The organism is Bordetella sp. BOR01, assembly GCF_019218885.1.
In the GTDB taxonomy this organism is placed as follows: domain Bacteria; phylum Pseudomonadota; class Gammaproteobacteria; order Burkholderiales; family Burkholderiaceae_B; genus Bordetella_A.
In genome coordinates this window covers 113,462-340,178 of record NZ_JAHUWT010000003.1, presented here as the reverse complement: position 1 = coordinate 340,178, position 226,717 = coordinate 113,462, and the positions used below count along the sequence as shown (strand labels likewise).

Below are 226,717 nucleotides of genomic sequence, written 5' to 3'. Positions count from 1 at the left end.
TGGCCGAGGACGTCGCCGCCCGGCGCCAGGCCGTGCTGGCCAGCCTGGGAGTGACGCGATGAGCGCGGCCGATGTGCCCGTGCGGCAGACCGATGTGCTGATCCTGGGGTCGGGCGGCGCCGGATTGTTCGCGGCCCTGCACGCGCACGACACGGCGCCCGGCCTGGATATCACCGTGGCGGTGAAGGGCTTGCTGGGCAAATGCGGCTGTACTCGCATGGTGCAGGGCGGCTACAACGTGGCGCTGGCCGAAGGCGATTCGCCCGAGCGGCATTTCATGGACACCATCGAGGGCGGCAAATGGCTGCCCGACCAGGAACTGGCCTGGACGCTGGTGAACAAGGCCGTCGAGCGCATCCATGAACTGGAAAACGAGCTGGGCTGCTTCTTCGACCGCAACGCCGATGGCACGCTGCACCAGAAGGCCTTTGCCGGCCAGACCTTCGACCGCACCGTGCACAAGGGCGACCTGACCGGCATCGAGATCATCAACCGGCTGGCCGAGCAAGTCTGGGCGCGCCGCATCCATCGCATGGAAGAGCATCGTGCCGTTGAACTGGTGCCCTCGCGCGACGGCAGGCGCATCGCGGGCGTGCTGATGATAGACATTCGCACGGGCGAATTCGTGCTGGTGCGGGCCAAGGCGGTGTTGCTGGCCACCGGCGGCGGCCCGACGATGTACCGCTTTCACACCCCCTCGGGCGACAAGAGCTGCGATGGCCTGTCGATGGCGTTGCGCGCGGGCCTGGGCTTGCGCGACATGGAAATGGTGCAGTTCCATCCCACCGGCTTGCTGGCGGGGACCGATACCCGGATGACGGGAACCGTGCTGGAAGAAGGCCTGCGCGGCTCGGGCGGATACCTGCTCAACGGCGCGGGCCAGCGCTTCATGCAGGCGGTGGATGCGCGCGCCGAACGGGCCACGCGCGATATCGTGTCGCGCGGCATCTATGCCGAGATGCGTGCGGGGCGTACATCGCCCAATGGCGGCGTGTATATCGAAATGGCCCATCTGGGGCCCGAGCAGGTGCGCCGGCAGTTCAAGGGCATGGTGGAACGCTGCGCCGATTGTGGCTTCGACTTGGCGGGGGGCCGGGTCGAGGTGGTGCCCACGGCCCATTACATGATGGGCGGCGTGCTGTTCCAACCCGATTGCCGCACGGCGCTGACGGGGCTGTACGCCGCTGGTGAAGATACGGGCGGCGTGCATGGCGCGAACCGGCTGGGGGGCAATGGCGTGGCCAATTCGACGGTATTCGGCGGCATCGCGGGCGACGCCATGGCGCAATGGGTGCCGGCCCAGGACTGGGCCGAACCAGACGCCGCGGTGGTGCAGGCGGCCCTGGTGCGTGTGCAGGCGCCGCTGGGGCGGCGCGGGGGCGACCTGCATGCCTTGCGCGAGCAGTTGTCGACGTTGATGTGGGACGATGCGGGCATCGTGCGCGATGCCGCGGGCCTGAACCGGGCGCTGGCCGCGCTGGCCGTGCTGCGCGGCGAGCTCGACCGTACCGGCGTGGCGCAAGCCGCCCGCCCCTACAACATGACCTGGCACGATTGGCTGAACCTGGAAAGCCTGGTGCACGTCAGCGAAGCCATCGTGCGAGCCGCGCTGGCGCGCGAAGACTCGCGCGGCGCTCACTTCCGGGCCGATTTTCCCGACGTGCGCGACCTGGAGCATTCGTGGTTTTCCGTGGTGGCGCAGCACGATGGCGCCATGCAGGTCAGCCGGCAACCTGTGCAGTTCACTCGCGTGCAGCCCGGACAGACCTTGCTGGAGCAGGCGGCCGCGTGATCGAGCCTGGGGCCGGACACGCAAGGTGCCGGATGCCGGGATAGCGAGGGATCGGCGCTCAAGACGCCCAAGGAGACGACAATGGCTATAAAAGCAACGATATGGCGGCTGCTGGCGGCCGCGGGGTGGCTGGTGGCGAGCCTGGCGCTGGCAGGCAATGGCGCGGCGCAGACGTATCCGCAGCGGGCCGTGACGCTGGTGACCCCATTCAGCGTGGGGGGCGATGCCGACCTGGCGGCCCGCAACCTGGCCGCCGTGGCGCAGCGGTACCTGGGGCAGCCCCTGGTGGTGCTCAACCGCGCCGGCGCCAACGGCGCCATCGGCTCGCAATACGTGAAAGACGCCGATCCGGACGGCTACACGCTGTTGATGGCGCGGGTCGGGTCGCAGGCCATCTTGCCGGCCCTGCAAACCAGCCTGTCGTATCAATGGGACGACTTCACTTTTCTGGGCCTGCTGGAACTGAACCCGTATGTATGCGCGGTTCCGAAAAACTCGCCCTACCGGTCGCTGGCCGATCTGGTGGCGGCGATCAAGGCCAGGCCGGGCGTGCTGAACTATGCCACCACCGGTCCGGCCACCGTGCTGAACCTGGGCCCGCAGCTGCTGTTCAGCGTGCTGGGCTTGCCGCCCGCCGCGGCCATGCCCATTACCTACAAGGGGTCGGGCGAGGCCACGCTGGCCACCATGTCGGGGCAGGTGGATTTCGTCTGTACCAATTACGCGCCGATCTCGGGTCCGTTGAACGATGGCCGGCTGCGCGCACTGGTGACGACCACGCCGGCACGCCTGCAGACGCTGCCCGGCGTGCCTACCGCGCGCGAGGCGGGCTTTCCGCAGCTCGAGGCCATTACCGGGTGGAGCGCTTTGTATGGCCCGCCGGGCATGGACCACGCGGCGGTGCGCAAATGGGCCGACGTGCTGCGTGGCGTATCGTCGGATACGGCCTGGAACGACGGCACCCGCAAGCTGGGCAGCGTGCCGGACGTGCGCGCCGCCGGACCGACGCGCGAGTTCGTGCAGGCGCAGGTGCAGGAATACCAGAAACTGGGTCGCACCACCGGCATTTCACTCAAGTAGCGCGCCCTGGATAATCACACCGTTGCAGGACAAGGAGTCTCTTCGATGGCAGTTTCCGCTCGCGGCGCCGATACCCTGGCCCGCTCGATCAAGGCGGCGGGCATCACCCGCCTGTTCACGCTTTCCGGCAACCACATCATGCCCGTCTTCGATGCGGCCCTGTCGGCCGGTATCGAATTGGTGCACGTGCGCCACGAAGCCGGCGCGGTGCACATGGCCGATGCCTGGGCCCGCCTGACGGGCGAGCCGGGCGTGGCGCTGGTGACGGGCGGCCCCGGCCATGCGAACGCGGTGTCCGCGCTGTACACGGCGCAGATGTCCGAATCGCCCGTCGTGCTGCTGTCGGGCCACGCGCCCAATCGCCAGGCAGGCTGGGGCGCTTTCCAGGAAATGGACCAGGCCGCCATGGCGGCCCCGGTAACCAAGGCCTCGTGGGCGGCCGGCTCGGCGGCCGGACTGGCGGCCGACTTTGCCCGGGCCTGCCGGGTGGCGCGCAGCGGCCGGCCGGGGCCCGTGCACCTGAGCCTGCCCACCGACACGCTGGAACAATCCGCCGACGGCCCCTTGCCCGTGGCGCGCGATTACGCGCCGGTGCCCATGCCGCTGGATGCCGGCCAGGCGGCCACGCTGGTGGCGCGCCTGGGGCGTGCCCAGCGGCCGCTGGTGCTGGTGGGGCCGCAGGGGCTGACCGACGCGGGCCGCGCCCGGGTGGCCGCGCTGCAGCAGGCCTGGGGCGTGCCGGTGGTAGCCACGGAAAGCCCGCGCGGGGCCAACGACCCCGCGCTGGGCGCGTTCGCCCCGATGCTGGCGCGTGCCGACTGCGTGCTGCTGTTGGGCAAGCGCCTGGATTTCACACTGCAGTTCGGCCAGGCGTTCGACGCCGCGTGCGTATTCATGCAGATCGACGCCGACGAGCGCGAATGGGCACGCACTCGCCGCGCCTTGGGCGAGCGCCTGCAAGAAACGCTGTTGGCCGACACCCATGCGGCGCTCGACAGCCTGGCGTCATTGTCGCTGCGCGGCTTACCCGAATGGCTGGCGCAGGTCGAGACGGCCCTGGCGTACCGGCCGCCCGCCTGGAACGAGGCGCGCGGCAATGGCAGCGGCAATGGGAATGGCCTGCATCCGGCCGAACTGTGCCGGGCAGTGCAGCAGGTGCTGGATACGCATCCCGATTCAGTCCTGGTGTGCGATGGCGGCGAGTTCGGCCAATGGGCCCAGGCCTGCCTGCGCGCGCCGCATCGCGTCATCAATGGTGCGGCCGGCGCCATCGGCAGCGCCTTGCCCATGGCCCTGGCGGGCCGGCTGGCGCATCGCGGGGCGCCGGTGGTGGCCATGATGGGGGACGGCACCTTCGGTTTCCATTGCGCCGAGATCGATACCGCCGTGCGTTACGGCCTGCCCTTCATCTGCGTGGTGGGCAACGACGCGCGCTGGAACGCCGAATACCAGATACAGCTCAACAGCTACGGTGCCGAACGCCTGGTCGGCTGCGAGCTGCTTCCCACCCGCTATGACCGGGTGGCCGAAGGCTTCGGCGCGCGGGGCGCCTGGGTGAACCAGGCCGACGAACTGGCCCGCGCCTTGCAGGACGCGGTGCACGCCGATGTACCGACGTGCGTGAATGTCGCGCTGGCGGGCCTGCCCGCCCCTGTGGTCAGGCAAGCCTGAGCCCGGACGGATGGAAACCTGGTTGTTGCTGGCGGCGGGCGCCTGCGTGGCGGCCTTTGTGCAGGGCCTGGCCGGCTTCGGCTTCGGCCTGGTGGCAATGGCGTTCTGGTCCTGGACCTTGCCGCCCGCGATGGCGGCGCCGGCCGTGGTGTTCGGATCGCTGATCGGCCAGTTGCTGGCGGTGCGTTCATTGCGGCATGGCTTCGATTGGCGCCGGCTGATGCCGTTTCTGCTGGGCGGGTTGGCCGGCGTGCCGCTGGGCGTGGCCTTGCTGCGCTATGTGGATCCGGCCGCGTTCAGGCTGGGCGTGGGGGTGGTGCTGCTGGTGTATTGCCCCGCCATGCTGCTGGCGGCTGAACTGCCGCGCATTACGCGCGGCGGCCGCGCAGCCGACGCGGCGGTGGGCTGGCTGGGCGGCGCCATGGGCGGCTTTGGCGGTTTGCCCGGGCCGGCGCCCACACTATGGTGCGTGTTGCGAGGCTGGCCTCGCGACCAGCAGCGCGCGGTATTCCAGAGCTTCAACCTGGCCATGCACGGCGTCACCCTGGCCGGCTATGCCGCCGCCGGCCTGCTTACCGCGCAGACCGTGCCGGTGTTCTCCATCGTGGGCGCCGCCGTGCTGGTGCCTGCCCTGGTCGGCGTGCACCTGTACCGCCGTTTCAGCGATGCGACATTCCGCCGCCTGGTGCTGGGGCTGCTGACCTTGTCCGGCGTCGCGCTGGTGATCGCCGGCGTGCGCGGCTTCTGGTGAACAGGCGCTAGGCCTGGCCCGCCATCGGGTTCGCCAATTGGCGCAGTTGCGCCAGCAGGGCATCTGGAATCTCGACGCCTTGCTGGCTGGCCCGCTGCTGCAGGCCGGCGCGCCGCGCGCCGGGCAGGCGCACGTCGCTGTCGACCAGCATGGCCGCAACCAGGGTCTCCACACGTTCCAGGTAGACATCCTGGCCGGCCAGCGCGCCCGGGTCGATGGCCAGGAAGGCTTGTCCGATGCGTGCCTGGTTGCCAGCTTCGGTGAAGAAGGAATCCGCCTCGAAACCGAAGTGCGCGCCGGTCAGTGCGCAAGCCAGCAGTTCGACGACAAGGGCCAGCATGGCGCCTTTGGCGCCGCCCATGGGCAGCATGCTGCCGGCCAGCCCGGCCTGGGGGTCGGTAGTGGGATTGCCGTCGGCATCCAGGGCCCATCCCAGCGGAATCTCGCGCCCTTCGCGCGCGGCCACCATCAGTTTGCCGCGTGCCACTTCGGATAGCGACAGGTCGATGACCAGCGGGTCGGCATCGCGGCGCGGAAAGGCGGCCGCGATGGGGTTGGTGCCGAACAGTGCGCGCTTGCCGCCCCAGGCCGGCATGGCGGCCGGCGAATTGCCCAGTGCCAGGCCGACCAGGCCTTGACGCGCCAGGGCGTCCAGGTGATAGGCCGCCACGCCGAAATGATGGCTGTTGGTGACGCCCGCGAACGCTACCCCATGCGCCCGCGCGCGGGCGGCCGCTTCTTGCACGGCCAGGGCACAGGCCGGGAAGGCCAGGCCCGCGCCGGCGTCGACTAGCACCGCGCCGCCGCGCTGCTGCGCGATACGCGGCACGGCGCCGCCCACCGCGCGGCCATTCTGTACGTGGGCCGCATAAGAGGGCACGCGGGATACCCCGTGCGAGGGCAGGCCCTGCGCATCGGCATAGACCAGCGCGCGTGCCGTGCTGTCGGCCATGTCGGGGTTGGCGCCGGCGCCGCGCAGCGCGGCAGCGGCTAGTTGATGCAAAGACTTCAGGTCTACGGTTGCCATGGAAGACTCAAGTAAAGAAGACAGGTTCAGCGTGCTTGCAGTGCCTGGGCCACGCGCTGCGCGACCATGCCGGAGACGCGCGTGTTGGCTTCCTGGGTCAGGCCGGCGATGTGCGGCGTCAGCACCAGGTTGGGCGCATCGGCCAGCGGGCTGCCGGCCGGTAGCGGTTCATCCTGGAAGACATCGATGGCGGCGCCGCGCAAATGGCCGCTGCGCAGTGCCTGCGCCAGCGCGGCTTCGTCGACGATGCCGCCGCGCGCCGTGTTGATCAGCACGGCGCCGCGCTTCATGGACGCCAGCCGGCCCGCGTCCAGCAGGTTGCGCGTGGCATCGGTCAAGGGGATATGCAGGGTCAGCACGTCGGCGCGCGCCAGCAGGGCGTCCAGCGGCAGGGCTTGCACGCCTGTTGCGCGCCAGGCGGGATCTTCGTCGCGCAGCAGCGGATCGTGGGCGGCGACCTGCATGCCCAGCCCCTGCGCCAGGCTGGCAGCCAGCCGGCCGATGCCGCCGAAGCCGACGATGCCCAGCGTGCGCTCCTGGGCTTCGAGCCCGTTGGAAAGTTCGGTGCGCGGCCACGCGCCGGCCGCAACCTGTGCACTGCTTTGATAGGCGCCGCGCAACAGCATCAGGGCCGTGGCCATGACGTATTCGGCCACGGCGCGGGCATTGGCGCCGGTGGCAGGCAGCACCGCGATGCCGCCCGCCTGGCAGGCGGGCACGTCGATGTTGTCCAGGCCCACGCCCAGGCGGCCCACGGCCTTGAGCCCGGGGCCGGCCGCCAGCAGCGCGGCGTCGACCCGGGTGCGGTTGCGCACGATCAGTGCGTCGGCATCGGCCAGGGCGGCCAGCAGCGCGTCGCGCCGGTCGACCAGGTCGGGTTCGTAGCGCACGTCGAAATCCGCGCGCAGCGCGGCAACGGCCGCTTCATCCATGAATTCGGAAATGACGATGTGCATCTGGCTTCTTCAGTGGCGTTGGGCGGGCCGGCCTGCGCCAGCCCGCAAGGAAAGTGGCCGGCTAGCCGACCTGGATCTTGGCTTCCTGGATGATTTTGCCCCAACGATCGACTTCGCTGTCCAGGTATTGCTTGAAAGCGACCGGGCCGCGCGGTCGCGGGATGAAGCCCAGGCGATGCAGGGCTTGTTGCATGGCGGGTTGCGACACCTGCTTTTCGATGGCGCCGCCGATGCGCAGCACCAGGTCGTCGGGCATGCCGGCCGGGCCCAGCACGCCGGTGAAGTTCTCGACGATCAGGTCCGGCAGGCCGGCTTCGGCCACCGTGGGCACATCGGGCAGGTCGGGGCTGCGTTCCTGGGTGCTGACCGCCAGCGCGCGCAGCGTGCCGCTCTTGACGTGCGGCAGCGACTCGGGATAGTTGGAAAAAATCACATCCAGCTGCCCGCCGATCAGGTCGGTAAGCGAAGGGGCGCCGCCTTTGTAGGGCACATGCAGCAGCGAGGTGCCGGTCAGTTTCTGGTACAGCGCCAGGGTCAGGTGGGGCGGCGTGCCGTTGCCGCTGGAACCGGCCGACAGCGACTTGGCCTTGGCCGCGGCGGTCAGTTCCGCCAGGCTGCGGATGGGGCTCTTGGCATTGACCACCACCATCATGGCCGACGAGGCCAGGCCGGCCAGCGGCACCAGGTCTTTCTTCAGGTCGTAGCCCGCCTTGCCGGCGAACAGCGTGGCATTGGCCGCGTGCGTCATCGTGATGGCCAGCCAGCTATAGCCGTCGGCATCGGCGCGGGCCACCAGCGAGGCACCGATGTTGGCGCTGCCGCCGGGCTTGTTCTCGACCACCACATTCCATCCTTCGCCCGTGGCCAGCGCCTGGCCGACCTGGCGAGCCGCCACGTCGGTCAGGCCGCCTGGCGGGAACGGCACGATATAGCTGATGGGCCGCTGCGGCCACCCTTGCGGGGCGGCAAGGCCGCGCGACCAGGGGGCCAGGGCGATGGCGCCGGCACCGAGCAGGCCCAGCGCCTTGCGCCGCTGGGTATCGGGACAGGCGTGACGGTCGTTGCGCATTACAAGTTCTCCTTTGGTCTCGTGTCGCCGCCGATCGCGCGGCTGGTCAGTGCTGCATTCCCCATTTGCGTATGGTGTGGATCTCTATCGTGCGGAAGATGACGTTCTCGACCAGCAGGCCGATCAGGATCACCGTGAACAGCCCGGCGAATACATTGGGAATCTCCAGCAGGTTCTTGTTCTCGTAGATGAACCAGCCCAGCCCGCCCGAACCCGAGCTGACCCCGAATACCAGTTCGGCGGCGATCAGGGTGCGCCAGGCGAAGGCCCAGCCGATCTTCAGGCCGGTCAGGATGCTGGGAAACGCCGCGGGAATCAGGATGCGCCGCACATAGCCCAAGCCCGACAGGCCGTAGTTGCGTCCCACCATGCGCAGCGTCATGGATACCGACAGGAAGCCGGAATGCGTGTTCAGTGCCACTGCCCACAGCACCGAGTGGATCAGCACGAATACCACGCTGCCTTCGCCCAGGCCGAACCAGATCAGTGCCAGCGGCAGCAGCGCGATGGCGGGCAAGGGGTTGAACATCGAGGTCAGCGTCTCCAGCAAGTCGGTGCCCAGGCGGGTGGTAATGGCCAGCACGGTCAGCAGCGCGGCCAGCGCGATGCCCGCGGCATAGCCCACCAGCAGCACGCGGATCGAGGTCCAGGCCTTGAGCAGCAGCGCGCCGTGCACGAACCCGTCGTACAGCGCGCCCAGGGTGGCGCCGAAGGTGGGAAACAGCAGGGGGTTGTTGATGCTGCGGGCATAGGTCTCCCAGATCAGTGCCAGCACGGCCAGCAGGAACAGCTTGCGCAGCGCGCCGATGTTGTAGAGCCGCTCCCAGGTCGACAAGGGTTTCTGAACTACGCCGAAGGCTTCGTCGGCAACCGGTTCCAGGTAGCGCTCGGCACGGCCGGCGGCGGGGCGGGCGTCCAGATCAGCCATGGTGCTGTCCCTCTTCTTCGACGCGGTCCGAGAACAGCATCGCGTTGATCTTGTCTTCCAGTTCCTGGTGCCGGCCGGCATCGCTCTCGCCGCGCGGCACGCTGTTGATCTCGGCCTTGACCTGGCCCGGATGGGGCGAAAGCAGCAGGATGCGGTTGCCGATCTTGATCGCCTCGGGAATCGAATGGGTCACGAACAGCACCGTGAAGCGGGTGTCGTCCCAGAGCTGCAGCAGCTCGTCCTGCATCTTGCGGCGGGTCAGCGCGTCGAGCGCCGCGAACGGTTCGTCCATCAGCAGGATGTCGGGTTCCATAGCCATGCCGCGTGCGATGGCCACGCGTTGTTTCATGCCGCCGGACAGCATGTGCGGATAGTTGTCGGCGAACTTGGTCAGGTTCACTTTATGGATGTAGTGCATGGCGCGCTCGTCGGCTTCGCGCGCATTCAGGCGGCCGCTGGCCAACAGGGCAAAGGCCACGTTCTGGCGCACGGTCTTCCAGGGCAGCAACTGGTCGAATTCCTGGAACACCATCATGCGGTCCGGCCCGGGCCGCGTGACCACTTCCGATTTCAGCCGGATCTCGCCTTCCACCGGCGGCAGATAACCGCCCACGGCTTTCAGCAACGTCGACTTGCCGCAGCCCGAGGGGCCCAGCAAGATGAAGCGATCGCCCTGCAGCACCTGGAAGTCCACGCGGTAGGTGGCGGTGATCAGGTATTCAGGGGTCTTGTACTGCAGGGTCACGCCGCGTACGTCCAGCAGCGGCGCGGCAGTTCTTGCATCGGTCATGCCTGCCCTCCTGTTTGCCGCCCCGGCCACGGGCCGGGGCTGGGTTCGATGCGGCGCTCAGCTACCCTCGAGTTGCTGGGCGTTGGGAAAGAACAGGTCTTTCCAGGAGTCGGGCATGGTTTTGATCGACCCCACCTTATGCATGAAATCCACGTACTTCATGATGTTCTTCGGCGTCAGCGTGTACGAGATATCGGGGTTGTTCAGGATCTCGACCACGTCTTCCAGCTTGGTGCGCTTGTCATTGGCCAGGCGCAAATAAGCCTGGGCCGCCCAGGTCTTGTCGTTGTTGATCTTGTCGGTGGCTTCCTGCAGCGCCGCCACGAAAGCCGCATAGACCTTGGGGTTCTCTTTGTGGAATTTCTCGGTGGTCCATACCAGGTTGAAGGTGGCGGGGCCGCCCAGCACCTCATAAGAGCTGAGAATGCGATGGATGCCGGGTTGTTTCAGTTCGAAGTCCTGGAAGGGCGGCGAGGTGAAATGCGCCGTGATCTCGCTCGACCCGGACAGCAGCGCCGTCATGCCGTCGGGGTGCGACAGCGATACCGTCAGCTTGTCCAGCCGGTTCTGCTGGCCTTTGCCGAACGCCTGCTCGGCCGCCATCTGCAGGGTCACGGCCTGGATCGACACCCGCACGGCGGGCAGGGCAATCCGGTCTTTCTCGGTCAGGTCCTTGATGGACTTGACCTGGGGGTTGCGCGAGTTCAGGTAAAGCGGCATGGCATTGATGGCCGATACCGCCTTCACGTTCAAGTTGCCGCGCGTGCGCGCCCACATGGTCACCAGCGGGCCCACTCCGCCCGAGGCGAAATGCAGGCTGCCCGACAGCACGGCTTCGTTCATGACGTTGCCCCCGGCAAAGCGCGACCATTTCACCTCCAGGTCGTCGATGCCGGCCTGCTTGGCGTGCTTTTCAATCAGCTTTTCATCCTGCATGACCATCAGCGACAAATAGCTGATGCCCGGCTGCACGGCGACGGTCAGCTCCGATACCTCGGCGCGGGCCGTCGTGCCCAGCAACATGCCGGCCGACAGGCAGGCGGCCGATGCAATACGCGTAAATCGCTTCATGTCTTCCTCCTTGGGGATTGCGCCTGGATAGGCGTACGGCGGCGTACGGGCCCGGCATTCTGTGCGCCGGTGCGGCGTACGCCGCATATTGTTTTCAAGGCCCGGCGGTCAAGCGGGCCGGATCCATGCGGACTGCGTACATCTTCGGTAAACCTCGTTGGCTTCGGTCAGGCGCTTTCGTACAGGCGCGTCAGCACGAATTCGCGGTGCCCCAGCGCTTCGGCGGCGGTCCAGCGGCCGTTGGCGGTGGCCAGCATGCATTCCAGCAACTTGTCGCCGGCCTGGTCCAGGTCGATTTCACGCTGCAGCAATGCCGAGGTGTCGACATCCACGTGTTCGCCCATGGTGCGCACCGTGCGCGGGTTGGCGCAGATCTTGATGACGGGCAGGATGGGGTTGCCGATGACATTGCCCTGGCCGGTGGGAAAGAAGTGCACAGCGTAGCCCGAAGCCGCGCACAGTGTCACCATCTCGGCAGCGGCCGACGACGAATCCATGAACCACAGGCCCTTGCCGGTGGGAATCTCGGCCTTGTCCAGCACCCCGTCCACGCGGCACTTCTTGCCGATTTTCTGGATGTTGCCCAGTGCCTTTTCTTCAATGGTGGTCAGGCCGCCGGCGATGTTGCCCTTGGTGGGCTGCGATTCGGACAGGTCGCTGGTTTTCCAGCGGTCTATCACTTCCTGGTAGCGGTTGAACATGAACATGAACCGTTCGCGCACCGCGTCATTGGCGCAGCGTTCGGCCACGATGTGCTCGCCGCCCGTCAGTTCGGTGGTCTCGCCGAACACCAGGGTGCTGCCCAGTGCGTACAGCTTGTCGAAGGCGTTGCCCACGGTGGGGTTGGCGCCACAGCCCGAAGTGGTGTCCGACTCGCCGCACTTGGTCGATACCCACAGGTCGGCGATGGGGCATTCGGTGCGTTGCAGGGCGGTGGCGTAGTGCACGAATTCTTTGGCCTGGCGCGAGGCCCGCATGATGGTGTCGAGGTCGCCGTGCAGTTCGATGCTGAAGCCGGCCACGGGCTTGCCGGTCGCGGCGATGCTGTCGACGACGCGCTTGGTCCAGCCTTCTTCGATGCCGATGACGATGACGGCGGCCACGTTGGGATTGCAGCCCGTGCCGATCAGGGTGCGGAAGTGCAGTTCCAGGTCTTCGCCGAACTGCAGGCGCCCGTACGGGTGGGGCAGGGCCAGGGTGCCCTTGATGTTGTTGGCGACGGCTTCGGCGGCGGCATTCGAGATATCGTCCACCGGCAGGACGATGACGTGATTGCGCACGCCGACACGTCCGTTATCGCGGCGGTATCCCTGGAAAGTGGTCGAAGCATTGACGATGGCCATGGCGTTTCCTATATGTGTAGTCGGTAATGAAGACCGCCGCCGCTTACCAGCGCTTGGTCTTGATGTTATGGACGTGGGCGTGCTGGCCCGCCTTGATGGGTTCGACCACCTTGCCGATGTCGGTGCCGTACTTGAACACCGTGTCGCCGACCGCCATGTCTTTCAGGGCCACCTTGTGGCCAATGGGAATGTCCTGCAGCGCCTTCAGATGGATGATCTTGTCTTCATCCATGATCCAGGCATTCAGTTCGGTGCCCGCCTTCAGGCCTTCCACGACGGCGACCGCCACCGTGTCTTTCGCATCGTGCAATACGGCGTGAATCATTGTTGTCCTCTCTGGTGTGATGGCCGCCCAGGTTGCTCGGTCCGGGGCCGGTTCGTCGCATCTTAGGCGCGTGGCACATTGACGTCAACTAAATCATATATATGAGTTGTATGATTTGGATTGCGACGTGATGCGCCGCTACAATTCGGCCTCTTCAATCCGGTTCCGCCATGAAAAACACCTCGACGACGACTGTTCCCCTTGGCAGTCCCCTGTACACCCAGGTCAAGCAGGCGGTGCTTGCGGCGCTGGCGCGGGGGGAATGGAAGCAGGGCGACGCCGTGCCCCCCGAGAAAACCCTGGCCGAGCGTTTCGGCGTATCCATCGGCACCCTGCGCAAGGCCATCGACGAACTGGCCGCCGAGAACATCCTGGTGCGCCACCAGGGGCGCGGCACGTATGTGGCCGTGCACACGCGCAACCACCATTTCTTCAAGTTCTTCCGCATCCTGCGCCAGGACGGCCACAAGTCGTATCCCTCTACGCAACTACTGCGCTTTCGCCGCGTGCGCGCCACCGCCGTCACGCGCGAACACCTGGGGCTGCCGGCGGGCGCCTACGTATACGAGTTCTCGAACGTGCTGTCGCTGAACGGCGACGTGGTGATGGCCGACGACATCTGCCTGCCCGAGTCCCGCTTTCCCGGCATGGCCGAACACCACCTGCGCGAGCGGCCCAGCACCCTGTATGCGCTGTACCAGGACGTCTTCGGCGTGAACGTCATCGCCACCGACGAACGCCTGCGCGTCTGCCTGGCCGACACCGCGCATGCCGACTGGCTGGGCGTGGCCGAACACACCCCCCTGCTGGAAATCCGCCGTGTCGCCTACTCGTACAACCGCCAGCCCGTGGAATGGCGCATTTCCCGAGTGAACACCGCCGCCTACGAATATCTGGGCCAGGAACCCGGTGGCGCCCTGGCCGTGTAAGCGCCGCCGCAACGGTGCCATTCCTGGCTGTTTCCAGGTGTCAGGCTCCGCAGGTGCCTGACACCCTTGTGTGCCACGACTGTCTCCATCGTAGGGTGTCAGGCACCTGCGGAGCCTGACACCTGGCATCACTGCAGGCCGCCAGCCGCCCCACTGCCCGCGGCACCCCCCAGTCACGGGCCTCCACCCCTGCAGGCAATGCTAAACTCTTACCACTTAAACCGGCGCCGATTTGCCTGATCCGCTTGCGGGCGCCTCTATAAATCCAGCTAAAGAGGTCCGTATGACCGCTCCCGCCCTTGATCCGGCCGGGGGGCTTGCCCCCGGCGCCATCACTCCAGCCGAACCTGGTTCGGTTGGCATCGTCACTCCCCAGCTGATCCGCTTCGACGAACCGCTGCCCTTGGCCGGTGGCCAATCGCTGCAATCGTACGAACTGGCGGTCGAGACCTACGGCACGCTCAACGCGCAGCGCACCAACGCCGTGCTGGTTTGCCATGCCCTGAATGCGTCCCACCACGTCGCCGGCCTGGCCGTCGACGATCCCACCGATATCGGCTGGTGGGACAACATGGTGGGCCCGGGCAAGTCCCTGGATACCAATCGCTATTTCGTGATTGGCGTCAACAACCTGGGATCTTGTTTCGGCTCCACCGGGCCGGCCAGCATCAACCCGGCCACCGGCCATCCCTGGGGTGCCGCCTTTCCCGTGCTGACGGTCGAAGATTGGGTACACGCCCAGGCACGCCTGGCCGACTATTTCGGCATCGAGCGTTTCGCGGCCGTCATGGGCGGATCGCTGGGCGGCATGCAGGCCCTCAGCTGGGCCATCACCTGTCCCGAACGGGTCGCCCACTGCATCGTGGTTGCCAGCACGCCGCGCCTGTCGGCGCAGAACATCGGTTTCAATGAAGTGGCGCGGCGCGCCATCATCACCGACCCCGACTTCCACGGCGGCGACTATTACGCGCACAACACCGTGCCGCGCCGCGGCCTGTCGGTGGCGCGCATGCTGGGCCACATCACGTACCTGTCCGACGATGACATGGCCGAGAAATTCGGCCGTACCCAGCGCGAGCCGGCCGAAGGCGGCGCGTATCGCTACGGCTACGACGTCGAGTTCGAGGTCGAATCGTACCTGCGCTACCAGGGCGAGAAATTCACGCGCTATTTCGACGCCAATACTTACCTGCTGATCACCCGTGCGCTGGATTACTTCGATCCGGCACGCGGCACCGGCGGCGACCTGGCGCGCGCGTTGGCGCCGGCGCAGGCCGATTTCCTGCTGGTGTCGTTCTCTACCGACTGGCGCTTTCCGCCCGAGCGTTCGCGCGAGATCGTGCGCGCATTGCTCAAGAACGGCAGCCCGGTGACTTATGCCGAGATCGACGCGCCGCACGGCCATGATGCCTTCTTGCTCGACGACGCGCGCTATCACGCCGTGGTGCGTGGCTACTACGACCGCATTGCTCGCGAACTGGGCCTGGGCGAACCCGCGACGGCGGCCCTGGCCGCAGCCCCGTCAACCGAGCCGGCGGCCGTGCCGGCCTGCGCTGAAGGATATCCCGCATGAGTCCCGTTTCCGCCCGTTCCGGACGCACGGCCGGGATGCGTCCCGACCTGGTCCGCATCGCCAGCTGGATCGAGCCTGGCAGCCGGGTGCTCGACCTGGGTTGCGGCGATGGTGCGTTGCTGGCCTACCTGCGCGACCAGCGCCAGGTGCGCGGCGCGGGTGTCGAGATCGACGACCACCATGTCATTGCCTGCGTGGGCCGCGGCGTCGAGGTGATCCAGCAAAACCTGGAAGACGGCCTGGCCTTGTTCGACGACAAGCAGTTCGATACCGTGGTGCTGTCGCAGACGCTGCAGTCCATGCATCGCACCGAGCATATCCTGCGCGAGATGGCGCGGGTGGCGCGCTACGGCATCGTGTCATTCCCCAACTTCGGCTACTGGCCGCACGGCTGGTCGATCTTGCGTGGGCGCATGCCCGTGACCGGGCAGATGCCTTACCAGTGGTACAACACGCCCAACATCCACCTGTGCACCTTGCGCGATTTCGAACGCCTGGCCGGTGAGCTTGGGCTGCGCATACTCGAACGCGCCACATTCCACGAAGACCGCGAGATCACCGTGCTGCCGGGCTGGCGCAGCACTCTGGCGGTATATCGGTACGCGGCCTGAAGGGGCCCACCCCTGAAGCGCTGCGCGGCGGCGCGCGGCGAGCGGCTGACACTGGGGCAGCGCACCGCCGGCCGGCGGCCATTGGTTAATATGCCGTGTCCGGCGCCCGCCGCGCCGTCGTTGCCAGGAGCCCTCTATTTCCGCCGCATCCCATGTCTATTTCAGCCGCCGGGTGGCGCCTTTGCTGGTGCTGGGCTTTGCCAGCGGGTTGCCGCTGGCCCTTACCGGGGGAACCTTGCAGGCGTGGGCCACGGTCGATGGCGTGTCGCTGGAAGAAATCGGTTTCCTGACGCTGGTGGGATCGGCCTACACGCTGAAGTTCCTGTGGGCGCCGCTGGTCGACCGCTACGTGCCCCCGGTACTGGGGCGCCGGCGCGGCTGGATGCTGGTTACGCAGATACTGCTGGCGGCCACCATCATGGCCATGGGCGCGCTGTCGCCGGCCTCGGCCCTGTTGCCGCTGGCCTTGCTGGCTGTGGCGGTGGCGTTTTTCTCGGCCACCCAGGACATTGCCTTCGACGCCTATTGCACCGACGTGCTGCGCCGCGAAGAACGGGGGGCGGGGGCGGCCATCAAGGTGTTGGGCTATCGGCTGGCCATGGTGGTGTCCGGCGGGCTGGCGCTGATCCTGGCCGACCAGTGGCTGGGCTGGGGCGCGACCTACGTGTTGATGGGCGCGATAATGCTGGCCTGCGCGCTGGCCACCTTGTGGGCGCCCGAACCCGAACAGCCCGCCACCGCGCCGCGCAGCCTGGGCCTGGCGGTGGTCGAGCCATTCCGTGAATTCTTCAGCCGGCGCGGCGCCTATACCGTGCTGGCGCTGATCGTGCTGTACAAGCTGGGCGATGCCTTTGCGGGGGCATTGTCCACGACCTTCCTGATCCGCGGCGCCGGCTTCGACCCGACCGAAGTGGGCACCGTCAACAAGGTGCTGGGGCTGGTCGCCACTATCGTCGGCGCGCTGGCCGGCGGTTCGCTGATGGCACGCTGGGGGCTGTATCGTTCGCTGATGGCCTTCGGCATCTTGCAGGCCGTTTCCAACCTGGGTTACTGGGTGATCGCCGTCAGCCCCAAGAGCATCTGGCTGATGGGCGCCGCGGTGGGTATCGAGAACCTGTGCGGCGGCCTGGGTACCGCATCGTTCGTGGCGCTGCTGATGGCGTTGTGCCAGCAGCGCTTTTCAGCCACGCAATTCGCCTTGCTGTCGGCCCTGTCGGCCGTGGGCCGCATCTACCTGGCCGGCCCCCTGACGCCGCCGCTGGTGCACTGGCTGGGCTGGCCGGGTTTCTTCCTGCTGACGGTGGCCATCGCGCTGCCGGGCTTGTTGTTGCTCTGGAACCAGCGCCGTACCATCGACGCGCTGGAGCCGTCGGCCTGACGCGCGAGCCCGCCCCGGCTGTGCGCGGTGTCTTCGAGGTTGCCCATGCACGTTGAAACGTCCACATTGTTGCTGCATTCTCTGTACTTGGTGGCCATCGTGGCCGAGGCCATGACGGCTGCGCTGGCCGCGGGCCGCCGCGACATGGACTGGATGGGAGTGTGCATCATCGCCTGCGTGACGGCGCTGGGCGGCGGGTCTTTGCGCGATGTGCTGCTGGGCCATTACCCGCTGACCTGGGTGGCGCACCCCGAATATCTGGGCATGACGGCCGGCGCCGCGCTGCTGACCGCGCTGGGGGCGCCGCTGATGCGGCGCCTGCGCAGCCTGTTCTTGCTGCTGGACGCGGTGGGGCTGGTGGCCTTCACCATCATCGGCTGCAAGGTCGCGCAGCAGATGCAGCTGCCGATCAGCATCGTGCTGATCAGCGGCATGATCACGGGCTGCGCGGGAGGCGTGCTGCGGGACGTGCTGTGCAACGACGTGCCCCTGCTGTTTCGCAAAGAGCTCTACGCCAGCGTGTCCCTGGTGACCGGTGGCCTGTATATGGGCTTGCTGGCAACTGGCTTGTCGCCCAATGCCGCGGTGCCGGTGGCGCTGGTGGTGGGCCTGGCTTTCCGCTTGCTGGCGCTGCGCTTCAATTGGCAGATGCCACGCTTCGTGTACCGCGACGACTGGCATTGAACCATTGCGGTGCAGTGCCCGGCCTTGCCCGCGTATCAGTAGTTCAAAGTACGACTCACTCGAGAATGAACAGGTGCACCCAGACCGGGGACGCAGCGGAGCCGGCTCCGCCGGTCCGCCAGCGTCGCCCCCCTGGGGGGGAAGCGCGCAGCGCTTCGGGGGGGGGCCTTAATACAAGCCCTGCTGCCGCATCGCGTCGGCCACTTTCACGAAGCCGGCGATGTTGGCGCCATCCAGGTAGTTGACCGCCGTGCCGCGGCCCTGGCCGTGGCGCACGCAGTTTTCATGAATGTCGCGCATGATGGCGTGCAGGCGCTGGTCGACTTCGTCGCGCGTCCAGGCCAGGCGGATGGCGTTCTGGCTCATTTCCAGGCCCGACACTGCCACGCCGCCCGCATTGCTGGCCTTGCCCGGCGCGTACAGCACGCCCGCCTCGATGAATGCCTTGGCGGCATCCAGGGTAGACGGCATGTTGGCGCCTTCGGCCACGCACTTCACGCCATTGGCGATCAGCGTGCGGGCGTCTTCCAGTTCCAGTTCGTTCTGGGTGGCGCAGGGCAGTGCCACGTCCACCGGCACGTGCCAGGGGCGCTTGCCCGCGACGTAGTTCAGCTTGAACTGCCCGGCGTACTCGGCCAGGCGGCCGCGCAGGTCGTTCTTCAGGTGCATCAGCGCACCCAGCTTCTCGTGGGTGAAGCCGGCCTCGTCGACCACTGTGCCGTCGGAATCAGACACGGTGACCACGCGGGCCCCCAGCGTCATGGCTTTCTCGATCGCGTACTGCGCCACGTTGCCCGAGCCCGAGACCGACACGCGCAAGCCGTCGAACGACAAGCCTTCGCGCTTGAGCATTTCTTCGGCAAAGTACACCGTGCCATAGCCGGTGGCTTCGGGACGGATCAGGCTGCCGCCAAAGGTCAGGCCCTTGCCGGTGAAGGTGCTGGCAGCCGAGTTGGACAGTTTTTTCATCATGCCGGCCATGAAGCCGACTTCGCGGGCACCCACGCCCATGTCGCCGGCCGGCACATCGGTGTCGGGCCCCAGGTGGCGGTGCAGTTCGAGCATCAGCGCCTGGCAGAAGCGCATGACCTCGCTGTCGGACTTGCCCTTGGGGTCGAAGTCCGAGCCGCCCTTGCCGCCGCCCATGGGCAGCGTGGTCAGGGCGTTTTTCAAGGTTTGCTCGAAACCCAGGAACTTCAGCACCGACAGGTTTACCGACGGATGAAAGCGCATGCCGCCCTTGAACGGGCCGATCGCCGAGCTGTGTTGCACGCGGAAGCCGCGGTTGACGTGGGCTTGGCCTCGGTCGTCGGTCCAGCACACGCGGAACTGGATCACGCGCTCGGGTTCGACCAGCCGTTCGAGCAGGGCGTGCTCGGCGTAATGGGGGTGTTGCTCAAGAAAAGGCCACAGGCTGGCCATCACTTCGTGCACGGCTTGCATGAATTCGGGTTGCTGCGGGTCGCGCGCAGCGACCTGGCGCAGAAAGTCGTCAAGACTCTGCAGTTTCACTCGGGTCTCCTGGGGAACGCCGCAAACCGGTGCAAGGTTGCCCGGATATGGTGCGAGTAGGGTCCAAGCCAGTGCGCGATTGCACTGGCTCGGTGCGGAATTGTACGAGCAACGGGAAGGCCGCGCAAAATGGCGCTGCCCGCAAACCCGCATGGATATTGGTGTTGCGGCTGGTTGATATTGGGGACGCATAATTCCGCCGGTGCTTTCAAGGGCCGCAGAACGGGCTGCGGCCAACATGCCGTGGCGCAATTTCCCTGGGTGAATAAAACCGTCCCTATATTTTTGACGCGGAGCGCAGGACGGCCGCCGTGCCATTGCCGCGGCGCCGGCTTGCTGGGCGGGCAGGGCAGGCCGGGCCGGGCGCCCTGCTCATGCCAATAATATGGCCCCAATTTTTTAAACACGGGGCCGGGCAACCAAGCCTATAAGGTGATGTCGTAGTCGATGGTCAGCGGTGCGTGGTCGCTGAAACGCTCGTCTTTGTAGATGGCGGCGCCGCGGGCACGGGCGGCGATGCCCGGCGTGGCGATCTGGTAGTCGATACGCCATCCTACGTTCTTGGCCCAGGCCTGGCCGCGGTTGCTCCACCAGGTGTATTGGTCGGGGCGTTCGTCCAGGGTACGGAACACGTCCACGAAGCCGCGCCGGTCGAACACTTCGGTCAGCCAGGCCCGCTCTTCGGGCAGGAAGCCCGAGTTTTTCAGGTTGCCTTTCCAGTTCTTCAGGTCGATTTCCTTGTGCGCGATGTTCCAGTCGCCGCAGATCACGAATTCGCGGCCGGTTTTCTTGTGTTCATCCATCATCTCGTCCAGCCAGGGGCCGAACACATCCAGGAAACGGTACTTGGCCTGCTGGCGTTCATCGCCGCTGGACCCCGAGGGCAGGTAGGCGCTGATGACCGACAGGTTCTTCCAGTCGGCGCGGATGATGCGGCCTTCGGCATCGAATTCTTCGCAGTTCAGCCCGGTTTGCACGCGCTCGGCGGTATTGCGCAAGTACATGCCCACGCCGCTGTAGCCCTTTTTGATCGCATGGCAGAAATGCCCGGTATAGCCGGGCGGGTGGCGCAGGTCTTCGGTCAGGTCTTCGTGGGAGACCTTGATTTCCTGCAGGCAAAGCACATCGGCGCCGTGGGCCTGCATCCAGGGTTGCAGGCCCTTGCGAAAGGCCGAGCGGATGCCATTGAGGTTGATCGAGGTAATGCGCAGCACGACGGAACTCCTGAAAAGCGGCCGGCCGGCGCCGGTCCAAGCGCCGAATTTAACCGACTGATGCACGGCTGGCGCAAGCCGGCCTCTGGCAAAGCGCGGGACGAAGGCAGCTAAAATGCTGCTCTCTTCTCGTTTTCCGGAAACCCCGTCGCATGGCCGCCGATTCTGCCACTTCTACCGACTTCGTCCGTTTCGCCCTTGACGAGGGTGTGCTGCGCTTTGGCAGCTTCAAGGTCAAGTCGGGCCGCATCAGCCCCTATTTTTTCAATGCGGGGCTGTTCAACAGCGGTGCCTCGGTGGGCCGGCTGGCACAGTTCTACGCCCAGGCGCTGCTGGATTCGGGCGTGGCCTTCGACATGCTGTTCGGGCCCGCGTACAAAGGCATTCCGCTGGCCACTGCCACGGCCGTGGCGCTGGCCGGCCACCCCGCCATGAAAGGGCGCGACGTGCCGTTCGCGTTCAACCGCAAAGAAGCCAAAGACCATGGCGAAGGCGGCACCCTGGTGGGGGCCTCGCTGCAGGGCAAGGTGGTCATCATCGACGACGTGATCACCGCTGGTACCTCGGTGCGGGAATCGGTCGAGATCATCCGCGCCGCCGGTGCCGAGCCGGCCGCCGTGCTCATTGCCCTCGACCGCCAAGAGCGTGCCGGGCCCGACGATGCCCTGTCGCCGCATTCGGCCGTGCAAGATGTGGCCAAGACCTACGGCATGCCAGTGGTCAGCATCGCATCGCTGGCCGATATCCTGGCCCTGCTGCAGCACGACGCGCAATTCGCCGGCAACCGCGACGCCGTACTGGCCTACCGGGCCAAGTACGGCATCCTGTAGCGCCTAGTTGACGTTCATGCCCTCGGCCTTGAGCACGGGGGTCCATTTGTCGATTTCGGACTTCACCCATTTTTGCAGCGACTCGGGCGTCTGGCGGTCTTTGGACACGATTTCCGCGCCCAGGTCGGCCATCTTGCCGGTGAATGCCGGAGACTGCAGCGCCGTCTGCAGCGCCTTGTTGAAAGTGGCAACGGATTCGGCGGGAGTGCCCGCCGGCGCGTAGATGCCATGCCACACCTTGACCTCGAAGCCCTTCAGCCCTTGTTCTTCCAGGGTGGGGGCGTCGGGCAGCTTGGAAATGCGGTCGTGCGTGGTGACGCCGTAGAACTTCACGTTGCCGGCCGCGATGTGCGGAATGGTCTGGGTGGTCTGGTCGCACAGCACGTCGACCTGTTCGCCCAGCAGCGCGGCCATCGCAGGGCCGGTGCCCTGGTACGGGATCGTGGTGAACTTCACGCCCAGGGCCTGCTGCAGCAGTGATCCGCAAAGCTGCGATACCGCGCCGGGGCCGGCATTGGCCAGGTTGATCTTGTCGGCGTTGCTCTTGGCGTACTGGATGAATTCCGCCATGTTGTTGGGCGGCAGGCTCTTGCGGCCCAGCAGCGTCATGGGCACATCGACGACTTCACCCACGTAGGCGAAGCTTTTCAGCGGGTCGAACTTCAAGTTCGGATACAGCGCCGTGGCCGTGGCCATGCCGTTGTGGTGGATCAGGTAGGTGTAGCCGTCGGGCTCGGCGTTGGCCACGAAGGTTGCCGCAAGCGTGCCGCCCGCACCGGTGCGGTTCTCGACCACGATGGGCTGGCCGAGTTCCTTGCTGAGTTCGTTGCCCAGCGTGCGCGCCACGACGTCGGTGGGGCCGCCCGCGGCGAAGGGCACTATCAGCGTGATCGGGCGCGTGGGGTAGTCGGCCGCGTAGGCTGCCGAGGCGATCGAAAGCGTGATTACCGACAGGGCAGCGGTGAGCGGTTGGCGAAAATTCATCCTATCTCCTGGTGTTCGCGTTATGTCTTGGGGTGGGCCCATGGCCCGGGCTGCTGTGCGCAACTGGCCCCGACATTATTCTTCCGCGAATCAGCGAGATCGGCTATTCAGCTTTGTGAAAGTTCGGATTTGAGAAGCGCGAAGCAGGGTAAACCCTGCTGTGGCTGGCGCCCGGGCGGCCGCCCGGGCTTTTTTCAGCTATCGAGCTTCTGCTTGAGCAGTTCGTTGACCTGCTGCGGATTGGCCTTGCCCTTGGCGGCTTTCATGATCTGGCCGACCAGCGAGTTGAACGCCTTCTGCTTGCCGGCGCGGTATTCGTCCACGATGGCCGGGTTGGCCGCCAGCACCTCGTCGATCATGGCACCGATGGCACCGGTGTCGCTGATCTGCTTCAGGCCGCGCGCCTCGATGATGGCGTCGGGCTGGCCGCCGTGCTCGCCGGCCCACATGGCCGCGAACACGTCGCGCGCGATCTTGTTGGAAATGGTGCCGTCGGCGATGCGGGCGATCAGGGCGGCCAGGGCGGAGGCCTGCACCGGCGCGTCGGCGATGTCTTTCTCTTCGCGGTTGAGGCCGGCGGCAAGTTCACCCATGATCCAGTTGGCCGCCTGCTTGGCCTGGCCGGCCGGCAATGCCCGCGCCGCGTCTTCGAAGTAGGCGGACAGGCCGCGGCTGGCCGACAACTGGGCCGCATCGTAGGCCGACAGGCCGTAGTCGCGCTCGAACCGGGCGCGCAAGGCCGCCGGCAGTTCGGGCATCTGGGCGCGCACCTGCTCGACCCATTCGGGCGAGATCACCAGCGGTGGCAGGTCGGGGTCGGGAAAATAGCGGTAGTCGTGCGCATCTTCCTTGCTGCGCATGCTGCGCGTTTCGTCGCGGTCGGCGTCGTACAGGCGGGTTTCCTGCACCACTGTGCCGCCGTCTTCGATCAGTTCGATCTGGCGGCGTGCCTCGAACAGGATGGCCCGTTCCAGGAAGCGGAAGGAATTGACGTTCTTGACCTCGGTACGCGTGCCGAATTCTTTCTGGCCTGCCGGGCGCACCGATACGTTGGCATCGCAGCGAAACGACCCTTCCTGCATGTTGCCGTCGCAGATGCCCAGCCATACCACCAGGCTGTGCAGCGCGCGCGCATAGGCTACCGCCTCGGCGGCCGAGCGCATTTCGGGTTCGGTCACGATTTCCAGCAGCGGCGTGCCGGCGCGGTTCAGGTCGATGCCGCTGGCCGGGGCGCCGCTGGCCAGCGCGAAGTCGTCGTGCAGCGATTTGCCGGCGTCTTCTTCCAGGTGGGCGCGCGTCAGGTTGATGGTTTTTTCTTCTTCACCCACGAAGAACGAGACGGTTCCGCCCAGCACCACCGGCAACTCGTACTGGCTGATCTGGTAGCCCTTGGGCAGGTCGGGGTAGAAGTAGTTCTTGCGGGCGAATACCGAGCGCGGTGCCACCGTGCCGCCGACCGCCAGCCCGAAGCGGATGGCGCGCTCGGCGGCCCCGCGGTTCATCACGGGCAGGCTGCCGGGCAGCGCCAGGTCGACCACGTTGGCCTGTGTGTTGGGCGCGGCGCCGAAGCGGGTGCTGCTGCCCGAAAAGATCTTGGCGTCAGTGGAAAGCTGGGTGTGCGTTTCCAGGCCGATGACGATTTCCCAGTTCATTGCTCGGTGCCTTGCTGGCCGGGCACGCGGCGGTGCCAGTCGGTGACTTGTTGATAGCGGTCGGCGATGGCCAGCAGGCGGCCTTCGTCGAAGTAGTTGCCGATGATCTGCAGGCCGATGGGGCGTGGGGGCGCACTAAAACCGCAAGGGATGGACATCGCCGGCAGGCCCGCCAGGCTGACGCCCAGCGTGTAGACGTCGGCCAGCCAGTCGGCGGTGGGGTCGTCGCGATTGTCGCCCAGGTTCTTGGCCACGGTGGGGGTCACCGGGCCCATGATCACGTCGCACTGGTCGGCATAGGCGCGCTGGAAGTCTTGCGCGATCAGGCGGCGCACCCGCTGGGCCTGCAGGTAGTAGGCGTCGTAGTAGCCGTGGGACAGCACGTAGGTGCCGATCAGCACGCGGCGCTTGACCTCGTCGCCGAAGCCCTCGGCGCGCGAGCGCGAGATCATCTGGTTCAGGTCGGCATATTCGGCCGCGCGGTGCCCGTAGCGCACGCCGTCGTAGCGGGCCAGGTTGCTGGACGCTTCGGCCGGCGCGATCACGTAGTAAGCCGGGATGGCCAGTTCGGTGCGCGGCAGCGACACCGCTACGCGTTGGGCCCCCAGGGCCTCGAACCGGGCCAGCGCGGCTTCGACCGCCGCGGCCACGTCGGGCGCCAGGCCGGCACCGAAATATTCTTGCGGCACGCCGATGCGCAGGCCCTTCAGGGGCTGGCTGCCGGCCGCATCGTAGCCGGCTTGCGCGGCGTCGTAGGCGGCGCGGATGCGGCCCGGCACGTTGGGCGTGCCGTCGCAGGTTTCCAGGCTGGTGGCGTCGTGGGGGTCGAAACCGCTCATGGGGTCGAGCAGTTCGAGCAGGTCGCGGCTGCTGGGGGCCAGCGGGCCGGCCTGGTCCAGGCTGGAGCCGAAGGCCACGATACCGAAGCGCGACACGGTGCCATATGTGGGCTTGATGCCGCTGACGCCGCACAGGGCCGCCGGCTGGCGTACCGAGCCGCCGGTGTCGGTGCCCGTGGCGGCCGCCACCAGGCGGGCCGCCACCGCGGCGGCCGAGCCGCCCGACGAACCGCCGGGCACGGCCGCGTGGTCCCAGGGGTTGCGCACCGGCCCGTAGGCCGAGTTCTCGTTGGCCGAGCCCATGGCGAATTCGTCGCAATTGAGCTTGCCCACCGAGACGGCGCCGGCGGCCTGCAGGCGCTGCACCACGGTGGCGTCGAAGGGGCTGGCGTAGCCCTCGAGCATCTTGCTGCCGGCGGTAGTGCGCCAGCCGCGGGTGACAAAGGCGTCTTTATGGGCGATGGGCACGCCGGCCAGAGGCCCGGCCGTGCCGGCAGCCAGGGCGGCATCGGCCGCATCGGCCTGCGCCAGCGTCAGGGCCTCGTCGATGTGCAGGAAACTGTTCAGGGCGCTGGCAGCGGCGGCCGCGTCCAGGGCGCTTTGCGCCAGTTCGCGGGCGCTGACCTGGCGCTGGGCAAGCGCGGCGCGCAGTTCGGCGATGCCGCCGAATTGGGTATGCAGGGCGGAAGTCGTCATGGCTTATTCGATGACCTTGGGAACCAGGAACAGGCCGTCGCGGGCGTCCGGCGCATTGGCCAGCAGCTCGGCCCGGCGCGCTTCCGAGGCCGTCTCGGTGACCGCATCCGGGCGCAGGCGCAAGGTGATGTCCTGGTGGGCCGACAGGGGGTGGGCCAGCGGCTCTACGCCCTGGGTATCGGCGGCCTGCAGCCGCTCGATCAGGTGAAGGATGCCGTTGAGTTCGTCCTGGGCGCGATTGCGCTGGTCGGGAGTCAATTCAATTCTGGCCAGCCGGGCAATGCGGGCCACGTCTTGTTCGTTGAGCGCCATGTGGGAAGCAGAGAAAAATCGAAGGTGGGCGGGCGGGCGTGCAAGGTCCGGGTTTTACACTGCCCGGCCCTGTGACAAACCATGAATAGCCCGCATTTATGCGCTATTTCCGGTGAAATTATAAGTTATCATTCACGGTTTAATCGCTGCACTCGACCGGCGGGCCTGGCTTGCCGCCCGCCGCCAGCAGTCCGGCCCTAATTTCCTGATTTTCGCTGAGCTCCCATGTTCGGATTCCTGCGCAGTTATTTTTCCAGCGATATGGCGATCGACCTCGGTACCGCCAACACGCTGATCTACGTCCGGGGCAAGGGCATCGTGCTCGACGAACCGTCGGTGGTCGCCATCCGCCATGAAGGCGGCCCGAATGGCAAGAAAATCATTCAGGCCGTCGGCCGCGAGGCCAAGCAGATGCTGGGCCGCGTGCCCGGCAACATCGAAGCCATCCGCCCCATGAAAGACGGCGTCATCGCCGATTTCACGGTAACCGAGCAGATGCTCAAGCAGTTCATCCGCATGGTCCACCCGCGCAACATGCTGGCGCCCAGCCCGCGCATCATCGTGTGCGTACCCTGCGGCTCCACGCAAGTCGAACGCCGGGCCATCCGCGAGTCCGCGCTGGGCGCGGGCGCCTCGCACGTGTACCTGATCGAAGAGCCCATGGCCGCGGCCATCGGTGCCGGCCTGGCGGTGTCCGACGCCAGCGGCTCGATGGTGGTCGATATCGGCGGCGGCACCACCGAAGTCGCGGTGATCTCGCTGGGCGGCATGGTGTACAAGGGCTCGGTAAGGGTCGGTGGCGACAAGTTCGACGAGGCCATCGTCAACTATATCCGCCGCAACTACGGCATGCTCATCGGCGAACCCACCGCCGAACTCATCAAGAAAGAAATCGGCTCGGCGTTCCCCGGTTCCGAAGTACGCGAAATCGAGGTCAAGGGCCGCAACCTGGCCGAGGGCGTGCCGCGCAGCTTCACGGTGTCCTCCAACGAAATCCTGGAATCGCTCACCGATCCGCTCAACCAGATCGTCTCGGCGGTCAAGATCGCGCTGGAACAGACCCCGCCCGAGCTGGGGGCCGACATCACCGACAAGGGCATTGCCCTGACCGGCGGCGGCGCGCTGTTGCGCGATCTCGACCGCCTGCTCCAGGAAGAAACCGGCTTGCCGGTCGTGGTGGCCGAAGACCCCCTGACCTGCGTGGTGCGCGGCTGCGGCGAGGCGCTCGAGCACCTAGAGAAACTGGGCGCTATTTTCATCAACGATTAGTCCGTCCCGCCGGCCGGCGCCGCCTCGCCGGCGCTGCCCGGCGCAGCGGTTTCGGGCTGACGCCTGGGTTCGGTATTCATGCAACGACAAGGGTCTCCACCGCTGTTCAGGCGCGGCCCGCCGGCCGAAGTCCGGTTGGCCGTCATGGTCGCCCTGTCGCTGGCCCTGCTGGTTCTCGATTCACAATTCCACGTCCTCGAACCCCTGCGGCGCGCGGTGGCCGTGGGCCTGTACCCGTTCCAGCGGGCCGTCATGGCGCCGCGCGACCTGGCCCAGCAGTTCAATGAATGGTTCAATGCCGCCAGCCGCATCCGCACTGAAAACGAGGCCCTGCAGCGCCAGCGCATCGAGCTGTCGCAGGTGGCGAGCCACGCCGCGCAACTGGCCGCCGAGAACGCCCAGTTGCGGCGCCTGCTGGGCGTGACCGATACTGTCGACCAGGCGGCCGTGGTGGTCGAAGTGCTGTACGAGCCGGCCAACAGCTTCCAACAGCGGCTGGTGTTCAACAAGGGCAGCCAGGCCGGGCTGGCCCCGGGCATGCCGGTCATCGACGAAGGCGGGGTGGTGGGCCAGATCGTGCGCGTCACGCCCATGGCGGCGGAAGCCGCGCTGGTCACCGACGAACGCGTGTCCGTGCCGGTACAGGTGCTGCGCAATGGCCTGCGCCTGATCGCTTTCGGCTCGAATGCGCCGGGCCGCATCGAAGTGCGCTACCTGGCCGCCAATGCCGACATCAAGGAAGGGGATATCATCGTTACCAGTGGCGTCGGCGGGCTGTTTCCCGCCGGCCTGCCAGTGGCCAAGGTGCTGACGGTCGAGCGCGATACCGCATCGGGATTCGCGCGCGCCATTTGCGAACCCCTGGCCCATCCCGAGCGCTACCGCCATTTCCTGGTGTTGCAGGTCGACGTGGCACGCGCGCAATCAAATCTTCAAGAGGCCGATACCGGTGGATCGCAATAACCAGGCGGCACAGCAGGCCCCGCGCCGCCTGGGTACGCCCAGCAATGTACGTCCCGAGCGCCTTGCGCGCCCGGCGCACGGGGCGTTTGTCTGGGGCACGCTGCTGCTGGCCTGGCTGCTGTCGCTGCTGCCCTGGCGGGTATGGGACGGCGCGCCCGACATCCTGCTATTGGTGCTGGCCTTCTGGTGCGTGCATGAACCTCGCCGGGTTGGCCTGGTGGCGGCATTCTGCTTCGGCTTGCTGCTGGATGTGCACGATGCCAGCGTGCTGGGCGGGCATGCGCTGTCGTATACGCTGGTGGCCTATGGGGCGGTGGCGTTGCATCGCCGCCTGCAGCGCTTCGACCCCTGGAGCCAGGCCATGCACATGCTGCCAGTGTTCTTTGTGGCGCGGCTGGTGCAGCAGATGCTGCTTGCCTGGCTGGCCGGCAAATGGCCGGGCTGGGACTGGACCCTGGGCGTGTTGCTCACTGTAGCGATCTGGCCGCTGGCCGGCTGGGTGCTGCACCTGCCGCAGCGCGGCACCGACGACGTCGAATCGTCATCCGTTTAGGGCCTGTTTTCACGACAGGCCCCGCCCATGTTCGAGTTCAAGAAAACCGGCCAACAGCAGAAGCAGCGATTCAGGTTGCGCGCCTGGGTGGGCGGCGTGTTCGCGCTGGCCTGCTTTGGCGTGCTGGTGGGCCGCTTCTGGTATTTGCAGGTCGACCGCTACGAAGGGCTGTCCGAACGCGCCGACCGCAACCGCATCGCGGTGGTGCCGATCGCGCCGCGGCGCGGCGAGATCCTGGACCGCAACGGCCAGGTCATGGCGCGCAACTACCGCACTTATACGCTCGAAGTGGTGCCGGCCCAGGCCGGCGACGTCGATGCGCTGCTCGACCGCCTGACGCCCATTGTGTACGTCAGCCCGGGCGACCTGCGCCGCTTCAAGCGCCGCGTGGTCGAATCCAGCCGCTATGCCAGCCTGGTGCTGCGCAATAACCTGAACGAAACCGAGGCCTCCTGGTTCGCGGCCCATGCTTTTGAATTCCCCGGCGTCGAGCTGCGGGCCCGCTGGGTGCGCGAATACCCCCAGGGCGCCACGGCCGGCCACGTGGTGGGCTATATCGGCCGCATCGCCGACAACGACATCGAGGCCCTGGAAAACGCCGGCCAGCTGGGCAACTACCGCGGTACCGATGTCATCGGCAAGAAGGGCATCGAGAAAAGCTGGGAACAGCAATTGCACGGCCAGACCGGCGTCGAAGAGGTCGAGGTCACCGCCAGCGGGCGCCCGGTGCGCACGCTGCGCCGCATCGATCCGGTGCCCGGTTCCGACATCATGTTGTCCATCGACCTGGACTTGCAGCGCGTCGCCGAGGAAGCGTTCGGCACCCAGCGCGGCGCCCTGGTGGCCCTGGACCCCGATACCGGCGAAGTGCTGGCCTTCGTGTCGCAGCCGTCGTTCGACCCGAACCTGTTCATCGACGGCATCGATGTCGAGAACTGGCGCCTGCTGAACGAATCGCCCGACCATCCCCTGATCAACCGGCCGCTGTACGGCACGTATCCTATCGGTTCGACCTACAAGCCCTTCGTGGCGCTGGCCGCGCTGGAGCTGGGCGTGCGCAGCGCCACCGAGCGTATCTCCGATCCGGGCTACTACGAGTTCGGCGGCCAGCGGTTCCGCAACGCCGGCGGTGCCGCCTATGGCATGACCGACATGCACCGCGCCATCGTGGTGTCGTCGGACACTTACTTCTATTCGCTGGGCCCGGAAATCGGCGTGAACGCCCTGCACGATTTTTCCAAGCAATTCGGCTTCGGCCAGATCACCGGCATCGACCTGGACGGCGAGCGCGCCGGCGTGCTGCCGTCCACTGAATGGAAGCGCAAGGCGTACAAAGAACGCGAACGGCAGCGCTGGTATGCGGGCGAGACGATCTCGGTGGCGGTGGGGCAGGGCTACAACTCGTTCACGCTGCTGCAATTGGCCCAAGCCACTTCTACGCTGGCCAATAGCGGTGCCTACCGGCGGCCCCACCTGGTGCACGCGGTACGCGACACCCGCACCGGCAAGACCAGCGTGACGCCTTCGGCACCGCAGCACCGCATTCCGCTCAAGCAGCAGAACGTGGACATCATCAAGGCCGCCATGGCCGATGTGGTTCGCGCGGGCACGGCGCGGCTCGCCTTCGCCGGCGCCCCGTACCAGGCTGCCGGCAAGACCGGCACCGCGCAGGTATTCAGCTTGCGCGGTTCGCAGTACCGGGCCAGCGAGCTCGACGAGCGCTTGCGCGACCACGCGCTGTTCATGGGTTTCGCGCCTTTCGACCGGCCGCGCATCGCGCTGGCGCTGCTGGTCGAGAACGCCGGCTGGGGCGCAAGCGTGGCCGCGCCCATTGCCCGCAAGGTCTTCGACTACTGGCTGGCCAAGACGGCGCCGGCTGCGCCCACGCTGCCGGCCGCCGCGCCGTCCACAGAGCCAGGCACGACCGCGGCCCAGCCGGCCCCTCCGGCGCCTGGGCCCAGGCCGCGTCCGGCACCCAAGGCCACCGCCGCTCCCAAGCCGCCTGCCATGCCGGCGCGGCGCACGCCTTCGACCGCGCCGGCGTTGTCCGACCTGACCGACCTGTTCGAGTCGTCTGCCACCGGAGACAAGCCATGAAACGCCTGGGTGCCTTGCTGGCGCGCGTATTCCTTGCGTTCGACTGGCCTTTGCTGGTCATCCTGGCGCTGTTCGCCGCGCTGGGCCTGACGGTCATGCACTCGGCTGTCGGTAGTACCGACTGGCGCTTCGCCGAACAATCGCGCAATTTCCTGATCGCCTTCTGCGCCATGTGGGTCATGGCGCTGGTGCCGCCCAAGATGCTGATGCGGCTGGCCCTGCCGTTCTATGCCGTGGGCGTGGTGCTGCTGCTGGGCGTGGAGTTCTTCGGCGAAACCAGCAAGGGCGCGACGCGCTGGCTGGACTTGGGCATTACGCGCATTCAGCCATCTGAAATGCTGAAGATCGCGGTGCCGTTGATGCTGGCCTGGTATTTCCAGCGCCACGAAGGCGAAGTGCGCGTCCGCGACTTCCTGGTGGCGGCGGCGATGCTGGCGGCTCCGTTCGGCCTGATCGTGCTGCAGCCCGACCTGGGCACGGCGCTGCTGGTGTTCGGCGCCGGTTTCTGCGTCATCTACTTTGCCGGCCTGTCGTTCAAGCTGTTGGCACCGCTGGCGGTGATCGGCATCCTGGGCATCGGGACCCTGATCTACTACGAAGACACGCTATGCCAGTCCGGCATCGATTGGGTGCTGCTGCACGACTACCAGAAGCAGCGCGTCTGCACGCTGCTCAATCCCAGTTCCGACCCGCTGGGCAAGGGCTTTCACACGATCCAGTCGATGATCGCCGTGGGGTCTGGCGGCTTGTACGGCAAGGGCTACATGCGGGGCACGCAGACGCACCTGGATTTCATCCCCGAGCGCACCACTGATTTCATCTTCGCCGTGTATGCCGAGGAATTCGGCTTGTACGGGGGCGTGGCGATGCTGGTGCTGTACGTGTTGCTGATCGCGCGCGGCCTGACCATCGCCATGCGGGCGTCGTCGCAGTTCGGCCGCTTGCTTGCTGGTGCGCTGACGATGATGGTGTTCATCTATGTCTTCGTCAACGTCGGGATGGTGACCGGCATCCTGCCCGTGGTGGGCGTGCCCTTGCCGTTCATGAGCTACGGGGGGACGGCGCTGTTCACCATGGGGATTGCGTGCGGGATATTGATGAGTATTTCGCGGCATCGGGGGGAGCAGTCCTAGCGGGTTGAAGGTTCTTGTGGTTCTGGGACGTCGGTCACTGAGGGCTGGGGTGGCCTCAAGTTTTCGCATCGCTGGGATGGCCGGGGTTCTTGCCGTTGCGAGTAGGCGCGCAAGGCCTCGTCAAAAAAACCTACAGCACCATCCGCAGGTGTTCATCCAGGTGCACGGTCGGGGGCACGCGCCATCCGCTTTGGGCGTAGCGCAGCCAGCGCCCCAGTACCAGGTGGGTCAGCAGGCTGGCGTGTGCGGTGATGTTGGCGTCCGGAGCCAGGTCGCCGTTGCTGACGGCCACGCGCAGCGATTGCTTCAGCGTGGCCTCGATGCGGTCGTTGATGTGGTTGATGCGTTCTTGCAGGCGGTTGTCTTCGGTGACCAGCGCGTCGCCGGTCAGTACCCGCGTCATGCCCTTGTTGCGCTCGGAAAACGCCAGCAGCATCGATACGGTCTTGCGTGCCTGCCCCAGGCCGTGGGGCTCGGCCGCGGCGATCTGGTTGACCAAGGTGAACAGGCTGACTTCGATGAACTCGATCAGGCCCTCGAACATCTGGGCCTTGCTGGCAAAGTGGCGGTACAGTGCCGCTTCGGACACCTGCATGCGTGCGGCCAGGGCGGCCGTGGTGATGCGGGCCGCGTGCGGTTGTTCCAGCATTTCCGCCAGGGTTTGCAGGATCTGGGTCTTGCGCTCGCCGGGTTTGCTTGCCATGGCCTGACAATGATGGGTGGAAGAGAAGGCAGCGCGCTAGCCGCGTAGCGGGCGGCGGCGCAGCAGCAGGTCGCTGACCGAGTTTACCCGTAAGTCGACGTAGCCCGGCCGGTGGTTGGCGCCGCATGCAAACGGCGTGCCCGGGTGATACACATGCACGGTGCGCAGCCCGACCCGGCGCGCTCCGCGCAGGTTCGGCAGGGTGTCTTCGACCAGCACCGCGCGTGATGCGGGCACTCCTTCGCGCGCCAGCACGTAGCGCAGCAGGGCGGGCGAGGGCTTGGGACGGAACTCGCCATGCAGGCGCATGTGCTCGATGGCCCACAGGCTGTCGAAATGGCGCAGGATGCCCAGGCGCCGCAGCACGGCGCGCGCGTAATGGAACGGCGCGTTGGTCAACAGTACCTTGCGGCCGGGCAGTCGGCGCAGCTTGGCCGCCAGGGCGGTCTCGGCGCGCACCAAAGGCTTGACGTCGAAATCGTGGCTGCGGCGCAGGAAGGCATTTGCGTCGATACCGTGGTGGCGCACCATGCCGATCACGGTGGCTCCGTAGCGGCGCCAGTACTGGGCGCGCAACTGGTTGGCGGTATCGATGTCCACGCCCAGCGACTCGGCCACGGCCGCCGTCATGCCCTGGTCGATGAGCGGAAAGATGGCGTGCGAAGTGTCGTGCAGCGTGTTGTCCAGGTCGAACAGCCACAGGCGGTCGGGCACGCCCGTGGCGATGCGGCGCGAACGGCGCTGGCGCGCCGCCGGCCGCAGCAGATGGCGATGCACCTGCATCAGTGCGAGCTGATCATGGTGCCGACGCCTTGGTCGGTCAGGATCTCCAGCAGCAGGCAGTGGGGGACGCGGCCGTCGACGATGTGCACGGAATTCACGCCATTCTTGGCGGCATCCAGCGACGAGGCAATCTTGGGCAGCATGCCGCCCGAGATGGTGCCGTCGGCGAACAGTTCGTCGATGGTCTGGGCCGAGAGGCTGCGCAGCAGCTTGCCGCCCTTGTCCAGCACGCCCGGGGTGTTGGTCATCATCAGCAGCTTTTCCGCGCCCAGCACTTCGGCCATCTTGCCGGCCACCACGTCGGCGTTGATGTTGTAGGCGGTGCCGTCTTCGCCATAGCCTATGGGCGAGATCACAGGGATGAACTGGTCGTCTTGCAGGGCCTTGACCACGGCGGGCTCGACCAGGGTGATGTCGCCCACGAAACCGATGTCGATGGGTTCGTCGGGATTGTCTTTATTGGCCATCAGCTTCTTGCGGGCCTGGATCAACATGCCGTCCTTGCCGGTCAGGCCCACGGCCTTGCCGCCGACCTCGTTGATCATCATGACGATGTCTTGCTGGACTTGTCCGCCCAGCACCCATTCGACCACTTCCATGGTCTCGGCATCGGTGACGCGCATGCCTTGCACGAAAGTGCCTTGCTTGCCGATCCGGCGCAGGGCGTCATCGATCTGCGGGCCGCCACCGTGCACGACCACCGGGTTCAGCCCCACCAGCTTGAGCAGCACCACATCGTGGGCAAAGCTGCGCTGCAGGCGTTCTTCGGTCATGGCATTGCCGCCGTACTTCACCACGATGGTCTTGCCATGGAATCGTCGAATATACGGCAGTGCTTCGGAAAGAACGGCTGCTTTGATAGCGGGCGACGAAACAGCGGCAGGGTCGGGGGTGTCGGTCATGGCAAGAGGAGCTCGGCTAAAGAGTGGAAAAAGGAAAAATGCCTGCGCCGGCGCGGGCTCGGCGCTGCCAGGGCAAGCATACGGCAGATTGTAGTCCGGGCGAATTACTTATACCCAAAACCCATGATGTTATGCCCGACAAATAACCGCCATTCAGGTAAATTGGGGGCGTTTTTGCAACGGCCGCGGCCCGTCCGGCCCGGGCGGCCGCCCCAGTCCCATCCCACGAGGTTACCTATGCGCTTCCTTCTTGCCCGGACGGCCCTGCTGGCGTCCGCCTTCTTGCTGGCCGGTGCCGCCCATGCCGAAAAACTCATCGTGGGGGCCACCCAGGTGCCGCACGCCGAGATCCTGGAAGTGGTCAAGCCCGTGCTGGCCAAAGAAGGCGTGGAACTGGATATCAAGGTGTTCAGCGACTACGTGCAGCCCAACCTGCAACTGGTCGACAAGGAACTGGACGCCAACTTCTTCCAGCACAAGCCGTACCTGGACACCTTCAATAAAGACCGCGGCGCGCACCTGGTGCCGGTGGGCCTGGTGCACGTCGAGCCGTTCGGCGGTTATTCGCGCCAGGTCAAGTCGGTGGCCGAGTTGCCGTCGGGCGCCACGGTGGCCATTCCGAACGATCCGTCCAACAGCGGCCGCGCCCTGTTGCTGCTGCAAAAGCAGGGCCTCATCAAGCTGAAAGATCCGGCCAATATCGTGGCCACGCCGCTCGACATCATCGAGAACCCCAAGAATCTGAAGTTCCGCGAGCTCGAGGCCGCCATGCTGCCGCGCGCGCTTGATGACGTGGCGCTGGCGCTCATCAATACCAACTACGCGCTGGAAGCGGGCCTGGTGCCCACCAAAGATGCGCTCTTCATCGAGGGCGCCGATTCGCCCTACGCGAACCTGGTGGCTGCGCGCCAAGACAACCAGGATTCGCCGGCCATCAAGAAGCTGGTCGATGCCTTGCACACGCCCGAGGTGAAGCAGTTCATCCAGGACAAGTACAAGGGCGCCGTGGTGCCCGCCTTCTGATCTGTTCCGGCCAGGCCGGGCTCGCCCGATCGCCCCGCCCTAGGCGGGGCGATCGCCTTTCAGGGTGATGCGGTGCATGATGCGGCGGTGGCCGTGGTAGTCATTGACCGGATTGTGCTGCGTGCAGCGGTTGTCCCAGAAGGCGATGGTGTCGGGTTCCCAGGCGAAGCGGCAGGTGAATTCCGGCTTGACCTGGTGGCTGAACAAGAACTGCAGCAAGGGCGCGGATTCTTCGCGGCGCATGCCCTTGATGCCCACCGTGTGCGCCACGTTCACGTACAGGGCCTTGCGGCCGGTTTCCGGGTGGGTGCGCACCACCGGGTGCTCGGCCATGTATTCCTTGGGCGCCTCGCGCCCATCGGTACGGATACGGTCTTCGCGGGTCTTCGAGACATCGGCCTGCGCCGAACTGCTGATGCCCACCAGCCCGTCCAGCAATCCGCGCAGGGTGTCGGACAGCGATTCGTACGCCATGTACTGATTGGCGAACAAGGTGTCGCCGCCATAGGGCGGGACTTCGCGCGACAGCAGCATCGAGCCCATGGGAGGCTCTTGCAGGTAAGTGGTGTCCGAATGCCAGATGCCGCCGAAGTTCGAGGTCTCGTGCTCCAGCTTCTTGACCTCGATGATGGTGGGATAGTCCTCCAGGCCGCGCACGAACGGGTATTCGACGGGCTCGCCCATGGCTTGCGCGAACGCCAGGTACTGCGACGGCGTAAGTGGCTGGTTCTTGATGAAGATGACCTGGTGGTCCAGCAAGGCCTGGCGCACGGCGGTGGCCTGGTCGGCGCTCAGGCCACCGGCCAGGTCGATGCCTGACAGTTCGGCGCCCAGCGCGCCGGCGATTTTCCGGATTTTCATGGCAGTCGGTTCCTAGGCGGGCGAAAAGGGTGCCCATGCACGAGGTACATGGTATTGCCGCTCGCGGGCAGGAACAAATCAAATAATATGAGGGATTATTCAGATATTTTTAGCTATCCGGGCGCGGGCGGCACAAGCCCCCGCCCCTGCGTCCACTCATCCCTCTCGTCTCAGCATCTCTACCAGCTTTCCCCCCGCGGGCGACAAGGTGTATCCCCGGATGGTGATGACGGCAATGGTGCGGTGCAGAGAGGGTCGTGCGATGCGCACGGGGGTCAGGACGGTGCTGCGGGGGACGGCAATGCGTGGCAGGATGCCGGCGCCCAGGCCGGCCTCGACCATGGCGATCAGGGTGCTGGCATGGGTGAACTCATAGCTCAGGTCGGCCGCGATGCCGTTGGCGCGCAGCGCGTCTTCCAGGTGATTGCGAAACAGCGAATTGGGCGCCAGCGTCAGCAGCCGCAGGCGCGTCAGCTCGCGCAGCGAAATCGTCTTGCGGCCATTGTGGCGGTAGCCGCGCGGCAGCAGCGCGCAATACTCGTCCAGAAAGAGCGGGCGGAAGTCCAGTTCGGTGCGCTTTTCTTCCACCGGGCCGATGCCGAAGTCCACCTCGCGCCGGCGCACCGCCTCGAGCAGGTCGTGGTGCGACAGCTCGCGCACGCGCACCGAGATGCCCGGGTACAGGCGCGCGTATTCGGTCAGCACAGCGGGCAGGCGGGTGCCGGCCACGGTAGGCACGCAGGCGAAGGCCAGGTTGCCATGCTGGGCGTCGGCGGCCTGCTGGATGCGGGTCAGGCCGCCGTCGAGCTCGGCCATGGCCTTGCGCGTGCTGATCAGCAGCTCTTCGCCTTCGGGCGTCAGTTCGACGTGCCGGGTGGTGCGCTGGAACAGTGCAACGCCCAGCTGCGTCTCCAGCTGCTTGATCTGCATGCTGATGGCCGGCAGCGATACAAAGGCCTGTTCGGCGGCCTTGCGGAAGCTGGCATGCTCGGCCACCGCCATGAATGCGGACAACAGCTTGAAGTTGATTTTCTGGGGCATGGCGGGCAGCCTGGGATGCAAGCAGTGATGATGCGGCTGGCTGGCCCGCCCCGGCCGCTGGGGCTTCTTTCAGGATGGGGCCTAACCGGCAGCCAGCGCCTTTTCGATGGCGGCGTGGAATTCGCCGGTATCGTATTCGCCCAGGTAGCGCTTGATGATATGCCCCTGCTTGTCGATCAGGAAGGCGGTGGGCGTCAGTTTCACGTCGCCGAAGGCGCGGGCGATGTCGCCCTTGACGTCAAGCGCCACCGGAAAGGGCAGCTTGCGCGTTTCGGCGAAGTTCAGCACGTAGTTGGGCGGGTCGTAGCTCATGGCCACGGCGACGGCCTCGTAGCCCTTGGGCGCGTATTCGTTGTAGGTCTCGATCGCGCCAGGCATCTGCTTGACGCAGGTGACGCAGCTGGTGGCCCAGAATTTCACCAGCACCACCTTGCCGCGCAGGTCGTGCATGCTGAAGGTCTTGCCCTCGATGGTGGTGAAGGCCACATCGGGCGCGGGCGGCGCCGGCCGCCAGACGAACCAGGCGCCGATGCCGGCCGCCACCAGCACGGCCAGGGTCAGGATGAGCTTTTTCATTTATTTGATCGGTATGGCCTGTACGCCGTTGACCGCGCCGCCGCCGCCCGATTCGATCGGGGCGGCCTTGGGCTGCGGGGTACTGTTGGACTGCGCACCTTCCGGTTGGGTTCCCGGGCCGGACAACCGCAGCGCTTCTTCGCGGCTGATGACCTGGAACAGCTTGACCACCTTGGCCACGCCGCCCACTTCCGACGCGGCCGTGGCGGCATAGTTGCCCTCGGACTCGGTGACCAGGCCCATCAGGTATACCACGCTGCGCTCGGTGGTGACAGCGATGGTGGCCGACGGCACATACTTGGTGTTGAGCAGCGCGGTCTTGACCTTGGAGGTCAGCCAGGTGTCGTTCGAGCGGGTGCTGAACGAGGCGACCGGGCCCACATTGAGCTGGTTGACCACCGACTTGACGTGCTGGACACCCTGCGTAAGCGTGGTGGCCTGGGCCTTGGCGGCTTCGGACGGCACGTCGCCCGTCAGCAGCACCACGCCGTTGTAGACCATGGCGCTGACGCGCGCGGTGTCGCCCAGTTTTTCGCTGATCTGGCGTTCGGCCTTGAACGAGATGTTCTGGTCTTCGAGCTGGGCGCCCGAAGTACGCCGGTCGGTAATGACCACGGCGGTGGTGGCCGCGGCGCCGCCGACGACCAGCGGCGCGCAGGCCGACAGGGACAGGGCGGCGGTACCGATCAGGGCAGCCAGCAGCAGGGGGCGGGCAACCGTCTTGGCGTCGGGCATCATTCGGTGTCTCCTAGAAGAAGGGCATCTATTCCATCGCACAGGGCATGCAGCAGCAGGGCGTGGACTTCCTGGATGCGCATGGTGCGGTCATGGGGCACGCATAAATGGACGTCGTGCGCGGTCAGGAGTTCACTGACGACCCCGCCGCCCTTGCCGGTCAGCGCAATGACCGATATTTCGCGGTCGTGGGCAGCTTCGATGGCGCGGATCACGTTGGCGGAGTTGCCGCTGGTGGAAATGGCCACCAGGACATCGCCGGACTGGCCCAGGGCATTGACCTGGCGCTCGTAGATTTCTTCGAAACCGTAGTCGTTACCGACCGCGGTCAGGATGGCCGTATCGGTATTGAGGGCGACACCGGCCAGGGGCAGCCGCTCGCGTTCGAAGCGGCCGACCAGTTCGGCAATGAAATGTTGCGCATCGGCAGCCGAGCCGCCATTGCCGCACGCCAGTATCTTGCCATTGTTGGCCAGCGCGGCGAACACCACGTCGACCGCGCTGGCCAGCGGGCCCGCTAGCGCGTGCATGCTTTGTTCGCAGACGGCCATGGCGTCGCGAAAGTGCGACGTCATCCGAGAGGTCATATCCATGGCCGGCATTATCTCACGGCGCCAGGCCGGCAATAGTCAGAAGGCGGCCGGCAGCCAGTGGACGCCGCCGGCTTCGAAGGCCACCACATCGAAGCGCACCGGCGGGATCCGGCCACTCCAGTGGCGGTGGGCCAGGTCGGGCAGCAGCAAGGCGGCGCTGCGCAGCAGGCGGGCCTGCTTGGCCCGCCCGACGCTGGCCGCGGCGCCGCCGTAGCGGCCGCTGGCCCGCGCACGCACCTCGACGAACACCAGCGTGTCGCCGTCGCGCATGACCAGGTCGATCTCGCCCGTGCGGCAGTGCAGGTTGCGCGCCAGCGGTACCAGGCCGGCGCTGGCCAGCAGCCGCAGCGCCTGGCTTTCGTGGGCCGAGCCGGCCTGTTGTGTGGGCGAGGTCCGCGGCTTGGCCGTCTCGGCGGGTTGGCGCGCGCTGCGGCCGGCGGCGGCGCGGCGCCGCTTCAGCAGGCGCTGCTGGGCCCGGCGGGCATGTTCGTAGGCGATTTCCAGGAAGGGGTCGTGCATGAGCGTGCTCTGGGCAAGTCGGACGGCTACACTGGCACAATTTGCCGCCTAGCCGCCAGCTTCCAATGAATCAGAATGTCCCGCCCGCGACCGCCGGCGACGCCTGGACCCGCATGGCCGAGCGCGTGGCCGGCCAGCATTGGCCAGAGGCCGCGCTGTATGTCGTGGCCACCCCCATCGGCAACCTGGGCGACCTGGGCCTGCGCGCCTGGCAGGCGCTGGCTCGCGCCGATGTCATTGCCGCCGAAGACACGCGCTCGAGCCGCAGCCTGCTCGACGCCTGGGGCATTTCCACCCCCTTGATGGCCGCCCATCGCCACAATGAGGCGTCCGCCGCCCAGGACATCTGCCAGCGCCTGGCGCAGGGCCAGCGAGTGGCCTTGGTATCCGACGCCGGTGCCCCGGCGGTCAGCGACCCGGGGGCGCGCGTGGTGCGCGCGGTGCGCGCGGCGGGCTATACGGTGGTACCGGTGCCCGGGCCCAGCTCGGTCATTGCGGCGCTGATGGGCAGCGGGGCCACCTCGGATGAAAACCCCGCCTATGCGTTTGCCGGCTTTGCCCCGTCCAAGGCAATGGCGCGCCAGCGTTGGCTGCGTTCGTGGTGTGCCTTGCCCGCGCCCGTGGTGATGTTCGAATCGCCGCACCGCCTGGCGGCCTGCCTGGCCGACCTGCTCGAGGCCTGCGGGCCCCAGCGCATGCTGACTATCGCGCGCGAACTCACCAAGCGTTTCGAACAGATCGCCACCTTGCCCCTGGCGCAGGCGGCCGAGTGGCTGGCCGCCGACCCGCATCGCGCGCAGGGCGAGTTCGTGCTGATCGTGCACGCCGCCGAGGCCGCCGCCGATGCGGCCGAGCCTGACGATCCGGCCACCGGTACGCTGCTCGATGCCTTGCTCGAAACCCTGTCGGTGCGCGATGCCGCGCGGGTGGCCGCCAAGGTGACCGGGCAGCCGCGCGATGCCTTGTACGCAATGGCCCTGGCACGCAAGGCGTCGTCATGAAGCGCCTGGCCCCTTGCGAAGCCGTCGTCTACCTGGATACTGACACGCCGCTGGGCGGCTTGCGGCTGGCCGCAAGCGATACCGCGCTGCGTGGTGCCTGGTTCCTGGACCAATCGGATTTGCCGCCGCCGTCGCCGGCCTGGCGGTTTGCGCCCACGCATCCTGTACTCAGCCAGGCCCGCGATGAACTGGCCCAATGGTTTGCAGGGCAGCGGCGTGAGTTCGATGTGGCGCTCGATCCGCAAGGCACGGCGTTCCAGCAGGCCGTATGGCAGGCCCTGCTGGGCCTGCCGTTTGGCACGACCTGCAGCTATGGCGATCTGGCCGTGTCCATCGGCAAGCCCAAGTCGGTGCGGGCGGCTGCCCAGGCGATCGGGCGCAATCCCATTTCGATTTTCATCCCTTGCCACCGCGTCGTGGGCCGCGATACGTCGTTGACGGGGTTCGGTGGCGGCCTGGCACGCAAGCAGGCGCTGCTGGCGCACGAAGGACACCGCTATCCCGGCCGCGATGCGCGGGCGCGCCGCGTGGCCGACGGGCAAGCCGAACTGCCCTGGTAGGCCCTAGGGGGCGGCCAGGCTGGGCAGGATGCCGGTGCGGTCGGCCACTTGCCGGGCCGCGCCCAGTGCGGCCGCCCGGTCGCTGTAGGGGCCGATGCGCACCCGATACAGGCTGCCGGTTTGCTGTACCACGGCAGGCGGCATGCCGGCTTCGCTATCGAGCTGGCCATTGACCCGGTGCATCAGGGTCTGGGCGTTGGACGGCTGGCTGAACGCCCCCATCTGCAGGTACACGCCATCGGCGGGCTCGGCAGGCATCGCGGCAGTCATGGCGCGGGCCGGCTCGAGTTCAGTCTCGGTCATGGCCAGGTTGGTGGCAGCCGGCAGCGGCGTGGAGTCGGCCGAGGCCTGCGCCGCCTCGGCCCTGGGCGCATCGCCAGCCGGGCTTTGCGACTGGGTCAGGCGAATTTCCGAGGGCAGGATGCGCTCGACCGTGACTTCGCCGCTGCCCGGGCCGATGATGCCCAGCTTGCGCGCTGCCGCGTACGACAGGTCCATGATCCGGTCGCTGTGGAACGGCCCCCGGTCGTTGACGCGCACGACCACCGTGCGGCCGTTGATGCTGCTGGTGACTCGCGCATAGCTGGGCAGCGGCATGGTGGGGTGGGCCGCCGTCATGGCGTACATGTCGTAGACCTCGCCGTTGGACGTGCGCTTGCCATGGAATTTCCTGCCGTACCACGAGGCGAGGCCGCGCTGTTTGTAGTTCTGCTCGTCGTCAACCACGGGCACGTAGCGCTTGCCGAATACCGTATAGGGGCGATTTGCGCCGCTGGCCAGGGGCTCGAGCCGCGGCACGGCATCGGGAATGTTGTCCAGGTCGGAAGGCGGGTTGGCGCCTGGCCCGTCGTCTTGGTAGTAGCCCCCGGCCTTGCGCGTACCGGGCGACGAGCAACCGGCGATCAAGACGGCCAGTCCGACCAGGATGGGCGCGAGGATCAGGCGCCCGCCGTTCATGTGGGCTCTTCCGGCAACTGGGTGCGATGGCGCACCAGCAGCGGGTCGTGTTCGGCAAAGCGTTGCGCCAGTTGCTCGACGACGTACACCGAGCGATGCTGGCCGCCGGTACAGCCGATGGCCACGGTCAGGTAGTTGCGCGTATCTTGCGTGTACTGCGGCAACCAGCGCTGCAGATAGCCGGCAATGTCGTCGATCATCTGGCCGACGATATCGAAGCTGGCCAGCCACTCGGCCACGGGCGCGTCGCGGCCCGTCAGCGGACGCAGGTTGCGGTCGTAGTAGGGGTTGGGCAGGCATCGCACGTCGAAGACCAGGTCGGCGTCGCTGGGAACGCCGCGCTTGTAGGCGAAGGACTCGAAGGTCAGCACCAGGGGCGGCCGGTCGGCCTGGATCAGGTCGCGGATCCAGGAGCGCAGCTGGCCCGGCGTCAGGTCCGAGGTGTCGATGACATGTTCTTGTTCACGCAGCGGGGCGAGCAAGTCGCGCTCGAGCGAGATGCAATCCAGCAGCGACGGCGTCTGGCCGCCGCGCGACAGGCGGTCGGTCAGCGGGTGGCGGCGGCGCGATTCCGAATACCGCTGCGCCAACGTATGGGTGTTGGCGTCAAGGAAGATCACGCGCAGCGAAGTACCCATGGAACGCATGGCGGTGATCACGCCCGGCAGTTCGGCCAGTTCGCCCGGCGAGCGTACATCGATGGCAATGGCAACCCGTTCCAGGCCATCGTCGCGCGCGCTGGCGACGAACTCGCTGAGAAAACGAACCGGCAGATTGTCGATGCATGTGTAGCCGGCATCTTCCAGCATGCGCAGCGCCACCGACTTGCCTGAGCCGGAGATTCCGGTGATAAGGACAACTCTTAGCATGGCTCTGATTGTTGCATGATTTTGCCGTCATAATGCGGGCGCGATGTCATCTGATATGGCCGTAAACTGCGCCACTGATCCTGTACCGGCCGGCAGCGGTAGCGTAACCTTGTCGCGCCCGGACCGTTCGCCTCCTGGCCTGTCCGCCTATCTTCTTATCGCATACTGCAGCAATGTCAGCACCTTCCCTTTTCCACCATATGTCGCAGGCGCGGCGCCACCTGGCCGCGCTGGCCCTGGCGGGCGCGGCGCTGGCCTGGCCGGCCGCACCGGCAGCCGCCCAAGATGCAGCCACGCTGCAACCGGGCACCATGCGGGCGCGGGTCGCGGCCTGTACAGCCTGCCATGGCGAGCAGGGCAAAGCGGGGTCGGATGGCTATTATCCGCGGCTGGCCGGCAAGCCGCGCGATTACCTGTATCACCAATTGCTGAACTTCCGCGACGGCTTGCGGCAGTATCGGCCCATGGCGCACTTGCTGGCCGGCCTGCCCGACGATTACCTGCTGGAAATCGCCGCCTACTTCGCCGATCAGCACGTTCCGTATCCCACCCCGGCGCGTCCGGCCGTGTCGGCCGATGTGCTCGAGCACGGCCGCGTGCTGGCCATGCAAGGCGATCTGGCCCGTGGGCTGCCGGCCTGCGTTGCCTGCCACGGCGCGGCGCTCAGCGGCCTGGCGCCCGCCATTCCGGGCCTGCTGGGCCTGCCGCGCGACTATATCGGCGCCCAGATCGGCGGCTGGAAGAACGGCCTGCGCCACGCTGCGGCGCCCGACTGTATGGCCGACATTGCCAACAAGCTCACGCCGCAAGACATCGGCGCCCTGTCGGTATGGCTGGCGTCGCGTCCGGTGGTCGAACCCTACGTGCCGGATCCCGCGGGATCACTGAACTTGCCTGCCGAATGCGGCAGCCAGGCGCAACGTTAAAGGGCCGGCATGAAGCGCATCGTCAAATACTGCTTGCTGGCCATCCTGCTGGCGTGCCTTGCGGCCATCGCCACGCTGTACTGGATGGGCACGCGCGAAACTGCCCCGGGCGCCGCCTTGGCGGCACCCGCCGACACCGGCCGCATGGTAGAGCAGGGGCGCTACCTGGCCCGCCTGGGCAATTGCATGGCTTGCCATACGACGCAAGGCGGGCAGGCCTATGCCGGCGGCACGGCGATTCCCACGCCGTTCGGCACGCTGTACGGCCCCAACATCACCCCCGATCCGCAAACCGGTATCGGCGACTGGAATGCCGATGATTTCTGGCGGGCATTGCACAACGGCAAGTCGAAAGACGGCAGCCTGCTGTATCCGGCCTTCCCGTACACCGAATACACCCGCATTTCGCGAGCCGATTCGGATGCGTTGTTCGCTTACCTGCGCACGCTCGAGCCCGTCAGCCAGCCCAGCCGGCCGCACGAACTGGCGTTCCCGTACAACCAGCGCAGCCTGCTGGCTTTCTGGCGCGCCCTGTATTTCCAACCCGGCGTGCTTGAAGCCGATCCCGGCGAATCCGTGCCATGGAACCGTGGCCGCTACCTGGTCGAGGGGCTGGGGCACTGTGCGGCCTGCCACGCGCCGCGCAATCGCCTGGGCGCCACCCGGGCGGCCGACGGCCTGGCCGGCGGGCTGATTGCCGGCCTGGACTGGTATGCGCCGCCCCTGGGCAACGACCCGAACACGGGGCTCGGCAACTGGAGCGCGCAAGACATCGCCATGCTGCTGCAGACCGGCATGGCCCGGCATTCCACGGCCAGCGGGCCGATGGCCGAAGTGGTGCTGGGCAGTTCGCAATACTTGAACGACGATGATGCGCTGGCCATCGGCACTTACTTGAAGTCCTTGCCGTCCACGCCGGCGGCCGGGCCTGCACGAGGGCCCGAGCCTTCGGCGGCCTTGATGGACCATGGCGGCAAGCTGTACCAGCAGCATTGCGCCCAGTGCCACCAAGACCAGGGGCAGGGTAGCGGTACCGCGTGGCCCGCGCTGGCGGGCAACCCCACGGTGACGGCGCCCTCGCCGGTCAACACCATCCGCATGGTGCTCGATGGCGGATTCGCGCCGGCCACGGCGGCCAATCCGTGGCCGCATGGCATGCCGCCGTTCGGGCCGGTGCTGGCCGACAACGACATCGCCGCGCTGGTTTCGTATATTCGCTCGAGCTGGGGCAACCAGGCGGGCGGCGTCAGGCCGTTCGAGGTCAAGCGCGTGCGCGATGCCTCTACGCTGAACTAGCCCCTAGCCCCTAGCGCCGGGGCCGGGCCGCATCGCGGCGGCCGGCCAGGCTACCCAGCTCGCGCATGGCGTCTTCCATGCGGTCGTCCCAGGGATGCCCATAGTTCAGGCGCAGGGCATGGCCGAACTGCTGGCTGGCCGAAAAAATCGGCCCGGGCGCCACGCTGATGCCACGCGCCAGCGCGCGACGATGCAAGGCAAGGGCATCGGTGCCCGGCGGCATTTCCAGCCACACGAAGAAGCCGCCCTGCGGGCGCGTCACGCGCGTACCGGCCGGGAAATAACGCGCCACGGCATCCAGCATGCGTTCCTGCTGGGCCGCCAACGTGCCGCGCAGCCGGCGCAGGTGGCGATCGTAGCCGCCCTGTTCCAGGTACTGGGCCAGCGCACCCTGCGGCGGCCCCGAGGCCGACAGCGTGGTCGCCAGCTTCAGCTGTTGCACCGCCCGCGCATAGCGGCCCGCCACGGCCCAGCCGATCCGATACCCTGGCGCCAGGCATTTCGAGAACGACGAGCAATGCAGCACCAGGCCCTGCGTGTCGTAGGCCTTGGCAGGCAGGGGGCGTATGTCGCCGAAGTACAGCTCGCTGTATACGTCGTCTTCTATCAGCGCAATCTGGTGGCGCGCCAGCAGGGCGACCAGCTCGCGCTTGTTCTCATCGGGCATCAGGCTGCCCAGCGGGTTCTGGAACTGCGTCATCAGCCAGCAGGCCTTGGGGGCGTGACGCGCGATGGCGGTTTCTAGCGCGTCCAGGTCGATGCCCTGGCGCGGATGGGTGGGTACCTCGACCGCCTTCAGCCCGCGCTGCTCCAGCGCCTGCAGCGCGCCGTAGAAGGTGGGGGATTCGACAACGACCGCGTCGCCCGGCTGGGTCGTTACGTGCAGGCACAGGTTCAGCGCGTCGAGTGCGCCGGTGGTGATGACCACGTCTTCCGGGCCTACGGCTACGCCGGCCGCCCGGTAGCGCAGGGCGATCTGGCGGCGCAGGCGCGGGTTGCCCGGCGACAAGCCTTCGACCGTGTCGTGGGGGTCGAGATGGCGCAGGTAGCCGGACATGGCCTGGCCCAGGCGTTCCAGGGGAAACAGCGATGCCGCCGGGAACGCCGAGCCCAGCGGCACGACCTTGCGATCGCGCACGGAATCGAGAATGTCGAAAATGCGGGCGCTGATGGCCAGCGACGTGGACTCGCCGCCTGGCTGCGACGTGCCGGGTTCGGGCGGCAGGGCCCGGGGCAGCGCGCGTACGTAATAGCCCGAACGCGGCTGGGCGCGCACCAGGCCTCGCGCCTCGAGCAGGTAGTAGGCCTGGAACACGGTAGACGGGCTGACGGCGCGGCTGGCGCAGGTTTCGCGCACTGACGGCAGTTTGTCGCCCTCGCGCAGCAGGCCTTCGCGGATGGAACGCGCGATATCATCGGCCAGTGCCTGGTAGCGTGTTACCGCCATGGCGTCGGGGCCGCCATCGCGGCGGCTATTTGCTGCTTTGCAGAATCGCCATGGCCTGGCGTTCCATGAACTCGCCCAGGGTATCGATGCCGCGCAGTTTCAGGATGGTGTTGCGCACCGCCGCCTCGACCAGCACGGCCAGGTTGCGGCCGGCTGCCACTTGCAGCATCACCTTGCGCACCGGCATGCCCAGCATGTCCTGGGTGATGTCTTGCAGCGGCAGGCGCTCGAATTTGTCTTGGGCGGTGGCGCGCACCAGGTGCACGATCAGTTTCAAGCGCATCTTGCGGCGCACCGAGGTCTCGCCGAAGATGGTACGGATATCCAGCAGTCCCAGCCCGCGGACTTCCAGCATGTTCTGCAGCAGCGCCGGACAGTGCCCTTCGATCATGCCGGGGGCGATGCGCGAGAATTCCACCGCGTCGTCGGCCACCAGGCCATGCCCGCGCGAGATCAGTTCAAGCGCCAGTTCGCTCTTGCCCAGCCCCGATTCGCCGGTGATCAGCACCCCCAGGCCCAGCACGTCCATGAAGACGCCATGCACGGTGGTGGTGGGCGCCAGCTTCTTGCTTAGATAGATGCGCAGCAGGTCGATGAGCTGGGCCGCCGCCACCGGGGTGGACAGCAGCGGCACCTGGTGCTGGTCGCATTGGTCGACCAGGTCTTGCGGCGGGGTCAGGCCGTCGGCCAGCAAGATGGCCGGCACGCCGCCGATCAGCAGCTCGTCCATGTGGTGCGTGCGGCGGCGCAGGTCGAAGCGGCTGTAGTAGGCCAGCTCTTCCTGGCCGAACACCTGGATGCGCGAGGGGTGGATGAGGTTCAGGTGGCCGACCAGGTCGGCGGCTGCCATGCCGTCATCGCGGATGGCGCGCTCGGCGGCGCTGTGGCCCGCGATCCAGTTGAAGGGGATTCCGTCGGCGTTGTCGTCGACCAGTTCCTGCACGGTAAGCATGGCAGCGGCTCGGCGAAGGTCAGCGTTGGCCCGTGGTGAGCATCCGGTGGACTTCGGCCGGGTTGGCTTCGGTGCCCAGGGCTTCGCGCAGCGCCTTGTTGGACATGAGCTGGGCCAGCTCGGCCAGGATGTCCAGGTGCTGCTGGGTGGCGGTTTCGGGTACCAGCAGGCACATCAGCATGGTGACCGGCTGGCCGTCGGGGGCGTCGAACGGCACCGGCTGCGCCAGGCGGATGAACGCGGCCAGCGGTTCTTCCAGGCCCTTTACGCGGCCGTGCGGCACGGCTACGCCCTGCCCCAGGGCGGTAGACCCCAGGCGCTCGCGGGCAAACAGGCTGTCGAACACGATGGTTCGCGCCAGGCCGTGATAGTTCTCGAAAAGCAAGCCGGCCTGCTCGAATGCCCGCTTCTTGCTGGTGGCCTGCATGTCGAGCACGACGTTGCCGGCGGGTAGGATGCGCGACAAATGATTCATGCGGATCATTATAGGGTTATATGCCGCAGTGCAAAAACTGGCTGCGGCCGCTCGCCGGTTGCGGGATCCGGCAAGCATAGTCGGTTCCGGGCGGCAATGGGAGAGGGAAGTAAACGGGGGAGAGATTTGCCGATGCCCCGGCGGGAAGGATACTGCATCTCGCGGGACATCGGGATCGGTAAGATCCGCCAGGGGATCTTCGGGCTCAAGCTGGGGTGCGTGGACGACTCGAGCGTGGATGAAGCGCGGGACTACGGATTTTGCTGCGCGATGGCAGCAGCTTGTCGCTTCACCGACTCTGCCGTATGGCTTTGCACCTTGTCTTTGTGCTTGAGGACCTGGCGGTCGATTTTGTCGGCCAGCAGGTCAATGGCTGCGTAAAGGTTTTCATCCACGGCTTCGCAATGGATGTCTTTGCCGCGCAGTCTCATGGTGATTTCGGCTTTATGCCGCAGGGGCTCTACTGAGAGCATGACCTGGGTATCGATCACGTGATCGAAATGCCGCAGCACTCGCGCCAGTTTATTCATGACATATTCCCGGATGGCCGGGGTGACGTCGAGATGACGACCGCAGATGCTCAGGTTCATAGTGCGCTCTCCTTCTGAAAGAGAAATAGTTGCGCGGTATTGCGCGGGGATGTGGGGGTAGGGTCTCCTGTAGAGGGAAATGAGGGGGGTTGAACTACGGTACTGCCGCTGTCGGGCGGCGGCTGTTAGTACTAGTGTATAGACTCTGCCGGGTAAAACAAGTTGCCCTGGGACAAGCGCATGCCACGTCATAGAGATGCCCCGGGGATGGGGTTTTCCCAGGGGCCGGAGCGGTTACATGCGGAAGTGTTCGCCCAGGTAGACGCGCCGCACGGCCGGGTCGCCGACGATCTCGTCAGGCTGGCCATCGGTCAGCACTTTGCCTTCGCTGATGATGTAGGCGCGGTCGCAGATGCCCAACGTTTCGCGCACGTTGTGGTCGGTGATCAGCACGCCGATGCCGCGGCCCTTCAAGAAGCGCACGATGCGCTGGATCTCGATCACCGCGATCGGGTCGACACCTGCGAAGGGCTCGTCAAGCAGGATGAACCGCGGGTGCGTGGCAAGCGCGCGGGCGATTTCCACCCGGCGACGTTCGCCGCCGGACAGCGAGATGGCGGTGTTGCCGCGGATATGGCCGATTTGCAGCTCGTCGAGCAAGGCTTCCAGTTGTTCTTTGATCTGGGCCTCGGACAGGCTTTTGCCCTGGGCATCGACCTGCAGTTCAAGCACCGCCCGGATGTTCTGCTCGACCGTCAGGCGCCGGAATACCGAGGCGTCTTGCGGCAAGTACGACAGGCCCATGCGAGCCCGCTTGTGGATGGGCATCGAGGTGATCGGTATGTCGTCGATTTCGATACGGCCCGCGTCGGCCGGCACCAGGCCGACGATCATGTAGAAGCTGGTGGTCTTGCCGGCGCCATTGGGGCCCAGCAGCCCCACGACTTCGCCGCTGACGACCGACAGCGAGACATCTTGCACCACGGTACGGCCGTTGTAGACCTTGCGCAGGCCGGTGGCACGCAGGCTGCCCTGCTTGACGCCCGAGGCAGAGGGCGCAGGTGGAGGCGTGGAGATCTGAGTCATTGTGTATGCGGATGAAAACAACGGGGAACGGGGCGGTCAGCCACCCTGTTTGGCCTTGGCGCTCGTGCCGCCCTTGGCGGCGCGGCATTCGGCGATGGCGGCGTCGGCCTTGGCGCGCGGCGCGGCAAACGAGCGCACGCGTCCGCCGGGCGCCGACGAATTGGGCCCACCCTGAGCCTGGTAGACACCGGTTTTCTCGTTGTAGCGCACCCGCTCGCCACGGATCGTGTCGAACGGCTTGCCACAGATGTACCGGGTGACGATGGCTTGGCCGATCAGGTCGAACTCGCTCGTGCCGCTGTTGTATTCGGCGCGCAGGCCCTTGCCTTCGATGACTTCGAAGGTCTCGGGGCGTTCCTGGCGGATGGTGACGATGTTGCCCTTATTGGCCGTGGCCGTGCCGAACTGGTTGCCGGACGCGTCTTCATTGGCTTCGAGCCGGTCGGCCGTCAGCTTCATGAGGCCGCGCGTAAGCACCACGTTGCCGGTGAAAATGCTTTGCCGCTTGACGTCGTCGTAGTGCAGGGTGTCGGACAGGATCAGCGTGCTGGGCTCTTCGGCGGGCGCGTTCTGCTGCGCATGCGCGTGGGCCGCCATGCCCAGCAGCAACATGCAGGCAAGCGATCGCAAAGCGAGAGAGATCCGTAAGTGGGTCATGGTTGGGTCTGGGTTGAGTCGCCCGAGGGGCGCTTGCGTGTTTCGGAGCCGGCGATCTCGACGTCGGTGGACGCCGATACCTGGAGCTGGCGGGTCTTGTTGTTGTAGCGCATGCCAGTGCCGCTCATGCGCGAATTGCCCTTGATGACGACTGCTGGCAGGTCGGTGTAGACCACGTCGTCGTCGGGCAGGATGATGAGCTGTTCGCTGCGCACGTCCAGCGAGTCGTTGTTGGCATCTTGCTGGCGGTGCACATGTGCGTTGCCGTTCATGACGATGCGCCGGCCCCCGTGTTCCATGATGGCGGTCTTCGAGGTGCCGACCGTGATGGGGTTGGCTTCCTGCTGGCCGATCGCGCGCGGGCCGGTGATGTGGTACGAATCGTCGTCGGGGAAGTGCTCGGCGTACTCGCCTTCCAGGCGGTTGATGGGCTGGCCGGCCGGATCGGTGCGCAGCATGACGAAATCGCGCGCCCAGGAATCCATTTCGTGGGTCAGGCGCCGCGGCGGGTCGATGGGGATGGCGCGCTGCGCGTAGTCGGCAGCCCACCACGTGCCGGCCACCAGGGCAATCAGCAGGAACAGGGCAATCAGGGAAGGGAAGCGTTCTTTCATGCCGGGCGCAGTTACTGGATGGCGCCAGGGCCTAGCAGGCCGGGCGCCATCATGAAGGTGCCCAGCCGGCCCTGCGAAGCCAGCAGCAGGTCGCAGCATTCGCGTACCGCGCCGCCGCCGCCGGGTTGCGAGGCAACCCAGTGCGCGGCCTGGGCGATGTAGCCGGGCGCGTTGGCGACGCTGGCGGCGAAACCGGCCCGCTGCATGGCGGGCAGGTCGATGATGTCATCGCCCATGTAGCCGGTCTGGTTCAGTTCGACCCCGTTGCGCTGGGCGAGTTCCGTCAGGGCCGCACCCTTGTCGCGTACGCCCTGCATGACTTCGGCAATACCCAGTTCGGCAGCGCGGCGGTCGACGATGGGGCCCGACCGGCCGGTAATCAGCGCCACTTTCAGGCCGCCTTCGAGCAGCAGGCGCAGGCCATGGCCATCCAGCGCATGGAAGCGCTTGAAGAGTTCGCCGTTTTCGCCGTAGTACAGGCTGCCGTCGGTAAGCACGCCGTCGACGTCGAACACCATCAGGCGCACGGCGGCCGCCCGCTCGCGCACTGCCGGGGTGATGCGGGCCAGTACCAGGGCTTCGGCGGGGTGGGTCGAGGAACGGGATGTTGTCATGGTCATACCACTTTCGCGGCCATCAGGTCGTGCATGTGCAGGGCGCCCAGCAGGGTGCCGTCGGTATTCAGGACCAGCATCTGGTTCAGGCGCTGCTCGTCCATCTGGCGGGCCGCTTCCGCGGCCAGCGCATCGGGGCCGATGCTGCGCGGCATGCGGGTCATGCCCTGGACCACGGTCAGGTTGCGGATGTCGCCGTGGCGCTCGATCAGGCGGCGCAGGTCGCCGTCAGTGAAGATGCCGGAGGGCTTGCCGGCCGCGTCCAGCACGATGGTCATGCCCATGCCCTTGGCCGACATTTCTTCCAGGGCGGGAAACAGGGGCGAGTCTTCGGCCACGGTGGGCAGTGCGGCGCCCTGGCGCATGACATCGCGCACGTGGGTCAGCAGGCGGCGCCCGAGCGTACCGCCGGGATGCGAGCGGGCGAAGTCTTCGGGGCCGAAGCCTCGGGCTTCCAGGCAGGCCACGGCCAGCGCATCGCCCAGGGCCAGCGCCGCCGTGGTGCTGGCGGTGGGCGCCAGGTTCAGCGGGCAGGCTTCCTGCGCCACGCTGGTGTCCAGGTGCAGGTCGGCCAGGCGGGCCAGTTCCGAAGACGGGTTGCCCGTGATGGCTACCAGGCCGGCGCCCATGCGGCGGGCCACCGGCAGGATGGTCAGGAGTTCCTGGCCCGAGCCGGAATGCGAGATCGCGATCAGGACGTCGTCGCGGGTGACCATGCCCAGGTCGCCGTGGATGGCTTCGGCGGCATGCACGAAGAAGGCGGGGGTGCCGGTCGAGGCAAACGTGGCGGCGATCTTGCGCGCGATATGGCCGGTCTTGCCGATACCGCTGACCACCACGCGGCCGCGGCAGGCCAGCAGCATGTCGACCACGCGAGTGAAGCTATCGTCCAGGCGTGCCGAAAGGTCGGAGATGGCCTGTGCTTCGATTTGCAGGGTGCGGTGCGCAGAGTCGAGCGCGGTGCCGCACGAGGGAAGGGGATGGTCGGTCATGGACGGATTTTAATCGCAGTATGGCAGGTTGCCGGCGCTTGGGGGCTATGGCATGCTGGCGCCGCAATTTTCCGTTTCAACTCTTGACCAGGCCCGCCATCATGTCCTCTGTCCCTGCGCCCATATTGGGCACGCCCTTGTCCGCTTCGGCTACCCGCGTCATGTTGCTGGGCGCAGGCGAACTGGGCAAGGAAGTCATCATCGCCCTGCAGCGCCTGGGTGTCGAGGTCATTGCGGTCGACCGCTATGCCGACGCGCCGGGCCACCAGGTGGCGCACCGCGCGCACGTCATTCCCATGACCGACCCCGACGCCCTGCGCCAGCTCATCGAGCAAGAGCGCCCCGACGTGGTCGTGCCCGAGATCGAGGCCATCGCCACCGGGGCGTTGGTCGAGCTCGAGGCCGCCGGCACGGTGCGTGTTACACCCACGGCCCGCGCCGCGCAGCTCACCATGAACCGCGAAGGTATCCGCCGGCTGGCCGCCGAAACGCTGGGCCTGCCGGTATCGCCTTACCGTTTCGTCGATTCCGATGCCGAACTGCGCCAGGCCATAGACGGCGGCATTGGCTACCCCTGCGTGGTCAAGCCCGTGATGTCCTCATCGGGCAAGGGCCAGTCGGTCATCCATGGGCCCGACGATATCGCCGGCGCCTGGCGCTATTCGCAGGAAGGGGGCCGGGTAGGGGCGGGCCGCATCATTGTCGAGGGCTTCATCCGCTTCGACTACGAAATCACGCTGTTGACAGTGCGGGCACGCGGCGCCGACGGCAGCATCCAGACGCATTTCTGCGATCCTATCGGCCACTTGCAGGTCGACGGCGACTACGTCGAAAGCTGGCAGCCCCACGCCATGCAGCCCCTGGCGCTCGAGCGTGCCCGCGATATCGCCCGCGCCATCACTGGCGAATTGGGCGGCATGGGGGTATTCGGAGTCGAATTGTTCGTGGCTGGCGACCAGGTGTGGTTTTCAGAGGTCAGTCCGCGGCCGCACGATACCGGCATGGTCACCATGATCAGCCAGGTGCAGAGCGAGTTCGAACTGCATGCGCGCGCCCTGCTGGGCTTGCCGGTGGACACCGCGCTGCGCCAGCCCGGCGCCAGCAGCGTCATCTACGGCGGCGTCGACGCCCGTGGGGTGTCGTTTCACCAGGTGGCGCAAGCCTTGGCCGAGGCCGGCACCGATATCCGACTGTTCGGCAAGCCTGAATCCTTTGTGAAGCGCCGCATGGGGGTGGCGTTGGCCACCTCGGGGGATGTCGATGCGGCACGGGACAAGGCGAAGCGGGTGTCGGGGGCGGTGGTGGTCAAGGGTTGAAGGGGCCATGTTCTGGTTCTTCTGGCGTCGTGACGGGTTCAATGCGCCAGGCTGCTGGGGGCGATTGAGTTCTTGAATTCTTGGCCACGCTGGGTGGCATGCGTGGGATGGGTGCCGGGGCTGTCGACTGCGGGCTGGGGTAAGCCCTGGGTGCTGGTTGGGGCTTCGGTCGTTTAGACTATTATTGAAATGGTATTTCAATAGTTGAAACGACCTGGCGGGCTGGGAAGTCATGCTTATCCTACTGGAGGGGCCTCGAACGGCTGTGGGGCTACAGCGCGTCCGAGATGTCGGCGGCAATGGTGCGGATGACGTCGCCGAACCGTTGTTCGAGTTCGGCGCGCGACATGGCCGAGGTATGCACCACGATGTTCACGCTGGCGATGGGCTCGTGGTCGTGCACGATGGCACAGCCCAGGGCGCGGCCGTTGCTCAGCGTTTCCGTGTCGGCCACGGCGTAGCCGCGTTCGCGTGCCGTGGCCAGGATCGCCGCAAGTTCGGTTTTCTTCCTGGCCGGGTCGAAGTCGGGGCCCGGCAACTCGGCCAGCCTGAGCAGCTGGTCGTGCAATATCGACGGGGCCAGGGCCGCCAAATAGGCGCGGCCCAGCGCCGTGCGCAGTACCGGCACGCGCGAGCCAGGCTTGCGGTTGATCGCCAGCACGCCGGCCTTGCGGCTGGTGTTCAGGATGACCATGGCGTCATTGTCGAAGACGCCCAGTTCGATCGGCCAGCCCACGGTTTGCCGCTGCGCGTCGAGGATGGGCGAGGCCACCGCCAGCAACTGGGCCTGGGCGTCGTAGCCATTGGCCAATGCCAGCACTTTCGCGGTAACGGAGTATTTGCGGTCGTCGTCGCAGCGCTGTACGTAGCCTGTATGGGCCAGCGTTTCGAGAATGCGCACGATGGTGGGCTTGGCGATGCCGGTGTGGGCGTGAAGCTGGCCCACGCTGGCGGGCCCTTGTTCGTTAAGGCACCGCAAGACCTCGAGGCCCCGCATCAACGCGACCACCGGTTCGTACGAGCCCATCTTTTCTTTTCCTATTGCTTCTTGTTCGAATCAACGTCCTTGGTGCGCGCCGTGCCGTGCCCAGGGAACCCTGGAGACTAAGCATGATACCTTACCAAAAAGCCCTGGCCGCGCTGGCTTGCGCCGCCGGCCTGTTGACTGGCAACACCGCTGCGGCGGCGCCTGATGCCTATCCGCAGCAGCCCGTGCGGCTCATCGTGCCGTATGCGCCGGGCGGCGGCACCGACAGCATGGCGCGTGCCCTGGCGCGCAAGCTCAGCGAGATCTGGCGGCAGAAGGTCATCGTCGAAAACCGGCCGGGCGCCAGCGAGTCGATCGCGGCATCGGCCGTGGCGCGTGCACCGGCCGACGGCTATACGCTGTTGTTCGCGTCCGACTCCACCTTCCAGCTCAATCCGCTGCTGTACAACCACTTGTCCTACGATCCCGATAAAGACCTGGTGCCGATCACCCGTTTCGCGGCCAGCCCGTTTGCGCTGTTCGTCAACGCGGATACGCCGGTGAAGACCTTCCAGGATTTCCTTTCCTATGCGCGCCAGCACAAGGGCAAGACGTTCTACGGGTCGTATGGGGTGTCAAACTCGACCAACCTGGGCTTGTCGTGGCTGTCGAAGCAGTTCGACCTGGACATGGTGCATATCCCGTTCGCGGGGCAGGGGCCGGCCATGATCGCCTTGCTGGGCGGCGAGATCCAGATTCTGTTCGGCAACATCATTCCGTCGAGCATCGGGTTCATCGACCAGGGCAAGGTCAGGGTGCTGGTGGTGTCCGGGGAGCAGCGGCTGCCCAATGCTCCCGATGTGCCTACCTTCCGCGAGCTGGGCCACGACAACCTCGATACCGGCTATACGCTGGGCCTGGCAGCGCCGGCCGGCGTGGATCCGGCGATCCAGCGGCAGATTGCCGAAGCAGTGAAGCAGGCGGTGGCCGATCCGGAACTGATCAAATACGCGGCCGAGACTTTGTCGATCAGGCTGTTTGCCGAGCCGTCCGGCCAATACCGCGATTTCATCGCGGACAGCCGGCGCATACTGCAGCAGCGCATCGAAGCCGCCGGCATCGGCAAGCTGGACCAGTAAAAAGGAGCATGGCATGACCAGGCAATCTTCCTTCCGTCTCAACGATCCCGACGACGCCCGGCGCGTGGGCCGCCCGCCGTTCGCCGGCCAAGGCGCGCTGTCACTGGACGCGCGCCCGCAAGCACTGCATTTCGATCCCGCCTCGACCGCACTGGTGGTGGTGGACATGCAGAACGCCTACGTGTCCAAGGGCGGCTACATGGACCAGGCGGGTTTCGACATCTCGCAGGCGGCCGGGGCCGTCGAGGGCACGCTGCGGGCGCTGGATGCGGCCCGGGCCGCGGGTATCCAAGTGGTGTACTTGCAGAACGGCTGGGATGCCCAATATGTCGAGGCCGGCGGCCCCGGCTCGCCCAACTGGCACAAGTCCAATGCGCTGCGCGTCATGCGCCAGCAGGCCGCACTGGACGGCAAGCTGCTGTGCAAGGGCGGCTGGGACTACGCCCTGGTCGACGCGCTGGCCCCGCAAGCGGGCGACATCGTCGTCGCCAAGACCCGCTACAGCGGCTTCTTCAATTCCACGCTCGACAGCCTGTTGCGATCACGCGGTCTGCGCACCCTGCTGTTTGCCGGCATAGCCACCAACGTTTGCGTCGAGTCCACGCTGCGCGACGCCTATCACTACGAATATTTCTGCGCTTTGCTGGCCGATGCCACCACCCAGGCGGGGCCCGCATTCACGTTGCAGGCCACGCTGTACAACGTCGAGACCTTCTTCGGCTGGGTCAGCGACGTGGCCAGCCTGGTGCGGGCCGTGGAACACAAGCCGGCCTGAACCAGGCCACTTCAAAGCAATGGCCACCTGCGGGTGGCTTTTTTGACTTGCTTTTGATTTTGGTTAATTCGATAATTTCAGGAATTACTGAAATCAAAGTAACAAAAGTATGCCACTCAACCCCCAAACCGAGCGTTTCGTATTGCATTTCGGCGAAATGGGCAGCCGCTGGGGGGTGAACCGCACGGTGGGGCAGATCTATGCCTTGCTGTTCCTGGCGCCGCAGCCGCTGCACGCCGACGACATTGCCGAAGCACTGGGGTTCTCGCGTTCCAATGTCAGCATGGGGCTGAAAGAATTGCAGTCCTGGCGCCTGGTCAAGCTGGTGCATCAAGTGGGCGACCGGCGCGACTACTTCGAAGCGCCCCAGGATGTCTGGGAAATCTTCCGCATCCTGATGGAAGAAAAGCGCAAGCGCGAAATCGATCCCACCTTGACGCTGCTGCGCGATACCCTGCTTGCGCCGCCTGCCGGCGCATCCGAAGCCTACGCCCAGCAGCGCATGCGCGAGATGCTCGAACTGATCGAACTGTGCACCGGCTGGTTCGACGAAGTGCACCGCCTGCCGCCCGAGACGCTGCAAAGCCTGATGAAGCTGGGCACCAAGGTACAGAAAGTATTGGATTTTGCCGGCAAGCTGCGAGGCCGGGAATGACGTCGCGGCGTGAACTCGGGAGCATCTCTATGAAGTTGCCACGTACGCCCTTATCATGGGCTACCTGTTGCGTCGGCCGCGGCGTGCGCGTGCCATCGTGGTTTGCTGTCTTTTCGTAGGATGCCCTCCATGATCGATCTCGACGTCGTCAATCTGTCGCGCCTGCAGTTCGCCGCGACAGCGATGTATCACTTCATCTTCGTGCCGCTCACGCTGGGCCTGTCGTTCATCCTGGCCATCATGGAAAGCGTGTACGTCATGACCGGCCGCGATATCTGGCGCCGCATGACCATGTTCTGGGGCACGCTGTTCGGCATCAACTTCGCACTGGGCGTGGCCACGGGCGTGGTCATGGAATTCCAGTTCGGCATGAACTGGTCGTACTACAGCCATTACGTGGGCGATGTCTTCGGCGCACCGCTGGCGCTCGAAGGCCTGATGGCGTTCTTCCTGGAAGCCACCTTCGTGGGGCTGTTCTTCTTCGGCTGGAACCGCCTGTCCAAGGTGGGCCACCTGATGGTGACCTGGCTGGTGGCGTTTGGCACCAATTTCTCGGCCCTGTGGATCCTGATCGCCAACGGCTGGATGCAGAACCCGGTGGGTGCGGTGTTCAACCCCGACACCATGCGCATGGAAATGACGGATTTCGCCGCCGTGCTGCTCAACCCGGTGGCGCAGGCCAAGTTCGTGCATACCGTCAGCGCGGGCTACGTGGCTGGCGCCATGTTCGTGATGTCTATCAGCGCATGGTATTTGCTGCGGCGCCGCCACGTCGACCTGGCCAAGCGATCCATGGTGGTGGCGGCCAGCTTCGGCCTGGCCTCGGCATTGTCGGTGGTGGTGCTGGGCGACGAAAGCGGCTACCTGACCACCGAGCACCAGAAAATGAAGATCGCGGCCATCGAGGCCATGTGGCACACCGAGCCCGCGCCCGCCAGTTTCAATCTGTTCGCCATTCCCAACCAGGCCGAGCGCAGGAACGACTTCGTCGTCGAGGTGCCCTATGTCATGGGTATCATCGGCACGCGGTCGCTGACCACGCCGCTCTTGGGCATCGACGACCTGGTCAGGCGCGCCGAGGTCCGCATCCGCGAAGGCCTGGTGGCCTACGAGGCCATGCAGCGCATACGCGCCAACCCGGCCGACACCGAAGCACGCATGACACTGGACCGCACCTGGCCCCAGTTGGGCTATGCGCTGTTGGTCAAGCGCCATCAGCCCGACTTGAGCAAGGTCACCGACGCCGATATTGCGATGGCGGCCGAGGACACCATTCCCCACGTGGCCCCGCTGTTCTGGGCATTCCGCATCATGGTGGCGGTGGGCATGTACCTGATCCTGTTTTTCGGGGTGGCGTTCTGGCTGGCATCGCGCGGGCGGCTCGATAACCGGCCGGCGTTGCTGAAGATTGCCTTGTGGAGCCTGCCGCTGCCATGGGTGGCCATCGAGGCCGGCTGGTTCGTGGCCGAATACGGGCGCCAGCCCTGGGTCATCGAAGGCGTGCTGCCCACGTATTACGCCGCTTCGGGGCTGACGCTGGCCGACTTGGCCATCAGCCTGTCGATTTTCCTGGTGCTGTACACAGTGTTGCTGGTCATCGGGGTGAAAGTCATGCTGCATGCCATCAAGGCCGGGCCCAAGTCCGATCGCCCCGCCCCGCGTCCGGCACCGGCCGATCCGGTGGCGGCCGCTGTCGATGTCTATTGATCACGGAGCGCGCACATGGAAACTCTGATTCCTTTCGACTACGCTACGCTGCGGGTAATTTGGTGGGCGCTGCTGGGCGTGCTGTTGATCGCATTCGCCGTGATGGACGGGTTTGACCTGGGCATCGCGGCGCTGTTGCCGGTGGTGGCGCGTAGCGATACCGAGCGCCGCGTGGTGATCAACGTGGTGGGGCCTGTCTGGGAAGGCAACCAGGTCTGGCTGATCACGGGCGGCGGCGCCATCTTCGCGGCATGGCCATTGCTGTACGCGGCGTCATTTTCCGGTTTCTACCTGGCCATGATGCTGGTGCTGGTGGCGCTGATCGTGCGCCCGGTGGGTTTCAAGTACCGCAGCAAAATGGAAGGCACCCGCTGGCGCGGCACCTGGGACCACGTGTTGTGCGCATCCGGTATCGTGACATCGCTGGTGTTCGGCGTGGCCATGGGCAACCTGATCGTGGGCGTTCCTTTCGGCTTCGACCCTGCCCAACTGCGGCCACAGTACCACGGGCATTTCTACCAACTCTTCAGTCCCTTTGCGCTGCTGGCCGGCCTGCTCAGCGTGTCCATGTTGATCATGCATGGCGCGGTGCAACTGGTGTGGCGCACCGAGGGAGTGGTGGCCGAGCGGGCGCGCCGCTTCGGGCGCATGGCGGCCCTGCTGACTGCGGCCTTGTTCGCGGCGGGCGGCTTCTGGGTTGCCCAGGGCATAGATGGCCACATCATTACCAGTGCGATCGACACCATGGCGCCATCCGACCCCATGCTCAAGGAAGTCGCGGTGCAGACGGGCGGATGGATGGCCAATTTTGCCAAGTGGCCGCTGGCCTGGATTGCGCCGGCGCTGGGCGTGGGCGGCGCCTTGCTGGTGGTGCTGCTGCTGGGCCAGCGCCACCAATGGCTGACCTTCATTGTCTCGTCGCTGGCCGTCGCCGGCATTATCCTGACCGTCGGCCTGGCGCTGTTCCCGTTCCTGATGCCGTCCTCGACCGACCCGCGTTTCGGCCTGACGGTCTGGGATGCGTCGTCCAGCCTGCTTACGCTCTGGATCATGCTGTTGGCCGTGGTGCTGTTCCTGCCCATCATCACGCTGTATACCGCCTGGGTCTACCGCGTGATGCGCGGCAAGGTCACCAGCGAGTCGGTCGACGGCACGCCGAATTCTTATTAGGAGCTTTCACGCATGTGGTATTTCTCGTGGATTCTCGGCCTGAGCCTGGCTTGTGCGTTCGGCATTCTCAATGCCATGTGGTTCGAGCTGCGTGAAGGATCCGAGCACGATCCCGCCAGGCCGCCCGGCGACGCGTGAGTAGTACGCCGGGCATCACGCCCGATCCGGCCGCTGCGCAGGGCCGGCTGCCGCGCGAGCATTCGCGGTGGCTGGCGGCCCAGGCGCGCATCGTGCGTGTGCCGCTGGCATTGGCGGCCGCGGCGCCGCTGGTTAGCGGAGCCCTGCTGCTGGTGCAGGCCTGGCTGCTGGCGTGGGTGCTCGATGCCGCCATCGCGGCCCGGGCGCCGCGCGCCGATCTGGTACCCGCCATTGGCGCGATCGCTGCGCTGATCCTGGTGCGCGCGGCCCTTGCGTGGCTGGGCGAGCGGGCCGGCGCACGTGCCGCCGAAATCATCAAGCAGCACTTGCGGCTGGCCTTGTTCGACCGTCTGTTGGCCCGCGGACCTGCCTGGTCGCGCGGCCGCGTATCGGGTGAACTGGCCAGCGCCATTGTCGACCAGGTCGAGGCGCTGGACGGCTTTTTCTCGCGCTACTTGCCTGCCGCCGCGGCGGCCGCGGTATTGCCGCTGGCGTTCGCAGCCGTGGTGTTGCCGTTCGATGTGGTGGCGGGGCTGCTGTTGCTGGTTACCGCGCCGCTGATTCCCCTGTTCATGGCCTTGGTGGGGTGGGGGGCCGAGGCGGCCAGCCGGCGCCACTTGCATGCTTTTGCGCGGCTGTCGGGTTTTTTTGCCGACCGGCTGCGCGGCCTGTCGACCCTGAAGCTGTATGGCCGTGCCGAAGCCGAGGCGCAGTCGGTGGCGATGGCCAGCGACGCCGTCCGGCGGCGCACGATGGCGGTGCTGCGTATCGCTTTCCTGTCGTCGGCCGTGCTGGAATTCTTCGCCGCGCTGGGCGTGGCCGGCATGGCGGTGTACTTCGGCCTGACGTACCTGGGCTTCCTGGACGTGCGGACCTCGCCGCTGACCTTGCAGATCGGGTTTTTCTGTTTGCTGATGGCGCCCGAGGTATACGCGCCGTTGCGGCAATTCGCCGCCCATTACCATGACCGCGCCGCCGCGCGCGCAGCCGTCTCGCAGATCGCCGCGGCCTTCGATGGCTTGCCGGAAATCGCGGTGCCGGGCCCGCACAAGGCGGAAACACCTCGGGAACAAGCCGGGCATCCGCCATCCACCCAGGCCGCCGCCCTGCAGGCCCAGGCCCTGACCGTACGCGCCGCCGGCCGCCCGGCAGCCTTGCTGGATGTGGCGCAATTGGCGTTGTCGCCTGGTGCCCACGTGGCGCTGATGGGCCCAAGCGGCAGTGGCAAGACCACGCTGCTGGAAACCCTGTGCCGGCTGCGCGCAGCCGAGGGCACCATCCGCCTGGATGGCGTGCCCCTGGCCGGCTGGGACGAAACCGCCTTGCGCGCCCGCGTGGCGCTGGTCGGCCAGCGCCCGTATTTATTCGCCGGCAGCCTTGCCGCCAACATCCGCCTGGGCTGTCCGGATGCCACCGATGAACAAGTGCACACCGCCGCCCGCCGCGCCTGCGTGCTCGAGTTCGCCCAGGCCCTGCCGGGAGGGCTGGACACTTTGCTGGGCAGCCGCGGGATGGGGCTGTCGGGCGGACAGGCCCAGCGCGTGGCGCTGGCGCGCCTGTTCCTGCGCGATCCGGGCCTGATCCTGCTGGATGAACCCACCGCCCACCTGGACGAGGCCACGCAAGCGCGCGTGCTGGACGAAATCCTGGCGTTCGCGCAGGGGCGCACATTGGTGCTGGCCACGCATGCCCAGGCCGTGGCGCAACGGTTGCCGCGTACCGTGCAATTGGCGCACGGCAAGCTGGTTCCGGCATGAAAGCGCTGCTGCACTTGCTGCCGCTGTACCGTCGCCGTGCCGGTGGTTTGCTGGGGGCCCTGGCGCTGGCGTTGCTGACAGTGGCCGCCGGCGTCGGCCTGCTGGGGGTATCGGGCTGGTTCCTCAGCGCTGCCGCCCTGGCGGGTGCCGGCACAGTATTCAATCTTTTTGTGCCATCGGCATTGGTGCGCCTGCTGTCGTTCGTGCGCATCGCCTCGCGCTATGCCGAACGGCTGGTGGGGCACGCGGCCACGCTGCGCCTGCTGACGGACTTGCGAGCCAGCGTGTTCGGCGCGCTGGTGGGCCTGACGCCGCGTCAGCTGGGGCGCTACCGTGCCGGCGACCTGGTGGCACGGCTGACGGGCGACGTCGATGCGCTGGATACCGTGTTCCTGAATGTGCTGGCGCCCATGGCGACCGCCGGGCTGGCCGCGGTGTTGCTTGCCGCTGTCATCGGCCACTGGGTGCCCGCCGCCGGCTGGATCCTGGCCTGGGCCATGCTGGCCGCCTGCCTGCTGGTGCCCGCCTGGCTGGCACGCGCGGCACGCCAGCCAGGCCATGCCATGCAGGACAGCCATGCCGCCTTGCGGGCAGCCACGCTGGAAGCGGTGGAAGGGCATGCCGACCTGGCCGCCTGGCATGCGACCGGCCAGGTACGCCAGGTCTACGCCACGCATTGCGCCCAGGCGGCACGCGCCCGCGAAGCGCAAGTAAGGGTGGCCGCCGGCGGCTTGTGGATGCTGCAGGCTTTGGCGGGCGCGTGCATGGTGGCGATGTTGTGGTTCGGGCTGGATGCCCTGGGGCGGCAAGAGCTCAGCGGGCCGCTGCTGGCCGGCCTGCTGTTGGCGGTGATCGGCGTGTTCGAGGTGGCTGGCCCTTTGATGCGGGGCGCGGCCCGCCTGGGGGGAGCGATTGGCGCCGCGCATCGCATCCAGGCCATTGTGGCGCTCGAGCCCGACCAGCGCGACCCGGTCGAGCCGCAGCCCCTGCCCGCGCAAGGCGCCATCGAATTCCATGCGGTGCGTTTTGCCTATCCGACTGCGGCCGGTACCGCCGGCCTGCCGCTACTCGATGGCGTGGACTTGCGCATCGAGCCGGGCGAGCGCGTTGCCATCACGGGCCCCAGCGGGGCCGGCAAATCAACCTTGCTCTACTTGCTGCTGCGGCTCGAAGACCCGCAGTCCGGCGGCGTGCGTTTCGGTGGCGTGGATGTGCGGCAGGCGCCACAGGCCGCGCTGCATCGGCGGGTGGCCTGGCTGGCGCAGGACGCTCCGGTCTTCCTGGGCACTTTGCGCACCAATTTGTTGATCGGCGATCCCGGTGCCGACGATGCGGCGCTGTGGGCGGCACTGGACGCAGCCCGCCTGGGGGACTTCGCCCGCGGCCTGCCCAACGGGCTGGACACATGGGTGGGCGAAACGGGCGCAAGCCTGTCGATGGGCCAGGCGCGCCGGCTGTGCCTGGCGCGGGCATTGCTGGCGCCGGCGCCGGTGCTGGCACTGGACGAACCGACTGCCGGCCTGGACGAAGCGGCGCAAGCCGCGTTCTTCAGCGACCTGGCGCAGGCTACGCACGGCCGCACGGTGGTGCTGGTCACGCACGCCGCCTTGCCGCCCGGTACCGTGCACCGCACGCTGGCTTTGCGCAACGGCCGCCTGGCGGCCGACGATCTGGCTTAACTGCGGTGGCACGGTTATAGTTCGCCTTGCTTTATTTTTCCGGGGCGTGCCCATGCAGACCGACACCGCCGAACTCATTCGGCGCACCATCCGCAGCGTCCCCGACTGGCCCCGGCCCGGTGTCGTATTTCGCGACATCACGCCGCTGCTGCAAGATCCGCGCACGTTCCGGGTACTTATCGACCTGTTCGTCTATCGCTACATGCGCCAGCGCCTGGATCTGGTGGCCGGTGTCGACGCGCGCGGCTTCATCATCGGCAGCGTGCTGGCCTACGAACTGAACCTGGGTTTCGTGCCGGTGCGCAAGCAAGGCAAGCTGCCGTACCGCACGGTGGCCGAATCCTATACCCTTGAATACGGCAATTCGTCGGTGGAAATGCACACCGATTCAGTACGCACCGGCCAGCGCGTGCTGCTGGTCGATGACCTGATCGCCACCGGCGGCACCATGCTGGCCGCCATCAAGCTGCTGCAGCGCCTGGGTGCCAACGTGGTCGAGGCCGCCGCCATCATCGACCTGCCCGAACTGGGCGGGTCCGGCAAGGTTGCCACCACCGGCACGCCGCTGTTCACGGTGTGCAGCTACGACGGCGCCGAATAGCGCGCCCGGCTCAGGTCGTTTCGCCCAGCGCCCACGAGGCCGGCTTGGCCAGCCTTGGCTGAATGAAATCCAGGAAGGCCCGCGTCTTGGCGGGAATGGTGCGCGACGGCAGCAGTGCGAACAGCGGAATGGGTGTCAGGCTCCAGTCGGGCAGCACCGGCACCAGCCCCTTGCTGCGGATCGGCTGCCCGGCCGGGTCGAACACCAGCAGGGGCAAGGGGGCAATGCCCAGGCCCTGGCTGGCCAGGCGCGACAGGATGCCGACGTTATTGGCCGCCAAGCGGCCGGAAGCCACCACGCGCTCGACCTTTTCACCGGAATGCAGCACCCAGTACGAAAAGGCCTCGCTCATGGCCATGCGCAGGCATTCGTGATGCCCCAGGTCGGCCGGCGAGCGGGGCACGCCATGCCGTGCCAAGTATTGCGGCGACGCATAAAGACGATGTTCCATCAGAACGATCTGGCGCGCCACCAGGCTGGAATCCGGCTGCCGGCCAAACCGCAGCACCAGGTCGAACGGATTGCTGATGGGATCGATGTGCTGCATGTTCAAGTCGAAATCGCACTCGATATCTGGATGCAGCTCGCGGAATTCACGGATCACCGCCGGCAAGAACAACTGCGCCAGGCTCGAGGGCATCGATACCCGTAGACGGCCCTTGGGCTGGGCGGCCATGTCCAGCAATTGGTCGTGGGCCACGCGGGCTTCGTCCACGATGGGGCGGCATCGCTCGAAGTACACCAGCCCGGCTTCGGTCAGTTCGATGCGGCGGGTGCTGCGGTTCAACAACTTCATGCCGATGTGCTGCTCAAGCTCGCTGACTCGGCGCGACAGCGTCGAGGCGGGCATGTTCAGCGCTTCGGCCGCGTGGCTGAAATTCTTGCGCTTGGCGACTTCGACAAAGAGCGCGATGTCGTTTAGCTGGATGTCCATGAGAGATTCTGGGGCGATTCGTATGTCTGATGGAGAAGATATCTCATCACGAGGAAGATATTGTTCGCCAAAAATGGAAAAGTCTGTTCCGCGACAAGCCTGACTTCAGTTGGGGAAATGCCCGGCCGCCGGGAAAACTCGGTTCCATCAATGGAAAAATGTTCCCCGAACCAAGGGTTTATACGGATCCAGGGTCGCCGGATACTGTCGGCACCGCCGGTTGCATCCAGGAGAAGTATGATGAGCCCTGGTGGCCGCATTGATGGCTACGACACTTACGGTGGCACGAATGTCCGCTTACGCCGCAGGTAAAACCCGCGCCCAGGTGCGCGCCGAACTCGCCGCCGCCAAAGAGGCCGGCCAGGTGTCGTTCGGCGACCTCGACTACCCGCCGACTGCGCCGGTGGCCACGTACAAGACCCGCGCGCAGGTGAATGCCGAACTCGACCAGGCCCGCGCCGCGGGGCAACTCAGTTCGGGCGAGCTGGACTATCCGCCCGAGCAGCGCCCCGCCACCCACAAGACCCGCGCCCAGGTGCGTGCCGAACTGGCTGCCGCCAAAGCCGCGGGCGAAGTCAGCTTCGGCGACCTGGACTACCCGCCCGAAGATCATTGAACCTGTCAGGTTCCCGCAGCTGCCTTCCGTAGGGCCGGCCTGGGGCGCATCTGCTGTGGTTGAAATGCAACGTCCGTCCTTGATGGACGTCAAGCCATTCTGCGCGCTCACGGTGCGCACTGATTGCCCAATATTTGCGCTCTCCCTGGGGGCGCAGCTCGCCACGGCGCCCAATCAAAGCCTTTACCTCTTTTTTTGAAAAACAACTCGCCAAATTCGTGGTTAATCCCTATTGCCCTAGGAAAGATACTTTCACCCGTACATGCGTCGTCCAGTCCCGCCGATGGCATAGGCAGGCCGCGCATGCCCTTTCCTGTCACATCGCTTTAGGAAATCATGATGAAAAAAACGCTACTGGCCGTTGCGCTGGCCGCCGGCTTCGCAGGCGTGGCCCAAGCCGAGACCTCGGTTACGCTGTACGGCCTGATTGACGCAGGTATCGGCTACAACCAAGTCAAGGGCGCTAATGGCGACAAAGCCAGCCGTATCGGCGCCGTGGACGGCGTGAACAGCGGCTCGCGTTTCGGTCTGCGCGGCGCTGAAGACCTGGGCGATGGCCTGAAGGCTGTCTTCACCCTGGAAGGCGGTTTCTCGCCCAACAGCGGTAACTCCTCGCAAGGCGGCCGCCTGTTTGGTCGTCAAGCCACCGTTGGCCTGCAAAGCGACAGCTGGGGCCAACTGGACTTCGGTCGTCAAACCAACCTGGCCTCCAAGTACTTCTCCGGCATCGACCCCTCGGGCATCAGCTACGACCAAGCCACCATGGGCACGTCGTTCAGCTCGGCCAACACCGTTCGCCTGGACAACATGGTGTTGTACCAAACCCCGTCGTTCTCGGGCTTCAAGTTCGGCGTCGGTTACTCCTTCAATGCTGACGACAACGCCGACACCGGTGGTGGTTTCCGCACCAACAACAACAACCGTGTTCTGACGGTTGGTGGTCGCTACCAAAATGGCCCGCTGGATGTGGCCCTGTCGTACGACAACTTCCGTCCGGACAGCAGCCGTACCAAAGGTCAATACGACACCGACAACGTTCAGTCGTACATCATCGGTGCTGCCTACGACTTCGAAGTGGTCAAGGTCTCGGCCGCTTTCGGTCAAACGTTTGACGGCTGGTTCGTCGGCACGAGCATCGATGGCTTGAGCGACGTCGACGGCACGGGTCTGGGCAGCTGGAAATTGGCTGACGGCTCGCGCGTCAACTCGTACCTGCTGGGCATCAGCGCTCCGATCGGCGGTGCCAGCAACATCTGGGCTTCCTGGCAGCGTGCTGACATCAACAACAGCCGTCTGGCAGGCGACGACGCCACGAGCAACACGTTCAGCCTGGGTTACACCTACGACCTGAGCAAGCGTACCAACCTGTACGCGATGGGCTCGTACGGCGACAACTGGGCATTCCAAGAAGACCAGCGCAGCACCGCTGTGGCGGTCGGCTTGCGCCACCGGTTCTAAGCGCGTCGCACGCCCGGCGCGGGTTGCCGAATGCACGGGTTGTCTCCGCTACCCGTCGAGTGACAACTGACCCCGCGAAGGTTTGCGCCGAGCGTGTACGTGGCTGGAAAGGAAGGGCCCCAAAAGGGCCCTTCCGCTTTTCTACAAGAACAATTGGTAGGCCGGGTTGTCGGTTTCGTTCCAGTGCGGATAACCCAGTTCGGCCACGAAGGCCTTGAACTGTTTCTTGTCCGACGGCGGCACCTGGATACCGATCAGGATGCGGCCGTAGTCGGCCCCCTGGTTGCGGTAGTGGAACAGGCTGATGTTCCAGTCGGGATTCATGGCGTTCAGGAAGCGCATCAGCGCGCCCGGACGCTCGGGGAACTCGAAGCGATACAGCAGTTCGTGGCTGGCCAGCGCCGAACGGCCGCCCACCATATGGCGCAAGTGGGTCTTGGCCATTTCGTCGTGGGTGAGATCCAGCGTATCGAAGCCATGGCGGCGGAAGTTGGCAGAGATCTTGTCGGATTCGGCTGGCGAATTGACCTGCACCCCGACGAACACATGGGCGCGCTCTGCATCCGAAATACGGTAATTGAATTCGGTGACGCTGCGGTGCCCGACCAGTTCGCAGAACCGGCGGAAACTGCCACGTTGCTCGGGCATGGTGACGGCGAACACGGCTTCGCGCATTTCGCCGACCTCGGCGCGTTCGGCCACGAAGCGCAGGCGGTCGAAGTTCATGTTGGCGCCACAGGCGATGGCGACCAGGGTCTTGCCCTTGAGCTTGTGCTGGGCCGCATACTGCTTGGCGGCCGCCACGGCCAGGGCGCCGGCGGGCTCGAGCACGCTGCGGGTGTCCTGGAAGACGTCTTTGATGGCGGCACAGATGGCATCGGTGTCGACCACCACGAAATCATCCACGTACTGGCGCGTCAGGCGGAAGGTCTCGACGCCCACCATTTTCACCGCGGTGCCGTCCGAAAACAGGCCCACGTCATTGAGCTGCACGCGGCGCCCGGCGCGCACGCTGCGCAACATGGCGTCGGAGTCTTCGGTTTGCACGCCGATGATCTTGATTTCGGGGCGCAACTGCTTCACGAATGCCGCCACGCCCGACACCAGTCCGCCGCCGCCGACGGCCACGAAGATGGCGTCGATGGGGCCGGGATGCTGGCGCAGGATCTCCATGCCCACCGTGCCCTGGCCGGCGATCACGTCGGGATCGTCGAAGGGATGGACAAAGGTGAGCTTCTCTTTCTTTTCCAGCGTCTGGGCGTGCGCATAGGCATCCGAGAAGCTCTCGCCGGCCAGCACCACCTCACCGCCCAGCCGGCGCACCGCGTCGATCTTGACCTGCGGGCTGGTGGTGGGCATGACGATGACGGCCCGGCAGCCCAGCCGGGCGGCGGCCAGCGCCACGCCCTGGGCGTGGTTGCCCGCCGAGGCGGCAATGACGCCGCGGTTGAGGGCGGCCGGCGCCAGGTTGGCCATCTTGTTGTAGGCGCCGCGCAGCTTGAAGCTGAACACTGCCTGGGTATCTTCACGCTTGAGCAGCACCGTGTTCGAAATTCGCTGGGACAGCAGGGGGGCGGATTCGAGCGGGGATTCGACAGCGACGTCGTAGACCTTCGAGGTCAGGATGCGTTTCAGATAGTCGGCAGACATGGTGGCGCAAAACAGCCGGGGAAGTGGAAAAAAACAGCGTGGGGCAGATTACCATATGGACCTCTGTCGCCATTCCCGGGTATCGAGGTGATGCCTGCTGCCGCACGAATGGAATGGCGCTTCCGGTTGTCCATCCATTCCGGCCACCTTCCGCTGGCCGCGACCGGCTACACTGCCGCCCATCATGGAACAAAGCCTGCTCAACGCCGTCCATTGGCTGCTGGCACTGGTGGCCCTGCCCGAAGTCGGGCTACCGGCCATTTTCATGGTCAGCGTGATCTCGGCGACCCTGCTGCCGCTGGGGTCCGAGCCGGCCGTGTTCGGCTTCGTGAAACTGGCGCCCGACATGTTCTGGCCGGCCGTGCTGGTGGCCACCGTGGGCAATACGCTGGGCGGCATCATCAGCTACGCAATGGGCCTGGGGGCGCACCGGGCGCTGGAACGCTGGCGCGAAAAACACCCGCATCCGATCGAAGGCGAGGCCGCCCATGCCGCGGCGCATCCCGGCGGGGCGGGCGACCGCATGCGGGGCCGCTGGCACATGCGCGCCCACGACTGGCTGCACCGCATGGGGCCGCCGGCGCTGCTGCTGTCCTGGCTGCCCGCGGTGGGCGACCCCCTTTGCGCCGTGGCCGGCTGGCTGCGCCTGGCCTTCTGGCCCTGCGTGCTGTACATGGCCATCGGCAAATTCGCCCGTTACACCATCATGACCGGCGGGCTGCTGTGGGTCTTTCCCCAGCCCGTCTGAGGCCGTGTTGATGGCGTGTCAGGGGGCCAGCTTGCGCAATGTCATAAAATGATTCTTTAAGGGCCCATCTTATCCCTCGGTTGTCCATGAACGCCCCCCTCGCCAGCCAAATCCTGTCCGCGGCGATTCCGCCTGCAGCTACCTCGCGTTTGCGCGAGATCCCGTACAACTACACGTCGTTCTCCGACCGGGAGATCGTCGGCCGCCTGCTGGGCGACGATGCCTGGCAGTGGTTGAGCGATTTGCGCGGCGAACGCCGCACCGGCCGGTCGGCCCGCATGCTGTACGAGGTGCTGGGCGACATCTGGGTGGTGCGCCGCAACCCCTACCTGCAAGACGACCTGCTCGACAACCCCAAGCGACGCAAGCTGCTGGTGGGGGCGCTGCACCATCGCCTGGGCGAAATCGACAAGCGCCGCGACCCGGATTCGCCCACGCCCGAAGGCCACGACCCGCAGCGCGACGCCAAGGTCGTGGAACTGCTGGCGCGGGCGCGTTCCGCCGTGGCGGCTTTCGAAGGCGAGTTCGCCCAGACCGAACATCTGCGCAAGCAGGCCCAGAAAGTGCTGGGCCGCATCACCGCGCGCGACAACATCAAGTTCGACGGCCTGTCGCGCGTGTCGCACGTGACCGACGCTACCGATTGGCGGGTGGAATACCCATTCGTGGTGCTGACACCCGACAACGAAGCCGAAATCGCCAGCCTGGTGCGTGCCTGTATCGAACTGGGCCTGACCATCGTGCCGCGCGGCGGCGGTACCGGCTACACCGGCGGCGCCATCCCGCTGACCTGGAAGTCGGCCGTTATCAACACCGAGAAATTCGATGCCCTGGGGGCGGTCGAGTCCTGTATCTTGCCCGGCCTGACCGAGCCTGCGGCGGTCATCCATGCCGGCGCAGGCGTGGTCACCAAGCGGGTGGCCGAGGCTGCCGAGCAGGCCGGCTTCGTGTTCGCCGTGGACCCGACCTCGGCCGAGGCCTCGTGCGTGGGCGGCAACATCGCCATGAACGCCGGCGGCAAGAAGGCCGTGCTGTGGGGCACGGCGCTGGACAACCTGGCCTGGTGGCGCATGGTCGATCCCGACGGCAACTGGCTGGAAGTCACCCGCCTGGACCACAACCTGGGCAAGATCCACGACGTCGAGCTCGCCCGCTTCGAATTGAAATGGTTCGACGGCACCGCCCAGCCGGGCGAGAAACTGCTGCGTACCGAGCAGCTCGAGATCGCGGGCCGCGTTTTCCGCAAAGAAGGCCTGGGCAAGGACGTTACCGACAAGTTCCTGGCCGGGCTGCCTGGCGTGCAGAAAGAGGGCTGCGATGGCCTGATTACATCGGCCCGCTGGGTGCTGCATCGCATGCCGCGCCATACGCGCACGGTCTGCATGGAATTCTTCGGACAGGCGCGCGACGCCATTCCGTCGATCGTCGAGATCAAGGACTACCTGGATGGCGACGGCCGCGCGCGCGGCGCCATTTTGGCCGGCCTGGAACACCTGGACGAGCGCTATCTGCGCGCGGTGGGCTATGCCACCAAGAGCAAGCGCGGCACTCTGCCCAAGATGGTGCTGATCGGCGATATCGTCGGCGACGACGAAGACGCCGTGGCAACGGCCGCCAGCGAAGTGGTACGGCTGGCCAACACGCGGCACGGCGAGGGCTTCGTGGCCGTCAGCGCCGAGGCACGCAAGAAATTCTGGCTCGACCGGTCGCGCACCGCGGCCATCGCCCGGCATACCAACGCCTTCAAGATCAACGAAGACGTGGTGATCCCGCTGTCGCGCATGGGCGAATACACCGATCACATCGAGCGCATCAACATCGAACTGTCCACCCGCAACAAGCTCAAGCTGCTGGATGCGCTGGACGCGTTCCTGGCGGTGCCGCTGCCGGTGGGCAAGGCCGAAGACGCCGAAGACGAAGTGACTCGCGCCGAAGCGCTGGCCGAGCGCACGCGCCAGGCCATCGACGTGCTGGCAGCCGTGCGCAAGCGCTGGCAGTGGCTGCTGGACAGCCTGGACCTGCCCGTGCGGCAGGCGCTGCCCGACCTGCCCGGCCTGGGCATGACGCCGCTGCAGGGCGCGCTGTCGGACCGCGTCGCCGCGCAACCGCAGGCCACCCTGTTCGACGTGTTGCAGGACCGCACCGTGCGCGTGTCCTGGAAGACCGAGGTGCTGGCACCCATGCAGGGCATTTTCTCGGGCGGCACGGGCAAGCACGTGCTGGACGAACTCAAGGCCATTCATGCGCGCGTACTGAAAAGCCGTGTGTTCGTGGCGCTGCACATGCACGCTGGCGACGGCAACGTGCACACCAATATCCCGGTCAATTCCGACGACTACGAAATGCTGACCGAGGCGCACCAGGCGGTGGCCCGCATCATGCAGATAGCGCGCGACCTGGATGGGGTGATCTCGGGCGAGCACGGTATCGGCCTGACCAAGTACGAATTCCTGACCGACGCCGAATTGGCGCCGTTCCAGGAATACAAGCGCCGTGTCGATCCGGGCGGGCATTTCAACGCCGGCAAACTGATGCCCGGCGCCGATTTGCGCCATGCCTGGACGCCCAGCTTCAACCTGATGGGCCACGAATCGCTGATCATGCAGCAAAGCGATATCGGCGCCATTTCCGAATCCATCAAAGACTGCCTGCGCTGCGGCAAGTGCAAGCCGGTGTGCGCCACGCATGTGCCGCGCGCCAACCTGCTGTATTCGCCGCGCAACAAGATCCTGGCCACCTCGCTGCTGGTCGAGGCGTTCCTGTATGAAGAGCAGACCCGCCGCGGCGTCAGCCTGAAGCACTGGGAAGAATTCGAAGACGTGGCCGACCACTGCACGGTGTGCCACAAGTGCTACAACCCGTGCCCGGTGGATATCGATTTCGGCGACGTATCGATGAACATGCGCGCGCTGCTGCGCCGCATGGGGCGCAAGTCGTTCAATCCGGGTACTTCGGCGGCCATGTTCTTCCTGAACGCCAAGGACCCTGCCACCATCAATGCCACGCGCAAGGCCATGGTGGGCGTGGGCTACAAGGCCCAGCGCCTGGCCAACGACGTGCTGTCCAGGTTCACGCGCAAGCAGACCGCGCACCCGCCGGCCACGGTGGGCAAGCCGCCGCTGCGCGAGCAGGTGGTGCACTTCGTCAACAAGAAGATGCCCGGCGGCCTGCCCAAGCAAAGCGCCCGCAAGCTGCTGGATATCGAAGACGCCAACTATGTGCCCATCATCCGCGACCCGAAGGCCACCACGGCCGATACGGAAGCGGTGTTCTATTTTCCGGGCTGCGGATCGGAAAGATTGTTCTCGCAAGTGGGCCTGGCTACCCAGGCCATGCTGTGGCATGCGGGCGTGCAGACGGTATTGCCCCCGGGCTATCTGTGCTGCGGCTACCCGCAGCGCGGCAATGGCATGAACGACAAAGCCGAACAGATCATTACCGACAACCGTGTGCTGTTCCATCGGATGGCCAACACGCTGAACTACCTGGACATCAAGACGGTGGTGGTGAGCTGCGGCACCTGCTACGACCAGTTGGCCGGCTACGAGTTCGACAAGATTTTCCCCGGTTGCCGCCTGATCGACATCCACGAATACCTGCTGGAAAAAGGTATCAAGCTGGAAGGGGCGAAGGGCGTGCGCTACATGTACCACGACCCCTGCCATACGCCCATGAAGCTGCAGGATCCGATGAAGACCGTGCGTTCGCTGGTGGGCGACGGCGCCATCAAGACCGACCGCTGCTGCGGCGAGTCGGGCACGCTGGCCGTCAGCCGCCCCGACGTATCCACCCAGGTGCGTTTCCGCAAGCAGGAAGAACTGCAGAAAAACCAGGCCGCGCTGCGCCAGGACGGCTATGCCGGCGACGTTAAAGTACTGACCTCGTGTCCGTCCTGCCTGCAAGGCCTGTCCCGCTACGAGGGCGATACCGCCATGGAAGCCGACTACATCGTGGTCGAAATGGCACGCCACATCCTGGGCGAGCAATGGATGCAGGAGTATGTGGGGCGGGCTAATTCCGGTGGGATCGAGCGGGTGCTGGTGTAGTTTTTTGTTGGCGCCGTCGCGGGGTGGCGGCACCGAGGCGCCCAGCCCGGCCTTCCCGGCCCCGTGCCGGCGCCTAGAGAATCAACACCCCGCAACACCCCTACGGTACTGCGCGGACTTCGATCCCGGCCTTCCGTAGGGCATCGGTAAGGGCTTTCGCGAATACCGGAGCGTTGGGCTGGTCGCCGTGGATGCACAAGGTATCGGCCTGCACGGGGATGTCGCGTCCGTTGACCGAACGCACCATGCCTTCTTGCACCATCCGCAGTACCTGGGCCACCGAGGCATCGGCGTCTTCGATCATGGCGCCCGGATGGCTGCGCGGGGTCAGCGAGCCGTCGTCCTGGTAAGAGCGGTCGGCGAACACTTCGTGGGCGGCGCGCAGGCCCAGTTCCTGGGCTGCCTGGACCAGGTGGCTGCCCGCCAGGCCGTACAGCACCAGGCCGGCATCCACGTCGCGCACCGCGCGGCAGATGGCCTGGGCCAGGGCGGAATCTTTGGCCGCCATGTTGTAGAGCGCGCCATGCGCCTTCACATGATGCAGGCGCGTGCCCTGCGTGGCCGCCACCGCCGCCAGCGCGCCCACCTGGTACACCACCATGTCATAGGCTTCCTGCGGGGTGACCTGCATGACGCGGCGGCCGAAGCCGACCAGGTCGGGCAGGCTGGGGTGCGCGCCCACCGCCACCTGCCGCGCCACGGCGGCCGCCACGGTCTTGCGCATGGTGGAGGGGTCGCCGCCATGAAAACCACAGGCAACGTTGGCCGAGCTGACGAACTGCAGTACGGCTTCGTCATTGCCCATATGCCAGGCGCCGTAGCTTTCGCCCATGTCGCAGTTCAGGTCGATGGCAGAGCTCATGGAATGTCCTCAAGCGTGAAGCAGGGCGCGCAGCGGGGCCAGCGCGTCCTGCAATTGGGCGAACGCGTCTTCGCGTTCGCCATCCAGCCGTTGCGCCTCGTCCAGCTCGATACCGGCGAACCGCAAAGCGTATCCGGGCCCGCGCTGCGCCAGGCTGGGCAGGTCGGCCGTGATGACCTGGGCGATCTTGGGGTAGCCGCCGGTGGTCTGGCGGTCGGCCATCAGTACGATGGCCTCGCCGCCCGAAGGCACTTGCACGGTGCCATAGCTGGCCGCCTCGGACAGGATCTGGCGCGGTGCGGTCATGGCCAGCGTCGGGCCATCCAGCCGGTAGCCCATGCGGTCGGACTGCGTGCTGATGCGGAATTCGGCATGCAGCAAGTGGTGGCGCGACTCGGCGTCGAATTCGTCCCAGTGTACGCCCGGCAATACGCGCAGCGCGTGGCGCAGGCTGGGGGCCAGCGTGGCCGGCAGGTAGATGCGTATTTGCCAGAGCGCATCGGCCAGACGGGCCAGCGCGGCCGGCTTGCCGGGCAGTGCCCCTGGCAGGCCGATGGTGTCGCCCTTGGCCAGGGCGCGGCCGGCATGGCCGCCGAAGCGGCCGCGCAGATAGGTGCTGGTGCTGCCCATGACCGGCGTGAGCGCGTATCCGCCACGCACGGCCAGGTAGGCACGCATGCCGCGGCCGGGGGTGGCCGAGCCGAATGCCAGCACGTCGCCGGTGCGCGCCACCAGCGGGCGGTGGCAGGGAACTGCGGCGCCGTTCAGGGTGGCGTGCAGGTCGGCGCCGCCGATGGCGAAGCAGGCGGGCGATTCGAAGCGCAAGGTGGGGCCGACCAGGGTGATTTCCAGCGTCGCGGGGTCGGCCTGGTTGCCGGCCAGCAGATTGGCCAGGCGATGGGCGCGGGCGTCCATGGCGCCGCACACGGGTACGCCCAGGTGCTGGCAGCCAGTCCGGCCGGCATCCTGGAAGCTGGACAGCAGCCCGGGCTTGAGTACCGTGAGGCTCATTGCGCGGCCTCGCGCAGGCGCCTGTATTCGGCGCTGTCGATGGGCACGAAGCGCACGCTGTCGCCGGGCTGCAGCAGCGTAGGGGCATCGCGGGCAGGGTCGAACAGCACTGCCGGCGTGGCGCCGATGATGTTCCAGCCGCCGGGCGACTGGCTGGGGTACAGCACGCTCTGGCGGTTGGCCACGGCCACCGAGCCGGCCGGTACGGCCGTGCGGGGCGAGGCCCGGCGCGGAATGTCCAGGCCTAGGTCATGCACGCCCACGTAGGGCGCGCCTGGCGCGAACCCCAGCATGAACACCAGGCTGTCGGCACCGGTATGCAGGTCGACGACTGCCTCGGGCGATATTCCCGCGTGGCGCGCCACGTCGTCCAGGTCGGGCCCGTATTCGCCGCCATAGCAGACCGGGATCTCGATGCGGCGGCCAGCCTGCGCGTCAGCCTTCACCCCTGCGGCAAGCAACTGTTCGACTTGCGCGGCCAGTTGCGGATAGCGCGGCCCCTGGCTGCCCACGGGCCGGTAATGTACGGCCACCGCGACGAACGAGGGCACCACATCGAGGACGCCGGGCAGTTGCGCTTGGCGCAGCAGGCGCGCCGCGGCCAGGCACAGGCGGCCGGTGCCGATATCGATGCCGTCGCCGAAGTACACCAGCAGGCAGCGGTCGCCTTGCGGCTGGATGCGCCAGGCGGGCACGGCGGAAGCGGACGGGATATCGTTCAACGGCGCGGCCGCCTCCAGGCGGATCTATTTGGCAAACAGCGAATCCAGGTTCTTGAACGACTTGAATTCCAGCGCATTGCCCGACGGGTCCAGGAAAAACATGGTGGCCTGTTCGCCCACTTCGCCCTTGAAGCGGATGTATGGCTCGATGATGAACTTGGTGCCTGCGTCGGTCAGCCTCTTGGCCAGGGTTTCCCAGTCGGCCAGGGGCAGCACGGCGCCGAAATGGCGTACCGGCACATCGTGCGCGTCGACCGAGCTGGTGGACCGGTGGCCGCATTCGTCGGGCGACAGGTGGGCTACGATCTGGTGGCCGTAGAAGTTGAAGTCCACCCATTCGGCCGAACTGCGGCCCTCGGGACAGCCCAGCAGTTCACCGTAGAACGCGCGGGCTTCGGCCAGGTCGCGGACGGGGAAGGCCAGATGGAAGGGGGGCAAGGTGGTTGTTGCGGTCATGCAAGGCTCCGGATGCGGCAAGAGTAAAACAAAATGAAGAGGCCCGGGCTGTCCTGGCGGCTGTAGGCAGCCAGGCGCCACGGGAATGGCATACCTATCAGTTTAGTGATTGTTTTTTTGATCGAAAAACGATATTTTTTTGATCTGAGCATCGAAAAAAATCATTGTGATCCGCGAATTCAAGACCTTCATTGCCGTCGCGCGCGATGGCACCTTTACCGGGGCCGGCCGCCAGCTGGGGCTGACGCAGTCGGCCGTCAGCGCGCAGATGCGCCGCCTGGAAGACTACCTGGGCGTGACCCTGTTCGAGCGCACGGCCAAGTCGGCGGTGCTGAACGCGGCCGGCCGCGAGATGGTGCCGCAGGCCGAGGAACTGGTGGCCATGGCCGAACGCATGGCCAGTTCGGCGGGCGCCGGACATGTCAGCGGGCTGCTGCGCGTAGGGGCCATTGCCTCGGTGCAGCAAAGCGTGCTGGTGGACGCCCTGGCGCAGTTCCGCGACACCTTTCCCGATGTGCGGGTACGCGTGGTGCCCGGAGTGTCCCTGTCCCTGCTGGGCCAGGTGGATGCGGGCGAGATCGATATGGCGGTGTTGATCCGGCCGCCGTTCGCGTTGCCGCCCGAACTGGCCTGGCGGCCGCTGTTGCGCGAGCCGGTGGTGCTGGCTGCGCCGGCTGCCCTGCCCGCGCAGCCCTGGCGCGAATTGCTGGCTGGCCATCCGTTCATCCGCTATGACCGTTCGTCTTTTGGCGGGCGCCTGGTCGATATGTTCTTGAAGAAGCATCGCATCGCCGTGCGCGAAGCGGTGGAATTGGACGAAATGGAAGCCATCGCCAACCTGGTCAGGCGCGGCCTGGGCGTGGCGTTGTTGCCGCATACGCGGCAGTTCGATACCGACGGGCTGCGCTTGTACGGCCTGGGCGACGCGGGCTTTGACCGCGAGATCGGCCTGGTGGCCCGCCTGCCGCATGATCCTGGCTCGCTGGCGGGGCATCTGGCCGACTGCCTGATACAGGCCGCCGAAATACCGCGGGACGACGGCGCCTGACGCCGTCGTCCCGCGGCGCCAGGTCCTTGCCTAGACCAGGTCGCAGCGCACCGTGATCGGGTGGCTGCGCAGTGCCGCCATCACCGTATCGCTGACCTGGCCGTCCACATCGGTGACCACGTAGCCGATCTGGCCACGCGTTTGCAGGCTTTGGCTGACGATGTTCAGCCCCTGTTCGGCCAGCAGGTTGTCCAGGGCGCCCAGGGCGCCCGGCGCATTGCGGTGCACATGCAGGATGCGTGCTTCGCCGGCGGGCTCCAGGTAGGGAAGTTCCGGGAAGTTGACTGCGCTCTTGGTGGTGCCGGCCTGCAGGAAGCGCACCAGTTTCTGGGCGACTTCGCGGCCGATGTTTTCCTGCGATTCCTGTGTGCTGCCGCCGATGTGCGGCGTCAGCAGCACATTGGGCAGGCCGATCAGCGGGCTGGCCAGCGGCTCGTCGACGCTTTTGGGTTCGGTGGGAAACACGTCCAGCGCGGCGCCGGCCAGGTGGCCGGATGTCAGGGCCGCATGCAGCGCTTCGATGTCGACCACCGTGCCGCGCGAGGCATTGATCAGGATGGCGCCGCGTTTCATGCGGGCCAGGGTATCGGCGTTGACGATGTTCTCGGTGCTCTTGCCGCCGGGCACATGCAGCGTGACCACGTCGGCCTGTTCCAGCAGTTCGTTCAGCGAGCCGGCCGCGCGGGCATTGCCCAGCGGCAGCTTGGCTTCCACGTCGAAAAACACCACGCTCATGCCGATGCCTTCGGCCAGCGTGCTGATCTGCGAGCCGATATTGCCGTAGCCCACGATGCCCAGCGTCTTGCCGCGCGTCTCGAACGCGCCGGTAGCGGACTTGTCCCAATGGCCCAGGTGGACGCGGGCGTTTTTCTCGGGGATGCGACGCAGCAGCAGGATGGCTTCGCCCAGCACCAGCTCGGCCACCGAGCGTGTGTTGGAGAAGGGCGCGTTGAACACCGGGATGCCGCGCTGCATGGCATTGTTCAGGTCGACCTGGTTGGTGCCGATGCAGAAGCAGCCCACCACGCGCAGGTCGGGCGAGGCCGCCAGCGCTTCAGTGTCCAGGTGGGTGCGCGACCGGATGCCGGCCACCTGCGCCCCGCGCAAGGCTGCGCGCAGCTCGGCCGGCGGCAGGGCGGCTGCGTGTGTGACGATATCGGTGTAGCCAGCGGTGGCGAACACATCGCGCGCGCTGGGATGGATGTTCTCGAACAGGACGATTTGGGCCATGGCTGCAGCAGTGGGGAAGTGACTGGGAATCTTTCCCTATTGTGGCGCAGTTTGCCGCCCGGGCGGCCAGAGGCCATTTGGCCGGTGTGGCGATCAGGCGGCCACGATCCGTTCGGCAGGGAAGTGCAGGGCGAAGGTGCTGCCCTTGCCGGCTTCGCTGGTAATCAGCAATTCGGCGTCGTGGCGGATGGCGATGTGCTTGGTGATGGCCAGTCCCAGGCCCGTGCCGCCGGCCGCCCGCGACCGGCCCCGGTCGACCCGGTAGAAGCGTTCGGTCAGCCGCGGGATATGCAGGGCCGCGATGCCGATGCCGGTGTCCTGCACGCTGAAGCGCGCCCCGCCGTTGGCCTCGCCATGCCAGCGCACGGTGATCTTGCCGCCGTCGGGCGTGTAGCGCACCGCGTTGGTCAGCAGGTTAGACATGGCCGAGGCCAGTTCGGTCTCGGCACCCAGCACGTCCAGCGATTCATCGATGTGCCAGGCGATGTCGTGGCGGCCTGCCGACAGGGCCTCGATCTGCTGGCGCGTAGTTTGCAGCAAGCCGGGCAGGTTGACCGCGCGCGGGTCCGATCCGGGCGACGACTCCAGCGTGGACAGTGTCAGCAGGTCTTCGACGATGGCCTGCATGCGCTGGGCCTGCTCGTGCATCATGCCCATGTACTGGTCGCGCTGCTCGTCTTCGAGCGCCTCGGCCGGCATGTCGCGCAGCGTTTCCAGGAAGCCGGCCAGCACGGTCAGCGGCGTACGCAGTTCGTGCGAGACATTGGCCACGAAATCGCGCCGTGTGGTTTCCAGCTTTTCGATCTGCGTTACGTCGCGCGAGATCAGCAGCCGGCGATTGCTGGCATAGGCCGCCAGATGCATCATCATGACGCGCTCCTGGCCGCCATGCGCCAGGCGCACCAGAATCGGCTCGGGCCAGTCGTCGCGGTGCGCATAGGCCACGAATTCGGGCGCGCGCAGCAGGTTCAGCAGGTTGTGGCCCCGGTCGGCGGGCAGGCTCAGGCTCAGGTGGTGCCGCGCCATGCGGTTGCACCACTCGATCTGGAAGTCTGCGTTGAGCGTCACCACGCCATCGGGCAGGGCCTGGGCGGCCGCCAGCATGCCCTGCATGGTGCCGCGGGTTTCGGCCAGTTCGCGCGCCCGGGCCCGCGTGTAGCGGTACAGCGGAGCCAGGATGTCATCCCATGGGCCCACCGAGGCCGGCGGCGGTGTCTCGGGGTGGTGCGCCCAGTACGACACCGCGCGCAGGCGCCAGCTGCGCCAGAACAGCATGCCTAGCAATGCCGCGCAGAACACCACCCAGCCGACCGGGTCGCCGGCCAGCCATTGCAGGAACAGCGACACGATCGCCCACAGGGCGACCAGGAACAAAGTGCGCAGCCAGATCATCGTGGCGATGTTTTACCGTGCCGGGACCTGTGCGGTAAACCGATATCCGCTGCCGCGCACGGTTTCCACGTGCGCGTCGTGGCCCGAGGGCTCCAGCGCCTTGCGCAGGCGCCGGATATGCACGTCGACCGTGCGTTCTTCCACGAAGACGTGGTCGCCCCACACCTGGTCCAGCAGTTGCGACCGCGAAAACACCCGTTCGGGGTGGGTCATGAAGAAATGCAGCAGGCGGAATTCGGTGGGGCCGATCGACAGGGATTGCTCGTTGCCTGACAGGCGGTGCGTGACCGGATCGAGCTTCAGCCCGCTGACATCGATGATGTCGTCGGTGAGCTGGGGCGCGCGCCGCCGCAGCACGGCCTTGATTCGCGCCATCAGTTCCTTGGGCGAGAAGGGCTTGGTGATGTAGTCGTCGGCCCCGGCTTCCAGGCCGTCGACCTTGTCTTGCTCGGCGCCCTTGGCGGTCAGCATGATGACCGGCACGGCGCGGGTGCGCTCGTCGTCGCGCAGTTTGCGCGCCAGGGTCAGGCCCGAAGTGCCGGGCAGCATCCAGTCGAGCAGGATCAGGTCGGGTAGTTCGGCGCGGATCAGGGTCTGTGCTTGTTCAGCATCGAAGGCGCGCAAGACTTTATGGCCGGCGAACGACAGGTTCACGGCGATCAGTTCCTGGATGGCAGGTTCGTCTTCGACAACAAGAATGGTGCTGGACATAGGGATCGAGGCGGGCGATGAGCGCATAGCAGCGCGAACATTGCGATAGTATGGCCGGAATATTTCAGGTATGTGACCGTGGGGGGGGATTGGCGGTGTTGTGGGGTGGTTCTTGCGACGTCGGTGGGCTGGGTGGGAAGCTGCCGTGGCTTCACGGTGCCGTCCGGGCACGCTGTTTGCCGCGCGGTATGCCTTTGCAGGGGCGGCCGCAAGAACGCGTTCTGCGCCGACCTGCCCGCCATCGATCGGCTACCATTGCCCCATACACCGGGATTCCACCATGCAACAACACCCTGCCTCTTCCTCCGACTCGGACAGCACCACCCATTTCGGCTTTCAATCCGTTCCTGAAGACGAGAAAGCCCGCAAGGTGGCCGAGGTTTTCCATTCGGTGGCCTCGCGCTACGACGTGATGAACGACCTGATGTCGGGCGGGCTGCACCGTGCCTGGAAGGCCTTCACCATCGGGCGCGCCGCGATCCGCCCCGGCATGAAAGCGCTGGACATCGCCGGGGGCACGGGCGACCTGGCGCGGGCGTTTGCGCGCCGTGCCGGGCCCACGGGCGAAGTGTGGCTGACCGATATCAACGATTCCATGCTGCGCGTCGGGCGCGACCGGCTTACCGATGCCGGGCTGCTGCTGCCCACCGCCGTGTGCGATGCCGAGCGCCTGCCGTTCCCGGCCGGCTATTTCGACCGGGTCAGCGTGGCCTTCGGCCTGCGTAACATGACGCATAAAGACCGGGCGCTGGCCGAGATGACGCGCGTGCTCAAGCCGGGCGGCAAGCTGCTGGTGCTGGAATTCTCGCGGGTGGCCAAGCCGCTGGCGCCGGTGTACGACTGGTATTCGTTCAACATCCTGCCGTGGCTGGGCAAGAAGGTGGCGGGCGACGAAGCCAGCTACCGCTACCTGGCGGAATCCATCCGCATGCATCCCGACCAGGACACCCTGGCCGACATGATGCGTACTGCCGGCCTCGAGCGCGTGCAGTACTTCAACCTGACAGCCGGCGTGGTTGCCCTGCACGAGGGCGTGCGCCTGGGCTGAGCCTCGGCGCGGGGAACTTGTCGCTGGCCGGCTTGTCCGTTATTCTTCAGGTATTCAGTTTTTTGTAAGAAAACCCTGATTAGAAAAAATTGCCGGCCGCGCTGCGGTCTGGCGGCGCCCGCAACCGGGCGCCTTGCGCTCAAGGAGTCACGCAATATGTCACGTTCCGGATTCTCCCGGCTGCTCGCCGCTGCGTTGATCGCCGTCGCCGGTACCGCCATGCTGGCAGTGTCGTTCGATGCCGAAGCCCGTCGCATGGGCGGTGGCAGCAGCATGGGCCGTCAGTCCAGCAACATTACCCAGCAGCGCCAGGCCGTCACGCCGCCTGCTGCCGCCACCACCACCAACCGCGCCGCCGCCCCCGCAGCGGGTGCTGCCGCCGGCACCGCTGCGGCCGGCACCGCCGCCAAGAGCGGCATGTCGCGCTGGCTGGGCCCCATCGCCGGTATTGCCGCCGGCCTGGGCATAGCCGCGCTGCTGTCGAGCCTGGGCCTGTCGGGCGCTTTTGCCGAAGCCCTGTCCAGCATGCTGCTGATCGCCCTGGTCGTGTTCGCGGTGATCTTCATCGTGCGCCGCCTGCGCGGCGCGGGTCCGCGTCATGCCACCCAGGGCGCCTACGGCTCCGGTGCGGCGCGCGAAGGCAACCCGCAGGGCCAGCAGCAACCCCTGTGGCGCCAGTCGGCGGCCCCGGCGGCTGCCCCGGCCGCGGCGCCAGCTGCGTCAGTGGCGCCTGCTGCCGCTGCCCTGCCTGCCGAAGGCAGCAACGATAATTGGTATATCCCAGGTGACTTCGACAGCACCGAGTTCCTGAAAAGGGCCAAAGAGCAGTTCGTGCAAATCCAGGCCATCTGGGACAAGGGCGATACCGACCGCCTGCGCGACTTCCTGACCGACGACCTGATCGCTGAGCTGAAGCAGCAGTTGGCCGAGCGCGGCGCCACCGCCAACCAGACCGAAGTGGTGCTGCTCAACGCCGAATTGCTGGGCATCGAGACCGTGTCCGACGGCCATCTGGCCAGCGTGCGCTTCTCGGGCATGCTGCGCGAGGCTCCCGGCACCGAGGCGTTCCGTTTCGAAGAGGTCTGGAACCTGTACAAGCCGCAGCAAGGCGGCTGGCTGCTGGCCGGCATCCAGCAAATTCCGGTCGAATACGCCAGCTGATCGGCCCCGGGCGCCTACCGCGGCGCCCGGCCTGGCAAGGACCTGCCGCCCGGCATTCAGCGGTGCGACGCCGCGCATGCGGGGCGGGCATGCGCCCGACCCGGTAAACTCCGGGTTTGTCCGTTTATTCGGCCGGGCCTGCAGCAGGCAGGCCCCCTAGCATAGATGCTGCCCTTTTCCGTATTGCCCACCCCCCCGCGTCTGGCGGTTCGCGCGCTTAATACCTTGCTGGCGCGCGAAGCCTGGGCACGTGAACGCCTGGCGCGCCATGCCGGCAAGACAGTGCGTTTTGCGCTGGGTGGATTCGCGGCCGGGCTGGCCATCAACAGCGAAGGGTATGCCGACCTGGCCGATGCCGCCGTGGTGCCCGACGTGACCCTGACCGTCGATCCGGCCAAATTCAATCCGCTGCGCCTGCTGCCCGGGCAAGACAAGCCCGACGTGGCCGAGGCCACGCACATTGCCGGCGATGCCGCGCTTGCGCGCGTAGTGGCCGACCTGGCCGCCAACTTGCGCTGGGATCCCGAAGACGACCTGGCCCGCGTGGTGGGCGATATTCCGGCGGCGCGCCTGGCGGCCGGCGCGCGCGCGGCCAACCAGGGCGTACGCGCCGCGGCGACCAGCCTGGGACGCAACGTGTCGGAATACCTGGCCGAAGAGCGTGGTGTGCTGGCCGGGGCGCCGCTGTTGGCCCAGTGGCACCAAGACCTGGCCGAACTGGGCCGGCACGGCGATGCCGTGGCGCGCAAGGCGGCCGAGCTGGATGCACGCCTGGCCCGCCTGGCGCGACAGCGGGGCGCCTGACTCCATGCCCAGCTTCCTGCGCGTACTACGCATCCTGTATGTGGCGTTCCGGTTCGGCCTGGACGACCTGGTGCTGTCCAGCCTGAATCATCCGCTGGCCAACGGTCTGCGCTGGCTGATCCGGCTGGGCATGCGGCCGCGCGCGCCGCGCGGGTTGCGGCTGCGGCGCGCGCTGGAATCGCTGGGCCCGATCTTCGTCAAGTTCGGCCAGGTGCTGTCCACCCGGCGCGACCTCATCCCGGCCGACATCGCCGACGAACTGGCGCTGCTGCAAGACCGCGTGCCGCCGTTTCCGTCGGTCCAGGCGGCCGCTTGCATCGAGGCCGCGCTGGGTGCCGCGCCGGCGCAGTTATTCGCCCAATTCGACGTGGACCCGGTTGCCTCGGCCTCGATCGCCCAGGTGCATTTCGCCGTGCTGCACGACGGCCGCGAAGTCGCGGTGAAAGTGCTGCGGCCCGGCATGCGCCGCGCCATCGAGCGCGACCTGTCGCTGTTGCGCATCGTGGCGCGCATTGTCGAGCGCACCGGGCCCGATGGCCGTCGCCTGAAGCCACGCGAAGTGGTGGCCGAGTTCGACAATTATCTGCACGATGAACTCGACCTGGTGCGCGAAGCCTCGAATTGCAGCCAGTTGCGGCGCAATTTCGATGCGGCCTCCGGACGCGGCGACCTGCTGATCGTGCCCGAGGTCATCTGGGAATACACGACTTCCACTGTGTTCACCATGCAACGCATGTACGGTATCCCGGTGGGCCAGATCGACCGCCTGCGCGCCGCGGGCATCGACATTGCCACGCTGGCACGCAGCGGGGTCGACATCTTCTTCACCCAGGTGTTTTCCGACGGCTTTTTCCACGCCGACATGCACCCGGGCAACATCTATGTGTCCGACCGGCCCGAGACCCTGGGGCGTTATATCGCGCTCGATTTCGGCATCGTCGGCTCGCTGTCCGAGTTCGACAAGAATTACCTGGCGCAGAATTTCCTGGCGTTCTTCCACCGCGACTACCGGCGGGTGGCGCAGTTGCATATCGAATCGGGCTGGGTACCGCCCGACACGCGCGAAGAGGCACTGGAAGGCGCGGTACGCGCGGTGTGCGAACCCTATTTCGACCGGCCGCTGGCCGAGATCTCGCTGGGGCAGGTACTGTTGCGCTTGTTCCAGACCTCGCGCCGCTTCAACGTCGAGATCCAGCCGCAACTGGTGTTGCTGCAGAAAACGCTGCTCAACGTCGAGGGGCTGGGGCGCCAGCTGGATCCCAACCTCGACCTCTGGAAAACCGCCAAGCCGTACCTGGAAAACTGGATGCGCCAGCGCATGGGCCTGGATGGCCTGCGCAAATCGCTGTCCAAGGAAGCCGCGCAGTGGTCGCAGATACTGCCGACCCTGCCGCGGCTGATGCACGAGCAGCTCAGCCGGCCCGATGTGGCACCGAAATTGCTGCTTGAAATGACCCGCCTGCGGCAGTCGCAGGAACAGGGCAATCGCCTGCTGGCCGCCTTGGCGGCCGTGCTGGCGCTGGCAGTGGGGGTAGCCCTGTGGGCACTTACCCGCTGACCTGTCGGGCCGAAATGTCATGAATTAGTCATCGAATTGTCATGACAGTTTCGTGCGGTCCGGCGATAAATAACCCTGCGCGATAGCGCAGGGTCCGGGCCGTGACGAACGAACGGCATTCTTTTGAAGTTATATAGCCCCACGCGGGACCAACAAGGGCACACCATGCTTTATCCTGAACTCTTCAAGACCATGGAAGCCGTGCGCTGGAACATGGCAAGCGACATACCCTGGGACGACTTCGACCGCAGCAAGCTGTCGGACGAACAGGCGTATACCATCAAGATGAACGCCATCACTGAATGGGCGGCATTGCCGGCCACCGAGATGTTCCTGCGCGACAATCGCGGCGACAGCGATTTCTGCGCGTTCATGTCGGTGTGGTTTTTCGAAGAGCAGAAACATGCGCTGGTGCTGATTGAATACCTGCGCCGTTTCCGCCCCGACCTGGTGCCCACTGAAGAAGAGCTGCACAAGGTGCGCTTTGAATTCGATCCGGCACCCGAGCTCGAGACGCTGATGCTGCACTTCTGCGGCGAGGTGCGCCTGAACCACTGGTATCGTCGCGCCGCCGAATGGCATACCGAGCCGGTCATCAGGGCCATCTACCAGACCATCTCGCGCGACGAGGCACGCCACGCGGGCGCCTACTTGCAGTACATGCGCCGGGCCCTGCACGATCGCGGCCAGCGCGTCAGCGAGCAGGCCCGGCTGTCGTTCTCGAAGATCGGCGTGCTGATGGCATCGGCCAGCCGCACGGCCCAGGCCATGCACCCGACCAACCTGCACGTCAACAAGGGCCTGTTCCCGAACGACACGGTGCAGTCTCGACTGCCCGAGCCCGGTTGGCTGGAACACTGGCTGGATACGCAGATCCGCTTCGACGGCAACTGGGAACAGAAAGTGGCCAGCCGCATCCTGCACATCTTGTCCAGCCTGATGGGGCGCAGCTTCGATACGGTGAAAGACCTGAACCGCTATCGCAAGGAAATCAACCAGCTGGCCGCGGCCGGTGGGCAGTCCGAGCTGATCGTTCCGGCCGGCACCTGACGAGGCGGGGCGGGCGGACAGCGTCGTACAATCGCCGCATGTCCGCCGCCCGTTTCGAATCCAAGATCCTGTCCCGCGACGCCTGCGCGGCCGCCATCGCCCTGGGCAAGCTGCCCCGGCCGCTGGTGTTCACCAATGGCGTGTTCGACATCCTGCATCGGGGGCATGCCACTTACCTGGACCAGGCCGCGCAACTGGGCGCCACGCTGGTGGTGGCCATCAATACCGACGATTCGGTGCGCCGCCTGGGCAAGGGCGACGATCGGCCCCTCAACCGCCAGGAAGACCGCGCCGCGCTGCTGGCGGCGCTGGGTTGCGTCAGCGCGGTGACCTGGTTTCATGAAGACACGCCGGTCGAGATCATTGGCGAACTGCGCCCCGACCTGATCGTCAAGGGCGGCGACTACGACATGGAAACCCTGCCCGAGACCGCCCTGGTCAAGACCTGGGGGGGACGCGCGCTGGCGATTCCGTTCGAGTTCGAGCGGTCGACGACGTCGCTGGTCAAGAGAATACGCGGGTAGGCAGCCCGCTGCCGGTGCCTGGCCCAGGGCGGATGAGTTGTTCGGCCGGCGGCTCAGTTGGGCAGGCGTAGCAGGCGGTTGACGGCTTCCAGGTCGGCTTCCGACAGGATGCCGCCGGTGGCCTTGAGCCGCAGGCCATCCAGCAGGGTGCGGTAGCGGGCCTGGGCCAGGTCGCGCTGGGTGGCGTAGAGCTGTTGCTGGGCGTTGAGCACGTCCAGGTTGATGCGTACGCCGATTTCGTAGCCGGTTTGATTGGCCTGTACCGCCGCGCGGCTGGATTTTTCGCCGGCTTCGAGCGCGGCGATGCGGGCCAGGCCGGCGACGACGCCGGTGTAGTACTGGCGGGCCAGCTGCACTGCCTGGCGGCGGGCGGCTTCGTAGTCGTTGCGCGCCTTTTGTTCGAGTTGGACTTTTTCTGTTACCTGAGAAGAAACACCGCCGCCCGAATAAATAGGCACCGACAACACCAGCCCGACCGAGCTGTCGACGGCACGGCTGCCAGCAACGTCGCGGTTCGCGCCGATGGCGTTGCCGCTGCTGGCACGCAGGCTCAAGGTAGGATAGTGGCCGCTACGCGCCACCTGGATGTCGCGCTGGGCGATCTGGGTTTGCAGTTGGGCGCGCGCCACTGTCAGGCTGGCAGCCTCGGCCTGGGTCGACCAATCGTTCTGGCGGGCAGGCTGCGGGGGCGGCAACGGCACGCTGCCGGGCAGTTCGGCCAACGCGCCCGACGGCTGGCCGATGATCTGTGCCAACTGGTCGCGCAGCACGTCCAGGGCATTTTGCTGCAGCAGTTCTTGCGCCACCACCAGGTCGTAGCGGGCCTGGGCTTCGTAAGTATCCGTGATGGTGGAATTGCCCAGCTCGAAATTGCGCTTGGCTGCTTCTAGTTGGGCACCCACCGCGGCTTTCTCGCCTTCAGTGGCAGTCAGGGTGTCTTGCGCGGCCAATACGTTGAAATAGGCATCCGAGACGCGTAGCAGCAGGTCTTGGTAGGCCTGCTGCAACTGCAGTTCGGCGTCGGCCACCCCCAGCTTGGCTTGCTCGTAGCGCTGCCAGCGCGACCAGTCGTACAGCGGCTGGGTCAGGATCAAGTCCCAGGTGCCGCGGGTGCCGTCGCGGCGACGCGTGGATATGTTGCGCGTGGCCCGGGTTTCTTCGTAGGCGCCACCGACTTCGGCATTGACCGCCGGCAACAGGTCGGCGCGCGCTTGCGGCAATTGCTCGATGGACGCGCGATACGAGGCGCGGGCGGCGGCGTAGAGCGGATCTTTGGCTAATGCCAGGCGCCAGACCTGCAGCAGGTCTTCGGCGGCCTGGGCCGGCGCGCCCAGGCATGCGGCAAGCGCCAGGACCAGCGTGCCTGCAAGCGATCCGGCGCGCATGCGTCGAGAATCAGAACTTGAACTGCGAAACCGTGGCCCCGCGCAGCGGCTTGACGACCGTTTCGAACAGGTTGACGGTTTCGAAGCTGGCGGCCGTGGTACGCGTGATGCGACAGGCCGTCATGATGGGCATTTGGCCGACGATCACCACCAGGCGGCCGCCGACGCGCAACTGGTACTTCACGGCGTCGGGAACCACCGGCACCGAACCGGTGACCAGGATGGCGTCGTATTCGGTGGTGCCCCAGCCATTGCGGCCGTCGCCGGTCTCGACCTTGACGTTGGTGACGTTGTTCATTTGCAGGTTCTGCTGCGCGAACGCCACCAGGCGGTTGTCGATCTCGACCGACGTGACTTGCTGGGCCAGGCGCGCCAGCAGCGCCGCCTGGTAGCCCGAGCCCGTGCCGATTTCCAGCACGCAGTCGGTGGGGGTAAGTTGCAGTTCCTGGGTCAGGCGCGCCTCGACCTTGGGGGCCAGCATGGTCTGGCGGGTATCGACCGCGTTGATCTGCAACGGGATTTCCAGGTCGGAAAACGCCAGGGCGCGCAGCGCCGGGGGCACGAATTGTTCACGGCGCACCGCGAACAGGGTGTCCAGCACCTTGGGGTCGAGCACGTCCCAGGGGCGGATCTGCTGCTCCACCATGTTGAAGCGGGCTTGTTCTACGTCGGGTAGGGTCGAAGCGTTCATGACGGCAAAGGAAAACTCAGGAAAATCCAACAGGACATTGTACTGATTCGTTGCATTTTTGCGCACCCGGCCCGGTGAGGGTCAGACGGGGCCTACCACCAGGCATGAAAGTGGTGCGTGGGGCCGTGGCCCGAGCCCACCTGCAGGCGGTCGGCATGGCGCAGCGCTTCGGCCAGGTAGGCCTTGGCGCGGCGGGCGGCCTCGGGCACGTCGTCGACCTGCGGTAGCAGCGCGGCCAGGGCGGCCGACAGCGTGCAGCCGGTGCCGTGGGTATTGCGCGTCTCGATGCGGTGGCCGGGCAGTTCGATCATGCGGTCGCCGTCATGCAGCAGGTCGATGGTGTCGTTGCCGGGCAGGTGCCCGCCCTTGAGCATCACCCAGCGCTGGCCAGTGTAGGCCATGATGTTGCGCAGGCGTTCGGCCACGCGGCGCATCTCTTTCAGGGTCTCGACGGGGCGCTCGTCGAGCAGCACGCCGGCCTCGGGCAGGTTGGGCGTGAGCAGGGTGGCTTGCGGCAGCAGCGCCTCGCGCAGCGCGCCCACCGCCTCGCGCTCGAGCAGCAGGTCGCCGCTCTTGGCGACCATGACCGGGTCCAGCACGACGTGGGCGGGCAGCCACTTGGCCAGTTTCTCGGCCACGACGACGGTAACGGGCTGCTGGCCCAGCATGCCGATCTTGACCGCGTCGATGCGCACGTCGGCGAACAGGGTGTCGATCTGCTGCCCGACGAAGGCCGGCGGCACCGGCGCGATGGCCGTGACGCCCTGGGTGTTCTGGGCCGTGAGCGCGGCAATGACCGCGCAGCCGTAGGCGCCCAGCGCGCTCATGGTCTTGACGTCGGCCAGCACGCCGGCGCCGCCGGAAGGATCGACCCCGGCAATGCTCAAGGCATTCGGGATGGGCCGGGAGGCAGTCATCGCGCGGCGGCCGGGGCGGCGGTGATCAGGCCTTCGGTGGGCGAACTGGGGGCGCCGCTGTACAGCTTGCGCGGCGTGCGGCCGGCCCGGAAGGCTTCGCGGCCGGCTTCCACCGCCTTTTTCATGGCGCCGGCCATCAGGATGGGGTCTTGCGCCCCGGCGATGGCGGTGTTCATCAGCACGCCGTCGCACCCCAGTTCCATGGCGATGGCGGCATCGGAGGCCGTGCCCACGCCCGCGTCGACCAGCACCGGCACGCGCGCCTGGTCGATGATCAGGCGCAGGTTCCAGGGGTTCAGGATGCCCATGCCCGAGCCGATCAGCGACGCCAGCGGCATGACGGCCACCACGCCCAGGTCTTCGAGCATGCGGCACTGGATGGGGTCGTCGGTGCAATACACCATGACCTTGAAACCGTCGGCGACCAGGGTCTTGGCGGCCTGCAGCGTTTCGGGCATGTTGGGAAACAGCGTGTGCGAGTCGCCCAGTACTTCCAGCTTGACCAGGTCGTGGCCGTCGAGCAGTTCGCGTGCCAGGCGCAGCGTGCGTACGGCATCGTCGGCGCTATAGCAGCCGGCGGTGTTGGGCAGCAGCGTGAATTGCGAGGGCGGCACGTAGTCGAGCAGGCTGGGCTCGCCGGGATTCTGGCCGATATTGGTGCGGCGGATGGCCACCGTGACGATCTGGGTGCCGCTGGCATCGAGCGCGGCGCGGGTCTGTGCGAAGTCTTTGTACTTGCCGGTGCCCACCAGCAGACGCGACTGGTATTCGCGCCCGGCGATGGTCAGGGTATCAGGAGTGGTCATGGCGATGCTTGCAGGGGAAAAAATGCGGTTGCCGGCGCATGCGGCAGGCTGGCGATATGTCCATGATAAAGCACCGGGCGGCAGGTGGTCCGGGCAGGCCCGCCCGGGTCATGACTAAACGGAATGATCCGAGCGGTTTTCATCGTTTGGCGGGGCCGTCGCGCCGACTGCATACTGGCCCAACCCTGTGTTTTTCCACCCTTTCCAAGGAACCCCCCATGGTTGACCATCTCATGGCCAGTCTCGGTGTGGATCGGTCTGCGTATACTGCCGGCCCGCACGCCATCCATACTCCCATCGACGGCAGCCGCATCGCTTCGGTCCAGTTGGATGACCCGCTTGCCATGGCGGCCAAAATCGAGCGTGCGCAACGCGCCTTCGATCTCTGGCGCGCCGTGCCGGCGCCACGGCGCGGCGAACTGGTGCGCTTGTTCGGCGATCTCTTGCGCCGCCATAAGCAGGCCTTGGGGGAACTGGTGTCCTGGGAAGCCGGCAAGATCACCCAGGAGGGCTTGGGCGAAGTCCAGGAAATGATCGACATCTGCGACTTCGCGGTCGGATTGTCGCGCCAGCTATACGGGTTGACGATCGCCTCCGAGCGGCCGGGCCACCACATGCGGGAAACCTGGCATCCGCTGGGTGTTGTCGGCGTCATCAGCGCATTCAACTTTCCGGTGGCGGTATGGGCCTGGAACACTACCCTGGCGCTGGTTGCCGGTAATGCCGTCATCTGGAAACCTTCCGAGAAGACCCCGTTGACTGCCCTGGCCAGCCAGGCCTTGCTGGAGCAGGCCATGCGCGAATTCGGCGACGCTCCGCAGGACTTGAGCCAAGTGTCGGTCGGCGACCGCGCGGCCGGCCAGGCGCTGGTGGACGATCCGCGCGTGGCGCTGGTCAGCGCCACCGGCAGCACCCGGATGGGGCGGGAAGTGGGCCAGCGCCTGGCGGCGCGTTTTGGCCGCGGCATCCTGGAACTGGGCGGTAACAATGCCATGATTCTGGCGCCCAGCGCCGACCTGGACCTGGCGGTGCGGGCCATCCTGTTCGCCGCCGTGGGAACCGCCGGCCAGCGCTGTACGACGCTGCGCCGCCTGATTGCCCACGAGTCCATCAAAGACGAGATCGTGGTTCGCCTGAAGTCGGCCTACGCCAAGGTCCGTATCGGCCATCCGCTGCAAGGTAATCTGGTGGGGCCCCTGATCGACAAGGCCAGCTACGATGCCATGCAGGACGCTCTGGCCCGGGCGCGCGACGGCGGTGGCAGGGTGTATGGCGGCGAGCGCCGGCTGCAGGCGGAATATCCCGATGCCTATTACGTGTCGCCGGCCATTGTCGAAATGCCGGCGCAAACCGAGGTGGTGCGTCACGAAACTTTCGCGCCCATTCTCTACGTGATGAGCTATGCCGATACCGGTGCGGCCATCCGTTTGAACAACGAGGTGCCGCAAGGCCTGTCGTCGTGCATCTTCACGACCGACCTGCGAGAGGCCGAATTGTTTCAAAGCGCGCTGGGCAGCGACTGCGGGATCGCCAACGTCAATATCGGCACCAGCGGCGCCGAGATCGGCGGAGCATTCGGCGGCGAAAAAGAAACGGGCGGAGGCAGGGAGTCCGGCAGCGATGCCTGGAAGGCTTACATGCGCCGCCAGACCAACACGGTCAATTACTCGCGCGAACTGCCCCTGGCGCAGGGCATCAGCTTCGACTGACCTCTGGCGCGGCGGGCCGGCCCGGTACAAGGGCCGGCACCTGCCCGCGCGATGCGACGCGTGCGCGGCTCAGTCGCCCACGCAGCGCAATCCGGTGGTGGATGGCCGGGGCCGGGCATGGCGCGATTGCTGGATCGCCAGGTAGGCCACGGCGACCTTGCGCGCCGCGAACATGCGTTCGAATGCGCGCATGTCGATGGTGCCGCATGCCGTATTGAAGAATGCCGCCCAGGCCTCTTCCGGCACGCGGGGGCCTTGCATGGCGGCCTCGACCTCGCGGGTCTGCTGAATCAGCGCTTCCGACGGGGGAAGCGTCGTGCGGTAGTACCCGCGATCTTCGTAATCGAAATCTGCACACATGGGCGAGTCCTTGGCAAAAAAATGCAACTGGCGATTCAGGTGACCAGGATGGCGCCGCAACTGCCCGATTGCGATCCATAAGCCAGCCGGGTCCCGTCCGGGTGCCAGGCCAGGGCGGCGAGGGCGTCGCGGCCGGCCTGGCCGATGATTTTGCGGCGATCGCCGTCCAGGCTTTCCAGGATGATCGCGCCGTCCGAATATCCGACCGCGATCCAGCGCTGGATGGGATGGCACGCGACGGCCGTCACATGATGCTGCGGCCGGACACCAAGTTCCAGTGGGGCCAGTCCGACCGGCCCTGTCTGGGCGGCAAACGGCCAAAGCGCGGCGCCCGCGCTGCCATTGGTGGCCAGCCAGCATCTGTCGGGCGTCCATGACCAGTCCGTCACGGGCTGGGCGTAGCCCAGCATGCGGAAGTGCCGCGATGTGTCCAGGCACCAGCCATGCAGTGCGGCGTTACGTATCGCCATTATCAGGAACCGGCCATCGGCCGAGAAAGCCATGCGCGTCGAGACGCCTTTCCATGGCAGGCAGCGCGGCGGGCCGGCATGGCCTCGTTCGTGCAACATGACGCCGTCATAGAGTCCCATGGCCAGCAGCCGCCCGGTGCCGTCGAATGCCAGCGACTCGACGGCGCGGGCCTGTGGATGCTCGGACCACGTGCCCTCGCTTTCCTGCAGCCAGACCATTCGTCCGCTGGCATAGGCCACTGTGCCGTCCTTGGCCACGGCCAGCGCCGAAACCCATTTGTTTCCCGTGCGGGCCAGGCAGATCGCGCCCTCGCCAGAGGTGGACATGAGGCATCCGTCCTCGCCCGCCGACAGCAACCCGCCTCCGGGCAGGCGTTGCGCGGCCAGGATGTCGCCCTGGTGCAGGCGTATCGCATGGCGACTCTCGGGGCGTGCGACATGCATGACGCCATCTGCCGCCAGGAAGTACGCGCCATCGGCCAGGTAGCCGGCCATCAGGCAGGCACTGCCGATGTCGATGCGGCACAGCGTCCGCATTCAGGCCTGGCAACGCTCGAAGGCGTGCCGGAGCGCGGCCGCATCCAGCTTGCGGCCGATGAACACCAGGCGGCTGTGGCGGGCCTGGTCGGGGCCCCACGGGCGTTGATGTTCGCCCTCGACGATCATGTGCACGCCCTGGATGACGTATTTCCGCGCTTCGTCCCGCAGGGCAAGAATGCCCTTCAGGCGCAGGATGTCCTGGCCCTGCTCTTCGACCAGCTTGTGGATCCAGGGGAAGAACAGATTGCCGTCCAATGCGCCCGCCTGCAGCGAGACCGACTGGATATCGGCCAGATGCCCGGGGGCCGCGGGTTCGTGGCCACAATGTTCGTCATGCACATGATCCGGGCCGGCGTGGCAGGGCCGGTCGTTGGTAAAGAAGCCGTCGATATCGCTCAGGCGATCGAGGTCGAATGCACCGATAGCCAGGATCCGGGACAGGTCGATATCTGCCTGCCGGGTTCGATACCGGGCCGCATGCGGGTTGATCCCGGCCACGCGGCGCTCGATGTCATGAGTCTGCCGTGCCGACACGAGGTCGGTCTTGTTGATCAAGACTACGTCGGCATACGCAAGCTGGTTCTCGGCCTCGATGCTGTCGGCCAGGCGCAGCGGCAGATGCAGGGCATCGACCATGGCGACCACCCCGTCCAGCGCGGTTTTCTGCCGCACTTCTTCATCCATGAAGAACGTCTGCACCACGGGAGCCGGGTCGGCCAGGCCGGTGGTTTCGAGCACGATGGCGTCGAACCTGCCCGGCCGCCGCAGCAGTTTCTGCAACACCCCGATCAGGTCGCCGCGCACGGTGCAGCAGACACAGCCGTTGTTCATCTCGTAGATTTCTTCTTCGGACTCCACGATCAGATCGTTGTCGATGCCGATTTCGCCGAATTCGTTGACGATGACCGCGTACCGCTTGCCTTGCTGCTGCGTCAGGATGCGGTTCAGCAAGGTGGTCTTGCCGGCCCCCAAGTGGCCGGTCAGGACGGTGACGGGTATCTTCTCCGGTGCGGTGGCCATGGCGTTCAAGTGCGTTCCAGGATGTGCATCCCGCGGTTTCGGTCGATGATGTAGATAAGGCCTTCCCGGGTCAGGAAGACATCGTTCGTCGAGGCGCGGTCGAATCCCGGGATATCAGGCACGAAGTGCGCGACTTCACGCGGCGCGTGCGGATTCTTGATATCCACGATGCGCAGGCCATTGGCGAACCAGGCCACCGGGATTTCGGTTCCGTATACCTGCTCGGCAGGCTGGTGGCAGCCGGTGTACTCGGGCATGTCCTTGCCCTCCAGCCCCTCGATTTGATAGGTAGAAATCGGAACGGGCTGGGTTTCGTCGGTAATGTCGACCAGCCACATGAACGGCGGCGGCGAGGGTCGCAGCTTGCGCACATCTTCGTCCGCCACCACCGCGATCTTGCGGCCATTCAGTTCGAACGGCATGGGCAGCACGGTATGAGTGGGATGCGGGAAGGTCGGGCTATATACCAGCCGGGATACCAGCTTCGGCTTGCTCATGTCCTCGATGTCCAGGATGGCCATGCCACCATGCCAATAGGCGACATACAGCCGGTTGCCCCGGCGCAGTACCTGGTGGCACCACGTCATGCGGTACCCTTCGTCGGGCGTTTCTCCGCCGGCCACCCATTGGCCGGGCATCCACCAGCGACCCACCTCTTCGGGCTTGGCGGGATTCTGCAGATCCAGGATCATGGCGATGTTCAGGTGGTAGCCTTCGACTTCCGGCGTGATGTACGCATAGCGTCCGTCGAAATCGAAGCGGTGCACACCGGTGCCGGCGGTTTTCCAGAAGCAGATCTGCTTGGGATTCGGTGGGTCTGAAACGTCGTAGATGGCCAGCCCGCCCTGGAAGTTCTCGCCCAGTATGTAGGGCGGCGGACATTCCCAGTTGACCAGCATCAGGTCATTCTCGACCCGGACCTTGTGGCTGTGCACTCCTTCCGGAATCGCGATATGGGCAACCTGCCTGGGCCGCGCGGGATCGCTGATGTCCAGGATGGTTGTGCCGGCCGGGGCTTCCATGTGCGCGATATACGCATACTTGCCCTGCACATAAACCTGTCCACCGCCCGCGCAGTCGAAGTGTCCGACACACTTCAATCCTTTGATGTCCGCCATGACGCGATTTCTCCCGATCACTCGATGTGAAGTTATTTCTTGAGCAAGCCCAGGGACTTGAGCAACTCTGTGTGTGCTTTGTATTCGGACCAGAGCATTGCCTTGGTCGCGTCGCCATCCATGTAATTGATGCTGACTTCGCGCGAGACCACGAAATTCTTGAAATCGGGGTCGTCGAGCACCTCCTTGAAGGCGTCGTGCATGTAGCGACGGGCGGCGGGATCCATGTTCTTCGGCCCGAAGAAGAAGAACTGCAGTTGCACGCCGATGTCGTAGCCCAGTTCCTTGAAGGTGGGTACGTCGGGGTAGTAGCCGACGCGCTCCGCCTGAAACACGCCCAGTATGCGCAGGCGGCCGTCGTCCAGCATGGGGCGGCCCTCGCCCGCGTTGATGACCAGCGCATCCACGTGGCCTCCGACCAGGGCCACGCTGCTTTGCGACCAGCCGGGATACGGCACTTCCAGGACGTTGATGTCGGCGGCCTGGAGCAACTGCGCCATGTTCAGGTGCGCCGCGGTGCCCACGCCGGTGTAGCCCAGGCTTAGCTTGCCGGGCGCGGCCTTGGCCGCCGCGATGAACTCCTGCGCACTTTTCCAGGGTGCTTCCGCGCGTACAGCCAGCAGTTGATACGACGATACGATGTTGATGATCGGGGCGATGTCGTCGGGGGTCTTGTAGGCCACGTCGTTGATCTGGGGCACGTCGACAATGGCGCCCGTTGGCGTGAATCCGATAGTGAGTTCCTGCGGCTTGGATTGCACCACCGCGGCGATGCCGATCGACCCGCCCGCGCCGGGCCGATTCATGGCCACCACGCCGTGCGGGAAACGGTGGCGCGCTTTTTCGATCACCATGCGTGCCACCAGATCTGTCAGCCCGCTAACCGTGAACGGATTGATCATCGTGACCGGGCCGCTCGGCGCTTCTGCCACAGCAATCCCTGACATCGTCGTCAGCAGTAATGCAACTATTGCCCTTTTCATTGCTTTTCCCCTTGAAATGAGGTGCCTGCCGGTTCGGCGGCCCCTTCGACTTCATGACATAGGCACTTGGATCGGGTTCGTTCCCCCTTGGTATCGGCGTGTACGCCTGTCGCGGCCCGGCGCGGCGCCAGCTAGCGCGCCGCCACGATTTGAATCTCGACAAGAAAACGCGGGTCGGCCAGCCGCACTTCCATCGGCGTGCGCGCCGGCGTCCGCCCGGGTACTACCCATGCATCCCATACCGTGTTGACCGCTACGAGGTCGCGCATGTCTTTGAGCAGGACCAGTGCGGAAATGACGCGCGACTTGTCGGATCCGCACCTGCCCAGCAGCATGTCGACCTGTTCGAGTACTTGCCGGGTCTGCCCGATGACATCCTCGCCCGGATCAGGGGCGACCTGGCCGGCGAGATGCACCGTGTCGCCGTGGATGACGGCCTTGCTATAGCGGGCATTACTTTCCAGATATTCCATGGCGCAGCCAATGTCGATGAGTGGGTACCGGTTTTCACGAGCAAAATCGCCAGACGGCACTGCTGGACAAGGGCTCCGGGCGTTCGTAATATCCACGACATCCAACATGCCGATCGGCAAGCCGAGCGTTGTGTCGTACGCCTTCGAGCTCAGCCCATGGCCGAGTCCCGCGCCCCGTAATTCATCTGAGGTCATCCTAGCAAGCTCATCCAGGGGGTGAAAGCGATGAAATGACATCGGGTCATCTGAAAACTTCATCACCTCGGCCTTGCCACCTGACAACAATGAAACTGAACCGGCGTCTTGTTCCGAATCTGCTCATCCTGCAAACGTTTGAATGCGCGGCGCGGCACGGCAGCTTCACCCAGGCGGGTAAAGAACTGAACCTGACCCAGAGCGGCGTCAGCCGCCACATCAAGGAACTGGAAACCCGGCTTGATTTGCAGTTGTTCGATCGCGTGCGGCAACGGGTCAGCCTGTCGGCGGCCGGAGCCCGGCTGCTGCCGGAAGCCCGGCGCCTGCTCGACAGCGTCGAGGGCACGATGCTGCACTTCATGGCGGGGGCGCAGGCCAGCAATCATCTTGGCGTGGCGGCGCCTGCCACGTTCAGCAGCCGCTGGTTGATTCCGCGCCTGCCCGAGTTCTTGGCCCGGCATCCCGATACGGTCGTCAGTTTCCAGGGCAGCATGCCGTCGTTCTCAGGCGAATTCGTCCCCTTCGATGTTGCGGTGCACTTCGGCCGCCCCGTCTGGGCTCATGCGTCGTGCGTTTACCTGTGCCGCGAAGTCGTGCTGCCCGTGGCCAGTCCGTCGCTGCTGCGAACGCACCCCGTGGCAAGCGCCCATGACCTGGCCGAAGTTCCGCTGCTGCATGTGAATGCACGTTCCACAGCGTGGGAAATGTGGTTCGATGGGCTGGGCCTGGATACCGGCGCGGCTTATCGGGGCCATCATTTCGACCAGTTCTCGATGCTGATCGCGGCCGCGGCAAGCGGCATGGGCGCCGCGCTGTTGCCCACTTATCTCATCGAAAACGAATTGCAGGCCGGGACGCTGCAAGTGATGCTGGACGAACCGCTGCCCACCGATAAGGCGTACTACCTGGTAGTTCCGGAAAACAAGGCCGACGACCCGATCGTGCAGGCATTCTGTGCGTGGATCGGTAGCCAGGTCTCGGAACGCAGTCTTGCGGCTGGCGCGGTGCCCGGAGCAGAGCATCGGGTGCCCTGATCGGCGCCGGCCGGCCGGCCGTCATGGCACGTCTAGCGCCGCGCTTCGTCCAATGCCGCGCACAGCTGTTCCGCGGCATCCACCAGCCGCGGCCCGGGCCGGTACAGGGAGTCGGCGTCCAGCCCGTAGATGCGCCCGTGCAGGGCGGCCGGCAGGCCGCGCTGCTGCCATGCCTGGCGGCTGGCCTGGGTGTCGCCTGGGGTCAGCGTGCCCACCAGCACGGCATCCGGCCGCGCCGCCAGCACGCTTTCCAGCGACACTTGCGGCGCCAGGATGGCGGCGTCTGCGTATACGTTCACGCCGCCGCACAGGCGCACGGCATCGCTGACGATGCTGGCGCCGTTCAAGGTGTAAATGGGTTGCAGGCCCGCCTGGATGAACACTCGCACTGGCGTGCGGCCGGCGTAGCGGGCCGACAGCGCCGACAGCCGCGCGCGCAGGGCGGCGGCGGCGGGCGCGGCCTGGTCTTCGGTGCCGAACAGCCGGCCCATGGTTTCGACCGCATCCGGAATCGCGGCCAGGGTGCGCGGGTCGCTGTAGTACACCGGCACGCCCAGCCGGCCCATCAGGTCGCCCAGCGGATCCGGCATGGCGGGCTGCCAGGCGATCAGCAGGTCGGGCCGCAGCGCGGCGGCGCTTTCCAGGCTGGGCCGCAAGGCGTCGCCAATAGAGGGCAGGGCGCGGGCCGCCGGTGGATAGTCGCTGCCGCGCGCGGCACCGGCCAGGTAGCGCCCGGCACCGGCCGCGTAGACCAGCTCGGTGGCGTGCGGGGCGACCGTGATGGCACGCCGCGCCGGCGCCGCCAGCGTCACCGCGCGGCCCTGGTCGTCGTGCACCGTAATGGGGCCCGCCTGCGCCGCGGCAGCAGCCAGCCCGACCGCCAGCGCCGCGGCCAGCCGCCGCAGCCGTCCCGCCGCGCCACGCGACCCACCCGCAAATAAAACAGATGCAGCCAGACCGGGGACGCCGCGGAGCCGGCTTTGCCGGTTCGCCAGCGTCGCCCCCTTGAGGGGGGAAGCGCGCAGCGCTTTGGGGGTGGGTTTCATTTCCGGTCCGCCAGCGTCGCCCCCTTGAGGGGATGAGCGCGGACATGGAACAGTCCTTGAGGACTGTTCCATGCCTGGCGAATCCGAGCGGCCTGCCAGCCGCGAGGTGGAAAGCGCGTAGCGCTTCGGGGATGGGTCTCCATCAGTATCGGATGGTCAGCGCCGCCTGCACATTGCGGCCGGCGGCCGGGTACAGGTTATAGGCGCCGGTCGGCCCCATGCTGCCCGACCGGATGCCGTAGGTGGCGTATTCGCGGTCGAACAGGTTGTTCACCGCCAGCGTGCCGGACACGTTCTTGGTGAACGCATAGCCGATCTTGCCGTTGACCAGCACGTAGTCATCGAGCTGCTTGTCGAACTCGTTGGTCTGGTCGTTGTCCATGCGCGCCTTGCCGACATACTGCGCCGCCAGGCTGACGAACAGCTTGCCGTCCGGACGCCAGGTGGCGCCCAGGTTGGCCATCCACTTCGGCACCAGCGGCACCGTGTTGCCCGCCAGGTCCACGCCGTTGTAGGTGCCCGAGCGGAATTCGGCCTGCAGCCACGTCACGTTGGCGTCCAGCGCCAGCGTGCGGGTCAGCGCGTGGTGGCCTTCCAGCTCGACACCCTGGCGGCGGGTGGGTTCCAGGTTGATGTTCGAGAACGTCACCGGGTTGTATTGGATTTCGTTGGTCAGGTCGTAGCGGAACCAGGTCAGCCGCGCGCTGGAGGCTTCCGATTGCCACAGGATACCCAGTTCCTTGTCGACCGAGGTCTGCGGCTTGAGCGGGGTAGCCACGTACAGCAGCTCGTCGGAGTTGGCCAGGCGGAAGCTGCGCCCCACCTTGCCGTAGGCGCTGAAGCCGGCCGCCACTTCCTGGCGCAGCGCCAGTTGCCAGGCACCCAGGTGGCGGGTTTCGTCGGAATTGCCGCTGAAGCCCGACAGGGTTTCCAGTTGGTCGCGGGCGTACTGGCGGCGCCCGCCCAGCGTGATGCGGGTGGTGTCGGTGGCCTGCACCTGGGCTTCGGCGAACACGCCATGCTGGTGCTGCTCGGCGCGCCAGCGGTCGCCAATGGGCGAGAACGAGTATTCGTTGGTGGCGTCCAGATCGCTGTCGAGCATGTCCACGCCCATGACCAGGGCATGCCGGCCGGCCACGGGCAGGTGGTAGCGCACGCTGCCCGTGGTCTCGCTCAGGTCCTGGGTGCGCGTGGTGTCGCCGAAGGCGCTGCCGGTGAAGCCGGTCAACGATTTGTCGCGCTGGCCCAGGTCGGCGTACAGCGTGCCGGCGCCCAGGCGTTGTTCGACTTGCACGCCGAAGGCATCGGTCTGGGTCTTGATGAAGTCGTCGGGGGTCGACGTGCCGCGCGGGTCGTCTTCGTATTCGTTCAGGCCGGTGGCCGGATCGACCCGGCGCGGGCCGGGCAGCCCCAGCTTTTGCCGGGTGGTGCGGGCGTACAGGCGCACCGCGCCGGTGTCGTGGCGAAAGCCCAGGCCCACGCCGCCGCTGTCGCGACTTTCGCGGTTGTTGTCGCGATAATTGTCGGTGCGCAGCGTCTGGCCGTAGACATCCACCGTGACGTGCTCGTTTTGCAGGCCGATGGCCGCGTCGAGCTGGTGCAGGCCGAAGTTCCCCACGGTGCCGGTCACGCTGGCCGATACCGGCTTGCCGTTGGTGTTGCCGCGCTTCGTGATGATGTTGATGACGCCGCCCGTGGTGCCGCCGCCATATTGCACCGAGCCGCTGCCGCGCACGATCTCGATGCGCTCGATGCGGTCCAGCGGCACCGTGCCCAGCGATGGGGCCGACAGGTCGTTGTTGTTCTGCGGCACGCCGTCGATCAGGATCAGCGTGTTGCCGGGGCCTGTCAGGCCGAAGCCGCGCAGGTCGACCATCGCCTGTTCGGCCGCGCCGGTGCTGTTGATGACGTGGATGCCAGCCTGGCTGGACAGCAATTCCTGCACGGTGACCGCGCTGCTGGTGCGTATCTGTTCGGCGGTCAGCACCGATACCTGCACCGGCTGGTCGCGGGCGTCGGTGGGCACGCGCGAGGCGGTAACCGTAACGGTGTCGAGCTGGGGAACGGCGGGGGCGCCGGCCGGATCTTGCTGGGCGGCGGCCAGGGCGGGCACGGCGCAAGTCAACATACCGGCGGTGCGCCGGAAGAAGCGGGATTTCATCGAACGAACCTCGGTGTGACGCGCGACCCCGCACGTCGTTCTCGATAAGGGGCGCGCGCAAGGCGCGTCCCCGGTGGGCGAACCGGCCGGTATCGGGCTGCCATGCGGCGCAGGGCGCGGCATGGGGACCGTTGCGGGGGCAGCACAGGCTGGGCGCGTGGCACCTTCCTGTTTCCCGTTTACCTTCCGGCGCGCAAGCGCCCCGGAAGCACCGGTTCGGGGCCGAACTGTATCACCCGCGGGCGCGGCGCGACCCGTTTTGTTACCATCAAGCGTTGGTTTTCGGGCGTTTTTTGCCTTTTCGCCACATTTCCGAGACTTCCCCCGTGCCGTATCCCCGCTTGCCCTATCCGCCGTCGTCATACACCCGCGGCGGCGACTTCGCCCGCTTGCTCGGCCAGCGCATCCTGATCCTGGACGGCGCCATGGGCACCATGATCCAGCGCTACAAGCTGAGCGAGGCCGATTTTCGCGGCGAGCGCTTTGCCGACCATGGCAAGGACCTGAAGGGCGACAACGAACTGTTGTCGCTGGTGCGGCCCGACATCATCGACGAGATCCACCGCCAGTACCTCGAGGCCGGCGCCGACGTCATCGAGACCAACACCTTCGGCGCCACCTCGGTCGCGCAGGGCGACTACGACCTGCCCGGGCTGGCTTATGAACTGAACCTGGAATCTGCCCGCCTGGCCCGCGCCGCCTGCGATGCCTACAGCACACCCGACAGGCCGCGCTTCGTGGCGGGTGCCCTGGGCCCGCAGCCCAAGACCGCGTCGATTTCCCCCGACGTCAACGACCCCGGCGCGCGCAACATCACGTTCGACGAATTGCGCGAGGCCTATACCGAGCAGCTCAACGGCCTGCTCGACGGCGACATCGACATTGTGCTGATCGAAACCATTTTCGACACGCTCAATGCCAAGGCCGCCATTTTTGCGGTGGAATCGGTCTTCGAGGCGCGCGGCGTGCGCCTGCCCGTGATGATCTCGGGCACGGTCACCGATGCTTCCGGGCGCATCCTGTCGGGCCAGACGGTCGAGGCGTTCTGGAACTCGGTGCGCCATGCGCGGCCGGTTACCATCGGCCTGAACTGTGCGCTGGGGGCGGCGCTGATGCGGCCCTACGTGGCCGAGCTGTCCAAGATCTGCGATACCTACGTCTGTGTGTATCCCAATGCCGGCCTGCCCAACCCGATGGCCGAGACGGGCTTCGACGAAACGCCGGCCGACACCTCGGCCCTGCTTGAGGAATTCGCGCGCGCCGGGCTGGTGAACATGTCGGGCGGCTGCTGTGGCACCACGCCCGACCATATCCGCGCCATTGCCGACAAGGTGGCCGCGCTGACGCCGCGTGCCGTGCCCGAGATCGCGCCCAAGACGCGCCTGTCGGGGCTGGAGCCGCTGAACATCGACGAGGAATCGCTGTTCGTCAACGTGGGCGAGCGTACCAACGTGACCGGCAGCAAGATGTTCGCGCGCCTGATCCGCGAAGAAAAATACGACGAGGCGCTGGCCGTGGCGCGCCAGCAAGTGGAAAACGGCGCCCAGATCATCGACATCAACATGGACGAGGCCATGCTGGATTCGGTGGCCTGCATGAGCCGGTTCCTGAACCTGATCGCCTCCGAGCCCGACATCGCGCGCGTGCCGATCATGATCGACAGCTCGAAATGGGAAGTGATCGAGGCCGGCCTGAAGTGCGTGCAGGGCAAGCCGGTGGTCAATTCGATTTCGATGAAAGAAGGCGTGGACGCGTTCCGCCATCATGCGCGGCTGTGCCGCCGCTACGGCGCGGCCGTGGTGGTGATGGCTTTCGACGAACAGGGCCAGGCCGACACGCTGGCGCGTCGCCAGGAAATCTGCGGGCGTGCCTACCAGATACTGGTCGAGCAAGAGCAGTTTCCGCCCGAAGACATCATCTTCGACCCCAACGTGTTTGCCGTGGCAACCGGCATCGATGAACACAACCACTATGCGGTGGACTTCATCGAAGGCGCGCGCTGGATCCGCCAGAACCTGCCGCATGCGCGCATCTCGGGCGGTATCTCGAACGTCAGCTTCTCGTTCCGCGGCAATGAGCCGATGCGCGAAGCCATCCACACCGTGTTCCTGTACTACGCCATTCGCGAAGGCCTGACGATGGGCATCGTCAACGCCGGCCAGTTGGGCGTGTATGCCGACCTGGCGCCGCAATTGCGCGACCTGGTCGAAGACGTGATCCTGGACCGCGCCGAGCCCGTGGGCAAGGCAGATGCCGCCGACGACCGTACGCCCACTGAGCGCCTGGTGCAGTTCGCCGACACGGTGAAGGGCTCGGGCGCCAAGAAAGAAGAAGACCTGGCCTGGCGTACCGGCGAGGTCGAGGCACGCCTTTCGCACGCACTGGTGCACGGCATTACCACCTTCATCGTCGAAGACACTGAAGAAGTCCGCCAGAAAATCGACGCGCGCGGCGGCCGCCCCATCGAGGTGATCGAAGGCCCCCTGATGGACGGCATGAACATCGTGGGCGACCTGTTCGGCGCCGGCAAGATGTTCCTGCCGCAGGTGGTGAAATCGGCGCGGGTCATGAAGCAGGCCGTGGCCCACCTGATCCCGTTCATCGAGGAAGAAAAGCGCCAGATCGCCGCCGCCGGCGGCGATGTGCGGGCCAAGGGCAAGATGGTGATCGCCACTGTCAAGGGCGATGTGCACGACATCGGCAAGAACATCGTGTCGGTGGTCTTGCAGTGCAATAACTTCGAGGTCGTGAACATGGGCGTCATGGTGCCGTGCGCGCAAATCCTCGACAAGGCGAAGGAAGAAAAGGCCGATATCGTGGGCCTGTCGGGCCTGATCACGCCCAGCCTGGAAGAAATGGCCTACGTGGCCTCGGAAATGCAGCGCGATCCGTACTTCCGGGATCGCAAGATTCCGTTGATGATCGGCGGTGCCACCACCAGCCGGGTACACACGGCCGTGAAGATTGCGCCCAATTATGACGGGCCTGTCATTTATACGCCCGACGCCAGCCGCGCCGTGGGCGTGGCGGCCAACCTGGTGTCGGACCAGGCGCAAACCTATATCGACGAGATAGCGAAAGAATACGAAGACGTGCGCCGTCGCCATGCCAATCGCAAGGCCGCGCCGCTGATCTCGCTGGCCCAGGCGCGCGCGGCGCGCCCGCAGCTCGACTGGTCGGCCTACGTGCCGCCGCGCCCGAAGTTCATCGGCCGGCGTTCGTTCAAAAGCTACGACCTGGCCGAGATCGCCAAGTACCTGGACTGGACGCCGTTCTTCCAGACCTGGAGCCTGTTCGGGCAGTTCCCGGCCATTCTCGAGGACAAGGTAGTGGGCGAGCAGGCGCAGAAGGTCTACGCCGACGGCCAGGCCATGCTCAAGCGCATCATCGACGGCCGCTGGCTGACTGCCAACGGCGCGGTGGCGTTCTACCCGGCCAACACGGTCAATGGCGAAGACATCGAGGTCTACGCCGACGAGTCGCGCAGCAAGGTGCTGTTCACCTACCGCAACCTGCGCCAGCAAGGCGTCAAGCGCGAAGGCATCAGCAACAAGTGCCTGGCCGATTACATCGCGCCCAAGTCCAGCGGCGTGGCCGACTACATCGGCATGTTCGCCGTGACGGCGGGGTTGGGCATCGAGAAAAAAGAGGCCGAGTTCCAGGCAGCGCTGGACGATTATTCCAGCATCATGCTCAAGGCCATGGCCGACCGGCTGGCCGAGGCCTTTGCCGAATGCCTGCACGCACGCGTGCGCCAGGACTTGTGGGGCTACGCGGCCGACGAGGCGCTGTCCAACGACGAAATGATCGCCGAGAAATACGCCGGTATCCGGCCGGCGCCGGGCTACCCGGCGTGCCCGGAACACGTGGTCAAGCGCGACCTGTTCGATGTGCTGGACGGCGATGACATCGGCATGATGCTGACCGACAGCTATGCCATGTATCCGGCTTCCAGCGTGTCGGGGTTCTACTTCAGCCACCCGGAGTCGCAGTACTTCAACGTAGGGACCATCGGGGCGGATCAGTTGGCAGACTACATCGCGCGCAGCGGGCGCAGCGAAGAGGATGTGCGGCGCACGCTTGGCCCCAGCCTGGGGTAGGCCGCCGGGGCAGGTCTTGCAATGGAAGAAAAGCGTGGCATGACGCCATCATCTGCACATCTCGATAGCTCAACGCGCCGCCGCCACGCGCTGGGCGAATTCGTGCGCGCTGCGCGGGCACGCATCACGCCGCAGATGGCGGGCCTGCCCGAAGGAATGCGACGGCGCACGCCCGGGTTGCGGCGCGAAGAAGTGGCGCAACTGTGCGGCATCAGCGTCACCTGGTACACCTGGATCGAGCAGGGCCGCGAGGTATCGGTGTCGCCGGCGGTATGGGCGCGCATCGCGGCCGTGCTGCAACTGGCCCGTGCCGAGCGCGCCTATCTGTTCGAACTGGCCGAATGTGCCGACCCCCAGCATCCGCGCGACGATGCCAGCGAGGCCCCCGGCCTGCTGCGCGAATGCGTGGATGCCATCACGGCGCCTGCCTATGTGCTGGACCGCGCCTGGAACGTGCTGGTGCACAACGCGCCCATGCGCGAACTGTTCGATGATTGGCCGGTGCGCGACCCGCAGCCTAATTTGTTGCGCTACATTTTCCTGGACCCGGCCGCGCGCGAGCTGGTGGTGGACTGGGACCAGCGCGCCCGCCGCGTGGTGGCCGAATTCCGGGCCGACGCGGGGGCGCACCTGGACGAGCCTGATGTGCTGGCCCTGCTCGACGAGCTGAATCGCGACAGCGACGTGTTCGCGCATTGGTGGACGCGGCATGCGGTGGTGGAGCGTGAAGGGGGCTTGCGTGAGTTCCAGCATCCGCATCGCGGCAGGCTGGCCTACCAGCAGACGACATTCAGGCTGGCCACGCATCCGGACCTGAAGTTGGTGATGCTGCTGGAAGGTGCATAGGCTTTGTGGCTCTGTGCAAGTCGAGCCGCGGGCACGCGCTGATGCGTCGTCACCTGTACTATCGGCCGGCCTGGGTGGTTCATCCGGCGCAGCGTAGCCCCGGCCCTGCGGCCAGTCTATGCGCACTTCCCGATGTCAGGCGGATCGCATGATTGCACGCCAATTCAATCCGGCAGCCCTGCTTCCAGCAGGCCATCGAGCAGTTTGCGGATGGGCGCGGGCAGGGCCAGGCCCGCCAGTTCGGCGGGGCCGGCCCAGCGTTGCGGCAGGCCGGCCTCGGCCAGGCTGGCGGCGGGCTTCACCGGCAAGTACCAGGGCTTGATATGCAGGCGATAGTGCGTGAACGTGTGCGCGAAGGCGGCCAGTTCGTAGCGTTGCAGCGGTTCCAGCCCCAGCAGGCGCGATGCCTGGGCCGGGTCGCCGCCGGCTTCGAATTCGGGCAGGCTCCAGAGGCCGCCCCAGATACCCGGCGCCGGCCGCTGCTGCAGCAAGATGGCACCATCGCGCTGCAGTACCAGCATGCTGGTACTGCGTTCGGGAATGGCCTTGCGTACCTTGGGGGTGGGCAGTTCGGCCTGGCGCCCGTCGCGGCGCGCGATACAGGTGCCGGCTACCGGGCAGCGTGCGCAGTCGGGCTTGCCACGGGTGCATAGCGTGGCGCCCAGGTCCATCAGGCCCTGGGTATAGGCGGCCATGTCCAGGCCCGGCGCGCCGGCCACCTGGGCGTCGGCCAGTGCCCACAGCCGTTGTTCGATTTCGCGCCGCGCCGGGTCGCCTTCGATGCCGAAATGCCGGGTGAACACGCGCTTGACGTTGCCGTCCAGGATGGGGGTGCGTTCGCCGTAGGCGAATGCGGCGATGGCGGCGGCCGTCGAGCGGCCGATGCCCGGCAGGGTGGCGATCTGTTCGGCCGTGGGCGGAAACCGCCCACCCCATTCGTGCACCACCGTTTGCGCGCAGCGGTGCAGGTTGCGGGCACGCGCGTAGTAGCCCAGGCCGGCCCAGTAGGGCATGACGTCGTCTTGCGAGGCGGCCGCCAGCGTGGCCACGTCGGGAAAGCGTTCCAGGAAGCGCTGGTAGTACGGAATGACCGTGGCCACCTGCGTCTGCTGCAGCATGATTTCGGACAGCCAGATCCGGTAGGGGTCTTGCGTGCGTTGCCAGGGCAGACCATGGCGGCCCTGGCTGGCTTGCCAGGCGACGATGCGGGGGGCGAAATCCATAACCGTGCATTATCGCATCGCTGATTGCCACGGCTGTCTCGCTGCGGGTTATTGCCCTATGGCTGAGCAAGGTGGAGCGGATGGTTTCATTTTTAGTCCTGGCCCCAGCGCCGCGGGACTGCGTTGTCTGCAAATTCGAACCCTTGGTGGCCATGAGGCCGTTTTGCCAGGTGCCTGGCGCCCGTAGGGTGTCAATCGCCCTATTGCGCCGCTCCGCCGCCCCAGGTACAACCTGGATAGAACAACGGCACTATCGCCCGTGCCGGCCCGTCCCGGCTTCACAAGAGCCGGCGCGCGCAACTGGCCCGGGCATCCAAGACCCTCGGAGTAGACATGAATGCCCCTCTTACGCCCGCCCAGCGCGCGGCGCTTGCTTCCGTCCAGCTGGACGACAAATACACCCTGGAAACCGGCCGTGCCTGGATGAGCGGCATCCATGCCCTGGTGCGCCTGCCCATGATGCAGCGCGTGCGCGACCAGCGCGCCGGGCTGAACACTGCCGGCTTCATCTCGGGCTATCGCGGCTCGCCGCTGGGTGGCGTCGACCTGAACATGTGGAAGGCCGCCAAGTACCTGAAGGCGCACCACATCGAATTCCAGCCGGGCATCAACGAAGACCTGGCCGCCACCGCGGTCTGGGGTTCGCAGCAGGTCAACCTGTTTCCGGGCGCGCGCTACGACGGCGTATTCGGCATGTGGTACGGCAAGGGCCCGGGCGTGGACCGCTGCGGCGACGTGTTCAAGCATGCCAATGCGGCTGGCACGGCGCCCCATGGCGGGGTATTGGTGGTGGCGGGCGACGACCACCCGGCCAAGTCGTCCACGCTGCCGCACCAGAGCGACCACATCCTGAAGGCCTGCATGATCCCGGCCCTGTTCCCGTCCAGCGTGCAGGAAGTGCTGGACTACGGGCTGCATGGCTGGGCCATGAGCCGCTACGCCGGCGTGTGGGTGGGCATGAAATGCATCACCGACATCGTCGAGGTGTCGGCCTCGGTCGATGTCGATCCCGATCGCGTGCCTATCGTGCTGCCGGGCGATTTCCTGCTGCCGCCCGACGGCCTGAACATCCGCCTGCCCGATACGCCCTTGCAACAGGAAGCGCGGCTGCTCGACTACAAGCTGTACGCGGCGCTGGCCTATGCGCGCGCCAACGGCCTGAACCGTGAGCTGTGGCAGGTGCCGCAAGGCGAGGCGCGCTTTGGCATCATGACGTCCGGCAAGGCCTACCTGGACACCCGCCAGGCGCTCGCCGACCTGGGCCTGACCGAACAGGCCTGTCGCCGCATCGGCCTGCGCCTGTTCAAGGTGGGCATGGTGTGGCCGCTGGAAGCCGCCGGCGTACAGCAGTTCGCCGAAGGGCTCGACGAGATCCTGGTGGTCGAGGAAAAGCGCCAGGTGCTGGAATACCAGTTGAAGGAAGAGCTGTTCAGCTGGATCGGCACAGGCAAGAAGATTCCGCGCGTGGTGGGTAAGTTCGATGACAAGGACGGCGGTGAATGGTCGGTGCCGCAGGGCAACTGGCTGCTGCCGGCGCATTACGAATTCTCGCCCGCCATGGTGGCCAAGGCGGTAGGCGCGCGCCTGCTGCGGTTCGCGTTGCCCGACGACGTGCGGGCCGGCATCGAGGCCCGGCTGGCTTTCATTGCGGCCCGCGAGCAGGCGCTGGCCAAGCCGCGCGTGGTGGCCGAGCGCAAGCCCTGGTTCTGTTCAGGCTGTCCGCACAACACCTCCACGCGCGTGCCCGAAGGTTCGCGCGGCATGGCCGGTATCGGTTGCCACTACATGGTGACCTGGATGGGGCGCAACACCCAGGCCTATACGCAGATGGGCGGCGAGGGTGTGCCGTGGATAGGGCAGGCGCCGTTCACCGACGAGAAGCACGTGTTCGCCAACCTGGGCGACGGTACCTACTACCATTCGGGCCTGCTTGCCATCCGCGCGGCGGTGGCGGCCAAGGTGCCCATCACCTACAAGATCCTGTTCAACGACGCGGTCGCCATGACGGGCGGCCAGCCGGTGGATGGGCCCATCGACGTGCCGATGATCACTCGCCAGATGGCGGCCGAGGGCATCGACAAGATCGTCGTCGTCACCGACGAGCCGCACAAGTACCAGGGCGCCACCAACCTGGCGCCGGGCGTACCGGTGCGGCATCGCGATGATCTCGATACCGTCATGCGCGAACTGCGCGAATATCCGGGCGTGTCCGTGCTGGTCTATGACCAGACCTGCGCCACCGAGAAGCGGCGCCGCCGCAAGCGCAACGCGTATCCCGACCCGGCGCGGCGCGTGGTCATCAACGACCGCGTCTGCGAAGGCTGCGGCGACTGTTCCGAGCAATCGCACTGCCTGTCGGTCGAGCCGCTGGAAACCGAATTCGGCCGCAAGCGCACCATCAACCAGTCGAGCTGCAATAAAGACTATTCCTGCCTCAAGGGGTTCTGTCCCAGCCTGGTCACGGTGGAAGGCGGGCGCTTGCGCAAACCCCGGGCCCTGGCCCAGGAAGGCGCCATCGACGCCGGCCTGCCGGAACCGGCGGTGCCCGCCCTGGCCCAGCCGTATGGGGTGTTCGTCGCCGGAGTGGGGGGCACGGGCGTGGTGACCATCGGCCAATTGCTGGGCATGGCCGCGCACCTGGAAGACAAGGGCTGCTCGGTACTGGACATGGCGGGCCTGGCCCAGAAGGGCGGTGCGGTGTATTCGCATGTGATGCTGACCCAGTCGCCCGACGGCCTGCTCAATACCCGCGTGGCCATGGGCGAGGCCGACCTGGTGCTGGCCGGCGACCTGGTCGTGGCGGCCAGCCAGGAATCGGTGGCCCGCATGCGCGCAGGCCGCACCCGCGTGCTGCTCAATAGCGATGTGGCGCCTACCGCCGCGTTCGTCAATGATCCCGACTGGCGCCTGCCGGGGGCCGACCTGCAGGCCGACCTGCGCGCCGCCTGCGGCCAGGGCAGCGTCGATGCGATCGATGCTGCCGAACTGGCAGTCGGCCTGCTGGGCGACGCCATCTACGCGAATCCGCTGATGATGGGCTACGCCTACCAGAAAGGCTGGCTGCCGCTGGGCCAGGCGGCATTGCTGCGCGCCATCGAGCTCAACGGCCAGCAGGTGCCCGCCAACCTGGCGGCGTTTGCCTGGGGACGTCGCGCGGCGCACGACCTGGCCGCCGTGCAGCGCCTGGTGGGCCGCGCCGTGGCGCCGCAGGCCGATGGCTTTGTCGAAGTGCGGCGTGGCCAGTCCGGGGGCGCGGTGGTCGATATCAAGCGGCCCGCCGGCGAGCTCGATGCAGTGATGGCGGTACGCAGCGACTTCCTTGCCGCCTACCAGAATGCGGCTTACGCCGCCCGCTACCGCGACCTGGTCCAGCGCGTGGCGCAGGCCGAACAGGCGGCCACCGGTACCACGCGCCTGGCGGCCGCCGCCGCCCGCTATTACTTCAAGCTGATGGCGTACAAAGACGAATACGAGGTGGCGCGCCTGTACACCGATGGCGAATTCCTGAAGCAGATCGACGCGCAGTTCGAGGGCGACTGGAAGCTGCGCCTGCACCTGGCACCGCCGCTGCTGGCCCGGCGCGATGCGCAAGGCCGCCTGGTCAAGCGCGCATATGGCCCCGGCGTGCTGAAGGTGTTCGGGGTGCTGGCGCGGCTGCGCTGGCTGCGCGGCACGCCGCTGGACCTGTTCGGCCATACCGCCGAGCGCCGTGCCGAACGTGCCCTGATCGAGACCTATCGCAGCGACCTGCTGGCCATCCTGCCCAAGCTGAACCGGGCCAACCTGGATCGGGCCGTGGCGCTGGCCACCCTGCCTGAAACCATACGGGGTTATGGCCACATCAAGGAGGCCGCGATGCACAAGGCGGCTGCCCGGCGCGCCGAGCTGATGCAGGGCTTCAGTGCAACCGTGGTACCCATAGACGGCGTACGCGCCGCCTGAGGAAGCTTCAGCCTGTGGCGGTGGGCCGGGTGAAGCGCTCGAAGCGGGGCGCGGCCGGCGCCCCGAAGCGCTCTACGCGCGGCGGGGTCTGGGCCTTGGCCCGCGCCGTCTGGGCGGCCGCCTGTTCGCGCTGGGCGATAAGGGCTTCGGCCTTGTGGTGATGGGGCGCCATCTTGCGCACCATCACCTGGCCGTTGCGCGGGAAGTACCCGATGCGGCGCGCATGCACGTCGCCCAGGTCTTGCGCCAGCACCGGGATGCCTTCGATTTTCAGGTAATTGAGCACAAAGCGGGCGTTGCGTTCGCCGATATTGAGCTGCTGCATGGCGCTCAGCACCGCGCCGCCGCCGAATACCTTTGCTTCAAGGCGCTCGCGCGCCGCGCCAGCCTTGAGCAACTCGTTGATCAGCACTTCCATGGCAAAAGCCCCGTAGCGCATCGTGGCCGAGGCTGGCGAGTCGGTATCGCCTTCGGGCAGCATGAAGTGGTTCATGCCTCCTATGCCGGTATGCGGGTCGCGGATACAGGCCGCCACGCACGAGCCCAGCACGGTCGAGATCATGAGATCTTCTTCTCCTGCCGCGACATAGTATTCATTGGGCAGCACCTTCACCGCCGGGCAATGAAAAGCGCTATCAAAATAGTGACGAGTCGCGCGGGCGTCGAGGCGAGAGGACATGGAAGGAACGCATCAGGAATACAGCACGATCAAAGAAAAAGAAAAATCTGCCGGCGGAATATGTTAGCAAATTTGTTTTATGTAAAAAAATATAATGATTTTTTCGGCAAAACACCCCTGCGTTGCGGCGATGCGAACGCGGCGGGGCCAGGGCAGCGATAATGCGTCCCTATTTCCCGATGCCGCACCGGCTGTCAGCCAATGTAGCGGCGATCGGGGCGTTTCTTTTCGGCCATCAAAGGGATTAAAAGCGCGTACTGCGGGTGACTGACCAGCGCGCCGCCAGGGCGCCCAGGATGCTGGTGCCCGCCACAGCGGCCGCCAGCACCGACAGCCCCGGCAGATGCAGGGCGAAGTCGGCGCCATAGCTGCGTGCCAGCCCCAGCAGGGCGCCATTGAGCGGCGCCAGCGCAATGGCGGCCGCGCCGATGGCCACCAGCGCGGCCAGGGCGCCGGACAGGGCACCCAGGTACAGGAAGGGCCTGCGCACGAAGGATTCGGTGGCGCCCACCAGGCGCGCCACGGCGATTTCTTCGCGCTGCAGCATGGCCTGCATGCGCACGGTGTTGAATACGGCCGCCAGCACCACGGCGGCCACGCAGGCCGCCAGGAAAAGCAGGCCCACGCGTGCGAAGCGCAGGATGGCTTCCAGCCGCTGCACCCAGGCGCTGTCGAGCTGTACCTGGTCGACGTGTTCCCATTGCTGCCAGGCCTGGGCCAATTGGTCGGCGCGTTGCGCCAGTTGTTCGCCTTCGGTCAGGGTGGCTACCACGGCGTCGGGCAGGGGGTTGCCCGGCAACACGGCCAGCGCCTGGTCCCAGGTGGGGTCGTTGCGCAGCGAGGCCAGGGCATCGTCGCGCGGCACCACGCGCACGGCCCGGACCTGTTCGGTGTTGTCGGCACGGATGCGTTGCGCAATGGCGTCGGCCGCGCCCGCGGGGGCGTCGGTCTGCAGGAACAAGGTCAGTTCGGGCGTGACCGATACCTGGCGTGCCAGGGGCTGCGCCGATACCAGGATGGCCCCGCCCAGCAGCGGCAAGGCCAGCGCCAGGGCCATGACCAGCAGGTTGGCCAGCGTGGAGAAGGGCTGCGCGGCCAGGCGGCGCAGGGTAACCGTCAGGGCGTAGCGGTGCTGCCGCAGCCAGGATCTCATGCGTGGGCTCCCGAGTCGTGGAACTTGCCGGGCTCGAGCCGCAGCGTGCGCGTGGCGTATTGGGTCAGCAGCGCTTCATCGTGCGAGGCGATCAGGGTGGTGACGCCGACCCGGTTGAAATCGCGGAATACGTTCAGGATGCGTCGTGCCGTATCGTGGTCCAGGTTGGCGGTGGGTTCGTCGGCGATCAGGATGGCGGGGCGGTTGACGATGGCGCGCGCAATGGCCAGGCGCTGTTGTTCGCCGCCCGACAACTCGATGGGATTCATTTCTTCTTTGCCGGCCAGCCCGACTTTATCGAGCGCGGCGCGCGCCCGGCCGGTGGCCGAGTCGGGGGCCTGGCCGGTAACCGCCAGCGGCAGCATGACGTTCTGCAGGGCGCTGCGGTCGAACAGCAAGTGCGTGTCCTGCAGGATCACGCCCACCGCGCGGCGCAGGTAGGGCCGAGCCCGCGCCGGCAGTTTGTCCAGCCGCTGGCCGTTGACCTGGATGGAACCCCGGCTGGCGGGTTCGAGCCCTCCTATCAGTTTGAGCAAGGTGGACTTGCCTGCGCCCGATGCGCCTGACACGAAGATGAACTCGCCGGCGCTGACCCGGAAGTTGATGTCGGCCAGGATATTTCGGCCGCGCCCGTACGATTTGAAGACGTGCTGGAATTCGATCATGGCGGCTGATGTAAATGAAGCAGCAATAGTACCGCGCGGCGATCGGGGCAGAGGTTGCAGATTTTTTCCGTCCCTTTTTTTCGATTTACCCGTCAAGGGATTTCCCCCATGTCCCCGAATATCCCGAGCCGCTACCATCCCGGCGATGCTTGATGCGCCTCATTCCATGCACTCAAGGCTTCCTACAGGAGATCCAAGATGAAAGCACTGAAATTAGCCGCCGTTGCCGCCGCACTGTTCGCAGCGTCTTCGGCGGCCAACGCTGGCGCCACCTTCGACAGCGTCAAGAAGAAGGGCTTTGTCCAGTGCGGCGTGTCTACCGGTATTCCCGGGTTCTCCATTGCGGACAGTAAAGGCCAGTGGCAAGGCATTGACGTGGATATGTGCCGCGCCATCGCCGCCACCATGTTCAACGACGCCAGCAAGTTCAAGGTCACGCCGTTGAACACGCAGCAGCGCTTCACGGCACTGCAGTCGGGCGAAGTCGACGTGCTGACCCGCAACACCACCCAGACCCTGACCCGCGACACCACCCTGGGCCTGATCGGCGCCGGCGTCAACTACTACGACAGCCAGGGCGTGATGGTGTCCAAGGAACTGGGCGTCAATAGCGCCAAGGAACTGAACGGCGCCACCATCTGCGTGCAGCCGGGCACCACCACCGAACTGAACCTGGCCGACTGGTTCCGCGGCCAGAAGATCGAATTCAAGCCGGTGGTGATCGACAAGTACGACGAGATCATCCGTGCCTTCTCGGCTGGCCGCTGCGATGCGTTCACCACCGACAAGTCGCAACTGGCCTCGACCCGCACTACGCTCGAGAACCCCGACAACTACGTCATCCTGCCGGAAGACTTCTCGAAAGAACCGTTGGGTCCCATGGTTCGCCAGGGCGACGAGCAATGGTTCAACATCGTGCGCTGGTCGCTCAACGCCATGCTGGAAGCCGAGGAATACGGCATCACGTCGAAGAACGTCGATGAAATGGCCAAGAACTCCAACCCCAATATCCAGCGCATCCTGGGCGTGACCCCGGGCATGGGCAAGAACCTGGGCGTGGACGACAAATGGGCATTCACCATCATCAAGCAGGTGGGCAACTACGGCGAAGTCTTCGAACGTACGCTGGGCAAGGACAGCGCCATGAAGCTCGAACGTGGCCTGAATGCTTCGTATAAGGACGGCGGCTTGATGTACGGCTGGCCAGTGCGCTAAGCACGGCTGCCCGGCAAGGCGGGGTCGGCCCGCCTTGCCAAGCCCGCTAGTGGCGGGCGGCAGGAGTAAGGTGGCGACAGGGTTCCCCGGCCATTCCTGTTCGACTTCTGTAGATTCATTCCATGACGACAAACAACCCATCAGTCCCGGCAGCGGCGCCCAAGCGACGCTTGAGCTGGAACGATCCCGGCGTGCGCGCCGTGGTCTATCAGGTTGTCGCGCTGGCCTTGGTCGCCCTGGCCGTGTGGTTCCTGGTTTCCAATACACTGCACAATCTGGCGGTACGCAATATCTCTACCGGCTTCGGTTTTCTCGGGCGCGAGGCCGGTTTCGCCATCGGCGAGACGCCCATCGAATACACCGCCGCCAACACCTATGGCCGCGCCATCGTGGTCGGTCTGCTCAATACGCTGCGTGCGGCCGTGCTGGGCATTGTGCTGGCCACCATCCTGGGCACCCTGATCGGGGTAGGCCGGTTGTCCAAGAACTGGCTGATGGCCAAGGTCTGCTCGGTATATGTCGAGGTGATGCGCAATGTGCCGCTGCTGCTGCAACTGTTCTTCTGGTATGCGCTGATCACCGAGAACATGCCTGGCCCGCGGCAGGCGGCCAATCCGCTGCCCGGCGTGTTCATATCGAACCGCGGCCTGAAAGTGCCGGCCCTGGAAGGCAATTCGCTGGACTGGATCCTGGGTGGGCTGGCGCTGGCCATCATCGGCACCATCGTGGCGGCGCACTGGGGCAGGAAGCGCCAGGAAGCCACTGGCCGGGTATTCCCGCTGGGGCGCGTGGCGCTGGGCCTTTTCGTCCTGCTGCCCATCGTGGGCTGGCTGGCAAGCGGTGCGTCGCTGACACTGAACATGCCGGAACTGAAAGGCTTCAACTTCAGCGGCGGCCTGACGCTGTCGCCGGAATTCGCGGCCTTGCTGGCCGGCCTGGTGATCTACACCTCGGCCTTCATCGCCGAAGTGGTGCGCTCAGGCATCCAGGCCGTCAATTACGGGCAATGGGAAGCGGCCGGCTCGCTGGGCCTGCGCCGTTCACGGGTGCTGCGCCTGGTGGTGCTGCCGCAGGCCCTGCGCGTGATCATCCCGCCCATGACCAGCCAGTACCTGAACCTGACCAAGAACAGTTCGCTGGCCGTGGCCATCGGGTATCCCGATATCGTGTCGGTCGTCAACACCACCATGAACCAGACCGGGCAGGCCATCGAGGGCATCCTTATCATCATGGCGGCCTACCTGACCGTCAGCCTGTCGATTTCGGTGTTCATGAACTGGTACAACAAGCGCATTGCGCTGGTGGAGCGTTGATATGAGCACGACTACGCCTATCCCCAGCGAAGGCCTGCCGCCGCCCCGCAGCCAAGTGGGCGTGTGGGCCTGGCTGAAAGAGCGCTTGTTCTCGTCGCCCTTGAGCATCCTGGCCACGGTGCTGGTGGCCTGGATACTGCTGATGTCCGTGCCGGCCCTGGTCGAATGGGCTTTCCTGCAGGCGGACTTCACCTCGTCGACCGCGCAGGAATGCCGCAAGGCCGCCGGCGCATGCTGGGCGTTCATCGCCGAGAAGCACCGCCTGATCCTGTTCGGCACGTATCCCTACGACGAGCAGTGGCGTCCGCTGCTGGCCACCCTGATCTTGATCGGGGTCATCATCTGCAGCGGCCTGCGCCGCTTCTGGAACCTGCGCCTGGCCCTGATCTGGATCGTCGGCCTGAGCGCCGTGGCGGTGCTGATGTGGGGCGGCGTGCTGGGCCTGACCTACGTCGAGAACGCGCAGTGGGGCGGCCTGCCGCTGACGCTGATCCTGTCGACCTTCGGCATTGCCTTCGCGTTCCCGTTCGGCGTGCTGCTGGCGCTGGGCCGCAAGTCGAAAATGCCGGCCATCAAGGCGCTGTGCGTCGTGTATATCGAGCTGATCCGCGGCGTGCCCCTGATCAGCCTGCTGTTCATGTCGTCGGTGATGCTGCCGCTGTTCTTGCCGGTGGGTTTTTCCATCGACAAGCTGCTGCGCGCGCAGATCGCCATCATCATGTTCGCGGCGGCGTACATCGCCGAGACCGTGCGCGGCGGCTTGCAGGCTATCCCGAAGGGGCAATACGAGGGTGCCGATTCGCTGGGCCTGAGCTACTGGCAACAGATGAACAAGATCATCCTGCCGCAGGCGCTGCGTATCGTGATCCCGCCCCTGGTCAGCATTTTCATCGCGTTGTTCAAGGATACGTCGCTGGTGGTGATCATCGGCATCTTCGACCTGACGCTGGCCGCCAAGGCGGCGCTGTCGGATGCCGCCTGGCGCGGCTTCGGGGTCGAGGCCTATATCTTCATCTCGCTGATCTACTTCGTGTTCTGCTTTTCGATGTCGAAATACAGCCAACGCCTGGAAAAGCGCCTGGCGGCCGGGCACCAACGATAGTTGCCGGGCCCGCGCTCGCCAGTGGCGAGCCGGGCTGGCGCACCTTATGGGAGTACAGGCATGAGTGATGCCATCATCCGCATGCAGAACGTGAACAAGTGGTACGGCCAGTTCCACGTGCTGCGCAACATCAACCTGGACGTGGCGCCCGGTGAACGTATCGTGGTGTGCGGTCCGTCCGGTTCGGGCAAGTCGACCATGATCCGCTGCATCAATCGGCTGGAAGAGCACCAGCAGGGCCATATCATCGTCGACGGCACCGAGCTCACCAACGACCTGAAGCACATCGAGACCATACGCCGCGACGTGGGCATGGTGTTCCAGCACTTCAACCTGTTTCCGCACCTGACCGTGCTGGAGAACCTGACGCTGGGCCCCACCTGGGTGCTGAAGAAGCCGCGCGCCGAGGCCGAGGCCGCCGCCATGAAGTACCTGGAGCGCGTGCGCATTCCGGAGCAGGCCAATAAGTATCCCGGCCAGTTGTCAGGCGGCCAGCAGCAGCGCGTGGCGATCGCGCGTTCGCTGTGCATGAGCCCCAAGATCATGCTGTTCGATGAGCCCACGTCGGCCCTGGATCCCGAAATGGTGAAGGAAGTGCTGGATGTGATGGTGACGCTGGCACAGGAAAGCGGCATGACCATGCTGTGCGTGACGCATGAAATGGGCTTTGCGCGCAAGGTGGCCAACCGCGTCATTTTCATGGATCGCGGCGAGATCATCGAACAGAACAGCCCGGACGAGTTCTTCGACAACCCGCAGAACGAACGTACCAAGCTGTTCCTGAGCCAGATCCTGCACTGAGGGCGGCTAGGGCTGCAAGGAGTGGCCTGCCGCAGGCTGCCCGGTTACTGCCCGGTACACATGCGCGGTGCTGTCCAGGAAGCGCTGCAGGCCGAACGATTCCAGGCTCTTGCGCCGGGCGGCCCGTCCCATTTCCCGCAGGTCGTAGAGGCCGCGAGCCATGCCGCCCAGCAATTCTGCCAGGGCTTCGGGCTGAGCCGGCGGCACCACCCAGCCATCGCGGCCCGGGTCGATGTTCTCGGGCAGGCCGGCATAGTCGGTGACGATCACAGGCTTGCCCATGGCCATCATCTCGCGGCAGGCGAACGAGATCGTCTCTACGCGGGTCGACAGCACGAAGCCCACATCGATGGCGGCAATGAAAGGCCGGACGTCCTTGAGCGAGCCGGCATGGGTGACGCGGCCGTTCATGCCCGATGCGTCGAGCTCGGCCTGCTGCGATTTACTGAAGGGTTCGCCGGCCAGCGCGATATGGAAGCGGTCGGCGACCTCGGCGGGCAGCAGGGCGACGGCGCGCACGATATCGAGCCAGGATTTGTAAGAGGCGGTGCCCGCGTTGCTGCCCAGCACGATGCGGCCTTCGGCGCGTTCGCCCAGCAAGGCGCGGCGATGGGCGGCTGCCTCTGCGTCATCGGCCGGGCTCAGGTATGCGGTGTCCACGCCATTGAAGACGGTGCTGATGCCGCATGCGCGATAAGGGCTGTCTCGCACCGCGCGCTCGACGTGCTTGCACACCGCGATGACGTGGTCTGTGCCGCAGCGGGCGCGCAGCGTGGCGCTGGCGCGCGAGATGGGAATATTGTTGTGCTTGGTGAAGACGATGCGCGGCTTGTTCTTCATGAAGCGCGTCGCCATGATCACCAGCCGGTGGTCGGCCGATCCGTTGACGTGGACGACGTCGAAGCGCCCCGCTTTCAACAGGGCGCGCATCGTGCGCAAGGCGGCGGGAAGCTTGTATATGCGCGAGGGATAGTCCTGGGGGTGCCGCGTAACGCCAGGAATCTGCCCGGCAAGCGCATACAGCGCACTCGTGGCAGGGACTGCCACGGCGATGCGGCACTTCCCCGACAGGCCCGCCGCCAGTCGCGATACATAAATGGTGTGCCCACCAATATCCGGGCCGGCGTGGAAGTTCGTGTAGAGAATGTTCATGGCGTTGGGGCTTGGGTGGATGTCGAACCATACATGTCAATTTGCTGTCGTTTTGCTTGCATAATGTAAGTTAACGAAAGTAATTGATTCTTAATGATTCGCCACAAGGCACGCCATCATGACCCGACGCAGCCTGGCCAATCGACCGACCAAGCGGGGCCGCTTGCCGTTGTTCCAGGCACTTGGCCGCAGGGGCTGGAGTATGCTAGCTGCCGCACAGAAGCCCCTACTGGAGACCAAAACAAATGCGCAACCCGCAAACTTCCCCTGTTTCGTCCACCCGCCGAGCCCTGGTGCGCGGCGCCGTGGCCTTGGCCGCGGCCCTGTCGTGGATGGCGCCCGCTACCGCGCAGAGCACCGATTTCCCCACCAAGCCGCTGCGCTTCGTGGTGCCGTATCCTCCTGGCGGCCCGCTCGATTCCACCGCCCGCCTGCTGGCCGAGAAAGTGCGTGCCTCGCTGGGCCAGCCGATCATTGTCGAGAACCGCTCCGGCGCGGGCGGCAATATCGGCGCCGACCTGGCCGCCAAGGCCGAACCCGACGGCTATACGCTGGTGATGGGCGCGGTGGCCACGCATGCCATCAATCCATGGCTGTTCGCCAACCTGCCGTACGATCCCATCAAGGACTTCGCGCCGGTCACCATCGTGGCCGCGGTGCCCAATGTGCTGGTGATGAACGTCGAGTTCGCCAAGAAGAACGACATTGCGTCGCTGGCCGACCTGATCGCCTACGCCAAGAAGAACCCGGATCGCCTGAACTACGGTTCGGGCGGCAACGGCAGCGCCGGCCACCTGGCGGGCGAGCTGCTGAAGGCGCGTGCCGGCATCGACGTGGTGCATGTACCGTACCAGGGCGCTGCGCCGGCGCAGTTGGCGCTGCTGGGCGGGCAGTCGGATTTCATGTTCGACAACCTGGCCGCCTCGGCGCCGCTGATCAAGGACGGCAAGGTCAAGGCGCTGGCCGTGACCACGCTGCAGCGTTCGTCGCTGCTGGCCGATGTGCCCACCATGGATGAGGCGGGCGTCAAGGGTTTCGACCTGGGGACGTGGTTCGGGGTGTTCACCACCGGCGGCACGCCTGCCGATGTGGTGGCCAAGCTGAACAAGGCCTACGCTGATGCCCTGCGCCTGCCGGATGTGCGCCAGCGCCTGCTGGCCATGGGGTCGGAGGCCGAGCCCATGAGTGCGGAGGCGTTTGCCGAGTTCGTGAAGAACGAGAAAGACAAGTACCAGGAGATCGTCAAGTTGTCTGGGGCCAGCCTGAACTGATCGGCCAGAAATGAACGGCCAGGTGTCAGGCACCCTGCGGGAGCCTGACACCTGCCGCTGCCCAGCGCGGCTGGCCATTGCTTTCGCGCATGGGCGGGCTACATCACTGCAGGCAGTTCTCTACCCGCCAGCCATACAGCCACTGCAGCGCCCCATAGAACTGCTCCTGCGTCTTGCCTGCCCACAGGCTGTTGCGCACTTGCCGTTCGACACCTTGAGCGTGATAGATGCGGCCCATTTCGCGGGTGGACCATACCACGCGCGCGCTGCGCGGGATGCGTACCGATTCGTATCGCCGGAACGCCGCCTGCAGGTCGCCGTCGCAGGCCTGCACGGCCGCGCCCAGCGTGGCCGCATCTTCCAGGGCCATGCAGGCGCCTTGCGCCATGTACTGGGTCATGGGATGCGCGGCGTCGCCCAGCAGGGTGACGCGGCCCTGGCCCCAGTGCTCGACGGGCTCGCGATCGGCCGTGGCCCAGCGTCGCCACGAGGTGGGGCGGTCCAGCATCTGGTGCGGGCGCGGGTGGATGCCCTGGAAGTAGCTCAGCACTTCTTCCTTGCTGCCGTCGCGCACGCCCCATTCTTCTTGTTCGCGGCTGTGGAAGGTGACCACCAGGTTGTATTGCTGGCCGCCGCGCAAGGGGTAGTGCACCAGGTGGCAGCGCGGCCCGGCCCACAGCACGGGGGCGTTGATGCGCAGCTCTTCGGGCATGTTGTCGCGTTCCACTACCGCGCGGTACACGACGTGGCCGGTCACGCGGGCCGGATCGCCCACCATGCGTTCGCGGATCACCGACTTGACACCATCGCAGCCGATCACCGCATCGGCGCGGTGGCGCTGGCCCTGGGTGTCTATCACTTCGACCTGCGCGCCGTCTTCGCGCACATCGGCGATCTGGGTCGAGGTGCGGAAACTGATCAGCGGGTCGCGCTGCACTGCTTCCAGGATGGATAAATGGATGTCGGCGCGGTGGATGACGGCGTAGGGGCCGCCAAACCGTTCGCGGAACGCGGCGCCCGTGTCGATGCGCACCACTTCATTGGCATCGACCGCATCCATCATGATGATATGGTCGGTAAAGACCGCGCGGCTGCGCGCGGTCTGGCCGACGCCCAGGGCATCCAGCGCGGCGAAGGCATTGGGGCCCAGCTGGATGCCCGCGCCGATCTCGCCGATGTGGCTGGCTTGTTCCAGCAACTGCACGGCGATGCCTTGGCGGGTCAATGCCAGGGCGGCGGCCAGGCCGCCGATGCCGCCGCCGACCACGATGGCCGATTGAGTTGTCGTCGTACTGCTCATGGTGTCGTGCTCCTGCGGGCTTGCTGGCCGTGCCCACGCGGGGGCCGGGAAAGAATGGCGGGCCGCATCATGCCGGCTCGCCCAGGAAGGCGCCCTGATGGCGCAGTTGGTCTTGCAATGCCGCCGCGGGCAGCTGGCCGGGGGCCACGCCGGCGCGCAACGCCAGCGCGGCGGCGGTGCCGGCCGCTTCGCCCATGACAAAGCAACTGCCGCTGACGCGCGCGGCCGACTGGCCTTCGTGCGTCATGCCGGCGCAGCGGCCCGCCACCAGCACGTTGCGCGCCGCGCCAGGGGCCTGGCGCGGCACGATCATGCGCAGCGGCAGCTGGTTGTAGCCGCGCGATTGCGGAATCGGCGGCCATACCCACTGCACGTCGCCCGCCACGTGGATTTCCAGCGGCCAGCCATTGACGCCGATGCTGTCGGCGAAATCGGCGCACCCCAGCACGTCGTCGCGGCTGAGCATGTATTCGGCCACGATGCGGCGCGTTTCGCGTATGCCCAGTTGCGGGGCGATATCCAGCACGTAGGCGCGCTCGAAGCCCGGCACCCGCGCGCGCAGGAACGCCAGGTAGTCGACGATCTGCCGGCGGCCTTCCAGTTCGCCGGCCGACAGCGACAGGGCATCGGTGCCGTCGGCGGCCGAGCCGTCGGGATTGCTGAGCTGGGTCACGTTGACCCGCCATTCGTAATCGTGCTTCTGGGGGCGCACGATGGCACCGCGCCGCGGGAAACGGAATTCGCCGCTGGCCTCGGCCTCATCCATCAGCTGCGGAATGATCTTCCAGGCCTCGCGGGCACGTTCGCCGTCGACGTTGCCCACCTTGAACATCAGGGTGGGATACATCATGTGGCCCTGGCCATCGCCTTTTTCGAAGGGCAGGCCGGCCCACTGGGCAATGTCGGCATCGCCCGAGCAGTCGATGAACACGCGGCCGCGCACCGCACGGGGCCCCGACTTGGTTTCCAGCAGCAAGGCGTCCACCGCGCCATCCGCGCCGCGCACGATGCCCGTGGCCAGTGCATGGAACAGCACCCGGGCGCCGCTGTCGTGCAGCAGGCCGTCGGCCGCGCACTTGAAGGCCGACACATCGTAGGCCTGGGCGTGGATCTTGCCCAGGATCAGGTGCGGGTCGTTCAGGCCGTCCAGTGCGCGCATGCGGTCCAGCAGGTCGTCTGCCATGCCATGCACCACCTGACGGATATCGCCATGCACATTGGCGTGCAGCCCGCAGAAATTCGAGACGCCCGCCGCCGTGCCCATGCCGCCCAGGAAGCCATAGCGCTCGGCCAGCAGCACCATGGCGCCGTTGCGTGCGGCGCTGGCCGCCGCCAGCAGGCCGGCCGGGCCGCCGCCCAGCACGACCACGTCGTATTCGCCATGCACCGGAATCTGGCGCGCGGGTTCGGTGACGTACATCGCTTGCTCCTTGCGTGTGTGCATTACTGGGCCTGGATGCCCAACTGCTTGATCAGCGGCTTCCAGCGCTGCAGCTCGTCGTCCATATAGGCGCGGAATTCGGCCGGGGTGTCGCCCACCGGGTCCATGTACTGCGCCTGCAGCCGCTGCTGCACCGCCGGGTCGTGGATGGCCTGGATCAGCGCATCGGACAGCTTCTTCCGGATATCGGCGGGTACCTGGGACGATACGACAAAGCCGATCCAGGCAGAACCCTCGATGCCCGGCACGCCCACCTCGGCCAGCGTGGGGATATCGGGCAACAGGGCCGACCGCTTCGACGAGGTCACCGCCAGGGCTTTCAGGCGGCCGTCTTTCACCATGGGCATGACGGCAATGGGCGGCAGCGCCGCGAACTGGGTGTCGCCGGCGATCACCGAGCTCAACGCCGCCGGCGACGAGGGGTAGGGCACGTGCACCGCCTTGGCGCCGATGCGCTGCAGCATGAGCTCGACCGACAAATGCGAGACCGTGCCGGCGCCGGGCGACGGAAAATTGTATTGGTCGGGGTGCTGCTTCAACGCATCGAGCAGTTCCCCGATGCTGGAAATGCCCGACTTGGACGGCACGACCAGCACGTTGGGCTGGTGCACGCCCAGTGTCAGCGCGGCCAGGTCCTTGAAGGGATCGTAAGGCAGCTTGTCGAACAGCACCGTGTTGTTCACCAGCGGGCCGGTGATCGACACGCCGAAGGTGTAGCCGTCGGGCTTGGCGTTGGCGATGGCATGGGTGCCGATATTGCCGCTGGCGCCAGGCTTGTTCTCGACCACGACGGGTTGCCCCAGGATCGTGCCGGCCCGCTCGCCGACGATGCGCGCCACCTGGTCCGGGCTGGACCCGGGGCCGAATGGCACCACCAGTTTCAACGGTTGCGCCGGCCAGTCGGCGGCCTGCGCCGCGGCCAGCGGCATCAGGATCAGGACGGCGCAGAGCAGCCGGTGGCGCCAGCGGCTGGCGGTGTAGTCATGCATGGGGTTCTCCTGGGGATGTCATTTTTTTGAAGTAGTGCTGCTCGTTGGCGATAAAGGCCGCCACCATGGCGCGGTAGGTTGCCTCGACCACTTCTTCCAGGTTCTCGAAACCCTGGTCATGCCGGCGCGCCAGTTCGCGCGCCCGCGCATAGACTTCGGCCTGGCGTGCCGGCGCACTGACCTGGAACGCATCGCGCTTGAAGCGCGCGGCGTCCTTCACATACATGGCGCGCTCGGCAATCAACCGCACGATCTCGTCGTCGAGGCGGTCGATGTGCGCGCGCACCTCGCCCAGGTTGGCGCACAGCGGGCGATAGGACGGGTCCTGGTATTGGCGCAAAGGGCCGGCCTGGGTGTCGGGTTCTACGGGCATGGTCTGTCTCTGTCTGGTAATGGCCTGAGGCCGGCGCAAGGGCTCAGTTGGGCTGTATCCCCGCCTCGGTGGCGACTTTCTTCCACAGCGCAATCTCGTCGGTGACTTGTGCGGCCAACGCGTCCGGCGCGCTGCTGGTGGGAGTGATCGACAGCGCGGCGATGCGCTGCTTGACTTCGGGCGCGGTGATGGCTTGCTGCACGGCTTGCTGCAGCGTGGCAATGACCTCGCGCGGTGTATTCGCCGGCGCGAACAGGCCGCTCCAGAGCTGCACGTCCAGGTCCAGGCCCAGTTCGCGCATGGTGGGCACATCGGGCAGGTATGGCATGCGCTCGGCCGATGTGACGGCCAGCGCGCGCACGCGACCACCATTGACGGCCGCCAGGCCCGGCCCCGAGTCCACCAGCGTCATGGCGGTGTCCCCGCGGGCGACGGCCGTGATCGAATCGGCGCTGCCCTTGTAGGGAACATAGACAAAGTTGCTATTGGTCTTGTTCTTGAACAGTTCAGTGATCAGCTGGAATGAGGCTGCGCTGGCGCTGTAATTGGCGGCCTCTGGATGAGCCTTGCTGTATTCGATCAGGCCGGGCACGGTGGCCGTGGCGGGATTCGAGGCCTGGGTCAGCAAGAGCAGCGGAAAGGTGCCCACCAGCGAGATGGGCGTCAGATCCTTGTCCGGCGAGTACGGCAGGCTCTTGTACAGGGAAGGATTGAACGAAATGGGGCCGCTGGCGCCCATCAGCAGCGTATAGCCGTCCGCGGGAGCCTTGGCGACATAGGTGGCGCCGATAATCGAGGCAACCCCCGGCTTGTTCTCGACAATGATCGACTGCTTCAGGATGCTGGACATCTTGTCGGCCACGATGCGTGCCAGGATGTCATTGGCGCCACCGGCCGAGTACCCCACGATGATGGTGATAGGGCGGGATGGGTAGGGTTGGGCGGCCTGCGCAACCGGCGCGGCCGCGATGCCAGCCAGCACCAGTGCCAGTGCAAGGCACAGCCGGCATGCCAGTAAAGAGGTTCTGAACACAATATGTCTCCTTAAGTCGAACGGCTCGCTGGCCGTTTCTGTTGAAGCCGCTTCTGTTGAAGGGCTGCTACTACGCGTGTCTTGCGTCTTGCTCGGACAACTGAGCGGCTCGTGCCAGTTCGACTCCCTTGACCAGGCGGTAGACCGTACGGCAGATGGGCACGTCCAGGCCCAGGCGCTCGCCTTCGCGCACGATGAAGCCGGTCAGTTCGTCGATCTCGGTGGCGGCGCCGCGCTCGATATCCAATGCCATCGAGCCGGCATGCCGCGTGACGGGCCGGGTGCCCGCGCGGGTCTGCTTGACCAGCTCCATCGGATCGAATGCCAGCCGCCCGCCAAGGGCTTGCACCACCTGTATGCACTCCTGCGCCATGTCGTCGATCAGGGCGCGGATCTCGGGCGAGCCGTAGCGCGCCGCGTTCACGCCCAATACCAGTGCGCCTATCGGGTTCATTACGCTGTTGAAAATGAACTTCGACCAGACGGCATCCATCGGGTCTTCCAGCGTGCGCGCGGGCAAGCCGCTGGCCGACAGTGCGTCGGCCAGCCAGGCACAGTCGGCCAGTGTGCCGTGCACGGGGCCCAGCCAGGTGATGTTGCCTCGGATGAGGTGCAGGATGCGTCCCGGCTCGAGATAGCGGCCGGCATCAAGGCAGACGCCGCGCGCCACGCAGGCCTGCTCTCCGCCGATCAACTGTTCGCTGTTGCCCATGCCGTTCTGCAGTGTCACCCGCAATGGCGTGGCCGCCAGCACGTCGCGCAGGTCATGCACCGCATGCGCCGTCTGCCCCGACTTGGTCATGAAGATCACGGCCTCGAACGCCTCCGTGTCCAGCGCGGCCGCGCTGGACACGGCGCGGGGATGCGCAACAAAGGCCGCCTCGCCCTCGATGCGCAGGCCCGTGGCGCGGATCGCCTCGATATGCGTTGCATTGATGTCCAGTACCGTCACCTCGGCCACGCGGCACAAGTGGGCGGCAACGATCCCCCCCATGGCGCCGCAGCCCACGACCAGGATGCGCGGCAGCGGGGTGTTCATCGGCATGTCGCGGCCCTCAGAGCTGGCTGACTTTGACATTGAGCACGGCGGCACGGCCCGCATCGAGCGCTTGCAGGCAGCGCGCGATGGCGGCAGGCAGTTCGTCGGGGTCTTGCACATATTCGCCATGGCCGCCGAATGCTTGCGCAATCTGTTCGAATCCGCGCTTTTCGCCCGCCAGGCGGGCCTGGAATTCGTTGGCGGCGGCAGCATCGCCATCCGGATAGACGCGCAGCACGGCTTCTTTCACCGCTTGCCACCCGCCGTTGTCGAGCACCACAGTCAGGATGGGCAGCCGGTAGTTCTGTGCAACGGCATAGACCGAGGCAGGCGTAGAGAAATGAAAACCCCCGTCGCCGACGAATTGCACGACGCGCACATCGGGGCGCGCCAGTTTCACGCCCAGCGCGATTCCGCCGCTGTAGCCCAGCCCGCCGCCCGAGCAGCCAAGCAATGTCAGAGGCTGTGTACGTGGAATCTGGCCCAGCACGGCCGGCGAATTGCGGATTGCCTCGTTGATCACGATGTCATGCGGGGCGATGGCAGCCCCCACTGCCGCGCAGACGTACTGGGGCGAGATGCCGCCGGGCGCGCCGCGCTCTTGCGCCGCGCGGGCCAGGCGCGCCCGCCGCTCGGCATTGGCGGGTTCCCAGCCAGCGACCCGTGCGGCCGCGCCTTGATCGAAATCCGGCGTGGCCAGGCGTTCGACCGCTTCCAATATTTGTTCCAGCGCCCGGCCGCAATCGGCCTGCAGGCGCGTGTGGGTGGCGAATCCCCACATGGGGAAATCACGCTTGAGGGGATCTACGTCGATGTGCGTCCAGCGCGTGCCGGGGTGTGCCTGCGTGAACTGCGGCAGCCATGGCACATCGACATCGAGCAGCAGGCCCACATCGGCGTCGGCCAGCCCGGGTTTGGGATCGAAGCCGCCGAAGCAGGGCGACTCGCGCGAGATATTCATGTGCGTGGGCATGAATTCGTACACCCGGATGCCGCAGCGTCGAGCCAGCGCCTCGAGCGCAGCCACCGCCTTGGCCTTGCGCCCCAGATAGGCCGTGACGACTACGGGCTGGCGCGCGGCAATCAACTGGCGGGCGATGGATTCGGCGGCCTGCGGGTCGATGCCACCCAGGGCAACCGAGCCGTAGCTGGCTTGCGGGAACTCCTGGATCTGTGCGGCCGGCCAGGTCTCGGCCAGGGTTTCGCGCGGCAGCGTCATGTACACGGGGCCGGGCGGATCGCTTTGCATGACGGTGTGGGCGCGGCGCAGGGCCTCTTTGGCCACGACACCCGATGGCAGCGAATATTCCCATTTCACATAGGGCCGCACCAGGCTGCCGATATCGAACGGATCCTGTACGAAATGGACATAGTTGTCGCGCGACCCCGGCAGTTCGCCACGCAGTGTGTAGGGTGCCTTGCCGGCCATCAGCATGACGGGCAGCCGGCTGCGGAACATATTGTGCAGGCCCATGGCGGCATTGGCCGTGCCCGCGTCCACGTGCACCATCACCGCCTGGCCCTGGCCGGTCATGGCGGCATATCCCGCCGCCATGTGGATGGCCACATTCTCGTGCGGGCACAGCACGACCTGCGCAGTGGCGCGGCCTTCCTGCTTCCAGCGCGCCATTTCCTCGATCAGGGATACATGGTCGGTACCCAAGTTGGAAAAAATGTAGTCGACTTCGATGTCGTTCAGCCCTTCCAGGAAATAGTGCGCGGTGCTGTGTGCCGCAGTGGCGGGATCCTGCTTGTTCATGTTGTCTCCAGAGTCGCGTGCGGCCCCGCGCCGTGAGGCTGGCACAGGCCCGCAGGTGAACGGGGCGGCCTTCAGGCTCGCGTTTCCCAGTAGAAGTGTTTGGTTTCCAGGAAATCATTCAGGCCTTCCTGGCCATGCAGCCGCCCATAGCCGCTGTCGGCATGGCCGCCTGTTTCGGCTTCGGCGAACAGCTTGTTGTGCGTATTGGCCCAGACCGTGCCGAAGCGCATGCGGGCGGCCACGCGGCGGATGCGCAGGGCGTCGCCAGACCACACACTGGAGGCCAGGCTGTAGCGCGTGGCGTTGGCCCGGTGCAGGGCCTGCTCTTCGGTGTCGAAGCGCTCCATCACCAGCAGCGGACCAAACAGCTCGCGTTGTATATAGTCAGACTGCAGGTCTTCGATAGCGACCAGGCTGGGCGAGAGGAACGCGCCGCGGGCCAGGTCGCCGCCCGGGATGCGTCCCTGCACCAGCACCCGGCCGATTGACCCGGCTTGTTCCATCAGGCCGGCGATGCGATCGCGATTCGCGACATCGATCAGGCTGCCCATCTGCGCCTGCGGATCATCCCCGCGGCCTACCCGCACGGCGCGGTAAGCCGCGGCCAGCCGATCGGCGAACGCATCGTAGATGCTGCCTTGCACCAACACGCGGCTGATGGCCGTGCATTGCTGGCCGGCCAGGATCAGGCTGCCCGAAACAATACCGGCTACCGCGCGGTCCAGGTCGATGTCATCGAATACCAGGGCTGGCGCCTTGCCGCCGAGTTCGAGCGACAGCCGCTTCAACGTCCCGGCCGCCGTTGCCGCAATGCGCTTGCCCACCGCGGTCGAGCCGGTGAAGCTGATCACATCGACGTCGGGAGACGCACACAATTGCTGCGAGACCGCCGAACCGGCCTCGATCACCGAATTGACGGCGCCCGCCGGCACGCGCTCGTCGGTCGTCAGGCATTGCAGTGCCAGATTGTGGGCCAGCGCGGTCTGGAAGGCGGGCTTGATGACCGCCGTGCAGCCGGCGGCCAGGGCCGGCGCGAGCGACCGGACCAATAGCGTGATCGGGGCGTTCCAGGGCAGGATGATGACAGCGACGCCGGCCGCTTCGCGTTCCAGCGAGGCATAGCAGCCCGGTTCTACCTCCAGGACGCGTCCGGCCAGGTTGCGCGCCAGCCCGGCGTAGTAGCGCAGTTCCGACACGCCTGCCGCGATCTCGCCCAAGGCTTCGCGGCGCAGCTTGCCATTCAGGATGACCAGCCAGTCGGCAATTTCGTCGGTATGGGCGGCCAACTGGTCGGCAAACCGCAGCAGCACGTCGGATCGCAACCGCGGCGAGCGTCGCCAGTCGGTCTGGTCGAAGGCGCGGCGGGCCGCGGCAATGGCGGCATCGGCGTCGGCGGGGCTGCCTGCCGCGAATCTGGCGGCAGGTTCGCCGGTGGCGGGGTTGATCGATTCGCCGTGCGCGGCGCCCGCGCCCAGGTCCACCCAATGGCCGTCTATGTAATGTTGAGCTGTGCGCATGATGCGGTTTTTCCTAGGGGTTGCTGTCGGGTTGGGCGCCCGGGGCCGCCTGCCGGAAAGCCGGCTGTTCGGCACAATGCGCATACACACGCAAGGCCAGCGGATAGGCCGCCAGGTCGCAGCCCATGCGTTGTGCGTTGGCGATCTGCGGCGCCAGGCAGCAGTCGGCCAGTGTGGGAGCCGCGCCGAAGCAGTACGGGCCCGTGCCATGGCGCGCCAGCAAGGCCTCGACCGTGGCCATGCCTTCGTTGATCCAATGGCGGTACCAGGTGTTCTTCTGCTCGTCCGATGCGCCCAGCACGTCCTGCAGGTAGCGCAGGATGCGCAGGTTGTTCACCGGATGCATGTCGCAGGCGATCGCGTACGACAGTTCCAGCACGCGTGCGCGCGCCACCGTATCGGCGGGAATCAGGCGCGGCTCGGGGTGCATGGCATCCAGGTAATCGATGATGGCCAGCGACTGCCCCAGCGCGATCCGGCCGTCGTCCAGCAGCGGCACATTGGCCGACGGGTTGCGCGCCACGTAGTCCGCGGCGCGGTGTTCCAGTTTCCGGATATTGACCGGCACGTAGTCGTACGGCAGGCCCTTGAGCCCCAGCGCGATGCGCACGCGGTACGAGGTCGAGCTATTGAAGAAGCTGTGCAGTTGCATGAATGTCTACTGGCGGTGGCGGATGGAATCGGGGCGTTCAGTCGGCGCTGATGCCGGTGCGCGTGATGATGTCGTCCCAGCGTTTGGCGTCTTTGGCGACCAGCGCGCCGAACTCGGCGGGGGTGGACGTGGCCGGCACCATGCCCTGGGCGTCGAAGGCGCGGGCGGTGGCCGGGTCTTGCAGGATGACGTTGATGGCCTGGTTCATGCGTTGCACGATCGCCTCCGGGGTGCCGGTGGGGGCGAATACGCCGTACCACATGTCCACGTCGGCGCCTTGCAGGCCGGCTTCGGTCAGCGTGGGCACATCGGGCAATTGCGGCAGCCGCTTGGGGCTGCCGGTGGCGATGACTTTCAGCTTGCCCGCCCGCACCTGGGGCAGCGCCACGTGCACGGGCAGGAACATATAGTCCAGGCGCCCGCCCAGCATGTCGGTCACGGCGCCCGCAGTGCCCTTGTAGGGCACGTGCAGCATGCGGGCCTGGGTACGGTCCAGGAACAGCGCCATAGACAGGTGGTGCGGCGTGCCCACGCCGGGCGTGCCGTAAGTCAGCTTGCCGGGCGCGGCCTGGGCGGCCTTGGTCACGTCGGCCACGGTGTTGGCGGGATTCGACGGGTGGGTGACCAGCAGCAGCGAACCCCACGAGGTCTGGCCGATGGGCGCCAGGTCTTTCAACGGGTCGAAATGCAGCTTGCCCTTGTACAGGCTGCTGTTCATGACCAGCGTGTTCACGGTTACCAGGAAGGTATAGCCGTCGGGCTCGGCGCGCGCGGCTTTTTCGGTGCCGATGTTGCCGCTGGCGCCGGCCAGGTTCTCTACCACCACCGGCTGGCCCAGTGCCTGCGGCAGGTGCGCGGCCAGTTGGCGCGCGATCAGGTCGATGCCGGTGCCGGGCGTGAAAGGCACCACCAGGGTGATGGGGCGTTCGGGCCAGGCGGCGTGGCTGGCCGCCGCGGCCAATGACAGGGCCAGCGCGGCCGCGGCGCGGATCAGGGTCTTCATGCTTGTCTCTCCTTTTTGTATTTATGGGGCGGGCGCCTGCTACAGAAACGACGGCCGTGCTTTGAGGCCGGCCGGGTCGAATCCGGCGATCTGCTTGTAGCGGTTCGAGATGCCTTCCAGCTCTTCGCGGCTGATGACGTTTTCGATACGCTCGTACGGACGGTCGCCCGAGCGTTCGTACACTTCGCGCAAGATGGCATCGGGCGGATTGCTGCGGTTGGTCAGCACCACGCGCGTGGTGGCCTCGACCCGCACGCGGTCGTATTCCTGCAGGGCCGCGTTGCCCAGCCCCCGTTGCTTGAGCTGCCCCGCCAGGAAGCGCGCGTCGATCACCGCCTGGCCGGCGCCGTTCGAGCCGCGCGGCACCATGGGGTGGGCGGCATCGCCCAGCAGCGTCACGCGCCCGCGCGTCCAGGTGGGCAGCGGGTCCTGGTCCACCATGGGATATTCCAGTATCGACTCGGCGTTGCGGATCAGTGCCGCCACGTCCAGCCAGTCGAACTGCCAGTCGGCGAAGGCCGGATAAAAGTCTTCCAGCCGGCCGGCGCGCGTCCAGTCGCGCTGGGCAGGCACCGGCGATTCAATCTCGGCCACCCAGTTGACCAGTTGGTTGCCGTCCGCGTCGATGGTGTCGCGGATGGGGTAGATGACCATCTTGCCGCTGGCCAGCCAACCCGCGCGCACCATGCTGGCGCCGCTGAGGAAGGGCTTGTGGCGGGTGACGCCGCGCCACATGTTCACGCCCGAATAGCGCGGCGCGCCTTCGTCGGGATAGAACTGCTTGCGCAGGGCCGAGTGGATGCCGTCGCAGCCGACCGCGATGGCGCCGCGTACCGGTGCCAGCGTCTCGCCGGCGGCGTTGGCCAGGTGCACCGTGACATGGTCGGCATCCTGGTCCACGCGCACGCAGCGCCGGTCGGTGACCACGCTGTCGGCGCCCAGGCGCTCGCGCACGGCGGCCAGCAAGGCCATCTGCAAGTCGCCGCGATGAATCGAATATTGCGGCCAGTCGTAGCCGGCCGCCTTGCCGGCCGGTTCGCTGTAGATGAACTGGCCATGGCGGGTGAAGAAGATCGATTCGCGGGTGTGCACGCCCAGGGTGTCCAGTGCCGGCAGCAGCCCCAGTTCGTCCAGTTCGCGTGCGGCGTGCGGCAGCAGGTTGATGCCCACGCCCAGCGGCCGGATCTCGGTCACGGCTTCATAGACGCGGCAGCCTATGCCGGCCTGGTGCAGGCTCAGGGCCAATACCAGGCCGCCTACGCCGGCTCCGATGATGATGACTTCGGTATCGGGTTTCATATCGGCAGGCCCTTACACCACGCGCACGCGCAAGGGCTCCAATCCTTCGACGCCGCCTTCCATCAGGTCGCCTGTCTTGACCGGCCCCACGCCTTCGGGCGTGCCGGTGTAGATCAGGTCGCCCGGTTCCAGGCGGAAGTACTTGGACAGATAAGCAATGGTCTCGGCCACCGACCAGATCAGTTTCGACGTGTCGCTGCGCTGGCGGTCCTGGCCGTTGACCTGCAGCCAGATGCCGGCGCGCGACAGGTCGCCCGCCTCAGCCGCGCGATGTAGCGGCGCGATGGGCGCGCTGTGGTCGAAGGCCTTGCCCAGTTCCCAGGGCCGGCCGGCTTCGCGCATTTTCATCTGCAGGTCGCGGCGGGTCATGTCCAGGCCCACGGCATAGCCCCACACATGGTCCAGCGCCTGCTCGACGGCGATATTGGCGCCGCCCTTGCCGATGGCCGCCACCAATTCGATCTCGTAGTGATAGTTGGCGGTTTCGGGCGGATAGGGAATTTCCAGCGTGGCGCCGGCCTCGGCCGGCACGACCGCGTCGGCCGGCTTGCAGAAGAAGAAGGGCGGTTCGCGGTCGGGGTCGAAGCCCATTTCGCGGGCGTGTGCGGCATAGTTGCGGCCCACGCAGTAGACGCGGCGCACGGGGTAGCGGTCCGCGCTGCCTACGACGGGAATGCCGGCCGGCGCGGCGAGGGAAAAGACATAAGACATGAATGGAACCTTCGTGTATGACGGATGAACGTACGGTTCAGCCTTCGCGCGATTCGCGCAGCAGGCCCAGGGCGGCCTGTACCGGCCGGTCGGAATAACTGAACAGGGTGGCGTCTTCCAGCGCGCCCAGCTGCACGGGCTGCCACGACGGCGCCACGAAGACATCGCGCGGGCCGAAATCGAATTGCTGGTCGCCGATGCGCGCCGTGCCACGGCCCTCGACCACGCTGTACACGGTGGAATCGGTGCTGCGGTAGGTCTTGCCGTGAAAGCCCGCGGGCAGGAACTGCATGAATGTGGCCATGGTGGGCATGGGGTAGCCGCCGGTGGCCGGGTTCACATAGCGCAGTTTCACGCCGTCCCAGGCGTCCAGTTCGCCATGGCGGTACAACTGGTCCAGCGCTTCGCGGCTGCGTTCATACGGGTAGTTGAAGATCGGCGACGAGCCGCTGGCCGGCTGGTAGCGTACCGGCACCATGTTGTGGCCGAAGCGCGCGGTGCTGTCGCCTTCGGGGCGGCTGACCGGCTGCGTGGCGGCCGGATAGTTCTCGGCAAAGCCCGCGTCCAGGAAGCGCAGCAGCGGGATGTCCAGGCCGTCCAGCCAGATTACGGGTTCGCCGCCGTCGGCTGCTTCCAGGTTGCCATGGTCGTGCCAGGTCCAGGACGGGGTGATGATGAAGTCGCCTGGGCACATGGTGGTGCGTTCGCCGTTGACCGCGGTATAGGCGCCCCGGCCCTCGACGATGAAGCGCAGCGCCGACTGGCTATGGCGATGGCTGGGCGCGATTTCGCCCGGCAGGATCAGTTGCAGCCCGGCGTACAGGGTCTGGGTAATGCTGGCCTGGCCCGGCAGGCCGGGATTTTCCAGGATCAGCACACGGCGCACGGCTTCTTCGGCGCTGATCAGCGAGCCGGATTCCAGTACGTCGGTGCGTACGTCGTCGTATTTCCAGAGAGCGGGCACGCAGCGCGGCGCGGGCTGGCGAGGCACCAGGTTGTGCAGCGATTCCCACAGGGGGGCCAGGTGCTTCTTGGCGATGCGGGCGTAGTAAGCGGCGCGCGCGTCGGCGGAAATAGGGCCGTCGGGCATGATGGTCTCCGGTTCGGCAGGCCAGGCGGCCGGCCGGTATCGATGTTGTTTTGACCATTATGGATCCGCAGACATGCACAAAAAAATGAAATAATCTTATTATTCATACATAAAACAATATGGCGGGAGACTCATGGACTGGACCCACCGGCTGCGCCTGCGCAACCTGAAAATGCTGCTCAGCCTGGCGCAGACCCGCAACATCAGCCATTCGGCCGGCATGCTGAACACCACTCAGCCCGGCCTGTCGAAGTGGCTGAAAGACCTGGAAGAAGACATCGGCCTGCCGCTGTTCGAGCGCCACGCGCGCGGGCTGCGGCCCACGCCGTACGGCGAGGCCCTGATCGCCCACGCCCAGCGCATCGATGCCCAGCTCGACCGCGCCAGCGGCGACATGGCGGCGTTGCGGGCCGGCGGTGGCGGGCGCGTGGTGATCGGCGCTTCCGGCGCATCGGCTTCCGACACCGTGCCGCTGGCGGTCATCCGCCTGCTGGACCGCATGCCGCAGGCGCGCGTGAAACTGGTGGAAGGCACCACCGACCGCCTGCTGGCGCAACTGGCGCAAGGCGACCTGGATATCGTGGTGGGCCGCTACGCGCCCGAGCACCACGACCCGGCCGTGCAGTCCGAAGCCCTGTACCTGGAACCCATTCACCTGGTGGCGCGCCCGCGCCACCCCGTGTTCGCCCAGGCCTCGGTGCAGTGGGCCGACGTGCAGGCGTACCGCTGGATCCTGTGGCCCAAGGGCACGCCCATACGCAATGCCCTGGACACCGCGCTGGAAGCGGTGGGGCTGTCGGCGCCGGCCGATGCGGTGGAATCGAATTCGGTCACGATCAACCTTACGCTGATCAACAACAGCGACCTGATCGGCGTGGCGTCGCACCGCGCCGCCTTGCGTTTTTCGCACATGAACGCCATGCGCATCGTGCCGGTGCGCCTGTCGGGTTTCGGATCGGTGGCCATGTATTGGCGCCGCGAGACCTTCTTGCCCGCCGCGGTCGAAGCGGCGATGGCATGCCTGCGCCAGGCGGTAGCCGATCACGCGCCGGCGGGGACGGGGCGCTGAGGCGCCTGGCCGCGCCCCGATCTGCGGCCCCAGTTGTATGCGTTCGCAAGTTCTGTAACGCCATCGCCCTGTAGCGCTGTTACGTTTCTCATGAACTGAAGTATTGGCGTCATCCGGCCTGCCTAGCATCGTCGCGGGGGCCGCTTGCGGTTTCCCGCAACGGACCACGGACCGCAGACATGGACAACGTCATTTCGCTACAGCCTCGCACCGTCATTGCCCGCACGCCGCTACCCGCCGAGGTGCTGGCGTTTCGCAGCGTGGTCGGCCACGAGGCGCTGTCGCAGCTATTCGAGCTGGACGTCGACCTGGTGTCGCCGTCGTACTCGCTGGACATGAAGCAGTTGCTGGGCAAGCCGCTGACGCTGGATATCGAGGCGGCGGCCGGCACGCGCTACCTGAACGGCCACATCACCCGCTGCAAGCTGGCCGGACGCGAAGGGCCGACCTCGCGCCTGTACCGGTACCGCGTCACGGTGCGGCCCTGGCTGTGGTACCTGACACAAACCTCGGACAGCAAGATCTTCCAGAACAAGAGCGTGCCGGACGTGATCCGCGAGGTGCTGGCCGAATATCCCTACCCGGTGGAATTCAAGCTGACCGACAGCTACCGCAGTTGGGAATACTGCGTGCAGTACCAGGAGACCGACTTCGCCTTCATCAGCCGCCTGATGGAGCACGAAGGCATCTACTACTGGTTTCGCCACGAAGCCGACCGGCACACCCTGGTGCTGTGCGACGACGTGACGCAGCACGAGACCTGCCCGGGCTACGCCACCATTCCCTACTATGGACCCGACCGCGTATCGGTGCCGCAGCAGGAATACATAGCAAGCTGGGAGATCGCCGAACAGATCACCCCGGGCGCCTTCGCCACGTCCGACTATCATTTCAAGACGCCGGGGGCCGACCTGCAGGCGCGCCGCAACAATCCGGGCGGCTACGACCACGGCGACCTGGAAATGTACGAATGGCAGGGCGGCTATACCAACCCCGCCGATGCCGAGCGCTATACGCGCATACGGCTGGAAGAACTGCAATGCCGGCAGGAACAGGTCAACGGCAACTGCAATGTGCGCGGCATGGCCCCCGGGTACCTGTACACGCTGCGCAATCACCCGCGCCAGGCCGAGAACCGCGAATACCTGATCGTGTCGGCCTACTACCGCATCCAGGAAGCCGGCGAGGCCAGCGGCCTGGACGAGGCGGTGTTCGACGTGGGGTTCACCGTGCTGCCCTCCAGCACGCCGTTTCGCGCGCCGCGCGTGACGCCGGTGCCGCATACGCACGGTCCGCAGACGGCGCGCGTGGTGGGCAAGCAGGGCGAGCAGATCTGGACCGACAGCTTCGGCCGCATCAAGGTGCAGTTCCACTGGGACCGCTACGGCCAGAAAAACGAGAACAGCTCGTGCTGGGTGCGGGTATCCAGCCCCTGGGCCGGCGGCGGGTTCGGCGGCATCCAGCTGCCGCGCGTCGGCGACGAGGTCATCATCGACTTCATCGGCGGGCATCCCGACCGCCCCATCGTGATCGGGCGCGTGTACAACGCCAGCAACATGCCGCCCTGGGATCTGCCCGGCAACGCCACCCAGAGCGGCTTCCTGAGCCGCAGCAAAGACGGTACGCCCGGCACCGCCAACGCCTTCATGTTCGAAGACAAACCCGGCGACGAGCGCGTCTGGCTGCACGCCGAACGGGATATGTGTTCCGAGATCGAGAACGACGAACTGCACACCACCGACGGCTTTCGTACCACGATCATCGGCAAGGACGACACGACCATCATCAAGGGGGCACGCGACATCCACGTGCATGGCACGGACCACCTGTGGGTCCAGTGCGACCGCACCGTGGACCTTAAGGCCGCCGAAACGTACACCGTCGACGGCGCGCGCACGGTGCACGTGGTCAACGGCTTGATGAAGGAAGACTTCGACAGCGGCCTGCAGACCACCATCCTGGCGTCCGGAGAGGTCCGCAACGTGACGGGCCTGTTCGACGAGACCCTGAACGACGGAGAGAAGCGGCTGATCAAGACCATCCAGGACGAGACGGTGGAGGGCGACGTCAAGCAGACCATCACCGGCGGCGGGCTGTACCAGCAGACCATCACGGCCACGCACGAGCACTCGCTGACGGGCGATCAGAATTCCACCATCAAGGGCACCGTCACGCACCGCGTGGAAGGGACGTTCACCGAGACCGTCACCGATCCGATCACGGTCAATGCAGACACCAGCATGACGGTCAACACGCCCAGTTGGACGGTCAGCGGCGCCAAGCAGGCGTTCTGGACGAGCAATTTCATGCGCGGCACGCCCGCTCGCCTGATGGTGGTGGGCGCCTCGCTGGACGTCTGGGGCGCGCGCCAGCAGGTGTACGGCATCAACTCGCAGTTTTCCGCGGTGAAGCTGGACCTGGCGGTGTTCAAGAACGGCGACAACGGCTTTGAACTCGGCGGATCGGGTACGCAGATCAAGGGCATCGGCGTGCAGATCAAGACCGGTGGCGCGGCGGTGATCTCGCGCATCGTCAATCTTTTTACCTGAGGGCGGCACGACAGCATGGGAAATGCGGTGTGGTGGGTGATAGGCACGGTGGCCACAGTGGCATTCGTGGCCTTCGTCGCCATGGTCGTGCGCGAAACCGCGCGCCCGTATGAAGACGAACGGTCTCTGGCGGCGCGCCTGGCGCACACCGGGCAGCCGGTCCTGGCCGAAGTGCTGGCCCTGGACCGCCAGCCCGGCGGCAAGCCGTACGCCGCCCCCATGAAACTGGGCGTGCGTTACGCCGACGCGAACGGGCGCGAGCAGCGCGCCGACCTGCGGGTGTACATCGATCGCGAGCTATTGGCGGCGTTCATGCCGGGCAAGACGATTCACGTGCGCTACGACGCGAATCATCCCTCGCGGTTGGCGGTGGACCGGCAACTGAGTCCCACTGAAATTCCCGCCACCTGGCGCAACAAGTAGCAGCACCCGATTGCAACCATGAAAATCGTCAAGCCCCTGCGCCTGAGCCTGATGAGCCGCCCTTACCGACTGCACCGCCGCCAGCGCCTGGGCCTGGGGGTTTTTGCCCTGGCCAGCCTGGACCCGCAGCCTATCCTGCAGCCCGAGGCCGATATGTGGCAATTGGTGGGTCAGGTGCTGGACGACGACGGGATACTGGACCTGGGCATACTCAAGCCCTGCGCCGAGTTCCTGGTCAGCGGCAGCGCCTACCCCGCGTCCTCGCAACGGCCCGGCACCTGCGCCGTGCAGGTACGGGTGGGCGACCTGCGCAAAAGCCTGATGGTGTTCGGCGATCGCTATTGGCTGGACGGCCGCGCCACTGAACCGCAGCCCTACGAGATCATGCCGCTGGACTGGGCACATGCCTATGGCGGCCCTTCCTGTGCCGACAACCCCCATGGGCGCGGCGCCGACGAGGAAGTGCTCAATGGGGTGCGTACCCGCCGCCTGCCCAACATCGAGCCCATGCAGGATCGCATGGCGCGTCCGGGGCAGCAGCCCGAGCCGGCCGGCTTCGGGCCCGTTTCGCCGATGTGGCCGCGCCGCTTCCGGCGGGCGGGCGAATACAGCCCCGATTGGCTGGAGGACGGCTCCCGGGGCCTGCCCGATAGCCTGGATCCGCATTTCTTCAACGCCGCGCCGCCTGACCAATGGTGGCCTGCGCGCGCCGAACTGGCGCCCGGCACCGATTATGAAATCTGGCACATGCATCCGGACCGGGCGTGCCTGGAAGGCACGCTGCCGGACTGGCGCGCGCGTTGCTTCGTACAGCGCGAAGGAGACGATGCGCTGGAAGAAGTGCCCATGAGCCTTACCACGGCCTGGTTCTTCCCGGATCGCGAGCAGGTGCTGCTGATGTATCACGGCGCCACGGACGTGGTCGAAGACGACGGCGCCGACCTGGTGCTGGCGATGCCGGCGCTGGAGACCGATGGCCAGCGGCGTCCGCAAGCCTATTACGAAACCGTGCTGGCGCGCCGGCAGGATCCCGATGAAGGCCCCCTGTATGCGTTGCAGGACAAGGATCTGCTGCCCCAGGCCGCGCTGGGGCCATGGCATGCCCTGGATACCCAGGGGTCGATGCAGCGTCCCTTCGCAGTGAATCAGCGCGCGCGGGGCGAGGCCGCGCGTGCCCGCATGCGTGAAGAGCTGCGGGTCGCCGGGCTGGACCCGACGCCGTTCGAGGTTCCCGAGTCGCCGCTGCCGCGGCAGCCCACGCTGGACGATCTGCCTGACGTGATGCGCCACGCGCGGCAGGCCGCACAGGAAGCGCGCATCGACATGCTGCACGCCAAGCGGAAAATGGCCGAAGACATGCGCAAAGAGGCTGGCAACATGCCGCCCGGCATGACACCTGAATCGCTGTTCGAGAGTGCCGATGCCGATGCCGGCGTGGGCGGCGGCCCGCCCACGCTGCATGGCCAGCCCGGCATGGACATGCTGCAGGACCTGGCTCGTACGCGGCCCGTGGGCGAAGGCGAGGAAGCGCTGGACGCCGATTCGTTGCCCGCCATGATGAAAGAATCCGACGCGCGGCTGCGCGGCATGTACTTGCATGGCGCGCACCTGCAGCCCCCCGCCGAAGTGGCCCGGCCCGCGCGCGCCGCCCGCATGCGGCGCCGTGTGCAAGCGCTGATGACCGGCAGCCGCGATCTGTCCGGCCTGGACCTTACGGGCGCCGATCTGTCGGACCTGGACCTGCGCGGCGCGCGCTGTGTCGGTACATGGTTCGAATGCGCGGACCTTTCGGGCACGCGCCTGGATCAGGCCGACCTGAGCCGCGCAGTGCTGACGCGGGTGCGGGCGGATGGCGGCAGTTGGCGCGCAGTTGAGCTGGCGGGCGCCAACCTGGGGCATGCACAGCTGATCGATATCGACCTGTCTGGTGCTCGGCTATCCAATACCCAGTTGGACGGCATCGAGCTGGAGCGCTGCAATTTTTCAGAAGCCAAGGTGTCGGACTGCAATCTGACCGATGCCATGCTGCAAGACTGCCGTTTCGATGCGGCGCAGTTGGACACCGTCACGTTCTTGCAGCAGACCCGCCTGGCCGGTACGACATTCACCGGTGCGCAACTGGCGCGCGTGGTCTGGCTGGATTGCGTGCTGGATGCGGTGGCGTACGAGCGGGCGCATCTGACCCGATGCGCGTGGGTGCAGTCGCAATGCGAACGCCCGGTGGGCTGGGCCCGCGCCGAGCTGACCATGTGCTGCGCAGTGGAAACCGACCTGGACGGCGCCGTGTTCACCGCGGCCGTCTTGCGCGAATGCAACCTGCGTGACACAGTCTTGGCCGGTGCGGATTTCGCGGCAGCCACGCTGCAGCGTTGCGACTTTTCCCAGGCCGACCTGGGTGAGGCCAACCTGGCGGGCGCGCGCGCCGACGAGTCGCTTTTCATCCGCACCAGTTTCGCCGGCGCCACCTTGATCGACGCCGACCTCAAGGGGGCGTTGCTGCACAAGGCCGACCTGGCCCCGGCAGACTTGCGCGGCGCCAACCTGTTTCGCGCCGACCTGGCCCAGGCGCGGCTGGACGACACGACCGACACGCGCGGCGCGTATGTGCACCTGGCCAATACGCGCGCAGTGCTGGCCACATCATGAACGCAGCCAGCTTGCGCGAGCGTATCAAGGGTGGCGAACCGCTGTCGGGCCTGGACCTGCGGGGCGTCGTGCTCGACGGCCTGGACCTGGCCGGTGCCCTGATCCACAAATGCGACCTCAGCGGGGCGTCGCTGGTCAAGGCCAATCTGAACGACAGCCGGATCAGCGAGTGCCGTCTCAATGGCAGCGACTGGCGCGGCGCCGATATCACGCGCTGCGCATTTTTTCGCTGCGAACTGGAACAGGTGCGTATGCAGCAAGCCGTGTGCGGCGATACCTCGTTCGTGGAATGCCAGGCACGCCAGGCAGACTTTCGCGACACGTCGTTGCCCGCCTGCAATTTCGTCCAGACCGCGCTGGGGCATGCCAGATTCGATGGCGCAGTGTTCGAGCAGGGTTCCCTGTCGGAATGCGTATTGGACCAGGCCAGCTTCGCCGGAGCGCGATTCAACAAAACCCTGTTCTTCCGCGCCGATCTGCGCAGCGCCAGTTTGAAAGGGGCTGAACTGGAGCAAGCGGTATTCGTCGAAGCGGACCTGACCGGCCAGTCGCTGGCGGGGCAGGTGCTGGCGGGCTGCCAGTTCATCGACGCGCGCATGGACGATTGCGACCTGCGCGATGCCCGGCTGACACAGGCCAATTTCAAAGGCGCCTCGTTGCGCGGCGCGCGATTGGCCGGCGCGCAGGCGCCGCGCGCGCTGTTCGTGCAGGCCGACCTGACCGGGGCCGACGCTACCGGCGCCCAGATGCCGCAAAGCATGTGGCCCGATGCCTGCCTGGATGGCGCGGTGTTCAGCGGCGCGGACCTGACCCAGTCGGTGCTGCATCGCGCCCGCTGCGCGGGCGTGCGCCTGAATGCCGCGCGGCTGGTCTACGCCGATTTTTCTTATGCCGACCTGCGCGATGCCGATCTGCGGCAAGCGCATTTCCAGCGCACGCAGATGCATCGCGCCTTGCTCGACGGCGCGCGCTGGAGCACGCACGAAGGCATCCTGCCGAACGACCCCGCCCTGTATGAAGCCGAATTGTGGTCGGCGCGGCGCCGTCCCACTCCTGTCGATGTCCCAGGGCGCTAGCAAAGAGGAAACCGCGTGTTCGCCGATAGCCAATTGATGGGCATGGATCTTGCCTTTCCCGACTTTTGCAAGACGCCGCCCGTGATGGTGCCGATCTGCTATCCCAATTTCGCGCTGGGGCTGATGGCGATTCCCAATGTGTGGAACACGCTGTTGATGATGATGCCGGCGCACAACCTGCTGACCACCATTCCGCTGAGCAATGGCGACAACCCGGGCCTGGGCATGGGCCTGCTCTCGCAGACGGTGATGTCGCAGGCGCGCCGCATTACCTGCGTGGTCAACGTGCTGTTCGGCTGCATTCCCGCCACGCGCCTGACTTGCCTGACGGTGCAGAATACCTTCAACAGCCTGGGCGCACGCGTGCTGCCCGGCCAGTTGCGCGTGGTGTTGATGGGTGGGGGCGGCGGAGCCGGCCGCGCGGCGCGCGGCGCCAAAGGTGCCAAGGCCGGCCGTGGCGGAGGCGGTGGACGAGGTGGTGGCGGTTCTGGCGGCGGCTCGGGAGGCAGGGGCGGTGGTGGCGGCGGTGGCTCCGGCGGCGCGGGCCGTTCCGGGGCGAAGACCCGCCCTACCACGGGCCGTTCCGCTACGCCGTCGCGGCCGGCCAAGCCCGGCAAAGGTGGTTCGTCGCGCAAGCCCGATCCGCGCTATAAGCGCGGCAAATTCCGCAAAGGGGTGCGCGACAAGGCCTGGGATGCCGCCCGCGGCAAGGACGGCAAGGTGCGCGACCCCGTGTCCAAGAAGGTGATGAAGAAAGACGATCCCTGGGACATGGGGCACAAGCCCGGGTACGAGCACCGCAAACACGTCAAGAGCGCCACGGAGCGAAATATCGACCGCAAGCAGTTCCTTGATGAATACAATGAGCCTTCACACTACCGGCCTGAACTGCCCAGATCCAACCGCAGCCACCAGGGCGAACTGAAAACGGACGACTATTTTGGCTTCTGATTCTTCTTCTTCCGTCTCGCCGCAGCGCAAGGCCGTCGCGCGCCACGCCCTGGCCGTCTTTGACGGCACGCCGGTCGTGCATGCCTATGAACACGACGAGATCGATCTGTCCATCGACATTCTCGAAGTGGACGACAGCCCCGATGACGGGCTGATTTCGTATTCCACCGTGGGTTTGTTCGAGACCGAGCTGCATCATGATGATGGCGAACCCCTGGCCACCCGTGTCGAACTGTGCGCCGAGGCGCCGCAAGAGCAGGACTTGTGGGGCAACATCCTGAGCACGGCCGCATTCGGCTTGATGCGCGGCGGCCATGCGGTCATGCCGGGCAGCGTGCTGCCCGGCTGCGTGGGCGAGTACTACCCCGAGACCCAGGTGCCGCACCTTTATCTGTCGGTGCCGTTTTCGTGGCAGGACGGCGAGTTCCACCGGCTGGAGCTCGACGGCCAGATCGTCAATTGGCTGCAGGGGTTTCCCATCAGCGACGCCGAGCGGGCCTATCTGGAAGAGCACGGCCCCGATGCATTCGAGGACATGCTGCTCGAGCGCGATCCCGACCTGTACGACCTGGACCGCGATTCCGTGGCCTGAGGCCGCGCGGCCCCTGGCCCGGGCGCGGCGTCAGGTAGTGGCGCGCGCCCACCCCTTGGCATGTTCGACCGCTTGCCGCCAGCGGGCCAGCCGGGTGGTGCGCCGCTCGGCGTTCCAGCCGGGCTCGAAACGCCGCTCGGCTTCCCATTGGCCGGCGAATTCGTCCAGCCCCGACCAGAACCCCACGGCCAGCCCTGCCAGCCCCGCCGCGCCGCGCGCGGTAGATTCGGAAATGCGCGGACGCACCACGGGTACGCCCAGCAGGTCGGCCTGCATCTGCATCAGCAGGTCGTTGCGGGCGGCGCCACCGTCCACGCGCAGTTCCGATAGGTCGATGCTGCTGTCTGCGTTCATGCAGGTCAGCAATTCGGCGCTTTGCAGCGCAATGGCTTCCAGCGTGGCCCGCGCCACGTGCGCGCGGGTGGTGCCTCGCGTCAACCCCACCAGGGTGCCACGCGCGTAGGGATCCCAGTCGGGGGCGCCCAGGCCGGCGAAGGCCGGCACCAGGAAGACGTCGTCGGTGTCCGGCACGCTGGCGGCCAGCGCCTCGACCTGGTCGGAACGCTGGATGATGCCCAGCCCGTCGCGCAGCCATTGCACCGCGGCGCCGGCCATGAATACGCCGCCTTCCAGCATGTAGGTGGTGTGGCCGGCCGGGCCGGCACCCGGCGCGGGCAGGCCCCAGCCTATGGTGGACAGCAGGTTGTTGCGCGATTGCACCGGCGCGTCGCCCACGTTCATCAGCATGAAGCAGCCCGTGCCATAGGTGTTCTTGGCCATGCCGGGCTTGAAGCAGGCCTGGCCAAAGGTGGCGGCCTGCTGGTCGCCCGCGATACCGGCAATGGGAATCGGGCCGCCGAACCATTCGGGCAGGGCGTGGCCGATCTCGGCGCTGCTGGGTGCCACCGACGGCAGCACGCTGCGCGGGATGTCCAGCAGCGCCAGGATCTCGTCGTTCCAGTCGTGCGCATGAATGTCGTAGAGCAGCGTACGCGAGGCATTGCTGGGATCGGTGCTGTGCACCTGGCCGCCGGTCAGTTGCCAGACCAGCCAGGTATCGACCGTGCCGAAGGCCACTTCGCCGCGTTGCGCGGCCTGGCGCGCGCCCGGCACATTATCCAGCAGCCAGGCCAGCTTGGTGCCCGAGAAATAAGCGTCCAGCACCAGCCCGGTACGGGCTTGCAGCAGGCGGTCGTGGCCCTGTTCGCGCAGCTTGTCGCACAGCGGCGCGGTACGGCGGTCTTGCCAGACCAGGGCATGGGCCAGCGGGCGCCCGCTGGCGCGGTCCCAGATCAGGGTGGTTTCGCGCTGGTTGGTGATGCCGATGGCGGCCACGTCGGCCGCGCTGGCGCCGGCATTGCGCAGTGCTTCGCGCGCCACGCTGAGCTGGCTTTGCCAGATCTCGTTGGCATCGTGCTCGACCCAGCCCGGCTGCGGATAGTATTGGCGGAATTCGCGCTGGCCCACCCCGCGCGCATGGCCTTGGCGGTCGAACACGATGGCGCGCGAACTGGTGGTGCCCTGGTCGAGCGCCAGGATGAACGATTTCGTCACGGTATGCCTGCCTACCCTTGCAGTTGGGCCCCGGCGGTTGGCGCCAGCCGCCGGAACGACAGCGTCGCGGCCGCGCACAAAGCGCCGATGACCAGGAAAGCGACCATCACGTCGCCGATGACGACATGCTGTGCGCCACGCACGGCCATGCTGATATTGAGCGTGACCGCGGCCACCCCCACGCCCAGGCTGATGCCCAGTTGCTGGGCCATGGCAGCGAAGCTGCTGGCGCGGCTCATGCGCTCGGGCGGGATATCGGCATAGGTTAGCGCATTCAGGCCGGTGAATTGCAGCGAACGGAAGAAGCCGCCAGCCAGCAGGATGGCGATCAGCAGCCACACCGGGGTGGCCGGCGTGAAGGCGGCGCAGGCCACGATGAACAGGCCGGTAAGAATGGCGTTGACGGTGAGCACGCGCCGGAAACCGAAGCGCATCACGATGGGCGTGGCCACGAACTTCATCAGCAGTGCGCCTGCGGCGCTGGCAAAGGTGATCATGCCGGCCGAGAAGGGCGATAAGCCGAAGCCCACCTGCAGCTGCACGGCCAGCAGGAACGGCATGGCGCCCACTGCGAAGCGGCACAGGTTGCCGCCCAGTACCGAGATGGCGAAAGTGGGTTCGCGCAGCAGGGTCAGGTCCAGGATGGGGTGTTCGGCCCGCTTGGCATGCTGCACGTACAGCACGCCGCACAGCAGGCCCACCGCGGCCAGCCCGGCCACGGCAAGCGGCGGGATCAGGCTGTGCCCCAGGGCCTCGAAGGCGCTGACCAGCGTGGCCAGGCAGACGGCGCTGAGCAGAAAGCCCAGCCAGTCCAGCCGTGGGGTAGAGGCCTCGCGGATCTCGGGCACGTAGTGGCGAACCAGGGCGATACCCATGATTCCGATAGGGATATTGATCAGGAAAATCCAGTGCCACGACATGTACGTGACCATGAAGCCCCCCAGCGGCGGGCCGATCACGGGCCCCAGCAGGGCCGGGATGGACAGGAACGACATGGCCTTCAGCAGGTCTTGCTTGGGCACCACGCGCAGCAGGATGATGCGCCCCACCGGCACCATCATGGCGCCGGCCATGCCTTGCGCCACGCGGGCCACGACCAGTTGGGTCAGGTTCTGGGACAGCGCGCAGGCCACCGAACTGAGCGTGAACAGGGCGATGGCCGCCATGAAGACCCGCCGCGCGCCGTAGCGGTCGGCCGCCCAGCCGCTGACCGGCACGAACACCGCCACCGCCAGCAGGTACGAGGTAATGGCCACGTTCAGCCGTACCGGGGTCGAGTCCAGCGCCTGGGCCATCACGGGCAGCGCCGTGGCCACCACGGTGGAGTCGAGCATTTGCATGAACAGCGCACACCCGACGATGAAAGGAATCATCCGGGCCGCGCGGGCGGTATCCTGGGAGGGGGGCGTAGGTGAGGCGGAACTGGCGGATTCGGCGGACATGTCGGAAGGGGACTTGGGGTCGGGTCGATTGTAACGCCGACGGCTGGCCGGGCTGAAGTAAACTTGGCTGATCGCAACCTGCCGAATCCGGTGCCATGGCCAGCAACTACGAATCTGAAATCACCCGCTTCCTGAAGGCGTACAAGACGTCGCACCCCGATGTCGAACAACGCCAGCGTGAAGGCCGTGCCCGCCTCTGGGACAAACCGCAGAACACCGAGCAGCTCGAAGGCTTCCGCGCGGCCCGCGTGGCGCAAAGGCCCTACGTCTATCAGGCCGACTAGGTGAACCCACCCCCGAAGCGCCGCGCGCTTCCCCCTCAAGGGGGCAAAGCCGGCTCCGCGGCGTCCCCGATCGAGCCATATCTGCTTTATGCGACGCGGGTGGCGCGTAGCGCAATGGAAACTGATACGCAGAAACGGTGCCCATGACCTCGAACTCTCCTGTTTCCGGCGAAGCCCTGGCGGCACTGGCGGAACCCCCGGTCGACAGCACCCCCGACGTCGTCGACAGCGTGGCGTTCGCCCGCCTGTACGGCGAACCCCTGTTCCAGCTTCCCACCGACCTGTACATCCCGCCCGATGCGCTGGAAGTCTTCCTGGAGACCTTCGAAGGCCCGCTCGACCTGCTGCTCTACCTGATCCGCAAGCAGAACTTCAATGTGCTCGACATCCCCATGGCGGACGTCACGCGGCAGTACCTGTCGTATGTCGAGCAGATCCGCTTGCACAACCTCGAGCTGGCGGCCGAATACCTGCTGATGGCGGCCATGCTGATCGAGATCAAGTCGCGCATGCTGCTGCCGGTGAAAAAAACCGATACCGGCGAAGAAGCCGAAGACCCGCGCGCCGAACTGGTGCGCCGACTGCTCGAGTACGAGCAGATGAAACTGGCGGCGCAGAAGCTCGATGCCATCCCGCAACTGGGGCGCGATTTCAAAAGCGCCCAGGCCGTGGCCGACCTCAGCGTCGAGCGCATGTTGCCCGAAGTCAGCGTCGACGACCTGAGCGCCGCATGGGCCGACATCCTCAAGCGCGCCAAACTGAACCAGCATCATCACATCACGCGCGAGCAACTGTCGGTGCGCGACCACATGACGCACATCCTGCGGCGCCTGAACGATGTGCGCTTCATGGAATTCGGCGAGCTCTTCATGGAGCGCGTGCGCGAAGGCGCACCGGTCGCGGTGATCGTGGTGCATTTCATCGCCATGCTGGAATTGGCGCGCGAATCGCTGCTGGATATCACGCAGGCCGAGCCCTACGCGCCCATCTACGTGCGCCTGGCCTACACCAGCGTGGCCGCCGCCGCCTGAGCGGCGCCGCGGCCCCGCCGATCGTTTCCGGAGAACCCCCTTGAAAGTCGTCCACACGATTCAGGAATTGCGCGATCACCTGCGCGGCCAGAATCGCGCGTCGTTCGTGCCCACCATGGGCAATCTGCACGAAGGCCACCTGGCGCTGATGAAACTGGCGCGCCAGCATGGCGATCCGGTGGTGGCCAGCATTTTCGTCAACCGGCTGCAGTTCGGGCCCAACGAAGATTTCGACCGCTACCCGCGCACATTGCGCGACGACATCGCGAATCTCGAAAACGCCCGCGACGTCTATGTGCTGTTCGCGCCCGACGAGCGTGAAATGTATCCCGAACCGCAGAATTACCGCGTACAGCCGCCCGACGACCTGGGCGATATCCTGGAAGGGGAATTCCGGCCCGGCTTCTTCGGCGGGGTCAGCACGGTGGTGCTGAAACTGCTGTCGTGCGCACAGCCGCGCGTGGCGGTGTTCGGCAAGAAAGACTATCAACAGCTGATGATCGTGCGCAATATGTGCCGCCAGTTCCAGCTTCCGGTAGAGATCGTCGCGCATGAAACCGTGCGTGCCGAAGACGGGCTGGCCCTGTCGTCGCGCAACCGCTTTCTGTCGCAGGCCGAACGGGCCGAAGCTCCGGCGCTTTACCAGGCGCTGCAATCCATACGCCAACGCGTGGCGGCCGGCGACCACGATTTGCCTTCCGTCGAGCGCGATGCCATGCAGGCGCTGGCCGCGCGCGGCTGGCAGGTCGACTACCTGGCGGTGCGCCGCCAGCGCGACCTGCAGATTGCGCAATCGGCCGAGGTTGCCGCCGGCGAGCCCCTGGTTGCCCTGGCGGCCGCCAAGCTGGGCGCCACTCGGCTGATCGACAACCTGGAGCTGTAGGCGCAGGCAGGCGCGGCGATACCGCGCGGAACAATCCTGTCAGGTCTGACAGCTTCATGGCGCTGGGCGGCGCTGGCAGACTGCATTGCAATCCTACAATGCAAGAGAGCCGTTCATGCAGGATGTTCCCCCGCCGCCCGGCGCTGCCGCCATTGGTCGGCTCACCCCGCGCGAGCGCCAGATCGTGTCTTACCTGGCGGCAGGCAAACCCAATAAGGTGGTTGCCATCGAGCTTGGCATTTCACTGCGTACGGCCGAAGCGCACCGTGCCCGTATTTTCCGCAAGCTGGGCGTGCGCAACGCCCTGGAACTGGCCTGCCGCCTGTGCCGGCATGGCGAACACCCATTGTTCCGATCCTAGCCCGTGCCAGATGCGCGGCGGGGCAGGGCCGGCCAACGGGCCGCCCGGCTAATGCACCACCGCTGCTGCTGCCGCTGCCGTTGCCGCCGTTACCGCCGGTTTGGCCGTTGCCGCCGGCTTGGCGGCAGTGGCGGCCAGCATGCCGGCCTTCTGGATGGCCAGCCCGAAGGGGCTGCCGCCGTCCAGGGGCAATTCGCCCAGCGCCGCCGCCGCGGACCATATGCCGTTGTTGCGCGCCAGCACTTGGTAGGTTTGCAACTGGCCGGCGCTGCGAGCCACGACATACAAGGTACCGTGCAGGAAACGCATGGCGGGCAGCGAGGCGGCGTGGGCCTCGAGCTTGGTGGCCTGGCCGTTTTCCACCAGCCACAAGGGGCCGCCGGTGCGTTCCAGCACCGACACGACGACTTCGCCATTCTGGTCGGCGCCGATGGCGGGCTTGCCGACGTATTCGATGCCCAGGTCGGTGGCGGAAGCCCAACGCAGCGTGGGCGAGGCGGCATCGATCTGCGCAATGGCGGTGTCTTGCACGATGCGCACCAGGCGCCGGGTAGCCAGATCGCGCAGGTATAGCTCGATCAGCCCTCGTGCATTGCGTATGGCCGCCAGGCCGCCGCCGCAGGCGGGGGCCGGCACGCGCTGCCAGGCGGCCCAGGCGGCATCGTCGTGCGCGCTGCGCTGCGCCGTGGCGAATAACTGGCCGTTCTTGTCGATGGCAAACACCCAGAAGCGGTTGTGGGCGTCTTTGGCAATGGCCGCATTGCCCCTGGCCTCTGGCAGCGCGGGCAGCGCCTGCCAGGGCGTCCAGCTGCTGTCGATGCCCTTCAGGGCGGTCCAGTGGTACAGGCCGTCATTGCCCATGGCCACGACCGCCGCATCGCCGCGCGGCGCCACCGCGGGCGCACGGGCCGCCCGCACGCCTGCCATGGCCTGCCAGCCTTTCCAGGTGCCGTCCAGGTTCTGCTTGTTGATCCACAGGCCGCCCAGCGTATCGCGGGCAAGGATGCCCACAGAGGAATCCGGATAGGCGAACGAGACCAGTGGCCCGGCGGTACGGCCGCCCAGGGTGTTCCAGCGGCGGTTGCGGGCGTCCCACATGTTGACCGCATCATTGGACTCGCCCGCGGCGAAGACCATCAGGCCGCCTTGCGGGTCGGAAAAGAGTTCCGGGGCCACGTCGTGGCGCGAGACATAGTACGAACGGCGCACCCAGGCCGCGGCCGGGCCGGCCGGTTCCTGGCAGCCGGTCGGGCCCGTGCAGTAGTGGTAGTCGTTCCAGGCGTATTGCCGGAAGATTTCGGACTTGCTGGCGATCTCGGCGTCGGTGAGGTTGGTCTGGCGTTCCTGGCTGGGGTAGTCGATATAACCGGTTTCGGCATAATTGCCCGGCGCTTGCGCGATGGCCTCGCGCACCAGCCGCGCGCTGGCGATGTGATCCGGGTGCCCGTGGCCGGCGCAGCGCCAGCACAGCTTGGTGTAGGGCACGCTGATGGTGTCGTCCAGGTGCCGCACGGTGGTGGGGCCGTAGTCCCTGATCATGGCGGCCAGCGTGCGAATCAGGTCGGCGCGGCTGTAGACGTCATGGTAAGGGCCCAGCGTGCCGGCGGTCATGCCTGGCACCGATTCGGCCTGGCTCAGCGGCGTCAGGCTGCCCCAGCCCTTGCCCAGCCATGGGTCTTTCAGGCGCATGTGCCACAACTGCACGTGCGGATTGCCTTGCAGCGTGAAGCGGGCGACATGGTAGGCATCGACCGATACGGTGTCTTCTTTCCAGAGGTCGGGCTGCCTGGCCATATAGGCATAGGCGGCGCGTACGCCGCGTTCACGGCCCAGCATATAGCGTTCGCCCTCGCCCGCGTCGCTGGCCGTCAGGTACACGACCTGCACGCAGCCCCCGGCCTCGATGTTCGAGGCGATGTCGGGATTCATGAACAGCAGGTCGTCATCCAGGTGGGCGACGAAGGCCAGGTCTTTGATGCCGCGGCACTCGGCCAGGCGGGGGCCGGTGGAGGCGGCCGCGGCGGCGCCCGTGCAGGCAAGCCAGGCCAGGCCGGGCAACAGGAAGCGAAGGGCGCGCAGGCGGCGGGCCAGGGTAGGGCGCATGGATCGTCAGGTGAACGACAACCCGATACGGAGCCTGGCGATGCGCTGCGTCAGCCCGGGTATCTTGGTATGGCGTAACGTTGTTTGATGGGGCGCGGGCGAGTATAGCGGGTTGCCCGCCATATCGCCATTGGGAACTACCTGCCCGGGGTTGCGTCCATCAAGAGCACTTGGGAGGGGGCTGCTGCGACAGTTCGTCGATGGCGTCCAGGTCGGGCTGGCGCGTCAGGCTGTAGTTCAGGTTGGGCGACTTGCCCAGCACCGATTTCACGCGCAGCACGTTGTTGGCCGCCACCACGAATTCAACACGCTGGTTGCCGTTGGCGTCGGCCAGCAGCACGCGCGGCGGGCGTTCGGCAGTGGCGTCCCAGCAGCCTTGTTCGGCGCTGGGCTTGCCCAGGTTGCCGGTGCTGTCCATGTATGCGGTGCGGCTGCGCCAGCGCCCGTTGGGCGCCAGGGTCAGCGTGACGCGCTGGGCCGCGCATTGCGCGGACGGCGTCAGGCAGGGCAGGGTGCCCATGTAGGTCTGGGCCTGCGGCACCAATGCGTGGGCGGCGGGCGAGCCGCTGCCGGCGGCTTCGGCAGCCGAGGCGGCATTGGCTTCGGCTGCTTCCGCGGCCGCGGCATTGGATGCATCGGATTTGCCGCGGGTCTGGCCCGGGGGCGGCGCCTTCAATTCGATCTGCAACTGCGATGGCGCGCGCACCACAGGCCGATAGCCGGCCCCTTCGCCCTGGTATTGTGCGTCGGTGACCGTGCTGGCCGCCGGCGGGTTGTAGTAGCCCTGGGTGCGCTGCTGGGCACAGCCCGCCATCAGCGCCGCGCCTGCCAGCGCAGCCGCGGTCAAGGTCAGGGAACTGCGGCGGGACGCCAGATTGAGCACGGGTTCAGGCATGGTGGCTGGGGGCAGTAGTGAGTATGTTCCGGATTCTACGCATTTATGCAAACATCCGATACGCTCGCGCCACCGTCCGCGTTTGAACAATTCTCTGCATGCCGGAATAATGCGACGTCGCCGGCCCTGGCTGCCGGCACCTGTCCCGCGCGGGCTTTTTATCGGATTGTCTGAACTTCATGTGGCACGTCTTTGCAGTCGATCCTGGGTGGGCCATCGCCATGGCCGCGGTGCTGGGCCTGGCGGTCGGTAGCTGGCTGACCGTGCTGGCGCACCGGCTGCCGCGCATCATGGAGCGCGAATGGTTGCAGCAGTATCAGGAATTCCATCCCGCCGCCCGGGCCGCCCACGGGCCCGGGGCGGCCCTGGCGGCCGGCTATACGCTGTGGCGCCCGGGCTGGCATTGCCCGTCCTGTGCCGCGCCGGTGCGCGGCTGGCGCCGGCTGCCGGTACTGGGCTGGCTGGTGCTGCGCGGGCGCTGTGCCGCATGCGGCGATGCCATCGGCTGGCGCTATCCCGTTATCGAGCTGGCGGCCGCGCTGCTGTTCGCGCTGTGCGCCTGGCGCTTCGGTCCCACGCTGATCGCGCTGTGCGCCATGGGCCTGTGCGCGGCGCTGCTGGCGCTGGCCTGGATCGACCTGCAGACCAGCCTGCTGCCCGATGCCATCACGCTGCCGCTGGCCTGGGTCGGGCTGCTGGTGAACCTGGGCGGCGCGCTGGCACCCTTGCCGTTGGCGGTGCTGGGCGCGGTGGTGGGCTATGTGTTCCTGTGGCTGCTGTTCCACATGTTCCGCTTGCTGACCGGGCGCGAAGGCATGGGTTATGGCGATTTCAAGCTGCTGGCGGCGCTGGGCGCCTGGTTCGGCCTGGCCGCGTTGCCGGGCGTGCTGCTGGTGGCCTCGTTGGCCGGCGTGGCCGGCGCGGGTATCCTGCGCCTGACGGGCCATGCGCATCGTGGCCAGCCCTTGCCGTTCGGGCCTTACCTGGCACTGGCCGGCATCGTCACGCTGCTGGCGGCGGGGCGGCCGGCATGGTTCTGACGCGGCGGCGCGCGGGGCGTATGCTCGATGCGCAGGCAATGCTCTCGATGGAAGACCTGCTATGTACAAAATCGGCCTGACCGGCGGTATTGGTTCCGGCAAGACCCGCGTGGCGGACATGCTGGCCGAATGGGGCGCGGCGCTGGTCGACAGCGACGCGATCGCGCATGAACTGACGGCCCCGGGCGGCGCGGCCATGCCGGCCATCGGCCAGGCCTTCGGGGCGGGCGCCGTGGCCGCTGATGGCGCGCTCGACCGGGCCTGGATGCGCGACCTGGTGTTTCGCCGGCCCGAAGCCCGCGCGCAGCTGGAAGCCATCCTGCATCCCTTGATCGGCCAGCATACCGAACGCGCCGCGGCGGCCGCGCAAGGCGCTTACCTGGTGTTCGTGGTGCCTTTGCTGGTCGAGTCGGGCCGCTGGCGCGAACGGGTCGATCGTATTTGCGTGGTGGATTGCGATCCCGAAACCCAGGTCGCCCGCGTGCAGGCACGCAGCGGGCTGACGGAGCAGGCCATACGGCGTATCATGGCGGCACAGGCCGCGCGGGCAACACGGCTCGCGGCAGCGGATGATGTCATCGTCAACGATGGCGCCACGTCTGCCCAGCAGTTGCGCGCGCGGGCAAAGGCTCTGCACGACCGCTGGTGCCAGTTGGCGGCGGCACCACGCCGGCCACCGCCATGCGGGACCGGCCTCCCTGAATAACCCGGCCCGCGGGCCGACCACCAACAGGCCTGTATAAAGCGTGATTCTTTACGAATATCCTTTCAACGAGCGTATCCGCGCCTATCTCAGGCTGGAATATCTGTTTGACAGATTGTTCTACTTCGCGCGCGAAGGCGACCCCCGTCACCACCAGATCGCGGTCGCCACCTTGTTCGATATTCTTGACGCCACCGAACGCACCGACATCAAGACCGCCGTCCTGCAAGACCTCGAGCGCCAGCGCGTGGCGCTGGTGGCGTTGCGCGACCACCCCGGCGTGGCCCAGGATGCCCTGGAGTCCATGCTGGCCGAAATGGAGCGCACCGTGAGCGCCCTGGCCGCCCAGGGCCGCGCCGGCCAGACCTTGCGCGAAAACGAATGGCTGATCAGCCTGCGCGGCCGCCTGGCCGTACCCGGCGGCGCCACCCAGGTCGACATGCCGTCCTATCATGCCTGGCAGCACAAACCCGAGGCCGGCCGCTGCGCCGACCTGCAAACCTGGACGATGCCGCTGCGCCCCCTGCATGAAGCCGTGTCCATGGCGCTGCGCCTGCTGCGCGAATCGGGCCGCCGGGCCGAGATCCTGGCCGAACAGGGCGCCTACCAGCAAATGCTGGCGGGCAAGCTGTTTCAGCTGCTGCGGGTCTGGATCGACCCGGCCCAGGGGGTGTTTCCCGAAATCAGCGCCAATAAGTACATGATCTGGATACGCTTCTCGTCCCAGGACGGCGACGCCAAGCCGCAACAGGTGGCGCGCGACATCAGTTTCCAGATGTCGCTGTGCAGCGCCTAGGGCCGGCCTGATTCCTGTTGCGGTCTATTTCAGGTCGGGGCGCCGGTTGCCGTAAATCCGCGCACTTAGGGGACAATAGCGGCTCCGCTGCTTGCGTCCAATGACCCCATGCCCGAAAGCCGACCCGCCCCGCCGCCGCCCCGCCGCACGCGCCGCCTGGCCGTCATCGTTCTGTTGTTGCTGGCGGCCGCCGTGGCCACGTGGCTGGTCTTCAAGCCTGGCGGGCAGCAGCCCCAGAAAGGCGGCCGCGGCCTGGCTGGCGCCGCCGCCGGCGCCATGGCCCTGCCGGTGCCGGTCCGAACGGCCCAGGCCGGCACCCAGAACATCGATATCGTGCTGCGTGCCCTGGGCACGGTCACCGCCTACAACACCGTCACCGTGCGCAGCCGGGTCGATGGCGAGCTGATCCGGGTGGCTTTCGACGAAGGCCAGTACATCAAGGCCGGCGACCTGCTCGCGCAGATCGATCCGCGCCCCTTCGAGGTTGCGCTGGCGCAGGCGCAAGGCCAGCAGCAGCAGAACCAGGCCCTGCTGGCCAATGCACGGCGCGACCTGCAACGCTACCAGACGCTGTTCAAGCAAGACTCCATTGCGCGCCAGCAGCTCGATACGCAGGCCGCGCTGGTGCGCCAGTACGAAGGCACCCAGAAAATCGACCAGGCCGCCGTCGACAACGCCAAGCTGCAACTGGGCTATACCCGCATCAGCGCACCCATCGGCGGCCGCCTGGGCCTGCGCAGGGTCGATCCGGGCAACCTGGTATCCACCGGCGATACCGACGGGCTGGTGGTCATTACCCAGACCCAGCCCATTTCGGTCGTGTTCTCGCTGCCCGAGACTCAATTGCCCGAGGTGCTCGAACAGGTGCGGGCCGGCCGCACCCTGACGGTGCAGGCCTATGACCGCACCGATACCAAGGCCATCGCCAGCGGCCAGCTCGAGACCATCGACAACCAGATCGACGTCGCCACCGGCACCGTCAAGCTCAAGGCGCGCTTCGACAATGCCGACGAACTGCTGTTTCCCAACCAGTTCGTCAACGTGCGCCTGCTGGTGCAGACGCGCGACGATGCCACCGTCATCCCCACCGCGGCAGTCCAGCAAGGCTCGGCCGGCGCCTTCGTGTTCCTGCTGCGCGACGACAGCACCGTGGACGTGCGCCAGGTGCAGCTGGGGGCCATCAACGGCGACCGTGTCGCCGTCAATGAAGGGCTGGTACCGGGCGACCGCGTGGTCGTCGAGGGCACCGACCGGCTGCGCACCGGCGCCAAGGTCAACGTCGTGACCGACGATACCGCCATCCCCGCCACGCCGGGCGAGGCCCTGGGCGCCGGCTCGCCCGCGCGCGCCGGCCAGGCTGCGACGAAGGCGCCGTGAGTCCGTCGCGCCTGTTCATCCTGCGGCCGGTCGCCACCACGCTGTCGATGGTGGCGATCCTGATCGCCGGGTTCATCGCCTATCGCCTGCTGCCGGTATCGGCGCTGCCTGAAGTCGACTATCCCACCATCCAGGTCGTGACGCTGTACCCGGGCGCCAGCCCCGACGTCATGACCTCGCTGGTGACCTCGCCGCTCGAACGCCAGTTCGGGCAGATGCCGGGCCTGAACCAGATGTCGTCCACCAGTTCCGGCGGCGCATCGGTGATCACGCTGCAGTTCAGCCTGGACCTGTCGCTGGACGTGGCCGAACAAGAAGTGCAGGCGGCCATCAATGCGGCATCGAACCTGCTGCCCAGCGACCTGCCGGTGCCGCCGGTCTACAACAAGGTCAATCCGGCCGACGCGCCGGTACTTACCCTGGCCATCACGTCGCCCACCATGCCGCTGCCGCAGGTGCGCGACCTGGTCGATACCCGCATGGGCCAGAAGCTGTCGCAGGTGCCGGGCGTGGGGCTGGTCAGCGTGGCGGGCGGGCAGCGGCCGGCCGTGCGCATCCAGGTGAACCCGCGTGCGCTGGCCTCGGCCGGCCTGTCGCTGGCCGACTTGCGCACCGCCGTGGTGGGTGCCAACGTCAACCAGCCCAAGGGCAACCTCGACGGGCCCGAGCGGTCCACCACCATCGATGCCAACGACCAGCTCAAGTCGCCCACCGAGTACAACGACCTGATCATCGCCTATCGCAACAACGCGCCGCTGCGCCTGTCCGATGTGGCGCAGGCCGTGCAGGGCGCCGAAGACGTGCGCCAGGCCGCCTGGGCGGGCGACCAGCCGGCCATCCTGCTGAACGTGCAGCGCCAGCCCGGCGCCAACGTGATCGATGTGGTCGACCACATCCGCGCCATGCTGCCGCAGCTCAAAGACGCCTTGCCGGCCACGCTGGATGTCAGCGTCGTGTCCGACCGCACCCAGACCATCCGTGCGTCTGTGTCCGACGTGCAATTCGAGATGATGCTGGCGGTGGCCCTGGTGGTCATGGTGACCTTCCTGTTCCTGCGCAGCCTGACGGCCACCCTGATTCCCAGCGTGGTGGTGCCGCTGTCGCTGATCGGCACCTTCGGCGTCATGTACCTGGCGGGCTTCAGCATCAATAACCTGACACTGATGGCGCTGACCATCGCCACCGGGTTCGTGGTCGATGACGCCATCGTCATGATCGAGAACATCGCGCGCCACCTCGAGCAGGGCGAAACACCCATGCAGGCCGCGCTGAAGGGGGCCGCGCAGATCGGTTTCACGCTGATCTCGCTGACTTTCTCGCTGATTGCCGTGCTGATCCCGCTGCTGTTCATGACCGAAGTGGTGGGCAGGCTGTTCCGCGAGTTCGCCGTCACGCTGGCCGTGGCCATCCTGATCTCGCTGGTGGTGTCGCTGACGCTGACCCCCATGATGTGCGCGCGCCTGCTGCGGCCCGAATCCGAGCAGCGCCATGGGCGCTTCCACCGGGCCACGGGCGCCTTCATCGATCGCACCATCGCCCACTACGACCGCATGCTGCAATGGGTGCTGGCGCACCAGCCGCTGACCCTGCTGGTGGCGGTGGGCACCTTCGTGCTGACCGTGCTGCTGTACCTTGTCATTCCCAAGGGGTTCTTTCCCCAGCAGGACAGCGGCATGATCCAGGCCATCACCCAGGCACCGGCCTCGGTGTCGTTCCCGGCCATGGCGCAGCGCCAGCAAGAGGCCGCGCGCATCGTGCTGCAGGACCCCGATGTGGAATCGGTGTCGTCGTTCATCGGTGTGGACGGCACCAATGCCACGCTGAATACCGGCCGCATGCAGATCGCCCTGAAGCCGCACGGCCAGCGCGACGGCGACCTGGCCGCCATCACGCAGCGCCTGCAAGATGCCCTGGACGCCCAGCAAGGTGTCAGGGTGTACATGCAGCCGGTGCAAGACCTGACCATCGAAGACCGCATCAGCCGCACGCAGTACCAGATGACTATGTCCAACCCGGACATCGCCGTGCTGTCCGAATGGGCGCCCAGGCTGGTCGACCGCCTGGCGCAATTGCCCGAACTGACCGACGTGGCCCACGACCTGCAGGACGACGGCCTGCAGACCTGGGTCGAGATCGACCGCGATGCCGCCTCGCGCCTGGGTATCTCTACCGCCGCCATCGACGAGGCCTTGTACAACGCTTTCGGCCAGCGGCTGATTTCCACCATTTTCACGCAGTCGAACCAATATCGGGTGGTGCTGGAGGTGCTACCCCAGTTTCGCGAGTCGCCCGAGGCACTGGGGCAGATCCACCTGGCTACCGAATCGGGCGGCCTGGTGCCGCTGTCGGCCGTGGCGCATATCTCGCAGGGGCGCACCATGCTGGCCATCAGCCGGCTCGACCAGTTCCCCATGACCACGGTGTCGTTCAACCTGGCGCCGGGCGCGTCGCTGTCGGCGGCGGTCGATGCGATTGCGGCGGCCGAGGCCGAGATCGGCATGCCGGCCAGCATCGAGACGCGCTACCAGGGGGCCGCGCTGGCTTTCCAGAATTCGCTGTCCAGCACGCTGTGGCTGATCCTGGCGGCGGTGGTCACCATGTACATCGTGCTGGGGGTGCTGTATGAAAGCTACATCCATCCCATCACCATCCTGTCCACGCTGCCTTCGGCCGCGGTGGGGGCCCTGCTGGCCCTGATGATCACCGGCACCGAGCTCGACATGATCGGCATCATCGGCATCATCTTGCTGATCGGCATCGTGAAAAAGAACGCCATCATGATGATCGACTTCGCGCTGGAGGCCGAGCGCAAGCGCGGGCTGACGCCGCGCGCCGCCATCCATGAAGCCGCGCTGCTGCGCTTTCGGCCCATCTTGATGACGACGCTGGCTGCCCTGTTCGGCGCGCTGCCCCTGATGCTGTCCACCGGTACCGGGGCCGAGCTGCGCCAGCCGCTGGGCCTGGTCATGGTGGGCGGCCTGCTGCTCAGCCAGGTGCTCACGCTGTTCACCACGCCGGTCATCTACCTGATGTTCGACCGCCTGGCGCGCCGCAGTCGGGCACGCCCCGCCGCGGAGCAGCCATGATCCTGTCGGCCCCCTTCATCGTTCGCCCCGTGGCCACCGTGCTGCTGTGCCTGGGGCTGGTGCTGGCAGGGGTGCTGTCGTTCCGCCTGCTGCCGGTGGCGCCGCTGCCGGAAGTGGACCTGCCCATCATCTCGGTCACCGCCAACCTGCCGGGCGCCAGCCCCGAGACCATGGCCTCCAGCGTGGCCACGCCGCTGGAACGGTCGCTGGGCAGCATAGCGGGCGTTACCGAAATGACCTCGCGCAACTCGCAGGGCTCGACCCGCATCATCTTGCAGTTCGACCTGAGCCGCGATATCGATGGTGCCGCGCGCGATGTGCAGGCAGCCATCAATGCGGCGCGTTCGCTGCTGCCCACGGGCCTGCGCAGCAACCCCACGTACCACAAGGTCAACCCGTCGTCGGCGCCCATCATGGTGCTGGCGTTGACGTCCGGCACGCTCAGCCAGGGCAAGCTGTACGACCTGGCCTCGACCATCGTTGCGCAGAAGCTGGCGCAGGTCAACGGCGTGGGCGAGGTCACCGTGGGCGGCAGTTCGTTGCCGGCGGTGCGAGTCAACCTGATCCCGGGCGCGCTGTCCAGCCGCGGTGTGTCGCTGGACGAAGTGCGCACCACGCTGACCGAGGCCAATGCCAACCGGCCCAAGGGCGTGATCGAGAACGACCGCTATCACTGGCAGATCATGGCCAGCGACCAGCTCGAGCGTGCCGAGCAATACCGGCCGCTGATCGTGGCCTGGCGCGACGGCGCCGCGGTGCGGCTGTCCGACGTGGCCACGGTCGAGGACTCGGTCGAAGACCTGTTCCAGACCGGCTTCTACAACGACCGCCAGGCCATTCTGCTGATCCTGCGGCGCCAGGCCGATGCCAACATCATCGAAACCGTCGAAGCCATACGCGCGCAGTTGCCGCAGTTGTCGGCGCTGCTGCCCGGCGACGTGGACATGACCGTCGCGCAGGACCGCACCCCCAGCATCCGCGCCTCGCTGCACGAGGCCGAGCTGACGCTGGTGGTGGCCGTGGGGCTGGTGATGCTGGTGGTGCTGCTGTTCCTGCGGCACTGGCGCGCGGCGCTGATTCCCAGCGTGGCCGTGCCGGTATCGCTGGTCGGCACCTTCTGCATCATGTATTTGTGCGGCTATACGCTGAACACGATTTCACTGATGGCGCTGATCGTGGCCACCGGTTTCGTGGTCGACGATGCCATCGTGGTGCTCGAGAACATCATGCGCCACATCGAGCAGGGCGCCTCGCCCATGCGGGCCGCGCTGCGCGGGTCGCGCGAAGTGGGCTTCACGGTGCTGTCCATGAGCCTGTCGCTGGTGGCGGTGTTCATTCCCATCTTGCTGATGGGCGGCGTGGTGGGGCGACTGTTCCGCGAGTTCGCCGTGACTCTGTCGGCGGCCATCATGGTGTCGCTGGTGGTGTCGCTGACCTTGACGCCCATGATGTGCGCGCGCCTGCTGCGCGCGCAAGAACCTGCGCGTGCGCCGGGCCGGCTGTCGGCGGCCATCGGGCGCGGCTTCGACGCCATGCTGGCGCAGTACCGGCGCAGCCTGTCGTGGGCGCTGGCGCACAGCCGCATCATGATGCTGCTGCTGGCTGCCACCATCGGCCTGAACGTGTACCTGTACATGGTGGTGCCCAAGGGCTTCTTCCCGCAGCAGGACACCGGCCAGCTGCTGGGGTTCTTCCGGGTCGACCAGGGCACGTCGTTCCAGGCCACGGTGCCCAAGCTGGAGTACTTCCGCAAGGTGATCCTGTCCGATCCTGCGGTGGCCAACATCACGGTCCATGCCGGCGGGCGCGGCGGCAGCAACAGCAGTTTCATGTCGATCCAGCTCAAGCCGCAGGCCGAACGCCAGGCCAGCGCCAACGACGTGGTCAACCGGCTGCGCGGCCGGCTGCAGAACACCCCCGGCGCGCGCGTGTTCCTGGTGCCGCAGCAAGACATCTTCCTGGGCGGCGGGCAGGGCAGCGGGTCTTACGACTACACGCTGCTGACAGGCGAGCTCTCGCTGTTGCGCACCTGGATGCCCCGGGTGCAGCAGGCCATGGCGGCGCTGCCCGAACTCACCGACGTGGACGCCAGCGTCGAAGACAAGGGCCGTCAGGTCGAACTGGTGATCGACCGCGAGGCGGCGACGCGGCTGGGTATCAGCATGTCGGATATTTCCGCGGTGCTGAACAACTCGTTCAGCCAGCGGCAGGTGTCGGTGATGTACGGGCCGCTGAACCAGTACCACGTCGTCATGGGGGTAGACCAGCGCTTTGCCCAGGATGCCGAATCGCTCAAGCAGGTGCATGTCATCACGCAAGTTGGCCAGCGCGTGCCGCTGGCGGCGTTCGCGCATTTCGAATCGGGCAACGCCCCGCTCAGCGTGCAGCACAACGGCCTGTTCGCGGCCGATGATATTTCGTTCAACCTGGCGCCGGGCGTGTCGCTGGACCAGGCCATCCGCGCCATCGACGCGGCGGTGGCGCGCATCGGACTGCCGTCCGACCAGATCCAGGCCGGCTTCCTGGGCACCGCCGCGGCCCAGCAAGAGGTGCAAAGCCAGCAGCCCTGGCTGATCCTGGCGGCGCTGGTCACCATGTATATCGTGCTGGGCATCCTGTATGAAAACCTGGTGCACCCGCTGACCATCCTGTCGACCCTGCCATCGGCCGGCATCGGCGCATTGCTGGCCCTGATGCTGGTGGGCAGCGAGTTCACGCTGATCGCCCTGATCGGGGTGTTCTTGCTGATCGGCATCGTGAAGAAGAACGCCATCATGATGGTGGACTTCGCGCTCGACGCCGAGCGGCGGCGCGGGCTGTCGCCGCACGACGCCATCTTCGAGGCCTGCCTGACGCGCTTCCGGCCCATCATGATGACCACCCTGGCCGCGATCTTCGGCGCGCTGCCGCTGGTGCTGGCCACCGGGGCAGGCGTCGAGATGCGCCAGCCGCTGGGGGTCACGATCGTCGGCGGCCTGATCCTGAGCCAGATCCTGACGCTGTACACCACGCCGGTCGTGTACCTGTACCTGGACCGTTTCCGCCTGTGGGCCCGGCGCCGCCGTGGCGCGCGCGGTGCAGCCGGTCCGCAACCTGATGTAGAACGCCCATGAGCCGCGCATTGTCATCGCTCTTTCCCTTTACGCTTGCGCGCGCGCCGCGCGGGGCGGCCGCCGTGCTGTGCTGCGCGCTGCTGTCGGCCTGCGCGGTCGGCCCTGACTACCAGCGGCCCGCGCTCGACGTGGGCGAGGCCTATAAAGAAGCACAGGGCCAGGACGGCTGGAAGCCCGCGCAGCCGCGCGATGCCGCCGAGCGCGGCGCGTGGTGGCAGATCTACGGCGACGCCACGCTCGATGGCCTGATGGGCCAATTGAACGCGGCCAACTACACCATTGCCCAGGCCGAGGCCAATTACCGCCAGGCCCAGGCTTTGGTGCAGGGCGCGCGCGCCGGGTTCTACCCCACGGTGGGGGCCAACGCCGGTGTCACCCGGGCAGGCGGCGGCAGCAGCGCCACCGGCACGGGCGTGGGCAACCAGTACAACCTGAGCGGCACGGCCAGCTGGGAACTCGACCTGTGGGGCCGTGTGCGCCGCGATGTCGAGGCCAGCCGCGCCGAGGCCGACGCCAGCCTGGCGGACCTGGCCAACACGCGGCTGAGCGCCCAATCGGCCCTGGCGCAGGACTATTTCCAATTGCGCATCCTGGACGAACAGAAGCGCTTGCTGGAATCCACCGTCGAGGCCTATGAGCGTTCGCTGCAATTGACGCAGAACCGCTACCAGGCCGGCGTGGCCGGCAAGGGCGATGTGTCGGTGGCCCTGGCGCAGCTGGAAAACGCTCGCGCACAATTAATCGACCTGGAATGGCAGCGCGGCCAGTTCGAGCACGCCATCGCGGTGCTGGTGGGGCTGGCGCCTTCGCGCTTCGCGCTGCCGGCCCAGGACTTCGCGCACGCGGTGCCGCAGATTCCGGCCGGCATGCCGTCCGAATTGCTCGAACGCCGCCCGGATGTCGCCTCGGCCGAGCGCCGCACGGCCTCGGCCAACGCGCAGATCGGCGTGGCGCAGGCTGCCTGGTTCCCCGACCTGGTCATCAGCGCCGACGGCGGTTTTCGCAGCGGCGAGTTCGCGCAGTGGCTGACCGCGCCGGCCCGCTTCTGGTCGCTGGGGCCGGCCCTGGCGCTGACGATCTTCGATGGCGGTGCGCGCGAGGCGCAACTGGAGCAGGCGCGCGCTGCCTACGACGGCCAGGCCGCGCTGTACCGGCAGACGGTGCTGGGGGCGCTGCGCGAGGTCGAAGACTATCTTATCCAGCTGCGCGTGATGGAACACGAACAAGTCGTGCAGCGCCGCGCCCTGGAAGCCTCGCGCGAGTCGCTGCGGCTGGCCCGCAACCAATACGAGGCCGGCCTGATCGGCTACCTGGACGTGGCCGTGCTGGAAACGGGCGCGCTCAACAGCGAGCGCAGCGCCATCACCTTGCTGGGCAGCCGCCTGACCGCCAGCGTGCAATTGATCGCTGCGCTGGGGGGAGGATGGGAGGGAGTGGCGGCTGAGGCTCAGGGGCAGCAGCGGGATGGGGAGTGATCCCAGGTGTCAGGCTCCGCAGGTGCCTGACACCATTGTGTGGCACGACTGTCCCAGTCGTAGGGTGTCAGGCACCCTATGGGAGCCTGACACCTGGCGATAGCCGATCGTCGTGCGCAGAGGCGCTCGCGCCTGCGCGATTCAAGTCCCGGCCAGCGATACCAGCCATTTGCCATGGCAGAGCAGGGGGTGGTCGCTGAAGCGGGGGCCCAGCAGTTGTATGCCCAGCGGCATGTGGCCGACTTGCAGCACGGGCAGGCTCAGGGCGGGGATGCCCAGGAAGCTGCCATAGACCAGCAAGGTGCGCGAGCCGGTATTGTCCAGGCCCACGGGCGCCACGCCGGACGCGGCGGGCAGCATGAAGGCGTCGTAGTGCGAGGCCAGGGCTTCCAGGCGGGCCAGGATGCCGTCCCGCATGGCGCACACGCCGGCATAGCGTTGCGGGGTGATCTTCAAGCCGGCTTCGACCATGTCGTGGATCTTCCGGCTGATGGCTTGCGGGTGCTGCTGGCAGTAGCTCCAGTACGGCCAGCGCATGTCGTGGCTGACCAGTTCCTGCGACAGGGATGGGATCTGGTCCAGGTCGTGGCACAGGGCGGCCAGGTGGGGGTCGTCGCCGGGTTCGACCAGCACCGCGCCGGCTCGGCGCCAGTTGTCCAGCTGCGCGTCGAATGCCCGCAGGGCGTCGGCGTCGAGTTCGGCGTAGCCTTGCGTGCGCAGCACCGCCACGCGGCCGGCGGGCCGCGCTTCCAGTGCCGGGGTCGACCGGCTGTCCAGCTGGGCGCTGGCCGGGGTGGGCCGGTAGTGCATGATGCATCGCGCCGTTGTCCAGGCGGTATCCAGGCTTTGCGCGATGACGCCAAGGTGGTCGTGGCTGCTCGAAACCGGATGCACGCCGCGCAGGGGCAGCACGCCCCAGGTGGGCTTGTAGCCCGCCACGCCACAGTAGCTGGCCGGCCGCACGATAGAGCCCTGGGTCTGCGTTCCCAGGCCGGCGCAGATCATGCCGCTGGCAACCGCTGCCGCGGTTCCCGACGACGAACCGCCCGGGGTGCGCGTGGCGTCGTGCGGATTGGTGGTGACGGTGGCGCGGCCGATGGCGAATTCGGTGGTGTGCGTCTTGCCCAGGATGATGCCCCCGCCCAGGCGGATCGCATCGACGGCCTCGGCATCGGCGGCGGGCTGCCAGCCACGGTAGATATCGCTGCCCATGGTGGTGGGCAGCGTGGCGGTATCGATGATGTCCTTGATGCCCACCGGCATGCCATCGATGGCCGAAAGCGGCGCCTGGCGGCGATATCGCTCGGTTGCCGCGTCGGCCTGTGCCCGGGCGCGGTCGAGATCCAGGCAGGCGAAGGCCCGCACCCGGTCTTCTTTTTCCTGGATGATGGCAATGGCCTGCTCCAGGTAGTCGCGGGGCGTCAGGCTGGCCTGGCGGAACCGGGCGGCCGCCGCCTCGAACGTCAACATATCAGTCATCGATGGCATGTTTTTCTCGCACGCTTATTGCATCTGCAGGCCCTTGGTCTGCACCAGCGTGCCCCACTTTTCCAGGTCTTGGGAAATGCGCGCCGTGATGGCTTGCGGATCCTCGCTGACCGGCCGCATGCCCAGTTCTTTCAGGCTGGCCTGGAACTCGGGATGCTGCGTGGCTTTATGCAAGGCCTCGCGCAGCTTCGCCAGTTCGGGTTCGGGCGTGCCGGCCGGGGCGAACAGGCCCATCCATGTAGCGAATTCGAAGCCGGGCAGATTGGCCGCCTCGGCAATCGTGGGCAGGTCGGGATAGTCGTCATGGCGCGTGCTGCTGGCGATCCCCAGCGGCCGCACCTTGCCCGCCGCAATATGCTGCTTGGCCTGCGAAACCGCCTGGAACTGGACCTGCACTTCGCCGGCAAGCAGGCCGAACACCGCGGGCGCCGTTCCCTTGTAAGGCACGTGCGTCATCTGTATGCCCGTCTGCGAGCTGAACAGCTCGGTGCCCAGATGGTAGCTGCTGCCCTGGCCCGACGTCGAATAATTCAGGTCGCCGGGCTTGGCACGGGCCAGGTCGATCAGTTCCTGGACAGTCTTGGCCGGCACGGAGGGGTGCACGACCAGCAGGTTCTCGTCCAGCGCGATCAGGTCGATGGGGGCAAAGTCCTTCACGGGATCGAAGCGAACCGACTTCAGGATGATGGGCGCCATCATGGTGCTGCTGCTGGCCAGCAGCAGCGTATTGCCGTCGGGCTTGGCATCGGCGGCCAGTTGGCTGCCTATGGCCCCGGTGGCGCCGGGCTTGTTCTCCACGATGACGGTCTTGCCCAGCGGTTCGGCGATATATTGCGCCGCCAGGCGGGCGACCACGTCGTTGGGGCCACCGGCGGCAAAGGGCACGATGATGCGCACCGACGAGCCGTTCTGGGCGTGGGCGCCCATCGCCGCGCATCCCAGGGCCATGCATCCCATCAGTCTTGCCAAGCGTTTCATTGGTTTCTCCTGTTTGTACGCCACTGCGGCGCATCTTGTTGGTTGAAGCGTCGAACTCGTTGAAATCGTCAGTCGCTCGTTGCCGTGCCGCGGCTTGCAGGCGAACACCCGCGCACCGGGGCGCACAGTGGCCGGCCTGCGGTGTTTCAGGGCGAGCGCGTGCCGTGCCATCGCGCGGGTCGCGATGGCGGGCGTCGGAATTCGAAGGGGAAGGGGGTCTAGGCCGGCGGGCGCGGCGGTGCTACGGCCCGCATGGCTGCCTGGTCGTCGTCATGGCCTACATCTCCGCCAGGCGCTTGTGCGCGTTGATCACGTGGTGGGCAAGCAGTTCGGCGCAGTGATGCACGCCGGCGATCGAGGACGCATCGCGCAATGCCTGCACGATCTGCTTGTGCTCGGCGTTGGATTGCCGGCGATGGTCTTCGGTGGACAGGTTCTTGACGCGCGCCAGGTGCAGTTTCTGGATGACTTCGCGATAGCTCTTGGCGATTTCGCGGTTGCCGGCGAATTCGATGAACAGCCAGTGGAACTGCAGGTTGGCGTTGTAGTAGGCCTGGGTGTTGTCTTCTTCGATCGCGAGGTCCATGGCGGCGGTACAGGTTTCCAGCTTCTCGACCAGCGCCAGGCGCTCGGCCTGCGGCAGCCCGGCCACCACCCGCCCGGCGTGGTTGTCCATCAGCGAACGGAACTGGTACAGATCGTGCACCTCGTCTTCGGCCAGTTCGCGGATGTACACGCCGGAATGCTTGCGCGATACCACCAGGCCCATGCTTTCGAGTTCGCGCAGGGCCTCGCGCACCGGCACGCGCGATACCTTCATCTGTTCCACCAGCTCGGGCTCGCGCAGCGCCTGGCCGGGCACCAGCGCGCCCGACATGATCTGGCCCAGCAGATAGTCGCGCACCAGCTTGCCCAGCGACGTGTTCTTGATCTCGGCGAATTCGTCAGACTGGACGGGGGATGTCAGCCAATCCATAAGGGGGTCTCCAATATGTATAATCGTATACGATTATACGAATGACTATATCCGTAATTACCCTTGGTTTTACCAAGAATCCGGCCGCTGCGGATGGCCCGCCCCGCCATTTTCCCGATTTTCGCCCGGCCTTGCAGGCCGTCGCGCCGCGCGTGCGCGACAGCCGCGTAAACAGCTTGCTGACAGCAATTCGTCACGCCCGGAACACAAAGGGTACATAACCTGTACGCCGTTAACGCATGCCGGCTGTCATCCGGTGATCTGCGGCGCAATGACAGTGCGTCGCGCGTCCCCGCAAGGTCAAACCATGTCCAATGAAGAACACGATGCCGGCGCCGTGCCCGGTAATTCAGATAACAAAGCGCAAGAGCAGAAGCCGGCGCGGCCCGCCCGCCGCGGCTTCCTGACCGGAATTGCCGCGCTGGGCGCCAGCGCCGCCACGATGGGCGCCCTGGCCGGTTGTTCCAGCAACGACGACGATGATGACGATTCGTCTACCCCGCCGTCCACGCCGCCGGACATCACCGCTCAACTGCGCGAGAACGTGAAGACGATGGTCGTCATCTTTGCCGAGAACCGCAGCTTCAACAATCTGTTCGCCAACTTCCCCGGCGTGGAAAAGCCGTTGTCCACGCTGGCCGCGGCCGACTATACGCAATACGACCGCGACGGCACGCCGCTGGCGGTGTTGCCGCCCGTGTGGAACGGCATGGTGCCGCAGGCGCAGACCGCCAACCACATCGCCTACCAGGTGGACCAGGCGGCCGCCTACATGAACAACCTGCCCAACGCGCCGTTCGCGCTGCGCGGCCCGCAGGGCGAGCCCTTGCCGCAAGGCGTGGTCACGCGCGACCTGTGGCACGTGTTCTACCAGAACCAGATGCAGATCAACGGCGGCAAGAACGACCGCTTTGCCGCGTGGGCCGACTCGGGCGGGCTGGTGATGGGCTACTACAGCGACTCGGCCTACAACCTGCGTCTGTGGAAGCTGGCCCAGGAATTCGTGCTGTGCGACAACTTCTTCCAGGGCGCCTTCGGGGGCTCGTTCCTGAACCACCAGTACCTGGTCAGCGGCCGTCCGCCGTTCTACCCGAATGCGGCGGATTCGGTGGCCAAGACGCAGATCGCGCAATTGCAGAGCGACGACCCGACCGACCCGCGCCTGCAGCCCAAGGATACGTCGCCGGCCAGCGCCATGACCGGCATTCCGCAATTCGGCGCCAGCGCGCTGACGCCCGACGGCTACGGCGTGAACACCATGGCGCCGCCGTACTGGCCGTCGTTCAGCCGCGACGCGACCGACCCCACCCATGCCGATCCGGCCAGCCCGCAGACCATGGTGCCGCAGACCCACGACAATATCGGCAGCCTGATGACCGCCAAGGGCCTGGACTGGGCCTGGTACGCAGGCGGCTGGCAGGCCGCCATCGACTCCACTGCGAGCACGGGCTTTCCGGCATCGCCCAACTTCCAGGCCCACCACCAGCCGTTCAATTACTTCGAGACCACCGGCCCCGGGACCGAGGCGCGCACCGCGCACCTGCGCGACGGCGGGCTGGGCGATATCGCGGTCACCAACAAGTTTCTGGCCGATGCCGAGGCCGGCAAGCTGCCGCCGCTGACGTTCTACAAGCCGCAGGGCAACCTGAACATGCATGCCGGCTACGCCGATGTGGAATCCGGCGACCGCCATATCGCCCACATCATCGACAGCCTGCGCAACAGCCCGCAGTGGAACAACATGGTGGTGGTGGTGACGGTGGACGAGAACGGCGGTTGGTGGGACCATGTGGCCCCGCCGCAGGGCGACCGCTGGGGTCCGGGCTCGCGCATCCCCGCGTTGGTGATCTCGCCTTTTGCCAAGAAGGGCACCGTGGACCACACCGTGTACGACACCGGTTCGATCCTGCGCCTGGCCACCCGCTTGTTCGACCTGCCCATGCTGGAAGGCCTGAAGGTCCGTGACGACGAGATGACGGCGCGGGGGCAGAAACCGATGGGCGACCTGACCAACGCCCTGAGCTTCGGCGCCTGAGACCGGCAAGCGCTCGCAGGCCTGTCATGAACAGGCGGTAAGGCGGCCGCGCGGGCTTGCGATGTTCCAGGTGTCAGGCTCCCGCAGGGGGCCTGACACCATACTATTGAGACAGTCTCGGCATACCATGGTGTCAGGCACCTGCGGAGCCTGACACCTGGAAGACACCCTTGCGGTAGTGCCATGGGCGCCCGCGGCCGGCGCCGAGTCATGGGTGCGTAACGTCGTGTTTCTATGCTTCTCGCTTTCTTGCCGAGGGGCTGACATGTACCACTTGTTTGGCAGTCTGCAGCACCGTAAGCGCATGGGCGCCGTTGCCTGCGCATTGTTCGCATTGACCGGATGCGGAAGCAGTTCCAGCGACGACGATGATCAGGCGGTGGACCCGGGCACTTCCGAGCCCGGGCCCGCGCCGGAACCGGAAACCAGGAAGCCGCTGCGTGTCGGCGTGCTGCCCGACACGCAGGGCAGCGATTCCGGGGTGGCCGAACACCCGATGCGCGCCGCGCTGGACAAGCTGGCCGAGCAGGACGTGGACATCGTGCTGATGGCCGGCGACCTGACCGAAAACGGCACCCCTGGCGAGTACGCACAATGGCGCGCCATCGCGGCCGACTACACCGGCCGCATGACCTTGCTGCCCATCATGGGCAACCACGACAACAAGGGCATGGACCAGGACTACTTCGATACCGTCAGCGACCTGATCCCGGCCGACGCGCAGCACATGGCCGGCTCGAAGTACAAGAACTACGCCCTGGTGCGCGAGAATGTGCTGTTCATCAACATCTCGTACGACTGGCTGCCGTTCGCCTACGACTTCGTGGCCGGGCAAATCGCCCAGCATCGCGATGAGGTCGACCACATCATCCTGATGACGCACAACTCGCTGGTCGGCAACCGCTACGGCATGCTGCGCGAGAAGATCCTGGAAGGCTACCTGTCCGAGCCCTCGGACGTGGCTTTCCGCGATGTCTATGACGACTACCGTACCCTGTTCGCCGCGAACGACGTCATTTATGTGGCGGGCCACGAGCACATGTACGCGCGCAGCCTGATCCGCGACGCGACGCAGCGCCCGTTCATGCAGATCGTCGCCGGCAGCGCCGCCTACAAGGGCTACGAGAATCGCTACGGCGAGCACGAACAAGTGCAGAACATCGTGATGCTGAAAGTGGCTGGCGATGCCACCGGCAGCATCGATACCAACGTGTCCATATTCAATTTCCAGGGCGACGCCGTGGACTATCAGGCGTATTACGTTGCCCACACCGTGTTCGCCAACGATGACGGGCCCAAAGAGCTTGCCGACCCGCAGTGGCGGCTGTTCGACCGCTTTGCCCGTACCGCCGTGCGCTGCGACAAGATCGTGTATGCCGCCAGCATCCCGGCGGGCATCCAGAACTACAACGTCTACGATCCCGGCTACCGGACCAGCGCCTGCGGCGCGCCCGGCGGCCAGAGCGCCCGCATTCTGGACGGCCGCAATGAGGTCTTCAACCGCTATGACACCCGCACCCGCGGCATGGCGGTAGAACCGGGCGTGACCTTCGCCAGCACCAATCGCGAACTCGAATCGCTGATGTACCGCTACATGTTCATTCGCGACGAAAGCTGGCGCCCCAACCTGAACAACAGCCAGCGGGCCCGCGTGGTCAATGAAGGCACACCCGACGAAGAAGTCGAGATTCGCGAGACCACCATCGACTTGAGCAAGCTGGTGTCGCTGTCATGGACGCCGCGCTCGGCAGATACCTTGTCCGACGTGCTGGACGTGTCCGGCATCAGCGGCCAGACCGGCATTTATACCGACCCCTACGGCCGGCTGAAAGACATCGCCGCCGACGCCGGCCTGGCCGGCAGCTACGGCGACGGCTCGGAACAGGGCAAGGCTCCTTATGCGCTGCCGGCGCAAGCCACGCGCGACTGGGAACTGACATCCGGCGCCGATAGCGGCCACGCCTATGTGCTGGAATTCGCCATGCCGCAAGATGCCAGCGCCGGCAGCGTGCTGGCGCGTTGGGACGGCGGGCATTGGGTCGCCCTGGCGGCCGCCGGCTGCGTCAGCCGGCAGCGATACCAGCCGGCCTACCTGGACGGCATGCCGTTCGATGTTGCCGGCTCTTGCGCCAGCGGCACCCTGGTGGGGTACGACCCGGAACGCAAGGCCTACTGGGCCCGCCTGAAAGAGGACGGCCGGTTCGCCATCATTGCCCAGGACTAGATAAGCCCTCGTATCCCGGCGACTCCGTGCGCCCCATGCCGGCGGGCATCGGCCAGGGTATCGGCCGACTGCCCGCCCAAGGCATACACCGGCAGCCCGGCATCGCGATTGCCCTTTACGAAGCCCGGCCACCCCATGGCGGGCTGGCCGGGATGCGAGGGGGTTTCCAGCACCGGACCCAGCACCGCGAAGTCGGCGCCGAGGTCGCGCGCGTGCACGATCTGGGCGTTGTCGTGGGCCGAGACCCCCACCAGCGCGCCGGGCGGCAGTTCGGGCCGCGCCTGCAGCAGCGCCGCATCGGCCCAGCGCAGATGCACGCCGTCGGCCTGGCGCCACCAGGCGGCGGGGTGGGCGCTGTTGACCAGCAGCCGGGCCCCGGCGGCGTGGCATTGCTTCAGGACCGCCTGCATGACATCGCGTAGCGAAAGGGCGCCCGGGCCATCGGGCCAGTCGGGTTCGCGCAGCTGCACCAGTTTCAGCCCGCGCGCCAGCGCGCGGTCCAGGCGTTCCAGGAAAGCAGGCAGGCCGGCGCGGCCGCCGATGGCGGAAATGCCGTAAGACGTGGGCAGCTGCAGCCAGCGCAGCGGCGGCAGCGTGGCGGGCAGCAGGTCGCCCACCTGGTCGGCGTGGGCCGGGTCGACCCATTGCAGCCGCTGGTTTTCCAGCCCGCGCGGTTCGCCCTGCCAGCCGGTCACCTGGCAGAACGCCAGCCGCACCGTGGTGTGCGGATAGGCATGCACATACGTGACCCAGGGCACGGCCTGGGTGACCTCGATGCCGATCTCTTCGCGCAGTTCGCGCGCCAGGGCCTGCAGTACGGTTTCGCCGGGCTCGAGCTTGCCGCCGGGCAGTTCCCACCAGCCGGCCCAGGGCTTGCCCTCGGGGCGCTGGCCCAGCAGTAACTGGCCGTCGGCGCGCAGGATCAGGCCGGCGGCAACGTCGACGATGCGCTCAGACATGGCGCGCGGCCCAGTCGCGGGCAAACTGGTAGGCCACGCGGCCCGAGCGCGAGCCGCGTTCCAGCGCCCATTGCAAGGCCTCGGCGCGGCAGGCTTCGATCTGGTCGGCCGGGCAGTCCAGTTCGCGCAGCCAGTGATGCACGATGTCCAGGTAGTCGTCCTGCTTGAACGGATGGAACGACAGCCACAGGCCAAACCGTTCGGACAGCGAGATTTTTTCTTCGACCGTTTCGCCTGGGTGGATCTCGCCGTCGGGCTGGTGCTTGGCCTGCAGGTTCTCGCTCATGTATTCCGGCATCAGGTGGCGCCGGTTCGAGGTGGCGTAGATCAGGACGTTGTCGCCCGAGGCCGATACCGAGCCGTCCAGCACTGATTTCAGCGCCTTGTAGCCGGCTTCGCCTTCTTCGAATGACAGGTCGTCGCAGAACACGATGTAGCGTTCGGGCCGCGTGGCCACCAGTTCGACGATGTCGGGCAGGTCGCTCAGGTCGGACTTGTCGACTTCGATCAGCCGCAGGCCCTGGTCGCCATAGGCGGCCAGCATGGCCTTGACCAGCGAGCTCTTGCCGGTGCCGCGCGCGCCGGTCATCAGCACGTTGTTGGCGGGCTTGTTTTGCAGGAACTGGCGCGTGTTGCGGTCGATGACGCCTTTCTGGCGCTCGATGTGCTGCAGGTCGGCCAGGTCGATGCGGGCCACGTGGCGCACGGTGTCCAGCCAGCCGCGCGCGCCGCGCTTGCGCCAGCGGTAGGCATGGGCTGACCAGTCGACATCGGGCGGCGCGGCCGGCAGCCAGGCTTCCAGTTGCGCCAGCACGCGTTCGGCGCGTTCGATCAGGACGGAAAAATCGGGAGAAGTCACGTCGGTTTCCGGATGCGGTGGGTTCAGGAACGGTAGTCGGCGTTGATGCTGACGTACTCGTGCGAGAAGTCGCAGGTGTAGACCGTTTCGTTGGCCTGGCCGCGCGCCAGCGCGATGCGGATGACGATCTCGGCTTGTTGCATCACGCGCTGGCCGTCGGCTTCCTGGTAGTCGGGGTTGCGGCCGCCGTCGCGCGCCACCAGCACGTCGTCGAGCCACAGGCGCAGCTTGGAGACATCCAGGTCATCGATACCGGCATAGCCGATGGCGGCCAGGATGCGGCCCAGGTTGGGATCGGACGCGAAGAACGCGGTCTTGACCAGCGGCGAGTGCGCCACCGAATACGCTACTTTCAGGGCCTCTTCGGTGGTCAGGGCGTCTTCGACGCGGATGGTGATGAACTTGGTGGCGCCTTCGGCATCGCGCACGATCTTCGTGGCCAGGTCGAGCGCGGCGGCCGCCAGCGCGTCGCGCACCGCGGCGTAGTGCGGATCGGCTTCCGAGGCGATGTCGATGCCGGACTGGCCGGTGGCCGCGATGATGAACGAGTCGTTGGTCGAGGTGTCGCCATCGACCGTGATGCGGTTGAACGAGCGGTTGGCGATTTCCAGCGCCAGCTTGCGCAGCACGGGCTGGGCGATGCCGGCATCGGTGGCCAGGAAGCTGAGCATGGTGGCCATATTGGGGCGGATCATGCCGGCGCCCTTGCTGATGCCGGTGAAGGTGACCGTCTTGCCGCCGATCTGCACGCGCTGCGAATGGATCTTGGGCAGCGTGTCGGTGGTCATGATGCCGTGGGATGCGTTGAACCACTGGTCGGGGCCCAGGTTGGCCAGCGCGGCGGGCAGGGCGGCGGTCAGCCGGTCCAGCGGCAGGGGTTCGAGGATCACGCCGGTGGAAAACGGCAGGATCTGCTGGGCCGGCACGCCCAGCAGCTTGCCCAGGGCGGCGCAGGTATCCTGGGCTTTTTGCAGGCCTTCGGCGCCGGTGCCGGCATTGGCGTTGCCGGTGTTGATGACCAGGGCACGGATCGGGCCGCCGGCGGCCAGGTGGGCCTCGCAGACTTGCACGGGCGCGGCGCGGAAGCGGTTGCGGGTGAATACGCCCGACACATTGGTGCCGGCCGCCAGGTGGAATACGGTCAGGTCGCGTCGGTCCGCCTTGCGGATACCGGCTTCGGTAACGCCGATTTCAACGCCGGCTACGGGGAAAATGTCGGACTCGGAGGGGATCTGCAGGTTAACGGCCATGAGTTCGTCTCTGGGGCTGGGGGCAAGGGAAAACCGCCGTGCGGGCGGTTGTGTAGCTTCTTATTATCCCACTGCTGGGTGGGGTGCTTGGTTTTGTGTGCCTGGGCTGTCTTGTTGTTGTGTGCTGGGGGCGCCTTGCCGTTGCGGGCGTGGGGCCGGGCGAAGCCCGTCGGGCTCGGGCGCATGCAGGCGCCCTCGGCCTGCTGACGCAGGCTGCCCCGCCGGTCAACCCGCCCGGCCCCACGCCCGCAACGGCAAGGCTCGCAATCCCTCAAGAGCGAGGTGCCGGGGTCGCCAGGTGTCAGGCTCCGCAGGTGCCTGACACCATCGTGTGCCAAGGCTGTCTCAATCGTACGGTGTCAGACACCCTGACGGGAGCCTGACCCCTGGCAACAGCCCGCAAATCACGGTACAGGCTCCAAGGTAGTGCGACGGGGCATGTCTGACATCTTGTATCTTCATCGTTATGCGGTCCGGCCGTCTTCGGCTTGTGCGATCCTTTGCCGGCCTTATGCGTCGGTTGCCGCGCGATCCTGTTCCGCCAGCGTGCGCGGTAATGCAAAGAGAATCAGCATCGCCGCCAGAATGGTGACTGCGGCTATCGCATAAAGCCCGGGGGCCGTGTCGCCGGTCAAGTCTTTGACCTTGCCCACCAGGTAAGGGCTGATGATGCCGCCCAGATTGCCTACTGAATTGACCAGAGCAATGCCGCCGGCGGCAGCGGCTCCACGGAAGTACTTGGGAGGAAGCGTCCAGAATACCGGCAGACAACCCATGATCCCTCCCGCGGCCAATGTCAGTGCCGCCAACGCGAGGCCTGTGTGCGTACCGAATGCCGCGGAAATGACATACCCGATTCCCGCGGCCAGCACGGCAAGACCCAGATGCAAGCGGCGCTCTCCAGTGCGGTCGGACCGACGCCCAATCCACACCATCCCGATACCGGCCGCCGCGTACGGGATAGCGCTCAGCAGGCCGACGATTTCGTTGCTGGCAATCCCCGTGTTCTTGATCAATTGCGGCATCCAGAAGGTCAATCCATAGAGACTCATCAGAATGAACATGTAGACGATCGCCAGGAAAATGGTGGCCGGTTGGCGCAGTGCCTGGCCGAACTGGTGCACGGTCGCTTTGCCCGCCTCGCTTGCCTCGCTGGCCAGGTTGTCTTGCAGCAGCCGCTTCTCGTCTTGGGACAGCCATTTCGCCTCGGACGGCCTATCGGTCAGGCAGAACAGAACCGCGATGCCCACAAAGGCAGTCAGCACTCCTTCGATCAGAAACAGCCATTGCCAACCTGCCCAGCTGTTGAGGCCAGCAAAGTTGGTCATGATGAGGCCGGCCAGCGGGCCACCCAGTACACCGGAAAGCGGAATCGACGTCATGAAGTAGCCGGTGATCCGCGCCCGCCGTTGCGCAGGAAACCAATACGTGAAATACAGGATCGCGCCCGGAAGAAAACCGGCTTCAGCCGCGCCAATCGTGAAGCGCAGGATGTAGAACCACGTTTCGTTGGTGACGAACATCATGGCGGCAGAGGCGAGACCCCATGAAACCATGATGCGCGCAATCCATTTTCGTGCTCCCATTCGGGAAAGGATCAGGTTGCTGGGGATTTCGAATATGAAATACCCCACAAAGAAAATGCTGGCGCCAAGTCCGTAAGCCGCGTCCGAAAATCCGAGATCAGCCTGCATCTGGAGTTTTGCAAAGCTGATGTTGACGCGGTCGAGATATCCAAAGACAAAACAGACGACCATGAGCGGGATAATCCGCCACATCACCCTGCGGTAGGTGGCGGTCTCCAAGCTGGCCAGCCCGTTCGGGGCCAGCGCTTCCAGCTGTTGCATACGAGTCTCCTTGCGAACCTGATATTCGCGTTTTGATAAATGCGTCATCGACGGCTGTCTTCAGCAGCGAGTTCTTGCGCGCTCCGCAGCGGAGCAGCGCCTTTGGCCGAACACATGAACGTCAAGCTGCCTCGGCGGGATCGAGCGCTGCGGCGCTCAGCTCCGCCCAAAAAGCGTCAGGAATCTCGGTCCGAAGCCAGCGTTCAGCCTGGTCGACCTGATGAGCGGTGCGAAACCCTGTAACGACAGACAGGACCATCGGATGTGCCAGCGGGAATTGCAGGGCCGCGGCCTGCACGGGGATATCGTGATTCGCGCAAATCAATTCGAGTCGCTTGACCTTTTCGATGACATCTTGCTTTGCCTGCGCTTGCTGAAAATATGCCGCGCTTTGCGAACCCGTCGCGAGGATGCCCGAGTTGAATGGCCCGGCCATCATGATTCCCACGCTTTTCTTTTCGCATGCCGGTATCAGGGTTTCATTCGCGGACGCGTCAAGCAGTGTGTATTTGCCGGCAATCATCACGAAGTCGAGGTCACCCTCTTCGACGAACTGTGTCGCAGTTAGGGTGTCATTCAGCCCGATCCCGAAGGCCTGGATAAAGCCGCTCGCTCGCAACTGGTCCAGTGCTTTGTGCGCTCCGCTCATAGCCTCCTTGAAGCGGCGTCCGACCTGCGTGCCTTGCCATTTGACGCTTACGTCGTGAATAAGAACCAGGTCGATAACATCCGTCCCCAAGCGCTGCATCGAATCTTCCAAAGAGCGCATGGTCGCATCGTAGGAATAATCGAACTCAACTTCGAACGGGAGAGGGTTTTCCCAAAGTGTTGACGGAGGATTGCCGAGCCGACGCGGGCGCAAGACACGCCCGACTTTGGTCGACAAGAGCCAGTCGGCGCGAGGCTTATCACGAAGCGCGTGCCCGAGTCTATGTTCAGCCAAGCCGGAGCCGTATTGCGGCGCCGTATCGAAATGCCTGATTCCCAGATCCCACGCGCGTTCGATCGATGCGCTGGAATCCTGTTCCGATGTTGCGCCCAGCAGGCCGCCGATCGACGCCAGGCCGAATCCTAGAACGGGAATGTCGACCGGCCGGCGGGCCATGCGTCGGGTGTGTTTGCATGAATAAGCCATGCCAATGCTCCAATGTTCAAGTTGCCGGATGGCTGCGAAAGCCGCCATCCGGCAAGGACTACTCATTCCGGTGAAATTCGCCGCAGTACACGCCGATTCTTGAAGAGGCTGCCCTCGTGCCGGATTATCAAAGGGGATGCCCGCATCATGAATTCGCCATAACTGGGCATCGCACGATGGTGTCGATACGCATCCGCGTCGTCATAGACCTCGTACAGAGAGAAGAGATTGAGTTGCCCGGGGTCCTGGCATACCTCGAACGCCCGGCAGCCAGGCTCCTCGTTTCTCGAGTTCTGCGCATGAATCTTGATGTACTCGACAAATCGTTCGATGCCGTCCGGAAGAATTTCAAAATCGGCCATAACGACATACTTGCTCATTTCTTCCCTCCAGGAAATGTCGGGACAATGCCTGGGCGGCACCGGGCGCGAATATCTCTTTATCGTTTGCCTGGGAATGCGCAGGCGCGACTTTCCCCGCGGCCTTCGCGGCAGCGAAGGTCGTCAAGCCTTGAGTGGATGACTGAGCCTTAGCGTTCGAACGGCTTTGCGCTTCCGTCTACCGAGAAAAAGAGGTTCGGCTTCAGGAAAAAACTGATGTGCAGGCAGCCGTTCGGGGAGCGAGCGATATGGCGGCTTCCGCCCGGGCGCGCGGCGAACATCCCCGGCGCGATGGCGCCTTCATGGTCTTCGAGAGTACCTTCGAGAATGTATGTTTGTTCTACTTCCACGTGCTCATGGTAAGGAAGCTCCGCGCCGGGGGCCCAGCGGAAAAGGCCGGTGAAGAGTCCGCTTTCCTTGTCCTCGAACAGGAGCTTGAACTCGACGCCCGGGTAGCGCGTCGGGCGCCATTCAACATTCTGGCTATCTACGACGGTAGACAGCAGATCCAGACGCATCGGGAATTTCTGCTGAATTGTCTCGTCGGTGTTCTCGCTCATGGCTTCTTGTCCTATTGCGGATATGCTGAGGGAACCCGGTAGGCATCGCCTCCGTTGTCTCGCATCTATATTGCCTCTGAAGCACCGCCGATAGCTAGAAACAATCTGCATAGCAGGTATACAAGAACACCAGGACTCGCCATCGCCAATGGTGAAACGGCCCCTCGACCTTGGCTTTTTCGATGGCAGAGCGGCCGCTTGTCAGGGCATGGCTGCGTCAAGCCATAGCCCATCGGAAACCAGCCTGCGGATCTCAAGACGGAATGCTTGTGCGACCTCGCGACGCGCAACCAGGGGTGGACGGTTCAGGGAGGTAGCAATTGCTATATCGCGCATGACGTTAGGATTGCCCAACGGCACAGCCTGGAGCAGCCCTTGCCGCAATTCGGCGGCCACCGACGCGAGCGGTAAGAGCGCACATCCGCACTCTTCGATGACGAGTTGCTTCACGACATTCGACGAGGCATCGCATTCTATGCTGATACGCGGCAGCCTGCCGGATCGTGCGCAAAGTTCTTCCGCAAGTATGCGCTGCCCATGCGTTGGGCCTGGCAACACGAGCGGAACGTCGGGGAGTCTCTCTATCGGAAACGGTCCATTCGGCAAATCGAAGCTCTTTGGCGCGACAAAACTAAGACGCTCCCGGATCACGGTATCCGACTCAAGATGGCGCTGAGCCTCGGTCAGGTAAATCACGGCGAGATCGATGCTTCCATCGGCCAACCAGCTGTTAACTTGTCCTTCCAGGCCTTCTCGCAGGGAGATGCGAATTCCTGGGTAATCTTTGATCAGATTCTTGGAGATCGGCCCGAAGAGCATCCTGGCGATAGAGGGTTGCGCCGCCACGACAACGCGGGATGGCCCACCACGCACTTTCAGGGCCATGTCCGCAGCGGCTTCCTCCAGGATGCGATCGACTGCCATCGCATGCTGCAACAGGTCTTGCCCGATTTGCGTCAACTCCAATCCCCGCCCGGAACGGTGAAAGAGCCGTGCCCCCAACTCCTGCTCCAACGCCGAAATGCGCCGGCTCAATGCGGGCTGGGAAGTCGCCGTTTCCATCGATGCTTTGGTAAGGCTGCCGGCTTTTGCCGCGCGAAGAAACAGGACGAGATCATCGGAGTTCATGGGCAAAGTGCGTCACACCGTTAGTCATGCATCCATGATAGCGCCGGGCAAATTGCCGGATTAAACATATTGCATAGCTGCTATGCAATATATTGGCAACATCGCCGAACGGATATGCGGCAAGATACACAGCGGAGACGGCCGGAGGCGTTAGCGCAGGCAGCGGCCGAGTTTGTGCAACAACGCCGAACTGCATCGGCAGATTATCGAGATGAACACGACACCACCTGACACGACCTGGGACGGCAAGCCTCCCGAATCATTTCATATTGCTATTGCGGAAGACGACCTGCGCTATTTGCGCGAAAGTCTGGCGCGAACTCGCTGGCCGGATCAGATTCCCGGCGAGCGGTGGTTATTTGGCACCGACATTGCCTATCTCAAGTCACTTTGTTCCTATTGGAGGGACGAATATGACTGGAGAGTGCAGGAAAGACGCCTGAACGAATTCAGCCATTACAAAGCGGGCATTGCCGGAATCAAGCTCCACTATATTCACGAAATCGGCGAAGGAGAGAACCCTCGCGCGTTGCTGTTGACGCACGGATGGCCTGATTCGTTTTACGGATATCATCAACTCATTCCGCGTTTGACGCATCCGTCACGATTCGGTGGTCGTGCCGAGGATGCGTTTACGGTGGTCGTGCCTTCGATTCCCGGCTACGGTTTTTCCTATGAACCTGATCAGCCGCGGTTCGGGTTGAACGAGATCGCGGACAGCCTGAAGACGCTAATGGTCGACGTACTTGGCTACGCCGAGTTTGCCGCGCATGGATACGACTGGGGCGCCTTCATCGCCACTCGTCTTGGCTATGTGTATCCCGAACATTTGCGAGGAATCCATATCACTCGATTGGCTATGCCTCGAAAGCCGTCCGCACCAGCACCTCGAACGCCTGAAGAGAGTCGCTTTTATCGACAGGTTGCCGATTTTCTAAAGGATGAGGCCGGATATTCAGACATCATGGGCACCAAACCGCAGACATTGGCTTATGCGCTGACGGACTCGCCGGCCGGCCTGGCTGCGTGGATCATCGAGAAATTTCGAACCTGGAGCGATTGTGGCGGCGACGTCGACGCCCATTTCGGCCGCGACGTGCTGCTGACCAATATCATGATGTACTGGATCACCGGCGCCATCGGTTCGACCTTCTGGCCGTATTACGGGCGCCATCACGAGCCGTGGATCGTTCCGGACGGCGCTACCATGAATGTGCCGACAGCTTATGCGGAGTTTCCGAAAGAGACATTCAGTCCGCCTCGTTCAATCGCCGAAACGCTATACGGCAACATACAACGTTGGACCACGATGCCGAATGCCGGGCATTTTCCGGCCTTGGAAGCGTCGGACGCGTTGGCCCACGATATTCGCGAGTTTTTCGTCCAATTGAAATAGAAGCCGCTGTACGAGCGTACAACGCATCGCGACTGGTCTCAGGTAGATCGTTGTGGTCGGTGATGTCCGTGATATTGCCGTTGGTCACCTCATGCGGCGCGACAGCTTGCCCATTCTATTTTGAGACAGCCTGCGCACACTTTGGTGTCTGACACCCTGCGGGAGTCAGACGCCTGGATGACGGCTCGAACTGACACCAACGCAGTCCCGTGGCGCTGGGGCAGGCGGTGGCGGCGTGTCGGGCGGCGGGGCAGCCTGCGTAGCAGGCCGAGGGCGCCGGCATGCGCCCGAGCCCGACGCACGTTCGCCGCCACCGCCCACCCGAGCGACGCGTGACGGCGCAAGAATGCAAAACCATCCCCTAGAACTCCGGGGCAGATGTTCAGCGCCCGCTGCCCCGCGCTGCCACCACCTGCAGCTTCAGCTCCCCCAGCGCCTGGTACAGCGCGTCGCGGCTGGCTTCCGGCAGGTCGTTGAACATGCGCTTGACCCAGCCTTCGTGGGCCCGCGCCATGCGGGTGAAGACCCGGCGCCCCTGTGGCGTCAGCTTCAGCACCGAACTGCGCCGGTCGGTCTCCATCTTGGTCCGCATCACCAACCCTTCTTTTTCGAGCTGGTCGGTGATGCCCGTGATATTGCCGTTGGTCACCATCATGCGGCGCGACAGTTCGCCCATCTTCATGCCCTTGGGCGCGCGCTGCAGTTGCGCCATCAGGTCGAAACGGGGCAGGGTCGTGTCGAATTCGGTGCGCAGGCGGCCGCGGATCTCGGATTCGATCAGGTTGCAGCAGGTCAGCATGCGCAGCCACAGGCGCAGCGCCTGGTGGTCGTCGGGCGCGGCGCGGGTTTCCAGGTCGGGAGCGTCGATCATGGGGGCGGGATTCAGCAGGCGGGCCGGCCGCTGCCGGCCAGGCCCATTTGGTCGAAAATGGCGCGCGTCAGCGGGCTGGCGGGGTCGTTCAGCGTAAGCACGATGTCGTAGTGGTTGGTGCCGGGCATGGGTACGTGGCGGGCGGGCAGGCCGCGGTCGAGCCAGGCTTGCAGGTAGTCGTCGGTCTGGCGCTTGAATTCATCGGTTTCGTTGGCGCCATAGCTGGCCAGCAGGGGGCAGGCCGAGCCGGGCGGCAGCAGTGCCGGGCTGTTGCGCTCGGCGTCGGCCGCGCTGAGCTGCATCCATTCGTTGATGTGCGTGTGCACCAGCGGGCGCAGGTCGTACAGGCCCGACAGCGGCGCGGCGCCCGCCACCACGTCGGGCGGCACGCCGTATCGATCGTGCCAGCCCCCGGCCAGCAGCATGCCCACCAGGTGGCCGCCGGCCGAACTGCCGGCGATATGGATGCGCGCCGGGTCGCCGCCATGGCGGGCAATGTGCCGGTACACCCACGCCAGCGCGCGACGGTTCTGGTCGACGATGCGGTCCAGCGTCACGGCCGGGGCCAGCGAGTAGTTCAGCGCCACCACGACCGCGCCGGCCCGCGTGAAGGCCGGTGCCATGTTGCAGGAGTCGTCCTTCGACAGCAGCCGCCAGTAGCCGCCGTGGATATACACGAACACGGGCGCGCCGGCCGCAGGCAGCGCGGCCGGCGGCGCTGCCGGGAAGATGTCCAGGAGTTCGTCGGGGTGGTCGCCGTAGGCCATGTTGGCCACACACGGCAGCGTAGCGCGCGCGGCCTGGCTTTGCTGCGCGTACTGCGCCAGGATGGGGCGGATGTCGGGTACGGTGGCGCGCGCGTTGTATTGCACATCCAGTGCGGCGCGATCGTATTGGCGATAAAGGGCGGGCATGGCGTGGCTGGCGGTGGAAGACCCTGGAAAACCCTAGGCTTGTCTTGCCGAATACTTTAAACCTAAACTATGCGGCACGCCAGCCCTTGCCGCATTGTCCGGGCGATGCCGGGCCGGTTGATGGCAGAAGCATCCGAATTCGCAATATTCCATAAAAACATCCGCCGCGCGCCACGCGCAAGGAGCTTCATGATGCGTTTCCTGACTTCTTTGGTGGCGGCCGCCGCATTGGTGCCCGCGCTGTCATGGGCCGATCCCATCAAGGTCGGCATTGCCAATGATATATCGGGCCCGTTTTCGGCGCTGGGCGCCGAGGCGCGCGACGGCTTCAACCTGGCCATCAAGCAGCTCGGCGGCAAGCTGGGCGGCCAACCCGCCGAGTTCCTGCAAACCGACATGGGCGGCAACCCCGACCAGGCGCGGCAACTGGTCACGCGCTACATCCAGCGCGACAAGATCGATTTCTTCACCGGCCCCATCGGCTCGAACGTGGCGCTGGCCGTGGGCCCCGCGCTGTTTGCCGCCAAGGTGCCGTACCTGTCGAACAACCCCGGCCCCAGCCAGTATGCCGGCGAGCGCTGCAACCCTTATTGGTTCGGCACGTCCTACCAGAACGACGCCTTTCACGAGGCGGCCGGCAAGGTCGCGGCCGACCGCGGCTTCAAGAAGGTGCTGATCATGGCGCCCGACTATCCGGCCGGCAAGGATGCCCTGACGGGCTTCAAGCGCGGCTACAAGGCCGACGTGGCCGAAGAGGTCTACACCAAGCTGGGGCAGATCGACTACGCCGCCGAACTGGCGCAGATCCGCGCCGCCAAGCCCGACGCCGTGTTCATCTTCCTGCCGGGTGGCATGGGCATCAACTTCATCAAGCAGTTCGTATCCACCGGGCTGTCGCAAAGCGTCAAGCTCATCGGCCCGGGCTTCTCGGCCGACGAAGACGTGATCCAGGCGGTGGGCGAGCCCATGCTGGGCATGTACAACACCGCGCAGTGGGCGCATGACCTCGATGTGCCGCAGAACAAGCAGTTCGTGCAGGCCTTCCGCAAGGAATATGGCGGGCGCTATCCGTCGGTGTATGCCGCCCAGGCCTACGACGTGGTCATGGCGATGGATGCCGCGGTCAAGCAGGCCGGCGGCAAGGTCTCCGATCGCGAAGCCGTGGTGCAGGCGCTGGCCAAGGCCGACTTCCCCTCGGTGCGCGGCAAGTTCACCTACGGCAAGAACCACTATCCGATCCAAGCCTATTACCTGCGCGTCATCGAGAAAGACGGCGACGGCCGGATCACCAACAAGCTGGTGGGCAAGGTGTTCGACAGCTACCAGGACGTCTATGTGGAGCAGTGCAAGCTGTAGCCAGGTAAACCGCCCGCGGGCCGGCGCCGCCCTGGCGCGTCCGCGGCACAGGGGATGGGTTTCATGACGCTGGTCGTCGAGCAACTGCTGAACGGACTGCAATTCGGACTGATGCTGTTCTTGATCGCCGCCGGATTGACCCTGGTGTTCGGCATCATGGACATCATGAACCTGGCGCATGGCTCGCTATACATGGCGGGCGCCTATGTCGCTGCCGAGACCATGCAGCGCACCGGCTCGTTCACCGCCGCCGTGCTGGTGGCGACGCTGGCCACCGGGCTGGTCGGCGTGGTGCTGGAACTGGTGCTGGTGCGCAGGCTGGCGGTGCGCGACCACCTGGCCCAGGTGCTGGGCACCTACGCCATCATCTTGATCGCCAATGACCTGGTCAAGATGATCTGGGGCCCCGCGCCCGTGATGCTGAACATGCCCGCCATGCTGTCGGGCCCGGTGCGGCTGCTGCCCGACCTGATGTACCCGGCCTACCGCTTGATGATCATCGCCTGCGGCCTGGCCGTGGCGGTGGGACTGTACTGGTTCGTGACGCGCACGCGTGCCGGGGTGCTGGTGCGTGCCGGCGCCTCGAACCGGCAGATGGCGACGCTGATGGGGGTGCGGGTGCCGCTGCTGTTCCTGGGCGTGTTCGCGCTGGGCGCCATGCTGGCGGCCTTGGCCGGCGCCCTGCTGGGGCCGATCACAGCCGTGCAGATCGGCATGGGCGAAGAGATCCTGATCCTGGTGCTGGTGTGCATTGTCATCGGCGGCATCGGGTCGATACGCGGGGCCTTCGTGGGGGCATTGCTGGTGGGTATGGTCGATACGGCCGGCCGCGCCTTCCTGCCTATGCTGCTGCGCGAGATCATGCCGTCGGCCATGGCGTCCAGCCTGGCCGCGACGCTGGCGGCCATTTCCATCTACCTGCTCATGGCGGGCGTGCTGGTGTTCCGGCCGGCCGGGCTGTTTCCGGCGCGCGGGTGAGAGATATGATGCGCAGATCGACTCTCTGGACTCTGGGCCTGTTGCTGGCCTTGGCGCTCTTTCCGTATGTGGCGGCAGCCCTGGACATGGATTTTTATGTGTCGCTGGTGCGCCGGGTGCTGATCTACGCGCTGGCCGCCACCAGCCTGAACCTGATCCTGGGCTACGGCGGCATGGTGGCGCTGGGGCATGCGGCCTTCTTCGGCGCGGGTGCCTACGTGGTGGGCATCCTGGATGCGGCCGGCATCCAGGCGGCGCTGGTGGCCTGGCCTGCCGCGGCGGCGGTGGCCGCCGTGCTGGCGCTGTTGATCGGTGCCGTCTCGCTGCGCACCCGCGGCGTGTACTTCATCATGATCACCCTGGCTTTCGCGCAGATGGTGTATTACCTGTTCATCTCGCTGCGCCAGTATGGCGGCGAAGACGGCCTGAACCTGTCCGGCTATTCGCTGCTGCCGGGTATCGACCTGGCCGACAACACCCATTTCTATTACCTGGTGCTGGCGCTGTTCGCCGTGCTGGTGTGGGCCTTCGGCCGCCTGGTCGATTCGCGCTTCGGCGCGGCGCTGCAGGGCATCCGCGAGAACGAATCGCGCATGGAGGCGCTGGGCTACCCGGTGTACCGGTTGAAGCTGGCCGCTTTCGTTATCAGCGGCGCGGCCGCCGGGCTGGCGGGGGCGCTGCTGGCCAACCATAACTTGTTCATTTCGCCCAGCCTGATGCACTGGACGCAGTCGGCCAACCTGTTGGTGATGGTACTGGTGGGCGGCATCGGCCTGCGCTACGGCGGCGTGGCGGGCGCGGTGGTGATGCTGGCGCTGGAAGAGGTGCTGCGCATGTGGACCGAGTACTGGCACCTGCCGCTGGGCGTGCTGTTGCTGTGCGTGGTGTTCGGCGCCCCGCGCGGCGTGGCGGGCCTGGTGGGGCCGTGGTTCGCGGGCGCGGCGCGCGGAGGGCGGCCATGACCGCGATATCGACCGCCACCGCCGCCGGCGTGCCGGCCCTGCAGGCGACCGGGCTGGTGCGCCGCTTCGGGGCGCTGGTGGCCACCGACCACGTATCGCTGACCCTGGCTCCCGGCGAGATCCATGCCCTGATCGGCCCCAACGGCGCGGGCAAGTCCACCCTGATCCATCTGCTGTCGGGCACGCTGGCCGCCGACGAAGGCAGGCTGGCGCTGGACGGCGTCGACATCACGCGCCTGAATGCGCACCAGCGCGTGGCGGCGGGCCTGTCGCGCTCTTACCAGATCACCAACATCTTCAAATCGTGCAGCGTGCGCGACAACCTGCTGCTGGCCGCGCAGGCGCATGCGGGCAGCAGTTTCCGGTTCTGGGCGCCGCGCGCGTCCGACGCGGCGCTGCACGACGCGGCCCACGCGCTGGCGCAACAGTGCGCCATCGACGCCAGCCTGCTGGACCGGCCCGCAGGCACGTTGCCGCATGGCGAGCAGCGCAAGCTGGAATTCGCCCTGGCCCTGGCGGCGCGCCCCGGCGTGTTGCTGCTGGACGAGCCCATGGCCGGCATGGGGCCCGACGAAACCCTGCGCCTGACCGACCTCATCGAGTCGTTGCGCGGGCAGGCCGCCATGCTGCTGGTCGAGCACGATATGCAGGCCGTGTTTCGCCTGGCCGACCGCATTTCGGTGCTGGTGTACGGGCGCATCATCGCCACGGGCACGCCGGCCGAGATCCGCGCCAACCCGGACGTGCGCCAGGCCTACCTGGGCGAAGACGAGACCGCCACCCAGGAGCCCGCCAAATGTTGAGCATGCAGGCAGTGCAAAGCGGATATGGCGCCAGCCAGGTGCTGTTCGGCGTCGACCTGGAAATCGGCGCCGGCCAGGTGGTGACACTGCTGGGCCGCAACGGCATGGGCAAGAGCACCTTGCTGCGCACGCTGTTCGGGCAGTTGCCGCTGCGCAGCGGCACGATCCGCTTCGCCGGCCACGATATCGGCGGCTGGACGCCGGACCGCATTGCCCGCGCCGGGCTGGCCATCGTGCCCGAAGGGCGGCAGTGCTTTCCCAACCTGACGGTGCGCGAGCACCTGACGGCATTCACCGCCGCGCGCAACCCGGACATCGCCCGCCCCTGGACCGCCGAGCGTGTGCTCGAACTGTTTCCGCGCCTGGGCGAGCGCGCCCGCAACATGGGCAACCAGTTATCGGGCGGCGAGCAGCAGATGCTGGCCATCGGCCGCGCGCTGGTCACCAACCCGCGCCTGTTGGTGCTGGACGAGGCCACTGAAGGGCTGGCGCCGCTGGTGCGCGAAGAGATCTGGTCGTGCCTGGCCACCTTGCGCGCAGCCGGGCAGACCATCCTGGTCATCGACAAGTACGTCGAACGCCTGCTGGCGCTGGCCGACCGCCACGTCATCCTGGAACGCGGCCGGGCCGTCTGGAGCGGCGATTCGGCCGCGCTGGATACCGACCGCGGCTTGTGGGAAAGATACCTGGGCGTGTAGCCTGTGGGCGTGTGCGGCATGCCGTGCCGTGCCGCGCGGCAATGCCGTCGGGCACGTGCCTTGCTGCCCCTGTACGTTTGCGGAGCATGCCATGTCGACAACCCACCCATATGCCACCGAAGCCCCATTGCGCAGCGATATCGATCAGCGGCAGGGGCCCCTGGTGCTGGAGTTCGGCACCGACTGGTGCGGCTACTGCCAGGCCGCCCAGCCCCTGGTCGCACAGGCCTTTGCCGCGTACCCGCACGTGGCGCACCTGAAAATCGAAGACGGCAGCGGCCGCCCGCTGGGCCGCTCGTACGGCATCAAGCTGTGGCCGTCGCTGATCTTCTTGCTGGACGGGCAAGAGGTGGCGCGCCTGGTGCGGCCCACCCGCGCGCAGGACATCGCCCGCGCCCTGGGCGACATCGGCTGAGCCTGGCGACGCGTCCGCAAGCAGGTTGGCGCGCCCCCCCCGGGCCGGCGCAGCCCGCCGTATCCTGCCCCTTTTTGTATTTCTTGCCACCGCCCGCATGCCAGTATATAGTTGAAACCTAAACTAATTGAACGGCCGGAACCTGTCGCGGCCGCCTGGTTTCACGGAGCCTGTTGCGCAATGAAAATCGTCTGCCTGGGCGGTGGCCCTGCCGGCCTGTACTTCGGCCTGCTGATGAAGCTGCAGGATCCCGCCAACGAAGTCGCCGTCATCGAACGCAACCGGCCGTACGACACCTTCGGCTGGGGCGTGGTGTTCTCGGATGCCACCATGGACAACCTGCGCCAGGCCGACCCGGTCTCGGCGCAAACCATCGGCGACGCGTTCAACCACTGGGACGACATCGACATCCATTTCAAGGGGCGCAGCGTGCGTACCCAGGGACACGGATTCATCGGCATCGGCCGCAAGAAACTGCTGAACATCCTGCAGGCGCGCTGCGAGGCCGTGGGCGTGAACCTGGTGTTCGAGACCTTCGTGCAAGACGACCAGGCCGTGGCCCGGCAGTACGACGCCGACCTGGTGATTGCCTCGGATGGCATCAACAGCCCGGTGCGCACGCGCTACGCCGACACGTTCCAGCCCGACATCGACACGCGGCGCTGCCGCTTCGTGTGGCTGGGCACCACCAAGGTGTTCGACGCCTTCACCTTCGCCTTTGTGCAAACCGAGCATGGCTGGTTCCAGGCGCATGCCTATCGCTTCGAAGACGGCCTGTCGACCTTCATCATCGAAACGCCGGAAGAGACCTGGCAGGCGGCCGGCATCGGCGACATGAGCCAGGAAGAGGGCATTGCCTATTGCGAGCAGCTGTTCGCGCCCTGGCTGGACGGCCACAAGCTCATCAGCAATGCCGGGCACCTGCGCGGGGCCGCCATCTGGATCCGTTTTCCGCGTGTCATCTGCGACACCTGGGTGCACTGGAACATGCTGGACACCGCGCGCGGCCCGCGCCGCGTGCCGGTGGTGCTGATGGGCGATGCGGCGCACACCGCGCACTTCTCGGTGGGGTCGGGCACCAAGCTGGCGCTGGAAGACGCCATCGAGCTGGCGCGCTGCCTGGGCGGCGCCGAAGGCAGCGTCGAACAGGGCCTGCAGCACTATCAGGACGTGCGCAGCGTCGAAGTGCTGAAAATCCAGAACGCCGCGCGCAACTCCACCGAATGGTTCGAGAACGTGCAGCGCTACGCCGGGCTCGATCCGGAACAGTTTGCCTATTCGCTGCTGACCCGCTCGCAGCGTATTTCGCACGAAAACCTGCGGGTGCGCGATCCCGCCTGGCTCGACGGCTACGAGCGCTGGCTGGCGGACCGCGCCGGCGCCGCAGGCACGGCCGGCGCGCCGCCGCCGTTGCCCATGCTGACGCCTTATCGCATGCGGGGCGTGGAACTGAAGAACCGTATCGTCGTGTCGCCGATGGCCATGTATTCCTGCGTGGACGGGGTGCCGGGTGAATTCCACCTGGTGCACCTGGGCGCGCGGGCGTTGGGCGGCGCCGGCCTGGTCATGGTCGAAATGACCTGCACTTCGCCCGATGCGCGCATCACCCCGGGCTGCCCCGGGCTATGGAACGACCAGCAGGCCAGCGCTTTTGCCCGCATCGTCGACTTCGTGCATGCCCACAGCGACGCGCGCATCGGCATGCAGTTGGGGCACGCCGGCCGCAAGGGTTCTACCCAACTGGGTTGGCAGCAGATGGACCATCCCCTGGCCGAGGGCAACTGGCCGCTGTTGTCGGCATCGGCCTTGCCCTACCTGCCCGGCATCTCGCAAACGCCGCGCGCCATGGGCCGTGCCGACATGGACTGCGTGCGCGACGATTTCGTTGCGGCCGCCCGCCGCGCCGCCCAGGCCGGTTTCGACTGGCTGGAACTGCACTGCGCCCACGGCTACCTGCTTTCCAGCTTTATCTCGCCGCTGACCAACCAGCGCGACGACGAATACGGCGGCAGCCTGGAAAACCGCCTGCGCTATCCGCTGGAAGTATTCCGCGCCGTGCGCGAGGCCTGGCCGCAAGAGCGGCCCATGTCGGTGCGCATTTCGGCGCACGATTGGGTCGAAGGCGGCATCACGGCCGACGATGCCGTCGAGATCGCGCGCCATTTCAAGGCCGCTGGGGCAGACATGATCGACTGCTCGTCGGGCCAGGTCAGCCCCGAGCAGCACCCGGTGTACGGGCGCATGTACCAGACCCCTTTCGCCGACCGCGTGCGCAACGAGGCCGGCATCGCTACGATCGCGGTGGGCGCCATTTTCGAGGCCGACCACGCCAACGGCATCATTGCCTCGGGCCGGGCCGACCTGTGCGCCCTGGCGCGGCCGCACCTGGCCGATGCGTCATGGACGCTGCGCGAAGCGGCGCGCGTCGGGTATTGCGATACGGTCTGGCCGCGCCAGTACGCGGCGGGCAAGCGGCAACTGGAAACCAACTTCGAACGCGCCGCCACACTGGCGCAACAGGACGCCAAATGAACGATTCCGCACGCGTACTGGAAGGCCGCCACGCCCTGGTCACCGGCGGCGCCCGCGGCATCGGGCTGGCCTGCGCCCGCGCGCTGCAGCAGCGTGGCGCCGTGCTGACCTTGCTGGGACGCGATCGCGCCGCGCTGGATGCGGCCGTGGCGTCGCTGGCGGGCCAAGGCCCGGTGCGGGCGGTGGCGGCTGATATCGCCGACCAAGCCTCGGTGCAGGCCGCTTTCGAGCAGGCCGGCCAAGACGCCGGCCCGGTCGGCATCCTGGTCAACAACGCCGGCCAGGCCGTCAGCCAGCGATTCGAGCGCACCGACGCGGCGCTATGGCAAACCATGCTGGCCGTGAACCTGACCGGCACCTATCACTGCACCCAGGCGGCGCTGCCGGGCATGCTGGCGGCCGGCTGGGGGCGCATCATCAATGTGGCCAGCACCGCGGGGCTGATCGGCTATGCGTATGTCAGCGCCTATTGCGCCGCCAAGCATGGGGTGGTGGGCCTGACCCGCGCACTGGCCCTGGAAACCGCGCGCAAGGGCGTCACGGTGAATGCCGTGTGCCCCGGCTTTACCGAAACCGACATCGTGCGCAGCGCAGTCGACAACATCATGCAGAAAACCGGCCGTAGCGCCGACCAGGCCCGTGCCGAGCTGGCCTCCCGCAATCCGCAGGGCCGCCTGGTGCAGCCCGACGAAGTGGCCGAGGCCGTCGCCTGGCTGGCCTTGCCATCGTCCGCATCGGTCAACGGCCAGGCCATCGCCATCGATGGCGGCGAAGTGATGCCCGGCTGAACCCATCCAGGAGATTCCATGAATACCGCGTCCCCCGAGCACACCATGAAGCATCACCGGCGCCCCTATGCCGATCACGCCGCCCGCACGTTCCTGTGGCAGGTGTCGTCCGACGGCAAGGTGGCCACCGTGACGCTGAACCGGCCCGAGCGCAAAAACCCGCTGACCTTCGATTCGTATGCCGAGCTGCGCGACCTGTTCCGCGGGCTGGTGTACGCCACCGATATCAAGGTGGTGGTCATCACCGGCGCGGGCGGCAACTTCTGCTCGGGCGGCGACGTGCACGAGATCATCGGACCGCTGACGCGCATGAGCATGCCCGAGCTGCTGGACTTCACCCGCATGACCGGCGACCTGGTCAAGGCCATGCGTGCGTGCCCGCAACCCATCGTGGCGGCGGTCGATGGCGTGTGCGCGGGCGCGGGCGCGATGATGGCGCTGGCCTCCGACCTGCGGCTGGGCACGCCGGCCGCGCGCACCGCTTTCCTGTTCACGCGGGTGGGCCTGGCCGGTGCCGACATGGGCGCCTGCACGCTGTTGCCGCGCGTGATCGGGCAGGGCAGGGCCTCGGAACTGCTGTACACCGGCCGCGCCATGAATGCCGGCGAGGGCGCGCAATGGGGCTTCTTCAACAGCCTGCACGAAAGCGCCGGGCTGCTGGAAGCGGCCCAGTCGCTGGCCGCGCAATTGGCGGCCGGCCCCACCTTCGCGCATGGTGTCACCAAGAAGCTGCTGCACCAGGAATGGAACATGGGTGTGGACGAGGCCATCGAGGCCGAGGCCCAGGCCCAGGCCATCTGCATGCAGACGCGCGATTTCCGCCGCGCCTACGAGGCCTTCGTGGCCAAGCGCAAACCCGTATTCGAAGGAGACTGATGTGGCCGACACGACATGGCTGGACTGGCCGTTCTTCGATGACCGCCACCGCGACCTGGCAGGCGAGCTGGAGGCCTGGTGCGTAGACGGATTGGCCGATATCGATCATCGCGACACCGATGCGGCCTGCCGCAGGCTGGTGGCATCGCTGGGCCGGGCCGGCTGGCTGCGCTACTGCGTGCCTGCCGGACCCGACGGCGCCTGGGGCGGCGCGCTGCCGCAGATCGATTCGCGCATGGTGTGCATCCTGCGCGAGACCCTGGCGCGGCACGACGGCCTGGCCGATTTCGCGCTGGCCATGCAGGGCCTGGGCAGCGGCGCCATTGCGCTGATGGGGTCCGACGCGCTGCGCCGGCAATACCTGCCGCGCGTGGCCAGCGGCCAGGCCATCGCGGCGTTCGCGCTGTCCGAGCCCGACGCCGGCTCTGATGTGGCTGCCCTGTCCTGCACGGCACGGGCCGACGGCGATCACTACGTGCTCGATGGCGCCAAGACCTGGATATCCAACGGCGGCATCGCCGATTTCTATTGCGTGTTCGCCCGCACCGGCGAGGCCCCGGGCGCGCGCGGCATCAGTGCGTTCGTGGTCGAGGCCGGCACGCCGGGTTTCGAGATCGCCGAGCGCATCGACGTCATGGCGCCGCATCCGCTGGCCACGCTGGCGTTCGACAACTGCCGCGTTCCCGCCACGCACCGGCTGGGCGAGCCCGGCCAGGGCTTCAAGCTGGCCATGATGACGCTGGACATTTTCCGGGCCTCGGTGGCGGCCGCTGCCCTGGGCTTTGCCCGGCGCGCCCTGGACGAAGCCGTGACGCGCGCCCGCGGCCGCCGCATGTTCGGCCAGGCCCTGGCCGACCTGCAACTGACGCAGGCCGCCCTGGGCGACATGGCCACCGCGATCGACGGAGCCGCGCTCCTGACCTACCGCGCCGCCTGGGCGCGCGACGTGCAGGGCGTGCGCACCACGCGCGAAGCGGCCATGGCCAAGATGGCCGCCACCGAATCGGCGCAGGCCGTCATCGACCGCGCCTTGCAGATGTTCGGCGGGGCCGGCGTGGTGTCCGGCATGCCGGTGGAAAAGCTCTACCGCGAGATACGCGCGTTGCGTATCTACGAAGGCGCGACCGAGGTCCAGAAACTGATCATTGCCAGAGAGCTGCTGAAAGATTAAGGGCCCGAACAGGCCAAGGCCAAGCCCGAACAGGCCAGGCCCTGAGCAGCCAGCCATTGCATTGCCAAGGGGATTTTCATGGAACATTCTGCCCACCTGGATACTTACGCCCGTGACCACTTGCCGCCCGCTGACGAATGGCCCGAGTTCCTGCTCGACAGCCCCGACGTGGCCTACCCTGCGCGCGTGAATTGCGCCGTGGAACTGGTCGACGCCATGGTCGCCCGCGGCCATGGCCGGCGCGTGGCCCTGCGCTGGCGCCGCGATGGCGCAGCCGCCACGATGACCTATGCCGAACTGCAGGCGCTAAGCAATCGCATCGCCGGCGTGCTGGTCGACGACATGAAACTGGTGCCGGGCAATCGGCTGCTGCTGCGCGGCCCCAACAACCCGATGATGGCCGCCGCCTGGCTGGCCGCCATCAAGGCGGGGCTGGTGACGGTGCCCACCATGCCGCTGCTGCGCGCCAAGGAACTGAAGCAGATCATCGACAAGGCCCAGGTGTCGGCCGTGCTGTGCGATGCCCAGCTGCGCGCCGAAGCGCAGTACTGCATGCAGCCCGGCCACGAGCATCATTGCCCGGGGCTGCGGCAGGTGATGCTGTTCAACGACCCTGCCCCCGATGCACTGGACGCGCGCGCGGCCGCCAAGCCCGATGACTTCGCAGCCTGCGATACGGCGGCCGACGACATCTGCCTGATCGCATTCACCAGCGGCACGACCGGCCTGCCCAAGGGCTGCATGCACTTCCATCGCGACGTGCTGGCCATGTGCGACCTGTTCCCGCGCCACATCATCCGCCCCGGCCCCGATGACATCTTCTGCGGCACGCCGCCCCTGGCCTTCACGTTCGGGCTGGGCGGACTGCTGTGCTTTCCGCTGCGCGTGGGCGCCAGCACCGTGCTGGCCGAGAAGGTCACGCCCGCCGGATTGCTGGAACTGATCCAGGACTTTCGCGCTACCGTCGTGTTCACGGCGCCCACCTTCTATCGCCAGATGGCGGCGCTTGCCGACCAGTACGACATCGGCTCGCTGCAGAAAAGCGTGTCCGCCGGCGAGGCCCTGCCCGACGCCACGCGCCAGCTATGGAAGCAGGCCACCGGCATCGAGATGATCGATGGCATCGGCGGCACCGAGATGATCCATGTCTTCGTGTCCAGCCCGCCCGACGAAGTGCGCCCGGGGGCCATCGGCAAGGTGGTGCCCGGCTATGTGGCCAGCGTGGTGGACGAGAACATGCAGCCCGTGCCCAATGGTACGCCGGGCCGGCTGGCCCTTAAGGGCCCCACCGGCTGCCGCTACCTGGCCGACGAGCGCCAGCGCCGGTTCGTGCAGCAGGGCTGGAACCTGCCGGGCGACACTTTCGTGCAGGACGACGACGGCTACTTTTTCTACCAGGCGCGCAATGACGACATGATCGTCTCGGCGGGCTACAACATCGCGGGCCCCGAAGTCGAGGACGCCCTGCTGCGCCACGAGGCCGTGGCCGAATGCGGCGTGGTCGGCGCCCCCGATGACGAGCGCGGCCAGTTGGTCAAGGCTTTCGTCGTGCTCAAGCCCGGCTTCACGGCCGGCCCCGAACTGGTGGCGGCGTTGCAGGCTTTCGTGAAGGCTGCCATCGCTCCGTACAAATACCCGCGCGCCATTGTGTTCGTCGATGCGCTGCCGCGCACCGAAACCGGCAAGCTGCAGCGTTTCGCGCTGCGCAAGCTGGCCTAGGACGCTGGACCGCCATGGCAAAGCCCTTTGTCAGCGAAGTGGAAGTGCGCTTCCGGCATTGCGATCCGGCCGGCATCGTGTTTTACCCGCGCTACTTCGAGATGATCAACGATTTCGTCGAAGAGTGGTTCGACAAGGGCATGGGCCTGCCTTTTCATGCGCTGCATGTCGACCGCAAGATCGGCACGCCGCTGGCATCGGTGCAGTGCGACTTCACCGCGCCCAGCCGCTGGCACGAGAAGCTGCGCCAGGAACTGGCCGTGCGGCGCATCGGCGGCGCGTCGTTCACGGCCGATGTGCGCTTCCTGGGGCCCGACGGCGGGCTGCGGCTGAAGGCCGCGCTGACTATCGTGACGGTGGACCTGCGCACCATGCGTTCTACCGCTATTCCCGACGACCTGCGCCTGCGCATTCAGGCGTTTCTTACTACAGGATGATCCCATGAAGATTCTGCAACCGCCCGACTGGATGGCGCCGCGCGGGTACTCGAACGGCGTGATGACGCAGCTTGCGGTGGGCGACCGCCTGGTGTTCGTGGGCGGGCAGATCGGCTGGAACGGCCAGCAGCAGTTCGAGACCGACGACTTCGCCGGCCAGGTGCGGCAAACGCTGCAGAACATCGTGGCCATCCTGGCCGAAGGCGGCGGCGGCCCCGAGCACATCGTGCGCATGACCTGGTACGTGACCGACAAGGCCGAGTACGTGGCCTCGTATCCCGAGATCGGCAAGCACTACCGCGAAGTGGTCGGGCGCCATTTCCCGCCCATGACGGCGTTCCAGGTGGCCGGCCTGATCGAAGACCGCGCCAAGGTCGAGATCGAGGTCACCGCCGTGATCCCGGCCTGATGCCTGGCGGGGCCGGGCGTCAGCGGATAGCCAGTTGGCCTGCCTCGAGGCAGGCCTTGCCGCCGGGCTGGTCTTCCAGCAGCGTGCGCACCTTCACGCCCACTTGCAGGGTGACGCCGCCGTAGTAGCGCTTGGCGGCGGTGATCATTGCCGATTGCAGCGGCTGCAGCCGCTGTTCCAGTTCGGCTTCCTGGCGATCGAGGTCTTGCAGGTCGGCGCAGACCTTGGCGTGCGTATTGCGGGCCCGATCCTCGATGTCCCCGGTGGCTTTTTCCGGATGCAGGCGCAGGAACATCAATAGTTTTTCCAGCTTGGCCTTCTCTTCGTCCAGGCGGTGGCGCTCGGTTTTCAGCGCGGTGCGTTGCGTTTCGGCGTGCGGGTCCAGCCCGACGCGCACCACGGTGGGCACAGCGGCCATCGACCCCAGCGTGCCCGCGCGCACCGTATGCAGGGCGCACACTTCGCCACCCGTGATCGCGCCCTGTTGCGATCCGGGCGGGCCCACCATGACGCTGTGCCCCGCCAGTACGCGGCTATGGCGAATTTCGCGTTCGGCCGCCACTTGCTGCCCTGCGCTGACCATCGCGTGCTCGATGAAGCGCGCCTTGACCGAGCCCGCGCAGTGCACGTGCGCGGCGCGCGGTCCGATGGCGCTGTCGCCCGGTGCGGGCCCGGCCATGCCGATGATCCCCCCGTTCACGGTCAGGCTGCCGCCGGCCTGGATGTGGGCGGCCTCGACCGTGCCTGCCACGACGATATCGCCGCTGACCCGTATTGCCATGCCGGCGGTGATATCGCCCTTGACGCGCAGCGTGCCGTCGAAATCGATGTTGCCCGACTGCAGGTCGACCGCGTCGACTTCCACGACGAAATTCACCTGCGCGCCTTGCGGCAGCAGCATGGGAGCGCCGGCCACCGTTGCGCGCAGCAGGTCGGCATCCTGTTCGTCGGCGGCCACGCCGTGCAAGCCCGTGGCGAAGGGCAGATCGGGCACCGGTTCGGGGGCTACCGGCCGGCCCAGGACGTCCAGGCCGGCCACGCCTGGCACCGCAGGAATGCGCCGCACCAGCGGCGTGCCCGGCTGCACAAGCACCAGGCTGCCCAACGCGCGGTAATCGACCGGCGCATTGTCATCGTGCACCCGGGCCAGCGGGTTTTTGACCAGGCTCTCGAAGCGCGTTGGCGTGCCCGCCTGCGCGGGCGTGCCACGCGCCACGGGCAGCGCCTCGCAGCGGCCCAAACCCGATGCGTCGCGCACGGCTGAGTGATCGATGCCGGCCACCACCCCCTGTGCGGCCAGCGCCGCGGCAATGTCTTCCCGAGTGACGGCACGGCCGCCGCGCGGCGCCGTCAGCGTCAGCAGGGCGCGCATGCGGTCGGGTTCAAGCTCGATGCGCAGCGTGCCGTCATGGACCTGGCCGACGGCGCCGGTGACCGGGCCATCGGCTTCGCGGCACTGCGCCAGGAACGCCGCCACGCGGGCGTGGTCCAGTACCTCGGGGCCCCAGCCCCGCGCTTGCACTGCCGCGGCCAGTTCGTCCCACGTGGGGCTGGCCGCCTTGTCGCCCGGCGCGGCGTAGGTGGCGGCCAGCACGTGCGTGCCGGGATCCAGCGCAAGCTGCAGTGCCTCGTTGTGCATGTCGCCCTCTTCTGTGCGGACCGCTGTCCACGCGGGGAGCGATGCCGTTCAATCAGTAAAACACAGAAATATTATGATAAATATAGGGGCGAGGGGGTATCCAGGCGAACGCAAGGGGAGGGAGCTGGCACCCCAGGGTGCCAGGCACCGCGATTTGCGGCGCGGCTTGCCGGCAGCGGCGGCCGGTCAGGCCTTCATGCCGGCAAATACCGCCTCGGCGGCGTCCAGCGTTGCGTCGATGACGGCGTCGTCGTGCGTGGCCGACACGAAGCCGGCCTCGAAGGCCGACGGTGCGAAATGTACGCCGCGATCCAGCATGGCATGGAAGAAGTGCTTGAACGCCTGGGCGTCGCCGGCGGCCACTTCGGCAAACGATGCGGGCACCGTGTCGCGGAAATACAGGCCGAACATGCCGCCGATGGCATCGGCCGCGAACGGAATGCCGGCGGCCTGGGCGCGCAGGCGCAGCCCGTCGGTCAGGCGCAGGGTCTGCGTGGCCAGGCGCTCGTAGAAACCGGGTTGGCCGATCAGGCGCAGCGTGGCCAGGCCGGCCGCCACCGCCACCGGGTTGCCCGACAAGGTGCCGGCCTGGTACACGCCGCCCAGCGGCGCCAGGTGGGCCATCAGGTCGGCCCGGCCGCCCAGGGCGCCCACCGGCATGCCGCCGCCGATGACCTTGGCCAGGGTGGTCAGGTCGGGCTTGACGCCGGACAAGCCCTGCACGCCCTGCGGGCCGACGCGAAAGCCGGTCATGACTTCATCGAAAATCAGCACGGCGCCATGTTGCGTGCAGAGCTCGCGCAGGCCCTGCAGGAAGCCGGCTGCCGGCTTGATCAGGTTCATGTTGCCGGCCACCGGCTCGACGATCACGCAGGCGATCTCGGCGCCATGCTGCGTAAAAGCGGTTTGCACCGCATCCAGATTGTTGTATTCCAGGGTCAGCGTGTGCGCGACGAACTCGGGCGGTACGCCGGCCGAGCTGGGGTTGCCGAAGGTCAGCAGGCCCGAGCCGGCCTTGACCAGCAGGCTGTCGGAATGCCCGTGGTAGCAGCCTTCGAATTTGACGATCTTGGCCCGGCCGGTGGCGCCGCGCGCCAGGCGGATGGCCGTCATGGTGGCCTCGGTACCCGAACTGACCAGCCGCACTTGTTCCAGCGAGGGCAGGCGGTCGATCAGGACTTCGGCCAGTTCGACTTCCGCCCGCGTGGGCGCGCCGAACGACAGGCCGTCGAGCGCGGCATCGCGCACCGCCTGGACCACTTCGGGATGCGCGTGGCCCAGGATGGCCGGGCCCCATGAGCCGACGTAGTCGATGTAGCGGGTGTCTTCTTCGTCCCATACGTAGGGGCCCTGCGCGCGCTTGATGAAGCGCGGCGTGCCGCCCACCGAGCGAAAGGCACGGACGGGTGAATTGACGCCGCCGGGAATGCTGCGGCAGGCACGATCGAAAAGTTGGGCGTTGCTCATGGTGTTACGGCTTGTAGTGAGAATGGACGGTGAAGGGCGCCGCGCAGGCCCGCGCGGCCTGGCGGATATCGGGCGCCTGGAACAGCCCGGTGATGACGGCGATGCTGTCGGCGCCCGCCTGGACCACTTGCCCTGCGTTGGCGGGGGTGATGCCGCCAATGGCTACCACGGCGGGCCGCGGCGCGCCGTGGCCCTCGGCCAGTTCGCGTGCCTGCCCTAGCAGTGCCAGCGGTGCGCGCACCGCCTGCGGCTTGATCGATGAAGAGAATACCGCGCCGAACGCGATGTAGTCGGCACCGGAATCAAGCAAATGGCGCGCCCGCGCCAGATCGTCGTAGCAGGATGCGCCCAGGATCAGGCCGGGGCCGGCCTGGGCGCGCGCCTGCGCCAGGTCGCCGTCGTCGCGGCCCAGGTGGGCGCCGTCGGCACCGACTTCCAGGGCCAACCGCCAGTGGTCGTTGACCAGGAACACCACTCCCAGTTCGCGGCACAGCGGTGCCAGGGCGCGGGCCTGCCCGGCACGCTGCGCCGCGGTGGCGTCCTTGCGGCGCAACTGCAGGGCGGTCATGCCGCCGGCAGCCGCCTGGCGCACGGCGTCCAGCAGGCGGTCGGTATCGTCCCATTCGGGGGTGACGCCATACAGTCCGGCCGGAAAGCGCAGCGGGGGCGTCGATGTACCTTCGTGCTCCGCGCTCATGGCGTGCCGATGCGGTTGGGAATGCGGCGGCCCATGCCGGCCAGGAAGGCGGCGCCCACGGTTTCGTCGGCATGGCGCAGCGCCTGTTCGACAGCCTTGGGCACGTCCAGCCCCTGGGCCAGCATGGCCGCGACGGCCGTGGCGGCCACTCCGCCGGTATCGCCATTGCGTTCAGGAGGGGCTTGCCAGGGCCAGGTGGCCGTCTGGCCGTCCGGGCCCAGCAGGACGTTGGCATGGTGCCCGGGTCGCACCGGAGCGCCCAGCACCAGCACCCACTGCGCCCCGCCCGCCACCAGGGCGTGCATCGGGCTGGGCGCGTCGCCGATATCGATGTCGCCATCGGCGTGCCATTGCGCCAGTTTCAGGTGTTCGACCACCACCAGGTCGGTTTGCGGCAGCACCAGTTCCAGCGTGGCGGCCAGCAAGTCGTCGGCGTCGTCCTGCGAGGCGGCATCGTGTGCCGGCAGGCCGCGCTGGCCCAGATGCAGCACCAGCGGCACCTGGTTGTAGTCGGCGGCGACCTGGGCGGCCACGCTGGCCGCCTCGGCGCTGAACAGCCCGCCGACCTTGATGGCCTGCACGGGCATGTCTTCGAGCAGGCAGCGGGCCTGGTCGTCGAGCAGGTCGGGCGACACGGGGTGGATTTCTTCGATGCCGGCGGTATCCTGCACGGTCAGGGCGGTGGCCGCGGCCAGGCCGTGGCAGCCCAGGCGCGCGCAGGTTACCGCGTCGGCGGGCAGGCCGTCGGCGCCAGAGGGGTCGATAGGCCCGAAAATCAGGATAAGGGGGGGAGTCACAAGGGCCACGTGCTGCGCGAAAAGATGGGGAAGGCTCCGGCTGCGCTGGGGCAAATCGGGCAACCCCTATTGGGTTTCGGTAAGATTGCCCCATTCTAATGGATGCGCCTCGCGCTTTGCCCGCTTCCGGGGACGGGCGCCAGTCGATGTAACAGAGAAAAGAGAACCATGCGTACTTGGATGTGTCTGATTTGCGGTTGGGTATACGATGAAGAGGCAGGCTTGCCCGACGAAGGCATCGCACCCGGCACCCGTTGGGAAGATGTGCCGCCCAATTGGGTCTGTCCTGAATGCGGCGCCCGCAAGGAAGACTTCGAACTGATGGAAATCTGATCGCGCGGGCGTCCCGGCCGCCAGCGGCCCAGCCTCCTGTGTCCGATCCCAAGGGGTTGCCATGACCGACGAAAACCACGATACGCAAGCCGACGACGAAGACGCCAACGACGCGCCGGCCACCGATTTTTCCAACCAGTTCCTGATCGCCATGCCCCAGATGGTCGAGGGCAGCCTGGCGGGGTCGGTCATTTATGTCTGTGAACACACGGTGCGGGGGGCGCTGGGCCTGGTCATCAACCGGCCCACCGACCTTACCCTGGCCAGCTTGTTCGAGCGCATCGACCTCAAGCTCGAGATCCGGCCGGTGAAAGACTCGCCGGTGTTCTTCGGCGGGCCGGTACAAACCGACCGCGGCTTCGTGCTGCACGCGCCGGCCGGTGATTACAGTTCCAGCATCAAGCTGGGCGAACTGGCGCTGACCACCTCGCGCGACGTATTGCAGGCCGTGGCCGACGGCAACGGCCCGGCGCGCATGCTGGTTACCCTGGGCTACGCAGGCTGGGGAGGCGGCCAGCTTGAAAGCGAAATGGCGCAGAACGCCTGGCTTAGCGTGGGCGCCGATGCCGATATCATTTTCGACGTGCCGCCCGAAGATCGCTACCCGGCCGCCTTGAAGCTGCTGGGCGTCGATCCCGTGATGCTGTCCGGCGGTGCGGGGCATGCCTGAAGAAACCCTGCTGGCATTCGATTTCGGCGAAAAGAAAATCGGCATCGCGATCGGCAATACATTGACGCGGCAGGCGCGGCCCCTCGAGATCATCTTTTCGGAAACGCGCGAGGCGCGCTTCGGGCGTATCGCGCAGTTGCTGCACGAATGGCAGCCGCAACGCGCCATCGTGGGGCTGGCGCTGGCCACCGATGGCGCCGAACAGCCCGCCACCGCACGCTGCAGGCGTTTCGCCAACCAATTGCACGGCCGTTTCGGGCTGGCCGTCGAGTTGGTCGACGAGCGCGGCTCCAGCATGGAAGCCCAGCGCTTGCTGGGCACGCACGCGCCCGACGATGCCGTAGCGGCCGCGGTGATCCTGCAGCGCTATCTCGACGCCTTGCCATGAACCGCGACCGTCTCGTCCTGTCGTCGATCGCGAGTATGATGCTGGCCGGCCGGCGGCGCGCCACACGAGTGGGCGCCGGTGCGGCCTGGGAGCCCCACACTTGCTGAAGTTGCCGCGTGTCGTCCTGCGTCTGGTCCTGGTGGCGCCGTGGATCATTTTCGGCCTGCTGTGCGTGGGCCTGGTCTATCCGTTCATGCAATTGCCCGCGCGCGCCGGGCTGAACCGCCATTGGTCGCGGTGCCTGATGGCCATGTGCGGTATTCGCGTGGTGCAAAGCGGCACCCCCTTGCTGGCCGGCCCGGTGCTGTGGGTGGCCAACCATGTGTCCTGGATCGATATCTTCGTGGTCAATTCGGTGCGGGCCACGGCCTTCGTGGCCAAGAGCGAGATCCGCAATTGGCCGCTGATCGGCTGGCTGGCCGCCGGTGCCGGCACCTTGTTCATCGAGCGCGGCCAGCGCCACGCGGTACATGCGGTGGGCGAATCGGTGCAGGCGCGGTTCCGGCAAGGCGTGGCCGTGGGCTTGTTTCCCGAGGGCACCACCAGCGAGGGCGACATGGTGCGCCCTTTCCACGCCAGCCTGTTCGAGCCGGCCCGCGCCGCGGGCGTGCCCATCCAGCCGGTGGTGCTGCGTTTTCTGCAGCACGGCCAGCGCAACCCGCTGGCAGCGTTCGTGGGCGAAGAGACCCTGGCGGCGAACTTGTGGCGCGTGCTGGGCGCCACCGGCCTGTCGGTCGAAGTGGAATTCTTGCCGCCGCTGTCCGGCCAGGGGCCCGACGGCCACCCCGCCACCCGCCTGGAATTGTCCCGGCAGGCCCGCGAGGCCATCGCGGCCGCGCTGTAACGGCATACCCCGGCGCTATCCCACCCGGCGCGCCAGTTCTTCCGAACGCAGCGATGCCTCGTAGGCTGCCCGCAACTGCGCCGGGTCGGCCTCGCCCGCGGCGATCCGGTTCAGCGCCGCCTTCATCGATGCCACCACGCCCGGCGCGCACTCCAGCAGGCTCTGCACGTAGCCGTCCACCGCGGCGTCGAGCTCCGTGGCTTCGACCAGATCGGTCAGGAAGCCGATGCGCAGCATGTCTTCGGCATAGATGGTGCGCGCGCTGAGGAACAGTTTCTTGGCGGTCGGCAGCCCCAGGTTGGCCACATAGCGCCGCAGGCCGCCAGGGTAGTAGTGCAGCCCGAATTTCGCGGCCGGCATGAACAGGCGGCTGCCGCGCACGCCGATACGGATGTCGCAGCACAGCGCCAGGTCGGTGGCGCCGCCGTAGACGCTGCCGTTCAGCGCGCAGACCACGGGTAGCGGCAAGTGCTCCAGCGTATCCAGTACCCGCTCGAAGCGGTCGTCGAGTTCGTTGCGGATGGCGGCCAGCGTATAGCCCGAACTGAAGGTCTGCCGGCCGGTGCCGGTCAGCACCAGCACGCGCAGCCCGGGGGCCCGCGCGACGCGTTCCAGGTGGTCCAGCATCACCGGCAGGTCGGCGGGATCCAGCCGGTTGTGCTGGCGCGGGCGGCACAGGCGCAGCCGGGCCAGCGGCCCGTCGATCTCGAGCACCGGCGCGCCATCGGTATCGTGGTTCATGCAAAGCTCCAATCATGTCAGTCGTCCCGAGAAAGGCAACCCGATCGGAATGAAAATAGGTGCAGCTCGATCGGGGACGCCGCGGAGCCGGCTTCGCCGGTCCGCCAGCGTCGCCCCCTTGAGGGGGGAGCGCGCAGCGCTTCGGGGGTGGGTCAATATCCGGGGCCCATCAGGCGGTCGGGCAGCCAGGTGGCGATGCCGGGGAAGACCGTGAGCAGCACGATGAACAGCACCATGATGACCACGAAAGGCAGCGTGCCCCACATCACTTCGCGCAGCGGCACCTCGGGCGCCACGCCGCGGATCACGAACAGGTTCAGCCCCAGCGGGGGATGGATCAGGCCGATCTCGAGATTGATGGTCAGGATCACCGCGAACCACACCAGGTCGATCTGGCCTTGCTGCAGCACCGGCAGCATGATGGGCATGCTCATCAGAATGACCGAGACCGCCGGCATGAAAAAGCCCGCCAGCAGCAGGAACAGGTTGAGCACCAGGATGAGCTGCCAATTGCTCAGCTGCCATCCGAACATCCAGTCGGCCACGCTCTGCGTGACGTACAGATAGGACATCATGTACGCGTACAAGGCCGCCGCGGCGATGATGAGCAGGATCATGCTGGACTCGCGCGTGGCATCGCGCATGATGGCCCACAGGTCGGCCAGGCGCAGCCCGCGGTACACCACTGCGACCAGCGCCAGCGCCAGGAAGGCCGCGATGGCGGCGACTTCGGACGGCGTGGCGAAGCCGCCGTACATGAACACGGTGACCGCGACGATGATGGCCAGGAAGGGCAGGGTGCGCAGCAGGCCCGAGAGTTTCTCGGCCAGCGTGTACGACTCCTGGGGCGCCGCGCCGGCGCCCGCGCGGCGCAGGCCGGCGCGGCTGGCCAGCCACGAATACACTGCGAACACGACCACCAGCGCCAGGCCCGGCACCACGCCGGCCAGGAACAGCCGCGCGATCGAGGTGTGCGTGACGATGCCGTACACGATGAAAGTGATCGATGGCGGAATCAGGATGCCCAGGGTGCCGCCGGCGGCGATCGCGCCGGTGGCCAGCCGGGCCGGCACGCCGCGCTTGAGCATCTCGGGGATGCCGACCTTGCCGATGGCGGCGGCGGTGGCCGGGCTGGAACCGCACATCGCCGAGAACAGCCCGCAGCCGACGATGTTCGCGATGACCAGGCCGCCGGGCACCCGGCACAGCCAGCGATGCAGCGATTCGTACAGGTCGCGCCCCGCGCGCGACATGCCGATGGCTGCTCCCAGCACCACGAACATCGGCAGGGTCAGCAGGGCGAAGTTGGACAGTTCGCCGATGAAGGTCTTGGCCACGGCCTCCAGCGCGCCCGGCTCGCCGAAGCAGGCCAGGAACGCGATGGACACGGCGGTCAGGCCGAAGGCGATGGGAATGCCGGAAAACAGCACCGCGAAGGTGACCACGAACAACAACGCGCCGATTTGCAGCTCAGTCATGCAGTTTCTCCAGGGGCGGCGCGGGCAGCGCGGCGGCGGGCGCCGGCCTGTGCAGCCGCGGCCAGCGCATCTCTACCAGGTATTGCAGGGCCGTCAGGCCCATGCCCAGCGGCACCGAGGCGTACTTGGGCCAGACCAGCGGCTGCCAGACGCCCAGCGCGCGCTCGCCCGACCGGTAGGCGTCCAGCGCCATCAGGAAGCCGGACCATGCCAGGTACACGCATACGGCCAGGCCGGTCGCCTGCGCGGCGAACCGCACGGCCTGGCGCGCCGATTCCGGCAGCACGGCCTCCAGGATCTCCATCTTGACGTGCCCGCCGGTGTGCAGCGTGTAGGGCGCCCCCAGGAAGATGGCGATCACCATCATTTCGATGCTGGTCTCCAGTTCCCAGGAATTCTGGTAGCCCAGGCTGCGCACCAGCACCATCCAGGTCAGCACGCCGATCGCCGCCAGCAGCAGCACGGTCGCCATCATGGCGCACACCGTGCTGCACCGCGTTATCCATTTGCCAAACGTCGTCACCCCGGTCTCCTTTTGTGCGACTGCCGTTGTCCATCCGAGCCGTCATTGCCGGCGCGATTGTTCCAGCGCGTCGACCAGTTCCTGCGCGGCGGGGCTGATGCGCGCGAACTCGGGCCACGAGACCCGGCGCGACAGCGCCAGCCATTCGTCGAACTCCGGCTTGGTCATGGCATGGATCTGCGCGCCAGCCTTGGTGAAGGCGGCCAGGGTTTCCTGCTTGACCTTGACCTGCTCGGCGTTGAATTTTTCCTGCGTGCTGGCGGCCGCCTGCTCCAGGGTCTTCTGCTGCGCCGGCGTCAGCTTGTTCCAGGCCTTCATCGAGATGAGCAGCGGCTGGAACACCACGAAGATGGTGTAGTCGCCGCCCAGCGTCGCATACTTGGTTTGTTCGTACAGGCGCATGCTGACGAAGGTTTCGTACGAGGTCATCAGGCCGTCCAGCACGCCGGTTTGCAGGGCGTTGTAGAGCTCGGTGGACGGCATCGAGAACACCGACGCGCCGGCGCTCTTGAGCATGGTGTCGATGCTGCGGTCGGCGCCGCGCATTTTCAGGCCCTTGACCGATCCGGGGCCGCCGACTTCGCGGGTGCGGTTGGCGATGCCGCCCTCGGTCCACCACCAGGTCAGGAAATGAAAGCCGTTGGCCTCGCACAGTTCCTGCAGCTTGCGGGAGAAGGGCGAATCCTTCAGCGTCATGGCATCTTCCACGCTGTTCACCGCGCCGGGCAGGATGGTGATGGACAGCTCCGGCACTTTCCCCACGCCATAGATCAGCGGGAAGATCGCCAGGTCGACCGTGCCGTCCTGCAAGGCATCGATCTGCTTGACGGGGTTGCTGATCAGCGAGGCGCCCGGGTAGATGCGGAACTTCAGCGCCGGGTCCAGGCGGGTGGCCTCGGCGGCGAAGGCGCGCGCGCCATCGTCACGGCCGTCGCCGCGCGGCCATTGATGCGACAGCTTGAACTGCTGGGCCTGCGCGCCGGCGGCGCAGGCCAGGGCCAGCAGGCCCGCCGCCAATACCGATCGTGTTCTGTTCATTTTTTTGTCTCCTCGGGTTCGTCGTGGTCAGTGTTTCGCCGTGCGCAGCGCTGGGGGGATTCTCTTCAGGGCCGTGCCGTTGCCGTGGCGGCCTCGTGCTGGAAAACCACCTTGCCGGCGCACAGCGCGTCGATGCGTTCCTGCGGCAGGCCGTAGGCGCGCAGTATCTGCTGGGTATGCTGGCCGAACGCCGGCGGCGCGCTGCGCACGCTGCCGGTCGCCAGCGCGTCCATCGAGATCGGCAGCGCCAGCTGGCGGATCTCGCCCAGTTCGGGATGCTGGGCCGTCTCGACCATGCGGCAATGTTGCACCTGGGGGTCGGCAAACACGTCGGCCAGGTTGTTGATGGGGCCGGCGGGAATGCCGCGGGCGATCATCTCGCGCGTCCAGTGCATGCGGTCGCGCCGGCGCAACCGCGATTCGATCAGGGCCTTCAGCTCATCGCGATGGAGCATGCGGTCGGCATTGGTCCGGTAGCGCGCATCGTCGGGGGCCTCGGGCAGCTCCAGCAGTTCGCACAAGCGCAGCCACATGTCCTGAGTGGCGGGCGCGAGGTTCAGCGGGCCGTCGGCGGTCTCGAACACGCCATAAGGGGCAATCACCGGATGCACGTTGCCGGTGGGCTGCGGAACCTCTTGCAGGCTGAGATAGCGCTGGCCCTGCACGCTCAGCAGGCCGACCAGGCTGGCCAGCAGCGAGGTCTCGACCCGCTGGCCGCGGCCGTCGCGCTGCCGCTCGATCCAGGCGGCCAGCACGCCCATCGCGGCCCACATGCCCGAGGTCAGGTCGCCGATGGCGACGCCGACGCGGGTCGGGCCGGCTTCGGGCATGCCCGTGAAGCTCATCAGGCCCGAGTACCCCTGGGCAATCTGGTCGAAGCCCGGCCATTTTCCGGCCGGGCCGCTGCTGCCGAAGCCGGTGATCGAGGCGTAGACCAGGCCGGGTTGCCCGGCGGCCAGGGTTTCGTAGTCCAGCCCCATGCGGCGCATGGTGCCGGGCTTGAAGTTCTCGACCACGATGTCGGACTTGAGCGCCAGTTCGCGCAGCAGTGAAAGCCCTTCCGGATGGCGGAAGTCCAGTCCCAGGCCCAGCTTGTTGCGGTTGCTGCTCAGGTAATAGGCGCTGACGCCGCGATCGAACGGCCCCCATTGGCGGATCATGTCGCCGCTGGGGCCCGGCTCCACCTTCACGACTTCGGCGCCGAGGTCGGCCAGGATCATGGTACAAAAAGGGCCCGACAGCGCCCGTGTCAGATCCAGGATTCGCACACCGCTCAAGGGCAACGCCATACTTCGCTCCTCTTCCTTAGCCTGCGTTTTTTCGCGTGGGCCGGGCAGGCCCGGCTCTGTGTGAAGGCCATCTTAGGAAGGAGACGCGCGGCGGGAAAATACGGTTTGCTGATTGCGGAATAAGAAAATCTTATGGCAACCGTGCTGCAATGCAAAAAAACAATAGCTTCGGCCGTGACGGGTGGGGGACATGAACTTCAGGCAGCTCAAGTATTTCGTCAAGATCGTTGAACTGGGCGGCATGACGCGCGCGGCCCAGATGCTGTTCGTGGCGCAGCCGGCGCTCAGCCAGCAGATCGCCAATCTGGAGGCCGAGCTGGGCGTGCGGCTGCTCGACCGCAATGTCCACGGGGTCATGCCGACTTCCGAGGGCGAGGTGCTGTACCGGCATGCGCGCACCATTCTGCGCCAGGTCGACAATACCCGCGCGCTGCTCATGCAGAAAGACGAGGACGTCACCGGCAAGGTGTCCATCGGCATGCCGTCGAGCACGGGGCGGGTGCTGGCCCTGCCTCTGTTCCAGCGCGTGCGCGAGGCCTACCCGGGCATCCTGGTCGAGATCGTCGACGTGCCCAGCGCCGACCTTACCGGCCTGGCGGCCCAGGGCCGGGTCGACATGTCGATCACCCCCGACCAGCTGCCCAAGCGCGGCCTGCAGGTGCTGCCGGTGCTGCTCGAAGAAATCTACGTGATCCTGCACCCCGGGATGGCGGTGTCGGCCGACCCCATGCCACTGGCCGAGCTGGCGCAGATCCCGCTGATCCTGCCCAGCCTGCCCAATACGCTGCGCACGCGGGTCGAGCATGTGTTCCAGCAGGCGCGGCTCGAATACAAGCTGGCGGGCGAGGCCAGCACCTCGGCGATCCTGATTCCCGCGGTCAAGGCGGGCATGGCGGCCACGCTGCTGCCCTGGTCGGCGGTGAACGAAGATGTGCGGGCCGGCGCGCTGCGGGTGGTGCGGCTGCCGCCGCCCACGTTTTTTCGCGAGCTGTCGATCTGCACGTCGAGCAGCCTGCCGTTCACCCAGGCCGCGCAGAAGGTCAAGGACATCTGCCTGGCGCTATGCCGAGACCTGGTCAGCAGCGGCCAATGGGCAGGCAGCCGCATGATGGAATGAGCCGGCACCGCCGGCGGGCGGCTTATTTGCCCGCCAGCGGATCCTGGAACTGCGAGCACTTGATCTGCACCAGCTTGTGGTCTTGCAGCCGCATCGCCGTCAGCGACCCGCCCCACACGCAGCCCGTATCCAGGCAGATGACGTCCGGCCGCACCAGCAGGCCCAGGGTGGACCAGTGCCCGAACACGATGGTGATGTCGCGCGTGGCCCGCTTGGGGACGTCGAACCAGGGAACCAGGCCTTCCGGCCACGCGCCCGGAGCCACCTTGGTGGCGAATTCCATGTGGCCCGCCGGCGTGCACAGGCGGATGCGGGTCAGCGCGTTGATGATCACGCGCATCCGCTTGCCGCCCTTGTGCCGGTCTTTCCAGTTGACAGGTTCGTTGCCGTACATTTTCTGCAGGGCTTTCTGCCAGTTCGGGCCGCGCAGCGCATCCTGGACCTCGGCAGCCAGTGCCAGGGTCTTGGCCACGTCCCATTTGGCCAGCACGCCGGCGTGCACCAGCAAGTGGCCGTGCTCGAAATGGGCCAGCGGGCGCTGGCGCAGCCAGTCGATCAGGTCGTCGGCGTCGGGCGCCTGCAGGATGTCGTCGATGGTGTCCGACTTCGACGGCTTGCGCACCCCGGCAGCGGCGGCCAGCAGGTGCAGGTCGTGGTTGCCCAGCACCGACACGGCGCGCTCGCCCAGCGCGATGATGCGGCGCAGGCTGCCCAGCGACTGCGGGCCGCGGTTGATCAGGTCGCCCGCAAACCAGAACCGCGCATCGGGCTCGCCGGCCAGGTCGGGGTGGTTCAGAAGTTGGTCCAGCGGCGTGCAGCAACCTTGCACGTCGCCGATCATCCAGATGCTGCTGCCTTTCATGCGGGGTTTCGTCTCCAGGGCCAGCGCGCCTGCGCGAACCGCGCCGTCGCATGGCGGTATTCCATCAGGCTGAGCGCACCCAGCGCCAGCAATACGGCCCCGAGGTTGGGACCCAGCGCCGTCAGCCAGGGCGGCCAGCGGCTGAGCATGCCGACGTTCAGCGCCAGCTGGTTCAGCATGAAGAAGCCCACGCCCAGCAAGATGCCCACGAACACCTTGGCGCCCACGCCGCCCCGGCGTGTCTGCATGAAGCTAATGGGCGCCGCGATGGTGATCATCACCAGCAAGGTGAAGGGGTACGAGACTTTGCGCCACAGCGCCACGACCTGCCGGCCGGCATCGAGCTGGTTATGGTGCAGGTAATCAATGTAGTCGAGCAGGGTGGCCAGCGACATGCGCTCGGGGGTCAGTACGCGGGCCAGCAGGCGCTCGGGGCTGAGCGTTGTGTTCAGTTCGCGCTGCGGCAGCTTCGTTACCCGGGCCGGCGCCGTGCGCGGCGGCTTGGCATCGGCCAGCGCCTGCGCCGCGCTGTCGTCGATGTGGGTCTCGACCACGTCTTGCAGCACCAGCTTGTCGTCGGCGAAGGCGCCGGCGGCGGCGGTGGACAGCGTGGTCAGTTCCAGCCCCGGTTTGAACTCGTACAGGGTGACGCCCTCGACGTTGCCGTCGGCCAGCAGCTTGGCGATGTTGATGATGCGGGTGCCGCCGTCGCGGGTGGGTTCCTTGAACCAATAGCCGCTGTCCATGCGAGAGCCGCTGGCCTTGCCGCGAAACAGCAGGCTGGCCTCGCCGCTCTTGATCTCGGCGGCCGGCGTCACGAATTCGGACAGCAGCGTGGCGCCTATCATCAGGGGCAGGGTGATCAGCCAAAGCATGCGCAGCAGCCGCATGCCGCTGATTCCCGATACCCTCAGGATGACCAGTTCGTTGCGCTGCGCCAGCCCGGCCAGCGCCAGGATGGCGCCGATCAAGAGCCCGATGGGCAGCAGATCGTACAGGCGGGTGGGCAGCGCCAGGGCCTGCATGTAAAGCAGGACCGGCATGCTGAACTTGTCGCCCACGTTGTCCAGGTCGTCGACCAGTGCGAAGAACGTGAACAACCCCAGCAGGGCCAGCAGGACCACTGCACAAGAGCGATAGATTTCGCGGGCCAGATAGCGGCGGGCTGTACGCATGGAAAGGGTACGTCGGTATGCGCGTAAACGTGAAAGCTTACCAAAATCGGCCGGTGTTCCGGGCTGCCCTTGCTTCAGTCAAGGGATGTCTACCATGCGCATCCGGCGGGTCAGGGTGCCGGCTCGCGAACTCAGGTAGCTGGTACTGCGGTGTTTGTCGTAGTAGCGCGGGTTGGGCAGCATGGCTGCCAGGCGTGCCGCCTGCGACGAGCCCAGGCCGGCGGCGCTGGTCTTGTAGTAGTGGCGGGCGGCCGCTTCGGCGCCGAACACGCCTTGGCCCCATTCAGCGACATTCAGATACAGCTCTAGTATGCGCTGCTTGGGCATGACGTGTTCGATCATGTAGGTCAGCACCAGCTCCTGGCCCTTGCGCAGGTAGCTGCGCGAACTGGACAGGAACAGGTTCTTGGCCAGTTGCTGGGTAATGGTCGAGCCGCCGCGCCTCTTGGGGCGGCCGCGCGCCTCCTGGCGCTGGTTGTATTCCCAGGCTTTGCGGATGGCATCCCATTCGACGCCGTCGTGTTCGGTGAAGTTGGCGTCTTCCGACGCCACGACCGCACGCTTGAGCGAATTGCTGATGCGGTCGTACGGCACCCATTGGTATTTCAGCTCGGCGTCCGGATCGCTTTCGCGCAGGCGCGACAGCTCCTGGCGCATGATGGCGCTGCTGCCCGGGTCGCGGTAGGCATACCAGACCACCAGGCAGAACATCCACAACTGGTACATGATGACCAGGCACAGCAGGGCCATCAAGCCCGCGCCGATGACCCGGCCCCAGCGGATACGGCCCACGGTCGAACGGCGCGACGGCATGCCCGGTCAACCCTTGGCCAGCAGCGCGGTGCGCAGGGTGGCCAGCACCGGCGACGGGTCGGGCCGCACGCCATGCCAGATGAAGAAGCTCTCGGCGGCCTGCCCCACCAGCATTCCCAGCCCGTCGGCGGTGCGTGCGGCGCCGTCTTCGGTGGCCTGGCGCATGAAAGCGGTGGGGTGGGCGTCATACATCATGTCGTAGGCCAGGGCGTCGGGGGCATACAGGCCGCGCGGCAGGTCGGGCGCGCCGCCCTGCAGGCTGCTGGCCGTGGCATTGATCACCAGGTTCCAGCCACCCGCGACACCCGCCTCGGCCAGGGCCCCGGCCGTCACCTGGGTGCCTGGCCGGGAGCCCGCCGTAGCCCAGCCTGCCGCCAGGTCGTGCGCGCGCTGGGCCGTGCGGTTGACGACCTGGATCCGGGCGCATCCGGCGGCAGCCAGGGGGCCGAGCACGCCGCGGGCGGCCCCCCCGGCACCCACCAGCAGCACGCGCGCGCCTTCCAGCACCACGCCCAGCCGCAGCAGATCTGCCACCAGCCCCACGCCGTCGGTATTGCAGCCATGCCAGGCGTCGTCGTGCAGCCACAGCGTATTGACCGCGCCCGCCAGGCGGGCCCGCTCGCTCAGGTGCGCACCGGCCAGTTCGCGGGCTTCTTCCTTGAACGGCACGGTCACGTTCAGCCCCAGGCCGCCCTGTTCGCGAAACGCCTGGACAGTGGCCGCGAAGCCGTCCACCGGGGCCGGCAGCCGCTCGTATTGCAGCGGCTTGCCAGTCTGCGCCGAGAACATGGCATGGATCTGCGGCGAACGGCTGTGCGCCACGGGGTTGCCGATCACGGCATAGCGGGGCAGGGTACTGGCCTGGCTCATGGGGCTTGGGTTTCCAGGGTGTCGTTGACGAAGTGCCAGGTGCGGGTGATGACCAGCATATCGGCCTCGCGCGCGATCCGGGGCGGAAACGGCGGGAACGGCGCCGCCATCTGCACGATGCGGCGCGCGGCCTGGTTCAGCACGGCGTGTTCCGAGGGCTGGTCGATCTCGACATTGGCCACGCTGCCGTCGGCACGCACCGATACGGTGATCTGCAGCGAGCCATAGACGCGGCCGCGGGCTTCTTCAGGGTAGTGCTGGGTGCCGATGGCCTCGACGCGCGAACGCCAGGCATCAAGATAGGCGGCATAGTGCGAGGCCCGCGCAGAAGGCGCCACGAATTCCTTGCGCGGCTGCGCGTTATACGCCTGGACGCGGGCGGCCAGCGTGGCCACCTGGGCGTTCTGTACCAGGCCGGGCTGGTCGTGTACATCTTCGCCCTGCGCGGTGGCGTCGGGCCACGGGTACACAGGCTGGCGCTCGGCGCCGGCCTTGGCCTGCGCGTGAAGCTGGCTCAACAGCTGCATCTGCTCGGCCTCGAGCTGTGCCTGGCGCTTGCGCATGGCCTGCAGCACGATGGTCTCGGCCGATTCGCCAGTACGCGGCAGCGGCGTGGCCGCCACCCCGCGTTCGGCATTGCCGCCGCCATCCACCTGGTTCTGCGCCACGACCTGCGCCTGGGCCGGGGCGGAATCGGTGCGGGCGTTGACCAGCACGATCTCGAGCGCCGCCTGCGCCGGCCGGGCGGGCGCAGGCGCGCCAAAGCGCCACGCCAGCGCGCCGGCGTGCAGCAGCAGCGAGATCGCCAGGCCGATCCGCAAGTAATGCTGGGCGGGCGCGCTCAGCCAATACAAGAACCGGCTCGGCGTCGAAGAAGAATCAGCAGAACGATACACGGGGGCATTTTAGACGCCTGCGGGTGCCAGTGGGAGTGGCTCGATTTTTGGGGGATGCGTTTGTTCTACTGGCGTCGGCTCGGGGGGCGCGACCGCCTTGGCTTCACGCCAACCCAATCCGACGCCACAAGAAAACCCCCGCACCCCGGCAAAACCCGCCTCAATCAAGCAGCCAACCCAACATACCGGCAATCCAACTCCAACCCCAATTCATCCGCCCCCAAGATATCCAATTGAACTCCAGTGCCCCGTTCGAGCTCGGGCATCCCTCCCACTCGGGTCACCAACGGCGCATTCCCCAGCCGCACCAGATCGTCGCGCAATACGTGCGCCACGGCATGCGTAATGCCTTGCTGTTGCAGCCAGCGCAGGCACCAGTAGCGCTCCATGTTGCCCTGGAATTCATTCCAGGCGGCGTACTGCGCGTCGAAGGCGCCGATGATCGCGAACAGGTCGGCATCGCGCGGCTTGAAGGGGGCCACCAGGCGGGCCGACACGCCGTGCTCGACCGCGGCAATCAATTGCCACTGGTTGACCAGGTCCACATAGCGGCGCAGCGGCGAGGTGCTCCAGGCATACTGGGGCACGCCAATCGCCTCGTGAGGCAGGGCCTGGGTGCTCATGCGCACGCGCCCGGCCTGCTGCGACCGGTAGATGCCCGGCACGCCGTGCTGGTGCAGCAAGCCGCCCCATATGTTGTTGGCCAGGATCATGTATTCGGCCACCATGCGGTCCAACGGCGCATTGCGCTGGCGCGGCACCAGGCGTACCGGGGTGTCGGGGTCGTCGGGGTTGCCGTCCAGGTAGAAGCTGTACTCCACCCGCGAGTTGTTCTCGGGCTTGCCCCGCACGGCATCGCGCTGCGCCGACAGGGCACTGGCCAATTGCCACAGCGGCCGCAGCCAGTGCCCATAAGGCAGCGGCGCGTCGGGGTCGTTCAGGGCGGCCTCGGTGATCTGCCCGTCCAGCTCGTTGTGGCGCAGGTTCTGGCGCACCACCACGCGTTCCAGCCGGGTCTCGGACGCGGCGATCTCGCCGCTGGCCGGGTCGGCCGTCACATAGAGCGACAGCGCCGGCACCTCGCGGCCCGCATCCAGCGAAAACGCCTGGATGACGTTGTCCGGCTGCATGGGGATCTTCTCGCCCGGCATGTACACGGTCGACAGGCGCGCGCGCGCCAGCTTGTCGAGTTCGCTGTCGCGGGTCACGGCCAGGCCGGGCGCGGCGACGTGGATGCCGACGCGCACCTTGCCGTCGGGCAGGGCGGTAACCGACAGTGCATCGTCGATTTCGGTCGTGGTGATGTCATCCACCGAATAGATTTCGGCATCGGCCAGCGGCAATTCGCGTTCCAGCGACGGCACCGCCGTATCCGGAAAGCCGGTGCCGCGCGGGAAGTGCGTGGCCAGGAAGCGGCGCTTGTGCAGGGCCAGCGGATGCGGCCAGGCGCCCAGCTCCAGCAGTAGCCGGTCGGGGCTTTTCTGCAGCCGGGCGCAGGCGGCATCCAGGGCTTTCCATGGCATGCTGTTCTTGTCGGGGCGGATCAGCAGCGTTTCGGCAACCTGGGCGATCTCCGCCGGCAGGCGGCCTGCGGCCATCTCGTCGACCCATTGCTGCTGCTGTTCGGCCTGCTTCTGCTTCTTGTCCAGCGCCGCCAGCGCGGCGGCCAGGATATCCGGGGGCGCGGGCCGGTAGCGCCCCTTGCCGCGCCGGTGAAAGTGCGCCGGCGCGCCATGCAGCCGCATCAGCAGCGCGGCCTGTTCCATGGCGCTGGGCGCGTGGCCGAAGTAATCGGCCGCCAGGGCGGACGAGTCGAACTCTTCCTGTGGCGCGCATTCCCACAAGAACTGCAGGTCCAGCGCCTCGGCTGCCTGCGCGGCCTGGGCCAGCAGCGCGGCCGGCGCCGGCTCGGCGAATGTGAACAGCGTGTTGGCGCGCTTGATCTTGCTGCGCTTGCCCGATTCCGACTCCACCTGCAGGCTGGCATCGGTTTCGGACAGGATATTGCCGGCTTTGAAGCTGCCGTCTTCTTCGTAAAACACGTACATGATCAGTCCATCGGTGGCGCGGCATTCGCGCTGGTGCCGCACGGGCGGGCACCTGCTTGTCTATATAGGTAGGTAAGGGGGGCTATCAGGGGCCGGCAGTCTCAAGGGCGAAGTCCAGTACTTCTGGCAGCCAGCGGTCGAAATCCGACAGGCCATGATCGCTGCCCTGCACGATGCGCTGGCGGCAGCCGGCATAACGCGCCTGCATTTCCTGCCAGTCGAGCACTTCGTCGCCGGTGGCGGCCACCAGGAAATAGCGCTCGGGCTGCGTCACCGCCGGCACCCGCGCCGCAGCCAGTTCGTCGACGTATTCGGCGCGGAACTCGAACGGCGCGTCGGAATGATACATGCGATGCGGGCCCACCTGCGTGGCCAGGTCGCGTGCCGCCTCGACCGCGGGGTTCAGCAGCACCGCCTTGCAGTCCAGCTGCTCGGCCAGCCAGGTGGCGTAGTAACCGCCAAGCGACGACCCGATGATGGTCAGGCGGCGCGGGCTGTCCGCCTGGGCCAGTTGGTCGCGGGCCAGGCCCAGTGCCAGGTCCAGCGCCTGGCGCGGGCTGGCGGGCAATTGCGGGCACTGCCAGTCGCGCCCGCCCCCCAGGCCCCGGGCGGCCATGGCCTGCGCCATCAGGCGGGCCTTCAACGACCCGGGCGACGAGCGAAAGCCATGCAAATACAGAATCATGGCGTTTCTCGCCGCGCCAGCGCGTCGAGCAGCTTGCCGTGCACGCCGCCGAAGCCGCCGTTGCTCATGACCAGCACATGGTCGCCAGGCCGGGCCGCCTGCGCCACCGCGGCCACCAGGGCGTCCAGGTCATCGTAGCTGGCGGCGCGCTCGCCCAGCGGGGCCAGCACTTCGTCCGGATTCCAGCCCAGCGCATGCTTGCCGTTGCGGGCGCCAAAGCAGAAGACCCGGTCGGCCAGGCGCAGCGCATCGGGCAGGCGTGCCGCCATGGCGCCCAGTTTCATGGTGTTCGAGCGCGGCTCCAGCACCGCCAGGATGCGAGCCTGCCCCACCTGGCGCCGCAGGCCTTCCAGGGTGGTCTCGATGGCGGTAGGGTGGTGGGCGAAGTCGTCGTACACCTTGATGCCACCGGCGGTGCCGCGCAGTTCCATGCGGCGTTTCACGCCGCCGAAGCGGCCCAGGGCCGCCACGCCTTCGGCCGGGTCCACGCCGGCGTGTTCGGCCGCCGCCAGCGCCGCCAGGGCATTCAGGCGATTGTGCTCGCCGCCCAGCGTCCAGCGCACTATGCCCATCGATCTGCCATCGCGCCGTACCTCGAATGCGCCGTCCGCATCGGCCGGGCCGGCCTGCCACGCGCCGCCTGGGCCGAAGCTCGCGGTTTCCGACCAGCAGCCGCGCGCCATGACCCGGTCCAGCGCGGCGCTGCCGGTGGGCAGCACAATGCGGCCGCGCCCGGGAATCGTGCGCACCAGGTGGTGGAATTGCGTCTCGATGGCCGCCAGATCCGGGAAGATGTCGGCGTGGTCGTATTCCAGGTTGTTCAAGATGGCGGTGCGAGGGCGGTAATGCACGAACTTCGAGCGCTTGTCGAAAAAGGCCGTGTCGTATTCGTCGGCCTCGATCACGAACGGCTGCACCGCCGGATCGTAGCGGGCCGACACCTTCAGGTCGTGCGCAACCCCGCCGATCAGGAAATTGGGCCGCAGGCCGGCCGCCTCGAGTATCCAGGCCAGCATCGAACTGGTGGTGGTCTTGCCGTGCGTGCCGGCCACCGCCAGCACATGGGCGCCGGGCAGTACGTTGTCGCCCAGCCATTGCGGGCCCGACACATAGCGGGCACCTGCATCCAGAATGGCTTCCATCAGCGGGTTGCCGCGCGTCACGACGTTGCCGATCACGTACAGGTCAGGCGCCAGGGCAAGCTGGTCGGCGCCATAGCCTTCGATCAGTTCGATGCCCTGCTCGGCCAGTTGGGTGCTCATCGGCGGATACACGGCCGTATCGCAACCCGTGACCCGGTGTCCGGCCGCCCGCGCGATCAGCGCCAACCCACCCATGAAAGTGCCGCAAATGCCAAGAATATGCAGGTGCATTGATGTTCTCCTGGCCGCATTGTAGAGGCTCGCCCACCGCCATTCGGCGCCTGCGGTTATGATCGGGCCATGAATCGCCGCCTTTTCTTGTATGCCGGCGCCGCGGTGGCCGTTGCCGCCGCAGCCGGTGGCTATGCTTACCGCGAACGCAACCGCGCCAGCGCCGTGCCCGATGTTGCTCCCCCTGCCGCCGGTGATCCGGTTGCCGCCTTGCGCACGCTGCCGCTGCCTGACCTCGATGGCAACTCCCACACGCTGGCCGAATGGCAGGGGCGGCCCATGGTGGTCAATTTCTGGGCAACCTGGTGCGCCCCTTGCGTGAAAGAAATGCCCGAACTGCAAGCCCTGCACGAAAAGCATGCGGGCATCCAGTTCGTGGGAATCGGCGTGGATAAAGCCGAGAACATGCGGGAATTTCTGCAAAAAGTGCCGGTGTCCTACCCGCTGCTGGTAATGGGGGGCGGGGCCATCGACACCCTGCGCACCTTGGGCAACCCAGCTGGCGGCTTGCCATTTACGCTGGTTTTCGATGCCAATGGCCGAATTAGCCGGAAAATCCTGGGCCAGATTCAGATGGACGATCTCGACCGCACGCTTGCCGGATTGTCCACCTGATCCGGCTGTTTTATTCAGTAACAATATTGCACCGCCGCCGCGTATCTGTTGGACAAATGATGTGAATAGGCGTAAAAAGGCGGTTTATCGATAGTTTTGCCGACACTTTGCGGCTGGCCTTCCGGCGCAACCCACATGGCGCAACAAATCCTGGTTTTGCACGGCCCCAACCTGAACCTGCTGGGTTCTCGCGAGCCCCATATTTATGGCAGCTTGACGCTGGCGCAGATCAACCAGGGCCTGGACACGCTGGCCGCGCAGCTTGGGGTCGGGCTGACCGCATGGCAAAGCAACCACGAAGGCGCGCTGGTCGATCGTATCCAGGCCGCCCGCCAGGACGGCACCGATTTCATCGTCATCAACGCGGCGGCCTACACGCACACCAGCGTCGCGGTGCGCGACGCGCTGGCAGCGGCCGCGATCCCTTTTGTTGAAGTACATTTGTCGAACTTGTATAAACGCGAGCCATTCCGGCAGCATTCCTACCTATCCGACCTGGCCGTCGGCCTGGTCTGCGGCCTGGGGGCCGACGGCTACGAGGCGGCAGTGCGTTATGCGGCACGGCATTAGTGCGGCATTCCAGTCTCCGGATTCACTCCTTACCTCCACATACAATATGGCGCGGCCCTGACGCAACGCGCCGCCAACACTAATCGGGAAGCAGCTTCTATGGACCTCCGAAAACTCAAGACCCTGATCGACCTGGTGGCGGAATCGGGCATTGCCGAGCTTGAAATCACCGAAGGCGAAGGCAAGGTCCGCATCGTCAAGTTCTCGCAGACCCTGCAACCGGTGGCCTACCATATGCCCGAAGCGCCCGCCGCCGCCGCTGCCCCGGCCGCCGCCCCTGCCGCGCCGGCCCCCGAAGCCCCGCCCGCCGTGCAAGGCCACGTCGTCAAGGCACCCATGGTGGGCACCTTCTATCGCGCGCCCAACCCCGGCGCCGCGCCCTTCATCGATGTAGGCCAGTCGGTCAAGGAAGGCGACCCGTTGTGCATCATTGAAGCCATGAAGCTGCTCAATGAAATCGAAGCCGACAAGTCCGGCGTCATCAAAGAGATCCTCGTCGAGAACGGCGAACCCGTCGAATACGGCCAACCGCTGTTCGTCATTGGCTGATTGCTGATATGTTTGAAAAAATCCTGATCGCCAATCGCGGCGAGATCGCGCTGCGCGTTCAACGTGCCTGCCGCGAGCTCGGCATCAAGACGGTGGTGGTGCACTCCGAGGCCGACCGCGACGCCAAGTACGTACGCCTGGCCGACGAGTCCGTGTGCATCGGGCCGGCGCCGTCGCGCGAAAGCTACCTGAACATGCCCGCCATCATCTCGGCGGCCGAAGTCACCGATTCCGAGGCCATCCACCCGGGCTACGGCTTCCTGTCCGAAAACGCCGATTTCGCCGACCGGGTCGAGAAAAGCGGTTTCGTGTTCATCGGACCGCGTCCCGAAACCATCCGGCTGATGGGCGACAAGGTCAGCGCCAAGCGCTCCATGATCGAAGCCGGCGTGCCGGTGGTGCCCGGCTCGGAAGGCGCGCTGCCCGACGACCCGCAGGAAATCGTGCGCGTGGCCCGCGAAGTGGGCTATCCCGTGATCATCAAGGCCGCTGGCGGGGGTGGTGGGCGTGGCATGCGCGTGGTCTATACCGAGGCCGCGCTGCTCAATGCCGTGGCCATGACCCGCTCCGAGGCCGGTGCCGCCTTCAACAACCCCGAAGTCTATATGGAGAAGTTCCTCGAGAACCCGCGCCATGTAGAAATCCAGGTGCTGGCCGATGGCGGGCGCAATGCCGTCTGGCTGGGCGAGCGCGATTGCTCCATGCAGCGCCGCCACCAGAAGGTCATCGAAGAAGCGCCGGCCCCGGGTATTGCCCGCCGCCTGATCGAGCGCATCGGCGACCGCTGCGCCGACGCCTGCCGCAAAATGGGCTATCGCGGCGCGGGCACGTTCGAGTTCCTGTACGAAAACGGCGAGTTCTATTTCATCGAAATGAACACCCGTATCCAGGTCGAACACCCCGTCACCGAGCTGATCACCGGCATCGATCTGGTCCAGCAGCAGATCCGCATCGCCGCAGGCGAGAAGTTCCTGTTGCGCCAGCGCGATGTCGTGTTCAAGGGCCATGCCCTCGAATGCCGCATCAACGCCGAAGATCCGTTCCGCTTCGTGCCCAGCCCCGGCCGCATCACCAACTGGCATACGCCGGGCGGGCCCGGGGTGCGCATCGATTCGCACGCCTTCAACGGCTATTTCGTGCCGCCCAACTACGACTCGATGATCGCCAAGGTCATCACGTACGGTGACACGCGCGACCAGGCGCTGGCCCGCATGCGCATTGCGCTGTCCGAGATGGTGGTGGAAGGCATTTCCACCAATATCCCGCTGCATCGCGAACTGCTGCAGGATGCCCGCTTCATCGAAGGCGGCACCAGCATCCATTATCTCGAGCAAAAGCTGGCCCAGCGCCCTTGATGCACAGGCGGGCCGTCATGGCCCGCCTTACCGGAAGAACCGCCATGCGTGAACTTGTGCTTCATTGCCTCGAGGCGCAGGCCGAAGCGCTGTCCGATGCGCTGCTCGAAGCCGGCGTGTTGTCGGTCTCGGTGGAAGATGCCGACCTGGGCACCGAGGCCGAGCGCCCGTTGTTCGGCGAACCCGGCACCGAACCCGATGTGCAGGCCTGGGACCGCAACCGCGTCGTGGCGCTGCTGCCCGATGGCGCCGATCCGGCGCAGGTCTACGAACAGGCCATGGCCGGGGCCGGGCTCGACCCCATCCTGGCCGGCGGCTGGACCTTGCGCGACGTTCCCGATGCCGACTGGGTGCGCCTGACGCAGTCGCAGTTCGGCCCCATTCATATCGCCCGGCGCCTCTGGATCGTGCCCAGCTGGCATCGCGACGATCCGGCCGTGCCCGGCCTGGCCGGCCTGGCCGACGACGCTATCCATATCGAACTCGATCCGGGCCTGGCCTTCGGCACCGGCAGCCATCCCACGACCCATCTGTGCCTGGCCTGGCTCGAGGCCGAACTGCCGGCCGGCGCCACGTTGCTCGACTACGGCTGCGGTTCAGGCATCCTGGCCATCGCGGCCCGCAAGCTGGGCGCCGGCGCCACCGACGCGGTCGACATCGACCCGCAGGCAGTGCAGGCCACGGCCGACAATGCCCGCGTCAACCAGGTCGAACTGCAGGCCATGCTGCCCGACGGGCTGAGCGACGGCACGTACCAGGTGGTGGTGGCCAATATCCTGTCCAACCCGCTGAAGGTGCTGGCTCCCATGTTGGCCGGGCGCGTCGCGGCGGGCGGCCAGTTGGTGCTGTCGGGCGTACTCGAGCGCCAGGCCCAGGAAGTGGCGGCCGCCTATGCGCCCTGGCTGTCCATGTCGGTCTGGCAGACCCGCGATGGCTGGGTCTGCCTGCACGGGCGCAAGAGCTGAGCGGGCCGCATGGAAAACTCGCCATGGCCATGACGACCCGCTGCCCGCAGTGCGGCACCGCCTTCAAGGTGGTGCCCGACCAACTGCGGGTGCGCAACGGCCTGGTGCGCTGCGGCGCCTGCGCGACGGTGTTCGATGGCCGTGCCTGCCTGGTTGCGCAAATTCCGCAAGCCGATCCGTCCGCCCGGCAGGCACCGCCGGCGGCGGGACCCCTGCCCGAATCCGAATCCGAATCGGTATCCGCGCCATCGCCGATACGGCCGATTGCCGATCCTGCCGCGGCGCCCATCCCGCATTTGTCGGCGCGGCCCGAACCCAGCCTGGGCGCTTCTCCGGCCGTCTTGCGGGGCCGCTCCGACATCCGGCGGCACGATCCCTATGTCGGCCAGGCCACCGAAGCCGATGACTTAGACGCATTCGACGACGAGCCCACCGACGATGACGAGCCCACGTTGCGGGCGGAACCCGTCGCTGCCGGCCCCGGCGTCCGGATACCGCTCGAGGCCGGCACCGAAACCCCAGATGCTGACGCCGGCATGGCCGAGGCCGAGTCCGAATCCGACGCCCCCCATGTCACGGTCCAGCCCGCCGTGCTGGGCGAGGCCCGCACCCGCTATTACGGCGCCACCGACGTGGGCCGTACGCCGCCCGAATTCCTGGATACCGACCGCCAGGACCGCCGTCATTTGCTGCGCAGCCTGTGGGGCTATGCCTGCGTGCTCGGCTTGCTGCTGTTGGCGCTGCAATTGGTGTATGTGTATCGCTCGGCCATCGCGACCGCCGCGCCGCCGCTGCGCCCGCTGCTTGCCAGCCTGTGCCAGCCGCTGGGCTGCCAGATCGGCTACGCGCGTCGCATCGAACGTATTTTCATTACGTCTTCATCGCTGCAGCCGCCGCGCGGCCAGGCCGGGGCATCCGCCCGGGACGATCTCAGCAGCCTGGTGTTGCGGGTTTCCCTGCGCAACCGCTACGACAAACCCCAGCATTGGCCGGCGCTGTTGCTCGACCTGACCGATCTTTCCGATACCGTGGTGGTACGCAAGGTGCTGCGGCCTGAAGACTATCTGTCGCCCAGCCAGGCGGCGGGCCCCTTCGAGCCCGGTGCCGAGATCAATATCGAGGTGCCTATCGACGTGTCCGGCGCCCATGTAAACGGCTACCAACTCGACAAGTTCTTTCCCTGAAGGATGACAAGCATGACGGCTCCTGTTCTGGTTTGCGGTTCGATGGCGTTCGACACCATCGCGGTATTCGATGGCCGCTTCAAAGAGCACATCCTGCCCGATCGCATCCAATCGCTCAGCGTGTCGTTCCTGGTACCGGCCATGCGCAAGGAATATGGTGGATGCGCCGGCAATATCGCCTACAACCTGAAGCTGCTGGGCGGCCACCCGGTGCCCGTGGCCACCGTGGGCGACGACGCCACCGACTACCTGGAGCGCTTCACCAGCCTGGGGATAGACACTTCGCGCCTGCGCGTCATGCCGGGCACCTTCACGGCCCAGTGCTTCATCACCACTGATCTCGAAGACAATCAGATCGCCGCATTCCACCCCGGCGCCATGGAACTCTCGGCGCAGAACGACCTTGGCGGCGCCCAGGCCGCCTGGGCCATCGTCGCGCCGGATGCCAAGGCCGGCATGTTCGCCCATGCCGAACGGCTGCACGCCGCCGGTATCCCGTTCATTTTCGACCTGGGCCAGGCCATGCCGCTGTTCGACGGGGCCGATCTCGACCGCATGCTGGGCATGGCCCAGGCGCTGACCGTCAACGACTACGAGGCCGGCGTGGTCGAGCAGCGCACGGGCCGCAGCATGGCGCAGATTGCTGCCGGCTTGCAGGCCGTGGTGGTGACGCGCGGTGCGGAAGGCGCCACGCTGCTGGTCGATGGCACCAGTATCGAAGTCCCGCCGGTTCGTCCCACCGCGGTGGTCGACCCCACGGGCTGCGGCGACGCGCATCGCGCGGGGCTGCTGTACGGGTTGACCAACGGCTGGAACTGGCTGGATAGCTGCCGCCTGGCCAACTTGATGGGGGCGATCAAGATCGCTTCGCGCGGCCCCCAGAACCATACGCCCAGCCGTGCCGATATCGACGCGCAATTGCGCGCGGCTTACGACATCGGCTTGCCGGCCTAGGGGCGGGGTTACTGGGCCGCCGGCATCAGGAACTGCCCGGGCAGCCGGTGGTCGAAGCGATGGCCGGCCCGCTGGAAAAGGCAGCCATCAAGGCGTTACGCCGTGGTTACGCTGCACTGCGGCAACTGTCTTAAAAGTTGCATGCTGTTTCGTACCCGGCTATTTATCGTGTGCCAGAGTATGATCAGTTGCATAGAATATGCGTTACCCGACCAAGGAGTCCACATGAGCCAAACCCTGTCCCCCTCCGTTATTGCACCGCGCACCGGTCGCTGGTTGGCCGTGGCCGCGATCGTTACCTCGATGGCTTTGCTGGGCGGCTGCGCCAATCGCAGCGCCTCCAGCGGCGTCTATTCGTTTGACCAGGCCCAGCGCGAGCAAATCGTGCGTATCGGCACGGTCACCGGTGTGCGCCCCATCACCATCCAGGAAGATCGGTCCAGCGGCGTGGGCATGATTGCCGGCGGTGCCCTGGGCGGCGTAGCGGGTAATGCCGTGGGCGGCGGCACGGGCCGTGCCCTGGCTACCGTGGGCGGTGCCATCCTGGGCGCCCTGGCCGGCAATGCGGTCGAAAACCGTGCGGGCCGCGCTTCCGGCCTTGAAATCACGGTGCGCCTGGATAATGGCGAAACCCGTGTCGTAGGCCAAGAGGCCGATGTACCCATCAGCGTGGGCCAGCGCGTGCAAGTGATCAGCGGCGCGGGTCCCACCCGCGTGGCGCCTTACTGATACCGCCGGGGCGCGTAGCGCCCGGCGTGCCATGTAGATGCAGGCGCCCGCCTTGGCGGGCGCCTGTGCTTTTGTGCGGTTGTGTTTCTGTGCCGGGTGCCTGCCTAGGCTGCCCTATACGCCCAGCAGGCCGTAGGTCAGGCGGGCCAGCATCATCAGCGTGATCTGCGCCAGGATCAGCAGCACCAGCGGCGAGAAGTCGATTGC

Annotated in this window: 209 protein-coding genes and 2 riboswitches (2 of these 211 cut by a window edge); of the genes, 100 read left to right on the top strand and 109 right to left on the bottom strand. The window is 66.5% G+C overall.

Annotated features, from left to right (window positions below; translation table 11 throughout):
- The 5 genes from KW845_RS16385 to KW845_RS16365 form a co-directional block, all read left to right on the top strand.
- A protein-coding gene (locus tag KW845_RS16385; protein WP_218370396.1) for a fumarate hydratase C-terminal domain-containing protein crosses the window boundary here: on the top strand, nt 1-62 show its end. Its footprint begins 550 nt before the window's first position; the window shows 62 of its 612 coding nt (coding positions 551-612); the start codon falls outside the window, past its left edge; the stop codon is at nt 60-62.
- Nucleotides 59-1,792, top strand: a complete 1,734-nt coding sequence (locus tag KW845_RS16380) for an L-aspartate oxidase (RefSeq protein WP_218370395.1) — start codon at nt 59-61, stop codon at nt 1,790-1,792. Before KW845_RS16385 ends, KW845_RS16380 begins: the two co-directional genes overlap by 4 nt.
- Nucleotides 1,793-1,873: 81 nt before the next feature.
- Nucleotides 1,874-2,872: a tripartite tricarboxylate transporter substrate binding protein gene (locus tag KW845_RS16375; protein WP_218370393.1), complete on the top strand. Its 999-nt coding sequence runs from the start codon at nt 1,874-1,876 to the stop codon at nt 2,870-2,872.
- 45 nt (nt 2,873-2,917) lie between these two features.
- Nucleotides 2,918-4,543, top strand: a complete 1,626-nt coding sequence (locus KW845_RS16370; RefSeq protein WP_218370392.1) for a thiamine pyrophosphate-binding protein — start codon at nt 2,918-2,920, stop codon at nt 4,541-4,543.
- A 10-nt stretch (nt 4,544-4,553) separates the two neighbouring features.
- On the top strand, nt 4,554-5,294 hold the full coding sequence (locus KW845_RS16365; protein WP_218370391.1) for a sulfite exporter TauE/SafE family protein: 741 nt from the start codon (nt 4,554-4,556) through the stop codon (nt 5,292-5,294).
- Between the two features lie 7 nt (nt 5,295-5,301).
- Here the strand turns inward: KW845_RS16365 and KW845_RS16360 are convergent, their stop codons facing one another.
- The 8 genes from KW845_RS16360 to KW845_RS16325 all read right to left on the bottom strand — a co-directional run bounded on the left by KW845_RS16360 (nt 5,302) and on the right by KW845_RS16325 (nt 12,803).
- A complete protein-coding gene (locus tag KW845_RS16360; RefSeq protein ID WP_218370390.1) occupies nt 5,302-6,321 on the bottom strand; it encodes an Ldh family oxidoreductase in 1,020 nt (339 codons plus the stop codon).
- A gap of 26 nt (nt 6,322-6,347) precedes the next feature.
- Complete coding sequence (locus KW845_RS16355; protein WP_218370389.1) at nt 6,348-7,277, bottom strand: hydroxyacid dehydrogenase; 930 nt, start codon at nt 7,275-7,277, stop codon at nt 6,348-6,350.
- 61 nt (nt 7,278-7,338) lie between these two features.
- A complete protein-coding gene (locus KW845_RS16350) occupies nt 7,339-8,346 on the bottom strand; it encodes a tripartite tricarboxylate transporter substrate binding protein (protein ID WP_218370388.1) in 1,008 nt (335 codons plus the stop codon).
- A 46-nt stretch (nt 8,347-8,392) separates the two neighbouring features.
- Entirely contained in the window at nt 8,393-9,274 is an 882-nt protein-coding gene (locus tag KW845_RS16345) for an ABC transporter permease (protein WP_218370387.1), read from the bottom strand.
- On the bottom strand, nt 9,267-10,064 hold the full coding sequence (locus tag KW845_RS16340; RefSeq protein ID WP_218370386.1) for an ABC transporter ATP-binding protein: 798 nt from the start codon (nt 10,062-10,064) through the stop codon (nt 9,267-9,269). The genes KW845_RS16345 and KW845_RS16340 overlap by 8 nt, the downstream gene beginning before the upstream one ends.
- A gap of 57 nt (nt 10,065-10,121) precedes the next feature.
- Entirely contained in the window at nt 10,122-11,135 is a 1,014-nt protein-coding gene (locus KW845_RS16335) for an ABC transporter substrate-binding protein (RefSeq protein ID WP_218370384.1), read from the bottom strand.
- 167 nt (nt 11,136-11,302) lie between these two features.
- Nucleotides 11,303-12,478, bottom strand: coding sequence for a UxaA family hydrolase (locus tag KW845_RS16330; RefSeq protein ID WP_218370382.1), 1,176 nt, complete (start codon nt 12,476-12,478; stop codon nt 11,303-11,305).
- 43 nt (nt 12,479-12,521) lie between these two features.
- Nucleotides 12,522-12,803: a UxaA family hydrolase gene (locus KW845_RS16325; protein ID WP_012247438.1), complete on the bottom strand. Its 282-nt coding sequence runs from the start codon at nt 12,801-12,803 to the stop codon at nt 12,522-12,524.
- A 170-nt stretch (nt 12,804-12,973) separates the two neighbouring features.
- Between KW845_RS16325 and KW845_RS16320 the strand changes: the two genes are divergently transcribed.
- The 5 genes from KW845_RS16320 to KW845_RS16300 all read left to right on the top strand — a co-directional run bounded on the left by KW845_RS16320 (nt 12,974) and on the right by KW845_RS16300 (nt 17,978).
- On the top strand, nt 12,974-13,732 hold the full coding sequence (locus KW845_RS16320) for a GntR family transcriptional regulator (RefSeq protein ID WP_218370380.1): 759 nt from the start codon (nt 12,974-12,976) through the stop codon (nt 13,730-13,732).
- A gap of 214 nt (nt 13,733-13,946) precedes the next feature.
- Nucleotides 13,947-14,026, top strand: a riboswitch (SAM riboswitch).
- Nucleotides 14,016-15,305 (top strand): homoserine O-acetyltransferase, encoded by a 1,290-nt coding sequence (locus tag KW845_RS16315; protein WP_218370378.1) that lies wholly within the window; start codon nt 14,016-14,018, stop codon nt 15,303-15,305. Its footprint overlaps the riboswitch before it by 11 nt.
- Nucleotides 15,302-15,916, top strand: coding sequence for a methionine biosynthesis protein MetW (gene metW, locus KW845_RS16310; RefSeq protein ID WP_218370376.1), 615 nt, complete (start codon nt 15,302-15,304; stop codon nt 15,914-15,916). Before KW845_RS16315 ends, metW begins: the two co-directional genes overlap by 4 nt.
- A gap of 172 nt (nt 15,917-16,088) precedes the next feature.
- Nucleotides 16,089-17,294 (top strand): muropeptide transporter, encoded by a 1,206-nt coding sequence (locus KW845_RS16305; RefSeq protein ID WP_370628240.1) that lies wholly within the window; start codon nt 16,089-16,091, stop codon nt 17,292-17,294.
- Between the two features lie 111 nt (nt 17,295-17,405).
- The gene (locus KW845_RS16300; protein WP_370628268.1) at nt 17,406-17,978 is read left to right on the top strand and encodes a trimeric intracellular cation channel family protein; all 573 of its coding nucleotides are present in this window, start codon (nt 17,406-17,408) and stop codon (nt 17,976-17,978) included.
- Nucleotides 17,979-18,146: 168 nt separating this feature from the next.
- On the opposite strand, the gene gdhA is transcribed toward KW845_RS16300, so the two are convergent.
- Nucleotides 18,147-19,490, bottom strand: a complete 1,344-nt coding sequence (gdhA, locus tag KW845_RS16295; RefSeq protein ID WP_218370372.1) for an NADP-specific glutamate dehydrogenase — start codon at nt 19,488-19,490, stop codon at nt 18,147-18,149.
- A gap of 425 nt (nt 19,491-19,915) precedes the next feature.
- Nucleotides 19,916-20,704, bottom strand: coding sequence for an exodeoxyribonuclease III (locus KW845_RS16290; protein WP_218370371.1), 789 nt, complete (start codon nt 20,702-20,704; stop codon nt 19,916-19,918).
- A 152-nt stretch (nt 20,705-20,856) separates the two neighbouring features.
- Here KW845_RS16290 and pyrE point away from each other — a divergent pair, with 152 nt between their 5' ends.
- Nucleotides 20,857-21,534: an orotate phosphoribosyltransferase gene (gene pyrE, locus KW845_RS16285; RefSeq protein WP_218370369.1), complete on the top strand. Its 678-nt coding sequence runs from the start codon at nt 20,857-20,859 to the stop codon at nt 21,532-21,534.
- A gap of 3 nt (nt 21,535-21,537) precedes the next feature.
- Here the strand turns inward: pyrE and KW845_RS16280 are convergent, their stop codons facing one another.
- The 4 genes from KW845_RS16280 to gatC all read right to left on the bottom strand — a co-directional run bounded on the left by KW845_RS16280 (nt 21,538) and on the right by gatC (nt 26,017).
- The gene (locus KW845_RS16280; RefSeq protein ID WP_218370367.1) at nt 21,538-22,518 is read right to left on the bottom strand and encodes a tripartite tricarboxylate transporter substrate-binding protein; all 981 of its coding nucleotides are present in this window, start codon (nt 22,516-22,518) and stop codon (nt 21,538-21,540) included.
- A 194-nt stretch (nt 22,519-22,712) separates the two neighbouring features.
- The gene (gatB, locus tag KW845_RS16275; protein ID WP_218370365.1) at nt 22,713-24,170 is read right to left on the bottom strand and encodes an Asp-tRNA(Asn)/Glu-tRNA(Gln) amidotransferase subunit GatB; all 1,458 of its coding nucleotides are present in this window, start codon (nt 24,168-24,170) and stop codon (nt 22,713-22,715) included.
- Complete coding sequence (gatA, locus tag KW845_RS16270) at nt 24,167-25,705, bottom strand: Asp-tRNA(Asn)/Glu-tRNA(Gln) amidotransferase subunit GatA (RefSeq protein WP_218370364.1); 1,539 nt, start codon at nt 25,703-25,705, stop codon at nt 24,167-24,169. Before gatA ends, gatB begins: the two co-directional genes overlap by 4 nt.
- Nucleotides 25,706-25,708: 3 nt before the next feature.
- Complete coding sequence (gene gatC, locus KW845_RS16265) at nt 25,709-26,017, bottom strand: Asp-tRNA(Asn)/Glu-tRNA(Gln) amidotransferase subunit GatC (protein ID WP_218370363.1); 309 nt, start codon at nt 26,015-26,017, stop codon at nt 25,709-25,711.
- Between the two features lie 225 nt (nt 26,018-26,242).
- On the opposite strand from gatC, the gene KW845_RS16260 reads away from it, so the two are divergent.
- From KW845_RS16260 to rodA, 5 genes are all read left to right on the top strand, one after another.
- Entirely contained in the window at nt 26,243-27,286 is a 1,044-nt protein-coding gene (locus KW845_RS16260) for a rod shape-determining protein (protein ID WP_218370362.1), read from the top strand.
- A gap of 78 nt (nt 27,287-27,364) precedes the next feature.
- Complete coding sequence (gene mreC, locus KW845_RS16255) at nt 27,365-28,249, top strand: rod shape-determining protein MreC (protein WP_218370361.1); 885 nt, start codon at nt 27,365-27,367, stop codon at nt 28,247-28,249.
- On the top strand, nt 28,236-28,802 hold the full coding sequence (mreD, locus tag KW845_RS16250; RefSeq protein WP_218370360.1) for a rod shape-determining protein MreD: 567 nt from the start codon (nt 28,236-28,238) through the stop codon (nt 28,800-28,802). Before mreC ends, mreD begins: the two co-directional genes overlap by 14 nt.
- Nucleotides 28,803-28,829: 27 nt before the next feature.
- Complete coding sequence (gene mrdA, locus KW845_RS16245; protein ID WP_218370359.1) at nt 28,830-30,899, top strand: penicillin-binding protein 2; 2,070 nt, start codon at nt 28,830-28,832, stop codon at nt 30,897-30,899.
- Nucleotides 30,896-32,032, top strand: a complete 1,137-nt coding sequence (gene rodA, locus KW845_RS16240) for a rod shape-determining protein RodA (RefSeq protein ID WP_218370358.1) — start codon at nt 30,896-30,898, stop codon at nt 32,030-32,032. The genes mrdA and rodA overlap by 4 nt, the downstream gene beginning before the upstream one ends.
- 130 nt (nt 32,033-32,162) lie before the next feature.
- Here the strand turns inward: rodA and slmA are convergent, their stop codons facing one another.
- Genes slmA through argB form a run of 3 tightly spaced genes read right to left on the bottom strand, consistent with a single transcriptional unit; the run spans nt 32,163 to nt 34,420 of the window.
- Entirely contained in the window at nt 32,163-32,735 is a 573-nt protein-coding gene (gene slmA / locus KW845_RS16235) for a nucleoid occlusion factor SlmA (protein ID WP_218370356.1), read from the bottom strand.
- Nucleotides 32,736-32,771: 36 nt separating this feature from the next.
- Nucleotides 32,772-33,518, bottom strand: coding sequence for a pyrimidine 5'-nucleotidase (locus KW845_RS16230; RefSeq protein WP_218370354.1), 747 nt, complete (start codon nt 33,516-33,518; stop codon nt 32,772-32,774).
- Nucleotides 33,518-34,420 (bottom strand): acetylglutamate kinase, encoded by a 903-nt coding sequence (argB, locus tag KW845_RS16225; RefSeq protein WP_218370352.1) that lies wholly within the window; start codon nt 34,418-34,420, stop codon nt 33,518-33,520. Before argB ends, KW845_RS16230 begins: the two co-directional genes overlap by 1 nt.
- 237 nt (nt 34,421-34,657) lie before the next feature.
- On the opposite strand from argB, the gene KW845_RS16220 reads away from it, so the two are divergent.
- A complete protein-coding gene (locus tag KW845_RS16220) occupies nt 34,658-35,443 on the top strand; it encodes a MetQ/NlpA family ABC transporter substrate-binding protein (protein WP_218370351.1) in 786 nt (261 codons plus the stop codon).
- A 39-nt stretch (nt 35,444-35,482) separates the two neighbouring features.
- Here the strand turns inward: KW845_RS16220 and KW845_RS16215 are convergent, their stop codons facing one another.
- The 6 genes from KW845_RS16215 to KW845_RS16190 all read right to left on the bottom strand — a co-directional run bounded on the left by KW845_RS16215 (nt 35,483) and on the right by KW845_RS16190 (nt 39,768).
- Complete coding sequence (locus tag KW845_RS16215; protein WP_218370349.1) at nt 35,483-36,304, bottom strand: TauD/TfdA family dioxygenase; 822 nt, start codon at nt 36,302-36,304, stop codon at nt 35,483-35,485.
- A gap of 156 nt (nt 36,305-36,460) precedes the next feature.
- A complete protein-coding gene (locus KW845_RS16210; RefSeq protein ID WP_218370348.1) occupies nt 36,461-37,345 on the bottom strand; it encodes a LysR family transcriptional regulator in 885 nt (294 codons plus the stop codon).
- An 81-nt stretch (nt 37,346-37,426) separates the two neighbouring features.
- Nucleotides 37,427-37,921: a peroxiredoxin gene (locus tag KW845_RS16205; RefSeq protein ID WP_218370347.1), complete on the bottom strand. Its 495-nt coding sequence runs from the start codon at nt 37,919-37,921 to the stop codon at nt 37,427-37,429.
- Nucleotides 37,922-38,659: a BON domain-containing protein gene (locus KW845_RS16200; RefSeq protein ID WP_218370346.1), complete on the bottom strand. Its 738-nt coding sequence runs from the start codon at nt 38,657-38,659 to the stop codon at nt 37,922-37,924.
- Entirely contained in the window at nt 38,656-39,249 is a 594-nt protein-coding gene (locus tag KW845_RS16195; RefSeq protein ID WP_218370345.1) for a phosphoheptose isomerase, read from the bottom strand. The genes KW845_RS16200 and KW845_RS16195 overlap by 4 nt, the downstream gene beginning before the upstream one ends.
- 36 nt (nt 39,250-39,285) lie before the next feature.
- Nucleotides 39,286-39,768, bottom strand: coding sequence for a YraN family protein (locus KW845_RS16190; protein ID WP_218370344.1), 483 nt, complete (start codon nt 39,766-39,768; stop codon nt 39,286-39,288).
- 65 nt (nt 39,769-39,833) lie between these two features.
- On the opposite strand from KW845_RS16190, the gene rsmI reads away from it, so the two are divergent.
- Nucleotides 39,834-40,769, top strand: a complete 936-nt coding sequence (gene rsmI / locus KW845_RS16185; RefSeq protein WP_218370343.1) for a 16S rRNA (cytidine(1402)-2'-O)-methyltransferase — start codon at nt 39,834-39,836, stop codon at nt 40,767-40,769.
- Nucleotides 40,766-41,329 (top strand): methylated-DNA--[protein]-cysteine S-methyltransferase, encoded by a 564-nt coding sequence (locus tag KW845_RS16180; RefSeq protein WP_218370342.1) that lies wholly within the window; start codon nt 40,766-40,768, stop codon nt 41,327-41,329. Before rsmI ends, KW845_RS16180 begins: the two co-directional genes overlap by 4 nt.
- 3 nt (nt 41,330-41,332) lie before the next feature.
- On the opposite strand, the gene KW845_RS16175 is transcribed toward KW845_RS16180, so the two are convergent.
- Together KW845_RS16175 and rapZ are read right to left on the bottom strand one after the other, a co-directional pair.
- The gene (locus KW845_RS16175) at nt 41,333-42,286 is read right to left on the bottom strand and encodes a septal ring lytic transglycosylase RlpA family protein (RefSeq protein ID WP_218370341.1); all 954 of its coding nucleotides are present in this window, start codon (nt 42,284-42,286) and stop codon (nt 41,333-41,335) included.
- Nucleotides 42,283-43,155, bottom strand: coding sequence for an RNase adapter RapZ (gene rapZ / locus KW845_RS16170; RefSeq protein ID WP_218370339.1), 873 nt, complete (start codon nt 43,153-43,155; stop codon nt 42,283-42,285). Before rapZ ends, KW845_RS16175 begins: the two co-directional genes overlap by 4 nt.
- A gap of 200 nt (nt 43,156-43,355) precedes the next feature.
- Between rapZ and KW845_RS16165 the strand changes: the two genes are divergently transcribed.
- Nucleotides 43,356-44,081: a cytochrome c gene (locus KW845_RS16165; RefSeq protein ID WP_370628267.1), complete on the top strand. Its 726-nt coding sequence runs from the start codon at nt 43,356-43,358 to the stop codon at nt 44,079-44,081.
- Nucleotides 44,082-44,090: 9 nt separating this feature from the next.
- Nucleotides 44,091-45,377 (top strand): cytochrome c, encoded by a 1,287-nt coding sequence (locus KW845_RS16160; protein ID WP_218370337.1) that lies wholly within the window; start codon nt 44,091-44,093, stop codon nt 45,375-45,377.
- Between the two features lie 10 nt (nt 45,378-45,387).
- Here KW845_RS16160 and KW845_RS16155 read toward each other — a convergent pair whose 3' ends face one another.
- The 9 genes from KW845_RS16155 to KW845_RS16115 form a co-directional block, all read right to left on the bottom strand.
- Nucleotides 45,388-46,824 carry a PLP-dependent aminotransferase family protein gene (locus KW845_RS16155; RefSeq protein WP_218370336.1) on the bottom strand — a complete coding sequence of 479 codons (1,437 nt, stop codon included), beginning with the start codon at nt 46,822-46,824 and terminating at the stop codon, nt 45,388-45,390.
- Nucleotides 46,825-46,849: 25 nt separating this feature from the next.
- Nucleotides 46,850-47,776, bottom strand: a complete 927-nt coding sequence (gene hprK, locus KW845_RS16150) for an HPr(Ser) kinase/phosphatase (protein ID WP_218370335.1) — start codon at nt 47,774-47,776, stop codon at nt 46,850-46,852.
- A gap of 19 nt (nt 47,777-47,795) precedes the next feature.
- On the bottom strand, nt 47,796-48,251 hold the full coding sequence (locus KW845_RS16145; protein ID WP_218370334.1) for a PTS sugar transporter subunit IIA: 456 nt from the start codon (nt 48,249-48,251) through the stop codon (nt 47,796-47,798).
- 251 nt (nt 48,252-48,502) lie between these two features.
- Entirely contained in the window at nt 48,503-48,841 is a 339-nt protein-coding gene (gene hpf, locus KW845_RS16140; protein ID WP_218370333.1) for a ribosome hibernation-promoting factor, HPF/YfiA family, read from the bottom strand.
- Between the two features lie 234 nt (nt 48,842-49,075).
- Nucleotides 49,076-49,867, bottom strand: a complete 792-nt coding sequence (gene lptB, locus KW845_RS16135) for an LPS export ABC transporter ATP-binding protein (RefSeq protein WP_218370332.1) — start codon at nt 49,865-49,867, stop codon at nt 49,076-49,078.
- A gap of 36 nt (nt 49,868-49,903) precedes the next feature.
- Nucleotides 49,904-50,524 (bottom strand): lipopolysaccharide transport periplasmic protein LptA, encoded by a 621-nt coding sequence (gene lptA / locus KW845_RS16130; protein WP_218370331.1) that lies wholly within the window; start codon nt 50,522-50,524, stop codon nt 49,904-49,906.
- Nucleotides 50,521-51,138, bottom strand: a complete 618-nt coding sequence (lptC, locus tag KW845_RS16125; protein ID WP_218370329.1) for an LPS export ABC transporter periplasmic protein LptC — start codon at nt 51,136-51,138, stop codon at nt 50,521-50,523. The genes lptA and lptC overlap by 4 nt, the downstream gene beginning before the upstream one ends.
- A gap of 11 nt (nt 51,139-51,149) precedes the next feature.
- Entirely contained in the window at nt 51,150-51,758 is a 609-nt protein-coding gene (locus KW845_RS16120; RefSeq protein ID WP_218370327.1) for an HAD family hydrolase, read from the bottom strand.
- Nucleotides 51,755-52,744: an SIS domain-containing protein gene (locus KW845_RS16115; RefSeq protein WP_218370325.1), complete on the bottom strand. Its 990-nt coding sequence runs from the start codon at nt 52,742-52,744 to the stop codon at nt 51,755-51,757. The genes KW845_RS16120 and KW845_RS16115 overlap by 4 nt, the downstream gene beginning before the upstream one ends.
- 101 nt (nt 52,745-52,845) lie before the next feature.
- Here KW845_RS16115 and purT point away from each other — a divergent pair, with 101 nt between their 5' ends.
- On the top strand, nt 52,846-54,060 hold the full coding sequence (purT, locus tag KW845_RS16110) for a formate-dependent phosphoribosylglycinamide formyltransferase (RefSeq protein WP_218370323.1): 1,215 nt from the start codon (nt 52,846-52,848) through the stop codon (nt 54,058-54,060).
- Nucleotides 54,061-54,331: 271 nt separating this feature from the next.
- Here the strand turns inward: purT and KW845_RS16105 are convergent, their stop codons facing one another.
- Entirely contained in the window at nt 54,332-55,087 is a 756-nt protein-coding gene (locus KW845_RS16105) for a helix-turn-helix domain-containing protein (protein ID WP_218370322.1), read from the bottom strand.
- Between the two features lie 83 nt (nt 55,088-55,170).
- On the opposite strand from KW845_RS16105, the gene KW845_RS16100 reads away from it, so the two are divergent.
- The 9 genes from KW845_RS16100 (at nt 55,171) to KW845_RS16060 (ending at nt 64,648) form a co-directional block, all read left to right on the top strand.
- A complete protein-coding gene (locus tag KW845_RS16100; protein WP_218370321.1) occupies nt 55,171-56,166 on the top strand; it encodes a tripartite tricarboxylate transporter substrate binding protein in 996 nt (331 codons plus the stop codon).
- Nucleotides 56,167-56,179: 13 nt separating this feature from the next.
- Nucleotides 56,180-56,941 (top strand): isochorismatase family protein, encoded by a 762-nt coding sequence (locus tag KW845_RS16095; RefSeq protein ID WP_218370320.1) that lies wholly within the window; start codon nt 56,180-56,182, stop codon nt 56,939-56,941.
- Between the two features lie 109 nt (nt 56,942-57,050).
- Complete coding sequence (locus KW845_RS16090) at nt 57,051-57,596, top strand: GbsR/MarR family transcriptional regulator (RefSeq protein WP_218370319.1); 546 nt, start codon at nt 57,051-57,053, stop codon at nt 57,594-57,596.
- Between the two features lie 129 nt (nt 57,597-57,725).
- Nucleotides 57,726-59,303 carry a cytochrome ubiquinol oxidase subunit I gene (locus KW845_RS16085; RefSeq protein ID WP_218370318.1) on the top strand — a complete coding sequence of 526 codons (1,578 nt, stop codon included), beginning with the start codon at nt 57,726-57,728 and terminating at the stop codon, nt 59,301-59,303.
- A gap of 15 nt (nt 59,304-59,318) precedes the next feature.
- Complete coding sequence (gene cydB / locus KW845_RS16080; protein ID WP_218370315.1) at nt 59,319-60,473, top strand: cytochrome d ubiquinol oxidase subunit II; 1,155 nt, start codon at nt 59,319-59,321, stop codon at nt 60,471-60,473.
- A 12-nt stretch (nt 60,474-60,485) separates the two neighbouring features.
- Nucleotides 60,486-60,611, top strand: coding sequence for a cytochrome bd-I oxidase subunit CydX (gene cydX / locus KW845_RS16075; protein WP_218370314.1), 126 nt, complete (start codon nt 60,486-60,488; stop codon nt 60,609-60,611).
- Complete coding sequence (gene cydD / locus KW845_RS16070; RefSeq protein WP_218370313.1) at nt 60,608-62,368, top strand: thiol reductant ABC exporter subunit CydD; 1,761 nt, start codon at nt 60,608-60,610, stop codon at nt 62,366-62,368. Before cydX ends, cydD begins: the two co-directional genes overlap by 4 nt.
- A complete protein-coding gene (gene cydC, locus KW845_RS16065) occupies nt 62,365-64,047 on the top strand; it encodes a thiol reductant ABC exporter subunit CydC (RefSeq protein ID WP_218370312.1) in 1,683 nt (560 codons plus the stop codon). The genes cydD and cydC overlap by 4 nt, the downstream gene beginning before the upstream one ends.
- Nucleotides 64,048-64,099: 52 nt before the next feature.
- The gene (locus KW845_RS16060) at nt 64,100-64,648 is read left to right on the top strand and encodes an adenine phosphoribosyltransferase (RefSeq protein WP_218370311.1); all 549 of its coding nucleotides are present in this window, start codon (nt 64,100-64,102) and stop codon (nt 64,646-64,648) included.
- 10 nt (nt 64,649-64,658) lie between these two features.
- Here KW845_RS16060 and KW845_RS16055 read toward each other — a convergent pair whose 3' ends face one another.
- Nucleotides 64,659-65,582, bottom strand: coding sequence for a LysR family transcriptional regulator (locus KW845_RS16055; protein ID WP_218370309.1), 924 nt, complete (start codon nt 65,580-65,582; stop codon nt 64,659-64,661).
- Between the two features lie 29 nt (nt 65,583-65,611).
- Between KW845_RS16055 and KW845_RS16050 the strand changes: the two genes are divergently transcribed.
- The 3 genes from KW845_RS16050 (at nt 65,612) to KW845_RS16040 (ending at nt 67,656) form a co-directional block, all read left to right on the top strand.
- Complete coding sequence (locus KW845_RS16050) at nt 65,612-65,845, top strand: hypothetical protein (RefSeq protein ID WP_218370308.1); 234 nt, start codon at nt 65,612-65,614, stop codon at nt 65,843-65,845.
- Nucleotides 65,846-65,871: 26 nt separating this feature from the next.
- Nucleotides 65,872-66,198: a DUF4148 domain-containing protein gene (locus KW845_RS16045; RefSeq protein ID WP_255592700.1), complete on the top strand. Its 327-nt coding sequence runs from the start codon at nt 65,872-65,874 to the stop codon at nt 66,196-66,198.
- A gap of 339 nt (nt 66,199-66,537) precedes the next feature.
- The gene (locus KW845_RS16040) at nt 66,538-67,656 is read left to right on the top strand and encodes a porin (protein WP_218371396.1); all 1,119 of its coding nucleotides are present in this window, start codon (nt 66,538-66,540) and stop codon (nt 67,654-67,656) included.
- A gap of 141 nt (nt 67,657-67,797) precedes the next feature.
- Here KW845_RS16040 and ilvA read toward each other — a convergent pair whose 3' ends face one another.
- Nucleotides 67,798-69,306 (bottom strand): threonine ammonia-lyase, biosynthetic, encoded by a 1,509-nt coding sequence (gene ilvA / locus KW845_RS16035; protein ID WP_218370306.1) that lies wholly within the window; start codon nt 69,304-69,306, stop codon nt 67,798-67,800.
- 184 nt (nt 69,307-69,490) lie between these two features.
- Between ilvA and KW845_RS16030 the strand changes: the two genes are divergently transcribed.
- A complete protein-coding gene (locus KW845_RS16030) occupies nt 69,491-70,054 on the top strand; it encodes a YqaA family protein (protein ID WP_218370305.1) in 564 nt (187 codons plus the stop codon).
- An 86-nt stretch (nt 70,055-70,140) separates the two neighbouring features.
- Nucleotides 70,141-74,100, top strand: a complete 3,960-nt coding sequence (locus KW845_RS16025; RefSeq protein WP_218370304.1) for an FAD/FMN-binding oxidoreductase — start codon at nt 70,141-70,143, stop codon at nt 74,098-74,100.
- Between the two features lie 100 nt (nt 74,101-74,200).
- On the opposite strand, the gene KW845_RS16020 is transcribed toward KW845_RS16025, so the two are convergent.
- From KW845_RS16020 to KW845_RS16005, 4 genes are read right to left on the bottom strand one after another with little or no spacing between them, the layout of a single operon-like run.
- Nucleotides 74,201-74,962 (bottom strand): LamB/YcsF family protein, encoded by a 762-nt coding sequence (locus tag KW845_RS16020; protein ID WP_218370303.1) that lies wholly within the window; start codon nt 74,960-74,962, stop codon nt 74,201-74,203.
- 9 nt (nt 74,963-74,971) lie between these two features.
- Complete coding sequence (locus tag KW845_RS16015; protein WP_218370302.1) at nt 74,972-75,973, bottom strand: biotin-dependent carboxyltransferase family protein; 1,002 nt, start codon at nt 75,971-75,973, stop codon at nt 74,972-74,974.
- Entirely contained in the window at nt 75,970-76,695 is a 726-nt protein-coding gene (pxpB, locus tag KW845_RS16010; RefSeq protein WP_218370301.1) for a 5-oxoprolinase subunit PxpB, read from the bottom strand. The genes KW845_RS16015 and pxpB overlap by 4 nt, the downstream gene beginning before the upstream one ends.
- 24 nt (nt 76,696-76,719) lie before the next feature.
- Entirely contained in the window at nt 76,720-77,151 is a 432-nt protein-coding gene (locus tag KW845_RS16005) for a VOC family protein (RefSeq protein WP_218370300.1), read from the bottom strand.
- Between the two features lie 166 nt (nt 77,152-77,317).
- Between KW845_RS16005 and KW845_RS16000 the strand changes: the two genes are divergently transcribed.
- The gene (locus tag KW845_RS16000; RefSeq protein ID WP_218370299.1) at nt 77,318-78,199 is read left to right on the top strand and encodes a LysR family transcriptional regulator; all 882 of its coding nucleotides are present in this window, start codon (nt 77,318-77,320) and stop codon (nt 78,197-78,199) included.
- Nucleotides 78,200-78,229: 30 nt separating this feature from the next.
- Here the strand turns inward: KW845_RS16000 and serA are convergent, their stop codons facing one another.
- From serA to phoB, 3 genes are all read right to left on the bottom strand, one after another.
- Nucleotides 78,230-79,429 carry a phosphoglycerate dehydrogenase gene (gene serA, locus KW845_RS15995; protein ID WP_218370298.1) on the bottom strand — a complete coding sequence of 400 codons (1,200 nt, stop codon included), beginning with the start codon at nt 79,427-79,429 and terminating at the stop codon, nt 78,230-78,232.
- A 93-nt stretch (nt 79,430-79,522) separates the two neighbouring features.
- Nucleotides 79,523-80,821, bottom strand: coding sequence for a phosphate regulon sensor histidine kinase PhoR (gene phoR, locus KW845_RS15990; protein ID WP_218370297.1), 1,299 nt, complete (start codon nt 80,819-80,821; stop codon nt 79,523-79,525).
- Nucleotides 80,822-80,833: 12 nt separating this feature from the next.
- Nucleotides 80,834-81,532 (bottom strand): phosphate regulon transcriptional regulator PhoB, encoded by a 699-nt coding sequence (gene phoB, locus KW845_RS15985; RefSeq protein ID WP_207410455.1) that lies wholly within the window; start codon nt 81,530-81,532, stop codon nt 80,834-80,836.
- Between the two features lie 280 nt (nt 81,533-81,812).
- Here phoB and ubiE point away from each other — a divergent pair, with 280 nt between their 5' ends.
- The 6 genes from ubiE (at nt 81,813) to KW845_RS15955 (ending at nt 87,677) form a co-directional block, all read left to right on the top strand.
- Nucleotides 81,813-82,580 (top strand): bifunctional demethylmenaquinone methyltransferase/2-methoxy-6-polyprenyl-1,4-benzoquinol methylase UbiE, encoded by a 768-nt coding sequence (gene ubiE, locus KW845_RS15980; RefSeq protein ID WP_218370296.1) that lies wholly within the window; start codon nt 81,813-81,815, stop codon nt 82,578-82,580.
- Between the two features lie 156 nt (nt 82,581-82,736).
- Nucleotides 82,737-83,741, top strand: coding sequence for a Tim44 domain-containing protein (locus KW845_RS15975; protein WP_218370295.1), 1,005 nt, complete (start codon nt 82,737-82,739; stop codon nt 83,739-83,741).
- 165 nt (nt 83,742-83,906) lie between these two features.
- Nucleotides 83,907-84,545 carry an SCP2 domain-containing protein gene (locus KW845_RS15970; RefSeq protein WP_218370294.1) on the top strand — a complete coding sequence of 213 codons (639 nt, stop codon included), beginning with the start codon at nt 83,907-83,909 and terminating at the stop codon, nt 84,543-84,545.
- A 4-nt stretch (nt 84,546-84,549) separates the two neighbouring features.
- Nucleotides 84,550-86,103, top strand: coding sequence for a ubiquinone biosynthesis regulatory protein kinase UbiB (gene ubiB / locus KW845_RS15965; protein ID WP_218371395.1), 1,554 nt, complete (start codon nt 84,550-84,552; stop codon nt 86,101-86,103).
- A 165-nt stretch (nt 86,104-86,268) separates the two neighbouring features.
- Nucleotides 86,269-87,153 (top strand): ferritin-like domain-containing protein, encoded by an 885-nt coding sequence (locus tag KW845_RS15960; protein WP_218370293.1) that lies wholly within the window; start codon nt 86,269-86,271, stop codon nt 87,151-87,153.
- 38 nt (nt 87,154-87,191) lie between these two features.
- A complete protein-coding gene (locus KW845_RS15955; protein ID WP_218370291.1) occupies nt 87,192-87,677 on the top strand; it encodes an adenylyltransferase/cytidyltransferase family protein in 486 nt (161 codons plus the stop codon).
- 53 nt (nt 87,678-87,730) lie between these two features.
- Here KW845_RS15955 and KW845_RS15950 read toward each other — a convergent pair whose 3' ends face one another.
- The 4 genes from KW845_RS15950 to KW845_RS15935 all read right to left on the bottom strand — a co-directional run bounded on the left by KW845_RS15950 (nt 87,731) and on the right by KW845_RS15935 (nt 91,476).
- Complete coding sequence (locus KW845_RS15950) at nt 87,731-89,062, bottom strand: TolC family outer membrane protein (RefSeq protein WP_218370289.1); 1,332 nt, start codon at nt 89,060-89,062, stop codon at nt 87,731-87,733.
- A 10-nt stretch (nt 89,063-89,072) separates the two neighbouring features.
- Nucleotides 89,073-89,753: a protein-L-isoaspartate O-methyltransferase gene (locus KW845_RS15945; protein WP_218370288.1), complete on the bottom strand. Its 681-nt coding sequence runs from the start codon at nt 89,751-89,753 to the stop codon at nt 89,073-89,075.
- A gap of 92 nt (nt 89,754-89,845) precedes the next feature.
- Nucleotides 89,846-90,670: a bifunctional hydroxymethylpyrimidine kinase/phosphomethylpyrimidine kinase gene (thiD, locus tag KW845_RS15940; protein ID WP_218370287.1), complete on the bottom strand. Its 825-nt coding sequence runs from the start codon at nt 90,668-90,670 to the stop codon at nt 89,846-89,848.
- Complete coding sequence (locus tag KW845_RS15935; protein WP_218370286.1) at nt 90,667-91,476, bottom strand: thiazole synthase; 810 nt, start codon at nt 91,474-91,476, stop codon at nt 90,667-90,669. Before KW845_RS15935 ends, thiD begins: the two co-directional genes overlap by 4 nt.
- 218 nt (nt 91,477-91,694) lie before the next feature.
- On the opposite strand from KW845_RS15935, the gene KW845_RS15930 reads away from it, so the two are divergent.
- Nucleotides 91,695-93,185 (top strand): aldehyde dehydrogenase family protein, encoded by a 1,491-nt coding sequence (locus KW845_RS15930; protein ID WP_218370285.1) that lies wholly within the window; start codon nt 91,695-91,697, stop codon nt 93,183-93,185.
- Nucleotides 93,186-93,254: 69 nt separating this feature from the next.
- Here the strand turns inward: KW845_RS15930 and KW845_RS15925 are convergent, their stop codons facing one another.
- The 6 genes from KW845_RS15925 to KW845_RS29495 form a co-directional block, all read right to left on the bottom strand.
- On the bottom strand, nt 93,255-93,545 hold the full coding sequence (locus KW845_RS15925) for a hypothetical protein (protein ID WP_218370284.1): 291 nt from the start codon (nt 93,543-93,545) through the stop codon (nt 93,255-93,257).
- 35 nt (nt 93,546-93,580) lie between these two features.
- Nucleotides 93,581-94,552 (bottom strand): WD40 repeat domain-containing protein, encoded by a 972-nt coding sequence (locus KW845_RS15920; protein ID WP_218370283.1) that lies wholly within the window; start codon nt 94,550-94,552, stop codon nt 93,581-93,583.
- Nucleotides 94,553-95,575, bottom strand: a complete 1,023-nt coding sequence (locus tag KW845_RS15915; RefSeq protein ID WP_218370282.1) for a GTP-binding protein — start codon at nt 95,573-95,575, stop codon at nt 94,553-94,555.
- 5 nt (nt 95,576-95,580) lie between these two features.
- Nucleotides 95,581-96,693 (bottom strand): LVIVD repeat-containing protein, encoded by a 1,113-nt coding sequence (locus KW845_RS15910; RefSeq protein ID WP_218370281.1) that lies wholly within the window; start codon nt 96,691-96,693, stop codon nt 95,581-95,583.
- Between the two features lie 32 nt (nt 96,694-96,725).
- The gene (locus KW845_RS15905) at nt 96,726-97,625 is read right to left on the bottom strand and encodes a tripartite tricarboxylate transporter substrate binding protein (RefSeq protein ID WP_370628239.1); all 900 of its coding nucleotides are present in this window, start codon (nt 97,623-97,625) and stop codon (nt 96,726-96,728) included.
- A gap of 182 nt (nt 97,626-97,807) precedes the next feature.
- On the bottom strand, nt 97,808-98,407 hold the full coding sequence (locus KW845_RS29495; protein ID WP_255592698.1) for a RidA family protein: 600 nt from the start codon (nt 98,405-98,407) through the stop codon (nt 97,808-97,810).
- Between the two features lie 26 nt (nt 98,408-98,433).
- Here KW845_RS29495 and KW845_RS15895 point away from each other — a divergent pair, with 26 nt between their 5' ends.
- Nucleotides 98,434-99,378: a LysR family transcriptional regulator gene (locus KW845_RS15895; protein ID WP_218370278.1), complete on the top strand. Its 945-nt coding sequence runs from the start codon at nt 98,434-98,436 to the stop codon at nt 99,376-99,378.
- 32 nt (nt 99,379-99,410) lie between these two features.
- Here the strand turns inward: KW845_RS15895 and KW845_RS15890 are convergent, their stop codons facing one another.
- Both KW845_RS15890 and KW845_RS15885 read right to left on the bottom strand, forming a co-directional pair.
- Nucleotides 99,411-100,424 (bottom strand): cobalamin-binding protein, encoded by a 1,014-nt coding sequence (locus KW845_RS15890; RefSeq protein ID WP_218370277.1) that lies wholly within the window; start codon nt 100,422-100,424, stop codon nt 99,411-99,413.
- Between the two features lie 142 nt (nt 100,425-100,566).
- Nucleotides 100,567-102,585 carry a TonB-dependent receptor gene (locus KW845_RS15885; RefSeq protein WP_218370276.1) on the bottom strand — a complete coding sequence of 673 codons (2,019 nt, stop codon included), beginning with the start codon at nt 102,583-102,585 and terminating at the stop codon, nt 100,567-100,569.
- Between the two features lie 66 nt (nt 102,586-102,651).
- Nucleotides 102,652-102,816: riboswitch (cobalamin riboswitch) on the bottom strand.
- Nucleotides 102,817-102,911: 95 nt separating this feature from the next.
- Here KW845_RS15885 and metH point away from each other — a divergent pair.
- On the top strand, nt 102,912-106,685 hold the full coding sequence (gene metH / locus KW845_RS15880) for a methionine synthase (protein WP_218370275.1): 3,774 nt from the start codon (nt 102,912-102,914) through the stop codon (nt 106,683-106,685).
- 39 nt (nt 106,686-106,724) lie between these two features.
- Nucleotides 106,725-107,531, top strand: a complete 807-nt coding sequence (locus KW845_RS15875; protein ID WP_218370274.1) for a helix-turn-helix transcriptional regulator — start codon at nt 106,725-106,727, stop codon at nt 107,529-107,531.
- Nucleotides 107,532-107,695: 164 nt separating this feature from the next.
- Here KW845_RS15875 and mutY read toward each other — a convergent pair whose 3' ends face one another.
- Nucleotides 107,696-108,754, bottom strand: coding sequence for an A/G-specific adenine glycosylase (gene mutY, locus KW845_RS15870; RefSeq protein WP_218370273.1), 1,059 nt, complete (start codon nt 108,752-108,754; stop codon nt 107,696-107,698).
- Nucleotides 108,755-109,087: 333 nt separating this feature from the next.
- Here mutY and KW845_RS15865 point away from each other — a divergent pair, with 333 nt between their 5' ends.
- Nucleotides 109,088-112,696 (top strand): indolepyruvate ferredoxin oxidoreductase family protein, encoded by a 3,609-nt coding sequence (locus tag KW845_RS15865; protein WP_218370272.1) that lies wholly within the window; start codon nt 109,088-109,090, stop codon nt 112,694-112,696.
- 7 nt (nt 112,697-112,703) lie between these two features.
- Here the strand turns inward: KW845_RS15865 and cheD are convergent, their stop codons facing one another.
- The 3 genes from cheD to KW845_RS15850 all read right to left on the bottom strand — a co-directional run bounded on the left by cheD (nt 112,704) and on the right by KW845_RS15850 (nt 115,193).
- A complete protein-coding gene (cheD, locus tag KW845_RS15860; RefSeq protein ID WP_218370270.1) occupies nt 112,704-113,375 on the bottom strand; it encodes a chemoreceptor glutamine deamidase CheD in 672 nt (223 codons plus the stop codon).
- 244 nt (nt 113,376-113,619) lie between these two features.
- On the bottom strand, nt 113,620-114,528 hold the full coding sequence (locus tag KW845_RS15855) for an ABC transporter permease (protein WP_218370268.1): 909 nt from the start codon (nt 114,526-114,528) through the stop codon (nt 113,620-113,622).
- Nucleotides 114,525-115,193: a cell division ATP-binding protein FtsE gene (locus KW845_RS15850; protein WP_218370267.1), complete on the bottom strand. Its 669-nt coding sequence runs from the start codon at nt 115,191-115,193 to the stop codon at nt 114,525-114,527. Before KW845_RS15850 ends, KW845_RS15855 begins: the two co-directional genes overlap by 4 nt.
- A gap of 198 nt (nt 115,194-115,391) precedes the next feature.
- On the opposite strand from KW845_RS15850, the gene KW845_RS15845 reads away from it, so the two are divergent.
- The 4 genes from KW845_RS15845 (at nt 115,392) to KW845_RS15830 (ending at nt 119,624) form a co-directional block, all read left to right on the top strand.
- Nucleotides 115,392-116,408: an amino acid ABC transporter substrate-binding protein gene (locus KW845_RS15845; RefSeq protein ID WP_218370266.1), complete on the top strand. Its 1,017-nt coding sequence runs from the start codon at nt 115,392-115,394 to the stop codon at nt 116,406-116,408.
- 122 nt (nt 116,409-116,530) lie between these two features.
- Nucleotides 116,531-117,721, top strand: a complete 1,191-nt coding sequence (locus KW845_RS15840) for an amino acid ABC transporter permease (protein WP_218370265.1) — start codon at nt 116,531-116,533, stop codon at nt 117,719-117,721.
- 1 nt (nt 117,722) lies between these two features.
- Nucleotides 117,723-118,823 (top strand): amino acid ABC transporter permease, encoded by a 1,101-nt coding sequence (locus KW845_RS15835; protein WP_218370264.1) that lies wholly within the window; start codon nt 117,723-117,725, stop codon nt 118,821-118,823.
- A gap of 60 nt (nt 118,824-118,883) precedes the next feature.
- Nucleotides 118,884-119,624 (top strand): amino acid ABC transporter ATP-binding protein, encoded by a 741-nt coding sequence (locus KW845_RS15830; protein ID WP_218370263.1) that lies wholly within the window; start codon nt 118,884-118,886, stop codon nt 119,622-119,624.
- A 6-nt stretch (nt 119,625-119,630) separates the two neighbouring features.
- Here KW845_RS15830 and KW845_RS15825 read toward each other — a convergent pair whose 3' ends face one another.
- The gene (locus KW845_RS15825; RefSeq protein ID WP_218370262.1) at nt 119,631-120,776 is read right to left on the bottom strand and encodes a glycosyltransferase family 4 protein; all 1,146 of its coding nucleotides are present in this window, start codon (nt 120,774-120,776) and stop codon (nt 119,631-119,633) included.
- Nucleotides 120,777-121,021: 245 nt separating this feature from the next.
- On the opposite strand from KW845_RS15825, the gene KW845_RS15820 reads away from it, so the two are divergent.
- Entirely contained in the window at nt 121,022-122,047 is a 1,026-nt protein-coding gene (locus KW845_RS15820) for a tripartite tricarboxylate transporter substrate binding protein (RefSeq protein WP_218370261.1), read from the top strand.
- 103 nt (nt 122,048-122,150) lie between these two features.
- Here KW845_RS15820 and KW845_RS15815 read toward each other — a convergent pair whose 3' ends face one another.
- From KW845_RS15815 to gtdA, 13 genes are all read right to left on the bottom strand, one after another.
- Nucleotides 122,151-123,347 carry a 3-hydroxybenzoate 6-monooxygenase gene (locus KW845_RS15815; RefSeq protein ID WP_218370260.1) on the bottom strand — a complete coding sequence of 399 codons (1,197 nt, stop codon included), beginning with the start codon at nt 123,345-123,347 and terminating at the stop codon, nt 122,151-122,153.
- A 67-nt stretch (nt 123,348-123,414) separates the two neighbouring features.
- On the bottom strand, nt 123,415-124,767 hold the full coding sequence (locus KW845_RS15810) for an FAD-dependent oxidoreductase (protein ID WP_218371393.1): 1,353 nt from the start codon (nt 124,765-124,767) through the stop codon (nt 123,415-123,417).
- Between the two features lie 23 nt (nt 124,768-124,790).
- Complete coding sequence (locus KW845_RS15805; RefSeq protein WP_218370258.1) at nt 124,791-125,777, bottom strand: tripartite tricarboxylate transporter substrate binding protein; 987 nt, start codon at nt 125,775-125,777, stop codon at nt 124,791-124,793.
- Complete coding sequence (locus tag KW845_RS15800) at nt 125,770-126,150, bottom strand: chorismate mutase (protein WP_218370256.1); 381 nt, start codon at nt 126,148-126,150, stop codon at nt 125,770-125,772. Before KW845_RS15800 ends, KW845_RS15805 begins: the two co-directional genes overlap by 8 nt.
- Nucleotides 126,151-126,193: 43 nt before the next feature.
- On the bottom strand, nt 126,194-127,183 hold the full coding sequence (locus tag KW845_RS15795; protein ID WP_218370254.1) for a tripartite tricarboxylate transporter substrate binding protein: 990 nt from the start codon (nt 127,181-127,183) through the stop codon (nt 126,194-126,196).
- Between the two features lie 70 nt (nt 127,184-127,253).
- Nucleotides 127,254-128,228, bottom strand: a complete 975-nt coding sequence (locus KW845_RS15790; protein ID WP_218370252.1) for a ketopantoate reductase family protein — start codon at nt 128,226-128,228, stop codon at nt 127,254-127,256.
- 10 nt (nt 128,229-128,238) lie between these two features.
- On the bottom strand, nt 128,239-129,981 hold the full coding sequence (locus tag KW845_RS15785) for a thiamine pyrophosphate-requiring protein (protein ID WP_218370250.1): 1,743 nt from the start codon (nt 129,979-129,981) through the stop codon (nt 128,239-128,241).
- A 71-nt stretch (nt 129,982-130,052) separates the two neighbouring features.
- Entirely contained in the window at nt 130,053-131,498 is a 1,446-nt protein-coding gene (locus KW845_RS15780) for an aldehyde dehydrogenase family protein (protein ID WP_218370249.1), read from the bottom strand.
- Between the two features lie 13 nt (nt 131,499-131,511).
- The gene (maiA, locus tag KW845_RS15775; protein ID WP_218370246.1) at nt 131,512-132,150 is read right to left on the bottom strand and encodes a maleylacetoacetate isomerase; all 639 of its coding nucleotides are present in this window, start codon (nt 132,148-132,150) and stop codon (nt 131,512-131,514) included.
- A gap of 37 nt (nt 132,151-132,187) precedes the next feature.
- Nucleotides 132,188-133,153, bottom strand: coding sequence for a tripartite tricarboxylate transporter substrate binding protein (locus KW845_RS15770; RefSeq protein WP_218370245.1), 966 nt, complete (start codon nt 133,151-133,153; stop codon nt 132,188-132,190).
- Nucleotides 133,154-133,192: 39 nt separating this feature from the next.
- Complete coding sequence (locus tag KW845_RS15765) at nt 133,193-134,452, bottom strand: flavin-dependent oxidoreductase (RefSeq protein ID WP_218370243.1); 1,260 nt, start codon at nt 134,450-134,452, stop codon at nt 133,193-133,195.
- A gap of 12 nt (nt 134,453-134,464) precedes the next feature.
- A complete protein-coding gene (locus KW845_RS15760) occupies nt 134,465-135,163 on the bottom strand; it encodes a fumarylacetoacetate hydrolase family protein (protein ID WP_218370241.1) in 699 nt (232 codons plus the stop codon).
- Nucleotides 135,164-135,200: 37 nt separating this feature from the next.
- Entirely contained in the window at nt 135,201-136,253 is a 1,053-nt protein-coding gene (gene gtdA, locus KW845_RS15755) for a gentisate 1,2-dioxygenase (RefSeq protein WP_218370240.1), read from the bottom strand.
- 133 nt (nt 136,254-136,386) lie between these two features.
- On the opposite strand from gtdA, the gene KW845_RS15750 reads away from it, so the two are divergent.
- From KW845_RS15750 to KW845_RS15720, 7 genes are all read left to right on the top strand, one after another.
- Nucleotides 136,387-137,322, top strand: coding sequence for a LysR substrate-binding domain-containing protein (locus KW845_RS15750; protein ID WP_218370239.1), 936 nt, complete (start codon nt 136,387-136,389; stop codon nt 137,320-137,322).
- A 179-nt stretch (nt 137,323-137,501) separates the two neighbouring features.
- Entirely contained in the window at nt 137,502-139,871 is a 2,370-nt protein-coding gene (locus KW845_RS15745) for a type VI secretion system Vgr family protein (protein ID WP_218370238.1), read from the top strand.
- A gap of 15 nt (nt 139,872-139,886) precedes the next feature.
- Nucleotides 139,887-140,294, top strand: coding sequence for a DUF3592 domain-containing protein (locus KW845_RS15740; RefSeq protein WP_218370237.1), 408 nt, complete (start codon nt 139,887-139,889; stop codon nt 140,292-140,294).
- Nucleotides 140,295-140,312: 18 nt separating this feature from the next.
- Nucleotides 140,313-142,940 (top strand): DUF2169 domain-containing protein, encoded by a 2,628-nt coding sequence (locus tag KW845_RS15735; RefSeq protein ID WP_218370236.1) that lies wholly within the window; start codon nt 140,313-140,315, stop codon nt 142,938-142,940.
- On the top strand, nt 142,937-144,016 hold the full coding sequence (locus KW845_RS15730) for a pentapeptide repeat-containing protein (protein ID WP_218370235.1): 1,080 nt from the start codon (nt 142,937-142,939) through the stop codon (nt 144,014-144,016). The genes KW845_RS15735 and KW845_RS15730 overlap by 4 nt, the downstream gene beginning before the upstream one ends.
- Nucleotides 144,017-144,031: 15 nt before the next feature.
- Nucleotides 144,032-144,967, top strand: coding sequence for a PAAR-like domain-containing protein (locus tag KW845_RS29650; protein ID WP_370628238.1), 936 nt, complete (start codon nt 144,032-144,034; stop codon nt 144,965-144,967).
- Nucleotides 144,957-145,559, top strand: coding sequence for a suppressor of fused domain protein (locus tag KW845_RS15720; RefSeq protein WP_218370234.1), 603 nt, complete (start codon nt 144,957-144,959; stop codon nt 145,557-145,559). The genes KW845_RS29650 and KW845_RS15720 overlap by 11 nt, the downstream gene beginning before the upstream one ends.
- A gap of 30 nt (nt 145,560-145,589) precedes the next feature.
- On the opposite strand, the gene glpK is transcribed toward KW845_RS15720, so the two are convergent.
- Both glpK and KW845_RS15710 read right to left on the bottom strand, forming a co-directional pair.
- Nucleotides 145,590-147,113: a glycerol kinase GlpK gene (gene glpK, locus KW845_RS15715; RefSeq protein ID WP_218370233.1), complete on the bottom strand. Its 1,524-nt coding sequence runs from the start codon at nt 147,111-147,113 to the stop codon at nt 145,590-145,592.
- 11 nt (nt 147,114-147,124) lie between these two features.
- The gene (locus KW845_RS15710) at nt 147,125-148,486 is read right to left on the bottom strand and encodes a DHA2 family efflux MFS transporter permease subunit (protein WP_370628237.1); all 1,362 of its coding nucleotides are present in this window, start codon (nt 148,484-148,486) and stop codon (nt 147,125-147,127) included.
- Nucleotides 148,487-148,650: 164 nt separating this feature from the next.
- On the opposite strand from KW845_RS15710, the gene KW845_RS15705 reads away from it, so the two are divergent.
- The 4 genes from KW845_RS15705 (at nt 148,651) to KW845_RS15690 (ending at nt 151,114) form a co-directional block, all read left to right on the top strand.
- Complete coding sequence (locus KW845_RS15705; protein WP_218370229.1) at nt 148,651-148,839, top strand: DUF3460 family protein; 189 nt, start codon at nt 148,651-148,653, stop codon at nt 148,837-148,839.
- A gap of 143 nt (nt 148,840-148,982) precedes the next feature.
- The gene (locus KW845_RS15700; protein ID WP_218370228.1) at nt 148,983-149,870 is read left to right on the top strand and encodes a ScpA family protein; all 888 of its coding nucleotides are present in this window, start codon (nt 148,983-148,985) and stop codon (nt 149,868-149,870) included.
- Between the two features lie 40 nt (nt 149,871-149,910).
- Nucleotides 149,911-150,753 carry a pantoate--beta-alanine ligase gene (gene panC, locus KW845_RS15695; RefSeq protein ID WP_218370226.1) on the top strand — a complete coding sequence of 281 codons (843 nt, stop codon included), beginning with the start codon at nt 149,911-149,913 and terminating at the stop codon, nt 150,751-150,753.
- 115 nt (nt 150,754-150,868) lie between these two features.
- A complete protein-coding gene (locus KW845_RS15690) occupies nt 150,869-151,114 on the top strand; it encodes a response regulator transcription factor (RefSeq protein WP_218370225.1) in 246 nt (81 codons plus the stop codon).
- Between the two features lie 48 nt (nt 151,115-151,162).
- Here KW845_RS15690 and KW845_RS15685 read toward each other — a convergent pair whose 3' ends face one another.
- Complete coding sequence (locus KW845_RS15685) at nt 151,163-153,217, bottom strand: PIG-L family deacetylase (RefSeq protein WP_218370224.1); 2,055 nt, start codon at nt 153,215-153,217, stop codon at nt 151,163-151,165.
- Nucleotides 153,218-153,377: 160 nt separating this feature from the next.
- Nucleotides 153,378-154,112 carry a copper resistance protein NlpE N-terminal domain-containing protein gene (locus tag KW845_RS15680; protein WP_218370223.1) on the bottom strand — a complete coding sequence of 245 codons (735 nt, stop codon included), beginning with the start codon at nt 154,110-154,112 and terminating at the stop codon, nt 153,378-153,380.
- Nucleotides 154,113-154,291: 179 nt separating this feature from the next.
- Here KW845_RS15680 and KW845_RS15675 point away from each other — a divergent pair, with 179 nt between their 5' ends.
- The 7 genes from KW845_RS15675 to KW845_RS15645 all read left to right on the top strand — a co-directional run bounded on the left by KW845_RS15675 (nt 154,292) and on the right by KW845_RS15645 (nt 165,702).
- A complete protein-coding gene (locus KW845_RS15675) occupies nt 154,292-155,152 on the top strand; it encodes an A24 family peptidase (protein ID WP_218370222.1) in 861 nt (286 codons plus the stop codon).
- A 61-nt stretch (nt 155,153-155,213) separates the two neighbouring features.
- A complete protein-coding gene (gene coaE, locus KW845_RS15670) occupies nt 155,214-155,858 on the top strand; it encodes a dephospho-CoA kinase (protein WP_218370220.1) in 645 nt (214 codons plus the stop codon).
- Nucleotides 155,859-155,898: 40 nt separating this feature from the next.
- The gene (zapD, locus tag KW845_RS15665; protein WP_218370219.1) at nt 155,899-156,651 is read left to right on the top strand and encodes a cell division protein ZapD; all 753 of its coding nucleotides are present in this window, start codon (nt 155,899-155,901) and stop codon (nt 156,649-156,651) included.
- A gap of 108 nt (nt 156,652-156,759) precedes the next feature.
- The gene (locus KW845_RS15660; RefSeq protein ID WP_218370218.1) at nt 156,760-158,028 is read left to right on the top strand and encodes an MdtA/MuxA family multidrug efflux RND transporter periplasmic adaptor subunit; all 1,269 of its coding nucleotides are present in this window, start codon (nt 156,760-156,762) and stop codon (nt 158,026-158,028) included.
- Nucleotides 158,025-161,114, top strand: a complete 3,090-nt coding sequence (locus tag KW845_RS15655; protein WP_218370217.1) for an MdtB/MuxB family multidrug efflux RND transporter permease subunit — start codon at nt 158,025-158,027, stop codon at nt 161,112-161,114. Before KW845_RS15660 ends, KW845_RS15655 begins: the two co-directional genes overlap by 4 nt.
- Nucleotides 161,111-164,227 (top strand): multidrug efflux RND transporter permease subunit, encoded by a 3,117-nt coding sequence (locus KW845_RS15650; RefSeq protein WP_218370216.1) that lies wholly within the window; start codon nt 161,111-161,113, stop codon nt 164,225-164,227. Before KW845_RS15655 ends, KW845_RS15650 begins: the two co-directional genes overlap by 4 nt.
- On the top strand, nt 164,224-165,702 hold the full coding sequence (locus KW845_RS15645) for an efflux transporter outer membrane subunit (RefSeq protein ID WP_218370215.1): 1,479 nt from the start codon (nt 164,224-164,226) through the stop codon (nt 165,700-165,702). Before KW845_RS15650 ends, KW845_RS15645 begins: the two co-directional genes overlap by 4 nt.
- A gap of 141 nt (nt 165,703-165,843) precedes the next feature.
- Here KW845_RS15645 and KW845_RS15640 read toward each other — a convergent pair whose 3' ends face one another.
- The 3 genes from KW845_RS15640 to KW845_RS15630 form a co-directional block, all read right to left on the bottom strand.
- The gene (locus KW845_RS15640) at nt 165,844-167,190 is read right to left on the bottom strand and encodes an amidase (RefSeq protein WP_218370214.1); all 1,347 of its coding nucleotides are present in this window, start codon (nt 167,188-167,190) and stop codon (nt 165,844-165,846) included.
- A gap of 15 nt (nt 167,191-167,205) precedes the next feature.
- On the bottom strand, nt 167,206-168,168 hold the full coding sequence (locus tag KW845_RS15635) for a tripartite tricarboxylate transporter substrate binding protein (protein WP_218370213.1): 963 nt from the start codon (nt 168,166-168,168) through the stop codon (nt 167,206-167,208).
- A gap of 277 nt (nt 168,169-168,445) precedes the next feature.
- The gene (locus KW845_RS15630; RefSeq protein ID WP_218370212.1) at nt 168,446-169,144 is read right to left on the bottom strand and encodes a GntR family transcriptional regulator; all 699 of its coding nucleotides are present in this window, start codon (nt 169,142-169,144) and stop codon (nt 168,446-168,448) included.
- 307 nt (nt 169,145-169,451) lie between these two features.
- On the opposite strand from KW845_RS15630, the gene acpA reads away from it, so the two are divergent.
- A complete protein-coding gene (gene acpA / locus KW845_RS15625; protein ID WP_218370211.1) occupies nt 169,452-171,179 on the top strand; it encodes an acid phosphatase in 1,728 nt (575 codons plus the stop codon).
- A gap of 265 nt (nt 171,180-171,444) precedes the next feature.
- A complete protein-coding gene (locus KW845_RS15620) occupies nt 171,445-173,403 on the top strand; it encodes a metallophosphoesterase (protein ID WP_218370210.1) in 1,959 nt (652 codons plus the stop codon).
- Here KW845_RS15620 and KW845_RS15615 read toward each other — a convergent pair.
- The 8 genes from KW845_RS15615 to KW845_RS15580 form a co-directional block, all read right to left on the bottom strand.
- Nucleotides 173,400-174,362 carry a Nudix family hydrolase gene (locus KW845_RS15615; protein WP_218370208.1) on the bottom strand — a complete coding sequence of 321 codons (963 nt, stop codon included), beginning with the start codon at nt 174,360-174,362 and terminating at the stop codon, nt 173,400-173,402. The two genes, KW845_RS15620 and KW845_RS15615, sit on opposite strands and share 4 nt — an antisense overlap.
- Nucleotides 174,355-175,221, bottom strand: a complete 867-nt coding sequence (locus tag KW845_RS15610; RefSeq protein WP_218370207.1) for an ATP-binding protein — start codon at nt 175,219-175,221, stop codon at nt 174,355-174,357. Before KW845_RS15610 ends, KW845_RS15615 begins: the two co-directional genes overlap by 8 nt.
- 23 nt (nt 175,222-175,244) lie before the next feature.
- The gene (gene argJ / locus KW845_RS15605) at nt 175,245-176,471 is read right to left on the bottom strand and encodes a bifunctional glutamate N-acetyltransferase/amino-acid acetyltransferase ArgJ (protein ID WP_218370205.1); all 1,227 of its coding nucleotides are present in this window, start codon (nt 176,469-176,471) and stop codon (nt 175,245-175,247) included.
- A gap of 509 nt (nt 176,472-176,980) precedes the next feature.
- Nucleotides 176,981-178,318: an MFS transporter gene (locus KW845_RS15600; RefSeq protein WP_218370204.1), complete on the bottom strand. Its 1,338-nt coding sequence runs from the start codon at nt 178,316-178,318 to the stop codon at nt 176,981-176,983.
- Between the two features lie 121 nt (nt 178,319-178,439).
- Nucleotides 178,440-179,453 carry an aldo/keto reductase gene (locus KW845_RS15595; protein WP_218370202.1) on the bottom strand — a complete coding sequence of 338 codons (1,014 nt, stop codon included), beginning with the start codon at nt 179,451-179,453 and terminating at the stop codon, nt 178,440-178,442.
- 62 nt (nt 179,454-179,515) lie between these two features.
- Nucleotides 179,516-179,833 carry a putative quinol monooxygenase gene (locus tag KW845_RS15590; protein ID WP_218370201.1) on the bottom strand — a complete coding sequence of 106 codons (318 nt, stop codon included), beginning with the start codon at nt 179,831-179,833 and terminating at the stop codon, nt 179,516-179,518.
- Between the two features lie 149 nt (nt 179,834-179,982).
- On the bottom strand, nt 179,983-180,393 hold the full coding sequence (locus KW845_RS15585; RefSeq protein WP_255592695.1) for a cupin domain-containing protein: 411 nt from the start codon (nt 180,391-180,393) through the stop codon (nt 179,983-179,985).
- A 201-nt stretch (nt 180,394-180,594) separates the two neighbouring features.
- Nucleotides 180,595-181,521: a LysR family transcriptional regulator gene (locus KW845_RS15580; RefSeq protein ID WP_218370200.1), complete on the bottom strand. Its 927-nt coding sequence runs from the start codon at nt 181,519-181,521 to the stop codon at nt 180,595-180,597.
- 211 nt (nt 181,522-181,732) lie between these two features.
- Between KW845_RS15580 and KW845_RS15575 the strand changes: the two genes are divergently transcribed.
- A complete protein-coding gene (locus KW845_RS15575) occupies nt 181,733-182,917 on the top strand; it encodes an epoxide hydrolase family protein (RefSeq protein ID WP_218370199.1) in 1,185 nt (394 codons plus the stop codon).
- 382 nt (nt 182,918-183,299) lie between these two features.
- Here KW845_RS15575 and KW845_RS15570 read toward each other — a convergent pair whose 3' ends face one another.
- Both KW845_RS15570 and KW845_RS15565 read right to left on the bottom strand, forming a co-directional pair.
- A complete protein-coding gene (locus KW845_RS15570; protein ID WP_218370198.1) occupies nt 183,300-183,788 on the bottom strand; it encodes a MarR family winged helix-turn-helix transcriptional regulator in 489 nt (162 codons plus the stop codon).
- Nucleotides 183,789-183,799: 11 nt separating this feature from the next.
- On the bottom strand, nt 183,800-184,702 hold the full coding sequence (locus KW845_RS15565) for an alpha/beta hydrolase (RefSeq protein WP_218370197.1): 903 nt from the start codon (nt 184,700-184,702) through the stop codon (nt 183,800-183,802).
- Between the two features lie 192 nt (nt 184,703-184,894).
- On the opposite strand from KW845_RS15565, the gene KW845_RS15560 reads away from it, so the two are divergent.
- From KW845_RS15560 to KW845_RS15500, 13 genes are all read left to right on the top strand, one after another.
- Nucleotides 184,895-186,058, top strand: a complete 1,164-nt coding sequence (locus KW845_RS15560; RefSeq protein ID WP_218371390.1) for an ABC transporter substrate-binding protein — start codon at nt 184,895-184,897, stop codon at nt 186,056-186,058.
- A gap of 63 nt (nt 186,059-186,121) precedes the next feature.
- The gene (locus tag KW845_RS15555) at nt 186,122-187,036 is read left to right on the top strand and encodes a branched-chain amino acid ABC transporter permease (RefSeq protein WP_370628236.1); all 915 of its coding nucleotides are present in this window, start codon (nt 186,122-186,124) and stop codon (nt 187,034-187,036) included.
- An 8-nt stretch (nt 187,037-187,044) separates the two neighbouring features.
- Nucleotides 187,045-187,998: a branched-chain amino acid ABC transporter permease gene (locus tag KW845_RS15550; protein ID WP_218371389.1), complete on the top strand. Its 954-nt coding sequence runs from the start codon at nt 187,045-187,047 to the stop codon at nt 187,996-187,998.
- Complete coding sequence (locus KW845_RS15545; RefSeq protein WP_218370195.1) at nt 187,995-188,801, top strand: ABC transporter ATP-binding protein; 807 nt, start codon at nt 187,995-187,997, stop codon at nt 188,799-188,801. Before KW845_RS15550 ends, KW845_RS15545 begins: the two co-directional genes overlap by 4 nt.
- Nucleotides 188,795-189,499: an ABC transporter ATP-binding protein gene (locus KW845_RS15540; RefSeq protein WP_218370194.1), complete on the top strand. Its 705-nt coding sequence runs from the start codon at nt 188,795-188,797 to the stop codon at nt 189,497-189,499. Before KW845_RS15545 ends, KW845_RS15540 begins: the two co-directional genes overlap by 7 nt.
- Before the next feature lie 91 nt (nt 189,500-189,590).
- Nucleotides 189,591-189,914, top strand: coding sequence for a thioredoxin family protein (locus KW845_RS15535; protein WP_218370193.1), 324 nt, complete (start codon nt 189,591-189,593; stop codon nt 189,912-189,914).
- Between the two features lie 180 nt (nt 189,915-190,094).
- Nucleotides 190,095-192,446 carry a bifunctional salicylyl-CoA 5-hydroxylase/oxidoreductase gene (locus tag KW845_RS15530; protein ID WP_218370192.1) on the top strand — a complete coding sequence of 784 codons (2,352 nt, stop codon included), beginning with the start codon at nt 190,095-190,097 and terminating at the stop codon, nt 192,444-192,446.
- Entirely contained in the window at nt 192,443-193,234 is a 792-nt protein-coding gene (locus KW845_RS15525) for an SDR family NAD(P)-dependent oxidoreductase (protein ID WP_218370191.1), read from the top strand. The genes KW845_RS15530 and KW845_RS15525 overlap by 4 nt, the downstream gene beginning before the upstream one ends.
- Before the next feature lie 18 nt (nt 193,235-193,252).
- Nucleotides 193,253-194,110 (top strand): enoyl-CoA hydratase family protein, encoded by an 858-nt coding sequence (locus KW845_RS15520; RefSeq protein WP_218370189.1) that lies wholly within the window; start codon nt 193,253-193,255, stop codon nt 194,108-194,110.
- Nucleotide 194,111: 1 nt separating this feature from the next.
- The gene (locus tag KW845_RS15515; protein WP_218370188.1) at nt 194,112-195,281 is read left to right on the top strand and encodes an acyl-CoA dehydrogenase family protein; all 1,170 of its coding nucleotides are present in this window, start codon (nt 194,112-194,114) and stop codon (nt 195,279-195,281) included.
- 78 nt (nt 195,282-195,359) lie between these two features.
- Entirely contained in the window at nt 195,360-197,000 is a 1,641-nt protein-coding gene (locus KW845_RS15510) for an AMP-binding protein (protein WP_218370187.1), read from the top strand.
- A gap of 14 nt (nt 197,001-197,014) precedes the next feature.
- A complete protein-coding gene (locus KW845_RS15505; protein WP_218370186.1) occupies nt 197,015-197,437 on the top strand; it encodes a thioesterase family protein in 423 nt (140 codons plus the stop codon).
- Between the two features lie 4 nt (nt 197,438-197,441).
- The gene (locus KW845_RS15500; protein ID WP_218370184.1) at nt 197,442-197,846 is read left to right on the top strand and encodes a RidA family protein; all 405 of its coding nucleotides are present in this window, start codon (nt 197,442-197,444) and stop codon (nt 197,844-197,846) included.
- Nucleotides 197,847-197,865: 19 nt separating this feature from the next.
- Here the strand turns inward: KW845_RS15500 and KW845_RS15495 are convergent, their stop codons facing one another.
- The 4 genes from KW845_RS15495 to KW845_RS15480 form a co-directional block, all read right to left on the bottom strand.
- Nucleotides 197,866-199,485, bottom strand: coding sequence for a DUF342 domain-containing protein (locus tag KW845_RS15495; RefSeq protein WP_218370182.1), 1,620 nt, complete (start codon nt 199,483-199,485; stop codon nt 197,866-197,868).
- A gap of 186 nt (nt 199,486-199,671) precedes the next feature.
- On the bottom strand, nt 199,672-200,952 hold the full coding sequence (gene hemL, locus KW845_RS15490) for a glutamate-1-semialdehyde 2,1-aminomutase (protein WP_218370181.1): 1,281 nt from the start codon (nt 200,950-200,952) through the stop codon (nt 199,672-199,674).
- A gap of 4 nt (nt 200,953-200,956) precedes the next feature.
- The gene (gene thiE / locus KW845_RS15485; RefSeq protein ID WP_218370180.1) at nt 200,957-201,649 is read right to left on the bottom strand and encodes a thiamine phosphate synthase; all 693 of its coding nucleotides are present in this window, start codon (nt 201,647-201,649) and stop codon (nt 200,957-200,959) included.
- Nucleotides 201,646-202,446 carry a bifunctional hydroxymethylpyrimidine kinase/phosphomethylpyrimidine kinase gene (locus KW845_RS15480; protein ID WP_218370179.1) on the bottom strand — a complete coding sequence of 267 codons (801 nt, stop codon included), beginning with the start codon at nt 202,444-202,446 and terminating at the stop codon, nt 201,646-201,648. The genes thiE and KW845_RS15480 overlap by 4 nt, the downstream gene beginning before the upstream one ends.
- Nucleotides 202,447-202,614: 168 nt before the next feature.
- On the opposite strand from KW845_RS15480, the gene KW845_RS15475 reads away from it, so the two are divergent.
- From KW845_RS15475 to KW845_RS15460, 4 genes are all read left to right on the top strand, one after another.
- Complete coding sequence (locus KW845_RS15475) at nt 202,615-202,779, top strand: rubredoxin (RefSeq protein ID WP_003814980.1); 165 nt, start codon at nt 202,615-202,617, stop codon at nt 202,777-202,779.
- Between the two features lie 61 nt (nt 202,780-202,840).
- Nucleotides 202,841-203,449, top strand: a complete 609-nt coding sequence (locus KW845_RS15470; RefSeq protein ID WP_218370178.1) for a YqgE/AlgH family protein — start codon at nt 202,841-202,843, stop codon at nt 203,447-203,449.
- Nucleotides 203,442-203,837 carry a Holliday junction resolvase RuvX gene (gene ruvX, locus KW845_RS15465; protein ID WP_218370177.1) on the top strand — a complete coding sequence of 132 codons (396 nt, stop codon included), beginning with the start codon at nt 203,442-203,444 and terminating at the stop codon, nt 203,835-203,837. The genes KW845_RS15470 and ruvX overlap by 8 nt, the downstream gene beginning before the upstream one ends.
- 103 nt (nt 203,838-203,940) lie before the next feature.
- A complete protein-coding gene (locus KW845_RS15460) occupies nt 203,941-204,681 on the top strand; it encodes a 1-acyl-sn-glycerol-3-phosphate acyltransferase (protein ID WP_218371388.1) in 741 nt (246 codons plus the stop codon).
- Between the two features lie 15 nt (nt 204,682-204,696).
- On the opposite strand, the gene KW845_RS15455 is transcribed toward KW845_RS15460, so the two are convergent.
- From KW845_RS15455 to KW845_RS15435, 5 genes are all read right to left on the bottom strand, one after another.
- Nucleotides 204,697-205,422 (bottom strand): enoyl-CoA hydratase/isomerase family protein, encoded by a 726-nt coding sequence (locus KW845_RS15455; RefSeq protein WP_218370175.1) that lies wholly within the window; start codon nt 205,420-205,422, stop codon nt 204,697-204,699.
- Nucleotides 205,423-205,574: 152 nt separating this feature from the next.
- Entirely contained in the window at nt 205,575-206,900 is a 1,326-nt protein-coding gene (locus KW845_RS15450; protein ID WP_218370174.1) for a TRAP transporter large permease, read from the bottom strand.
- Nucleotides 206,893-207,375, bottom strand: coding sequence for a TRAP transporter small permease subunit (locus tag KW845_RS15445; RefSeq protein WP_218370173.1), 483 nt, complete (start codon nt 207,373-207,375; stop codon nt 206,893-206,895). The genes KW845_RS15450 and KW845_RS15445 overlap by 8 nt, the downstream gene beginning before the upstream one ends.
- A 90-nt stretch (nt 207,376-207,465) precedes the next feature.
- A complete protein-coding gene (gene dctP / locus KW845_RS15440) occupies nt 207,466-208,461 on the bottom strand; it encodes a TRAP transporter substrate-binding protein DctP (protein ID WP_218370172.1) in 996 nt (331 codons plus the stop codon).
- A 65-nt stretch (nt 208,462-208,526) separates the two neighbouring features.
- Nucleotides 208,527-209,750 (bottom strand): CaiB/BaiF CoA-transferase family protein, encoded by a 1,224-nt coding sequence (locus tag KW845_RS15435; protein ID WP_218370171.1) that lies wholly within the window; start codon nt 209,748-209,750, stop codon nt 208,527-208,529.
- Nucleotides 209,751-209,940: 190 nt separating this feature from the next.
- On the opposite strand from KW845_RS15435, the gene KW845_RS15430 reads away from it, so the two are divergent.
- Nucleotides 209,941-210,867, top strand: coding sequence for a LysR substrate-binding domain-containing protein (locus tag KW845_RS15430; protein ID WP_218370170.1), 927 nt, complete (start codon nt 209,941-209,943; stop codon nt 210,865-210,867).
- 22 nt (nt 210,868-210,889) lie between these two features.
- Here the strand turns inward: KW845_RS15430 and KW845_RS15425 are convergent, their stop codons facing one another.
- The 8 genes from KW845_RS15425 to mpl form a co-directional block, all read right to left on the bottom strand.
- Entirely contained in the window at nt 210,890-211,729 is an 840-nt protein-coding gene (locus tag KW845_RS15425; protein WP_218370168.1) for a symmetrical bis(5'-nucleosyl)-tetraphosphatase, read from the bottom strand.
- Nucleotides 211,726-212,904, bottom strand: a complete 1,179-nt coding sequence (lptG, locus tag KW845_RS15420) for an LPS export ABC transporter permease LptG (RefSeq protein ID WP_218370167.1) — start codon at nt 212,902-212,904, stop codon at nt 211,726-211,728. Before lptG ends, KW845_RS15425 begins: the two co-directional genes overlap by 4 nt.
- Before the next feature lie 78 nt (nt 212,905-212,982).
- Complete coding sequence (mtgA, locus tag KW845_RS15415; protein ID WP_218370166.1) at nt 212,983-213,717, bottom strand: monofunctional biosynthetic peptidoglycan transglycosylase; 735 nt, start codon at nt 213,715-213,717, stop codon at nt 212,983-212,985.
- A gap of 6 nt (nt 213,718-213,723) precedes the next feature.
- Nucleotides 213,724-214,587, bottom strand: coding sequence for a shikimate dehydrogenase (aroE, locus tag KW845_RS15410; RefSeq protein WP_218370165.1), 864 nt, complete (start codon nt 214,585-214,587; stop codon nt 213,724-213,726).
- Nucleotides 214,584-215,483, bottom strand: coding sequence for a TonB family protein (locus KW845_RS15405; RefSeq protein WP_218370164.1), 900 nt, complete (start codon nt 215,481-215,483; stop codon nt 214,584-214,586). Before KW845_RS15405 ends, aroE begins: the two co-directional genes overlap by 4 nt.
- A gap of 164 nt (nt 215,484-215,647) precedes the next feature.
- Complete coding sequence (locus KW845_RS15400; RefSeq protein ID WP_218371387.1) at nt 215,648-217,531, bottom strand: ribonuclease catalytic domain-containing protein; 1,884 nt, start codon at nt 217,529-217,531, stop codon at nt 215,648-215,650.
- A gap of 85 nt (nt 217,532-217,616) precedes the next feature.
- Nucleotides 217,617-218,216, bottom strand: coding sequence for a YqiA/YcfP family alpha/beta fold hydrolase (locus KW845_RS15395; RefSeq protein ID WP_218370163.1), 600 nt, complete (start codon nt 218,214-218,216; stop codon nt 217,617-217,619).
- Nucleotides 218,213-219,589 (bottom strand): UDP-N-acetylmuramate:L-alanyl-gamma-D-glutamyl-meso-diaminopimelate ligase, encoded by a 1,377-nt coding sequence (mpl, locus tag KW845_RS15390; RefSeq protein ID WP_218370162.1) that lies wholly within the window; start codon nt 219,587-219,589, stop codon nt 218,213-218,215. Before mpl ends, KW845_RS15395 begins: the two co-directional genes overlap by 4 nt.
- A 69-nt stretch (nt 219,590-219,658) precedes the next feature.
- Between mpl and KW845_RS15385 the strand changes: the two genes are divergently transcribed.
- The 8 genes from KW845_RS15385 to KW845_RS15350 all read left to right on the top strand — a co-directional run bounded on the left by KW845_RS15385 (nt 219,659) and on the right by KW845_RS15350 (nt 226,510).
- Nucleotides 219,659-220,204 carry a TlpA disulfide reductase family protein gene (locus KW845_RS15385; protein WP_218370161.1) on the top strand — a complete coding sequence of 182 codons (546 nt, stop codon included), beginning with the start codon at nt 219,659-219,661 and terminating at the stop codon, nt 220,202-220,204.
- A gap of 135 nt (nt 220,205-220,339) precedes the next feature.
- Nucleotides 220,340-220,774 carry a type II 3-dehydroquinate dehydratase gene (aroQ, locus tag KW845_RS15380; protein ID WP_218370160.1) on the top strand — a complete coding sequence of 145 codons (435 nt, stop codon included), beginning with the start codon at nt 220,340-220,342 and terminating at the stop codon, nt 220,772-220,774.
- A gap of 99 nt (nt 220,775-220,873) precedes the next feature.
- Nucleotides 220,874-221,323 carry an acetyl-CoA carboxylase biotin carboxyl carrier protein gene (gene accB, locus KW845_RS15375; RefSeq protein ID WP_218370159.1) on the top strand — a complete coding sequence of 150 codons (450 nt, stop codon included), beginning with the start codon at nt 220,874-220,876 and terminating at the stop codon, nt 221,321-221,323.
- An 8-nt stretch (nt 221,324-221,331) separates the two neighbouring features.
- Complete coding sequence (gene accC / locus KW845_RS15370; RefSeq protein ID WP_218370158.1) at nt 221,332-222,678, top strand: acetyl-CoA carboxylase biotin carboxylase subunit; 1,347 nt, start codon at nt 221,332-221,334, stop codon at nt 222,676-222,678.
- Nucleotides 222,679-222,722: 44 nt separating this feature from the next.
- Nucleotides 222,723-223,643: a 50S ribosomal protein L11 methyltransferase gene (gene prmA, locus KW845_RS15365; protein ID WP_218370157.1), complete on the top strand. Its 921-nt coding sequence runs from the start codon at nt 222,723-222,725 to the stop codon at nt 223,641-223,643.
- A gap of 23 nt (nt 223,644-223,666) precedes the next feature.
- Nucleotides 223,667-224,827: a DUF3426 domain-containing protein gene (locus KW845_RS15360; protein WP_218370156.1), complete on the top strand. Its 1,161-nt coding sequence runs from the start codon at nt 223,667-223,669 to the stop codon at nt 224,825-224,827.
- 12 nt (nt 224,828-224,839) lie between these two features.
- Nucleotides 224,840-225,781: a carbohydrate kinase family protein gene (locus tag KW845_RS15355; protein WP_218370155.1), complete on the top strand. Its 942-nt coding sequence runs from the start codon at nt 224,840-224,842 to the stop codon at nt 225,779-225,781.
- Nucleotides 225,782-226,006: 225 nt separating this feature from the next.
- A complete protein-coding gene (locus tag KW845_RS15350) occupies nt 226,007-226,510 on the top strand; it encodes a glycine zipper 2TM domain-containing protein (protein ID WP_218370154.1) in 504 nt (167 codons plus the stop codon).
- Between the two features lie 114 nt (nt 226,511-226,624).
- On the opposite strand, the gene KW845_RS15345 is transcribed toward KW845_RS15350, so the two are convergent.
- Nucleotides 226,625-226,717: the end of a YggT family protein gene (locus KW845_RS15345; RefSeq protein ID WP_218370153.1), read on the bottom strand. The gene runs 471 nt beyond the window's last position; 93 of the gene's 564 nt are visible here — the last part of the coding sequence; its start codon lies beyond the right edge, outside the window — the gene reads right to left on this strand; it ends in the stop codon at nt 226,625-226,627.

Excerpts from the sequence above, each read along its gene's own strand:
- KW845_RS15830 (WP_218370263.1), top strand. The coding sequence starts at position 118,884 with ATGAGTGATGCCATCATCCGCATGCAGAACGTGAACAAGTGGTACGGC.
- lptA (WP_218370331.1), bottom strand. The coding sequence starts at position 50,524 with ATGACCCACTTACGGATCTCTCTCGCTTTGCGATCGCTTGCCTGCATG.
- KW845_RS16155 (WP_218370336.1), bottom strand. The coding sequence starts at position 46,824 with ATGGCGGTAACACGCTACCAGGCACTGGCCGATGATATCGCGCGTTCC.
- rsmI (WP_218370343.1), top strand. The coding sequence starts at position 39,834 with ATGAATCAGAATGTCCCGCCCGCGACCGCCGGCGACGCCTGGACCCGC.
- KW845_RS16175 (WP_218370341.1), bottom strand. The coding sequence starts at position 42,286 with ATGAACGGCGGGCGCCTGATCCTCGCGCCCATCCTGGTCGGACTGGCC.
- ilvA (WP_218370306.1), bottom strand. The coding sequence starts at position 69,306 with ATGTCTGCCGACTATCTGAAACGCATCCTGACCTCGAAGGTCTACGAC.
- KW845_RS15790 (WP_218370252.1), bottom strand. The coding sequence starts at position 128,228 with ATGCCGATGAACACCCCGCTGCCGCGCATCCTGGTCGTGGGCTGCGGC.
- hprK (WP_218370335.1), bottom strand. The coding sequence starts at position 47,776 with ATGCTTACCGTGCAGGAACTGGTCGACGACAACGCCGACGGAATCCCC.
- argB (WP_218370352.1), bottom strand. The coding sequence starts at position 34,420 with ATGACCGACACCCCCGACCCTGCCGCTGTTTCGTCGCCCGCTATCAAA.
- KW845_RS16060 (WP_218370311.1), top strand. The coding sequence starts at position 64,100 with ATGCAGACCGACACCGCCGAACTCATTCGGCGCACCATCCGCAGCGTC.
- KW845_RS16365 (WP_218370391.1), top strand. The coding sequence starts at position 4,554 with ATGGAAACCTGGTTGTTGCTGGCGGCGGGCGCCTGCGTGGCGGCCTTT.
- KW845_RS15550 (WP_218371389.1), top strand. The coding sequence starts at position 187,045 with ATGCGCAGATCGACTCTCTGGACTCTGGGCCTGTTGCTGGCCTTGGCG.
- argJ (WP_218370205.1), bottom strand. The coding sequence starts at position 176,471 with ATGGCCGTTAACCTGCAGATCCCCTCCGAGTCCGACATTTTCCCCGTA.
- KW845_RS15810 (WP_218371393.1), bottom strand. The coding sequence starts at position 124,767 with ATGTACGTCACCGAACCCGCGCGCCAGATTCCGGTGCATGGCGAATAC.
- KW845_RS16300 (WP_370628268.1), top strand. The coding sequence starts at position 17,406 with ATGACGGCTGCGCTGGCCGCGGGCCGCCGCGACATGGACTGGATGGGA.
- KW845_RS15685 (WP_218370224.1), bottom strand. The coding sequence starts at position 153,217 with ATGCGCCCTACCCTGGCCCGCCGCCTGCGCGCCCTTCGCTTCCTGTTG.
- KW845_RS16315 (WP_218370378.1), top strand. The coding sequence starts at position 14,016 with ATGACCGCTCCCGCCCTTGATCCGGCCGGGGGGCTTGCCCCCGGCGCC.
- KW845_RS15445 (WP_218370173.1), bottom strand. The coding sequence starts at position 207,375 with ATGATGGCGACCGTGCTGCTGCTGGCGGCGATCGGCGTGCTGACCTGG.
- KW845_RS15580 (WP_218370200.1), bottom strand. The coding sequence starts at position 181,521 with ATGAACTCCGATGATCTCGTCCTGTTTCTTCGCGCGGCAAAAGCCGGC.
- KW845_RS16340 (WP_218370386.1), bottom strand. The coding sequence starts at position 10,064 with ATGACCGATGCAAGAACTGCCGCGCCGCTGCTGGACGTACGCGGCGTG.
- mtgA (WP_218370166.1), bottom strand. The coding sequence starts at position 213,717 with ATGCCGTCGCGCCGTTCGACCGTGGGCCGTATCCGCTGGGGCCGGGTC.
- KW845_RS15430 (WP_218370170.1), top strand. The coding sequence starts at position 209,941 with ATGAACTTCAGGCAGCTCAAGTATTTCGTCAAGATCGTTGAACTGGGC.
- KW845_RS16190 (WP_218370344.1), bottom strand. The coding sequence starts at position 39,768 with ATGCACGACCCCTTCCTGGAAATCGCCTACGAACATGCCCGCCGGGCC.
- KW845_RS16085 (WP_218370318.1), top strand. The coding sequence starts at position 57,726 with ATGATCGATCTCGACGTCGTCAATCTGTCGCGCCTGCAGTTCGCCGCG.
- KW845_RS15425 (WP_218370168.1), bottom strand. The coding sequence starts at position 211,729 with ATGAAAGGCAGCAGCATCTGGATGATCGGCGACGTGCAAGGTTGCTGC.
- KW845_RS16165 (WP_370628267.1), top strand. The coding sequence starts at position 43,356 with ATGTCGCAGGCGCGGCGCCACCTGGCCGCGCTGGCCCTGGCGGGCGCG.
- KW845_RS15910 (WP_218370281.1), bottom strand. The coding sequence starts at position 96,693 with ATGGCGGACATCAAAGGATTGAAGTGTGTCGGACACTTCGACTGCGCG.
- KW845_RS15360 (WP_218370156.1), top strand. The coding sequence starts at position 223,667 with ATGGCCATGACGACCCGCTGCCCGCAGTGCGGCACCGCCTTCAAGGTG.
- KW845_RS15395 (WP_218370163.1), bottom strand. The coding sequence starts at position 218,216 with ATGATTCTGTATTTGCATGGCTTTCGCTCGTCGCCCGGGTCGTTGAAG.
- KW845_RS16050 (WP_218370308.1), top strand. The coding sequence starts at position 65,612 with ATGGAGAAGATATCTCATCACGAGGAAGATATTGTTCGCCAAAAATGG.
- KW845_RS15640 (WP_218370214.1), bottom strand. The coding sequence starts at position 167,190 with ATGCCATCGATGACTGATATGTTGACGTTCGAGGCGGCGGCCGCCCGG.
- ubiB (WP_218371395.1), top strand. The coding sequence starts at position 84,550 with ATGCCCAGCTTCCTGCGCGTACTACGCATCCTGTATGTGGCGTTCCGG.
- acpA (WP_218370211.1), top strand. The coding sequence starts at position 169,452 with ATGTCCAATGAAGAACACGATGCCGGCGCCGTGCCCGGTAATTCAGAT.
- KW845_RS15505 (WP_218370186.1), top strand. The coding sequence starts at position 197,015 with ATGGCAAAGCCCTTTGTCAGCGAAGTGGAAGTGCGCTTCCGGCATTGC.
- KW845_RS15680 (WP_218370223.1), bottom strand. The coding sequence starts at position 154,112 with ATGCCTGAACCCGTGCTCAATCTGGCGTCCCGCCGCAGTTCCCTGACC.
- accB (WP_218370159.1), top strand. The coding sequence starts at position 220,874 with ATGGACCTCCGAAAACTCAAGACCCTGATCGACCTGGTGGCGGAATCG.
- KW845_RS16205 (WP_218370347.1), bottom strand. The coding sequence starts at position 37,921 with ATGAAAAAGCTCATCCTGACCCTGGCCGTGCTGGTGGCGGCCGGCATC.
- KW845_RS15555 (WP_370628236.1), top strand. The coding sequence starts at position 186,122 with ATGACGCTGGTCGTCGAGCAACTGCTGAACGGACTGCAATTCGGACTG.
- KW845_RS15930 (WP_218370285.1), top strand. The coding sequence starts at position 91,695 with ATGGTTGACCATCTCATGGCCAGTCTCGGTGTGGATCGGTCTGCGTAT.
- KW845_RS15635 (WP_218370213.1), bottom strand. The coding sequence starts at position 168,168 with ATGAAACGCTTGGCAAGACTGATGGGATGCATGGCCCTGGGATGCGCG.
- KW845_RS16120 (WP_218370327.1), bottom strand. The coding sequence starts at position 51,758 with ATGACCATGACAACATCCCGTTCCTCGACCCACCCCGCCGAAGCCCTG.
- KW845_RS15825 (WP_218370262.1), bottom strand. The coding sequence starts at position 120,776 with ATGAACATTCTCTACACGAACTTCCACGCCGGCCCGGATATTGGTGGG.
- KW845_RS15895 (WP_218370278.1), top strand. The coding sequence starts at position 98,434 with ATGAAACTGAACCGGCGTCTTGTTCCGAATCTGCTCATCCTGCAAACG.
- purT (WP_218370323.1), top strand. The coding sequence starts at position 52,846 with ATGTCCTCTGTCCCTGCGCCCATATTGGGCACGCCCTTGTCCGCTTCG.
- KW845_RS15575 (WP_218370199.1), top strand. The coding sequence starts at position 181,733 with ATGAACACGACACCACCTGACACGACCTGGGACGGCAAGCCTCCCGAA.
- KW845_RS16020 (WP_218370303.1), bottom strand. The coding sequence starts at position 74,962 with ATGAGCTCTGCCATCGACCTGAACTGCGACATGGGCGAAAGCTACGGC.
- KW845_RS15525 (WP_218370191.1), top strand. The coding sequence starts at position 192,443 with ATGAACGATTCCGCACGCGTACTGGAAGGCCGCCACGCCCTGGTCACC.
- maiA (WP_218370246.1), bottom strand. The coding sequence starts at position 132,150 with ATGCAACTGCACAGCTTCTTCAATAGCTCGACCTCGTACCGCGTGCGC.
- KW845_RS15805 (WP_218370258.1), bottom strand. The coding sequence starts at position 125,777 with ATGCATGACTACACCGCCAGCCGCTGGCGCCACCGGCTGCTCTGCGCC.
- cydB (WP_218370315.1), top strand. The coding sequence starts at position 59,319 with ATGGAAACTCTGATTCCTTTCGACTACGCTACGCTGCGGGTAATTTGG.
- KW845_RS15595 (WP_218370202.1), bottom strand. The coding sequence starts at position 179,453 with ATGGCTTATTCATGCAAACACACCCGACGCATGGCCCGCCGGCCGGTC.
- serA (WP_218370298.1), bottom strand. The coding sequence starts at position 79,429 with ATGGCCCAAATCGTCCTGTTCGAGAACATCCATCCCAGCGCGCGCGAT.
- KW845_RS15570 (WP_218370198.1), bottom strand. The coding sequence starts at position 183,788 with ATGATCGACGCTCCCGACCTGGAAACCCGCGCCGCGCCCGACGACCAC.
- KW845_RS16220 (WP_218370351.1), top strand. The coding sequence starts at position 34,658 with ATGCGCTTCCTTCTTGCCCGGACGGCCCTGCTGGCGTCCGCCTTCTTG.
- KW845_RS15585 (WP_255592695.1), bottom strand. The coding sequence starts at position 180,393 with ATGAGCGAGAACACCGACGAGACAATTCAGCAGAAATTCCCGATGCGT.
- hemL (WP_218370181.1), bottom strand. The coding sequence starts at position 200,952 with ATGAGCAACGCCCAACTTTTCGATCGTGCCTGCCGCAGCATTCCCGGC.
- KW845_RS15950 (WP_218370289.1), bottom strand. The coding sequence starts at position 89,062 with ATGCGCGCCGGATCGCTTGCAGGCACGCTGGTCCTGGCGCTTGCCGCA.
- KW845_RS16195 (WP_218370345.1), bottom strand. The coding sequence starts at position 39,249 with ATGGATATGACCTCTCGGATGACGTCGCACTTTCGCGACGCCATGGCC.
- KW845_RS16100 (WP_218370321.1), top strand. The coding sequence starts at position 55,171 with ATGATACCTTACCAAAAAGCCCTGGCCGCGCTGGCTTGCGCCGCCGGC.
- accC (WP_218370158.1), top strand. The coding sequence starts at position 221,332 with ATGTTTGAAAAAATCCTGATCGCCAATCGCGGCGAGATCGCGCTGCGC.
- aroQ (WP_218370160.1), top strand. The coding sequence starts at position 220,340 with ATGGCGCAACAAATCCTGGTTTTGCACGGCCCCAACCTGAACCTGCTG.
- KW845_RS15770 (WP_218370245.1), bottom strand. The coding sequence starts at position 133,153 with ATGAAGACCCTGATCCGCGCCGCGGCCGCGCTGGCCCTGTCATTGGCC.
- KW845_RS15960 (WP_218370293.1), top strand. The coding sequence starts at position 86,269 with ATGCTTTATCCTGAACTCTTCAAGACCATGGAAGCCGTGCGCTGGAAC.
- KW845_RS15565 (WP_218370197.1), bottom strand. The coding sequence starts at position 184,702 with ATGCCCGCCCTTTATCGCCAATACGATCGCGCCGCACTGGATGTGCAA.
- pyrE (WP_218370369.1), top strand. The coding sequence starts at position 20,857 with ATGGCCGCCGATTCTGCCACTTCTACCGACTTCGTCCGTTTCGCCCTT.
- KW845_RS15750 (WP_218370239.1), top strand. The coding sequence starts at position 136,387 with ATGGACTGGACCCACCGGCTGCGCCTGCGCAACCTGAAAATGCTGCTC.
- KW845_RS16045 (WP_255592700.1), top strand. The coding sequence starts at position 65,872 with ATGTCCGCTTACGCCGCAGGTAAAACCCGCGCCCAGGTGCGCGCCGAA.
- KW845_RS15435 (WP_218370171.1), bottom strand. The coding sequence starts at position 209,750 with ATGGCGTTGCCCTTGAGCGGTGTGCGAATCCTGGATCTGACACGGGCG.
- lptG (WP_218370167.1), bottom strand. The coding sequence starts at position 212,904 with ATGCGTACAGCCCGCCGCTATCTGGCCCGCGAAATCTATCGCTCTTGT.
- KW845_RS15520 (WP_218370189.1), top strand. The coding sequence starts at position 193,253 with ATGAATACCGCGTCCCCCGAGCACACCATGAAGCATCACCGGCGCCCC.
- KW845_RS16360 (WP_218370390.1), bottom strand. The coding sequence starts at position 6,321 with ATGGCAACCGTAGACCTGAAGTCTTTGCATCAACTAGCCGCTGCCGCG.
- KW845_RS15945 (WP_218370288.1), bottom strand. The coding sequence starts at position 89,753 with ATGAACGCTTCGACCCTACCCGACGTAGAACAAGCCCGCTTCAACATG.
- KW845_RS15660 (WP_218370218.1), top strand. The coding sequence starts at position 156,760 with ATGCCCGAAAGCCGACCCGCCCCGCCGCCGCCCCGCCGCACGCGCCGC.
- KW845_RS15835 (WP_218370264.1), top strand. The coding sequence starts at position 117,723 with ATGAGCACGACTACGCCTATCCCCAGCGAAGGCCTGCCGCCGCCCCGC.
- KW845_RS15850 (WP_218370267.1), bottom strand. The coding sequence starts at position 115,193 with ATGATCGAATTCCAGCACGTCTTCAAATCGTACGGGCGCGGCCGAAAT.
- KW845_RS16210 (WP_218370348.1), bottom strand. The coding sequence starts at position 37,345 with ATGCCCCAGAAAATCAACTTCAAGCTGTTGTCCGCATTCATGGCGGTG.
- KW845_RS15730 (WP_218370235.1), top strand. The coding sequence starts at position 142,937 with ATGAACGCAGCCAGCTTGCGCGAGCGTATCAAGGGTGGCGAACCGCTG.
- gatB (WP_218370365.1), bottom strand. The coding sequence starts at position 24,170 with ATGAACTGGGAAATCGTCATCGGCCTGGAAACGCACACCCAGCTTTCC.
- KW845_RS15885 (WP_218370276.1), bottom strand. The coding sequence starts at position 102,585 with ATGAAATCCCGCTTCTTCCGGCGCACCGCCGGTATGTTGACTTGCGCC.
- KW845_RS15615 (WP_218370208.1), bottom strand. The coding sequence starts at position 174,362 with ATGTCTGAGCGCATCGTCGACGTTGCCGCCGGCCTGATCCTGCGCGCC.
- KW845_RS16005 (WP_218370300.1), bottom strand. The coding sequence starts at position 77,151 with ATGACCGCAACAACCACCTTGCCCCCCTTCCATCTGGCCTTCCCCGTC.
- KW845_RS15560 (WP_218371390.1), top strand. The coding sequence starts at position 184,895 with ATGCGTTTCCTGACTTCTTTGGTGGCGGCCGCCGCATTGGTGCCCGCG.
- phoB (WP_207410455.1), bottom strand. The coding sequence starts at position 81,532 with ATGTCCAGCACCATTCTTGTTGTCGAAGACGAACCTGCCATCCAGGAA.
- lptC (WP_218370329.1), bottom strand. The coding sequence starts at position 51,138 with ATGAAAGAACGCTTCCCTTCCCTGATTGCCCTGTTCCTGCTGATTGCC.
- ubiE (WP_218370296.1), top strand. The coding sequence starts at position 81,813 with ATGCAACAACACCCTGCCTCTTCCTCCGACTCGGACAGCACCACCCAT.
- KW845_RS15600 (WP_218370204.1), bottom strand. The coding sequence starts at position 178,318 with ATGCAACAGCTGGAAGCGCTGGCCCCGAACGGGCTGGCCAGCTTGGAG.
- KW845_RS16330 (WP_218370382.1), bottom strand. The coding sequence starts at position 12,478 with ATGGCCATCGTCAATGCTTCGACCACTTTCCAGGGATACCGCCGCGAT.
- KW845_RS15545 (WP_218370195.1), top strand. The coding sequence starts at position 187,995 with ATGACCGCGATATCGACCGCCACCGCCGCCGGCGTGCCGGCCCTGCAG.
- mrdA (WP_218370359.1), top strand. The coding sequence starts at position 28,830 with ATGTTCGAGTTCAAGAAAACCGGCCAACAGCAGAAGCAGCGATTCAGG.
- KW845_RS15350 (WP_218370154.1), top strand. The coding sequence starts at position 226,007 with ATGAGCCAAACCCTGTCCCCCTCCGTTATTGCACCGCGCACCGGTCGC.
- KW845_RS15765 (WP_218370243.1), bottom strand. The coding sequence starts at position 134,452 with ATGAAACCCGATACCGAAGTCATCATCATCGGAGCCGGCGTAGGCGGC.
- KW845_RS15855 (WP_218370268.1), bottom strand. The coding sequence starts at position 114,528 with ATGAGATCCTGGCTGCGGCAGCACCGCTACGCCCTGACGGTTACCCTG.
- KW845_RS16115 (WP_218370325.1), bottom strand. The coding sequence starts at position 52,744 with ATGACCGACCATCCCCTTCCCTCGTGCGGCACCGCGCTCGACTCTGCG.
- dctP (WP_218370172.1), bottom strand. The coding sequence starts at position 208,461 with ATGAACAGAACACGATCGGTATTGGCGGCGGGCCTGCTGGCCCTGGCC.
- KW845_RS15590 (WP_218370201.1), bottom strand. The coding sequence starts at position 179,833 with ATGAGCAAGTATGTCGTTATGGCCGATTTTGAAATTCTTCCGGACGGC.
- KW845_RS15740 (WP_218370237.1), top strand. The coding sequence starts at position 139,887 with ATGGGAAATGCGGTGTGGTGGGTGATAGGCACGGTGGCCACAGTGGCA.
- KW845_RS15875 (WP_218370274.1), top strand. The coding sequence starts at position 106,725 with ATGACGCCATCATCTGCACATCTCGATAGCTCAACGCGCCGCCGCCAC.
- KW845_RS15645 (WP_218370215.1), top strand. The coding sequence starts at position 164,224 with ATGAGCCGCGCATTGTCATCGCTCTTTCCCTTTACGCTTGCGCGCGCG.
- KW845_RS16375 (WP_218370393.1), top strand. The coding sequence starts at position 1,874 with ATGGCTATAAAAGCAACGATATGGCGGCTGCTGGCGGCCGCGGGGTGG.
- KW845_RS15475 (WP_003814980.1), top strand. The coding sequence starts at position 202,615 with ATGCGTACTTGGATGTGTCTGATTTGCGGTTGGGTATACGATGAAGAG.
- KW845_RS15920 (WP_218370283.1), bottom strand. The coding sequence starts at position 94,552 with ATGCGGACGCTGTGCCGCATCGACATCGGCAGTGCCTGCCTGATGGCC.
- KW845_RS15865 (WP_218370272.1), top strand. The coding sequence starts at position 109,088 with ATGAATGCCCCTCTTACGCCCGCCCAGCGCGCGGCGCTTGCTTCCGTC.
- KW845_RS16180 (WP_218370342.1), top strand. The coding sequence starts at position 40,766 with ATGAAGCGCCTGGCCCCTTGCGAAGCCGTCGTCTACCTGGATACTGAC.
- KW845_RS15500 (WP_218370184.1), top strand. The coding sequence starts at position 197,442 with ATGAAGATTCTGCAACCGCCCGACTGGATGGCGCCGCGCGGGTACTCG.
- KW845_RS16145 (WP_218370334.1), bottom strand. The coding sequence starts at position 48,251 with ATGAATCATTTGTCGCGCATCCTACCCGCCGGCAACGTCGTGCTCGAC.
- KW845_RS15915 (WP_218370282.1), bottom strand. The coding sequence starts at position 95,575 with ATGGCCACCGCACCGGAGAAGATACCCGTCACCGTCCTGACCGGCCAC.
- metW (WP_218370376.1), top strand. The coding sequence starts at position 15,302 with ATGAGTCCCGTTTCCGCCCGTTCCGGACGCACGGCCGGGATGCGTCCC.
- cydC (WP_218370312.1), top strand. The coding sequence starts at position 62,365 with ATGAAAGCGCTGCTGCACTTGCTGCCGCTGTACCGTCGCCGTGCCGGT.
- KW845_RS16345 (WP_218370387.1), bottom strand. The coding sequence starts at position 9,274 with ATGGCTGATCTGGACGCCCGCCCCGCCGCCGGCCGTGCCGAGCGCTAC.
- KW845_RS15470 (WP_218370178.1), top strand. The coding sequence starts at position 202,841 with ATGACCGACGAAAACCACGATACGCAAGCCGACGACGAAGACGCCAAC.
- KW845_RS15800 (WP_218370256.1), bottom strand. The coding sequence starts at position 126,150 with ATGCCCGTAGAACCCGACACCCAGGCCGGCCCTTTGCGCCAATACCAG.
- thiE (WP_218370180.1), bottom strand. The coding sequence starts at position 201,649 with ATGAGCGCGGAGCACGAAGGTACATCGACGCCCCCGCTGCGCTTTCCG.
- KW845_RS15935 (WP_218370286.1), bottom strand. The coding sequence starts at position 91,476 with ATGACCACTCCTGATACCCTGACCATCGCCGGGCGCGAATACCAGTCG.
- KW845_RS15745 (WP_218370238.1), top strand. The coding sequence starts at position 137,502 with ATGGACAACGTCATTTCGCTACAGCCTCGCACCGTCATTGCCCGCACG.
- KW845_RS16090 (WP_218370319.1), top strand. The coding sequence starts at position 57,051 with ATGCCACTCAACCCCCAAACCGAGCGTTTCGTATTGCATTTCGGCGAA.
- KW845_RS16355 (WP_218370389.1), bottom strand. The coding sequence starts at position 7,277 with ATGCACATCGTCATTTCCGAATTCATGGATGAAGCGGCCGTTGCCGCG.
- KW845_RS16280 (WP_218370367.1), bottom strand. The coding sequence starts at position 22,518 with ATGAATTTTCGCCAACCGCTCACCGCTGCCCTGTCGGTAATCACGCTT.
- KW845_RS15705 (WP_218370229.1), top strand. The coding sequence starts at position 148,651 with ATGGCCAGCAACTACGAATCTGAAATCACCCGCTTCCTGAAGGCGTAC.
- KW845_RS15630 (WP_218370212.1), bottom strand. The coding sequence starts at position 169,144 with ATGGATTGGCTGACATCCCCCGTCCAGTCTGACGAATTCGCCGAGATC.
- KW845_RS15355 (WP_218370155.1), top strand. The coding sequence starts at position 224,840 with ATGACGGCTCCTGTTCTGGTTTGCGGTTCGATGGCGTTCGACACCATC.
- phoR (WP_218370297.1), bottom strand. The coding sequence starts at position 80,821 with ATGATCTGGCTGCGCACTTTGTTCCTGGTCGCCCTGTGGGCGATCGTG.
- KW845_RS15385 (WP_218370161.1), top strand. The coding sequence starts at position 219,659 with ATGAATCGCCGCCTTTTCTTGTATGCCGGCGCCGCGGTGGCCGTTGCC.
- KW845_RS15890 (WP_218370277.1), bottom strand. The coding sequence starts at position 100,424 with ATGAAACCCACCCCCAAAGCGCTGCGCGCTTCCCCCCTCAAGGGGGCG.
- KW845_RS15815 (WP_218370260.1), bottom strand. The coding sequence starts at position 123,347 with ATGAGCAGTACGACGACAACTCAATCGGCCATCGTGGTCGGCGGCGGC.
- KW845_RS15535 (WP_218370193.1), top strand. The coding sequence starts at position 189,591 with ATGTCGACAACCCACCCATATGCCACCGAAGCCCCATTGCGCAGCGAT.
- KW845_RS16055 (WP_218370309.1), bottom strand. The coding sequence starts at position 65,582 with ATGGACATCCAGCTAAACGACATCGCGCTCTTTGTCGAAGTCGCCAAG.
- ruvX (WP_218370177.1), top strand. The coding sequence starts at position 203,442 with ATGCCTGAAGAAACCCTGCTGGCATTCGATTTCGGCGAAAAGAAAATC.
- KW845_RS15840 (WP_218370265.1), top strand. The coding sequence starts at position 116,531 with ATGACGACAAACAACCCATCAGTCCCGGCAGCGGCGCCCAAGCGACGC.
- cheD (WP_218370270.1), bottom strand. The coding sequence starts at position 113,375 with ATGTCCTCTCGCCTCGACGCCCGCGCGACTCGTCACTATTTTGATAGC.
- hpf (WP_218370333.1), bottom strand. The coding sequence starts at position 48,841 with ATGAACCTGAGCATCTGCGGTCGTCATCTCGACGTCACCCCGGCCATC.
- KW845_RS15735 (WP_218370236.1), top strand. The coding sequence starts at position 140,313 with ATGAAAATCGTCAAGCCCCTGCGCCTGAGCCTGATGAGCCGCCCTTAC.
- gtdA (WP_218370240.1), bottom strand. The coding sequence starts at position 136,253 with ATGCCCGACGGCCCTATTTCCGCCGACGCGCGCGCCGCTTACTACGCC.
- KW845_RS29495 (WP_255592698.1), bottom strand. The coding sequence starts at position 98,407 with ATGAAGTTTTCAGATGACCCGATGTCATTTCATCGCTTTCACCCCCTG.
- KW845_RS16260 (WP_218370362.1), top strand. The coding sequence starts at position 26,243 with ATGTTCGGATTCCTGCGCAGTTATTTTTCCAGCGATATGGCGATCGAC.
- aroE (WP_218370165.1), bottom strand. The coding sequence starts at position 214,587 with ATGAGCCAGGCCAGTACCCTGCCCCGCTATGCCGTGATCGGCAACCCC.
- KW845_RS16095 (WP_218370320.1), top strand. The coding sequence starts at position 56,180 with ATGACCAGGCAATCTTCCTTCCGTCTCAACGATCCCGACGACGCCCGG.
- KW845_RS15455 (WP_218370175.1), bottom strand. The coding sequence starts at position 205,422 with ATGAACCACGATACCGATGGCGCGCCGGTGCTCGAGATCGACGGGCCG.
- KW845_RS15710 (WP_370628237.1), bottom strand. The coding sequence starts at position 148,486 with ATGATTCCTTTCATCGTCGGGTGTGCGCTGTTCATGCAAATGCTCGAC.
- KW845_RS15760 (WP_218370241.1), bottom strand. The coding sequence starts at position 135,163 with ATGTCTTATGTCTTTTCCCTCGCCGCGCCGGCCGGCATTCCCGTCGTA.
- KW845_RS15975 (WP_218370295.1), top strand. The coding sequence starts at position 82,737 with ATGTCACGTTCCGGATTCTCCCGGCTGCTCGCCGCTGCGTTGATCGCC.
- KW845_RS15700 (WP_218370228.1), top strand. The coding sequence starts at position 148,983 with ATGACCTCGAACTCTCCTGTTTCCGGCGAAGCCCTGGCGGCACTGGCG.
- KW845_RS15510 (WP_218370187.1), top strand. The coding sequence starts at position 195,360 with ATGGAACATTCTGCCCACCTGGATACTTACGCCCGTGACCACTTGCCG.
- KW845_RS16105 (WP_218370322.1), bottom strand. The coding sequence starts at position 55,087 with ATGGGCTCGTACGAACCGGTGGTCGCGTTGATGCGGGGCCTCGAGGTC.
- thiD (WP_218370287.1), bottom strand. The coding sequence starts at position 90,670 with ATGACTGCCTCCCGGCCCATCCCGAATGCCTTGAGCATTGCCGGGGTC.
- cydX (WP_218370314.1), top strand. The coding sequence starts at position 60,486 with ATGTGGTATTTCTCGTGGATTCTCGGCCTGAGCCTGGCTTGTGCGTTC.
- mreC (WP_218370361.1), top strand. The coding sequence starts at position 27,365 with ATGCAACGACAAGGGTCTCCACCGCTGTTCAGGCGCGGCCCGCCGGCC.
- prmA (WP_218370157.1), top strand. The coding sequence starts at position 222,723 with ATGCGTGAACTTGTGCTTCATTGCCTCGAGGCGCAGGCCGAAGCGCTG.
- slmA (WP_218370356.1), bottom strand. The coding sequence starts at position 32,735 with ATGGCAAGCAAACCCGGCGAGCGCAAGACCCAGATCCTGCAAACCCTG.
- mutY (WP_218370273.1), bottom strand. The coding sequence starts at position 108,754 with ATGGATTTCGCCCCCCGCATCGTCGCCTGGCAAGCCAGCCAGGGCCGC.
- KW845_RS16325 (WP_012247438.1), bottom strand. The coding sequence starts at position 12,803 with ATGATTCACGCCGTATTGCACGATGCGAAAGACACGGTGGCGGTCGCC.
- KW845_RS15495 (WP_218370182.1), bottom strand. The coding sequence starts at position 199,485 with ATGCACAACGAGGCACTGCAGCTTGCGCTGGATCCCGGCACGCACGTG.
- KW845_RS15400 (WP_218371387.1), bottom strand. The coding sequence starts at position 217,531 with ATGTACGTGTTTTACGAAGAAGACGGCAGCTTCAAAGCCGGCAATATC.
- KW845_RS16030 (WP_218370305.1), top strand. The coding sequence starts at position 69,491 with ATGGAACAAAGCCTGCTCAACGCCGTCCATTGGCTGCTGGCACTGGTG.
- KW845_RS16370 (WP_218370392.1), top strand. The coding sequence starts at position 2,918 with ATGGCAGTTTCCGCTCGCGGCGCCGATACCCTGGCCCGCTCGATCAAG.
- KW845_RS15785 (WP_218370250.1), bottom strand. The coding sequence starts at position 129,981 with ATGAACAAGCAGGATCCCGCCACTGCGGCACACAGCACCGCGCACTAT.
- KW845_RS16015 (WP_218370302.1), bottom strand. The coding sequence starts at position 75,973 with ATGAGCCTCACGGTACTCAAGCCCGGGCTGCTGTCCAGCTTCCAGGAT.
- coaE (WP_218370220.1), top strand. The coding sequence starts at position 155,214 with ATGTACAAAATCGGCCTGACCGGCGGTATTGGTTCCGGCAAGACCCGC.
- KW845_RS15675 (WP_218370222.1), top strand. The coding sequence starts at position 154,292 with ATGTGGCACGTCTTTGCAGTCGATCCTGGGTGGGCCATCGCCATGGCC.
- KW845_RS15955 (WP_218370291.1), top strand. The coding sequence starts at position 87,192 with ATGTCCGCCGCCCGTTTCGAATCCAAGATCCTGTCCCGCGACGCCTGC.
- KW845_RS16200 (WP_218370346.1), bottom strand. The coding sequence starts at position 38,659 with ATGATGCCCGACGCCAAGACGGTTGCCCGCCCCCTGCTGCTGGCTGCC.
- KW845_RS16335 (WP_218370384.1), bottom strand. The coding sequence starts at position 11,135 with ATGAAGCGATTTACGCGTATTGCATCGGCCGCCTGCCTGTCGGCCGGC.
- KW845_RS15450 (WP_218370174.1), bottom strand. The coding sequence starts at position 206,900 with ATGACTGAGCTGCAAATCGGCGCGTTGTTGTTCGTGGTCACCTTCGCG.
- KW845_RS16025 (WP_218370304.1), top strand. The coding sequence starts at position 70,141 with ATGAACGCCCCCCTCGCCAGCCAAATCCTGTCCGCGGCGATTCCGCCT.
- KW845_RS15820 (WP_218370261.1), top strand. The coding sequence starts at position 121,022 with ATGCGCAACCCGCAAACTTCCCCTGTTTCGTCCACCCGCCGAGCCCTG.
- KW845_RS16230 (WP_218370354.1), bottom strand. The coding sequence starts at position 33,518 with ATGCAGGTGCATCGCCATCTGCTGCGGCCGGCGGCGCGCCAGCGCCGT.
- KW845_RS16215 (WP_218370349.1), bottom strand. The coding sequence starts at position 36,304 with ATGAAAATCCGGAAAATCGCCGGCGCGCTGGGCGCCGAACTGTCAGGC.
- rapZ (WP_218370339.1), bottom strand. The coding sequence starts at position 43,155 with ATGCTAAGAGTTGTCCTTATCACCGGAATCTCCGGCTCAGGCAAGTCG.
- rodA (WP_218370358.1), top strand. The coding sequence starts at position 30,896 with ATGAAACGCCTGGGTGCCTTGCTGGCGCGCGTATTCCTTGCGTTCGAC.
- KW845_RS15780 (WP_218370249.1), bottom strand. The coding sequence starts at position 131,498 with ATGCGCACAGCTCAACATTACATAGACGGCCATTGGGTGGACCTGGGC.
- KW845_RS15650 (WP_218370216.1), top strand. The coding sequence starts at position 161,111 with ATGATCCTGTCGGCCCCCTTCATCGTTCGCCCCGTGGCCACCGTGCTG.
- gatC (WP_218370363.1), bottom strand. The coding sequence starts at position 26,017 with ATGGCGCTCAACGAACAAGACGTGGCCCGCATTGCCCGGCTGGCCAGA.
- KW845_RS16320 (WP_218370380.1), top strand. The coding sequence starts at position 12,974 with ATGAAAAACACCTCGACGACGACTGTTCCCCTTGGCAGTCCCCTGTAC.
- KW845_RS15970 (WP_218370294.1), top strand. The coding sequence starts at position 83,907 with ATGCTGCCCTTTTCCGTATTGCCCACCCCCCCGCGTCTGGCGGTTCGC.
- KW845_RS15530 (WP_218370192.1), top strand. The coding sequence starts at position 190,095 with ATGAAAATCGTCTGCCTGGGCGGTGGCCCTGCCGGCCTGTACTTCGGC.
- lptB (WP_218370332.1), bottom strand. The coding sequence starts at position 49,867 with ATGACTCAGATCTCCACGCCTCCACCTGCGCCCTCTGCCTCGGGCGTC.
- KW845_RS16160 (WP_218370337.1), top strand. The coding sequence starts at position 44,091 with ATGAAGCGCATCGTCAAATACTGCTTGCTGGCCATCCTGCTGGCGTGC.
- KW845_RS15925 (WP_218370284.1), bottom strand. The coding sequence starts at position 93,545 with ATGTGTGCAGATTTCGATTACGAAGATCGCGGGTACTACCGCACGACG.
- KW845_RS15690 (WP_218370225.1), top strand. The coding sequence starts at position 150,869 with ATGCAGGATGTTCCCCCGCCGCCCGGCGCTGCCGCCATTGGTCGGCTC.
- KW845_RS16350 (WP_218370388.1), bottom strand. The coding sequence starts at position 8,346 with ATGCGCAACGACCGTCACGCCTGTCCCGATACCCAGCGGCGCAAGGCG.
- KW845_RS16040 (WP_218371396.1), top strand. The coding sequence starts at position 66,538 with ATGAAAAAAACGCTACTGGCCGTTGCGCTGGCCGCCGGCTTCGCAGGC.
- mpl (WP_218370162.1), bottom strand. The coding sequence starts at position 219,589 with ATGCACCTGCATATTCTTGGCATTTGCGGCACTTTCATGGGTGGGTTG.
- KW845_RS15845 (WP_218370266.1), top strand. The coding sequence starts at position 115,392 with ATGAAAGCACTGAAATTAGCCGCCGTTGCCGCCGCACTGTTCGCAGCG.
- gatA (WP_218370364.1), bottom strand. The coding sequence starts at position 25,705 with ATGACGACTTCCGCCCTGCATACCCAATTCGGCGGCATCGCCGAACTG.
- KW845_RS15620 (WP_218370210.1), top strand. The coding sequence starts at position 171,445 with ATGTACCACTTGTTTGGCAGTCTGCAGCACCGTAAGCGCATGGGCGCC.
- KW845_RS15540 (WP_218370194.1), top strand. The coding sequence starts at position 188,795 with ATGTTGAGCATGCAGGCAGTGCAAAGCGGATATGGCGCCAGCCAGGTG.
- KW845_RS16380 (WP_218370395.1), top strand. The coding sequence starts at position 59 with ATGAGCGCGGCCGATGTGCCCGTGCGGCAGACCGATGTGCTGATCCTG.